Below are 183,341 nucleotides of genomic sequence, written 5' to 3' on the forward strand. Positions count from 1 at the left end.
GCGCGTTGAGATAGGCAGGCAACGTAGACACCAGGGTTTTACCTTCCCCAGTCTTCATCTCGGCGATCTGTCCATCGTGCAGCACCATGCCGCCGATAAGCTGGACATCAAAGTGCCGCATTCCCAAGACGCGCCTTGCGGCTTCGCGCACGACTGCAAATGCCTCTGGCAAAATGGCGTCGAGTGACTCGCCTTTTTCCAGGCGTTGCCTAAATTCTGTGGTCTTTCCGGTCAGCGCTTCGTCTGACAGGGGTTTGATCTCTTCCTCAAGTAGATTAATTTCTACAACGTCGGGCTTATATTTTTTTAATTTACGTGAGTTGGGATCACCCAGCAGATTTTTCAACATAGTAAGGAGGACGTTATAGACAGGCCATCATTTTCCTAATCCTATCATTTGGAACAGAGGCTAGGGGCGGAAGAGGTGCTAGGGGTTAGGAGCTAGATGCGGAGTACCCATTCTGTCCTCTTTACGGTGCGTCTTCCCACTCTGGGGATAAGCTGCGGAAATTAAACTGCTCTGCACCGGGATGGCAGCTGATGCAGCTTCCTAAACGGGTGGGCTGAGGTAATTCGACTCTGGGGTGGAGGGCTTTGAAGTAGCGGGATTCTTCGATGCGGAAGGGAATCTGCTCGCCTTCGGCTTCAGGACGCGAGTACTGCCCTAGGTAGTCCCACACGAGCAGACGAGGTGGATCGACGAGCAGCGGTAGCTGGATTCCGTAGTGTTCCGGGTCTTGCAAGATTTGTCGCCAGCTTTCAGTGGGCATGATTCCTGGTGGTACACCGATATGACAGGTGGCGCAATTCTCTAGGTAAAGATCCTGTCCCAGTTCGTAGCGTGGCGCTATGACATCAATCGTGCCTGGGTTAGTTTCTGTGGCTTGTGCCAGTCCCCAGCCTAAAACAAGGCTCCACAGCAGGAGCATCAGGAAAAGGATGATTGGCGATCGCCGCTGCTTAGTCCGGCGCGGCATGACTACTGGTTTTGGATGGGTGCGACGGAACAGCTTCAAAGAATTGAACATACCTAACTCGTTTGCAATCTAGATTTTGTCATGAATTCCATACGTAGGTATCCCCCATCCTGACCTGATTTAAAAAATTAGGATTATCCTGGGTTCTTGGGACTTATTAAAACTAAACAGTCCACCTACATACATCTACATTTCTCTACCAGACGGTCAACGTCAGTACGAATGTTGCTCGTCTAGCCTAGACAATAAACGAAGGGGATTGACCGCGATGGATTGCCGCCACGTTCAATTTTGTGTTCATGAAGGGGCTTTGCAGGGAAATTGCCCTGCTGAAATTGACCTTGATCAACTCCGAGCATTGTTTGAAGCGGCGGCTTTCTGGGCACGCGATCGCCGTTTAGAAGATTGGGAATTGGCGATCGCCAACAGCAAACCCGTTGTGACGGTCTGGGATAACGGTAGGCTAATTGGGTTTGCCCGCGCTACCTCCGATGGCATTTATCGAGCAACAATCTGGGATGTTGTCGTTCACCCTGACTATCAGGGCGCAGGATTGGGGCGTAAGCTGGTTGAAACGGTTCTGATGCACCCTCATGTGAATCGGGTTGAGCGAGTATACCTGATGACCACGCATCAACAGAAATTTTACGAGCGTATCGGCTTCGAGGAAAATACGACCACCACAATGGTGCTGTACAACCAACCCGTTTCTCAAGACGGTTTGCCCCTCACTGCTGAAGTATCTCAGTAACACCGCTTTAGGAAAAATGGACTTACAAATCAAGAGTGACATTTCGTCGGGGTGTTGCTCTTATTTGTAGCTCCATTTTCTGAGTTGGCATAAGCTAAAACCATAGCTCTAGCCGGAGGTCGCTGCAATGATGTTCACTGCGACACAAATTTCATTTGAAGACTATTTAGCGTATGACGATGGTACGGATAGCCGCTACAAGTTGGTGGACTCTCTAAACAGCTATTTGCTTGGGTTGTTTCTTCTAGATTGAGCCGCTTTTAGTGAAGAGGAATCTGTTAGAGGACGAGTAACTCGCAGAATGATCAGACTGAGAATGAAGAACCAGATGAAGACGAAGATGTACGCGCTGAACAACGCATTTCGGACTCGCTGCTCAATCTGTTGAACGTAGTTTGCTCGAAAGTCAACCCTCAGTCCGCCGACGACTTGTCCGGCAGAGTTTTGAATTGGACCAGAGATTGAGAGCCAGCTTCCAAATTGATCAGTGTAAGTGGATTGGGTAATGGTTGGTTCGATTAACCCGGCTGCTAGCCAATATTGGGAAGCAGAGTCAACGGTGTAGGGCTGACGAAATCGAGTTGCGCTGATGGGCTGGCTGGCGGCGTTATTGGTAATATCTCGAAGAGAGTCGCCCACCCAAATAATCTCATCAGGATTTGCAGTCGGGGCATAGGTGCGTGGAAATGCGGTGGGAAGGGCTGTGTTTACTTTCACAAGCCAGTCCTGATGGTTCTGGTAAAACACTTCATTGGTTGGGCTGGGGGGGGAGTAGGCGATCGCCTCAAACTCATCTCCGTCAATTCCCACCAGTCCTACATTTAACGCATCCTGCAATTGTCGCTCGACCCATCGCCTAGCCCAACCCGAAGCTGAGTTATAGAGCCAGAAACAGGCTCCCGTCACCAGCACCATATTCACCAGAATTGTAGTTAAAACCACAATCCATTTGGCTTTTTGTCTTGCCTTGAGCGCCAGTGCTTCCGCTTCACCGCTGCTGTTGATGTACTGAGTTTGCAGGGCGGTCGGTTTGGGGTTTTTGTTCAACCCTTGCATGAGCCACTGTTCTGCTTCTTGCAGGTCATGACCGCGCAACAGATAGCTGCTGTTTTGGGCTTTATTTTGCCACTCAAGCGCACGCATCAAAAGACGGGTATGGGCACGAAGATGATCCAGATCCGTATCCATTGCCTGGATCAGTTCTTGCAAGGACTGGTTAAAGTCGTCCGTTTCGCGGAAGAAGATCCAGTTGTGACTGGCGATCGCCGGATGCAGCAGCTGTGGGTCAAACCCTTCCCGCCAGACAATCGGCAAAAACCGCTTGTTGCACTCTGCTGCATAAGTCACCTCATCCCGACAGACAGCCGAAGCAACAGAGTCTGGACTGACCACAAAGATGAACGTGTTGGCTGATTCAATTCCCCTCTGGATCGCTTTCCACCATTCTTCGCCTTTGTAAATGTCTTCCCAATCAACCCAGGGGTTGCGGTTGAGTCTTCTGAGCGTGGCATCTAGTTTTTCGACAAATGCTTTATCTCGACGTGAGTAGGAGATAAACGCGTCATTTTGAGGTTTGACCTGATGCAAACTGGCTTGCGTGGCAGTGGAAGGTGTACTGGTGGACATCGTTGCACCCGGATGAGGGTTTTTAGCAGCAAGAACTTAATCCTTTATGCTTCATCTTGCAGACTACAGCACCCCCCGTTCTGGCGATAGATGTAAACGGTTTTGCGAAAGTTTGTAAATCTCTTCTTAAGGAAAGCACCGGGAATTTCCTCAAAGGGACAATTTGCCCTGCCTTGTTTTTATCCAATTTACTAATTGATTGAAGTTGAGACAGGCGATCGCTTTACAAATGACCTGCTAACCAGGTTTCTAAGTCTGCTAGAGTGCTGAAATCTAACAACGCTTCCCCTAACGTCTCAAGCTGCTCCAGTGTAAGAGACTGAATTTGTGTCACCACTGTTGGGGGAAGGGTGCCCATGCGACGAGTGAGTTGTTTTAGGATTAGCGATCGCCCCTCTTCTTGTCTGCCTTCTTGTCTGCCTATCCGCTCACCTTCTTTCAAAATCTCCTGATACCAGGGTGATTCTTGCAGCACTGCCATATCCCACCTCATGATTTGCCTGACGATACAGCATTCAACTGCATCATTTTCTCCGCTGATCCATTGAAACTCGGAACCTAGAATTTCCTCAGCAACGACATCGGGTTGCTGTGTCACCCATTGCACCCAGGCGGTTGGAGCTAACCCAATCAGCCGCTTACCGCCGATGTCTGCTTTTTTTGCCACAGTTGCTCCGCAGGATGGTGATGCAAATAAAAGGGAGGAAGGATGCTCTGATCGAACGGATTATGAAACGGATTCTTCTGTAGAGGCAGCGGAGGGGTGGAAGTATTCATAAATCTGTTGAGCCATGCGATCGCCAATTCCTGGCACCTCGGCAATTTGTTTGGGACTGGCTTCGCGCAGGTAGTCGATTGAGCGGAAGTGGGCAAGCAACTGTTTTTGGCGATAGTGTCCCAGTCCGGGAATTTCGTCGAGACGGGAGCGTCTCATGCGATCGCTCCTTTGCTGACGGTGGAAGCTAACTGCAAATCGGTGTGCTTCATCTCGCAGACGGCGCAAAAGCTGCACTCCGGGCTGTTCTGCATCGGTGAGTAGTGGCTTCGATTCTCCGGGTAGGAAGATTTCTTCGCGCTGTTTGGCTAGACTGACGACCTTTACGTCTTCCATCAGGTTCATTTCGCGCAGCACTTCTACGACAGCCGAAAGCTGTCCTTTGCCACCGTCGATCATCACCAAGTCGGGGAAGTCAGGATTGCCAACTCGCTTTAGATTTGGGTCTTGGGCATAGCGGCGGAATCGTCGCCCGATGACTTCTGCCATACTGGCGAAGTCGTCAGAGTGTCCTGCTGTCACCGTGGGATCTTTGATTTTGTAGTGACGGTAGTGCTGCTTGGCGGGTAAGCCATCCACAAACACGACCTGAGAAGCAACCGCATCGGAACCCTGGATGTGAGAAATGTCGTAGCCCTCAATGCGGTGGGGCATGTCGGGCATGTCTAACAATCCTGCCAGGTCGAGCATGGCTTGATTGTTGCGGTCAGCAAAACGTTGGGTTCGGGCTAGCTCATATCCGGCGTTGCGCTCAACCATTTCGATCAGTTCTGCTTTGCTTTGGCGGTGGGGAACGATGATTGTTACCTTACGCCCGCGTTTCTCGGAAAGCACGTCTGCCAGAATTTCTGCGTCGGGCAGTTCGTGCTGTACCAAAATCTCTGAGGGAATTTCTACCGGATCAACGGTTTGGAAGTGTTCCTCTAGTGCCCGTTGCAGGATGGCTCCGGGTGTACCTGACTGAGCATCTGCCACAAAGCCCAACCGCCCCACTAGACGACCTGCCCGAATTTGGAAAAGCTGAATGCAGGCGTGCTGATCGTCTGCGACGAGGGCGATCGCATCTCTCGATACGGTATCGTCTGACAGCGACACTTTTTGATCTGCCCCCAATGATTGCAGTCCGCGAATCTGGTCGCGCAGTCGTGCCGCATATTCAAAGTTCAAGTCTTCGGCGGCTTTTTCCATTTGCGCCGACAGGATGTCTTCTAATTCCTGCGTTCGCCCCTGGAAGATCATCGCCACTTTTTGCATGATCTTGTGGTAGTCTTCGGGCGAAACCAGCTTTTGACACACGCCCGGACAACGCCCCATGTCGTAGTTCAAACAGGGACGGTCTTTGAACAACGGCTGAGGTCGCTGTCGCAGTGGAAAGATGCGTTTCACTAGATGCAGCGTTCGCCGCAGTGAGCCGACATCGACATACGGGCCATAGTAGCGATCTTGCCCTTTGCCTTTTTGTCGTCTGCGGGTGATGAAGATGCGCGGATATTCTTCTGACCAGGTGATGCAGAGATAGGGATACTTTTTGTCGTCTTTCAGCAACACGTTGAAGTGAGGCTGGTGCTGCTTCACCAGATTCGCTTCTAGCGCCAGAGCTTCGGCTTCGGTGTCGGTGACGATGAATTCAATCTCGGCAATCTGCATCACCATTAGGGCAATGCGCGGATTGTGGTCGTGATTGTCGCGAAAGTAAGAGCGAACTCGCGATCGCAGCTTCTTTGACTTGCCGATATATAAGATGTTGTCGTTTGCGTCGCGCATGAAATAGACCCCCGGCTCTGGAGGAATTTCCTTGAGGCGCGTCTCCAGACGTTCGGGGTCTTTGACTAGAGTAAGAGGCTTGGGAGAAGTAGTCACAAGCGATCGCCAACAGCAAGTTCAACTCACTTCTTAGGATAGTGCAAATGCACTGTGGATAGGCAGTGCTGGTTGCCGAACTTTACTCCCAAGCCTAACTGTTTATCTAACCAATTCCGAAAATCGGGCTGCTAATCTGCAAGTTTCGCTTAAACGTGCTGCGTCCTGTTCTCACGCTAATCGTGATCTCTACCCCACCGGGTGTATAGCCGAGCAGCCTATTGTCCTTAACGTCTAATCCAAAGATATTGCGCCTGCCAATTGCTCCGACTCGGCTAGCTCTGCCGCCTGGAGTGATGGAAAACAAGTCGTCAGTTGTGGAAGTTCGAGCATTGGAGGTGGCAAAGAAACGGTTGCGGCGCGCGTCATAGGCAATATCACCGCTGCTGTTAAAGCGAGAGATGCGAGACACGAGGGTAGCTCTGCCCGTGTTCGTGTTGATGCGGTAAAAGCCATTGCCTCCAGCACCGTAGAGTCTGCCCTGAGCATCAAACTCTAGAGCATTCATGTTGTTGGTTCCCAGGCTGCCTATGCGAGTTGCTGCACCAGATCGTCTGTTGATCCGAAATAAACTGCCAAAGTTTACGCCAAAAACGGCACCTCCCTTGGACTCGGCAATATCTGTGAGAACGGGGCCGGTTTTGAGTGGTCTAAACACGCCGCGATTGTTGAGAACGCCAACTTGCCCACTGCCGGTAGAAACGAATGTCATCCTTGCCCCCATTTGAGAAAAGTTAATTGCGCTACAGTTTGGCTTTCCTCTAGAGAGTTCGCCAAATTTTAATATTGCAAGTTCACACAAACTTCATGTCAAAGGGCTGTTCTTGAACTTTGGGTGAATTTCCCAATTAACCGACAAAATTTACCATTTTTGGGCAATCGCTCCCTCATCTCCCGATCAAATTTCCGTAGTTCAGCACCTTGACGAGAGACTCACATCCCCGATATGCTCTCACGTTAAGGTTGTCACTTTTATACACAGACAACTGATTACACCCAAGGATCTAGCGCTACTCAAAGCTGTTTGCGGCAGCCTTGAGCAGCTAACCCCCAAACTGTGCATACCAGTCTGGCGGCTAACGGTGAATTTTAACACTCCCTTAGCCACCCCGACTTGTCATGTCAAAAAAGCGTTGCTGACCCTTCAGGACATGAAAGTGAAAGATTTAAACTCACTTTTGGTTCTCTCACTCACTATTGCAACGCGTGAATAAATGCGGGGTGGCTAGGTTTTTGGGTTTTCTTGAAAACCCTAAGGAGTCACAACTCATGTCTCAATCTTTTTTGGAATCTCTCCACTCATTACCTGTGGAGGAGAACCTTTCTACTGCGTCACTTCCAGAACGCGAACGACTGCAAGTGTTGGTGATCGGCTCTCGTGATGGTGTGATTGAAACGATTCACAACTTACATCGTCGTGGCTTCGCCGAAGTCGGCGCATGGAGTCCACTTTTACCTGCACCTGACCTGGGTGAAGTGATGAGTATCTTGACCCGCTATCGTAAGCGAGAAGGATAAGCAGAGAAGAGGGCGATCGCTTTTGAAGGGAAGGGCGATCGCCCCCAGTGAATGAGGTGATAGTGCAATGGACAAGGTAGCTCAATATCGGGAGTACGTTCAGACCTTACTGAGCCAGTATGCCAAAGATGACGCTCCAGATAATGAAGTTGAAGTGCAACTGATCTTTGACACTCAGCGGGATCATTATCAGTGGATGAATGTAGGTTGGCAACAGTTCGACCGAATTTATCGTTGCATCGTCCATTTTGATATTAAGGACGGAAAAATTTGGCTTCAGCAAAACTTGACGGATTTGAATCCTGCTGAGGAGCTGGTTGAAATGGGTGTTCCTAGAGAAGATATTGTGCTGGGCTTACAACCGCCTTACAAACGGCAGTACACAGAGTATGGTGCTGCTTGAGATCATCACGGCACTACTTTGCCCACTTCATGTACAAAATTTGTGGAGGCGATCGCTTTTGAAGGGAAGGGCGATCGCCCCGACACTTCTCACTTAAGCCGTCAAAGAACCACCATTAGATGAATTAGTTGCCTCTGTGCGAATCCGTCCTTTTCTAATTTTGCGAACTCGCTCACTCTTGCGAATGCCGCCTGCCAATTCATATTCGCGGCTATCGTTGCCGTAGGTGTAGGCAACGGCAATCATCAGTTTCTCACCTAGTTCGCCTAGCTTCTTCTCCAGTTCTGCCATCTCAGTTTGTGAAGCATCAATCACGGCTAGAGCAGTATTGTAAGCTTCCATTCTCAGACGCAGTTGGTCAATGGTTCGGGTGAACTCACTCAGCGTGACTGAATTGCCAAAACTCAGTTGAGGATCGATCGCTCTCAAGCCAGCAGCACGAAGCTCAGCTTTCTCAAGACCGCGAGATGCACGACGCATACGAGGCATACAATTTTGACTCCTATTAAACAGTTATAGAAATAGATTGCCCGCAAATTTAGGAACGATACGTGTGCAATTCACCGAACTTTCACACTAATTTTGTCGCTGCTTAAATAAAGTTAGGTGGATTTTCTGAGGGCGATTTGTGGGGCGATCGCCCTCTCAACAAAATCCTAGTCGGTCTACCTAGAAGTCAACTAAAACTATAGCGACATGCTTGCAGAAGTTTCTGTCTTGATGTCAAAAGTTTCTGTAACCATGTCAGAAGTTTTTGTCTTGATGTCGGTAAGTTCTGTCTTGATGTCAGAAGTTTCTGTAACCATGTCAGAAGTTTCTGTCTTGATGTCAGCAACTTTTGTGGTGATGACATCAACTAAGGAGCTTCATGCCTTGTTCTGCTTGTGCCTATGTATTAGAGAAGCAAGATTTGAGGGATGCGGGTTGTTTTGGGAGGGGTGGGGGCGATTGCTGATAACGCATTAGCATCAGAAGCGCGTAAAAAATGTTGAATGAACAATCTAGGCAAAGTCTCTAAACAGAAGTTAATATGTGAAGAATCTCGCTAGTTAGGCATTGTTAGGATATTAGGTTGAGAAGACCATTCTAGTAATATTTTTAGCCCGTCACTTGAAAGCTTCTCGCTCAAAGAGGGAGCAGTTATTTCATAATAATTGCTTTATAACAAGGTTTGATGTTGTCAATATTTGGATTGCTAACAACTATCTTTTTGCAATGTTATACTTTCCTACCAACTCTTTACCTCACTAATTTCTACTATGAATGAATTCCAATCTTCAGAAGATGCAAGAATCGTTCCTAATCGTGCGATAACTTCATTATCTACTGACGGGATAAGAGCTGCTTTCTATTATCTGAATGTAAAGCCTGATACTGAACTCCGTCTACTTCCAGATGGAAAGATACTAACAGTAGAAGATATTAAAAATCTTAATGAACAAATCATAGATAAATTAACCATTCATGACATTACTGCAAATATTACGTCAATCAACTTCATTCTTTCAGGGAGGAAGGTAAAGGATTACTCTGCTTGGAATGAATTTGAAAGAGCAAACTGGGATGCAGTTAATGAAACTGTTCGATCTATTAGTGTGACTTGGGAGATCTTGATTAAGCTTCCAACATCTGAGCTTCCTCAAAAGCATTCACTCAAATTAAGGATTGGAACTGCAATTCCACCCAAGGATATGTTTCAGCTATTCTTCTCAAGTGATGATGTCTTAGAATTGCTTGAGGCAGGAGCAGCCGGTGTTTGTAAGGTTGATTTTGTCAATCATATAATCGCCATCGAGCTTTTGAATATTGTTAGTAACTGGTACGAGGGTTTGAAAGATGCTCCTAAAACTGACGAAATTCAGAGAGTTCTCAAGAAACAGGAAAGGTTGTTACTAGAGCTTATTCGTAACTTTATACCTATCTTATTTCTTATACTGACTTATTCTTACTCACCATATTTATTGCCTTTCTTCGGGATAGGTAATAATGTGTCACTTGACAATCTGCAAAAAGTTTTTATCCTCATGATGGCTGCTTTTTCAACTGGTACAGTTGTTGGAAGAAGTTTGGCAAGATTACTAGGTGCAGCAGTTGATAGATATGAGGAGTATCCAAAGTTTTCAATGACACGAGGCGACAAAAATACATTAGAAAAAACTAGAGCAAGTAATACAAGAATTACTCAGCAAATAGTTAGTCGCTCTCTTTGGACAGTATTTGCCGTAATTATATCTTTCCTTTTCCGATTCTTGATAGACTACACGCTGCACTTGAAAATTTAGTAGACTAGCCACTTTGTACGATCGCTGTCTCATAGACTACATTGCCAACAAGCAAACGCACCATCTTGTTTGGCGTACTAAGCCCTCTCTTCTTTGAAAATGTTTAATGCCTAATCACCCGCACCCCGCGAGATGTCTTTAGTCAGGATCAATTGTTGGCTACTTTAAGAGGAGAATCGAGATGTCTAATATTCGTACACGAGACGTACTCCAATCTGTGCTACTCCAGACGTTGAAAAGGTTTAGGGATGGGCTCCAGATTCGTATTGTCTATGAAGAAATCGAGTGTAACTTCACATTTCCGCAAGAATGGTTGCGCGAAATTCCAAGTGGGACAGGCTATGACGAACTAGAGAAACGTGGCGTAAACTGGCGAGACATTCCTCAAGAACAACTCGTTCAAATGGTGCGTACAGAGCCTCAATGGCAAAATGAGATTAGATGGGCTCGGAATGACCTTCGGAAGTCCGGTTACTTGGATATATCGGCTCCACGCGGTGTTTGGAAATTAACTGAACAAGGTCATCATGCTGCAGGGACAACGTTACAAAATTTGACTTCAGCAGAGAAACAAGTTGCTACTCCAAAGCCGCAACTAAAGATCGCAGAAACACCTTCACAGAAACATCTCGTTTTGGAACCAGGACTTTCGTCGCGGGAAGCTTTGGAAAGAAAACTTGCTCTACTCACATCATCTATGCCACTAGATGATCTCGACCTGCTAGTTGATATTGCGCGCTCTATTCGTCTCCGGAGTATTGGTGAGTGAACTTAGTCGTTAATGCAGTTGCCATCTTTCAGTGCGATCGCCATCTTGTAGGGTGCGTTGCTGACTAGCAAACGCACCATTTTGTTGATCGTACTAGCCTGTCCCTGCTTTGAAAATGTTTAATACCCAACTATTGAAGACAGCGATCGCAAGTTCTCTCAATACAGAGGTGTTAGGTTTTGCAGGCTGCAAGCCAAGATGAGGACAATAAGGCTGTAAGTGGCGATCGGATGTGAGTAGAGCAATCGCTATGTTAAGCATTCTCACATCTTATCTGTAGCGAGATCGTAGACTGTAACAGAATTTGTGAGAGCATAACTTCTGTGTAATCACCCTCTCGCTCTCATGCCAGCAAATGATTCTGAACTTCAAGTTCAAGCTCGGAAGATTTTGGATGCGATCGCCTTCACTTCCTTTGAACCCTCTTACAACGTCCAAATTCCAACTGAAAGGTGAAGTTAATGCAAGCCAAACTTCAAGAGCACCTTTCTCCTGCTGATGCCGAAGTTATTTTAGGACGTTTACCTGATCGAATTCATGCCGCTCTTATTGCTCATGCTTCTGAAATCGAGTACCCCATCGAAGCAGTGATCGAGATGGCGATCGCAAGTTTTCTCGATACAGAGGCGTTAGGTTTTGCAGATTGTAAGCCAGGACGTGGGCAATAAAACTGTTAAGTGGCGATCGTAATTTGAGGGGTGCGATCGTCATTTTGTAAGAAGCATTAGTGACAGGCGATCACACCGCTACATGCAGCAGATTGAAAGATCCTGAACAGATGACGTGACAAGAATGGTAAAAACAGAGCGTGAGGTTTAGCTACACTAGACTCAAATTGATCACTCCTGGAACCAATTTCCCTAGTAGTTGTCTTATGCAAATCACTCTAAATCTCGACGAAGGACTCGTCAATGAAGCCCTCGAACTTACTAGCCTTACCACTCAAGAAGAACTGATCAAACTTGCTCTGCAAGAGCTTGTGCGATCGCGCCGCAAGAGAAATCTTCTCGACCTATCAGGACAAATTCAGTTCAGTTCAGACTTTGACCACAAAGCTCTGCGCGAAACTCGTCATGTTGCTGATTGATACATCTGTTTGGATTAGTGTTTTTCGCGATCGCAGCGGTCAAATCCGTCAGCAGCTTGAGACTCTAATTGCTAATCACGACATTTTACTGACCCGCTTCACTCAGCTTGAATTACTGCAAGGGAGCTTAAACGAGCAAGAATGGACTCTTCTTGCTAATTATCTTGAAGCCCAAAGCTACGTTGAACTCACGCCCTATTCTTGGCGAGCGGCTGCCCGCATTTACTACGAGCTACGGCGACAAGGACTTACCGTTCGTAGCCCAATTGATTGCTGTATTGCTCAAGCAGCTTTAGAAAACAATTTACTTTTGATTCACAACGATCGTGATTTTGAAACTATTGCTCAAGTGCGATCGCTTCAGCACCTCCGCTTTCAACCTTGAGTGCGATCGCAAGTTTTCTCGATACACAGGCATTAGGTTTTGCAGATTGCAATCCAGGACGTGAGTAATAAAACTGTTGAGTGGCGATCGCAGTGTGAGTGGGGCGATTCGCTTAGTGAGTTCGCTTCAGAGACTCACACTCCCATGAGGTTGAGTCCTATCGCGATCAGACTGACTAATCCGAGTAAACCAAGCGATCGCCGAAAATAATTAACTCCCTCAAACAGTTCTTGCCATGCCCAGGTGAACAGAGTGCCGAACGCGATTAGAGCAAACGCGGTTTGGATTTTGCCACTGGGCAGCACAAATTGAAGGAAAGCTGCTGCTGAACCAAGCAGAATAGGCAGATTGGGCATCTGAGCAATTACAATGTTGCCTTCGCTGTCTCGAAAGGTGCGATCAAATAGTGAGGCTCCCTTCGCTTCAGTTTTCTCTAAGTCACGGTTCAATTGAGAGGTCATCTGCTCTATCCAAAAATACAACTGAAAGTTATGTTAAAGCTGTCTCGAATAGCAGCACCTATATCGGACGTTAGATTAACCAGACTCTTACAGCGTAGAAGCGGACTGAGTCTAAGCTCTGTCTATTGCGCGAACGACCTTCACCTTAAGAGAGATAAAGTTTCAAGTTTTAGTTGTTTAGCTAGAAGGTGATCTGTTTATCACCCCGATGGATAACTCCGATGGAACGTTCAACAGTTGCCCCAGAGCATGATCATCACGAGAGAGAACGGATTCGGCGGCGAGATTTGCTCAACAGCCTGCTGATTGGCGTTGCACTTGGTGCAATCCTTCTAGGTGCGCCTCTTGGCTGGTTTGCCCACCGCCTATACGTTCAGCAGCGCATGGCACAAGTGCTGCTCTGTCGCCAGCAAAACTTTGGTTTATCAGAAAGTCAACTACAGGCTCAGTGCGGTAGTCCTCTCTAAACTATCTTGTATGAGAGTTGAGAGGCATGGCTATTGTCTAGTTTTACGGTTCGTACTGCTAAATCTGAAGACCGACTGTTTCTCGTTACGTTAATGGCAGCACTTCAAGATGCTGAACGTGAGTTATCTCCCAACAGGACACCAGGTTCTGAGATGGGTGATGCTCATCTGGCGTATCTCGAAGAAACCGTTGAACAGCAAAATGGTCAGATTTATGTAGCAGAGTCTCAAGAGGGCATCGTCGGCTTTGTCGTCTGCTTCGTTGAAAAACTCGATGAAGGCGACCTCCATATTGTTGAACAAGAGCGGGAGTACGGTTATATTTCCGACCTATATGTTGTCCCTACGATGCGAAAGCACGGGGCAGGGGCTGAATTGATGCGAGCAGCTGAACGGCACTTTTTTGACTTGCATTTGAAAATTGTCAGAGTGGGTCTATTATGCAGCAACGAATCTGCAGCTAAGTTCTATCAAAAGTCTGGATATCAGCCCTATGAGGTTTTGTACGAAAAGCACCTCAACGAAGTGTAGAGTAACGCGGCGATCGCAGATTTATTCGCTGACTCAGAACGGGGTGTAGAGGAGTCAGGGACACCAAATTGCATTTCTCTAAATAGAATGCGTCAGTTGTTTGAGTAAGCTGGAAACCAATAGAATCAGCACAGAAGCCGTTTCTCAAGCCTTCCTATGAATGAGGTGTTGCCAGGGCGATTAGTCACGCTGCTGAGTGATTTTGGTTTGCAGGACGTTTATGTGGGAGTGATGAAAGGGGCGATCGCCCAAGTTAACCCAAGCCTAACCATCGTTGACCTGACTCACCAAATTACACCCCAAAATATTGCAGCGGGAAGATTTCATTTGCTGAACGCATATCCGTACTTTCCTAAAGAAACAGTGCATGTAGCGGTCGTCGATCCGGGTGTGGGAAGTGAGAGAAGGGCGATCGCTATTCAGCTTCAAGACGGATTCTTGGTAGGTCCAGACAATGGTTTGTTTAGCGGCATTCTCGACCAGCATTTGGCGATCGCCGCCGTTGAGCTAACGAATTCTAATTACTGGCGCACCTCTGAGCCAAGCGCAACATTTCACGGACGTGACATCTTTGCCTCGGTGGGGGCACATCTTGCCTCAGGTGTTCCTTTAGAGAAACTGGGAACTGCAATTGATCTAGCTTCCCTCAAGCAATTCCCTTTAGTGAGCTGTATAAGAACCGAAGGGGCGATCGCAGGCACAATTCAGCACATTGACCACTTTGGCAATCTGATTACCAACATTCCTGGACGTGAAGTTGTTCATAAGAGTTGGTCAGTGGCGATCGCAGAATTGACGATTCCAGGGAAACAAACCTATGCAGATAGTTCTCCTGGCAGTTTGTTAGCTTTGATTGGCAGTCACGGTTGGGTCGAAATTGCTGTCAGTGGCGGCAGCGCTGATGCTCAACTACATTTGACCGTTGGGAGCTCTGTGCAGCTTGTGTTCTACGATTGAGCAACTTTTAAGTAAAATTCTGTCCCTCCTACTTGGTTAAAATACAGGCAGAGCCTAAAACCAGAATTCGCTACAACAAATGCACTGCGAAGAGGGAACACAATGACCACTATCCAGAATGCTGATTCAGAAGTTTATCAGGGGCAGTTTGGCGAATTTACGATCACAGAGAGCGATCGCCAGGGCGTAATCATCTATCGGGCAGGGCTAATGGCAGCAGCTCTCAGCTTTGCATTGGGAACTCTTCTGGTGCTGAAATTTGCTGACTACACCTTTGTTCCTGTCGCTTTGAACGTTCTCTATATCTGCTTTTCTATAGGGTTAGCGGTGAGTCTGCTAACGATTCATATCTACCTCGCACCGTTGCACCGAGCATTGCAGGCTTTTTGGCTGGCTGGCACTGTGGCAGCGATCGCCATTGCCCTCACTCACAGCGAACCCCTTGCTCTGGCGGTCTACCACCAACCCACCACGATCTTGGGCATCGGTTTTATCTTTGCGGCTCTGACGGGTATCTTCTTCAAAGAAGCATTTTGCTTTAACCGTCTTGAAACCAAGCTGCTGACCCCTCTGGTTCCTTTGTTGCTGCTAGGGCACCTGTTTGGAATTTTGTCAGTTCCTTTAGAGCAAGTTCTGCTGGGGCTTTGGGCTGCTTTATTTGTCGTGTTTGCGCTACGCAAAGTAGTTCAACCCATTCCGCCTGACATTGGTGACAAGAGCGTTTTCGTTTATTTAAAGCAGCAGGCAGCAGTTGAGTGAATCTTTAATTTTCTGAGACTCAGTCACATTTAAGGAGCGTCAGTTGGGGGAACGTGCATTCTGGCTAGCCTGGTCACGCATTGAAGGAGTGGGGCCAACTCTCCTGATGCGCCTCCATCACCATTTCGATAGTCTGGCAGAAGCCTGGGAAGCCAGCCCCAAACAACTAGAGCAGGTGGAAGGGTTTGGCCCTCACACTGCGACAGTTGTGGCAAGCAGGCGATCACGCTTTCATCCTGATGAGATTTTGCAAGAGCATGAAAAGGTAAATCCTTACTTTTGGACACCTGCTGATGCCGATTATCCGAGACTGCTGCTAGAAATTCCCGATCCGCCACCCGTGCTTTACTATCGCGGTAACGTCGTTCCAGAAGAGAACCAGGGGAAGGTGCCAGCGATCGCCATCGTTGGCACCCGTGACCCTTCAGACTACGGCAGACGTTGGACTCGTAAACTCAGCGATTCTCTGGCACAGGCAGGGTTCATCGTCGTATCCGGCTTGGCTGACGGTGTGGATACCGAAGCTCACCAGAGCTGCCTCAACGCAGGCGGACGTACCATCGCTGTTTTGGGTACAGGCGTCGATGTCGTTTATCCGTGGTCAAACCGCAATCTAGCCAAACGAATTCCCGAACAGGGGCTCCTCGTTAGCGAATATCCCGCTGGCACCCAGCCCGATCGAGCCAATTTCCCACGCCGCAATCGCATCATTGCCGGGCTCAGCCGCGCCATTCTGGTGCTAGAAGCGCCCCATCGATCGGGAGCGTTGATCACCGCTCGACTGGCAACTGACTATAACCGCGATGTCTACGCCCTGCCCGGATCATTGGATAACCCTCGTTCCAAAGGTTGCCTGGAATTGCTAAATACAGGCGCTCACGTCATCTTGGGTGAAAGTCATCTGCTAGAAATGCTGGGTGCAATGCCACGGCTGCACGTCATGCCCTCCCCTCCTTCCCAACTCTCGCTTCTGGACGAACAGTTGACCGACCTGGAACCTGAGATTAAACAAGTCCTGGAGGCAGTTCCACCAGAACCCACGTCTTTTGATGTAATTGCTCAGGAATCTGGGCTACCCACCGGTTCAGTTCTCAGTGCCCTGGTGCAACTGGAACTCATGGGCTTTGTCTCTCAACTACCCGGAATGCGCTACCAGAGAGGCTAAACACTATTAATTCATCATTAATTGTTTACCCAGCTTGCTCAGGAGATCTCCTGCGTGAATGGTGGTGCGGTGAAGCCGCACCACCATTCACGCTTCAAAAAATGATTCATGCAGGAAGTCTAGTTTTCATTTCCCTTTGAAGAATGATCATGCTTGGTCCAACAACGGGACTGCGGGCAAGCTGTGTACCCTGAGAATCAGTAATTTCTAATTTGCTGAAGTCAAGCTCTTGTGCTCGTTTCAGCATTTCGTCAGCCAGTTTGTTTTGGCGATCGCCACTCAGCTCATACCAGCCCATACTGACCTTGACGATTAGCCGACTCTCGCGGAAGTTTGCCTGAATGGATTGAATAAACCCATTGGCGTAGCGATTTGTGACTTCTGCCACCTGGTCTTGAATTGCCGCAATCAAGCTTTGTTCGGGAGTCAGTTCTAAAGGAGGTGGAGCTGGAGGCGGTGAGACGACAGGGGAAGGAGAAGGAGTGGGTTTTGGAGTAGGTGGAACAACGATAGGTGTCGGAGCCGGAGCAACCTGTTTTGGCGGGCTGGGTTGAGGAGAGGGAGTCGGTTTAAGCTGGGGAGAAGGCGTGGGTTTAAGCTGGGGAGAAGGCGTGGGTTTAACTACGGGAGACGATTGTACGGGAGGTGCTTGAGCTATTTCCTCAGCCTGATTGGGTAGCAGGGCAGACGTTGTCCACACCAGCAGCACCAAAACTCCACCAGCAATACTGGTAAGAACAGCGTCCGATAGTCTGTCACTGATCGAATCGGGGAGGCGATCGCGCGCCCAATCAAGCACCGCTACCCATTTTGCCCACAAGCTGCCTTGAGAAGCAGGCAGTGGTGTATTGGCTCTGCTAGTTAGCGGAGTGGCTGAAGGAGCAGGTGTGGGAGGGGCGATTGCCTCTGTCGGTTTACCTAAAGTAGATTGTTCATCCAAGGACAAGCTCTCGTCCATGCCCCAGATATCGTCATCGTCATCTTCAGGAGATTTAACTTCCGGTGGCGTTGAAGCAATTTCGTCTGGCTTAGCGGTCGGCTCAGCTGCTGGCATGGTTGGTGCAGCTGGAAATTCTAGGGTTTCAACCGGAGCTGCTTTGATCTCAGATGCAGATTGTTTTGTAGGGGGTGACAATTTTGCCTGAGTCGGTGCAGGTGTTTTCTCCAGCTCTTCTACAATTCCTTCGAGCACCTGGATCGTAGTTCGCAAAGCTCGAAGACTTTGAGTTTTGAGCACAGGCTGGATTTGCTGCCAAAAATTTTGCTGGTTTGGCTTTGGACGCTTTGGCTGATCCGGTGTCATAACTCCTCCCTGGTGGGCAGCAATGCTTAAGGGCGACGACGAATGCAGCAACTCAGCGTAGCAAAAAGCAGTCGGACGCGATAGGTCTTATCGTTGCCCCCTCACGTCAATCTATCACTATGGCAGCCCTCTTAAACTTGAGTGGCAGTGTGAGTAAGGTAGGATTGGTGTCGCAACAGGTTTAGCTTTGGGAATATGAGTCTTAAACGTCGTCAGTTCTTGGTGTTAGGTGGAGCCGTTGGCGGATGTAGTCTAGCTCTGTTGATCCATCGCATAATTGCCAGTAGCACTGAGCAGCAGCCCGTCACCTCCCAAACCTCCCAAGTTCAAACTCCTAGCCCTGTGAGTGAGGCAGCTCCAACCCCAGTATCTCAAAACGTACCAGGCAGCGAAGGATTGTTTAATCCGCCTAGAGGCGATGCCCGTATTGTTGTGATCAGTGACCTTAACAGTCAGTATGGCTCTACCGACTACGACCCCGAAGTAGACAAAGCCATTTCGCTGATGCCCTTTTGGGCACCCAACTTGGTTTTATGTGGTGGTGACATGATTGCAGGTCAGGATGCGTCTTTGCCCCGTGCCCAGGTTGAGGCAATGTGGTCAGCATTTGATCAGCATGTCGCTGCGCCACTGCGAAATGCAAACATTCCCTACGGTTTCACTTTGGGTAATCACGATGCATCGGGGGCGATCGCCAGCGACGGGACGCTACTTTACCAACAGGACCGGGATATCGCTGCTGCTTATTGGAACAATCCTAGCCATGATCCGGGGGTTGAATTTGTCGATCGAGCGGGTTTCCCTTTCTATTACACCTTTCAACAAAATGGTGTTTTCTTCTTAACTTGGGACGCATCATCGGCAACTATCCCGGCAGAACAGCTGGCTTGGGCTGAGCAAGCGTTAGAATCAGAGGCGGCAAAAGCTGCCAAACTGCGGATTGCGATAGGGCATTTGCCACTGTATGGAATTTCGGTTGGGCGAGATGAGCCAGGGGAATATCTGAGCGGAGCAGAAGAGCTACGCGCCCTAATGGAGCGTCACAACGTTCACACTTACGTTAGTGGACACAATCATGCCTACTATCCGGGGCATCGGGGTCAGCTTGAGTTACTGTATTCCGGTCTTTTGGGTTCTGGTGCCCGTCGCTTGCTCAACGGCAACTTAGCGCCACAAAAGACATTAACGGTGGTTGATGTCGGTTTAGACTCACAGGAAACGATCTACACTACCTATGACATAAGAACGATGGAACTGGTGGATATGCAGCAGCTTCCCCGCTTGATTGCTAGCCCTACTGGGCAGGTGCTACGACGGGATGTAAATGAGGCGAACTTGACCGCAGAGGAGCGATCGCTGCAATACACTCCTAGCTCTTAAGGGTTGTTGTAAAGTTGAGGCACTTTAATACAGCCAGGGAATCAGCTTCTTTACGGTTTGACGATAGGTTGCATAGTCTGGATATTTTTGCATCAGCCAGTTTTCTTCACGGGCTGCTTTTGCATCAAAAAATAGAACAAACATTAGCGCGCCAACCAGATGAGGCAGACTGAACTGAAAAACTGTCCAGCCCAAAGCTGCCAAAATCAGTCCACTGTAAAGCGGGTGACGCACGATCGCATATACGCCTGTCTGAACTAACTGTCCGTCCTCTCTAGGATAAGGGAGCGGGGTAAGGCTATTGCCCAGGTCTAGAATGCCTTTGATGAAGAAGGCGATCGCCCCCACTCCTAAAATCCCCGCAATTGCCCAACTGAAGTAAAGCCATGCAGGAGATAGAGCTAGCTCAAGGGGGCGGTAGACGGGCAGCAGCACAAAACCTGTTATCAACAACGCTTGCGCCACAACCCAATATTCACCCCGCTGACTATTGCGCCATCCAGCGCGGCTAAATCCCCAGTCCGACCAAAGCTTCATGTCTTAAAGACCAAATCCTACACTTAACTTTATCGGTAGGAGCGGGTGATTTGGTCGAGTTCGGCAATTTCGTTTTCGTCGAGACTCCAGCCCAGCGCACCCGCATTTTGTCGCGCCTGTTCTGCGTTTTTTGCTCCTGCGATCGGAATCACATTACCTTGGGCGATCAGCCAGTTAAGTGCAACCTGAGCAGGGGTGCGATCGCGCTTTTCCCCAATTCGCTTCAGTAAGTTGATCAAAGGCGCAATTTTTTCTAACTCATCACGGCTGAAGCGAGGATCAATCCGACGTGCCCCTGTCGGTGTGGTGTGGTTTTCTGGTGTGTACTTGCCGGTCAGCAATCCCTGAGCTAAAGGACTGTATGCCAGAATCGTTACTCCCAACTCACGCGCCGCATCCATCACGCCGTTTGTCTCGATTTGCCGACCCAGGAGCGAGTAGGGCATTTGGTTGACCGCCAAAGGAACGCCCTGTGCTGCCAGCAGTTGATGTGCTTCTCGCATTTGGCTAGCTGAGTAGTTACTGACACCGATCGCCCCGATTCGACCGCGTTTGACCTCTGCTGCTAGAGCTTCCATGAGCGTCTTTTTGCTCATGAAAAAGTCAAACGGCATGTGTACCTGATAGAGCGGAATGCTACTAACCTGCAAGCGCTTGAGGCTTTCGGTTAAAGTATTGGCGATCGCATCTCCACTAAACCGCCAGGGCAACGGCATGTATTTAGTAGCAATCTGTACAGGCTGTGATGCCTGCTGCATAAATTGTCCCAGCAGTTTTTCGGATTCACCGAAGCCGTAGATTTCAGCGGTGTCAAAGAAATTCACTCCAGCATCCAAGGCTGCTTTAAATGCTTCTTGAAGCTGAGCTGCATCGTAATCTCTGCCATAGCTCCAAAACAGCTTATCGCCCCAAGCCCAGGTCCCAATACATAGGGCGGCTACTGTTGGGCCATTGGCACCAAGCGTAATGGTTTGTGCGGTTTGTGTACTCAAAGTATCCTCCATTTAATTAGAGTTAGATATCTATGAGTGTAACTTTACAAAACTTTATCTTGCCTCTACCTTGAGAACCGCTTTTTAACGCAAGTCCCGTCCGAGGGGAAGTAGAGCAATAACCAGCAGTTTAAAGTGTTGTTTGGCGAGAGATTAACCAGATAATGTTTCCTAACAAACTCATGGATGGTTTTGTTCCTTGCGAAAGTTAACTTTGATCGTTCGCCTCTTAACAAGGATGTGAACATTCTCTATCGTAAGGAGTAGAGAAACGCTTCCATAGGATGCTCCTCTAGCAAAGATTGATAACTTTAGAACTGAAGTTTTATAAATATGGCGACAGGTAATTTTTCAGATGAGCAGCTTGCTCAACCCACAGCAAATAGGGCAGTTCCTCAAATCGGGCTGTTTACGATGTTCCGCCTGGGATTATTCCAAATGGGATTGGGGCTGCTGTCATTATTGACGCTGGGTGTACTAAACCAGGTTTTGATTTCGGAGTTAAGAATTCCAGGAACGATCGCGGCGGGGGCGATCGCCATGTATCAGTTCGTTGCCCCTGCGCGAATTTGGTTTGGGTACATGTCGGACTCCAGACCCATTTGGGGACACCACCGCACTGGTTATATCTGGCTTGGGCTGGCGCTTCAGGCGGTTTGCTTGTATCTAGCAGTACAGGTGGTTTGGCAATTGGGAGCCAGTACCGTTGCGGGTTGGACGGCCCAAAGTACGGGTTGGGCAGCATTGCTGGCGTTTATGTTTGCGTTATACGGGCTGTGTATTAGCTCCAGTTCAACTCCATTTACAGCGCTGCTGGTCGATGTATCGGAGGAAGAAAACCGCTCAAAGCTAGTTGGCATTGTCTGGGCAATGCTAATCGTGGGTATTGTAGCGGGGGCGATCGCAGGCGAAAAAATGCTTGAAGGCATCACTCCAGAGACGTTGCAGCCTTCAATTAATCGCCTCTTTACTATTTTCCCGATCGCCGTTGTGGGATTAGGAGTGCTGGCAACCTTTGGGATTGAGAAAAAATATTCCCACTATCAATCGCGCTCCACGATTGCCGAACGGGAAGATCGAATTACCCTTGGCGCAGCCCTTAAAGTTCTCACGGCTTCCCGACAAACGGCAATTTTCTTCACCTTTCTGATGGTAATGACAGTCAGCCTATTTTTACAGCAGCCCGTACTGGAACCTTACGCTCGTGAAGTGTTTGGCATGACGCTTGGTGAAAGTGCTGGGCTCAACCAGTTTTGGGGCTATGGCATTCTTGCTGGGATGGCGATTTCAGGTTTTGTCATCGTGCCGCGTCTGGGCAAGCAAAGAACTGCCCAATTAGGCTGTCTTTTAACCGCAGGCTGTTTTGTGCTGGTAATTCTGTCAGGCTTAACTGAGACGCAAGTCATGCTCAAAAGTGCGGTGATGCTGTTTGGGCTGGCCTCTGGCATTTTGACAAACGGTGCGGTGAGCCTGATGTTAGACCTGACCGCAGCAGAAACTGCCGGGACATTTGTGGGTGCCTGGGGACTGTCCCAAGCTCTATCTCAAGCAACTGCAACGGTTGCGGGAGGAGCTTTGCTCGACTTGGGACGAAATTGGTTTCAGAGTCCGCTCCCTGCCTTTAGTTTAGTTTTTGCCTGTCAAGCAATTGGAATGCTTGTTGCAGTTTGGCTACTGAGCCGCGTGGATGTGCAAGAGTTTCGTACAAAGGCATCGAAGGCGATCGCCGCTGTCTTACAAACTGACTTGGATTGAGGATGAAAGGTAAAAAGCTGCGCTCCTCAGGAGCGCAGCTTTAAATTCAGACTGAATCAGGCTGAGTCTCTGGGACTACTGAAGCGGACGGCTAGGCTCGTCAGCGCGGTACTGTTGCACCATGGTGCTTGCCATTTCGTAGTGGTCTGCGACCGATGGCAGCAATTGGGTTGCATACTGTCTCAGAGATTCTTCCTGTCCTTGCTGAATTTGGGTTTGGAACAGGGCGACCGTTCTTAGGTGAGCGTTAGTTTGTGCACCCATGTAAGCCCGATCAAATTCTGAGCCAGAAAGCTGTGCTAGTTGCTCAGCGATCGCCTGGTTCAATGGACCAGGGTCAGCAGGCAAATTTGTTCCATACTGGGAAGCAATTTGCTGTAGCTGCTGATTTGCCAGAGTGTGTTCCTGGATCATCCGCTGAGCAAATTGTCTCACTTCTTCGTTTTCAGAACGGTCTAGCGCCAACTGCGAAGTTTGGATCTCAGCATTGTTGCCTTGAGCAGCCATAATCATGAACTGCTGATCTAAGCTGCTGACAGGAGCCGCAGATAGAGTAGTTGGAGTTTGGCTGGCAGGTGTAGTTGCGGGAGAAGCCTGTACGGCTCCGGGAGTTGTGGAACCGTTGTAAGGGGCTTCATTAAAAACACCGGGATTAGGATTTAACTCACCTGTTGCCCCGGTAGCGTTGTTGTTGTAAGGCGCTTCGTTAAGGATGCTAGGTCTGGGATTGACTTGTGCCAGTCCAGGAAGACCAATCAGGGAAGTTAGTGTGGCAGCGCCAACAACGCCAGTCGCTTTTTTGATTAAACCTTTGCAATTCAGTCGATTCATGGTGAGGAAACCTTGATGTTAAAATTCCAGCTCAAGATAAGCTTCTTAGCCAGACCTGAAGATACTCTGTCAGGCAAGAAGTTGAGGGTAATAAAAGTAATCTGAGAGCTTTACACCAAGCTGGAGGCTCTTGAGGGCTTTAAATCAGAAATGCTACCGCATCCGATGCAGCTAACAGATCAATCTGAAGCTGCTTTCCCTGGGTGGGTAAAGCTCCCAGTTGTCTACCCGAGTCTTATCCTTCTACTGATATGCAGCGTAATTGCTGCAATTTCTCTGAACCTCTGTCGAAAGGGCAAGTTGCTTGCTATACCAGGGGAACAGTCATACCTCAAGACATGCCAGGACAAGCGCCACAAACGGGAGCAGGGGCGACTCGCTGCAAGATTTGTTTTAATACCAGGGCTGTCCAATCGATGTCTTCAAGAGTAGTCGGTCGTCCAAGCGTGAGGCGAATGCCGCTCTTAGCGGTGCGATCGCCATATCCCATTGCTACCAAAATTGGGCTGGGGACGAGCTTGCCGCTATGACAGGCTGATCCGGCGCTGATGCCAATTCCAGCCAGGTTCATTTGCCGCACCAGCGTTTTACCGCTGAGCTTTTCGCCATCGGCATTGAGTAAACAAAAACTGACATGATGGGGCAGGCGATGCAGGCGATCGCCCGTAGGCATTAGTTCCGGTACGTCTGCCAATTGGTCAAATAAGCGATCGCGCAGTTGAATTAGTCTAGGCGTTTCGGTTGCCATCTCTTCAGCCGCGAGTTCAGCCGCGATGCCGAATCCGGCAATCACTGGGACTGCCTGCGTCCCAGAGCGCAGCTTAAATTCTTGCCCACCGCCATTCAGCAACGGCATGAGTTCAACGCCCGGACGCACGTACAGTGCCCCTGCTCCTTGCGGCCCATAGATCTTGTGGCTCGACAGAGAAAGCAAATCCACAGGTAGTCGCTGTACATCAATTGGCAATCGTCCTGCTACCTGCACTGCATCCACGTGAAACAGCGCTCCGTGGGCCTGAGCGATTCGTCCTAGCGGTTCAATTGGCTGAAGGGTTCCGACTTCGCTCTGTCCATAAATGACTGAAACCAGAACTGTGTTCGTCTGTAGTGCTGCCTGCAAATCTTGAGGATTGACTCGTCCCTGAGCATTCACGGGTAGGCGCGTCACCTGCCAACCCCATTGCTCTAACAGCCGTGCGGGTTCTGAAATTGCAGAATGCTCCACGCTGGAAATAATCAAATGTTGCGGCACTGAATACTGCTGTGCAATACCCATAATTGCCAAGTTATCTGCTTCGGTGCCCCCAGCCGTAAAGATAATAGAATCCGGTGCTGCATTGATTAAATCCGCTACTTGGACTCTAGCCCGCTCTACTACAGTCGCGGCCCGTTGTCCCCACTCATGTAGGCTAGAAGGATTACCCCACTGCTGTGTGAGGATTTGCTGCATTTGGGCGATCGCCTCTGGGCGAGTGGGTGTAGTGGCACTATAGTCCAGGTAAATTTGCATAGGTCATTGCTCAGCGGCTCCTTCTCTCAGCATATAGCGCCTCAGCTGGCATTGCTGAATGGAGATGTGTTTAATTTTGAACACGAACAGAAGGTTTCACGTTCAGAAAACATAGTAATCTGTCAAGGCGACAAAGCTCCTCCCTCGGGCGGCAAGAGTTCTCCTACAGGACGCACGATGGTGGGTGTATTGCTTGTATCGGGCTGAAAAATTCCTGCTAGTGCCTGTTCCAGCGTTTCTGCCATCGCAATCCGATTTTCATAGACAACAATCACCCTGACGAGTGTGGGCAGTTGGTTTTGCTCTGCTTCCAGGTAAAGTGGCTCGATGTAGAGCAAAGATTGTTCAATCGGAATCACCAACAAATTTCCTTGAATTGCCCTAGAGCCGCGCCGATTCCAGAGCGAAATCTGCTGAGAAATGACTGGATCTTGGTTAATTCGCGCTTCGATTTGCTCTGGTCCGTACACCAGTTCTTGCTTGGGAAAACGATAGAGCAACAGTCTGCCATAGCGGTTAAGGTTGGGTGAGGATTCTCCTGCTCCATCTGAACGGGCTGCTAGCCACGCAATCATGTTGTTGCGTTGTACAGGTGTGAAGGGGCGAAATAGAATGAATTCTTCACTATCTTCCGCAGGTAGTTTCATGATCAGGTAGTAAGGCTCTACCAACTGCTGTTCGTTCCCGTAAATTTCGTTGGGGGCACGCCACTGATCTTCCCGGTTGTAAAACACCTGGGGGTCAGTCATGTGATAGGTCATTAATTGGTTAGACTGGACGCGATAAAAATCCTGCGGGTAGCGAATATGACTCAGCAAAGGAGCAGGCAACTGATCGAGCGGCTGAAACATATCAGGGAAGATCTTGCCCCAGGTGTTGATAATCGGGTCTTGCGGGTCTGCAACGTAGAAATGTACTTTGCCGTTGTAGGCATCCACAACGACTTTGACGGAGTTGCGAATGTAGTTGAAGTCATTGTCGGCAGGGTCGGAATAGGGGTAGCGATCGCTCGTGGTGTAAGCATCAATCACCCAATACAGGTAGTTAGGAGTTGAGTCTGCAGTGTCTATTCCCAGCCCATTACCTGCGTTTGCCACTACCAGATAAGGGTCACGGTCATAGTGCAAGAAGGGGGCGATCGCTCTTACCCGACTCATGATGTTGCGCCGAAACAGCAGCCGAGTTTGGGGCGTAAAATCTTCAGTCAGCATCATTTGCCAGTCGCGCAGGTGCTTAGCAAAAATCAGTCGTCGCCCAAAGCCGCTAATGTCGACGCCGCCTAGACCGTCATAGCTGTTGTAGACATTCTCACTGCCGCTGGGAAAGTCTAGCTCACTCACCCGCGTTTGCGTCATCACATAGGTATTAGTTAATTCACCGTAGTAAATTCGAGGATTATCCAGGGGAATGCTGTCACGAATGCGATCGCTGCTGGGAATTTGCTCAATTCCTCGAACAAAATAGTCAGGTAAGCCACCTGGCCCGGCTGTGTTGACGGGACTGAGCGTAAAGCCGTAACCATGCGTGTAGATCAGATGCTTATTGACCCAGGTTTGAGCTTCTGCTGGAACCGAATTGTAGTCTAGCTCCCGTGCCGCAATTAGCACTTGCCGTCGTTCGGTTTCACCCGCTTCGTTGAGTAAGGTGTAGCGATCAATGTCAGCCCCCGGAAATTCGTAGTACAGTCGAATTCGTTGAAGCTGCCGATTCGTCTGTAGCAGTGGGCGAGTATCCCACAGCCGAACATTGCTAATCGTTAGATCATTTCGCTGAATTTCTTCAGTAGTCAGGTTGTCTTCTGGAACAAAAGTTTCAACCTCAATCTGATCCAGATTGAACGCTTTGCGCGTCAGGGTGATCGTGCGCTGAATGAAAGGTCGCTCTAGCTCTAGCTCATTTGGCTGCACGACAAACCGCTGTACGGCAAGCGGCAGAGGAACCGCGACCATTGCCGCCAATAGCAGGTACCCGACGAGAACGAGGGGTAAAGGGCGAGACGGGGTTGAAGCTGGATATTTGCGGGATGCCGTTTGACGGGTTGACACTCGCTGGGAAATATTGCTCCTTGCCGCTGTCCAGAAGAGGGTGCGAAACAGCAAAAATGCGCCAATCAGGGCTGCCAAAAGGCTAAGAATGGTGTAACCAGGAAGCTGGACTGTGACGTTGGTGTAACTTGCGCCATAGACAACGCCTTGTCTGGAGTAAAGCAGGGTGTAGCGATCGAGCCAATAGCTGAGGGCGATCGCCAACATCAGTCCGCCGCCCAATCCATAAAGATGTCGCCGCTGGGTGCCCGAAAACCCAGAAAACCTGCCCTGACTGAGGCTATCTCCCGACAGCAGATAAATCAGCAAAACTGAAACAAATGCCAAAGTTAATAGCCCAATCAGCCAAAACTCCAGCAATTCCCAGACGGGGAGTTTGAATATATAAAAACTAATATCTTGTCCGAACTGCGGATCGACTTCTCCAAACGGGGTTGGGTTAAAGTAGGGCAAGACTTTTGCCCAATGCTCTGAAATCACCAGCCCGAACGCAAGACTCATCAGAATTGCCGCTCCCACTAGGAGTGGCTGCGGGTAAATCAACAGGGCGATCGCCAGCCCCACCATAAACCCCACCTGCCAGAGCTGAGTACTTAACTCTTGCCCAATCTGCCAAACTAACTCTGGCTGAAACTTAACTGGAATTTGAGAATTATCACTATACAAACTGAGGCGAGGATGCCAGTGACTCACCGCCACCTGCCCGTGATAGAGCAGCATCACGCCGATAATCAAGCTCAAGCTCAAAGTCAATGGCAGAAGTTGCAATAACCCCATTCTTGCCGGGGCTGGCTGATCAGCATCATCGGGCGGTTTTAACCAGGCGTGTTGACGGGCGATCGCCAAATTACTCAACAGCAAACCAGCACTCAGCCCAAACGCGAGCAACCCCAACAGACCTTGAGTCTGTACCCGCACCCAAAATACCTGGAGAGAATCAACCGTCTGAAACCACAACCCTTCGGCAATCAGAAAACTGACCAGATCCAGCAGAAACAGAATGCCGAACAACCCCACAGCCCAGCGCCAGTAGTCTGCTTTTTTCTGAGGTAGAAGATGCTTGCGGCTAAACATAGATTCTGCTCTCGGGTCGCTTTAGGGCGGGATTGTCTAACCCAATCCTAATGCGACAGAGGGGTGAATTCTTGAACTGGCTCCCAAAACAGCAACCAGCTCAAGAATCCACCCCTCCCCAAAAGGCTAAAAGCAAAGCCCCAGCCTCTAGCTCCTAGCCCCTAACTATACTGCTCGTTCGAGGCACCTTCCAGGTTAAACAGAACTTGCAGTGTCTGCATCGCCTTGCGTCGTGCTTCAATGTCTTGCTGGGCACGAAGCTGCACCATCGGGTCGTGCAAAATTTTGTTAACGATGCCTCTGGTAAGGGCTTCGATGATGTCCTGGTGCTTTTCGGCAAACTCTGTTCCCAAGCGGGACAGCGCTTTCTCTAATTCTTGCTCCCGAATTGTTTCGACTTTGTCGCGCAGGCTGCTGATAGTAGAAACGGTTTCAAGCGATCGCCACCACACCTCAAACGCCTCAACTTCTTCTTCCAGCAGCGCTTCCGCTTCCATTGCCATCTGCCTGCGGCTTTCCTGGTTCTGCGCCACTACTGCTTTCAGGTCATCCACGTTAAATGCCTGGACATGAGACAAATCGTTGGCATCAGCATCGACATTTCGCGGTACCGAAATATCAAACAGCATCAACGGCTGATTTGGCTCCAGGATCATCTCTAGCTTGGCGCGATCTAACAGTGGCTCAGTTGCAGCCGTGCAGGTAAACACCACATCAGAATTCGCTAGCACCGTATGCATATCTGCCAGCGTATGCAGCCGCAAATCTGCCTCTTTGAACTGATTAGCTAACTCCTGAGCACCATTTAGCGATCGGTTCAGAATGCAGATTTGAGCGGGCGTTCTAGGTAAGAGGTGTTGCACCAGCAGCCGCGACATTTTGCCTGCACCGACGATCGCCACCCGACAAGCTGCCAGGTTTTGCGTCTTAAGCTGTGCCAGTTCTACCGCAGCAGAACTGATGGAAACAGCACCTGTACCGATGCTGGTTTCAGTGCGAACCCGCTTTCCTGCCTCAATTGCTTTCTTAAACAGGTGATTGAGAACTCGCCCAATGCCTTTGTACTGCTGCCCAACTTTGTGAGTGTGCTTGACCTGCGACAAAATTTGCCCTTCACCCAGCACTAGGCTGTCTAGCCCTGCCGCTACTCGCATCAGATGCATCACAGCATCCTGGTGCAGCAACGTAAACAGGTAAGGGCGCAACTGGTAAATCGGCAATTTGCTGTATTCCGCCAAAAACTGAGCCACTTCTCGCATTCCGTGCTCAGTTTCACTGGTGACAACGTAAATTTCCAGACGATTGCAAGTGCTGAGAATGGTAGCTTCCTGAATATGGGGATAGCTACAGAGATGGGCGATCGCCGCTTCCATTTGCGGAGTCGGAATACTCAGCTTTTCTCGCACTTCTACCGGGGCTGTTTTGTGGCTCAGTCCCACAACGGCAATATTCATCGTTCCTCCCAAAGTTTTTGAACGGGTCTGCTGATGAGTAGGTCGCCCTTCTGCTGAAAGGGATCTTTTTAGGTATGTCGAACAAGGCGCTTTAACAGCCGACTCTTTTCAACCCTAACAACTGCATTTGAACATCAGCCAGACTAGAGATTAATCAAGTTTTCGTAATATAAACAACTGACCCATAAGAGTCAGCAATCTAAAAGAAGTTTATCAACTTAAGGTAGGCGACTAGAGCGCCAAAGCTGCTTCTACCGCACTTTTCTACATGAATTTTTATGAATTGCCCTGAGATACAATTCTTCAAGTTGTCAATCTTTAACTCCACACAGGTAAGGCACCTTACAGAGGCACACTCATGAAGTTAAGGGAAGAATTTGGTTAGTGTACCTAATCTGTAGGGGTAAACGGTCGGTTATTTTTATGCAGAACTTAAGATCCCCAGACTCTTCAAGAATTTGGGGATCTTGGGGATCTGCTCTTGCAGGAGTGGGATTCACCAGGAAAAGACTTGATGAATCGCATCCCTGCAAGAACGGGGAGGAGTTGATTTATCTCAACTGCAAAGAGGGTGCCTCTTCAGACAGCATGTGAATCGTATCGACGAAGCGCACTGTGCGAGATTGGTTAGAAATAACCAAGCTTTGTGTCCGGGCACCGCCATGAAAGAAACGAACGCCTTCCATCAGCGTTCCGGGGGTGATGCCACAAGCCGCAAACAGGACAGTTTCGCCAGAAGCCAACTCGTTAGCATCGTAAACCTTGTCGGGGTCAGTGATGCCCATTGAGGTCAGGCGCTCGATGTTGCTTTCCTTGCTTTCGCCAATCAAGCCCGTTTTAACGATCGCCGGATCGTAGACCAACTGTCCTTGGAAGTGACCCCCTAGGCAGCGCATTGCTGCTGCGGAAATCACCCCCTCGGGAGCCGCACCGATGCCCATTAGCGCATGGATATTGGTGCCCGTAAACCCGCAGGAAATGGCAGCAGATACATCACCGTCGCTGATCAACCGAACCCGTGCGCCCGCTTCCCGAATTTCTTTGATTAATTCGGTGTGGCGATCGCGCTTCATCACCACCACGACTAATTCTTCAATGGAGCGATTGAGGCACTCCGAAAGAATCTTCAGGTTCTCAGTGGCGGATTTATTAATGTCCACCTTGCCCTTAGCCGCGGGTGGAGCAGCCAGTTTCTTCATGTAAAAGTCGGGTGCAGCAAACAATCCGCCTTTTTCAGAAATGGCCAGCACTGCCATTGAGCCATTCTGACCATAAGCAACCAAGTTGGTGCCTTCGCAGGGGTCAACGGCAATGTCAATCTCAATCAGCTCATCTGGGTTACAGAAGTTTTTAGCATCGGGCTGGGTGCAAATTCCCACCTCTTCACCGATGTAGAGCATGGGCGCGTCGTCCCGCTCTCCTTCTCCAATCACGATGCGACCGCGCATGTAAATTTTGTTCATGCGCTCACGCATGGCCTCCACTGCCACCTGGTCAGCAGTGTTCTTTTCACCTTTACCCATCCAGCGGGCAGAGGCGATCGCCGCCTGCTCCACTACCTCAATAATCTCTAAACCGAGTGTATTCTCCACCAGGTATGCCTCCCAACTACTGATTTTGCGTCGTTTTGCGGACTGAGCCTCAGTCTAAGAGTCTATCAGAATGGGGAGATCGCATTAAAGCCAGTTGATAATTCAACTTATGTCAAGTTTTGTAGTAGTCACAAAAGCTCGTCGTAAGCGCTGCATTACAACAGGCAAGCGGTAAGGATCTGAGATGTAGTCAAAGGCACCAAGGTTTGAAGCTGTTTCTGCCTCGCTCGGAGGCAGCGATAGCATAATTAGCTTTGAGTGGCGCGTCACCTGCTCTTGCGCCAGGTGCTTGAGCAGTTCGAGTCCGTCTATTCCCGGTAAGTTTCTCCCAATCAAGATAATTTGCGATCGCACCTCAGGCTCGTTTCCCGCTAGAAGTTCGATCGCTGTCTCGCCATCCTGTAGCCAGTGATTGTGGTATCCCCTGGTTTCCAGCGCATACAGCAGTGGTTGAGCAAAGCTTGGGTCGGGATGCACTAGCACCACATCGGTTTTGAGTAGTGCTTCAGCCTGAATTGGTTGCCAGTAAGCGGGGAGAACGCGATCGCCTCCCGCTGCTTCAGCCAGATCTAACGCTGCATTGGCTGACTGGTAAAGATCGCGCAGCAGCAGACCGTCTTCGGGATACTGAGCCACCCCCGCACTGAACGTGATCGGAAGAGAGGTTTTACCTTCGACCGTAATTTCTATCTGCCGCAGGGCTTCTAGAATTTCTGCCAGCCACTCTATACCAGCGCTGCGGTTGATGCCATACATGCCAATCACAAACTCTGCCCCACTCCAGCGAGACACCACATCTTCAATGCGAAGCTTTTGTCGCAGCAGTTGCGCTACCTGCCGCAATGCCTGGTCGCCAAACCGATGCCCATGCTGGCTGTTTATCTGCTTCAAGTGATCCAGCCTCAAGACAGACAAAGAGAGGGGCTGCTGAGAGCGCTGTGCCAGTTGTAGGAGCTTGCTTAACTCTTGAGTAGATTGTTGTCGATTCGCCGTACCCGTAAGTGCGTCTGTTTCTGTCTGATTTCGTAGGAGTCGAGTTCGTTCAATGCGGTTCAGAATGCGGGTAATCAGTTCTGGGGCAATGATTGGTTTGCTGACATAATCGTCTGCCCCAACCGCAAACACCTGCTGAATTGTGCTTGCATCAGTATGGGCAGTCAGAAAAAGCACAGGCATCCAATTCCAGTGAGGATCGTTGCGTAGGGTCTGACACAGTTCAATGCCATCTAGTTCTGGCATTTCAATGTCAAGGACGAGCAAATCGGGTTTGGTTGCTTCTAGGGCATCCCAAAACTGCAACGGGTTATCTAGTGTTGCTACCCGTAACCCCCAAGGCTGCAGCAAAGTCTGAAGCGCCTGCAAAATTAATGGGTCATCATCGACGACCAAAACGCTCGACTCTACTTTTCTATCTTGGGCTAAAACTTCAGTCACGGCTTCTAAAACTTCGGTGGGAGTCGTCGGTTTTTGTAGAAAGCGTCTGCCTTTAAGGCGAGCAACCGTAACCCGATCGACTTCTTGCCCTCTTCCAGTAAACACGAGGACGGGAATGGGAGGAACGCGCTGACTCAATTCTGCTAAAAGCTTTAGCCCAGCTTCATCCAGTTCTGAGTGGTTAGATTTTGTTTCATCAGACTCTACAAAAGACAAATCTAACAGCAACACATCAGGGGAGTTACGGTTGATTTCGACTCTAGCAATGTCAGGGTTAGGGGCGATCGCTGTTCTAAATCCCCGGTTTTGGGCTTCTGCGCTCAGGAGTTCTGCCAATGTCTGATCGTCATCCACAATCATCAGGAGAGGTTCCTGAGTATTTGCACTGACCAATGTTTTAACTTCTGCTACAGGTTCAGGCTGCTTTGGCAAGGAAGGGCAAATTGCCGCTTCTAACAGTTGGCGCAGGTCTACCACCTGCTGTTGAATCTGCTGTTGCTGGTCGGGGCTGAGTGCCGTTTCAAGCTGCAAAAGCTGCTCGATTTGACGGGCTAGCTGGGTGCCTTCTGCCAGACCAAACGTTCCTAAAGAACCTGCCAGCTTGTGTGCTTCTTGTTTGGCGCGTTTCCATAGGCGATCGCTCTTGTCTGGCATTGGGGTTAAAACCACTGCTGCTTCCAAAACTTCGATTTGCTGAAGGGTTTTGGTTTTGGCTCTTTCCCAAATTTTGGCGACGAGCGATCGCGTTTGGTGCTCCGGGCTTGAGGGAAGAGGGGTGACCAAAGATGCAGTCTTTTCCAGCGGTGGATTTTTCAAGTAATTCATGTTTAAGCGATAGCCCAAACCATAGACCGTTTCTATAACATCCGTTGCTCCAACTGCTTTGAGCTTTTGCCGTAGTCCTTTGATGTGAGCTTTAACGGTGTCTTCTCCGGGCAGGTCTTCAAATCCCCAGAGCTGATCTAAAATGGCACTCCGACTATAGACACGCTGATTGTTTCGTAAAAGCAACTCTAGGATGGCGTATTCCTTAGGGGTCAAGTGCATTACCGTGCCGCTGTAAGTTACCTCACAGGTGCTGGGGGCAAGGCATAGTTCTCCCCACTCTAGGAGGGGCGATCGGGAGGAAGTTCCCCGTCGCAACAGCGCTCTCATGCGAGCCAGCAGTTCTTGAGGAAAAATCGGCTTAACCAGGTAGTCGTCTGCTCCGGCATCTAGCCCAATGACTTTATCGGTACTGGTATCTCTGGCAGTCATGAGCAAGACTGGAACTTGACTGCCCTTCGTCCGCAACTGACGACAAAAACTGATGCCATCCAACTTGGGCAGCATTACGTCCAGCAAAATTAGGTCATAGGCTAGCTCTTCTGCAAGGGTCAGGCCTGATAATCCATCCTCGGCTCGATCGACCGTATGGTGCTGTTCGATTAGCGTGTCGGTGAGCAGTTCTGCAAGATGCTCATCATCTTCAACCAGTAAGATTCTCATGGACATCCATCACTGAGCCTAGAAACTCAATCCGCACCATAAGGATTCCCTAAAAATTAGCGATACTGACAATTTATAGCTGGCATTGCAACTCTATGGATTGTGGTTGTAGGAGCGGACGAAGCCAACTCCCTCACAACCGCAACTATTTCAAGAATACAGACAGGATTCCAATCGCTAATTTAGGGAATGCTAAATCCAAAGCTGTGCAAATTTTGCGAAACCATTCATACAGACCTGCACCTTTGGGCTGGTGAGCTTCAGGATAGTTCTCAAGAATATGGTCAATGCTCCCTTACCTGCTAACGAGTCAGACAGACTGCAAGCGCTTCACCAGTACAGAATTTTGGATACTGCGGCGGAACGCGGGTTTGATGACATTACCCAACTCGCTGCCCAAATTTGTCAGACTCCGATCGCCTTGGTCGGTTTGTTAGAAAGCGATCGCCAATGGTTTAAGTCTAAAGTTGGTTTGGAAACGCCCCAGGTACCCCGAAATATTGCTTTCTGTAGCTACACCATTGGGCAATCAATGCTGATTGTTCCGGATACCTTGGCTGATCCAAGGTTTACAGACAATCCGCTGGTGACAAACGATCCCCACATTCGATTCTACGCTGGGGTGACGCTACTGACCTCTGAAGGATACGCTCTCGGAACTTTGTGTGTACTGGATCGGGTGCCACGGGAGCTAACCGCCGAGCAGGTGGAGGCACTGAAGGTTTTAGGACAACAGGCTGTTCGGCAACTTGAACTACGTCGAAACTTGACCGACCTAGAACGAATGGCGATCGAGCGCAGGAAGACAAAGCGCTACGGTTCTTTTCGGCAAAAGCTAGCGTTAGGGTTTGGTGTGGTTGCAGCACTGGCAATTGGAATGAGTGCGATCGCCCACCGAGGTGAATTTCTGCTGGTCACTTCTCTTAACATTGGAGCTTTAACGCTGTTTTTCTCTCTGATTCGTCAGGAGATGGCTAAACATCGGCAAATAGAAGTCAAGCTAGAGCAAGAGCGTGACTTTAGTGCGGCAGTACTCGACACTGTTGGAGCTCTGGTCGTTGTTCTCAACCCTCAAGGGGAAATTATTCGCTTTAACAACCGCTGCGTCCAAACAACGGGCTTCGCTTTTGAGGAAGTTAGACATAAGCCCTTTTGGAACGTGTTTTTGACTGCTGAAGAGATAGAACCCGTCAAAGCAGAATTTTTCAGCTTAAAGGTAGGTCAGTTTCCAAACACCTACGAGAATTATTGGTTGACCAAATGGGGAGAGCAGCGGCTAATTGCCTGGTCAAATACTGCACTGCTGAATCCAAAAGGGGCGGTGGAATACATCATTGGAACTGGGATTGACATCACCGAACGCCGTCAGGCGGAGTTAGCCCTACAAAAGAGTGAAACGACCACTCACGCCTTGCTGGAAGTAATTCCCGACTTGTTGATTCGGATGAATCGAAACGGCACATACCTAGATTTTGTCTCAGCTAAAGATGGAGCAAAGTTTGCCCCATTTAACAAAATGCAGGGTAGGAATGTTTACGAGTGCATACCACTTGAGCTGGCTCATCAACGAATGCAGTATGTAAATCGCGCTCTGCAAACAGGTGAGATGCAGATTTATGAGTTTCAGTTTCAGATGGCTGGAGTACTACACACGCAAGAAGCTCGAATAGTAGTTAGCGGTGAAGACGAAGTGCTGGTAATCGTCAGAGACATCAGCGATCGCAAGCAGGCTGAGGCGGCGCTAGCTCAACTGGCTGCAATTGTTGAATCTTCTGATGATGCTATTCTCAGCACCAGCCTCGACTCTCGGATTACAAGCTGGAACCTGGGGGCAGAAAAAATTTACGGCTACTCAGCCGAGGAAGCGCTAGGGCAAACCGTTACATCATTGCTGCTGCCGCCTAATGAAGATGAGCGATCGCCCATTCCTGAGAGCCTGCAACCGCAAACCCACCTTGATTACTACAAAACCCGACATCGGCGTAAAGATGGCAGGCTGATTGACGTATTTCTAACTCTGTCTCCAGTAAAAGACCAGACTGGCAAAATTACGGGGGCTTCGATGATTGGGCGAGATGTTAGCGATCGCACTGCTATGGAGCGCATGAAAGATGAGTTTATTTCTACGGTCAGTCATGAACTCCGCACACCGCTGACTTCTTTGCGAGGGTCTCTGGGGTTGTTGCTGACTGGCAAAATGGGCACCCTAACTGAAAAAGGGCATCGCATGTTAGAGATTGCTGTCAACAATAGCGATCGCCTGATTCGCCTAATTAACGACATCCTTGACCTGGAGCGTCTAGAATCTGATAAATTCACCCTGCATCAGCAGTCTTGCAATGCGGCTGATTTGCTGCGACAGGTAGCTGAAATGATGCAGCCCATGTCTGAAAGGGCAGGCGTGACTCTCTGCTGCTCCAGCATTTCGGTCAGCATCAATGTTGACCCCGATCGCTTAATTCAAGTTTTCACCAATTTGATTAGCAACGCGATTAAGTTTTCGGCTGCGGGTAGCACTGTCTGGCTGACCGCAGAAACTTACGTTCCACCAGGAGAAAAAGACAGTAGTGCCAAACCTCCTATGCTTCTGATTTCGGTCAAAGATCAGGGACGTGGCATTCCTCCAGAAAAGCTAGAGTCTATCTTCGAGCGGTTTCAGCAGGTTGATGCTTCTGATTCACGGCAAAAAGGCGGAACAGGGCTAGGGTTGGCGATTTGCCGCAATATCGTCAGGCAACACGGCGGCAAAATTTGGGTAGAAAGTGGGTTGGGTGAAGGGAGTTGCTTTTATCTGACGTTGCCCCTAGCTGAGTCCAATGGGTTGAAAGGGTTGCTTGTTGGCAACAAGCAATCCATTGTGATGTGCCACGATGTGTCAACTCATTTTGAGACGCTGCAAGGTTTGCTGGAGCAACAGAATTATCAGGTGGTTGTCGTTAAGTCGGTGAAAGAGGCGATCGCCAGAGCAGCAGCCTTGCAGCCAACGGCGATTTTGCTGGACTTGGATAATCCTAAGACGGATGACTGGGAACTGCTGACGCTGCTAAAACAGCGCAATAGCATTCCAGATATTCCCCTAATCATTTTCAATAACCCCTCTTCACGAGTTGAGTTTGAACTATTGGGCACAATGGGTTGGGTCTATCAATCGGCTGATTATGCTTCTCTGTTTCAAATGCTGAAGCAATTCGCGATGCAGCAAGGACAGGTTGGGCGAGTGCTAATTGTAGAAGATGACCTAGACTTAACGCGAGTTTTGGCTGCGATGCTTGGTTGCCATCAGGTTCAAACTGCATATGCTCAAACTCAGCAAGCCGCCATTGAACTGTGCCAGCATTTCATTCCTGACTTGCTCGTGTTAGACCTGACTTTATCAAAGGGAAGTGGATTTGCCGTTGTAGAGTGGTTGCGCCAGCAAGAACACTTCTGCCAAATGCCATTGATAATCTACACTGCCCAAGAATTAGGAGATGTGGAGCGCTCGCGTCTACACCTGAGTCACCTGGGTCAAACAGAATTCATTACCAAAAGCCGGGCTGTTCCAGAAGCGTTAGAAGCGCTAATCATGCGACTACTCAATCGAGCGACAGCAGGTGGTGAGCGGTTTAATTTAGTTAGCGGAGGTATAGCTGGTGGCAACTAAGCGAGTTCTAATTATCGATGACGAGGATGATATTCGGGAAGTTGCTCAAGCGAGTCTTGAGATGATGGGAGGATGGGAGGTGATTACTGCTAGTTCTAGCAGTGAAGGACTGGCTCTAGCTGAAGCGGAGCAGCCTGATGCGATCTTGCTAGATGTCATGCTACCTGACATGGATGGCCCGACTACGTTTCAAAAGCTCCAGTCCATGCCTGCAACGCAGCAGATTCCGGTTGTGCTACTTACTGCCAAGGTGCAGGCGGCTGATCAGCGCCGATTTGCCGATTTGGGAGTGACGGCTGTATTGTCTAAACCTTTTGACCCTGTTGCGTTGGCTGGTCAGGTTGCCGCAGTGCTGGGATGGAGTCTCTAGAAATGGTTGAGCCAAACGTTGAGTCAAACTCTCAATTTTCTGAAGAAGTGCGTGGCTTTTCGCCAGAGCTGGATTCAGAGCTAGATGACATTGCTTCAGCCGTCAGCTACGAGCTAAGAACACCCCTGACCTCGATTCGGGCGGCACTGGGTTTGCTGTTGACCGGAATGCTCGGCACTTTGCCAGAAAAAGGGCAACGAATGTTGGAGATTGCGTTTAGCAATACAGAGCGCTTGATGCGTTTGGTTGATGTGCTGGAGTCTGATGTGGAATCAGACGGTGAATTTACTGCTTTTCATCAACTGTCAGGATCAGAACCTTTGCTGCATCAGTTGGCAGCATTAAGTTGGCAGCAAAAATTCTGTAATGACGAGTTAACTGCTTTACCCACGCCAATGGTGTTCATGCGGCAGTTGAGGCAGGCGATCGCCATTGCCCAAGCTGATCAAACGCTGGCAATTTTGCTAGTTGATGTCGATCGCTTCAATGTAATCAATGACAGCTTAGGACGGGAAGTCGGCGATCAATTGCTGCGGGCGATCGCTCAACGACTGATTCTAAATTTACCTCTAGTGCAGGCGATTACTCACCTGCGTGAAGATGAGTTTGGCATTTTTCTAGAACAGATTGAGGATACGAATGAGGCGATCGCCGTTGCCGAAAAAATTCAGCAAGCCTTTGCCTCACCCTTTAATTTCAATGGTCAAGACGTATTCCTCTCAGTGAGCATTGGCATCGCGACAGGCACAAAGCATGATCAGTCTGAAAATTTGCTACACAACGCCTACTCCGCTGTGTATCAGGCAAAGGCGCTAGGCAAAGCTCGTTATGAACTCTTTGATGCTGAGCTACGAGTCAAAGCATCCTCTCGACTGCGGCTAGAAACTGACCTGCGGTTAGCCCTAGCGCGCCAAGAATTTCAGCTTTACTATCAGCCGATTGTAGCGGTTGCGACTGGTAAGATCAGCGGCTTTGAAGCGCTGATTCGGTGGCGACATCCACAGCGAGGGCTGGTAACTCCAACAAAATTTATTCCCTTGGCAGAAGAAATGGGGCTAGTGAGCTTGATTAGCCAGTGGGTTCTCCATCAGGCTTGCTCCCAACTGCACCAGTGGCAGCAGCAGTTTCCGAGTCAGCCACCCTTGACTATCAGCGTCAACCTCTCTGCCCAGCAGTTTTCAAAATCAGACTTACCTGAGCAGGTGCAGCAAATTCTCCAGGAGACGGGGCTAGACTCACAAAGTCTGAAAATCGAAATTACAGAAAGTGCGATTATGCACAGTCTTGAAACTGCGACTGCCGTACTGGAACAGCTCAAGGCGCTTGGGGTACAGCTTTACGTAGACGACTTTGGCACGGGATATTCTTCTCTAGCGTATTTGCATCGTCTACCGATTGATAAGCTGAAGATTGACCGTTCTTTCATTACCCGGATTGATTCTGAAGGGGAGCAGCTAGAAATCGTTAGAGCTATCGTCAAATTAGCCTGGAATCTGGGCATGGATGTCATTGCTGAAGGGGTCGAAACGGCATCGCAACTAGCGCAACTTAAGGCATTGCGCTGTGAATATGTGCAGGGCTTTTTCTTTTCTAAGCCGCTTGATCGAACGATGGCAGAAGCACTACTGCGTCAAGGTTTAGTAATTCGAGCTTAATCTGGGCAGGTATGAGGCGACTTCGGCGGATGGGGTGGCGACTATTACCAGGCGGAATCTCCTCATTGGCAGTCGTGTTTTTGGCAATGTGGGGAGGCTGGCAACCGCTGGAGCAAGCCGCCTATGTGGCGTTGTTTCGGCTGCGAGGGGCGCTGCCCTGGAATGACCAGGTGGTTGTGATTGAAATTGATGATGCGAGTCTGCGGCAACTAGGGCGTTTTCCATTTTCGCGACAGCGCTATGTCCAACTTTTAGATCGATTATCGGAGGCGCAGCCCAACATTGTGGCGTTTGACCTGATTTGGTCAGAGCCAAGTCCAAAGGACTTGCAGCTTAAGGCGGCAATGGAGCGTCATGGTCTAGTTGTGTTGGCAGAAGCCTGGGATGGGCTCGGTTTACCGCTATCCCCTACGCCTGATCTGGAGGCGGGGGCGATCGCCACGGGGCACATTCTCAAGCACAGTAGCCCGGATGGCTTGACTCATGCTATCAATCTGCAAATTCAGCAGAAGCCTGCTTTATCGGTTTCAGTGCTTCAGGTTTACAGCCTGATTCAGGAGCCGATTAATCTGCCGGACTTAAACCAACCACTCCGAATAAATTGGCTGAGTCGAGTTGAGCAAGCTCCTCACTATGCATTTGTAGATGTAATTCAAGGCAAAGTGCCACTACAGGCGTTTCAAGACAAAATTGTTTTGGTTGGAGTCACCGCAACGGGCTTAGATCCTTTAGTGACACCATTTGATCAAGATTTGCCTACGAGTGGGGTTTACCTTCAGGCAACGGCAATCAACAATTTGCTGCAAGGAAATTTCCTCCATGTATTTGCTCAGCGGTGGGTGCTGTTTGGGTTGCTCCTTGCGGGTCCAGTTTTAAGCTGGTGTTTGAGTCACTGGCGAACTGAGCTACAGGCAACCGTGTGGTTGGGGCTATGTCTAGCTTGGGGAATCTTTGGCTTGCTGATGTTTCGAGCAAACTACTGGTTGCCAATCGCTTCACCAATTGGTCTTTTTACTGGAACGGTAGTGGTGGTGGCGGTGGGCGATCGCCTCCAACTTAATCGCTTACTCCAGCAAGAAATTGAACATCTCTGGCAAAGTCACTATCAGGATGTAGTAGTTTCTCGCAAAGACACGTTGCCGATTTCGGATTTACCTGAGAGTCCTGCTGCTTTGCATCGAGTCACCCAACTGGCAGAACTGGCAGAGCAGTTTGGACGCTCCCAGTCGGCTCAGGCGGCGATCGCCCGCAGTTTACCTATTGGGCTTTTAGCGGCAGACCTGAACGGGCAAATCTGGTTTTGCAATCCTTTAGCAGCAAAGTGGCTAGGAGTGCAGGTGGGCGATCGCCTGCATTCTCACTTAATTCCTCACTGGCTAAGCGAGGCAGAATGGCAGGTTGACCTGCATAGCCTGAAAACGTCTGGCTTTGCTCAGTCCAGGCAGCTAGAACGAGGAGAAAGCTGCTTGGAAATCAAGCTAGAGCCACTGGTCTATGCGATGGCTCCCAATTCACAAACCGCATTTCCTCTAGATGGCTTGCTGCTGGTGTTGAATGACATCACTGAGCGGCAGGCAATCGCCCGGATGAAAGATGAATTTGTTTCTGTCGTCAGTCATGAACTGCGTACCCCGATTACCTCAATTCGCGGCTCACTGGGGTTATTGGGAACGGGTAAACTGGGCAGCTTGAGCGACAAAGGGCAGCGCATGTTAGAAATTGCGATCAACAACACCGATCGCTTGATTCGCCTGATTAATGACATTCTTGACCTGGAGCGCATCGAATCTGGCAAGATTACTCTGTCCAAGCAACCTTGTGACTTAGCTGACTTGATCCAGCAAGCTGCCGAAACGATGCAGACGATGGCTGACACTGCTGGAGTGACGCTTTCAGTTACTGCGGTATCGGTTCGGTTTATGGGAGATAGCGATCGCCTTCTGCAAGTGTTTACCAACTTACTTAGCAATGCCATCAAATTCTCCCCCAAAGGCAGCACTGTCTGGCTCACTGCCGAAATCCAAAACCAATCTGCAATAACACATCAGCCCACAACTGCAACCCAATCCCCGCCCATTTCCCTCCAATCCCCAACTCCCAACCCTCAATCTCCAATCTCCACCCTCCTGATTCACATCAAAGACCAGGGACGTGGCATTCCTGCCGACAAACTCAATCTGATCTTTGAGCGATTTCAGCAGGTTGATGTATCTGATGCTCGTCAAAAGGGAGGAACGGGACTGGGTCTACCGATTTGTAGTGCGATCGTACAGCAGCATGACGGCAAAATTTGGGTAGAAAGCCAGTTGAATGTGGGCAGTACCTTTTACGTCATGCTGCCAGGAACGATGGATGTGTAGAGCCTCAAGGATTGAGCGATCGCCACGTATCGGCTAATGCTGTGGCGATCGGTTTGATGACTTCGCTATCTTTCCAATATTCGTTGTGAGATGTGGGATTCCAGTTTTGCAACATTCCGCCTGCATTCACTTTTTTATCCTTCACAACTTTCTTGTATTCCTCATTAATGTTTTGGATAGGATAGCCCAGTAGGTCATCCTCATCATAAAAATTGACCCATTCCCCTTTGAGGTTAGGGTAATGCTGAGAGAGCTTGGGTGAAGGGACTTTAATTGGAGTACCAAAGTCTTTATGACGCAGTGACCAGAAGGCGATCTGACTACCAAAGGTGTAGAACAGTGCTAAGGTCTCACCTTTCTCTAAAGGAGTGTTGCCTATGGGTATCTGTGCCTGGCTATTTTGCAAATCCCAAATGTAGTTGCTGGCGATCGTAGAACCCAGACTATGAGCCACGATGCACAATGGTGCTTTATCACCAGCACTGGTAGCCAGTTTCTTTAATGTATCGGAGAAACACTGGTGAATGCCGTCGTAAATGTGGCGATCGGATGCTGCGGAGGAAGAAGTCACTTGATAGGCAACGCTGTCGGATAGGGAGTGAAAAATAAACTCACCGAGTCGAAAGAATTTTTTGAGCTTGCCTTCAATCTGGAGGCGATCGCACAACTCATCTTGAATTGTTTGCACTACCTCAGCCCAGTAGATTGGCTCGATCACCAGTTTTGCGTCAATCGTGTCAACTTCCTCATCTAACACTTCGGCAAGCTCTGACTTTAGCTTTTTTGCAAATCCACTAGTAAATTTGGGGCTATCTTTTTGAGCAAATTCAGGATTTGCTTCTCCAATGCCGTGGATTACCGCGACTGCAATCTTTTGAGGCATAAAGTCTCCGTTTGTAGAAATATTCTAGGGTTATGTGTTAGTGCAACGTTGAATTGAACCCATTATCAACGTTATGCATAATGCAGGACAATGCCAAGCCCCTAAGCGGGTGATGTGTATTGCTGAAAATTGGGATAATAAAGAAGGGACACGAAATCTCGTATCCCTCTGCATAATCTATTCACTTACAGAATTACCATCGGCGTTGTTGATTTGAAGCAAAGCGGGACCCGACAAAACTCAAGTAAGTGCCAGGTTGCACATTGTTTTACTCACATCCATCAATAAACTAAAAACGAAACGCCAACTGCACCGTAGAAAGTATCTGGTGTAGGGCTTCCTTGATGGTCTACCGCCTGTCCTTGCCCTGAAAAGATACGGGTCACTCGGAAACGATGATAGTTGTCCAATAGTTGAGCTAGGGAAACGTAGTGAACTTCTTCACCACTGAATAGTTCTGCATCCAGTTCAGGCAACGAATGCCAGGGACATTTCATCAGTTCATGGTGAGCATTGTGATAACCAAAGTTAAGCAACAGCAAGTTCAGCCAGGGATAGCGTTGAGAAAGTAGTGTCGAGAAAGTGTTTGCCTGTTCATGGGCGCGATCGCGCTCTGGTAGAGGCGTTCCCGGTGGAAAAACCTCATAGGTATGCTGAAATGCATCCATCCACCGCAACACTGTAATCATGCCAATGTAAGACAAGAAGTAAAGTAACAATGCTTTCGGTGAAACAATTGCCAATAGTGTAAACAAACTGCCACGAATCAGTAGTAGCGCAGCCACACGTAACCGCTCATCCTGACGTTCAGGATCTTGAAATGTGTTGAAAATAGAGCGCCATTGCAACCAGAATGAGATCACTGGAACGTAAAGCCATTCCAATGCGAGGATGGTTTGCCGCAACAGCTTCGGCATTTGTTCCAGCGTTTCAGCTAGGTTGAACGCAGAAAAATCTACCCGATCAACGTGATGAGCGATGTGACGTTTTGCTAGCTTGTCAAAGCGTCCGTAGCAGCCACCCGTAATCCACAGCACTAGGGTGCCAAAAATGGCATTCCAGCGCCGATTCCCGAAAATGGTACTGTGCATGAATTCGTGCGACAGGTAAGCTGAGAAGACTAAGCCGTGAGTCAACAGCACGACCCCGGCGGCATTAAGCCAACCGCTAGGCAACAGCAGCAGAGAAATTCCACCGATATAGCTCAACAAGCTGTAGAGAATGGCGATCGCATTCCACAGTGGCTTTTGGCGATGCACATATAGATTAACGTTGACAGTTGCAGGAAGAGTAACCATAAGCTGTTAAACGCTGGACTCCATCTTTTTGAGAACACTAAAAGAGTTCTACACATTGTGCCTGTATTGTAGATAAACCAGTCCACTGATTGAGTCACCGTTTCCTGACTTAATAGCCTTATGTCTGCAAACGTTAACGAATTTGATGCGATCGTACTGGGTGCAGGCGCGATGGGCAGTGCCGCAGCCTATTACTTAACTCAGGCTAGACAGCGCGTTTTGCTGTTAGAGCAGTTTGAACTGGATCATCAGAAGGGCAGTTCTCATGGACCGTCACGGGTCATTCGCTATTCCTACGACAATCCAATTTATGTGAACCTGATGCGCGATGCCTATCCGCTCTGGTTTGCGCTGCAAGAAGCAGCCGGAGAACAGCTCTATTTCAAAACGGGAGGAATTGATTTTGGCTTGCCCTCAGAACCAACAATGCAGAACCTGAAAGCCAGCCTGAAGCAAACTAATCTACCGCACGATCGCCTCTCTACCCACGAAGCCCAAAAGCTTTTCCCCCAGTTTCGGTTTGACGAGGGAATGGAGGCGATTTACCAGGAAGACACAGGCTTTTTGGCTGCTTCTCGCTGTGTGTTGACCCATATTCGCTTGGCTCAGGCAAGTGGCGCAACGGTGCTAGATCAAACTCCGGTTATGCGGATTGGGGTGAAGGGCGATCGCGTCGAGGTGCAAACCGCTAGGGGCAAATATGGGGGCGATCGCCTGATCGTTACGGCAGGCAGTTGGGCAAAAAGAATATTGGCAGAACAGGGAATCGATCTACCGCTCAGGGTAATGCCCTGCCAACTTGCCTTTTTTGAACCCGATAACCCGACAGACTATGAGCCAGGACGCTTTCCGGTATTTATTGCTCACCTGAATGCAGACTATGGTGAGAGTCCTTACGGCATTCCTACTTATCAAGGCTCTGGCGTAAAAATTACTCCGTTTTACGGTTGGAAGACTGTTAGCGATCCGAGTGAAGTAGATTACACGCCCGACCTGGAATGGATTGAACGCTTACGAGAATTTCCCCGTCGCTACATTCCTGGTGCCAATGGCAAACTGGTTTCTACCCGTCGCTGTCTTTACACTGTGACTCCAGACAAACATTTTGTAATCGATCGCCATCCTAACTATCCTCAAATCGTCATTAGTGCAGGCTTTTCAGGGCATGGGTTTAAGTTCAGTACATTAGTGGGCAAGATTTTGATGGAGTTGGCGATCGCAGGTAAAACTGACCACGATGTAAGCCTATTCAAACTTTCTCGCTTCTAAAGTCACAAATTAATCATAGAAAGCCTGAGGACAAATTACACTTACTCAAAACCCTTACCCATTTGAATCATTGAAGGTACACATCTGACGGACTTCCTCACTGTTAGCACCAGAAGTGCCATTACTATGAGCAAAATAAGGTCGCAACTAGCTACAGCCCCGTTGTAGCAGTCCGTCCAAGTCCTAATGAGATAGGGTATAGTTAACTCGACTAAACTCTTCTCATCACCTTAATTCAACTCCCGAAGGATATCAAATGGGTTCTATAGCGAGTAAACAGTTCAATTAACTCATCTCGACGAGAATAGTGTTCTCCTTCCAGGTTGCTCAAGCCAAATTCCTTATGGATATTGGCAAGATGACGGCGAACGGTTGAAGGTTCTACACAGAGTGTGGTGGCGATCGCCTCGTCCGTCTCTCCTGCCAGAAAACCTTGCAGGACTTTGCGCTGTCGAGGCGTTAGCTCTTCAAAAATGGCGTTAAAGTTTGCTTCCCTCATGTCTTTAATCCTATGAGAGAGGCAAACGCTTTGAGCCATTTGTGCAAAAGAATGCACAGATTTTAAGGTACTCCAGTTCAGTTTTTGGGGACTAAAAAAGGGTGGTCATTAACCACCCTCTAACACTGTTGAAAATTTTGGCGTAGATAATTACATCGTCACCAGTTCAGCAGGTAGGCGTTTGAAGGCCAGCCGCTCATTTTCGACATCTACGAAGATGGTGTCGTTGTCAATAAATTCGCCGCGCAGGATGTGTTTAGCGATCTGGGTTTCGAGTTCGCGTTGGATGGCTCGTTTCAGCGGACGGGCACCAAATACGGGGTCGTAGCCAACTTCGGCGAGGAAGTCGAGGGCAGATTCGGAGAGACGCAGGGACATTTTGCGATCGCTCAACCGTTTCGCCAACCGCTGTACCTGGAGCTTGACGATTTCGCGCAGTTCCGACTTCTTCAAGCTGTGGAAGATGATGATTTCATCGATCCGGTTGAGGAATTCGGGACGGAAGCTGGTTCGCATCGCTTCCATGACGCGCAATCGCATCTCTTCATAACGGGCATCATCGGCTGCCACATCAAGAATGTATTGAGAACCAATATTGCTGGTCATGATGATTACGGTGTTTTTGAAGTCCACCGTGCGGCCCTGTGAGTCAGTGACGCGGCCGTCATCAAGAATTTGCAGCATGACGTTAAACACGTCGGGGTGTGCCTTCTCAATTTCGTCAAACAAAATCACGGCGTAGGGGCGACGACGAATTGCTTCGGTCAACTGTCCGCCTTCTTCGTAGCCCACGTATCCAGGAGGCGCACCAATTAGGCGAGACACGGCGTGTTTCTCCATGTACTCGGACATGTCGATTCGCACCATTGCCTCTTCGGTGTCAAACAGATAGGCGGCAAGGGCTTTTGCCAATTCCGTCTTACCCACTCCGGTGGGGCCGAGGAAGATGAAACTTGCAGTGGGGCGGTTGGGATCAGCCAATCCGGCACGCGAACGCTGAATTGAGTCTGCGACAGCAGTAACCGCTTCTTCTTGACCAATGACTCGACGGTGCAGTTCGTCTTCCAGTAGCAGAAGTTTTTGCATCTCGGATTCGACCAGCTTGCTAACAGGAATGCCTGTCCACTTGGAAATAATTTCGGCAATGTCGGCTTCGGTGACTTCTTCACGGAGCAGCGATCGCCCGGTCTTTTGGGTCAACTCCAGTTTTTCTTCCGTTTCCTCGAGCTTGCGCTGGAGGTCGGTGAGTTTGCCGTAGCGCAGTTCTGCGGCTCGGTTCAGGTCATAGTCGCGCTCTGCTTGGGGAATTTCGACGTTAACAATGTGGTCGATTTCCTCTTTCAAAGATTTGCGCTGTTCCAGGACTTCTTTTTCTGCCTGCCACTGGGCATTAAGGGCGCTTTGCTCTTCTTTCAGGTCAGCCAGTTCGCGATCGAGCCTATCTACCCGTTCTCTGGAGGCGGGGTCAACTTCCTTTCGCAGCGATAGCTTTTCCATTTCGAGCTGCAAAATTTTGCGATCGACCTCGTCCAGTTCATCAGGCTTAGAGGTGCTTTCCATTTTTAGCTTGGCGGCGGCTTCGTCCACCAGGTCAATCGCTTTGTCAGGTAGGAAGCGATCGCTGATGTACCGGGTGGAAAGCGTCGCCGCCGCAATCAATGCACTGTCAGAAATTTTGACGTTATGGTGCGTTTCGTAGCGGTCTTTCAGCCCGCGCAAAATTGAGACAGTATCTTCAATCGTCGGCTGGTCAATGTAAACCTGCTGGAAACGGCGCTCCAAGGCAGCATCCTTTTCAATGTACTTGCGGTACTCATCCAGGGTGGTTGCACCGATACAGCGCAGTTCGCCCCGTGCCAACATTGGCTTGAGCAGGTTTCCGGCATCCATTGCGCCCTGAGTTGCACCTGCGCCGACGACGGTGTGAATTTCATCAATAAACATGATGATCTGACCGCGAGAGTCGGTGACTTCCTTGAGAACGGCTTTCAGACGCTCTTCAAATTCGCCCCGATATTTGGCTCCGGCAATCAGTGCTCCCATGTCAAGAGCGATCAGTTTGCGATCGCGCAAGGATTCCGGCACATCGCCTTTGACAATCCGCTGAGCCAGACCTTCAGCAATGGCAGTTTTACCCACACCGGGTTCACCAATCAGCACTGGGTTATTTTTGGTGCGGCGAGAGAGAATTTGAATGGTGCGGCGAATTTCATCGTCTCGACCAATCACGGGGTCGAGTTTACCTTGACGGGCATATTCGGTGAGATCCCGCCCATATTTCTCCAGCGCGTCGTATTTGCCTTCTGGATTTTGGTCGGTCACTTTTTGATTCCCCCGGATCTGCTGGATGATGGTCTTTAGTTTCGCTTCGTCTAGCTTAAACTCCTGGAACAGAGCCTTTCCGAAGCGGTCGTCTCTGGCATAGGCTAGCAAGAGATGCTCAATGGAAATGTATTCGTCGCCAAAGTTTTTGCGGATTTCGTCAGCCCGATCAAGTAGAGTGTCGAGCGATCGCCCCAAATACACTGAGGTGCCGCTCCCCGATACTTTGGGCTTGCTGTTAACGAATTCTTCAGTATAGTCACGCAGTCGCTCTACGTTCACCCCAGCTTTGTTGAAAATGCTGGTGGCGAGTCCTTCTTTTTCGAGCAGCGATCGCATCAGATGCTCCGTCTCAATCTGCTGCTGCTGCGCCTGCTTGACCAGGTCGGGAGTGCGGGCGATCGCCTCCCATGCTTTTTCTGTAAACTGATTCGGGTTAGTAGGTTGCATAGGCGTTCGGGAGTCAGGAACTATAAGAGCGGAATTGAGTAGTGAGTTTTGAGTTTTAGAAGCAATTCAAAATTCATAACTCAAAATTCAAAACTCCAGATCATTCTCACTAGCGTATGAGTTAATTGTAGGAAGTAAGGGGCGATCGCTAGGATCGGTGTTCACGCCTGCTTAGAGGGGTATTGCCGCCCACTTCCCCTTTTGATTCAAACTTCTGGCTCTATACCCAAAGCTCTTAACTGAGCCGCCAAACGCTCAGCCCGTTGGCTTTCCTGTTCAGCTCGTAAATGCTCTTGTTCAGCCCGTTCTTCCCCAGTCAACAGCAGGTTTCCTTGGTCATCCCACCAGCGCAACCAGGGTAGATCTAGATTTCTGTATTGCCCTTGCCAAATGCCCAGTTCTACACCCATTTGCGGCAAGGCATAGTGTCCTCGCTCATTTGCAGGCAATAGCTCATAGTGATCTTCAATGAAGTGATACACCTCAACGCTGGCTCGCTTCACTTCGTAAATGCCGTAAAATGCTGGGCGAATAACTTGTTCATAAATCCAAAATTTGCCCTTCCAGGGCGTTTTGTCTCGCTCTTCAGAGCCGTTACCCGAGACAAATTCCAGCACGATTAGAGGGGCAATGTGTTCTTGCCACAGCACGTAGGAGCGACGAACTTCTCCATTTAGGGTTGGTGGCGCGTTGGGTACATAGAACCAGTCGGGTGCTTCTGCACCGCGTTCGGGTGGCTCAGTGATCCGCCAGTAAATGCCAGAGTCTTGACCAATGCAGAATTGGGCATCAGGGTGCAGGCGTTCCAGAGTGGACCAAATCGATTCCGTCAGCAAAATGCTCTGGGGATGCTCCTGAAAGTTTTTCACAAACGTACCGTCCGACTCTGGAAGCTGGGTGTGGTCGGGCAGCGGCTCAAATTTGACAGGATCTGTGAAAGCAGAAGTCATCGCAACACCTGCACCGTAGGTTTGCTTTGTATTGTAATCATTTAGCGTTTGCGGGGCGACAAAACTTGTTCCCAAGGTAAACCCTGGGAACGAGTTTTGTAATGAATTTGGTAGCGAGCAAAATCTGTGAGAGGCGTAGCATTCGGCAGATAGCCCTGGAGTAGTCCCAGAGTCCTTGCCCCGCTACGCCCTTAACAGGAGTCTTCGCTATCCCTGGTGACTGACGAACTCCCAGAACTATGGGTATGTCGTAGTAGTGCGTCAAGCTTAGAACGTTGGGTTCCGCTGCGCTTCACCCAACCTACCTAACTACAAGCAGTAGAACCGTAAGTTGGGTGGAGCAGAGCGGAACCCAACCCTTTAGGCTTGCCGCGCTACTACATCAGGAGATTGTCAGTCACCCAGGTCCCTATCCACACCGATATTCTGAAAGAATGCCAAGTAGCTCTTGCATTTCAGGATCTTCATCGAAACTGATCAGCTTCATGTGATCAGGGTTTGCCATTAGCTCTTTGGCTAAAAGGTATCCGGCAACTGTCCAGGTTTGATACTTTCGAGAAGCCTTTCCGACTAAGCGACCATTGCGACCGTCATAGTATTCTGGCCATTCGTCTTCGGCTAGTCGTCTTTCGGCAATCTCGATCGCCTTCCAGCCAAGTTCTGTCCGTCCAGTTTTTTGGGCAGCGGCTACCAGCGTCCAAAGTAGTACGGGCCAGTTGCCGCCGTTGTGATATGACCAGGGTACGTTCTTGGGATCGCAGCCCGTAAGAATTTTCCATTCCAAGCCTTCGACAGCAGGAAAGCAGATTTTCATGGGCATGTAGCCAATCAAGTCGTGCCAGCGCTGCTCGATCAAATCAATGATAGATTGGCATTCTTCGACGCTGGCGAGAGAGCAGATGATCGCCATCAGGTTGCCCAGGGAGAAAAAGCGGAAATCCATTTGGGCAGGGCCAAGGTTGCCTGCCAAATAGCCGCCTCGCTCAGGCATCCATTCGGTGAGCCAGTAGGGAATGGAGTCGGGGTAAATGTTGAATTTGTTGACAGCGGCGATGCCGAATTCTTCGCCTTTGTAGCGATAGATATTGTTGAGCCGCTTCAGGTCAAGCCAGTAATACTCACGAATGTGGTAGTTGAGAACGCTGAGGCGCTGGTTAATCACCTGAATGTAAATGTCGCCGCGCCGACCCGGAAGTAGCAGTTCTCGTGCAGCACGCAGGGCAGCGTAGAAGAGCGCTTGAATTTCCAGCGGATGGCCGTAGACTCCCATGCGGCGATCGATCATAAACGCCCCATCTGCAACCAGAAGCGTGGGATACATATCAAAGCGATCGGCAAGGCAAAGTTTGAGAATGAGTACGATGCCGCGCTGAAATTCGGGCTGGTGGGCCAGGTCAATGTCCCCAGTGGCTTTGACGTATGCTCTAAGCAAAATCATCCACCACAAACAAGAATCAACGGGAGTGACTCTGCCGATCGCATGTTCGCCAAAGTCAGCGGCAATGTGCTGATTCCCGTTCCAAGATTCGACTTTAAAGCTGGCAGGCATGAGTCCTTGTCCTGCATTAAAGCAGTCCATCTGCTTGTCGTGACTTTGCAACGCCAGAGTTTCAATCAGAAAGTTACGCACAATTTCTGCTCTGCCGCTGATCAGAAAGAGGAGAGCGGACGAGACAAAATCTCGCACAAAACATTGGTCGTAGTTTAAGGCTTCGACTTCGCGATCGCGTGCAGCCACCGTACCAACTGGGCGATCGCCATAATAGATGATCGAGTCTTCGAGCAATTCCCAAGCCTTTTTAACCAAATCGTGCCCCAGGTCGCTTCCCGTTCCCATCGTTTAACCGTCTCCCCGGTTGATTCAAATCGTTGTGGAAGTGATCGTCTGCCACCAGGTTAAGGGCTCTCTTTCTAAGCCTGCTGTGATTTAAGGCATGGCTGTGCTGTAAGCCTTCACAAAAATCAACAGCGGATCTATGACAACATCTAGCTCAAGAAGTTTTAAGGAATAATGAAGCGGAAGACTGCTAACCGGAGTCTTTACACTTCAAACCTCTTGCTTCGTGATGAAGTTGCTCTAGAGAAAAAGAATGGCTGTTGTCAACCAAAAACCTCAACCTTCTTCAAATGGCATTCCAACTGTGCACCCTGAGTTGACGATTGCTTTATGTGGAATTTGACAACTTAAACCAAGGAAAGTTGCAGCTTGCCAGGCAAAACTTAGTCAGACCATTGAGAAAACCTAAATTTGCTTAAGTTTTTTTCCAAGCGAAGACTTCCAGGAGAGCCTGTAAGTCGGAAGGATTCCGCCTAAGTGTGTCTGACAACCTGGATCAGCTGATGCCATCGCTGTGCGATTAGCTTGATGACTTGAAAATCTCGCGGCGCAAGGGGTTCAACTCATCAAAAGGGCTAATCATGCTGGCAGTCGCTTTTGTTGCTTGGTTCAGTAGAAATACAAGAATCTATACCGGTTTCAAGGAAACCACGTAGAATTTAGCCGCTTTCGCTGCGTGATCTCAGCATAATCACAATAATGCCTCAGCAGAGTGAATTCTTGATGAAGCGGAGGTAGGGACTGTCTTAGAAGCGGTGAAGATTAGAGCGGGGACGTAGGGAAAAAGGACGAAGGATGAGGGACTGCTGCCAGTTCCAGGATTCCTTACTCTCTCAGCACTCAGCTCAGCCCTAGCCCCTCAACCCCTAACCCCTCTCTTCACCACTCATCCTGGATGCTAGTCTTTGGAACGATGACCGTGTTGGCACTGCTGCTGTCGGCGGAAATTGGAATAATTAGACGGCTGAGGATGCGGCTGTCCTCCAGCTTGTAGAGGTTAAATTCGCCACCAATTTGCTGCATGAGGGATTGGCAGATGAATAGGTGCAAGCCGGGGGGTTGGTCGAGGGTGGAGGGGGCTAGTAGGTCTTGCGATCGCCCTGTGTGCAGTTCCTCTAACAAACGCGGCTCGATCACGCCATTGTCGGTGATGGATAGTTCTAGCCAGTGTGGGTCAAGGGTACGGCACCAGATGTCAATTCGACCGCTGATGGGTGATCGCCGACAGGCAACAGTAAGCAACTCACACAGCACAAACTCAATTTTGCAGATATCACCGCCGATAGTGACGGTTCCCTCGTTGTGCACCTGAGACCAAATTTGGCGCTGCTTCATCAAAGTCTCGACCCGCTCTAGCGATCGCTTCAGCAGACTGGCTAAAGGAATCGTCTCCTGCTCGCTATGCAACTGCCACTGCTCGTTCTTCAGCAGTGGGGACATGGTCGAGAGCGTGTTGCTCAACTGCCGCAAAATTTGGTGATAGCGCATACTGGCAAGCGCATCTTTTTGGTGGCTCAGTTCGTTTAGCCGTCTCAGCCCAACGCTGAGTGATCGAGACACTTCTTCAAGCCGCCGATGCTTATACCAGTTCAATCGCTCCAAGTCCTGGCGCTGGGCGGTTAAGGTATCGGTCAAAATCAGGTAACGGCGTGACCATGCTAGTTGGCTGACCAGCGTTCCCAGTGCATTAAGCTGTCGCTCAGGCCAGTAGCGTTCCAGGCGATCGGCAACTAGTACAATTCCGGCAGGCTCATGCTCTGGAGCAGTCCGCATGGCGATCACCAAGATTTGTCCAATGCCTTCCCCGTTTAGCCACTGCCGAGTTTCTGGAGCGATATCATTGATGCTCAGTGGCAATAGCCCATCCGTTTGCAGTGCCCACTGGATCAGCGTATCGGTGTAAACCGGAATCTCCATGCCGGTTGCTACCGAAAACGGCTGACTGTTCGAAAACATGGCTGCAACTTTGGCAGACTTTCGCCCTGGCGACCACGTCACCAGCGTTACCAATGGTACCTGTAAGACCTGAGAAATATGCTGTACAGCCGATCGCTCCAGCTGCTCTAGCTGCTGGGTTTGCTGCATCGTGGTCAAGCCCCACTGGATCGTCTGGTGAACTTTCTGCTGTTGCTCGATCTGGCGCTGAAGCTGCCACTGCCGCAGGATCAAGCCAATCTGCTGGCTCACCACTCGAATGATTTCTCGTTCTGCTCGATTCCAGGTGCGGGCTGACTCATGCCCGATTACTAACAGTCCTTCTAGCGGCCGACCGATCGCCGTACTGCATACCAGAAGGGACTGCACCCCCTGTTCAAGCAAGACCTCCCGCCACGCCATCAGCTTCAGGTCATCATCAAGATTTTCTACCCCGACGGCTTCGGTGCTGCGCTGGAGCATCTGCCAGTCTACTTCATTCAGGGCTTCCAGGGGGGCAGAGAAAGGACGGCGATTTTGGGGCTGACTTTGAAAACAAATTTCAAAAATTTCCTGGTCTGCGTCGTAAAGCAGGACGATGAATCGTTCTGCCTGAAGCCGCTCACAGAGGCGATTAGCGCACTTTCTCAGGGTCGAGACCCAGTCTTCATCGCTGTAGATGGCATAGGCAACTTCAGCAGTCAGGGTTTGGTCTGTTTTGACCTGCTGGATGGTGTCTTCCATGTTTTCCAGCGGCGAGGTCAGGGCAACCAGTTGGGCGGCTCCGCGCACGTAGTTTTTTTCTTCCTCTAGCCAAATTCGAGCGTCGTTGCCCTCTAATGCCAGGAAACCGAGCAGTTCGTCTTGAAATAAAATCGGTGCAGCCAGGAGCGATCGCGCCCGAATTTGCTGCATCAGTCGCCCGGTTGTGTCCGCTTTGAGGGAACTGTGAGCTTCGCCAATGGAAACAATCTGGTCGGCAGCAAGTGCCTGGTAAAAGTTGGGTGCTTCCTGCACCGTAATCTCAGCGGCAGGTGGGTTTACGTCTGGCGTACCCAGGGTGCTTTTTTGTCTGCCCATTCTGCGCCAAAAGAAGCGCTGGTTGGGCTCAAACCAGTAAATGTTAGTGCGATCGCAGCCAATGAACTGATGTGTCTCGGTGACGATTGCCTCTAGCCGCTGATCGAGGGCAGGGAGCGATCGCATCCGTGACAGCAGGGTGAGGAGAGGAGTCCCTGGCCGCTTCGTCTGTTGTCGCTGCCAGTCTGCATCAATTTGGTAAAGTGCTGCGCCCAGCCCGCCCAGCATCATCGACAGTCTTGCCTTTTCCTCAGAGTGGGGAGAAACGCCCCACAGGTGTGACCCTAACAGCGCTACCCCAAAGCATCGGTCCTTGTAGCGAATCGGAAAAATAATCGTGCCTTGAATGTTAAATTTTTGAGCTGCCTTGCGCCATTCTCCGGCCCGTGCTTCTTCTCTTAAATCGGGCACACCCAGAAGCCGCTGCTGAATCACAACCTGCTCCAGCAAGTCACCGGGCTGTAGGGCAAGTCGCTGTTTGAGTAGAGCGACATCGCCCAAGGGAGTCTTGCCTCCTTTGCCCAGCAGACGATGATCCAGGCGATCGTATAGCCCGATCCAAATCAGCGCATAATCAAATTCAGCCTGGAGATAAGTCAGAGTCGTTTCAATCAGAACGTCTGCATCTTCCTCCTCACGCAAGACTTGCAGCGCTCGTCCCAAGGCGACAAGTTGTCTCTCATAAGCAGATGGCTCTTTTTGTTGGCCCATGTCACCTAACTCCGGTTCTGTCCGGGCTGCCCCTAATGCAAGTTAACTTTGAATCGAGAAAATTGAGAATAGTGAAAGAAAAGTGATTGGGAAAATCTTACCCAAAAGCAGCCAAGCCAACACGCAGTACAGATGATGTAGAACTGCTACAGCCATCTGGTTCGGTTGCGTCCCGTTGAAGGTATGGTTTTACTTTCCCAGTTGCCCTTTTTCCTTTACCCGATCTGCTTGAATCAAAGCACCCCAATTTTTGAACTTTTTTTGAACTTTCTGACGTAGCAAGGCTTCTGCATCGTTCCCGCAGTTCCTTACGCTCAGATTTTTGACTGATGGTTTTTATCCTAAATTTGATGCTGGGCAAAATGCTGTGAACGATCTAGTTTGAACAATCTAATGTAGTCAAGTTGACTGATATAGACTGGTATTCTGAAGTTAGAGCATCTGGTTTGGGCAGATAGACATTTCGACATCTCCTGAACTTTAGCTGAATTCTTTAGTCGAATTAGCGACAAAATTGGCAATTTGGACATTTATCAAACGGGCATCCGTCCTCTTCTATTTTCCGGCTTAAAGGCAGATCCAGAATGGCTGCATCAGCAAACAATTAAAGTATTTAGCTGGCTGAGCCAAAATCGCGATCATGACCCTCCGCACTGGCTCTATCAGCAAATTCAGAATGCCTACTGCTTTGAACATCCTTGCCTAAAGCAAAAGCTATGGGATCTGGAGGTCACAAACCCAGTCGGGTTAGCGGCTGGGTTTGATAAAGATGGTCTGGCAGCTGGCATTTGGTCTGGTTTTGGTTTTGGTTTTGCTGAGTTGGGAACGGTAACGCTGCAGCCGCAGCCTGGCAACCCGCGTCCCCGGTTGTTTCGCCTGCCTCTAGATGGGGCGGCTCTCAATCGGATGGGATTTAATAACCAGGGCGCAGCTGCAATGGCGGTAAGGCTGGAGGCAATGGGCGATAAACAGGCGATCGCCACTAGGGTAAAAGGGCAAGGAAATGAGGGTTCTAGTTCCTTGCTGGTTGCCGATCGCCCCAACATTCCTTTGGGCATTAACTTAGGTAAGTCTAAATTAACACCGCTAGAGTCGGCTGCCGCAGATTATCTGGGCAGTTTTCGTTTGCTGAAAGACTGGGGAGACTATTTTGTCGTGAATGTGTCTTCTCCTAATACGCCAGGGTTGCGATCGCTTCAAGCAACAGAACAACTCGAACCAATCTTGCAGGTGCTACAGCAAGAAAATGACCAGCGCAAGCCAATTCTAATCAAAATTGCGCCCGATTTGGAATGGGAAGCGATCGCCGACATCCTGAACTTGGCGCAAGCACACCAACTAGCGGGCATTATCGCCACCAATACGACCATTCGCCGCGATGGGCTTAAAACCCAAATTATTAGCAAAACCGGTAAGCCCGTCACTGAAGAAGCAGGCGGCATTAGCGGTTCTCCCCTACGTCAGCGTTCGACCGAAGTGATTCGCTTTGTTTACCAGCAAACTCAGGGAAAGCTTCCCATTATTGGCGTTGGTGGTGTCTTTACCGCAGAAGATGCCTGGGAAAAAATTACTGCTGGAGCCAGTCTAGTACAGGTCTATACAGGCTGGATTTATGAAGGTCCAGCCATGGTGCGCCGCATTTTGGAAGGGCTGGTACAAAAACTAGAGGAACATGGCTTAACCCACATTCATGAGGCGATCGGACTCAGAAATGTGGATTGAGCCCGGAAGCCATTTTGTGAAGAAGCCCTATCTGATGTACGGACGAAGCATTCGGCAAAAGAATTGTGCTTCAGGGGCAAAGGATTGTAACCGAATGCTTCGCCCTACCGATACCGATGCTTTACAGACGGGTTTGACATTAGCAGGGTCAAGCCCCCAACCTAAAATTTTTATCTTGATTCAATCATGTTCGCTTATGGGATACGAAGCCTTGCGACTAAAGCTTAGCTACCGGAGGCGAAGAATCAACAATCTTTAGTGATCTTGCGAGAGCAAATGATCTATCCTCTGGAAAATTTTGTCAAAAAAACCGCCTCTATCTAAAGAATGAGCCTTTTTCTTCCTTGATCCCCTTGCAAACTGCCACTCACAATTGGACACTGGACTTGGGAATGGAATGGCAGTTAAGAGGCAGTTAAGAGGTCATTGTGAAAAACGTATTGTCAATTATTCTGGGTGGCGGCGCGGGTACCCGCTTGTATCCGTTGACAAAACAGCGGGCAAAACCTGCCGTACCTTTAGCAGGAAAGTATCGCCTGATCGATATCCCCGTCAGCAACTGCATCAATTCAGAAATTCTCAAAATTTACGTTCTAACTCAGTTTAATTCCGCTTCTCTCAATCGCCATATTACTCGTGCCTACACCTTTCCAGGCTTTTCAGACGGTTTCGTAGAGGTGTTGGCAGCACAGCAAACCCCCGATAGCCCCAGTTGGTTTCAGGGAACGGCAGACGCGGTGCGAAAGTATCTCTGGCTGCTAGAAGAGTGGGATATTGACGAATATTTAATCTTGTCGGGCGACCATCTCTATCGAATGGACTATCGCCAGTTTGTCCAGCGGCACCGCGAAACCAATGCGGACATTACCCTCTCGGTGGTGCCAATTGATGAAAAGCGGGCTTCTAGCTTTGGTTTAATGAAGATTGATGGCTCTGGGCGGATCGTCAGCTTTTCTGAGAAACCTAAGGGCGAAGACCTGCTGCGGATGCAGGTTGACACCACAACGCTAGGACTGACGCCAGAGCAGGCTAAAGAAAGCCCCTACATTGCCTCCATGGGCATTTATGTGTTTAAGAAAGATGTTTTGATCAAGCTTTTGAAGCGATCGCTTGAGCAAACCGACTTTGGCAAAGAGATCATTCCATCCGCCGCTAAAGACCACAACATTCAGGCTTATCTGTTTGAGGGCTACTGGGAAGACATCGGAACGATCGAATCGTTCTATGACGCAAATCTAGCGCTGACTCAACAGCCACAGCCACCTTTTAGCTTCTACGACGAAGGTGCTCCGATCTATACTCGCGCCCGCTACCTGCCTCCAACCAAGCTGTTGGATTGCCAGGTAACAGAGTCGATGATTGGCGATGGCTGCATTCTCAAGAGCTGCCAGATCCATCATTCAGTGCTGGGAATTCGTACCCGCGTAGAAGCAGGCGGCGTGATTCAAGACACGTTGATTATGGGTTCGGACTATTACCAACCTTTCGCAGAGCGGCAGAGTGACTGTTCTAGCACCGACGTTCCTCTAGGAATCGGCGCAAACACCACCATCCGTCGCGCCATCGTTGACAAAAATGCTCATATTGGTTGTGATGTGCAAATTATCAACAAAGATCACGTTGAAGAAGCAGACCGTGAGAAGGATGGGTTTCATATCATCAACGGCATTGTTGTGATTCACAAGAATGCCATTATTCCTGATGGGACAGTGATTTAACACCCTCCTGTTTGTAGGCTTGGAAACTGGTTGTCTGACAAAACTCCCAAAACTATGGGTTATGCCATGGTTGGGTGAAGCGAGTGTGTTAACCCAACGAAATCTAGGTAAGTGTTGGGTTATGCTCTGCTCCACCCAACCTACGGTTCTACTATTCGTAAGTTGGGTAGGTTGGGTGAAGCGCAGTGTAACCCAACGTTCTAAGCTTGACGCGCTACTACATTAGAAGATTTGTCAGTCAGCTAGGGGTTAGAAGTCCTGCGTTTCGGGAACTGGGGCGAAATGCAGCATCTTGGGCTTAGATAAGGCTTGCGTATACACGGTAGCCTTATCTGTATGTCCCAACTCATACTCCTGGTTGGATTACCAGGAAGTGGAAAATCTACCCTGGCGCGGCAGCTTGCTGGGTCGGGAGCTTTGCTGATTTCAACCGACACAATTCGAGAACAGCTCTTTGGTGATGAGGCGATTCAGGGTTCCTGGCTTAAAATTTGGGCAGAGGTGCAGCGACAGTTTCAGCAAGCCGTTGATCAAATCAATCAGGGAAAGGCGCGATCGGCAATTTTTGACGCAACTAATGCAGTGCGGCGAAATCGGCGGCAGGTAATTGTTGCAGCCAAAGTTGCAGGTTTTACCCGAATTACAGGACTGTGGTTGGATACCGATCTAGAAACGTGTCTGGAGCGCAGCCGCAACCGCGATCGCCAGGTGCCCGAAGACGTAATTTTGCGAATGCATCGCTGTTTAATGGGTGCAATACCCAGTGTGCAGGAGGGAATGCACGACTTGCTCCGCTATTCTGCCTTTCACAAAGCGGGTTATAAGTTGCTCAAGACGGCTGATCAGCTTGATTCAGAGGTTATGGTGGTCGAGGGTGTGGAAATTGCGATCGCACATCAGGCAGGAACCGAACCGCATCAAACTTGACTGCCTGGTAGCTTAGAATCAGAGCCTATGGAGGAAACGGGTTGATGGCTGCGACCGACTTCAAAGACTATTACGCCATTTTGGGAGTAAACAAAACTGCCAGCGCTGACGAAATCAAAAAGGCCTATCGGAAGTTGGCGCGGCAGTATCACCCTGATATGAACCCTGGCGACAAATCTGCAGAAGCCCGCTTTAAAGAAGTCAGTGAAGCGTATGAAGTCTTGTCTGACTCTGACAAGCGGCAAAAATACGACCAGTTTGGACAGTATTGGAAACAGGCTGGCAGTGGTGGCTGGCCGTCCGGCGCTGGAACCGACTTTGGCGGATTTGACTTCAGCCAGTACGGTAGCTTTGACGATTTCATCAACGAATTGTTAGGTCGCTTTGGCGGTGCGCCAGCAGGAGGGGGACGACGCACCTACTCCTACCGTCCGGGCGGCAGTTCCCCGTTCGGTGGCTTTGGTGGCTTTCAGGACGCGTCTGGGTTTGACGACTCAATGTCCGCAGGCACAGATTTAGAATCAACGCTGTCACTTACGCTATCAGAAGCTTTTAGAGGCGTTCAAAAGCGGCTCAACCTGGGCGGTGAAGTCATTGACGTGAGAATTCCACCGGGAGCCAAGCCCAAGAGCCGAATTCGGGTAAAAGGCAAGGGACAGGCTAGCCCCTACACGCAACAGAGAGGCGACCTGTACCTGAATGTGGAAATTCAGTCCCATCCTTTCTTCAAGTTTGAGAGAGATAACCTGGTGTGTGAGGTGCCGATCGCCCCAGACGAGGCTGTTCTAGGAGGATCGATTGAGGTTCCCACCCCTGACGGCAATGTGACGATGAACATTCCGGCAGGAATCCGCTCTGGACAAACGCTGCGACTGCGCGGCAAAGGCTGGTCGAAGCCAAAAGGCGATCGCGGTGACCAATTGGTACGAATTGTGATCGTCGCCCCACAAGAGCTAAGCGCCACCGAGCGAGAATACTACGAAAAAATTCGCAGCAGCCGCACCTTTGACCCACGCAGCAACCTAAAACGAGTGAGTCTGTAGGAAGCGATCCGTGTAGTCGGAGCTATAAGCGAAGAGGAGCTATGAAGGAATTGGTCTGTGCCCCTCTTCGCCTCTTTGTATCTGTCTGATATCCGTCCTGGTGGATCAGCAACCCTATAAGGGGCAGTACTGTAGCGACAAATAGCTGAAGGCTTAGCATAGGCTTCTTCGCCTGTCACCCTTCATTTGATTACTTTTTCCGCAATATTGTTTTATGATTAGGCTCACTTAGATACAGAAATTTGGAGGAACCTGAGATTTGATCAGGTCATCCATCTGTCATTCCTTTGACAAGTCGAGGAGTAAAATTTTCAGATGAAAAAGTTTGATTTCAAAGGCACTCTTAAGCCTCGTGCAATTAATTTAGCGATCGCCACTTTAACCGTTGGTTTCCTGGCTGCGGCTTGTCAAGAAGCCCCAACTGAACCTGCTGCTGAGGGCGAAGCTCCTGCAACAGAAGAAACCGCTGCTGCTAGCGGAGACGGTCTGAAGCTCGGCGCACTCCTCCCTGCAACGGGCGACCTGTCCTCTATCGGTCAGCCTATGCTAGATGCTCTTCCCCTGATTGTGGAAGAGGTTAACGCATGCGGTGGTGTCAATGATGCAGATGTCACCCTGGTGGTTGAAGATGACCAGACTGACCCAACTGCTGGTGCAGAAGCAATGACCAAACTGGTTGAAGCAGACCAGGTCGGCGCAGTTGTAGGAGCTTTTGCTAGCAGTGTGTCTACCGCAGCAGTCGATATCGCGGCTCGGACTGAGGTGCCAATGGTGTCTCCAGGGAGCACCAGCCCCGTCTTTACCGAGAAAGCAGCAGCAGGCGACTTTAATGGTTTCTGGGCCCGGACTGCTCCACCGGATACCTATCAGGCAGAAGCGCTAGCTCAACTGGCGATCGATGAAGGCTGGCAAAACGTCTCTACTGTTGTGATCAACAACGACTATGGAGTCGGATTTGAGCAAGCCTTTGTCAGAGAATTTGAAGAGCGTGGCGGCACAGTTGTTAACAAAGACAACCCCACCCGTTATGACCCCAAAGCTACCACCTTTGAATCTGAAGCAGCGGCGGCTTTTGGTGGTGAACCAGACGCAGTTGTTGCAGTTCTCTACGCTGAGACGGGTAGCCTCTTACTCAAATCGGCTTACGAACAGGGCTTGACTGAAGGGGTGCAGATTCTGTTAACTGACGGGGTGCAAACTCCAGAATTTCCTGAAGCGGTGGGTAAAACTGCTGACGGTAGCTATATTCTGGCAGGAGCGATCGGGACTGTACCTGGTGCAGGCGGCCCTGCTCTAGCAGACTTTACCACTAAGTGGGAAGACGCTAAGGGCGAACCACCCGGAGCATTTGTGCCTCACACTTGGGATGCTGCGGCTTTGCTAATGTTGGCGGCTGAGGCGGCTGGCTCGAACGAGGGAAGCGCGATCGCCGCTGAACTCCGTAATGTGGCAGAAGGCGGCACCGAAGTCACTGACGTTTGCGCTGGACTAGAAGCACTGCGAAACGGTGAAGACATCAACTACCAGGGCGCTAGCGGCAACGTTGACATTGATGAAAACGGTGACGTGGTCGGCAACTACGATGTCTGGACTGTCACTGATGCAGGTCAAATCGAAGTGATTGACCAGGTGATTTTGGGCGAAGGTGAATAAGAGGCGATCTCCCTTCTGACCCAAAAATCCAAGAATGGCACATCTAACTAGATGTGCCATTTTTTATCTTCTTGTTCCCAGATTCCACCTGGAAATACTAGTAACCACTGCCCTAACTACCGCTACCACTATCACCACCGCCGCCACCGCAATCACCACCACCACCCCAACTGCCGCCACCGCTGTCACCGCCCCAGCTACTGCCACCGCTGTCACCGCCCCAGCTACTGCCACCGCTGCAGTCACCGCCACTCCAACTGGTGCTGCCGCTGTCACCGCTAGTGCTGCTGTTGCTAGTGCTGTTACTACAATCACTGCTCGTACTGTTGCTGCTGCTCAGGTCATTGGTAGCTTGCATGGTGCTCCAAAAGTCAGCAGAATCAAGGTTCTTTCTCCTCGAAGGACGAGCAAGATGAGCACTGTTGCCTGCCTGACCGCTGTTGCTTCGGCTTGATGCTACAAGAAGCAGAATTATTCCAAGTACTGCTCCTATACCTAACACGAAACCACCGGTCACCTCAGAGGAGAGAGTGGGCTGGGGTTCGTTTGTTATTGGTCTGTTGTTAACAGACAACGTATTCACTGAGTAACTAGAACTTACCGAGTCCGATACAGCAAAAGCCTTTGTTCCTTGGATAGAAGGGGAAGCGGCGATCGCCAAACTTAAACATCCCATGCAAAGTACTTGCGTTGTTTTAAAGCTAATCCGTTTCATGACTTAACCTCCGTTTCGGTTGATTGGAAAATGCTTCAGCACGAAATGTCTTGGCGATCGCAAATCGAGATCGGTTCAATTAAATCCTCAAGTTCATCCATGTGATAGTGACTCGGTACTACAAGTAGCGTGATTCCTTTACGCCCAATTACATTGACAAGTTGTCCGGGAAAAATCGCTGTAATGCAATCTGTCGGATAAAGCTGTGCAGCCCAACAGGTGCCAAAACATTCGACTCTTCCGGGGCGATTTTGGGTAATGGTTTGATCAACTTTGCCCTGAGTTGGAGTTGAAAAGATTTCAGGGCGATCGGGTAGAAATAAGTCCATTTGATGCACCTCTCATACGGAATCCGGATGGTAGAGTGACACTAATTTATTCCTCCTTCCACCAATGAAAAAGTGTGTGTCCTCGAATGGTTTGTGGCATGGCTGAAAGGGTAAGACAACGAGAAGCTAACGTTTCCTCGAGCGCATCCAAGTTGTCAAACTTGCGGTTGACTAGTGGTTCGTCACTCAATTGCCACAACCGTTCAGCAGGTTGCAGTTCTGGAGAATAGGGAGGCAGAAATTCTAAATGAATGCCTTCTGGTACGACAACTTGCTTGGCTCGATGCCAACCCGCTCCATCAATTATCAACAAAAGCTGTTTGTTGCCTCCCGCTCCAACCGCTTGAGCAAATACTTGCAAGGCTTGGTTGAACCAAGTCACACTGACTCTCGGTAGGATGAGCCACTCGCTCTGTCCGCTGTGAGGACAAACAAACGCATACAGATAAAGCCATTGATAGCGATGATGTACTACTGCACTTGGACGTTGTCCTCGCTTTGCCCATACTTTGCGAATAATGGGTTTAAGCCCCAAGCGATGCTCATCAAACGCCCAAACTTCAACCTGAGCTTGAGGATAAGCTTGTCTCAATTGCTCAACTCGTTGCGGCAAGTTTTTTTAAATGCAGCTTGAGCTTCTGCATCCCCCTTCGCATGACTCGGACGAGGACGTTGTCCACTGTAGTTGAGCTTCTGCAAATAATCCCATCCTCGCTGGGGGTGAACCTTTTCTCGACCCGTTCTCTTGGCAATCCATTGCGCCACTTTCGGTCCATTCCAAATCCCACCATCTTCAGGGGCTTCCTGCAAGGCTCGGTCAAGTTCCTCCTGTTGAGCAACGCTCAGCAAGGCACGACTAGTCATCTGCCGCCCCTGCCGTCCATTCCTGATTGCCTCACTTCCTGCTTTGTTGTAGGCATAAACAACCTTGCGCGCATAGGAATAGCTCATTCCCACGCTCTCGGCGGCATCAAGTAGATACCACCGTTGTGAGACAAGCCACAGCAAGTGCCAGCGTCGCGACTCAACCCGGTCGCTGCTATTTTGATAACGAGTTTTCAGTCCCTCACTACTGAGGTGTTTTGCCAGTGTAATTGTTCGTCCCATCCTTCTATCTTATAGTGTTACTCCACAGCCGGATTCCGTATCAAACGTTGTGATCCTTTGTGATTGTTGCCTTTAAGGGAAGTTCAAGTACTAATCAAAAAGGCTGACAGCAATATCTCACTGTCAGCCTTTGTAGCTAGTGACTAAACTCTCCTGGCTGAAAAGTTATTCAGTTATAGATTGCAAAACTAGTAGCTGTTACAGCCACTTAGTATTGTTGATACAGAGTAGTTTTCATTTCAACGTCTGTGATCGGTTAGGTAAGAAGCCGTTAGGTAAAGCACAGGAGAGATATTGCTTCTCTTACATTTGGAGAAGTCCAGCTTTGCAGACAAGTAACCTTCAGGTAAAGCCTTAAGCACCTCTCGTCTGAGATGACCGCAGTGATTAACAATGTCGCTGCTAGCATTATCTGTCCAGCTTTCCAAATACTCTCTCAACACGTCGGGCGAACAGCGCATTGAACCGCAGTACGAATAAACGCTGATCTCAATTTCACTAGCACTCAGCTTTTTAACATTCAGTTCAACTTCCCCATTTTTAGAGTGGTGACATAGATAAATGCCATTCTCTAATGATGCAAACAGTGCATCGAGGGAATCAGGAGTACCGGGCTGTAGGTACATCAATATACCTCTACATCAGGTTATGTCTTAGCCACGCAGCCTCACACCGAGTTATCAACTAATTCTAGATGACTTATCAAGTTGATAATATGAGTATAGGGTTGGTAATTTGACTTGTCAATCGGTAGAATTGGATTTATCAAATAGTCAGCTAGGTTCTCCTCGGTCGTAGCTCAAATCAATGGCCCTCTGAGAACCTGTGCAGAGGTGTTCTTGTATGACCGAGTTCCCTGAAGATTTCCTGAATAACATTGCCGTTGCCCACAAAGTATCAAGCGCTGAGCTACTAGCATTACGTCATGCTCTGGCAGGACAGACGGCAGAGGCAAGTGCAAAAACGCTGGGGGTTAGCGCGGTTGCTGTCCGTAAACGGTTGGGTTCGGTCTACAACAAATTTGCGATACCGGGCGGCACACCTGGAAAGTTAGAGGCGCTGCGAAGAATTTTGTTGGAGAAGCAACGCTCTTTTCAGCCGTTGTCTACTGCATTGCCTTCGGGTTTAGAAGATATTCCTAGCGCTCCCATTTTCTTTGGGCGCACAGCTGAGCTACAGACGCTAGAAAGCTGGATTACCGTAGACCACTGCGCTTTAGTGACTGTGTTGGGCATGGGTGGGATTGGAAAAACTACGTTGACCGCAAAGTTAGTAGAGCGATCGCAAGACAAGTTTGAAGGGGTGTTGTGGCGATCGCTGCGTAACACCCCCCTCCTCAAAGATGTCTTATCTGATATCCTGCAGAATTTGGCTCATCTACCCGCAACTAAACTGTCTGGAGATGTAGAAGGAAGACTAGTACAACTCATCGATTGGCTAAACAGTCATCGTTATTTGTTAATCCTGGACAATGTAGAGGCAATTCTGCAACAGGGTGTGCTGGTCGGTTCTTATAAAGATGAATATGAGGATTATGGTGAGTTATTCACGAGGGTAGGGGTTAGTTCTCATCAAAGCTGCCTGGTGCTGACCAGCCGAGAGAAACCCAAAGAAGTTGCACTATTAGAAGCAGCAGGATCAACGGTGCGATCGCTTCGACTACAAGGGTTACACGCGACAGATGCACAAGCACTACTGCAATCGAGAGGTTTGTCCATTCCAACACATGAGCTAGATGAGTGCAAGAGACTGATCGAACGGTATCGAGGAAACCCATTAGCCTTGAAAATTGTTTCAACCACAATTCAAGAAACCTTTGGTGGCAACATTTCAGATTTTTTAGGACAGGAAGAGGATTCGATCTTTTTAGGAGATATTCGTAGCCTGTTAGATCAGCAGTTTGAGCGCCTTTCTGAGTTAGAGAAAGATGTGATGTACTGGTTCACCATCAATTTGGAACCCGTTTCAGTGGCGGAACTGCGAAGAGACACGGTTTTACCTATTTCTATTGGAGAACTGTCAGAAATCATCGAGTCTTTGAGACGGCGATCGCTGATTGAGGTTGAGCAACGATCATCCTTTACACTACAGCCCGTGGTCATGGAATACATGACAGATCAACTAATTGAACAGGTCTGCCAGGAAATTAAGACTGAGAAAATCGATCTGTTTAATCGCTATGCTCTGCTCAAAGCGGAGTCCAAAGACTATGTTAAAGCCTTGCAAATTCGCTCAATTCTTCAACCAATCATCAATCGACTACTTGCCATCTTTGGTGGTGCAGAAGGAGTAGAACAGCAGCTTAAGCGAATTCTTGCGGCTCTACCCAAACAACGACCGATCACACCAGGATATGCAGGCGGAAATATTATCAACTTACTCTGCCAAATTAAGCAGGTGATTGGTGGTGAGTATGATTTTTCTGATATTGCGGTTTGGCAAGCCGATCTGCGATTTGTTAGCTTACATCATGTCAATTTGGCGGGCGCTGATCTGGCAAAATCTGTTTTTTCTGAAACGTTGAGCAGTATTTTGTCGCTCATGTTTAGTCCTGATGGGCAACAGTTAGCCACAGGAGATGTAGATGGAGAAGTTCGGTTGTGGCACATCGCGGACGGTAAACATCATTTAGCGTGGCAGGGAAAACACAATAGCTGGGTGCGAACTGTAGCCTTTAGCCCGGATGGCACACGTCTCGCCAGCAGTGGCGGTGATCAGGTGATCAAACTGTGGGATGTGAATCAAGGAATTTGCTTGCGTACCTACAAAGTGAAAAACAGTGGCCCGGTGCGATCGCTTGCCTTTAGTGCGGACGGCACCCTACTCACTAGTGGAGGAGATGACTGTCACGCCAGGCTGTGGGATGTCAATACGGGCAAATGTCTCAACACCTTAAAAGGGCACAAAGGCTGGGTGTGGTCAGTTGCATTCAGTGCTGATGGTGTCCTTCTTGCTAGTGGCAGCGAAGATCACAGCGTGCGGGTGTGGGACGTTCGCACCGGACAATGTATTCACACTTTGGAGGGGCATCAAAACTGGATTTCATCCGTTGCCTTTAGCCCAGACGGTATCACGCTCGCCAGTGGCGGTGGAGACTGCTGTATTCGCCTATGGGATGTGCGGCTTGGCAAATGTCTCACTGTGTTTGGGCAGGCAACAGAAAGGCATACCAACTGGGTGTGGTCAGTTGCCTTTAGCCCCGATGGAACGGTACTAGCTAGCAGTAGTGATGACCACACGATCAAGCTATGGAATGTTACTGATGGCACTTGTGACGCGACGCTGAAAGGACACACAAATAGGGTTGGGGCGATCGCCTTCAATTCCAACAATGTGCTAGCCAGCGGCAGTGAAGATCAAACGATCCGGCTATGGGAAACAAACACCCGCAAATGCCTCAAAATCCTCAACGGTTACACTAATCGCATCGGAACTGTTGCTTTTAGTCCGCATGGATTTATTCTCGCCAGCGGCAGTGATGACCGCAAAGTGAGAATTTGGGATTGTCGCACTGGCAGAAGTTCTGCTGCCTTAGGCGGGCACACAAACCGGGTAGGGACGGTTGCCTTTAGTCCAGATGGAATGTTGCTTGCCAGTGGCAGTGATGATTGCACTATTCGGATATGGGATGTTCGCACCTGGCAATGTCTCAAAATTCTGAAGGCTCATACCAATTGGGTTTCTACAGTTGCCTTTAGTCCAGACGGAATGTTGCTTGCCAGTGGCAGTGATGACTGCACCATTCGGGTATGGGATGTTCGCACCTGGCAATGTCTCACTCCATTAAATACACATACGAGTCGTCTGCGTTCAGTTGCCTTTAGCCCAAATGGTTTGCTCCTCGCCAGTGGCAGTGATGATAAAACTGTCAGACTGTGGGATGTTCGCACTTGGCAATGTGTTAAAACGCTTGAAGATGATAACTGGGTCTGGTCTGTCACTTTTAGCCCTGACAGTCGTATTTTGGCGAGTGGAAATGAGGATTGTACTGCCCGATTATGGAATATTGATTCCGGTGAATACAGTGCTTTAGCAGGACATAGCAGTCCTCTCCGGTCGGTAGCATTCAGCCCAGATGGACGCATTTTTGCCAGTGGTAGTGGCGACAAAACAGTTAGGCTTTGGGACACTCAAACGGGCGAATGTCTCAAGATTTTAGAAGGTCATACCAATTGGGTGAAGGCGATCGCCTTTAGCCCCACTGGTGAAACGATCGCTAGCGGCAGTGATGACGAATCCATCATTATTTGGGATGTTAAAACGGGAACACGTCTCACTCTTCTGAGCAGTGAAAAACCCTATCAGGACACGAAAATCACCGGAGCTACGGGCATTACCGACCCGCAAAAAGCCTCATTAAAAGCGCTGGGAGCATTTGAGTAAATAAAATAATGGACAGTGAGATTTACTACTCAAACAGAGTTTGTCAGGCAATTCCCCAATCTTTTGATATAGGATGCGACGCTAATCGTCCAAGTCATTCACGTTCAAATAGGCAGCGAATTGCGCTAATCTCCGACCACGGTGACCCCGCAGCCGAAATTGGATTTGAAGAAGCAGGCGGTCAAAACGTTTATGTTCGTTATGTTGGAGAAACTCTAGCGAAGCTGGGATGGCAGGTGGATATGTTCACTCGCAAAGTGAAACCAGACGATCCTACTGTTGTTCAGCATTCTGCTCATTGCCGCACCATTCGTCTAGTTGCGGGACCGGAGCGGTTTATTCCTAGAGATGAAATTTTTGAGTATATGCCCCAATTTGTAGAAGCATTTGAGGCATTTGGCCGTCATGAAGGAGTTCACTATCCTCTCATCCACACAAACTACTGGCTTTCTGCCTGGATTGGCTTGCAGTTAAAAGCTCGTCATCCTGTGCAACTTGTCCACACCTATCACTCATTGGGAGCTGTTAAGTATCAAACGCTGGCTCATCAACCGGCGATCGCCCTCACTCGACTCGCGGTTGAAAAACAAATTCTTGAGCAAGCAGACTGCGTCATTGCAACCAGTCCCCAAGAACAGGAGTATCTTTACACCCTGGTATCTAGTAAGGGAAGAGTAGAAATTATTCCTTATGGAACTGACCTTGAGATTTTCCACACTATCCCTAAAGCCGAAGCCAGAGCCAGATTAGGATTGAACTTAGATGAGCAGATTGTGCTGTACGTAGGACGATGTGATCCTCGCAAGGGAATCGAAACATTAGTTCGCGCTAGTGTCAAAACTGAGGCATTTGCTGCAGGTCGGTTAAGACTTATCATTGTCGGAGGCAGTTGCCCAGATCAACCCGACGGACAAGAGCGCAACCGAATTGAACGAATTGTTCAAGAAATTGGGCTGAATGAGAGAACTCTATTTGCAGGCCAAGTGAAACACAACATGTTGCCGTTCTACTATGCAGCGGCTGATGTGTGTGTGGTTCCCAGCCACTACGAGCCGTTTGGGTTAGTCGCGATCGAAGCAATGGCTTGTGGCACCCCTGTCATTGCTTCGGATGTAGGTGGCTTGAAGTCTACAGTACTATCCGAGCAAACGGGCTTACGGGTTTTGCCCCAAGATACAGCAGCTTTTGCAACGGCGATCGATCGCCTCTTAATCAATAAAGTTTGGGCAATACAGCTAGGTGCCTGTGGATTAGCACAAGTTCGCAAACAATTTAGTTGGAATAAAATCGTCAGCCAGCTTAGCGAACTCTATCAACTCCTGCTATCACAACAGATTTCCCAATAGCTGGCATCTTGCGATCGCCGTTGAAGACATATTCTATTGAACTGCTACTGCTCGGTCTTTCTAAGCTTCTCTTCAAAAATGGACTGTACCTCACCCTCAGGATCATTCAAGTCAAAGGGATAAGGTTGGTATGGAGCATTGGGATCACGGCGGCTCATCAGTACTTCCAAGGCTGCTCTGAATGCCTCTTCATTGTTTCGATGTGCTGAAATAAATTGCTTTAGTTCTGCATTAGTCATTTGATACAGGTTTTGTGTCATAGGACAAAATCCCAATTGCCATCTTCTTTAATTATCAACGTGATCTCGTCAGCTCCCCCAGCTTGAATGTAAATTGTCTTCAATTTCTGGTCGTAACGGAAAACTTGAATAGGCTGGTACAGATTGGATAGCAACTGACAAAGAAAGATTGCTGTATTGGATTGTTGTTGCGTTGGCAAGCTACAACTTCCATAGTTACGCCGAATGTAGCTTACCAGAAGGGTGCTCGCCAAAACGAAATAGCTGATGTCACGATCGCAGTTCTGACACAGCTGTTTCGCATGGGCTGAAGTGATGGGTGAAATACCGTGTGATGATTCTGCTCACTACCCTAAGCTTGAATCCGGGAATAATCCAGCTAGCGTTTATCTAAAATTCACATGAGCAGACTTCAGGCAATTCAGGTTGACGAAAACACGGTGATTTATGTAGAGGCGACTGAGGAAGTAGAAACGCCTATCACCGTTCCGCAAGAGACTGAGGGAGAAGTGAGACGAGGGGGCGCAAAGGGAGCATTCTCTAAACCGCCAGAGCAGATGGCACGAAGCTTCCAGGCGATCGAGGGCACGATTCGCACGTATACATCACATACGCTAAAGGCGTTTAAAGAGTTGGCGATCGCCGAGGTCAAGAAAGTAACTCTGGAGTTTGGTGTAAACGTCACAGGTGTGGGAGGTGTTCCCTACATTGCCTCTGGTACGGCTGGCTGCAACATCAAAATCACGGTGGAGTGTGCTTTTCCAGAACCAAAGTCTGATGTCCCACCTGCACCATAGGCTCAAAGTAATTGGATGGAATGGGGCGATCGCCGTGCTGAGGGAGGAGTGCGGCAAGTACTAAAGCGTTGGGTGGAGCAGAGCGAAACCCAACCTACAGGTCTACTGCCTGTAATTTGGTAGGTTGGGTGAAGCGCAGCGCAACCCAACGTTCTAATTTTGACGTGCTAGGAAGTTCTTTAGCCAATTTCCAATGTGGTAGCTCTTAGCGACCGAAGTTTACCATTCGCTGATAAAGTCAGCATCAGGACTCGTGGATAGGATTATGAACCCAGTTGATTTAGCATTTGCCCCTGCACTTGAACAGGCTCGATTGATTCGTAAGAAGGAAGTTTCGCCACTAGAACTGGTGCAGCTTTATCTAGAGCGAATTGAACGGCTAGATTCTCGGATTGGCAGCTATTTCACGGTGATCGCTGATTTGGCGCTAGAGGATGCAAAAGCTAAGACTAAAGCGCTGGCTGAGGCAGACCCAGAGGAAAAATTTCCGCCTTTTTTTGGTGTGCCCACAGCAATTAAAGACCTGAATGCACTAGCGGGTGTACCCTGTAGCTACGGTAACCCGATGCTCAAGGATCAGATTGCCACCCATGACGCAGCGGTTGTCAGTCGAATGAAGCAAGCCGGATTTATTATTTTGGGCAAAACAGCGACTTCTGAGGTGGGGTCGCTTCCCTATACGGAGCCGGAAGGGTTCCCGCCGACGCGCAACCCCTGGAATTTAGACTACACGCCAGGAGGGTCAAGTGGTGGAGCAGCAGCGGCGATCGCCAGCGGGTTCTGCTCGATTGCTCAAGGCTCTGATGGGGGTGGCTCAATTCGGGGTCCTGCCTCCTGCTGCAACTTGGTAGGCATCAAACCGTCACGCGGTCGAGTTTCTTATGCGCCTGTAGGCGACTGTCAAAGTGGTATTGCTACTAACGGTCCGCTCGCCCGCACTGTCACTGATGCAGCCGCCTTGCTGGACGTGATGGCAGGCTATGAAACGGGTGACCCTTACTGGCTGCCGACTCCCAGTTCACTATTTATCGAAACCTCACAGCAGGGACTAGCTCAGCCGCTTAAAGTTGCCTTCAGTACGGGAATTCATCCCATTGGGGAAGCTGATCCGGTGGGACAGCAAGCCGTGTTAGAAACAGCTACTCTCATTCAAGAATTAGGTCATACCGTTGAGCAAGCCTGTCCTGATTGCAGCGATTTGATTGAGCCATTTAGCGTGGTTTGGCGGGCAGGTGTTGCTGCGTCAGGTATTCCTGCTGAAGCGCTTGGTTCATTTAACCGCTGGCTGCTGTCTCACAATGACTCTAGCGGCGACTACTTAAGGGCAGTCTGGGCAATGCAGACGATCGCCCGTCGCATCGTCGCCTTTTTTGAAAACTATGATGTGCTGGTATTGCCTGTTTACCTGCATCCCCCAATCCGTGTGGGCGAATTTGCAAACTTAAGTCCTGAAGAAACGCTCCAGCGGATCATTCACTGGATTGCGCCCTGTCCTCCGTTTAACGCGACTGGACAGCCTGCGATCGCCATCCCCGCAACCTTCACTCCAGAAGGGTTACCCGTTGGCGTACAAATCGTAGGTCGTCCCGCTGCCGAAGCCACTATTATTGCTCTGGCAGCTCAGATCGAGTCGGTGAATCGGTGGAGTGAGAAACGTCCAGTGTTAGAGGATTAGGCTCTGATTGAAAGGTTTGATTGTTCGTGCGCGAAAATCAAACCTTTCAATTGGTTTTTCTACACTTTCTTCAGCCAGCTAAACATCGCGCGCAAATCCTTACCCACTTCTTCAATGGGGTGTTCAGCTTCGCGGCGACGCATTGCGGTGAAACCAGCTTTGCCAGAGAGATTTTCCAGGACAAACTCGCGGGCAAACTGTCCAGTTTGGATTTCTTTGAGAATTTGACGCATTTCGGCGCGGGTGTCGTCGGTGACGATGCGCGGGCCACGGGTGTAGTCGCCGTATTCAGCGGTGTTGGAGATGCTGTCGCGCATTTTGGCTAAGCCGCCTTCAACTACCAGGTCTACGATTAGTTTGACCTCATGCAGGCATTCAAAATACGCCAGCTCGGGCTGATAGCCAGCTTCAACCAGGGTTTCGAATCCGGCTTTGATCAGGGCACTCAAGCCACCACAGAGCACGACCTGTTCGCCAAAGAGGTCAGTTTCGGTTTCCTCGCGAAAGGTAGTTTCCAGGATTCCGGCGCGGGTGCCACCGACACCTTTCGCGTAAGCCATAGCGCGATCGCGAGCCTGTCCCGTTGCGTCCTGATAGATAGCAAACAGACAGGGAACACCTTCTCCCTGCTCATAGGTACGCCGCACTAAGTGTCCGGGGCCTTTGGGGGCGACCATCACTACATCCACATCGGCGGGAGGCACTACTTGAGCAAAGTGAATGTTGAAGCCATGAGCGAATGCCAGCACTTTACCAGCGGTCAGATGTGGCTCAATTTCTTGCTTATAAACCGTTTTTTGCACTTCGTCGGGCAGCAAGATCATAATGAAATCTGCGGCTGCGGCTGCATCTGCAACTGGTTTGACAGTTAGCCCCTCTGCCTCTGCCTTGGCTGCCGAACGGCTCCCTGCATATAGACCGACGATGACGTTGACGCCGCTGTCTTTGAGGTTGAGGGCGTGAGCGTGACCTTGAGAGCCATAACCAATGATGGCAACGGTTTTTCCAGATAAAAGGTCTAAGTTTGCGTCAGCGTCGTAATACATACGAGCCATAGGGTTATCTCCTTTGCGGCAGGCGTGGTGATTTTATGCAGCCTTTAATCTTACCGCAGATTTTGCACGCATACTCAATCGTTGACCTATCTCATGCTTCTCTAGGTGCTGCTGAGCCTACCTGCAGATGAGAATTGCGGCGACAACTTAGTTACGTCAACTGATTCTTCTGAACCAGTTGTTTGCTGCGCGCTCTGAGCAATTGACTTTTACCAACGTAAAGACGGCTCTTAGCCCGTAAGATTTGGCTGCGGGTTCTCAAGGTTTGATTGTATTTGTTTAGCTGTCTTCTGGTGGACTCTAAAACATAGTCGTCAGCATCTATGCCAGCGGCAATCCACTGTTGGTACTGGGCGATCAACTCTACAGAAACCACAAACCGCAAAAAGTTGTTTCTTGCAGCCTCTTGTTGATCTACTGTCACAAACTGAATCCAAAACCAGAATAACGCTCTGCCGCTCATGCAGTCAGGAATATGAACCATAGCAATTTCTTGGTGTTGCTTTTACATAATTTATTTGCTATGCAGTCATTTCCGTCTAGCTATAGCGATTGATTTTTAAAAAGCAAAAGGAAGATGTGTCTCTTCCTCCATGACCCTATGCTATTAAACTGCCTGTTTACATTTAGGACAACGATAAATGAAGTTTAATTAACTTTAGTCAACTATTGTTAGCATTTGCAGTTTCAGAACGCCTTCCACTTCAGCAAATGTAACTCGTGTACCGATGGGTTGGTAGGCATTTTGAGTAGAGACGTAGCCGTTCTGCCCGTCCGGCAAAATCACTGGAATCCAGCCAACGGGGTTGTTGAAGCTAAAGATTTCTGCTTGTGACTGGAAAGGAACCGCCTGAAAGGTTTGGCGATCTAACCGCACAATTTCATTTGAAAGGGTTTGAATCACAGGGCTGTTGATATTGGGCTGGGTGCGAACACTTACGTCTTGCCCAATTACAACGACGTGTTCTTCGTAAGGAGTGATGCTGGGTTGGTCTAGCTCTAGCTGTTCTGCGAGTGCTGCATCAAAAGCAGACAGTGCAATGGGACAGAGCCAGGTTTGGTCAGCTTCCCAAACAGGCTGTAAGTTATTTGCTTCAATTACACAGCCGTCTGAAAGGGCTCGCTCCATGTAAAACCAGAAAGGGTCGGTGGGGCTATCGAGGTTAAAGTTTTCAAATCGAACCAAGTCACCATCGTCTCCAAATAGGGTGTAAGGCGTGATGATACTGCGCATGAAGTCGGCATTGCGATCGCGCACTGCTTGCTGCACCTGGGACAAAAATTGCGAGAACTCAGGAGATTGCTCTGTTTGATCGGTCAGTAGTAGTTGAGTTCCATTGAGGTCGCTGGGTGCCGCTTCTGAAGGTGTGGCAGCGGGTGTAATGTTGTCTTCGCTCGCTTCAACCTGAGCCAAATCTTCTGGTTGCGGGCTTGAGGTGAGTGGAATGGCCCAAGCTGCTTGGGTTATTCCCGTTAGCGCGATCGCCCCAGTCAGCAAAATTCTAGTCACACCAGGATGAATCACAGCAGCCTCTTTTTGAGTAAATTCCAGGTTAACGAGCCATTGAGTATTATGCGATCGCCCCCGTCCTTGGTGAATCACCCTTGCTATAGAAAATGAAGCGAAAATTTCAGATTCAGCCGCATTATCAGTTGAGATTACAGGTATAGTAGTGCAAATGTTCTAGTCTTGCACACCCCTATGGAACCTCTCACCGAAGTTCAGCAGCGACTTCTAGATTGGCTTGAAGAATATATTTTTCAGCACAACTATTCTCCCTCAACTCGACAGTTGCGAGAGGCGATCGGCTGGAAATCTGTGTCTGCGGTACGCTATCACTTGAAAAAGCTGCGAGAAAAAGGATGGTTAGACTGGAGCGGGAGCCATTCTCGTGCCTATCAACTGCTTTCTCCCAAAGTGGGGATGGTGCCAATTTGGGGAACGATTTCAGCCCACAGTTTGACCGAGGTTTTTCCCGATCAGGAAGTTGAACGAATCAACCTTTTCTGTTTTCCGCAATTTAGAAGAATGTCGGTCTACGAAGTCTCTCAATGTTTTGCTTTAAGAGTGCGGGGAGACAGCATGATTGGTGCATTGATTGACAACGGTGATGTCGTCATTATGAAGCCGCTTTCTGACCAAAAAGCAATTAAGAATGGCACAATCGTTGCAGCCAGAGTTGAAGGAAAAACAACTTTAAAGTGCTTTTTTCGCAAGTTAAATACTGTGACACTGAAACCCGCTAACCCGATGTATCCACCCACCGATGTGAATGTTTCTCTTGTGGATATTCAGGGCATTTATGTTGGGCTGGTACGGGATTTGATCTAACTGTCAGGACTTTTTTGCGGAGAAGCCCGTAGAACAATGACAGAGGAAATGACCAGCAAGCCGCCAAGAATTTGCTTGACTGACATTGCTTCATTAAGAAAAGCAATGCCTAACAGAACTGTAACAATGGGTTCTAAGGTGGAAAGGATTGCAGCCTGAGAGGTTCCGAGTCGCCGAATTCCTTCAAATATACTAATGATGGGAATGACGGTCGCAATCAGGACAATGCCTGTGAGGGTCAGCCCTGATGGCACACTGTAGGGAAAATCCAGCCCGCTTCCTAACAAGGCAATACTGATAAACGAAATGCCTGCCCCTGTTGATAGGTAAGCAGTCATGGTGACAGGTGGAACGGAACGAATGACGCGAGCACTAAAAGTCAGGTAAAGGGCATACCACGCTCCAGATGCGATCGCTAATCCCAACCCCACTGGTGTAGCGCTTGCCCCACTCAAATCAATGGTCAGCAAGCAACCAATAAACGCCAGCATCAGGGCAACGAGCTGGGGAGAACTGGGGCGATCGCCCTCTATCCTCCAGCCCAGCAGGGTGACAAAGGCGGGATAGGTGTAAAGCAGCAGCGACGTAATGCCTGCCCCCGCATAGTTCAGCGCTGCAAAAAACAAGCCTGACTGAATCGCAAACCCAATTGCCCCCAAAAGCGTAGAGGCGATCGCTTGCTGCACGGGCAATCGCCAATTGCCCCGCCATAGCATCCACATCCACAGCACAACCGCCGCTCCGGCAAATCGCCAAAACAGAGTGCTAGGTAAATCAAGCCCATCTGCGTAGGCAAACTTTCCCAAGATTGGCAGCGTCGCAAACCCACTGGCTGAAAGCATCACCAGTGCAGCCCCAACGGTACTAGAGCGTTGTGCAGATTGATTTTGAATCATGGTTAATTGGGGTCATTGGTCAGGCGCTAGCCGCGAGCTGGGATGGGGAGCGAATGACCAACGATTATGCCAGACCAGACTTAAGCAGGTGAGGCAATCCGCTTTTTGAGGGCTTCAGCGCGTCGTTTGGCGATCGAATTTTTAGGCTCTCTCTCCAAGGCTGCCTCATAAGCTTCAACTGCCTGGGCAATCAACTGCTTTTTCTCATAAGCAAAGCCCATGTTGTTCAGGGCGGTCACGTACCCTGGGTCTTGCTCTAGCGCATCTTTGTATTGCCGAATTGCCAGGTCATACTGCTCTTGAGCCGCGTAGGTAAACCCCAGCGCATTAAGCACCAGCGCTGCATTCTCTCCCGGTTCCAAGTCTTTTGCTTTGAGGGCTTTCTGGAACTGGGCGATCGCCTGCGAATACAGCTTTTTATCGAGAAAAATGCTGCCTAACTCGTAATATTCCTGGGCAGTGCCCTTCTCTTTGTTAAGTTTGTTTTGCAATCGTGAGAGCGTGGTTTCAACCCGCCGAGTTTTAAGCACCTGGCGAAACAGCGCTATGCCTGCACCAAACAGCAAAACCACCAGGATGCTGAGATAGACAACTGGAAGAATGCTATCGTCCATAACCTTCCATCAACTGAAAAATCTTTTGTCTTTACTTTCTCAGGGTACAGCAGAAGGATGAGGGATGAGGGGTGAAAAAGAAAACCCATTTATACGGTTTCTTCTACGGCAGTCCCCAGTAAGTAGCGCGTTCCTCTAACCAGCCTTCTTCGTGTAGGCGGGCGATCGCTTCATTTACTCGGCGGCGCAAATCGTCGTACTGTACGCCTCTGGGCATGACGACAGATAATGCTTCTGCTGATAGCAGCGTCGGCAGCAAATGATAATCAGGATTTTCCTGTACCCAACCGCTGAGAACGCTAGCATCGGCGGCGAAAGCGATCGCTTCTCCCGATTCCAGTTGAGACTGAGCTGCTTCGTAAGATTCAACACCCGTCAGGCGCACCGAAGGAAGGCGCGATCGCACCACAGAAATGGTGCTGGAGCCATTGAGGACGGCGATTGTTTGCCCCCGCAAGTCTGCAAACTGCTGCACAGCCGGATCTGGCGTAATGAGAGCAGCGCCATCCAAATAGTAGGGAAGGCTGAAGTCGATAATGCGGGAACGAGAAGCGGTAACAGTGACTCTGGCGATCGCCATGTCTACTTCACCTTGCAGCACCGCAGCCAACCGGTCCTGATTTGCCACAGGTTGCAGCACCACCGCATCTGAACTGCCTAAAAGCTCTTGTGCTAATCGACGAGCCAGATCAACTTCCAGCCCTGCCAGCTCGCCTGCCTCGTTTCTAAACCCTAGCGGCGGCACATTGTCTTTCACCGCTACGATCAGGTAGCCTCGTTCCTGAATTTCTTCTAGCTCTGCTGCCTCAGCAAGCTGAGAAGCCCAAAAATTCCCTGCAATCAGCCCAATGCTCAAGCCAAGACCAAGACTGAGATGAAGAATCGGGTTTCGCACAGTAGAAATCTACCTGGCTTGAGAATGAAATAGGTCTGAAATTGATAGGGGCTTAGCATTGCCAAGCCCCTACAGTGTCTTGTTCTTAAGCAGACTTGCGTTGAGTTTGAGCCGCAGCTACCTCAACAACTTTGCCAAAACCTGCTGGATCGAGGATTGCCATTTGTGCCAGCATCTTGCGGTTAATCTGGACATCCGCTTTCTTCAGATTACCGATGAGTTGGCTATAGCTCATACCGTGCAGTCGAGCAGCTGCGTTGATGCGAGTAATCCACAGCCGACGAAAATCACGCTTACGCTTGCGGCGATCGCGATAGGCATTTCGCAATGCCTTCATCACTTGCTGATTAGCAGTCCGAAATAGCTTGGAATGGGAGCCGCGAAACCCTTTAGCGAGTTTCAGAATTTTATTGCGGCGTTTACGAGCCACATTCCCGCGCTTAACCCTTGTCATTGTTAGAAATCCTTATCGATATCGATGTACGCGAAATACTTGGGGGCGGTTGTGGGAGAGCTTAAGGATCTAGAGCATTTCTAGCCCCTGGCTCTTAACCCCTAAAGATAGGGGAGCATCAGTTCAACGTTTTCAGCATCGCGCTCGTCAACTAGCGAGATTTTAGAAAGACGGCTTCTGCGCTTTGCGTTCTTGTGCTCAAGCATGTGATTCTTGAATGCTTTCCGACGCATCAGCTTACCGCTGCCGCTGCGCCGAAAACGCTTTGCAGCAGCTTTGCGAGTTTTGAGTTTAGGCATGACTTAGCTTAATTCGACACAGTCTACAATCTTAATACTGATCCGCGTTACACTGCAAGCATTGCTTTTCAAGCATCGACTTTAACGATAGCGACGGGCTGGAGCTTTGCCTGCATCGCTAAACAAGCCAAATAATGGCCCTAACACTGCACCTACGACAAATCCTCCGGCATGAGCCCAGTAGGCAATGCCGCCGCTTTCCATGCCGATGTTGGTGGGGGCATTGAGGCTAACTAAACCATAAAGCGCCTGCTGCCCAAACCAGATTCCCAGGAAAAAGAGGGCCGGAATGCGAATTGGGTACAGCAAAAAGCCGAGGGGAATCAGCGTTAGCACTTTAGCTTGAGGGAATCTAAGAATGTAAGCTCCCATTACACCTGCGATCGCGCCACTGGCTCCAAGAGAGGGAATGTTAGACCCTTGAGCAAAATACCACTGTGCTAGAGAAGCTAGAATACCGCACAGCAGATAAAAGATAAGGTATTTGACTCGTCCCAACCGCTCTTCAACGTTGTTGCCAAAGATCCACAGATAAAGCATGTTGCCCCCCAAGTGGAGGAAACCGCCATGCAGAAATTGGGATGTAATCAGTGTGAGCCACTCTGGACCAGTAGCAGAAGTGGCTTGTCCTTGAAAGCTTGCGGTCAGTTCTGCGGGGACGACTGCCCATCCTCGAAAAAATGCTTCTAGCGCAGGTGGCGATAGGCTAGCTTCATAGAAAAAAACCAGGATATTGAGCAGAATCAGCCCGTAGGTTACGTATGGAGTGATTTGTGTTGGATTATCGTCACGTAGAGGAACCACAGGCTTGTCCTGATAGTTTTGTTTAGAATCGTAACTTACCCTGCCTGTTCCAAATCTGTCTTCTGACTTACGGAAGGTTTGATGATCTCCCTTGATTCAGTTCCTCAATCACTAAGGCTGCTAGTTTGCTTGCTGCACCCGATGTGCCTCGACTTTGACGCAGGCGATCGCGCATTTGCTCTAACTTCTTAGGATGGGTGAGCAGATCAAGCGCAAGGTCAGCAATTTGCTGGGGCTGAAGTTGTCCGACCAGTTCAGGCACAATGGCTTCCCCTGCCCAAATGTTGGGCCATGCCAACAGTCGAGATTTCCGCAAAAATAGCCAGTTGATCAGTTTGGCGAAAGCGGAACCGACTCCCGGCAGATTAGCCAGCAATCCGGGTAAGCCATCCCAGGCTCGCATTGCATCAAGCTGCTGGGTGGGTAACAACACAATCATGGGCACTGCCAACGAACCCAGTTCTGCTGTGTTGGCTCCTACGGTGGTCAGGCAAAGGCGACACTGGGTCAACAAATCATAAGCAGGTGAATCGGTGTATAGCTCGATCCGCAGTCCATCCGAAGTCTTGAGGAAAGGTTGACCCTGGCTGGTAATTAGTTCAGCCGATACGTTACCCAACTGGTGAATGACCGGGTTTTGCTGGGGGTCAGCAAATCGAGCCAGGGTTTGCAGTTCCAGAGTGGGCGCAACCGGAATGACAAACCGGATTTGGGGACGGGCAGCGTGCAAGTGACGAGCGATCGCCAATGCTAGCGGCACACCTTGAGCCAGCTTTGCTGCCTTTGACCCAGGTAACATTCCAATTAGCTCCGTCTCTGAGGAGTGTTTTAAAGGTTGACTGTTTGTGGACGAAGCGTCCGAAGAATCAACCTTTAAAGCACTTGGGGGGTTGGGGGCTTGGGATAAGATACTCTCTGGTAAAGATAAATTCCTGACAGTTGCCGTATCTGCCATCAAATCTCCTACAACGGTGAACTTGTTGGCATATCGAGGGGATGCCCGGTCAATTAGCTCCGGTTTCATTACTCCAAAGCGATCGATCCAGCGGTGCCAGCGGGTATCCCATTCTCCATAAATGACGGTGCGGTAGCCTAAGCGTTTGCCAATCACCACCGGAAAGAACTGATCGCCACCCAGAAATACGACCACACCGCGATCACGCCAATCCCAGTTTTCGGCAGTTTTGCCCCAGAGCAAAAACGGGAAAAAGTGTTCGGCGGCTTGAATGCGATCGATTTCACTGTAGCGTTGGGCGATCGCCACTTCTCGCCCGCTGGCATTAGGACAGGGAGATAAGACTAGTGAGATTCTTACCTCGTCACGTTTACCCAACTGTTGCCGTAACGCTTTCACCACAGGTCGCACCCAGGTTGTTAACTCGCCCGGTCCATTTGAAAGAATCAAAATATCGGCAGTTTCCCTGTTTTTAGCTTCCGTCACGTCTATCCTGAACTCTCTATTGGTGTCTTCAGAATCTCATCTTAAAGCCATATCTCTAGACAGACGGATTGCTACAGCGACACTCGTTACTTTCGTCTATAGCAATTTCTCAAAGGCAATCCGTACAGGAAAGGGAACGATGGCAAGCAAAAAGAATGTTCAGCGAGTGCGGCGGGTTGCCAAGGAGCGGTTTGGCTATGAGACGTTGCGGGGTGGGCAAGAGACGGCAATTCAGGCTTTGCTCAACGGTCACGATACGCTGGCGGTGATGCCAACGGGGTCAGGGAAGTCTGCAATTTATCAGATTGCAGCACTGTTGACTCCGGGTGCAACGGTGGTAATTTCGCCTTTGATTGCGTTGCAACAAGACCAAGTAGATGCAATAGAAGCACAGGATGTGGGCGGTGCGATTCAGGTAAACTCTATGATGAAAGCGAGCGATCGCACCGAAGCCTTTGAAGACCTGGAAAAAGGCGATTTGGAGTTTATGTTTTTGGCTCCAGAACAGTTCAACAATCCAGAAACTTTGGAGAAGCTACAGGCAGTTAAACCTTCTCTATTTGTGGTCGATGAAGCTCACTGTATTAATGAGTGGGGACATGACTTTCGCCCTGACTATCTGCGGTTAGGCACCCTTGTTGAAGCGTTAGATCATCCACTGGTGTTAGCACTTACTGCAACGGCTGCACCACCCGTGCGAGCAGAGATTGTTGAGCGTTTGGAGATGCGCGATCCGCACATTGTGGTGCAAGGATTCGACCGCCCCAATATTTGGCTAGGAGCATTGCGGTTTGAAGACAAAAGTGAGAAACAGCAGGCACTCATTAAAGCAGTCGTGAAAGCTGAGAAGCCCGGTATCGTCTACGCTGCAACTCGCAAACAGGCAGAAGAAGTTGCGGAGTTACTTCAGGCGCAAAACATTAATGCCATCTTTTACCACGCTGGCATGAAAGCAAAAGATCGGGAAGCAGCACAAATTGCCTTTATGGGAGATGAGGCAGAAGTCATTGTTGCGACGACTGCTTTTGGTATGGGTGTGGATAAGCCAAACGTGCGTTTTGTGTTTCACCACAGTATCAGCGATTCAGTCGATGCTTACTATCAGGAGATTGGTCGAGCCGGACGGGATGGTGAGTCTGCAAAAGCAATCTTGTTTTATCACCCGGATGATTTGAATCTGCGCCGCTTCTTTGCCAGCAGTGGACAAATTGACCTGGAGCAAGTAGAACAAGTTGCTACTGTGGTTCAAGCGCAGAAGGAACCCATTGATTTGAAGACGCTAAAAACTCAAACCGATCTTTCTAAATCTAAGGTGCAAACGGCCTTGGGACATTTAGAAGCTGTGGGTGCGATCGCCATTCTCCCTTCGGGGGAAGTTACGACAACCGAACCTTTCGATTTAGATGAGGTTGCGGCAGAAGCGATTGAGGTGCAAGAGCGTCATCAACAGTATGAGCGATCGCGGCTGGAAATGATGCGCGGTTACGCCGAAGTACAAGACTGTCGGCGCAAATATATGCTCAACTACTTCGGGGAAGAGTTTGATGCGCCTTGTGGAAAGTGCGATCGCTGCGAAGCCGGAATCACCATTGAAGATGCAAAACAACCCTTTCCACTTAACAGTCGTGTGAAACACCAGTCACTCGGTGAGGGAATGGTGATGCGCTACGAGGGAGACAAAATGGTTATCCTTTTTGACGATGCGGGATACAAAACATTAGGGGTAGATCTGGTGTTAGAGCAAGGATTACTCCGAAGTGTTGAATGATCTCCAAGATGATCTACAGTTCTGCTGCAAACTGCCCCAGATGTTCTTTTCTCCAAGCTGAGTCGATTTTGCGATCGGTTTGAACTTCTAAAACTCGGATACCCGTTTCGGGAAGAACGCTTAACCGCTGCTGCAACTGTTCCCAAGATTGAATTAGTTCATGCTCAACGCCGTAGGTGGCGCAGAGTTGGTTGAAGTGGATGGACTGGGGAGCCGCAAAGAATTCTTCAAAGGGTGGGTCAAATTGGGCGATCGCCAACATCTCAAAAATGCCGCCACCGTCGTTATTGATTAGCACGATGGTGAGATGTCCGACAAACTTACGAGAGATTAAAAAGCCGTTGGTGTCGTGCAATAGCGCCAGATCTCCAGTAAGCAACACGCTGCTCTGGTGACGATGAGCCACTCCTAGAGCGGTGGAAAGCGTTCCATCAATGCCATTTGCACCTCGGTTAAACCAGGTCCGAATGTGGCGGTTTCCGGGTTGCCAAAACCATTCCACATCTCGTACGGGCATACTGTTGGCGATGAATAAAGGAGTGCCTTCAGGTAAACAGCGCGACAGCAACCAGGCAACTTTTCCTTCAAATAAGGATTCCGTCTGACTTAAGGTTTGATCCAGAGTTTGTCTGACCTGAGTTTCGGCTGTAAGCCAATGGTCAAGGTAGGAGTTGGGCGGAGCAGATTCCTGTTGTAGATTTGCAGCGAATTGTTCAACGGAGCAGCGTAGATGGGTGGTTCTGCCGTGAGTCGGATCGAGGTTGCGATCGCTCTCATCCACGACCCACTGAGTGGGTTGGGTTTTTGCTAACCACTGGCGCAATTCCTTACTGGTAGGCATTTCTCCAATACGAATCACCAGTTCTGGAGTGAGTTTTTCGGCAAACTGCGAATTCCTCAAGATCAGGTCGTAGGTGGAAATCAGGTAGGGGTTAAGGTCAGCGTAGTTTCGCACCGGAGATAGCCCTTCTGCTAGAACGGGAAAGCCCAGGGACTTAGCGAGGTGGGCGATCGCTTCACAGTAACGTTGGGGTGATTGGGGCTGGGCAATTCCAGCAATCAAGATGCCCTTTGAAGACTGAGTGGGGATTGAGGTTTGGGGATTAGGGTTGAGGAGTAAGGGATTGAGGGCAGCGAAGAAGTTTTTTGGGAAGTGAGCTTGAAGTGATTGAGCAGCAGATTGAGGAAGGGGAGCGAGGGGATCGCGGAAGGGTTGGTTGAGGTGGACGGGTCCGGGGATGGGGTAAAGGGTTTTTTCCCAGGCATACAGGGTCGTTTGGCGGAGGTAGGCGAGGGTGTCTAGCTCCAGCGAGGGGAGAGTGAGCTCGCTGTACCAGTTTGGAAAGGTGCCATAGAGTTTTTGTTGGTCAATAGTTTGACCGGCGTTGCACTCGCGCAGTTCGGGAGGGCGATCGGCAGTGAGAATAAGCAGTGGGATGCGGCTTTCTCTGGCTTCAATCACGGCAGGGTAGAAGTTTGCGCCTGCGGTACCCGAGGTGCAGACTAGGACGACGGGTAAACCGGATTTGCGAGCAATTCCTAAAGCAAAGAAAGCAGCGGAACGTTCGTCTAGAATGGCGATCGCCTCAATATCCTTGTGTGCTGCAAAGGCTAATGTTAATGGGGTGGAGCGTGATCCCGGACAGATAATTGCTGTTTTGAGTCCCAGTCGGCTGAGCGTTTCCACGAAAACCGATGCCCAAATGGAGTTGGTGTTGCTGAAATTAATTGACATGAAGAGGGGTGGTAGCGGTTTATGACTTGCAGCTACTGCCATCCCTGCAAGTCGGTAAACCAGTTTCTCAAGAAGGAACCAAGCTGACTGCGACGAGTTTCAAAGTTGGCAGCTAGCCAGATGAGGGCAATTCCGACCATTAAGCCAACAATCCACTTGAGCAGTGGGTAGTCAAAGATCAGAATAACCAGTTGATAAAAGGCATTGACCAGGAAGATAATTGTTCCGACGTAGAGGAATGCTCGGACGCGCAGGGAAAGTCCCGCAAAAAGTGTCACTAAGCTGATGATACCGGGCAAGATTCCCGTTTGGTGATGAAACAGCAGGGCAAATAGGCAAATGATGCCCGATCCCAGCGTTCGCAAGAGGTGGCGCAGGCGATGCGCGTTTGGGCGCTTTAGGTCTGGGTCAACTTGAGCGACATAAAGAATAAATAGCCCAACCAGGCTGGGATAGAGCAAGTCAAAGGTGCGCTGAATGTCAGTTAGCCAGAGGGCGATCGCCCATTCCACCAACAGTAGGCTGAGGTAGGTGAGGCGAATTTGGTATTGAGTCCGGGCAAATAGAAGATAACTCGCTGCGGCAACGACTAAACTAAGCGGCTGAATGCTGGCATTACTTAAGATCAAAGCTGCCAGGGGTAAAACGTAAGCCGATCGCTGCCAGGGTTGCGATCGCCAACCCCACTCCTGCCAGGGCAATAGGTGCAGGATGCAGGCAAAGAGAGTGGCGATCGCACCGCGCCAGGGCAAGATTTGAGCCAGCAGATCGTCGGGCAGCAGCGTGAGTCCATACACCGCAATTCCTACTGCTTCTAAGATGCCTGCGTAAACCCAACCGTCAGCGTCTCTAGGATTGTCCTGAATGCGTCCCTGAGCAAGGGCATAGCGCACGAGGAATATTCCCGTTCCCACTGCTAGCAGATCGTAGGTTGAGACTGGGTGTTGAGTTGCGGCAACCAGAAAAATGCTGCCTAGTGCCCAATGTAGGTGAGCGATTGTTGTTAGCCCGTCTGTATTCAGTCGCAGGAAGGGAATCAGCCACGGGGTCAGAATGCGGTAGACGTAGACGAAACTGGTTGCGAGGGCGGCGATCGCCACGAGTTGATCCCCGGCTCTGAGTCCAGCAACCTGGTAGAGCAGAATCTCGCAGCCCGAAGCAAACAGACCTGCTAACGCTAGATAGATCAGCGGCTTGAAGGATTCCTTGCGGCGACCTACGCCAATGGCAATCAGCGATAGACCCAGCGTGCTTAAGCCTGTCCAGTCTTCAACAATTCCCCAACGCAGAGTTGCACCTAATGCTCCGTAGACAAGCGGCATGACGTGCCAACTGCTGAGAATTTGACGGTTATCAGAGCGGCGATTCCACCAGTCACCAACCAGTTGGGAGGCTAACCCTAACGCCAGATTGGCGATCGCCAGTGCCGCTATAGAGCGACCCGTTAATCCCAAAGTTTCAATCGTCAGAACTTCTAAACCCCAGCCAAAGCCGTAAATTGCCCAATTAGTGGGACTTTGCCAGCTTCGGTAGGCGATCGCCCCCAGTATCAACGCAACCGAGCCAATTGCCAGAGCTGAGGCAGGCAAAAGATCCCAGTAAACGCCGAGCGAGTCGAAGGTGAGGCAGAGTAATTCAATCAGGTAGAGGGCGATCGCCCATCCATCCATTGCTCTAGCATAAAGCTGGGACAATGGAGTTGAACGGCGCAACAGGACACTGCGCCAGACCCAAAGCACGGTCAGCAGAATCGCTACCACTAGTAGCCAGTCTCGTGCCGAAAGCTGCGGCGATCCAGGCAGTTCCTCTGCCAAGAGCGTCACAACAAACCCCAAGCCAAAGCCAACGGCGATCGCAGCAGCAGTTAGATGCCACAAAGTGCGCGTGTGCAGCACCATTAGCCCGGTTGCCAGTCCCAACCCAACCAGCCGAAGCGTAGGCAGCGGCAGGGTTAGCACCTGAACCACCATTAATGTCCAAACGCCAGCCCAACTTGCCGTTTGACGATGGGGCGGACGGGTGAGACTGGCAATCCAAGTGAGAGACAGTGGCACTACTAGCCAGAGCATTCCCCACCCTTTTGGACTGACCCCGTGTTGCCCAAAGCTTGTCTCTGCACCCGACAGCAAAAGATTGTTTAACCAGAAGAGTCCAAAGCTCAAAGCTGCCAAGATGAAACCGAATGTCCAAAAACTTTGTCGCCAGAGTGCAGGCGGGTAGGCAGAATGAAGTCGATTGGGGCGGTTTTGCGTCCAGAAGGCGATCGCCCAATTCCCATTCCTTTGATCCCCATTCCTTCGATTTGTGGTGTGAAGCCCCAAGCTCAGCACCAGTTCACTAACTGCCAGCACTAGCAAAATGCCTGCCCAGAAGCCTAGATTCAGCGTCGGTAGAATCCAGTCAACAGCCGACAGAACGGTAGCTAGTCCTCCCAAGTGGATTAGATAAGACGAGGAGCGGTGCGAGGCGAGAAAGGATGGAGGCGTGGAGCGGGAGGAGGTAGAGGATAAATGCTCAGAAGTTGCGCTACCAATGCGGATGAGTTCGCTGACTTTAGCGCTTTGTGGCAAAGAGAGGAGAGCACTGCCTCTGCTCCAGCGCTGGTGATTGGCGATCGCCAACGTCAAGGTAGAAAGCGCAAAGGTTATCGTTCTGAGGATGGGGCTAAACAAGCTCAGTAACAGCAGCACTACCCCAAACCAAATGGCAATTTGATCGGCACAGGCTGTCAAATTCCGCTGCTGTCGGCGGTCTAGCCAATCTGCTGTTACGACCGTTAAGACTAAGTAAGGAAACAGCCCCAGGCAAAGCAGCACATCCGGGTTAGATTGAGTTCCGGTAAGCTGTGTTGCTAGTGTTACAGCTTGCTGCTGCACAACCAATGGCAGCAATCGCCACGCTAGCCAGTGCATCTGCAACCCAATTAGGAACAGGATCACCAGATCGCGGCGGTAGCGAAAACGGTAGAGGCGATCGCCAAAGAACCATAACCCCAGTCCGCTAACTCCAAGTGCCTGCCAGGGAACTGATCCAACTGAGATGAGCCAGCCTAGCCCCAACAAAATTCCTCCAATAGTTTCCCAGGTTGCGGGCTGAAGGGGGGAAAGGGGAGTTGGCGATCGCCCCGATTGAGCAATCTCCTGGCGAGCTAGCCATGCTAGCAAGAAGCCGCAGATGCCGACCGCTAAACCCAGACGCTCAACTTCTACCTCAGCAATAAAGATCGCTCGAATCAGCAAAATTGCCAGGGTATAAACAATCAGCGCTCGATTCAGGCTGAATGGACGGAACGGACGCTCTAGTGAAGTTTCTTGGCGACTTTGAAGCAAGGTAATCGCCGCTGTTGCGATCACGCCCGCATAGACGGCAATTAGGGCAAATCCAGGTAACCCCCAGCCCCATTGCAGGTAACTCAGCCCTAGATGATTTACCAATGTCAGTTGAGTCTGCTGGGGGTCCTGACGATTTGCCCGGAAATGGTAGATTGCGAGCGCGGTGAGAGTGAGAGTGGCGATCGCTGCAATTCCTGCTCCCAATAAGCTTCTCCACAACCCAAAGCTATCCATCGCTAAGAAATTTACGGGCAGCAACAGCAGACTCACCACCCGTAGTGCTTGAGCCGTTAGCCGTAAGTTTTGCTGCCTTCCTGCCCAAACACTTGCACCCCAAAAGCCCAACGTGTAAAACAACAAAATGCCGTACTGCCCCGCTGCCGGGAATCGCTGCCACTGACTCGCTGCCAACACGCCAGAGGAAACCACCACCAAAAACATCCCTAGCAGCAATAGCCACAGGACGCTGAGTTCCGCCATCAGCGAATGCAGCATTTGTGCAACTAGACCAAGCGCAGCAGGTTCAGGTGGCTTTGGGGTAGGGGCGGGTTTTCGCGATTTCACAGGTTGAGGAGGGGCAATCGGCGCAAAATCATCTGCCTCCGCCTTCTGTAAATCGCAGGCAAGATTTACCTGACCCAATGCCTTAACTTGGGTTTCAGGAAGTAACCCTAGCTTTAGCAAAACCTCTAACCCCTTGAGCAGATTGGCATGGGATGCCAAGCATGAAAGCTTTACCTCAATCTGTCCTGACTTCAGCAACCCTAAGCGATGCCATGCGTCTAATCCTTCCAGCAGCTTTTGAGGCGAAATCTGAGTGCTAAAGTCAAGCTGAATGGCTGGCTGAGATAGCTCTGACCGATTTGGAACTTTCCCTAAAAGGAGCGTCAGCTCGATATCATCAGCAGAAATCAAGTCAAGGCTCAACCAGGTTTCCAGACCTTGCAATAATTCTGCTTGGGCTTGAGTTACTAGTTTTAGCTCAATCAATCGGTCTGGTTGAAACGACATACTCCGACGCTCACCCAAAAGAATATGTATAGCGGAATTGTGGCTATAAACGATCGATTCAATTGCTTGCGGTTTGCAGCGTTTAAATCAATTCCTACGTAAAGCACGTTGTGAAGCGTGAATGGTAGCGTAGCTTCGCCACACTGCTAATCACGCAGCAATTAATACCTGCATCATGCTGGGGAATAGATGTAGCTCACGTCAATTCAATTCCAAATTGTCAACTGTCACCCGCTTTTCTCACTGTGTCACTCTATTTAGCGTGAGAAGCCTGTCCAGACACAAAACTTTGGCGGACGGTTGAGGAAGTGTCCTGGTTATTAGCAAGTTATAAAAACGAGGAAAGGTTAGAAAAAAGAAGGCAGGGCTAAGCCCTGCCTTCTTTTTTCTAACTCAAGTAACTAGCACTATATACAAGAAACACACGAACTGACAGCACACACGATTCACAGCAAACAAACGGGAAGCCTTGCTCCAGCTAGCTTTGCTTGCTCCAGGCAAGCATGGGTCAAGTTTGCTTCACTCAAATCAGCTCCATATAGTTCAGCTTGGCTCAACCGGGTTTCACTCAAATTAGCGCCTCTCAAATTAGCGCCTCTCAAGTTTGCGCCTGTGAGGTCTTGTTGACTGAGGTTTGCCCCCTGGAGGTTGGCTTCTGTAAGATTGACTGACATTAGATTTGTGCTTCGCAGATCTGCACCTGCCAAGTCAGCATGGCTCAGATCTAATCCACCCAGGTTGGCTCCATACAAGTTGGCGTTTCGTAGCTTTGCCTGTTTAGAAATTGTCTCCGTCAGATCTGCATGGGTTAAATCGGCTGTTTCCAGGGTGATATCCATCAAATCAGCCCGCCCTAAATTAGCACTTTTTAAGTTTGCACCTGTCAAATTTGCATTTCTCAGGTCAGCCGCCCGCAGGTTTGCCCCTTGAAGATTTGCGCCAACGAGTTTTGCCTGTCTAAGAGTTGCTGCACTGAACCTGGCGTTTTGCAGATTTGCGCCGCTTAAATCAATTCCGATCAGGTTTGTCCAGTTTAAGTTTGCTCCGGTTAAGTCGATTTCTCTAAAGTCTCGTCGTCCCTGCAAATACTGCTGCTTGAAGTCTACGATGTCCACTCAGGTGCCTCCTAAGGGTGAATTGTGTTTGGGCTTTTAACATCGAACCTGCGTATCAAATGACCGAGCATTGCTAAGCACTCACTACTTACAGACCAAAACTGACAGGTATTAATGAAGCAAAAACAAGGATGAACTGAGGATTGACCGAGGATAGACCAGCGCTGACTGATGAGTAAATCTACTGTCTGTGTTGCGCGTATTGCGGAGAGTGCAGAGTCAGGATCAATATAGCTTGAGAAAGATTATGCGATTAGAAAGATTTGTATCGTAAGGAAAAATTTCGTTACAAATAGGAGGGCGATCGCCCCCTCCCAACCCCTATTCCAGATGGGTTTCCTCTACAACATATTTAGCGTAGTGTATGAAGTGAATACGCTATAGATAGAGGTTTAGCCATCGTGAGCGACGATCAGCTTCTGCTTTTTTCTCCAGAAGATCTGCGCGGCTACCGAAGCTTAGGACGACAGGAAGAGTTTTTAGAAATGGACTGTGTTGCTTTGCAATCCTGGAAGCAGCGCATCTTTCAATATCAGCAACAGGTGAAAATCAGCCCTCCGACAGAGCAAGGAACGCTGTTTGATCCGGGACTTACTTCTAGTTCAACCCAGCCTGACCCTGACGGTATTAACCCATTCAACCTGCCGCAACAGAATACAGAATTTTGGCGTTGGAAAGCAGCAGATCAGGGTACGGCAGCTCTCTATTTTGTGATCGATTATGAGCTACCGATTTTGCTCTATGTGGGTGAGACGGTAAAGTCAAATCAACGCTGGAAAGGCGTACACGACTGCAAGCGCTATTTGCTGAATTACCGACAGATTCACTATCAGCATCAACTCACGTCTATGTTAGGTATCGCATTTTGGACCGAAGCACCCGTAACAACTCGCCCCCGACAGCGGTTAGAGTCAGCTTTGATTTATAAGTGGCGATCGCCCTTCAACAAAGAAAATTGGGATTTTTGGGCAACCCCATTTGTGGGCGGCAAGTAGCTCACTGGCTACTTATTTCCCTTTCTTCAGATTCAAGCACCTGACGTTCTTTTTCAATCTCCAGGGCTTTTTCGAGATTGCTAATGTAAAACTCTACGCGGTGGTCATTGATTGCATCTAAACCTTGCTTAAATACAGCACGGCTAAACCCAATGAGAGAATCAAACCGCCGATAGAGCCAACCGGGTTGTTTAACTAAACCCCCAAAAGCGTTGAAATAGAACGTTGTCCCCAGGTGAATATAAATATGTGTAGGATTCCAGGGCAAATAAGGCGGCGGTACGCGAGGCACAATGTCATTGTTGTTGACAAATCGAAAAACTTTTCCTTTTAATGCTCGACCAATTTCATTCACAAACACCAAATCTCCCACGCGGGGCTGCCCAAACGTGTAAACACCCTGGATATTCTTCCGTCCTCGTTTGACTAACGAGGATGCGGCAACGGTTGCTAGTGCGCCACCTAAACTATGTCCGGTGATGAAAATTGGGAAATTAGATTTTCGTCCTGCACCCCAAATTTCAAGCTGTTTTAACACACCTTCTTCTACACTCCGCCATGCTGCTTGGAAACCTCGATGTACCTGACCAATCGGTGGAGTCGTATCTTCATCTAAAGGTTCCATACTTGTGGCAATGGCAAACTTTTCAAAGCGTGTTCTGGCGTTTGTTCTCCAATCTTGTATTTCTTGACTGCCGCGAAAAGCGATGATGACATAATCTTTTGTCTTAAACATAAAAGCCTGGGTGTCTCGCTCACGGTTGTTGAGATATTTAAAGTTTTCTAGGTCTTGAATGCCCCATCGGCGGACACAAATTTCTTTGATATAACTCAAATCTGAGTAAACTAGATTGGCTGCTTTGGCTAAGCTGAGCGCAGTTTGAAGATCAAATTCGTGTAAACCTTTTGACAAGTCAGCGAAGTCAAATTCTTTGTAAGGGGTCGGTAAAATGCGATAACCAAACCGCTCAAAGAGTTTGATTACACCTGAAAAACCATATCTATGAATGTAGGTATAAAGCTGATCATAAAATTTGGAAGCGTCCTGACGTTTATATTCCTGGTCGGCAATAAGTCGAATCCAGTAAATCATCCAGGGGCGAATTTCATCAACAGTGAACATGCCTGATTCAACAAAGTAGCCAAAATGCTCAAGCCCATTTAGCATTTTGTTGAACCAGTCTCTTAGCCCGGTTTCAATGTGATATTGCCGCAGCTTTTTTTTGTATCCTTCTAAGGTTTCTTCATCGACGGTACTTCCCTGTTCTGCGGCATTAACTTTTTGCTGAAGCTGATCGATTTCTTTCTGATAAATTCTGCGGTCTTCGTGGGTTCCTAGTGCCCGACAAAGCAGTTCGTTATTGACCCGAAAAACGATTTTGTCTTCTCCGTTTTTAATTTCGTAATCTCGATATTCCTCAAAGTCCAGAATCTTGAGCGCTTTCCAAATGTCTGGATCTTGCTCAAATTCTTTGACAGTTTTACGTAAAAACTCAATTCGGTACCAACGTTCGTTTTGGTTGTATCGATAGACACCAAAGCCGATCGCGATCGCCCCTCCAATCAATCCAAGCGCGATCAACCACTGAGTAGCGGGGAAGGATAAGCTTGCTAAGTCAGATTCAGGCAGATCAGGCTCTTGGGCGATCGCCACTTCAATAGGCGCATCACTAGGTAAAGGAGTATTAGACACCGCAGAAGCGGCAGGCTGAATCGATGCAAGGGAACTCGTTAAGGATAGTGATGCAACTAGAATCGCAGAAAAAAACTTAACACCCATAGTTCCCTACCCTGAAACAGTTTTTAGATGCTATCAGGGGAAAAGACTTTATCCAGTGTTTTTAAGGTTTAGTTCATGTTAAATAAGATACGAATTTGGAGAATTGTGAAGGGATGACTTTAAGGAGGAATCAGCCTGTTATTGAAGGGTAGACCGAATCAGGTTGAGGCGATCGCTTGAAGTAAAAACTGCAAGGAAATTTCTGTTGAGGTTAGCAGCAAAGTGTACTCGAACGAGGTCTATGCGAGGTGAGTTGGCTGCTTTTAATCTGGTCGTGTTGCCATTCAATATCACTCTGTAGACGTTATGACGCTCTCCTCAGAAACTGTAAGTCCCATCACAGCTCAAAAAACGATGCATTGGAAACTGATGGGATTTTTTATTCTCGTCGTGATTTTTAACCTTTGCCTCAACGCTCAAGTGTTAACGGTGGGATTAGCTTATTTCTATCACCCTGAATGGTGGAAGATGCATGTATGGCTAGTGCGCGGCTACAGCGGCTTGTCTCTCATTTTGTTGATCTGGGCATATCGCATCACCCTTCCTCGTCGAGTGCGAAGCCTCACTGCCAGTCTGCCAGTTCTTTTGGGATTGCAATTTCTCACTATTCATCTTAAAACGCCGGTTCCATTGGCGATCGCCCATCCGCTGATTGGTTTTACATTATTTTCGGTGTCAACCACGTTGGTGCATCGCGTCAGTCGTTTCCTGTTTCCTAAAGAGGACGAAACTGTATGACCCGAACTCACCGTTGCTTTGAATAACCATCTGTAACCTCTTTTTAGAGAAACGTTGTAATCCAATATCGCAATTCAATGGCGGCTCTGTAGTAGCTTACGGTTTACCGAACAAAAGATGGGACAAGCCACACTCAGGGGGCTAGTATGTTCCCATGCTAATATATGACTAGTCATATATAGGACGACAAGAAATCACCTCATCTTCAGGAGTTAAAGGTATGACCGTGCAAGCTGGAGTGCTACGAACCATTGCTGGAATCGTCAACAGCGTTGAAACGCTAGAAGGGGAAGGCTTCCTGGTGCGTCGTCCTTTTCCCAAAAGTAGCTTTTCAGCATTTGATCCCTTTCTCCTGCTCGATGAATTGGGTCCAATTGATCTGAAACCGGGTCAAGCAAAAGGCGCGCCCGACCATCCCCATCGCGGCTTTGAAACGGTTAGCTACATCTTGGACGGGCGCTTGCAACACAAAGACTCTGAAGGACACGCTGGACTGCTCAATCCGGGTGATGTGCAGTGGATGACAGCAGGCGCAGGAGTCGTCCATTCTGAAATGCCAGAGGCAGAATTTACTCGCACAGGAGGACGGCTTCACGGACTTCAACTGTGGGTTAACCTGCCTCAACGTGACAAGATGATTGCACCTCGCTATCAGGAAATTCCAGCAGCGCAAATTCCGGTTGCTCAAACTCCAGACGGGTCTGTAACGGTGCGGGTAATTGCCGGAGAAGCGCTGGGTGCAAAAGCGGTGATTGAGACGCGCACGTCGATTATTTACTTACACTACACCCTGCAACCGGGTGCCGCGATCGCCCAACCTGTGCCCCAGGAATACAACGCTTTTGCCTATGTCTTGGACGGTTCTGGACTGTTTGGAACCGAGCAAGAACCTGGAACGGATGGGCAAATGGTGATCTTTGCTCAGGATGGAGACGAGGTGGCGATCGCCAACCCTGCTCATGCTGAACAACCCCTCGATCTGCTGCTCATCGCTGGAGTTCCCCTCAACGAGCCAGTGGTGCGCTACGGCCCGTTTGTGATGAATACCGAAGCTGAAATTTCGCAAGCAATTGAAGATTATCGAAACGGAAGGATGGGACGAATTCATGTCTAACACACTGCAACAACGCATCAACCAGCATCAACTCCTCAGCACACTGCGAATTAAGTTGTTACGCCTGCATAAACTGTTGCTCAATACCGAGCGCAGAACTTATGAGCAAATACAAGGACAAATTTCTGGTGGCGAACTGCTACAACTGGTGATCAATCACGAACAGTTTGCCTGGTTGCACCGACTCTCAGAACTGGTTGTGCAGATTGATGAGCTGCTTCATGCAGATGAACCCGTTACAGCAGAGGCGATCGCCACTCTCATGTCAGACACGCGGACTTTGCTTACCCCCAACGAATTGGGAGATCATTTCGCGATGAGATATGACGCAGCGCTTCAGCGCAACCCGGATGTCGTGTTGGCTCACGCTGATGTCGTCATGTTGCTAGCGAGCTAATACCCATTTCAAACAACAGGGCTATATATGAAGGGGCATCCCGCCGCGCGGGATGCCCCTTCATATATTTGGAGAGAACGTAGGCTTCTTTGGCGTACTTTAGGAGTTTTTAACCTCCACCACCCCTCGAAACATATTCATACTACAGGTGAACTCATATCGACCCGGTTTGTCTGGTGTAAACTCGATCGCTGTCGTCCGGTTAAGGGGAAGATCTTGAGCAATGCGGAAATCAGGAAAGTGCACTTCCTCAAGGCAGCTACTGGGGTCTTTGCGATCAAAATTTAGCCGCACGAGTTGACCTGCTTTCACCACAATTTGGCTCGGTTCATAACCGCCATCAACAGTCACAGTGACTTCCTGAACCCCTCCTTGGGCTATAGCTTGGCGTGACTTTGGTTTGCTTAAGAGAAACCACCATAGCTCCAACCCAATCAATCCTAAACCACTTGCAGTCACGGCTCCCTTCATCCACAGAGGTTGTTCAATCCGTTGGAAGTCTCCATGTCCAGACGGCATTTCGTCATGAGGCATTTGAGCAATCGCCTCACCAGAAGTCAATCCCAGCAACATTATGGATGTTGCAATAATCCTTAAAGCTGTTGAGCGATTAACCATTTGAACACCTCCTATATTGCCCCTGCGATCTGCCCTGAAATCTCCACCGTTATCCAATTACCCATGACCCGTTGCCTTAAAGTTTCGCAGCCTCAAAGCATTCGTCACCACTGAAACCGAGCTAAACGCCATTGCCGCACCCGCAATAATCGGACTGAGTAACCAACCAAAAACGGGGTAAAGGATACCTGCGGCAATTGGAATTCCAGCAACGTTGTAAATGAATGCAAAAAACAAGTTTTGTTTGATGTTGCGAATGGTGGCACGACTGAGTTGAATTGCTGTAACAATGCCCTGCAAGTCACCCGAAATCAGAGTAATGTCGCTAGCGGCGATCGCCACATCAGTTCCCGTTCCAATAGCGACTCCGACATCCGCTTGAGCCAGAGCAGGTGCATCGTTAATGCCATCACCGACCATTGCCACAACTCGACCTTCTGACTGAATCGATTCAACAGTTGCCGCTTTTTGATCGGGGCGAACTTCCGCAAAGATACGCTGAATCCCCACTTCACGGGCAATTACATTGGCTGTTCGCTGGTTGTCTCCAGTCAGCATCACCACTTCTAAACCCATTTTTTGCAAAGTGCGAATGGCGTTAGCAGAAGAGGGTTTTACTGCATCAGCAATGCCCATAATGCCTTCGACTTTCCCATCTACCGCAATCCAAATTACGGTTTTGCCGAGATACTCCAGTCGCTCCCAGTGTTGTTGTAATGAGTTCGTTGCAATCCCTAACTCATTCATCCAACGGTGTGTGCCAATCTGCACCCATCGGTCAGACACATAACCCTGCACACCACTACCCGCGATCGCCTCAAACTCTTGGGCATTGGCTAACTCGATCCCCTGAGATTGGGCATATTGCACCACAGCTTCTGCTAAAGGATGTTCTGAGTTACGTTCAACGGATGCAGCTAGACGCAGTAGTTTTAACTCATTCCCATTTGCTGTCCCATTCACCGTTATGTAGTCGGTTACGGTGGGCTTACCTTGTGTAATGGTGCCTGTTTTATCAAGTACGATCGTTTGCAGCTTATGGGCTAGTTCCAGACTTTCGGCTCCTTTGATCAGAATGCCGTTCTCTGCTCCTTTCCCCGTACCCACCATAATGGAGGTTGGCGTCGCAAGACCCAGCGCACATGGACAGGCAATAATCAGCACTCCAACCGTTGTAATCAATGCCATCGTCACATTGCCCATGACGTTAAACCAGATGACAAAGGTAAGAATGGCGATCGCAATCACTGCTGGCACAAACCATCCCGTCACCTGGTCTGCCAATCGTTGAATTGGCGCTTTTGACCCCTGCGCCTGCTGCACCAGTTTTACAATCTGCGCCAGGAAAGTATCCTTACCGACTCGCGTTGCCCGAAACTTAAAGCTGCCTGTTTTGTTGATAGTGGCTCCTATCACTTCATCCCCAGGTTGCTTTTTCACAGGCACACTTTCACCCGTCACCATTGCCTCATCGATCGTGGAAGCGCCCTCTACAATTTCGCCATCCACTGGAATTTTTTCACCCGGGCGAACGAAGATAATATCGCCCAAAACTACTTCAGCGATCGGAATATCGATCTCGCGACCGTTCCGAATCACCCGTGCCGTCTTTGCCTGTAGCCCCATCAGCTTCCGCATTGCTTCTGAGGTCTGTCCTTTTGCTCGGTTTTCCAGGAGTCGCCCCAATAGAAGCAAGGCAATGATTACCGCCGCTGCTTCAAAATACACATCGGGTTGAAGTCCCTGGGCGGTAAACCGTTGGGGTAGAAGCGTCGGGAATAAAGAGTAGAGATAAGCTGTTCCTGTCCCCACCGCAACCAGCGTATCCATCGTTGCGGTGTGTCGCTTCAACGCTTTCCAGGCATTCACAAAGAACGATCGCCCTGCCCAAAATAGCACTGGGGCAGTTAGCACAAGCTGAAGCCAGGGATGATGTAGCCACATGGGAATGAAAGGAATTGGTAAACCCGTCATGGCAGGCAACGACCCAATCACCAGAACAGCGCTGACGATGCCACTAAACCAGACTCGGCGGGTAAGTTTGCGGTTTTCTGCTTGGCGTTCTTGCCGTTCGGCATCATCTTCGGGTGCTAACACATCCTCTTGCATGGGCAGAGCTGTATATCCCGCTGCATCAACCGCACCCTGAATGGCAGACATATCCGTTTTGCCTGAATCATAAGTGACGGTCGCTTGCTCAGCCCCAAAATTCACGCTGCATGCCTCGACTCCAGGCACAGAACGAATGGCATCTTCAACGTTGCTAGCGCAGGAGGCACAACTCATGCCTCGCAGCTTTAAGTTTGCTGTATCCATGACGGATTCCCTCGATTCTTCAAAAGATTGAAGTAAATTAGTTCCTGGTTATGGTTCGGACAGTGAACGGATTTTGCCTACGCCACTGTGTAGCCTGCATCGGCGATCGCTTGTTTCACCGCTGTTTCTGATTGCTGCGTTTCAACTTTGACCTGCTTTGTCTTGGGGTCAGCCTGAACTGTAGCCGCAGGGTCGATCGCCTTGATTGCCTTAGTGATGGTGTCGCTACAAGCAGAGCAAGCCATATTGGGAACTTGGAGTTCGAGAGCCATGATGTAAATCCTTGAACATTGTTCGACTACATCCATGATGAACTCTCCAGTACACTAGACAGTCAAGGGGGTAAATAGAAATTTTTGTTTGATGTTCAACCCGATCTACAGCTCTCTCCCTAGTAGGAATGAGCATGAATCTGCAAAGATGGAATGCATTGCTAGCCCGAGGGTGCAACACTTATTCTTCCGTGACTTTGCCTCGCGCCGCCTTGATCTGACTACGTTTGGTTTTGCGATCTAAACGCTTTCTCTGGGAGCTTCGGGTGGGTTTGCTGGGTTTGCGAGGTTTTGGTAAGACGATCGCACTCTTGATTAAAGCTTGCAGCCGTTGCAAGGCTTCTTCCCGGTTTTGCTCCTGGCTGCGGTGTTCCTGAGCTTTGAGGACAATCACTCCTTCTTTGGTTATGCGCTGGTCATTCAGCTTCAACAATCGCTCCTTGTAGCGTTCGGGCAGTGAAGAAGCCCCAATATCAAAGCGCAGATGAATCGCCGTTGCTACTTTATTAACGTTTTGCCCGCCCGCCCCTTGCGATCGCACCGCACTCATCTCAATCTCATGCTCTGGAATACTCACCGTATTAGAAATTTGCAGCATGATTACCAGTTTAATGCAGAACAATTAATCATTTTCTTGGGCAGGCGTTAAGTGAGTTTATCCGAGTCAAATCTACTCCAGCATAAAGTACTAGGTTTAGTATTGGTTCCCTCCAGAGTTGAAGATTGTTCAAGCCACAGACTTACTTCCAGAGCAATTGCATTGTATTATCTAGGACGAGCAATTTAACTTTCCAAAAGAGCGTTTTCCCACTCATTCAGCGTTACTGTAGTACCCAATAATCAACGAATCAAATAAAAATGTTGAATATATTTTGTATTCTATTAATCTGCGCTCAACTGCATTTTCTCTTTAGCATCTTTACGGTTGGTTTGGCGTTTCAATCCTGGCTTAATCGAATTTGGCCATCGACGACTTTAACCCAGACATCCTATAGTTCTCTATTGTTGCCTATTGCTTTAGCCCTTTACTGGAATGCAGCCCAATTTTATATTTTCTATAGCACGGGACTGCTATCCTCAAAATACATTCTGGCTCTTAAATATTCGCTTGATATTCTGATAGTTATAACTGCACTTACCTTAAACTACTCCTACACCCGCAACATACTTCGTCAGGTAAAGGCTGTCATAACTCGAAAAGCAACCTGGTGCTTAGGCATTGTTGCTCTCGCTATAGGATTAGCTTCCTTCTACTACTTTCCTTATGCTTTTGATAATGCTCAACTGAGTTGGACACAATATTTGATTAGACCAGAGATTTCATTCTGGGAGTCCAATAATTACGGACAAATTGGCTATTCATCTCTTATCTACTATGTGGGAAATCTGTTCAGTCATATTCCTCTAACGACCGTTTCTAGTGCCTTTAAGCCAGCTCTGTTCATTTTAATTCTCCTGTGTTGTTTCTACATCTTTGAACAGCTTTGCTACAAACCCCTATGGCTCTTTTCAGCTCTTTATTTCTTTATTCTATTTTTTAGCGCTTTTGGTCAATGGGGTGCTTTTGTTACAGGAAAACCATCAATCTACGGAGTCATATTTAGCATGGTTTTCTTTGCATCGTTTCTTAAACCTTTCAGAGAAATAAAATTTTACGAGGCAAATTTATACTTCTCCGTAGCTGCTTTTAGTGGCGTGATCACTATACCTTATATGGCTATGTTCAGTGTATTCTTGTTTTTTACTTCTACTGAAAAGAATACTCTGATCAGAAAATTTCGCAATCTGGAAATTGTTGCTCTCTTTCCTCTTTTTATTGCAGCCTCATACGCTACATCCTTATCTCGGGTATCGGTTGCTATTAGTTTATTGGTCTTTCTATTAATAATGAGCGTTGCAACAAAAATCGATTTTGATTCCGTTAAAAATCATCGAGTTTTTAATAGTAGATTTCTAATGCAAGGAACGGCTTTTCTTCCATTAGTTGGAATGATTGCTAGCTATTTCCTCATGCCAGCAACTCTTATACCGGATGGCAGGTCACCTTTCCCGTTGGATGGAACTACAACACTTGCTGAATATTTTCTTTATCAAGATAAAAGGATTGCGCCAGTAGTGATTATTCTTGGAGTAATCAGTGCTATTGTACTACCCTTTATAGTTAGCCGAAAAGACAGCTTTGGAATCCAGGCTCTTTGCATTTGGCCCATTGCTACAATCGTGGCTGTTTTAGTTGTCGTGCATCTTAACATTCCTCTTCCTCTCCACCCAGCTATATTTTGGAATGTGATTAAGGATGTTGTTCAGTGGTACGGAGGTCCACTCTTTGGATTGTTAATGCTCTTGGCTATTCTCCAAACCTTTTTTCTCTTTAAGAAGCGTTTGAGAGAAGCGAGATTACTACCTGAAAACAAAGAAAATAAGATTGTGCAGTTTGTAGGAGTTTTTCTTCTAACTGCTATTTTGTTGGGACATAGTGGATATTTTCAAAGAACACTGGCTTATCAACTGCCAACTTACACTTCTATCGGTGGGCATCGTGATCGGAATCTTGCACTTTTAGCTGAACACATATGGAGCCGACCCGGAGTTAAAACATTTGTAATGACAGACAATTCCCGTTATTCCTACCCTAACGGAGTACTTAGACACTTTGGCTCATCCCCACAACGCTTAAATCAGGACACAAACAACTGGTCAAAGAGATTGGAAGAGGAGCAGGAATTTTGGATGCTCATTAACACTCCGTATACTGACACTTTCTTCACATGGTTAGATCGACAAAAAGGATCTTCTGAGTACATAATGCCTTTAACTCACAACAAGTACCATTTATTCTTCATCAAGTTAGATCAGCGCGGAGAAAGTGTGCTGCCCCAATTTGTACAGAGAAATTATGAACTTGGGACTTGGGTAAAGTTTGGCATTGGCGGAGATGGATGGATGTATGATTCTTTTGGTTGGACAGAGCCAGGGAGTTGGGGAAGCTGGACTGTAGGCAATGAAGCTTTGCTGACAATGGCACTTGATAAGTCAAGCTCGTCAAGTGATATCCTACTTTCAGCAAAGACTAGAGCTTTTATCCGTGACGTTCATCCAAGACTGGATGTAGATGTGATTGTCAATGGCGAACAGGTTGCTCAATGGGAGTTTGTCCACGGGCAGGCTGACGATGGAGCGAGAACAGCCATATTGCCTGCAAGTTTGGTGAACAAGCAAAGCCCACTTCAAATCACTTTTCGTATTCCTAATGCTAAATCTCTTGCCGAACTTGGTCTTGGTGGCGATCAACGTCAGTTTGGTCTTGGAATGCGTGAGTTGCGTTTAAGTGAGATTAATAGCTCACAGTAGGAACAGTTTTTGTTAAGAGGATTGAGTTGTCTTAATCATAAGCAAAAGCTAACAGCGACATCTCAATCCTCATATAACCCTGAGCGTAGTAGAACCAACCGCTCACCAAAGTGGGGTCATCTGCAAAAGCAAAAAAGTTTTCCCATGTTGCTTCTATCCAGTTTTCCAGGGAAATGTTGGCAGAACTGGTGGCAGATTAACTACGTGGCTTTAGCTCAGCCTTAGCTAAGAAACTCACGCGGATCGGTGACATATCCAGTCAAGGCAGAAGCCGCAGCCGTATAGGGAGACGCAAGGTAAACTTGTGATTGCTTGTTACCCATCCGTCCAGGGAAGTTGCGGTTGGTGGTAGAAACACAAACTTCTGGCTCGTTCATTCGCCCAAACGTATCTTTTGGACCACCCAGGCAAGCGGCACAGGACGGAGCCGCAGGTTCGATACAGCCTGCCGTCAAAAGAATTTCGGACAGGGTTTGTCCGTCATACTTCACGGTAAACAGGTCTTCGTACACTTTTTGGGTAGCAGGCACGATGTAAGTCGGCACTTTCACTTGATGCCCTTTAAGGATTTGAGCAGCGTGGAGGAAGTCGGAGGTTTTTCCACCTGTGCAGGAGCCAATGTAAACGCGATCGATTTTGACGTCACTGCACTCCCGCGCTAGCGCCCGATTGTCGGGAGAATGGGGTTTGGCGACGACGGGTTCAATCTGAGTGACATCATAGTGGCGATCGCTATAAAGCAGAGCATCCGCATCGCTGTAAACTGCTTCAAAGGGTTTATCGGTGCGACTACGAACATACTCAAAGGTGGTTTCGTCGGGTGCAATCACACCATTTTTGCCGCCTGCCTCAATCACCATGTTGCACAGCGTCATCCGCTCTTCCATCGTCATGGCTTCGACAGCGGTTCCAGCGAATTCCATCGTCCGATAGGTTGCGCCTGCAACGCTGATGTCGCCAATGATTTGCAGAATTAAGTCCTTTGCTAACAGGTAATTGGGCATCTCACCATCCAGCACAAACCGCATCGTTGCCGGAACTTTGATCAGCAGCTTTCCCGTACCCAAAATAAAGCCCGCATCGGTGTTGCCAATACCCGTGGCAAACTGCCCAAATGCGCCTGCATTGCAAGTGTGAGAATCCGTGCCAAACATTACTTCACCGGGGCGAGTGTGTCCTTCTTGCGCTAGGGCAACATGGCAAACGCCCTTGTAATCTGGGTTCGCTTTGAAGTTAGAGCGATCGGTAATGTCATAGAAATACTTGATATTCTGCTCGTGAGCAAAGTCGCGCAAAATATCAACGTTCCGGTTCGCCCGTTCGTCTGCGGTAAAGATGTAGTGGTCAGGAATCAGGACGATCTTTTCGGAATCCCAAACTTTAGCATCGGCTCCAAACTCGCGCTTAAACACGCCGATCGTGCCCGGTCCGCAAACGTCATGGGTCATCAGCAGGTCAACATTCACCCAAATGTTGTCTCCTGGCTCAACCCCAGCCCGACCCGCAGCCCGCGCCAAAATCTTTTCAGTCAGGGTCATCCCCATAGCGATCGCCTTCTCCTAAAGATAGACTTTAAATTCTATGCTAACCGACGCTATAGCATCTCCGCCCTTCCTGAGCGGTGTAAGCGATCGCCCCTTCAAACTTGAATAATATGCAGTTCGGAAAACGCTACTGGTTTCGGGATACCTTAAAAATTCGAGGCTCGGTCATTCCAGCAGTGCTGCCTCGCACTCTGATCTGCGGGTTGTTTGGGTTACTGGTTTCGCTATTACACCAGTTTGGAGTTCCCGTTTCTCTGCCCGCTCTAGCCAGCATCATTCCGAATATTGTGCTGGGCTTGATGCTCGTATTTCGCACCAATACAGCCTATGAGCGATTTTGGGAAGGGCGAAAGCTGTGGGGTGGTCTGGTCAACGCAACTCGCAATTTGGCGCGGCAAATCTGGGTGAGCGTGTTGGAGAAGGATGGGGGCGATCGCCCATCTAAAGAAACAGCGTTGAAATTACTGGTCGCATTTGCGGTTGCAACCAAGCTGCACCTGCGCCAGGAGCCCGTGAACCAGGAGTTGAAAGACCTGATTTCTCCATCCCGCTATTTCACGCTGAAATCAATGAACAATCCACCTCTGGAGGTGGCGTTTTGGATTAGCGACTATTTACAGCAGCAGCATGAGCGCGATCGCCTGAACATTCACCAGCTCACCTCCATGCAGCAACTCTTAAATTTAATGGTTGATAATCTGGGAGGCTGTGAGCGAATTCTAAAAACACCGATGCCTTTAGCTTATGCTATTCATCTAAGGCAATTACTGTTAATTTACTGTCTAAGTTTACCGTTTCAATTGATTGGTGATTTGGGTTGGTGGACGGGTTCAATTGTTGCCTTAATTAGCTTTACTTTGTTTGGCATTGAAGAGATTGGAATTGAAATTGAAAATCCCTTTGGTCGTGATGCTAATGACCTACCGCTTGATGCCATTTGTGAAACCATGCAGCGCAACATAAATGACTTAATATCGCTATCCCCCAGTGGGGCAAACCTTTTGGCTGACCCGGAAATCCAACAGGATTCCTAAAGCACAGATATCTCAACTCTCAAGCTATGCTAGGTCAACATAGACTAGCGGACATTTTTGTTGTTCACTAGCCAAGTTATTTAAAGTGTGGGGTTTCAGATTCATGAGGGTTCTGCTGCTTTATCCATTGTTTCCTAAAACCTTTTGGTCATACGAAAAGATTTTAGAATTGGTCAATCGCAAGGTTCTGCTGCCACCTCTGGGGTTAGTGACCGTGGCAGCAATCTTGCCTCAAGAATGGGAGTTTAAGCTAGTAGACCGCAACGTCCGGGCAGTCACAGAGGCAGAGTGGGAATGGGCTGAGGTTGTAGTCATTTCCGCGATGATTGTGCAGAAGCAAGACTTGCTCGACCAGATTCGGGAGGCAAAGCGGCGCGGCAAACGGGTTGCGGTGGGCGGACCTTACCCCACGTCTGTACCAGAGGAACCGTTAGCTGCCGGAGCAGATTACCTGATTCTGGACGAGGGCGAGATTACGCTGCCGATGTTCGTTGAGGCGATCCAGCGGGGCGAATCACAGGGTATTTTCCGCACAAATGAGAAACCCGATGTGACGACCACACCCGTTCCTCGGTTTGACTTGCTGGAGTTTGCCGCTTATGACTCCATGTCGGTGCAGTTTTCGCGGGGATGCCCGTTTCAGTGTGAGTTCTGCGACATCATTGTCCTCTATGGACGAAAGCCCCGCACCAAGACGCCCGCTCAGTTGTTGCAAGAGTTGGATTACCTGTATGAACTCGGCTGGCGGCGCAGCGTGTTTATGGTAGATGACAACTTCATCGGCAATAAGCGCAACGTTAAGCTATTTCTTAAAGAACTGAAAGTCTGGCAGGCAGAACACCAGTATCCTTTCGCCTTTAACACGGAAGCATCCGTTGACTTGGCGCAGGATGAGGAGTTGCTGGATTTGATGGTTGATTGCTTTTTTAATGCGGTGTTCTTGGGCATTGAAACGCCGGACGAAGACAGTTTGGCGATGACCAAGAAGTTTCAAAATACCCGCAGTTCACTGGCTGAATCGGTGGAAATCATTACCAGATCAGGTTTACGGGTAATGGCAGGATTTATCATCGGGTTTGACGGGGAGAAGAAAGGGGCAGGCGATCGCATCGTTCGCTTTACCGAGCAAACCACCATTCCCACCACCACCTTTGCCATGCTGCAAGCACTGCCCAACACGGCGCTATGGCATCGTTTGGAGAAGGAAGGGCGACTCCGAGCAGGCAAAGACGGCAACATCAACCAAACCACTCTGATGAACTTCGTCCCCACGCGTCCGCTCGAAGACATTGCCAGAGAATACGTCGATGCCTTCTGGCGGATCTACGAACCCAAAACCTATCTCGATCGCACCTATCGTCACTTCCTCATGCTGGGTGCCCCCCGCTGCAAACCTCCCGCCAAGTTGCCGAGTTGGATTGACCTCCGGGCATTGCTCACGGTCTGCTGGCGGCAGGGCATCAAGCGCAACACTCGCTGGATGTTCTGGCATCACCTGTTTGGCATTCTCAAACACAATCCCGCCGTGTTTGAACACTACCTCGCTGTCTGTGCCCACAACGAACATTTTCTGGAATATCGCCAAATCGTGAAAGATGAGATCGAGGCGCAACTTCAGGAATTTTTTGCAGAAGAAGCGCGTTTACAGCCCAGCGAAAGCTTACAGGAAGATGAAAAAACGGTAGAAGCACTGGTATAGTACCAAATTCGTCTATAGAGTAGCGATGCCGGTAGGGGCGAAGCATTCGGTTACAATCCTTGCAATTGAAGCACAATTCTTTTGCCGAATGCTTCGCCCGTACACCCAATAGTGCTCCTTTACGAAACGGATTCCGTACAAATCGATTTTGTCACGATTCTGAAAACAAAAAAGGAGGGGCTTTTAGCCCCTCCTTTTTCTCGTTGTAACCCTATGTCACGTTACTAATCGACCAATGACCTGATCAGTTACTCAATTCCCTCAATCCGATCTTCGACTTCCTGGTAGAGTTCGCGCAATAGGTTGAGGTTGTTTTCGCTGGTCTCCCAATAGCCGCGACCGTTGACTTCCAACAGCGTCGTGACAATTTTGCGGAAGGAGTGAGGGTTGAGGTTCATTAGCCGCTTTCGCATTTCCTCATCCTGGATAAACGTCGCGTTGGTGTCTTCGTAAATCCAGTTATCGACAGCTCCAGCGGTGGCTGACCAGCCCATGGTGTTCACCAGTCGCTTTGATAGCTCCCGCACGCCTTCATAGCCGTGATTCAGCATTCCCTCGTACCATTTGGGGTTGAGCAATTTGGTACGGGCATCGAGCCGCACGGTTTCGGATAGAGTGCGAACCTGAGCGTTGGCGGTGGTGGTGTCCGCAATGTAAGAAGCGGGTGTCGTACCATCGCCGCGCAGGCTTGACACAACCTTGGTGGGGTCAGAGTCAAAGTAGTGGGAAACGTCGGTAAGCGAAATCTCAGAGGAGTCAAGGTTTTGGAAGGTGACATCAACCGTTTTCAACGCCGTCTCGAAGATTTCCCGCGACTGATCCATCATGCCGGGGTTGTCGGAGTTAAAGGCGAAGGATTTCCGCGCCAGGTACATATCCTGAAGCTCTGACTCGCTTTCCCAGGTGCTATTCTCCACGGCTAGGTTGACGTTTGCCGCATAGGAACCGGAGGCATTAGAGAAGACGCGGGTAGCTGCCTGTCTCAGGTTAATTCCCAGGTCGTCGGCTTGCTTCAGTGCGTGTTTGCGGACGAAGTTCATCTCCAAAGGTTCGTCTGCTTCGGCGGCCATTTTGACGGCGCGATCGAGCAAATTCATTTGGTTGATGAACAGGTCACGGAATACGCCGGAGCAGTTCACAACTACGTCAACCCGGGGGCGCTTGAGTTCCGACAGGGGAATTAGCTCTAGTTTGTTCACCCGTCCTAGCGAGTCGGGCACGGGGCGAACGCCCAGCAGCAGCATTACCTGTGCCAGAGATTCACCGTAGGTCTTGATGTTGTCGGTACCCCAGAGAACGAAGGCGATCGTTTCGGGATAGCGTCCGCCATTCTCAGCTTTCTGCCGTGCGAGTAGGCGATCGACCACAATTTGCGCGGCTTGAACGGCCGCTGTGGTGGGAATCGACTGGGGATCGAGGGCGTGAATATTCTTGCCAGTGGGCAGCACATCCGGATTACGAATCGGGTCGCCCCCTGGTCCAGGCAGCACATATTCACCTTCTAACGCTTGAAGCAATGCTCCCAGTTCGTTATCAGCCACAATTTGCTTGAGGCAAAATTCCAGATATTCAAACAGCGGCTTGATTGCTTCGGGATCAACCTTGGGATAGCCTGACTCTTGCAGTGACTCGATCCAGGGTACCTTTTTGCCCATGTTGAAGAAGTTGAGCTTGGCGACTCTGGACACGCGCCCATCTGCGTCGATCTGCTCTTTCACCAGGGATGCGACTGCGATTCGGGTTGCCTGGTTGATGTCATAGAGCAACTGCACGTCTTCTAAAACGCCGCGATCGCTCTTCTTGTAAATGTCATCCAGATCACGCCCAATGCTGTTGGCAATAATCCGAGGCAGTCCGAGAATGTCGTCTTCGGGGCGATCGAGGCTGGCGATGTTAACCAGGGTGGCGATCGCCTCTTCAGCCGTGGGCGGTTTGCCAATGACGTGTAGACCGCAGGGCAACAGCCGCGACTCGATCTCCATTAGCCGAATGTAGACCTTGCCGACCAGCGTATCCCGTTCTTCAGAAGTCAGGTCTTTTGCGTCTTGCTCTGGCAGATCAATGTCCTTGTCCAGATTGACGATGCGGCACTTGTCTACGATCGCATTCACAATCGGAACGCCGCGTCCCGTGTCCTTCAGCGTTTGGTAGGAGGCAATCAGCTCGCTCAGTTCCTTCAAGCCCTTGTATAACCCAGCATTTTCAGCCGGAGGCGTGAGATAGCTGATCGTCTCGGCATAGCTGCGTCGCTTGGCGATCGTTGCTTCAGAAGGGTTATTCGCCGCGTAGTAATAGAGATTGGGGATCGTGCCAATCAAGCTATCGGGGTAGCATTCGCCCGACATCCCCATTTGCTTACCGGGCATGAATTCTAGAGAACCGTGGGTGCCGAAGTGCAGCACTGCATCTGCTTTCCAGATGTGTTCTAGGTAGGTGTAGTAGGCTGCGAATCCGTGATGGGGGCTAGCAGAGCGGGAGAACAACAGCCGCATCGGGTCGCCCTCGTAGCCAAAGGTGGGCTGAATGCCAATGAATACGTTGCCAAACTGCTTGCCGTAAATCAGCAAATCCTGTCCATCGGTGTTGAGATGACCTGGAGGTGGACCCCAGGATTCATGCAGACGCTCCGAGTAGGGCGTTAAGTCTTCGTATTCTGGGACAGACATCCGGTAGGCCACATTCAGTTCAGGGCTGCTGTACTGCGCCTGAGCGTCATGGATTACAGCCTGCATTAGCGCTTCGGATGAGTCAGGCAAATCTTCAACGTCATAGCCGTTATGCTTTAGAGCCTGCATTGCTTCAAAGATGGAGCCAAACACATCCAGGTAAGCTGCTGTACCCACGTTGCCTTTGTCGGGCGGGAAGCTGAAGACGGTGATCGCCACTTTCTTTTGGACTTTGGGCTTGCGTCGCAAGGTTGCCCATTTCATGGCGCGTTGGGCGATGGCTTCGATTCGATCTTGAAGGGCGATCGCCTTACCCGTTGTGCCATCCCGTCCAGACAGAATAATTGGCTCGATCGCCCCATCCAGTTCAGGAATCGCAATTTGCAGCGCTACCTGAATCGGGTGCAGACCTAAATCGCTATCCTGCCATTCCTCCGTTGTTTGGAACACTAGCGGCAGCGCCACCATGTAGGGGCGATTTAACCGCTTCAGCGCATCGATCGCCTTGGGGTGATCTTGCCGCGCCGGACCGCCAACTAGAGCAAAGCCAGTCAGGGAAATGACAACATCAATGAGGGGTTTGGAGGCTAGAGATTGGGCAGAGCGTCCAGCTTCCCAGAAGTAAGCATCAACGGGCTTTGAGAAGTCCAAACCACCCGCAAAAACGGGAATTACCCGTGCGCCCATGCATTCCAACTCTTGGATCATGGCGACGTAATGAGCATCATCACCCGTCACCAAGTGAGTCCGCTGAAGCACTAGACCAACGCAGGGAGCCAATGGATCTTTGAGGTCGGCAGAAATGTCTTTGCGAGAGCTATACCAGTTGAGATATTCCTTCACATCCTCAAACATGCAGGGCGCTAGCGGATGCCAAATGCCCATGTCGGGATAGGTGACCGGATCGCGATACTGGAGCGTCGTTCCCTTAGTATCAGCGCTGCTGACGTATTTGTCGGTCAGCATCAGCAAGAAGTTTTCCAGGTTTTCGGCAGAGCCACCCAGCCAATACTGGAAGCTGAGCATAAAGTTACGAGCATCCTGCGCCTTGTCCATCGGCAGGTACTTCAGCACCTTGGGCAGGGTTTGCAGCAGCTTTAACATGCCGTCCTGGAAGCCAGATCCCGACTTTTCCTTGCGCTTTCGCATGAACTGGGCAATCGCACTCTTCGACTGACCCAACTGAGCCATCGAAAAGCTGCCCATCTTGTTCAGGCGCATCACCTGTGGCATCGAGGGAAAGACGACTGCCACATCCAGGCGATCGCGGTGCGGCTCAACCGCAGCAACAACCTTGTCTGCCAGGTCTTCGATGAAGATGAGAGAACCGATGAAAATATTTGCCTGGGCGACATCTTGCTGGAATGCCTCGTAATTTTCGGGGCTGCGGAGTTCTTCCAGCAAATAGCCGCTAATTTCAATTGCCAGGTTGGGATTGTTGCGATTGATGGCGTTGACGGCTGCCGACAGTGAACTTTGATACTGCGGCTCTAGCACGACATAGACCACCTTGATCAGCGATCGCCCCTGAAGCTGCTCAGGCACGATATGTCTGATGGTGGGCTTGACGTGAGTGAACATGCGGGTAGGCTCCTTCTCAAAAGCGGGTCAGTACTCAGCGATTAGCCATAAAACTTAGCGATTAGCGGCTGCAACGAGCGACTGAAGGGACTCGATTCGCTGAACACAGAGGTAAAGTTTACAGCCTGTAACAGCGGCGAACCAACAGCATGTTGCTAAACGCTAAGTAGTGTCTCAAGAGATTTTTATCAGAAAACCCTTACCCAATGACAGATCTACCCGATATCTGACACAATTCGATAAAAACTCCGAGATATTTATTTACAATAGTTGACACGTCTAAAAGTATTTGCTTTCATATTTATGAATAAGTGTAAAGCTTGCTTCTGGTAATTATCTGAGACTGTCTCTCGGCAAGCGCCAGAAGATTTAGTTTCAGATATTTGTAAGATTAGAAATAGAGATTCAAGCTTTGTTTTTTAACTAGAGTTTAGAAATTCGCTTTTGAAGAATTTCGTTAGATGGAGCTTTGGAGAATCCTGCCTCTAGGCTTGTGCAGAGCGATCGCACCCTTTACTAATTTTCACTCATTGAAATTGTTTTGACTGTTGAGATTTACGACTTCTCAAGGAAGCCGAAAATTTTGCGTTTCTTGTTTAAAACTGCTCTAGCTGGGCTAGGCGATCGCCCCTTCCCCCTCCATCACCAAACCAGCAGACGTAGCTAACAGCAATTGAGAAGCGATCGCTCTTTTTCTACGCAGATGGGTGCTTCTGGGTTAGCGATCGCCCTTACTCAAGATCACCAAAGCCTTATCAATCTCCCAAACCTTAATCGCTCTAAGCGCTGTAAGAATGGTCTTAAGCAGCGCAACCTCATCTTCTGAAGGTGTAACCATAACTTTTGCCCCCCGCAATCGTTAATTCCAGCTTGAAGTCACATGCCCTCTGTAGGCTACTGCCTACGGGAGAATCACACAGGACATCCGTTTGTAAGTGCCCAAAAGAGACAATCAGCAGCAACTCAGATCAACAGTGGATAAGGACGTTTACAACGTCCTAAAACGTCTTGCGGGTGTCAGAGGGATAACATTGAACCAGGTAGTCTCTGAGGCGATCGATCGCTACCTGGAATCGGAGGATATTAAACAGGAAATTCAGTATCACAAGCTAGATGGCTCTGCAGAGGATTGAGGATACTCGGTTTTAGTTCCGTAGACTAGTTCGAGCTTGCGACATGAGAGGATTTCGGATGAGGTGGTCAGTTGAAATCAGTGACAGTGACATTGTTGCAGATAAGCGCTTTTTAAGCGATCTACTTGAAAAGCTAAACGTCACACTGTACGTAGAAGATAACAAAACCTACCTCACTAGTGAGCAATTTGAACTGCTGTCAACAGGTTCTGAAGTTTGGGAGCTAGCTAATCGGATTTGTAGTGTTGTATCTGAGGCGAGTAATTCTCCTCTAGATACAGGTGTAAGATTCAAACTGGCTAATTTGTACGAGCAAAAGGATAATGGTTCTCGAAGTAGGTATGTGTTCCCTCCTATAACTGCGACAGGAACTCAATCATCATTGTTAACAACACAAATAGGTGTAGCAGTAATAGGAAGGATTTCAGAAGAAGAAAAGGCTAGATTGGAAGCAGAGCGAGTAGAGCGTGAATACCAGGAGAAATTAGCTCTAGTTTCACATCGCGTTATCTCGGCTTTTCACAATGAAAATGCTCTGAGGGTTCACCGTTTCTTACGACAGGAACTTACTCCGATACGGATGTATCACATTTATGAGTTGATGAGGAATGATCTTGGAAAGAATTTAAACGACTTAGCTTCTGAGAAGAATTGGTTCAGACTTACTCGCTCAGTAAACCATCCAGAAGTATTTGGAGATGAATCAAGACACATAGTTTCAAACGAGGAGCCACCTGCACAACCAATGCGTCTAGAAGAGGCTCAAGCTTTCATATCAGGAGTTGCTAACTTATGGTTTCAGCAGATAGCTAATAAGTTAGGTTGAGTTTGGAAAACTCAACAGCAGGAAGATTTACTTAATAGTTTTCATGCTTCAATCAAACCTCCCAGAACTGTAAATATTACTGGTTGATTGCTCTGTGAATTGGGCGATCGCTTGAAAAAATATAAAGAGAATTAGCTGATGAAAAATTCGGAATTTAAAAATAAAGTTTTGCAGGAAATCGAGCATATTCCAGAAAACAGGCTTGTAGAACTGTACGACGTGATTCATACTTTCAGGCTTCAGGCAGAACTCGGTAGTTCTGAGCCTGGATCAATCATGAAATTCGCAGGCTGCTGGAGTGATCTTCCAAACGAAATTTACACAGAATTTCTTGACGATATTTCCTTGCGTCGCCAGCAAGCATTCTCCAGAAGGCGAAATCGTGAAACCAATTCTAGTTGATACTGATATTCTATCTCTCTTTTTCCGGGGTAATCCGGCTGTTGTTTCTCGCTTTCAAGAATACCTAAGTGAGCATCAGCAGATTAACTTGAGCATCATCACCTACTACGAAATTCTTAGCGGCTTGAAGCATCGCGATGCTCAAAAGCAACTTTCCTTATTCCTGGGATTTGTTGCTCAAAATACTCTTTTACATTTGACCCAAGAGTCTGTGACGCTCTCGGCAAACTTCTATGCAACCTTGTGTCTTAGTGGAACTCCTGTAGATGACATTGATCTCCTAATTGCTGGTGTTGCGGTTGCTAATGATCTTGTTCTCATCACTCACAATCAGCGTCATTTCAACCGGATCGAAGGTTTAGAATGGCAAGACTGGAACTCCTCATGATGTTTTGGCTGATAGCTGTAGCGAGACTAATTGGGTGTCGCTTTATTGTGACAGTGTGAAACCGATCAATTATTGTTGAATTGGTTGCAATGAGTTCAAAAAATTACCCTTATGAACCTTTGCAAGTTTTTTGAAAGAACGCTTAAAATTATCAGAATCTTCAATCGAGAAGGGAGGTGAGCCAGTCACGCACTTCTCGATTGAAGATTCGATTTGAAGATTCCGTAGCCAATGTATCCTTCAAAACTTTAGACATTGCCAGGTCGTAAGTAGGATTTTCACGCTCTATCAAATCAAGCTTCTGAAAACCTAACGCCTTCATATCACCAAGAAGAATTGGCTCCGTTGAACTTACTTCAGGGGGCAAACCTTTACGAGCTTTTTTCCAAGGAAGTTCCTCATGAGCCATGTCACTTAGCAGCGCCAAATAAATTTTTTATGTTAACAGAGTTGTGGCGATCGACCTTAGAACCCAAACAGTTCAAACATCTCGCTCTCGCAGTTCCATCCCTCAAAATTGCCTCCTACCATTAAAGTATTCTTGAGTGAAGCAAAAAAAGGTCGCAATTCCTATTCAGAGGAATTGCGACCTAAGAGTATTCTTAGATTTTGCTTTTAGATTTTGGCTTCTTCGCGCACGAGTTTATCCCAGCCTAAGTCTTTGAGGTTAGTGTTGCGGCGGAGGGGGCGGGTGACGAGTTCTAGTGCATCACGAGCATTAGTGAAGCCGTGAATTTGGGCGAAGGTGAACTCAACTGACCATTTGGTGTTGATACCGCGTGCTTCCAGTGGGTTGGCGTGAGCCATGCCAGTGATCACCAGGTCGGGTTGGATCGCCTGGATACGCTGAAGCTGGTTGTAGTTGTCCGGCTTTTCAATGATTGTGGGAGTGGGAACGCCCATTTCGTGACAGGTTTTTTCTAGCAGGCTTAGTTCTGCTGCCTGGTAGCGCTTGTCCATGTAGGGAATGCCGATTTCGGGGACGGTCATGCCGCAGCGCACCAAGAATCTTGCCAGCGAGATTTCTAGCAGGTTATCGCCCATGAAGAAGACGGACTTGCCGCGAATCAGCTTCAGGTAATCTTCCAGGCTTTCCCAAATCTGGGCTTCGCGTTCATCTAAACCTTTTGGCTCAATGCCGAAGACAGAGCAGATTTTCTCGATCCAGGCGCGAGTGCCATCGGGACCAATGGGGAAGGGTGCGCCAATCAGTTTGCATTTGCGGCGGCGCATCAAGGTAGTGGCGGTGCGCGAGAGGAAAGGATTTACGCCGCTGACATAATAGCCTTCTTCAAGGACGGGTAGCTCGGTGTAGCGTTTGGAGGGGAGCCAGCCGGAGACTTTGATGCCCTGTCGCTTGAGTTCTAAGGTGAGTTGAGTAACAACGGGGTCGGGCAGAGAGCCAAACAGGACGAGGGGTGGATGATCGACATACTCAGATTCTTCGGCGGCAACGTCTTCTTTTTTGCGCCCAAAGTTGAGCAGTTTGGCGATCGCATTCCGCTCTTCCTTCTCAGACTCTAGCTTCGGAGCCTTCTCAGGACAGCGATGTGCCATTGCTGCCAAGACGGTATCTTCGCCCTGAGTGAAGGCATAGTCTAAGCCATTTGCACGGGCGGTCACAATGGGAATGCCGATCTCAGCTTCGAGCTTGGGGGCCAATCCTTCCAAGTCCATCTTGATGATTTCGGTGGTGCAGGTGCCGATCCAGACAATCACACTGGGGTTGCGATCGCGCTTAATCTGCAAGCACAGCCGCTTTAGCTCCTCGTAGTCATTCAACTGGGCTGAGATGTCGCCTTCCTCTAGTTCAGCCATCGCGTAGCGCGGCTCAGCAAAGATCATCACGCCCATCGCGTTTTGGAGGAAATAGCCGCAGGTCTTGGTACCAATCACCAGGAAAAAGCTGTCCTCAATTTTTTGGTAAAGCCACGCGACGCAGCTGATTGGACAAAAGGTATGATAATTTCCGGTTTCGCACTCAAAATTGAGGGTTTGAGGCTCAGAGTTTGCCAGGGTCATAGTATAGGTTCCTCTTAAAGATCGGGGGCTAGGGGCTGGGGATTAGGGGGATTGTTCGCGGAGGGGTTCGGTGGGGGCGGAGCGGCGGATACCTCGGCAGTCTTCATCGATCATGGCGGAGCGGCGACTGGGAGAAGGGGCGATCGCCGGATTAACAGCATCGGTTGCGCCACTGGGCAACATTCGTAGCGGTTCATCGTCTGGATCATCCTCTGCTTGATTTAACGCTTCTAGCTCGGATAGCTCAGAATCGGGGTTAAAGTTCAGCCCTAAAGCTGCCACAATGCGATCGGGGTTGGTGCTGAGATCTACGACCAGCGGCATCATTTGGGTTAAACGGGGTTCCAGAATTGATAGGGTTGCCAAAATGAAACTGGATGAGGGACGGCGCTGCCCCTCACAGTTCACCCAAACGCCTAAACGAATCAGCCATGAGCGGTTTTCGCGATAGTAGCCCAACCACTTAGCCTTGACAGACTGACGTAATTGCTCAACGTTCACAGTCAACCTCAAAACAATGTAGAGCGTCCCAATTTAGCTCACCCCCATACCAACGGGAACTATGCCAACGGGTCATATTGCTCTTGCTCCTGAGAGTCGGGCAGCAACCGAGATAGGTCATTCTCTGGATTGCTAGACCGCACATTAACTGTTGTGCCGCTTTCCTTGGAAAGTTCCATATCCGGATCAAAATTTAAGCCCAACACTTCAACTAGGGCATCTTCGTTGGCATTAAGTCGATAGAAAGGCACCATCAGGTTGCCTAACTTTGGCTCTATTGCGTTGACGACACCCAAAATCAGATAAGAAGACGGTCTACGACCTCCATCTGGCGTACGGACAGAATGGTTTTCCATTTGCAGGCTTAACCAGCCCCGATTAGTTTGGAAATAATCCAGCCACTTCTGCTTAATGGAAGTCGTAAAGTTCTCAAAAAATGCCATGTTCTTGATGCTCTTAAGCTTGCTGAAGGTATAAGTTTGAATGCCTTAAGACCAGTAGTCAAGACCCGTCAGTCTGTACAGCATCATACTGTGGAATCTACCCATGCAATCAGCAACGCTAACAGGTTTAATGCGAAAGAGTAAAGTTTTAAATTCTGAATTTTACACTTGTAGTTTGCATCAAAAATTCAAAATCTAAAACTTTAAAGCTTTCTACTTAAACCATCATCAGGTCTAGCTCTCCCTCTGCTCTCCCTTGGGGTTCTGCGGGGTTGAGATAAAAATCAGACAGCAACGAGAACAGTTCGCGATCAGGTGAATCGTTGGGAACAACACCTTCGGGCTGAGCCAAAATTTGGTCAGCAATGTTGAGATAGTAGTCGCAGACATAGCTGAGTGAGGGATCGGTTTCTGCCATTTCAAATAGCGTTTTGCCTTTGACACGAGAGACGCGAATGTCTTCGATTAGCGGCAAGATTTCCAACACGGGCATGGGTACAGAATCAATGTATTTGTCGATTAGGTCACGCTTAGAGGTGCGGTTGCCAATCAGTCCAGCTAGACGCAACGGGTGAGTCCGGGCTTTTTCACGCACTGAAGCAGCAATCCGGTTAGCGGCAAATAGGGCATCGAAGCCGTTGTCAGTGACGATCATGCAGTAGTCGGCGTAGTTCAAAGGAGCAGCAAAGCCACCGCAAACCACGTCACCCAGCACATCAAACAGAATTACATCGTATTCGTCAAAGGCGTTGAGTTCTTTGAGGAGTTTGACAGTTTCTCCGACGACGTAGCCGCCGCAGCCTGCGCCTGCTGGAGGCCCACCTGCCTCGACGCAATCAACGCCGCCATAGCCCTTGTAAATTACGTCTTCGGGCCAAACATCCTCGTAGTGATAGTCCTTTTCCTGGAGCGTGTCGATGATGGTGGGAATCAAAAAGCCGGTCAAGGTAAAAGTGCTGTCGTGTTTGGGGTCACACCCAATTTGCAGCACTTTCTTCCCGCGACGGGCAAGGGCAACAGAGATGTTACAGCTTGTTGTGGATTTGCCGATTCCACCTTTTCCATAAACTGCTAATTTCACGCTGGTAATCTCCTGGTGATCTTGTTAAACGGGCTGGGATGTGACTTGTTTAGCGCTAACGTCTTGCGCCTCAGCTTCAAACTTGTCTTGGGGTTGATTGCATTATGTCGAAGCCACTTAGCAAAAGAAAGGGCCCCTAAGAATGGAACGGGGTGCTAAACAGAGCTAAGCTAAGCAACGAATAATAAGCTCTATGAGGATTACCCTAGTCCACTCTGAAAGCTTTTGAAACCCATTTGAGAGAATTTGTAACTTTGTTTTTATAGAAATTGGAACAAAAGACAAATTTTTGTTTTTCTTTAGGATTCATACAAGTACAAGATAAATTTAGGTAATTCTTACATCGCCAATGGTCTACGCCAAAGGGCACTGATTGAAGAGTGTTGCGTAGTACTCAATCTATCGCTTGTTGGGGCTTCTAGCGATCGCCAAGGGTCAGGGCAGATTTTGCCGAGTCAGGTTGAATTTTGCCGTTAAACCTTTGGTTGGTAAGGGTTTTGCCTACTAAGCTAACCCCTGTCGCATTGTGGCTATCTAAGGGATTTTCCCTGGCTTCAACCCTATAGTTGTTTCGTTCACGCTGCTAATTGTCCAGGGTAAAGCTGAGCGATCGCCTCAAAAACTACCCTGTTTTCCCCAAATTCCAATCTTGTTAAAAATAATAAATTTTGCAATTTTCTACTAACTCTTGAGCCGTCAGGGCAATAGATCAATCCTTCCAACAGAAGTATTTCCAGGATCAACAGTGGCAAACTAGAATCTCAACTAAATTAGTTGTGGATTCGGTTAATCCTACAAGTTCTACGACCGACTCATCTCATAGCTGATTTTGAACTGTTATAGAGATATAAAAAATTAGCGATCGCCCCCGTTCAACATGGTTTACGCAATCGATTTTGGCACCAGCAACACCGTCATTGCTCGTTGGAATGCAGCTACTCAGCAACCAGAAACTTTAGCTTTAGCAGATTTATCCATTCGATTGGGGCAAAACCCGCCCCTGATTCCTAGCTTGGTATACGTTGAGGATGCCGCTAGCGGCAAGGTGTTGGCGGGTCAAACAGTGCGCGATCGCGGACTGGATCTGAGCAGTGATTCTCGCTTTTTTCGCAACTTTAAACGGGGAATTGGGGCTGAGGTTCAGGGGTTTTTGCCAGAGTTAGATGGGCGAACGGTGACGCTGGAGCAAACCGGACAGTGGTTTTTAACCCAGGTGATTCAACAGCTTCAGAGTCTTGACTCGGACTTTGACTCCCTGGTCTTTACGGTTCCAGTAGACAGCTTTGAGGCATATCGCAACTGGCTGTCAGGCGTTTGTCAATCGCTGCAAGTTGAACAGGTGCGAATGCTGGATGAGCCAACTGCTGCTGCTCTGGGCTATGGCTTGACCGCAGGGGAAACGCTGCTGGTGATTGACTTTGGTGGTGGCACTCTAGATCTGTCGCTGGTGCAGCTTCAAGGCGATCGCCAATCCCAATCAAAACCAATGGGTTTCATCCTTAAATGGGGACAAAAAATGCTGACAGAATCCGGTCAGCGTCCCAAAACTGCCCGTGTTCTAGCCAAAGCCGGACAAAATTTGGGCGGTTCGGATATCGATAACTGGCTAGTCGATCACTTTGCAACCACTCAGGGCCTAGCCGTCACACCGCTGACACTGCGACTGGCAGAACGGCTCAAAGTGCAGCTATCAGAGCAAACTACAGCAACCGAAGCCTACTTTAATGACGAAACCTTTGAAAGCTACGAGTTGCAGCTAGACCGCGATCGCTTCACCGCCATTCTTCAAGAACACCAGTTTTTTGAACGATTAGACGAGTCGATGACGCAAGTGCTGCGGCAGGCAAGACGACAGGGGTTAGAAGTGGCTGATATCAATGCCGTTTTGCTAGTCGGGGGTACTGCCCAAATTCCTGCTGTGCAGGACTGGGTGAAACAGTATTTTGAACCAGAAAAAATTCGTTCAGAACGTCCATTTGAAGCGATCGCCCAAGGCGCTCTGCAAATTCATCAGGGAATTGACCTGAAAGATTTTCTTTATCACAGCTACGGCATCCGCTATTGGGATCGGCGCAACAATCGCCACAGTTGGCATCCCCTGATTAAAGAAGGACAGCCTTACCCCATGCCTGATCCGGTTGAACTGGTGTTGGGTGCATCCACTGAAAACCAGCCCAGCATCGAACTCATAATTGGTGAATTGGGGACTGAATCGGGCGGCACTGAGGTCTTTTTTGAGGGCGATCGCCTCGTCACTCGCAGCCTCGGCAGCAGCAAAACCCAGGTGCAACCGCTCAACGATCAGGCAAGCACGATTGCAAAACTCACCCCTCCCGGGTTTCCAGGTAGCGATCGGATCAAAGTGCTGTTTTGGGTAGATGGCGATCGCTTTCTCAGAATCACGGTTGAGGACTTATTCTCCGCTGAAACGCTGCTGGAGAATCGAGCAGTGGTGCAGTTGAGTTAGGGAATGGAGCGCTTACCTATCCTAAGGAAGTATGAATGACTGTTCGTATATTGGCATGATATGAAAGTCAATTTTGGTAAAAAATGATGGCAACTGTAACTCAAATGAAATGTGCTTGCGATGCTTGCGTCTGTGTAATTGCAATTGAAGACGCGGTGAAAAAAGACGGAAAGAATTATTGCAGCGATGCATGTGCAGATGGACACCCCAATGGTGAGGACTGCGGCCATCAGGGTTGCGCTTGTTAAATAGGGCGATCGCTAAATAGCTTAATAGAGCTAAGCAGGACGGGAAATGTGAAAGGCGGAGACATAAGTCAGTTGAACTGTATCACCGTTCTGCTCTAACACTTGGCGTAATTCTGCAAACAATGACTGCTTCTGCTGAGCTTCTAGCTTCAAGTAGGGCGAATAGGTATTTAACAACAGCAAGTACTGATCAACGGTGTATGTGACTTCTATTTCTATGTGCCCAGCTACCAAATCTTGGAAATAGCCGGATGCGATGGCCATTTGTCCCATTTCATTCAAAATTGCCATCTGGGTAGCACTATCTTCATAGGAGCGGTTGAGGGTCGGCTCATGGGTTTGATAAATCTCAGATAGCTGCTGATAAACCTCATATTGAGGCTGGAGTTCTTTATTCCACAGCAAAATCAGATGTCCTTCTGGGCGCAATGCTGCCGCCGCTTTCGGATAACCAATCTCTGGCGGAATCCAGTGAAATGAACTCGCTGCCAAGACTGCATCAAATGACTGGGGTGCTAACTCCCATTCTTCAAACGAGCAATTTTGCAGTTCTACTTGGGGATAAGCTGTACAAGTTTGTTGCGCTAGGTGATAGAAATCCGAATTAGGTTCTACACAGACCATGTGACAACCTAGAGCCGCAAATGCAGGAGTGGCGATCGCGGGTCCACATCCGACTTCCAGCAGCGATGAGTTAACGGAGAGTTGGGCAATATCTACAACGCGATCGATCAGCGCCTGAGGATAGCGGGGTCTGACCTGTTGATATGCTTCAGCAGCAGGCGAATACCAGTGCTTGCGTTGTTCTAAATCTCTGCCATAACACTCATTTTGAAGAGTCTGCTTTAAATCTTTCATCACACCGTAAATTATTCAGACTTAATAATAGATCTCCTGCGTGAATGGGGGTACGGCTTCGCCGCACCCCCATTCACGCTTCAAAAATGATTCATGCAGGGAGTCTATGTTCAGGTTAGCCCGAAGTCTGCCATAAAAAAACTTTGGATGCACCAAACAATGTTTAGTACATCCAAAGTTTATACAGAAAAGGAATTGTTTCCTTAACGAGGCAAATAGGCCATCGGGTTGACCGTTCCCTGATTAGGTAGGTGAACCTCAAAGTGAAGGTGTGGACCCGTGCTGTAGCCCGTGCTGCCAACCTCAGCAATTTGCTGACCCTGCTCGACTTCCTGTCCAGCGCGAACCAGGTTGCGGCTGTGGTGAGCGTAGCGGGTCATGCTGCCATCAGCATGGCGAATTTCAACCATGTTGCCGTAGCCACCAGAGTTCCAGCCAGAAGACTCAACCACACCAGGTGCTGCTGCCACAACAGGCGTACCTGTTGGCGCACCAATGTCAATTCCCCGGTGCATTCTACCCCAGCGCCAGCCATAGCCAGAGGTCAACGTGCCTCTTGCAGGCCAGAGATAGCCGTTGAAGGAAGCCGCTCCATCAGGTAAGTAAGCTTCTGCTCCCGGCAGGGGTGGCAGGTCAGGAGAAACCATCCGTCCCGTAATAGGTTGGGTAAGCGGCTGATAGTTCTGAGAACCCAAGGGTGCAACAGCAACGAGTTCCTCTTCTGTTTGCGGCTCTGTTTCAGAGGATGGCAGAGTCGCTACTTCAGTGGGCTGAGTACTAACTGAATTGCTTACCGGAACCTGAGCAACTTGATTGCGTCTTTCTTCCTGTAACCTGCGAATTTCTGCTTGGAACGCTTCTGTATATCGATCTGGGCTAAATTCTGGATTGATATCACTAGAAGGGTTAGGCAGTTCGGTCAGTGAATCTGGAGCGCCTGTTGGGGCGGTAGCAACCAGTGTAGATTGTTCAACTTCAACTTCAGCCGTTTCAGTTTGGTAGCGATCGCGCAGGTCTCTGATTTCAGTCATCAGATTCTGCACGTAGGGACTTGTTCCCGACGGAGCGCTAGCTACTTCGGTTCCGACTGATGCTTCAGCGGGTGCAGCATCAGTAGGTACAGCTGCAACTTGTTCAGATTGTTCAAGCTGCTTATCGGCTGAATCATCCGAAGGTAGGCTTCCTCCGACCGCAGGCAATGCAGTAGGTTCAGAAGAGGCAATCAAAACGGGAGTTGGTACTGTTGGGACGGAAACAATGGGTGCAGAGGTTGACTCTGGAGCAAATTGCTCAGGTAGTACATTCGTAGGAGCGGTTACCGTAGGTACTGAAACTGTTGCACCAGGTACAGCAATCTCCTCGGCGTTAGCTTCCAGCCCTGAGTTTGTGGGGATATCAAGTTCTTGACCCACAAAAATCAGGTTTGGATCGCTCAAATGGTTAGCACTAACTAGCTCTGACCTTGAGATGCCATAGGTGCGGGCAATCTCACTTAAAGTTTCACCTGAACCTACCTGATGAACCGTCAGCGCAGTTTCTAGCGGAGCTTCCGGCTTGATCTGTACCTCGGGTTGAACTGTTGTCGATTCGGGTTGAGCTAATGTTGCGGACAAGTCAGATGCACCTGAGTTCACCGTTGGGATAGAACTCGGAACCGGACTTGCTAATGCGATCGGCTCGGATTGAGGAATCGCCAGGGACTGATTGACTCGCAGCCAGTTAGGGTCAACCAGTTGATTAACTTCTGCTAGCTCTTGCCGAGTAATGCCATGAGCGTTGGCAATCCTGTCAAGCGTATCCCCAGGCTTAACCTGATAGGTTGACAACCCAGTCGGAAGAAGAGGCTCAGCCTGTGTCAACTCGGTGGGGTCCATCAAAGGCAACTCAGCAGGTTCGACAGCAACCGAAGAGGGATTTGAAACCGCAGTTTCTGCCGCCGATGGTTGAATGGAAGACTCAACCTCTACCTCTGAAGCAACTGAATTCTGTAACTCCTCAGACCTCAACTCCGCCAGACTGTTACGCAATCTTTCTCGCTGCTGATGTAATCGCTCAAGTGCAATATCCTGCTCAGCCTTGAGTGAATCGTCGAGCGCTGCATCGGGAGCTTCTACCTGACGCAGCTGACTAAAATCGGGCGAAGAAGCGGACCGAAGCGCAGTAATTGCTTCTGGCGCAACGGGCTCAGGCACAATCGCTTCAGAAACATCACCACTATTGTTTCTGATACCGGAACCAGGAACCCAAAGCGTTTGACCTACTCGCAGGGTAGAATCGGTAGTAATACCGTTGGAAGCGGCGATCGCTTCAGCGCTAACCCCATATCTCTGAGCAATTTGCCAGAGAGTTTGCCCTTGCTGTACTACATGCTCCACTGAAGTAGCAACTACAGCAGATTCTGTTGTTCTGGGCTCTGCTGCTGCCGCTCCATCATCTTGACGGGGCAGTAGCAAGCTGGATGCGCCCATCGAAAGGGCGAGTCCAATCATTGCAGCAGAGGTACGGGCTCTGCGATTGACTCCTGGAAGAGTCCGTCTAGCTTGACCCACCACGGCCTCTATTACGAATGGGTGGCAGGAAGCAGACCTAACCTTCTGCGGAAATGCTCGTTTCAAAGAACGACCTCCTAATGACCAGCGTTATAACTGTCCTCAAGTCACTCAACCTTTTTCACCAGTCAATGACGTAAATCACAACGGGAAGAGAGCAAGATCACCGACAACGTCCGTATGCATAGGCAAGATTACCTTGCTTTTTTGGTTTAGACAAGCTTACACCAGCCGACAAAAAATTCAATACCAAGCCTCTAAGTAGAACTAATCTGTCGCAAAGTTTTTGCTCATCTGAGGCTACATTGGCGTAGCGAGTGAGATTGATGACAGTCAAGGGGTTAGTGTACACCACTCTTGCTTGAAAGCCATCAGGTAACAGCAACCAGATTATTTTTTTGTCGAAAGAAAAGTTGGCTGTAAGCCAATTTATGTCTTCCGACCTTGGTCTTGCGATCGCCAAAATACTTCTCCTGAGAGGATTCTACGGATTGAAGAGCTTTCTTGATTACGACTTGGTGAAGTACAAAAGATCTGCTCTATTGGGCTTTGTGATGCTTGAGGGTAAGACTTGAATTGGAGACTCAATTCAACACTCTGAAGGACAATAACACCCTTAACTGCTGTCTAAAAGCTTGTCATCAGGACTGATAAGAATACTTCGCTGATTTTCTTGTCTCTACTAAACTCAAAACCCAATTTTTCTATATGAATTTCTTATCGAACAGAATTGGGTTTAGTAGTGTAGAAGACTGAACAACTAGAAGTTTTTTCCGGATAGATAGCTGTGCCTAATCTCTTAATCGCTAGATAGCTTTTAAGAGAATCATTCATCTTTCAGCCTGACCAGCAAGGTTGAAACACCCAAATGAACCTTATGCACGTTGTTGTGAGCAGTAATCAGATTGTTGCTCACGCCGACTCCCCCCTCTGGTTTGGCAGGAAGCTAAGCGTACTTAAAGAAACAGGTAGATGAATGTAGATGTATCCATATAGATGCAGTTTCACATTGGTCAGGAAAACCAATGAACAGCTTTACTGAGCCTTGAAAATGGCTTGAGGTCAGGGGTTGGAGCCTATTCAAGATAACCAAGCTGCCGACGCGCCTCAAACAAACCGATTGCAGCGCTCACCGAAAGATTTAAGCTGCGAACCTGGGATTGTGCCATGGGAATATAGACCGTTTGCTGACAGGCAGACAAAACTTCTCGAGGCAATCCTGCTGTCTCGCACCCAAACAACAGCCAGTCATCAGGCTCAAACCTAAACTTAATATAACTACACACCCCTGAAGTGCTGAAGCCAATCCATCGCCCACGGCGCTGCTGGTGGTAGATCTGAAAGGCTTCAAAAGAAGCGTGGTAGTGCAAGTCAACCCATTGCCAGTAGTCCAATCCGGCGCGCTTTAGATAGCGATCGCTAATTTCAAATCCCAACGGACCAACGAGATGCAATTCTGTCCCGGTAGCGGCACAGGTTCGAGCAATGTTGCCCGTATTTGGAGGAATTTGAGGATTTACGAGAACAACTTGAGGCATGGAGCCTTTTCCTGACCCTGAATAAGCTGCTTACCAGCAAAAGGCTTAGAGGTTAAAGCTTTTGGCAACCTCATCCTATTCTTGCAAGGTATCTATATCCTGATCCGGGTAGAACCTAAATGAAAGTGGCACATCTACCCATAGAGAGACGAAGAATATAGATTTTTTTAATAAGCAGCAACAACAAATGACCAATTAGAAATTGTAAAGCTTTTGAGCGCTACTGATAGCCTAAATTAAACAACTGATTAGGCAACTAAGGGCTGACACAGTTCTTGTTCGAGCGCTTGCTCTTGTTGAGCAGCTGTCTGAATCGCCTGCTGAATCACGCTGCGGCTGTTTTGAGTTTGCTGATATAGCTCTAGCCAGCGCTGCGCTTCGTTGCCTTCTCGCAAAATTTTCTTGAGCGGCAGCAGAAAACAGCTAAAGCCCTGTTTTTTGGCGATCGCCCATACTTCCTGGTACAGTTCCGCAATCCAATCTCGCGCTAGCAGAACCCTGCCATCTTGCCAGTGCCTTAGCTCTGCGTCCAGGCTGTTTGCTGCCGCTGCCGCTTCGTTTGCGTCCGTAAGTGCAACCAGGTCTTCTGCCCGATTTGCTGCTGGAAGTGTACTACTTTCCAATGGATCAAGCGATGGGTCAAGAATAAGCTGTTGCAGTCGGGCTTCTAACAGGGTCGTGATGGCGAGTAAGGCAATCGGGTCAATTACCAGGTCGCAAATTCGGAGTTCCAATCGATTCAGGTTGTAGGGGCGGCGATCGCCATTTGGTCGCACTGATGACCAAAGATGCCTGACGTTTTGCATTGTGCCTGCGACGAGCTGCTCCTCGGTCCAGCGGACGAAGTGAGCGTGGCTTTCAAATAGCGGCACATGAGCCGGAGTTTTTGGAAAAACGCCCCAACGGGTAGAATGGTAGCCCGTCGCTTCACCATCCAAAAATGGAGAAGACGCACTTAACGCCAAATACAGAGGCGCTTCTAGCCGAACTAGGCGGCAAGCCCGCATTAGTACTTCGGGGTCGCTGATGCCGACGTTAATGTGAATGCTGGCGGTGACAACTTTGGTGCCGTAAGTATTCTCGATGTAAGCGTGATAGGGATTGGCAGGGTCAGAGCGGTAGAAGCGATCGCTCTCTCCCAACGCTAATGTGCTGCCGGGAATCAGTGTATAGTCGCCCAACTGCTTCAGGTAAGCTCTGAGCTGTCGGCGGGGACGCACCAAGTCACACAGCAGTCGTTCATAGCGGCAAAGCGGAGCCGTTGTATACTCCACATTGCGGCTATCCGGTTCGCGCACAAATCCATCCAGTGCCGCTACAATCCGGTCAGACAGCCCGACGATTTTTCCGTCTGGCGTACCTGTGTACATTTCCACTTCAAACCCTTTGGTTAGCAGCACTGTCGTTTTCTCGCTTACAAAACCTTCTCTTTAAGTATCAGGGAAAACAGGTGACTGCATCCGTCGATTGGTTTAGCCCGACTGCTCATTGTTTAGAACCGATGACTCAACTTACCGCCGCTGAAGCCCATCAGATTTTGAAACCGTTTGACTGTCTCAGGCGAGATGATGCTCTCTCTCGTGCTAACAAACCTCGCATTCGTGAGGCCCTGCTGACGGTCGTGCAGCTTTCGGATTATCAAATTCTGGGCATCTGTGCAGACAATTTAACTGAAGGACAGCAAGCTCTCAAAGCTTACTCGGCCGCTTTGGGATACGCGCCTGAGTTGAAGGGAGGGGCGATCGCAGACGCGGTCTACATCAAATTCAACCCTAAATCTGGCTTGTGCTACGCCGAGGCTTACACAGGTGAGTATCGTGGTGTTTTGGTCTCCTGCCAATCTGCCTATGAGTCAGGCGTTAATGAGATGTATGGGCACCTACCGCTTGATCTGTTTGAAAACTAGATGATTCCTTAGACCTTCTGCATGAATGGGGCGCAGCGAAGCCACGCCTCCATATCACGCTTCAAAAAATGGTTCGTGCAAGGCATCTATTTTCTTGAAGCTAGAAATAGCCCTACCAGACAAAGCAGAATGCCGACTAGGTTAACCCTAGAAACATTCTCTTTGAGGAAAAATATCCCAATGGGAACCAGGAAAATGGTTGCAGCGACCGTTGCAAATACCCCTGCGATGCTGGTATCCCACCCGGCTCGGTAGACCAGTAGAAAACCCAGTTCAACAACAACAATCACGACCCCAAAGCAGGATGCTGATAGCAGGGAATCTTTGACCGCAGTCGTGCCAAAGGGTGTCACCAAATAAATTACAGTGCTTAGTAGAGCGGCTACGCAGTAAGCCATTGCCAGAATTAGGAATGGGCTAACGGAGTGTGGTTGCAACTTGACCGCTAGATGGTAAAGCACCACGCCCACAATTGCTAAGCTCATTGAGCCGATAAATCCAAACAATTTTTGTCTCCTGCTCTTTGAACTGGTCTGAGCATAGGGTGAGGGCGATCGCCCTGTCTTCCCAATTCCTCCCAGAAATGTCGAAATTCTCCGATCTGCTTAAAGAGAATTTCTGTAAGCTTTGGGTGTTACCTTCACATATTTACGGAAGACGCTAGTGAAATGGCTTTGATTTTGGAAGCCGACTTGTTGAGAGATGTCGGCGATCGCCAATTCTCGCTGAGCTAACAAATGCTTTGCCCTCTCGATTCGGCAACTCAGTACGTATTGGTGGGGAGTTTGTCCGGTGGATTGCTTGAATAAGCTGGCAAAGTAGTGGGGACTCATCTGAACGACGGCAGCAATCTCAGAGAGGCTCAAGTTTTGGTCAAGATGAGCTTGAAGGTGGGCGATTGTCACCTTTAACTTGAATAAAGATAATCCGCCTGCATAGGACTGAATTGCTGCCTTTTGGGTTGTGTAATGCTTGAGCAAATGAACAACTAACGCATTAACCATTGTCTCTACATAAAGACGGTTTGCCTCAAGCAAGGCACCCCCTCCCCCAACAGCAATCGATGATTCTAAGGATGTTCTCAGCGCTAATCCAATGTGCTGAATCAAAGGGTCTTGAGCAGTGCGGTAAGGCAGAATTTCAAGGCGATCGGGGTTAATCGATTCATAAACAGCCTGACTGAACAAAGTAGGGTCAAGATTCAGCTCAAGAAACTCAAAATCTTTCCTCCAACGCTGTTTCTGAGGGCAGCCAGCAGGATAAATACTGATATCGCCGTAGACAAAATGCTCTTGCCGAAAACGTCCTTCCCACCACTGCTCTTCTATCCCAGACGAGCCAAGGTGAATACTGATGGTATGTTGAGCGGGACAATATTCCGGCGTTTCATGAGCAGGTTGCTGATAATGCCCCAAGTGAATTCTTTCCCAAGCTGCTTGCCGGCTGGAAAGAATAGGCAGGCGAGAAAAGACCTGTAGAATACCGTCGTCCTGCGTGAAATCAATTTTTAAGGACTGCGTTGGAGAGGGCTGCATCGCGATTGAGTCCCAATTAAGGATGTTTGAAGCTTAGCGAATGTCCTCTGTGAAGGTGCAGCATTACTCGTTGACCTGGTTCTCATACTGCAACAGCAAAGGAACTACTGATAGCCTTAGTAGCGCAACGGGAACATTTAAAGCGTCACCTAATACTTAGGAAGCTTGAAAATGCTAAAGAGACTTACCGTAGTTGGAATAACTGTTGCAGCCTCAGCTTTGACGATTGCAGCTCCCGCACAGGCTGAGGTGAATCTTGCTTATGTAGATACCAATGAAGATGGAATTAACTACTACATTGATCTCGATAGCATTACTCGAAGTGGTGATTATGTAGAGTACATTCAGTCCGCTAACGATCAAACTCAATCTTGGTTTACAGTTGATGTGATGCGAGGAAACTGTGCTACTGGTGAAATGCAATTTCAGCTTGGCAGAGAATACGATGCAGATGGAACTCAAACTAGTGCTTATGATAGCCCTGGAGAGATCACGATTGTCCCTTTAGGTTCAGTCGGTGAGACAATGTTAAACACGGCTTGCAACAACTAAAAATGATGCTCATGTTAATAGAAACCCTTTGCTAATAGGCAAGGGGTTTCTTGTTTTTGGGCTCGTCATGTACTACAAACAAAAAGTGGGGTAGGACAACGCCCACCCCGCTTTTTCACTCTAGTCGAGCTAATTAGTACTAACCTAGTGCGTTCGCGCCGCCGACAACTTCTAGAATTTCCTGGGTAATTGCGGCTTGACGAGCTTTGTTGTAGGACAGAGACAAGCCTTTGATTAGCTCTTTAGCGTTGTCACTGGCGTTGTTCATTGCCGTCATTCGGGCAGCTAGCTCACTCGCTGCAGATTCTTGCAGAGCCCGCAACAACTGGTTGTTAAGATACAGCGGCAACAGTGCATCCAAAATTTGGATAGGATCTTGCTCAAAAATCATGTCTTGAGGCAAGGGTGCTTGAGCTGCGGCTTCGACTCGCTGGCGCTCAACCTGAAATTCACCGCCTCGACTGGTCAATCTAAAAATTTCGTCATCCTGTGGCTCTAACCCTTGTGGGTCGAGTGGCAACAGCGTCTGAACGACGGGACGAGAGCTAACCAGCGAGACAAACTTGGTGTAGATCAGTTCAACGCGGTCTACTTCTTCTGCCAGAAACAGAGACAGCAGTTCGTCGGCAATTTGAGAAGCTTCGGATGAGGTAGGGATCTGTTCTAGTCCAGAGAAGGAGGCGCTGATAGGACGCTCTCGACGCTGGAAGTACTGATTAGCTTTGCGACCAACAAGAACCAGTTTGTAGTTGATGCCTTCAGCCTGTAGCTCTTTGATGCGTACTTCAGCTCGTTTGATTACGTTGCTGTTGTAGCCACCGCAGAGACCGCGATCGCCCGATACAACTAGCAGACCAACGGTTTGCACATCCCGCTTCCGCAACAGCGGCAGGTCAGCATCTTCAAACCGAAGGCGCATTTGCAAGCCATAAAGTACCTGAGCCAAGCGATCGGCAAAAGGACGGGTTGCAATCACCTGCTCCTGGGCACGACGCACCTTAGCCGCCGCCACCAGTCGCATCGCTTCTGTAATTTTTTGAGTATTCTTGACCGACTTGATGCGATCGCGAATTGCTTTGAGGTTTGCCATAGGTAGGAAAGGGGGGGTAGGGGCTAGGGGCTAGAAGCTAGGGGCTAGCCCCTAGCTCCTCTCCTCTACGCCGTTGCCAGGAAAGTTTTCTTTTGTTCAGCGATCGCCTCTTTCAGCAAGGTTTCGGCTTCGTCGCTCAGCTTCTTCTCGGAGCGGACGATTTCGCCAAAACGGGGCTTACTGTTTCTCAAGTACTCACGCAGAGAAGCGGTGAAGCCTGTCACCTTATCAACGGGTAGGTCATCCAGGTAGCCGTTGATGCCTGCGTAGATGATGGCGATTTGCTCAGCTACGGGCAGCGGTGAGTTTTGTGGCTGCTTTAGAATTTCGCGCAAACGCTGACCGCGTGCAAGCTGGTTCTGAGTAGACTTGTCCAGGTCAGAAGCAAACTGTGAGAAAGCTTCCAGTTCAGCAAACTGAGCCAATTCCAGCTTCACCTTGCCGGCAACCTGTTTCATCGCCTTGATCTGAGCCGCGGAACCTACACGGGATACGGAGATACCCGCGTTTACCGCTGGACGTAGACCAGAGTTAAACAGGTCAGAGGACAAGAAGATTTGACCATCCGTAATCGAAATTACATTGGTAGGAATGTAGGCAGATACGTCACCAGCCTGGGTTTCCACGATGGGCAGAGCAGTCATGCTGCCTTCGCCCAATTCAGGGCTGAGCTTTGCCGCGCGCTCCAACAAGCGAGAGTGGAGGTAGAAAACGTCGCCAGGGTAAGCTTCACGTCCGGGTGGACGACGTAGCAGCAGGGACATCTGGCGATAAGCCTGTGCCTGCTTTGACAAATCATCGTAAACCACCAATGTCGCTTTGCCCTTGTACATGAAGTACTCAGCCAAGGTTGCGCCGGTGTAGGGAGCCAGGTATTGCAGGGTAGCTGGGTCGTTGGCGTTTGCAGCGACGACAATGGTGTAGTCCATTGCACCGCGCTCTGCCAAGGTGTCTACCACCTGAGCAACAGTGGATGCCTTTTGCCCGATCGCCACGTAGACACAGATTACATCTTCACCCTTCTGGTTGAGGATGGTGTCTACAGCAACGGCAGTTTTTCCGGTCTGGCGGTCACCAATGATCAATTCTCGCTGTCCCCGACCGATGGGAATCATTGCGTCGATTGCGGTGATACCCGTTTGTAGAGGCTCATACACCGACTTCCGGGCAATGATGCCGGGAGCGGGAGACTCAATCAGGCGGGTTTCACCTGTATTGATGTCGCCTTTGCCATCAAGAGGACGCGCCAATGCATCGACCACACGGCCAATCATCGCATCGCCCACTGGAACTTCGGCAATTCTACCGGTTGAGTTGACAGAGCTGCCTTCCTGGATGCCGCGACCGTCACCCATCAAAACCGCGCCAACGTTGTCTTCTTCCAGGTTGAGGGCGATACCAACGGTGCCGTCTTCAAACTCCAGCAGTTCTCCCGCCATTGCCTGATCTAGACCATAGATCCGGGCAATGCCGTCGCCTACTTGCAGGACGGTTCCTACATTGGAAACCTTGACATCCTGGTCATACTGTTCAATCTGCTGCCGAATAATGCTGCTAATCTCGTCTGGTCTAATCGCTACCATGATTGCTTCTCTCTAACAAGATGATAAACACAAGATGATGAAAGGAGTCGATTTGCGCGCTTACGTTGCGCTACTCAAGCGAAGCCCAATTCTTCTTAATTGCCCGCGCAGGCTAGCATCAATCACCTGGGAGCCAACTTTAATGATGACACCGCCAATTAGATCAGGGTCGATATTTTTTTCTAGCTCAACCTGCTGTGCGCCGACCAAGGTCAAAACTTTTTGACGAACGGACTCTTCCTGAGCTTCTGATAAATCTACCGCCGAGATGACTTCTGCCAAAACGGTTTGCTTCAGTTCGCGCAGGAGTACCTGGTATTGCTTACAGATTCCCTCCAGGAAAAGAACACGACCGCGATCGACCAGAACTCTGAGGAAGTTCAGCATAAAAGGATGAACCTGCTCTCCAGCAAGCTGTTCTAGCGCCCCTTTTTTGGCTTCTGGCTTGGTTAGTGGGCTAGACAAAAACTGGCGTAACTCTTCTGATTCGTTTAGCAGACTGAGCAAGTAGGCAACGTCTTCACCAAAGCGGTCGGTTAAGTCATTTGATTGAGCTACCGCCATGAGTGCTTTGGCATACGGCTCCAGGATTCCTCCCATCACTAGCGTATCTTTCACGACTCTCCTCCTAGCATAGCGATGCTGTGGTCAATCAACTGCTGCTGCGTATTTTCATTCAAGTCAGACTTGAGACGAGATTCAGTCTGTGTCAAGGCCAGTGCTACAACCCGTTGACGCAGTTCAGCGATGATCCGCTCTTGCTGCGAGTTGAGGTCTTGCGCGGCAGCGGCTTTGATACGCTGAATGTCTTGCTCAGTCTGGACTAAGACCGCTTCTTTTGCCTTCTTGGCGCTTTCTTCAGCAGCAGCACGAATGCGGGTTGCTTCAGTCTGCGCTTGAGCTAGCTTTTGCTGCTGATCTGCTAGGGCTGAGGCTGCATCTTTCTTCCGCTTTTCTGCATCTCGAATGGCAGTCTCAATTTTTTCGCGGCGTTCTGACAGGATCTTTCCTATAAATCCGCGACCAAAGTAAAACAACACTCCCAGGATAATTGCCAGGTTAATTAGGTTGGTATCCAGAATGTTGAAATTTAACCCGAATCCACCTTCTTCGGCCGCTTCCGAGAAATCGTTGGCGATCGCCCCAGCCTCGGCTGCTAAAAATAACAAAGTCCCCATGATTCCTTCTCTAATCTGCTCGACCTTACACCGAACCTAGCCCACTGCCGATGAGCCTAAAAGCTTTTCTAAAATTTGGCGGCTAAGTGCATCTACCTGCTGTTCAAGCGATTGCATCGCCGCTTGCTTTTGCTGGTCTAGCTCCTGCTGCACCTGTTCACGCTGTGCCTGAGCTTCCTGCTGGGCTTCGGCGATCTTGGTAGCAGCAATCTTTTGAGCATCCGCTTGAGCCGCTGCGATTACCGCTTGAGACTGTCTGCGGGTTTCTGCCAACTCCTGCTCATATTGCTTCGCTAAATGCTCTGCCTTTGCCAACCGCTCACGAGCATCGGTCAAGTTAGTACGGATGTAGCTGTCACGTCCATCAATGGCCTGCCCAAGCGGCTTATAAAAAATGGCATTGAGAATGGCAACCAGAATGAGGAACTGTACCGCCATCAGCGGCAAGGTTGCATCTATGTCAAACAGTCCGCCTCCTCCCTCTTCAGCGGCAGCCTCGACAGCAAGCAGAATCGTCCAATAACTCATATTCAGTGCCCCAGTTTCCTAAAACTCCAAGTGGGGGTCAGACAACAAATTGGCTGTCATGTCTACCAATTACTTTTGAGAAAAGCTTCTCTAAGCAAAGCGAATGGGTAGAGACGTGTGCCTCTACCCAAATCCCCAAGCTTAGGAGAAGGGGTTAGCAAACAACAGTACGAGAGCAACGACTAGCCCGTAAATCGTCAACGCTTCCATGAACGCCAAACTGAGCAGCAGCGTACCGCGAATTTTGCCCTCTGCTTCGGGCTGACGAGCAATACCTTCTACAGCTTGACCGGCTGCATTACCTTGACCAATACCAGGACCGATCGCAGCCAGACCAACAGCCAGAGCAGCAGCTATAACAGAAGCAGCGGCAATTAATGGATCCATGATGTTTTCCTTACCTTGAGTACAAATTAGACAGATGTGCGTCAACGAACGAGCAGCGCATTTCACGCTGGATGCAGGTTGCTAAGCGTTGGGTTACCCAACCGCTACAGCAGAGCCTTACAAGCAACTGAGGAGACTAGTGTTCCTCATGACCCTCACCATGATGATCCTCCATCGCTTCTCCGATGTAGGCTGCCGCCAGGGTCGCAAAGATGAGTGCCTGAATTGCACTGGTAAAGAGACCCAAAGCCATTACTGGCAGCGGTACAAACAAAGGCACGAGGAGAACCAGCACTCCAACCACTAGTTCATCTGCCAGGATGTTGCCAAACAGACGGAAACTAAGGGAAAGAGGCTTGGTAAAATCTTCAATGATTTTAAAGGGCAGCATGAAAGGTACAGGCTGCACGTAGTTACCGAAATAGCCCAACCCTTTCTTACTGAACCCAGCATAGAAATAAGCCAGGGAAGTTAGCAGCGCAAAGGCGATCGTCGTATTGATGTCGCTTGTCGGCGCAGCCAGTTCACCTTCGGGTAGCTCAATCAATTTCCAGGGCACCAGAGCGCCTGACCAGTTTGAGACGAAGATAAACAAAAACAGCGTGCCAACAAAGGGAACCCAAGGGCGATACTCCTTTTCACCAATCTGATCTTTTGCCAGCCCTCGAATAAATTCCAACGCATATTCCATCAAGTTCTGGGTTCCTGATGGAACTCGTTGAAGATTTCGCGTTGCGAGGAGTGAAACAATGACCAGAACGCCAATCACAAACCAGGAGGTAAGAAATACCTGCCCGTGTACTTTGAGATTGCCGATATGCCAGTAAAGATGCTGACCAACTTCTAGCTCAGCCAGGGGAAAAGAGGTGAAGGCACTTAGAGAATTCAGCATTTCCATTCGCAAGGTTTCCCCAGAGAATTGTGGAGTACCAGACTCGCCTGACCTAGTTTGGATCAGGCACAACCGATGTTCGCAGGACGTAAATGATGAGCCCAGCTTTGTAAGTCAGAAATCCTAAAAAAATAGGCATGATTTGAAGCTGATCCCAGCGTGATGCCACTAGAATCAACAGAATCAGAAGGGCAAGCCGGGTGTTACTCAGGCGCTGCTTCTCTCTGCCAAGCTGCTCAACGTTTTTAGCCAACATCCTCAAGTAAACCACACCCGTACACGCTCCGATCAGATAATTCAGAGCAATGTTTAGGGAATAGAAAATCCATACAGAGATAAAAATTATCCCAGTGAGAACGAGGATCACTTTCAACAAATCTTGTTGAAGCTTGATGTATTCCTGCATTGAGGAATTTGGATCTGGCGGCAAACCACCAGATGGGGTGTCTCCTTGATCAGGAGCGGTTTCTAGGGATCTTTCTGGCGAGTTCACAGGTTAGAACTTAGCTCAGAGAACTGGCTTTACGAGTGCGGAACACGATCGATCATATCACTCGCTGGTAACAATACTTAAGGAATTATTTAGGGGATTGAGAATTGGGGATCGGGGGTTGGGTGATGGGGCGATCGCTCCATCTCGGCTGAAACGTTTCCCTTAATTTGTTTCAAGGCGATCGCTCTACAACCTCTCCACCATCTGGACCTACTGAGCTACGGCTAGGCTTGCTGCTCTGCGATTTCCAGCTACATTTGGGCAAGCTGTTGCTCAATTGTCTTGGTCAGCGGAGTCTCGATATCTCCGGTGTGCTGAGTTGTTACGGTTTCAATCAGGACAATCCAGCATTCATTTTCGGCAACTGGGTTGTGCATCACGCCTTTGGGTACCACGCAAAAATCGCCTTCTTCAAGTTCGACTACATCATCTTCAAACTGAATCACTAAACGCCCCTTGACAACGTGGAACAATTCGTCCTCGTGGTCATGCTTGTGCCAAGCCAGTTCACCTTTAAGCTTCGCGACCTTAATGTACTGGTCGTTAACCTGACCAACAATTTTAGGTGACCAAAATTCAGTAATACTCTGGAGTTCCTTCTCAAAATTTTTGCTGAGCTGCATTTTGGTTTCCTTGGACTTTCGTTCAACTCGGAACTTTCACTCAAATTGGCTGACAACCAGTTGAGAATCTAAGAGTTCAAATAGGGCTTCAAACTAAAACTGAATTAAGCGTTGCTGCTAAAGGTGCGCCGGTAACAGGTAAAAGCACCTGTGACGGGTGGCTGCTGCCACTATATATGGATAGCGTGATGATTTGAGCGTCTATGAGCTGACTGTTGCCGGGTGACGTGCCTGTACCGGGATTGACAGCGTAAGCAGGAAAGCAAGCAGCACTGAAGCTGAGTCGTAGAGCATTTCCTTTGGCAATTTGAGCGCAGATAGGTTGCAAGATGATCTGGAATGGCCCGGTGAAATTTGGAGTGGCATCATCTGGGCTTGAGTCGATTCGCAGGTAGCCTTGAGCTAGGTTAAAGGCGCTACCGTTGGGATGAACTTCGGATAGGACGGCACAGAGGTCGAAGCTGGGAGCATCAGCAGTGCAGTAGAGTTGGGTGATCGCCTCCCCCATTAAATACAAATCCTCATCCAAAGGCTTCGTTGTATAGGTCACAACATCAGTCCGGCAATCGACTGCTGAGCGATCGAATGAGCCTGCTGGAAATGCAGCGTGTCCCCCGACAGACGGTACGGGTCGCCAGGGGTCATGAACAAAGACATCTTGTGCATCGGATGTGGGCGGTGTTTTTTCCAGGCTGCCTTCCTGATCGCTCATGCTGGCAAGTCCGGTGCTATGGAGGAAGTAGGGTTGTTGCTTGGCGGTGGGGAATTTTGGGAGCGATCGCCACTGATTACTCCCTAGTTCGAACAGGTGAACAGGCTTCTCGTTTAACAGCCCTGTATCAATGCCTTTGAGAAACTGGTCAAACCAGCGGATTTGCAGGCGATCGATCGGGTTTGCTGCCTCTGTGCCATAGTCAACCGCTCCAACTTTTCGCCCCCAAGGGAGGTGTGCCCAAGGTCCGACCCAGAGATGCTGTGGAAATTGGCTGCGGGCGACCATTTCACGGTAAAACCTGAGCGTTCCGCGCATATAGGTATCAAACCAACCGCCAATGTGCAGCATTGGCATATCTACATTGTCCAGATAGCGCCCAGGTGAAAGGTTTTCCCAATAGTCATCCCGCTGGGGATGGTCTAACCAGGCGTGATAGTAGGAATCGGGGGCAAGCTGCTTGAGCAAGCCAGAGCGAACATCGACCGGATCAGGGAGAGGCGGATTTCGGGCAGCTCCGTAGAGGGTCAGGTATGCTTCCTCATCACCCTTGAGTCGAGCCGTTTCGGCCGCCAGCTGAATTGCCCAGCCTAGATTAGTCTGTAAGCAAAAGGCTCCTCCTTCATAAGCCCAATCTGCGTAGAGGTCATAACCGATCATGGCAGGGCAGATGGTTTTTAGGGCGGGGGGACAACTACCAGCCGCATAAAGCTGAGTCATTCCCTGATAGGAAAAGCCGTACATTCCCACTTGCCCGGTGCTGCTTGGGAGTGTCGCTGCCCAGTTGACCGTGTCGCCTCCGTCCTCGACCTCGTAGGCAAATAGGTCAAACACTCCTTCTGAGGTGCCTCGTCCCCGTACATCCTGAATTACAACAATGTAGCCGTGAGCGGCATACCAGGTGGGATGAGCATAGACCACTGTGGAGGCGATCGCCCGTCCATAGGGCTGTCGCATTAGCAGCACGGGAAACTCCCCCTCAGCATCGGGGTAGTAAACATCTGCATCTAGCCGCACGCCATCGCGGGTCAGCATGGATGCAGTTTGTTTTTGTCGAACTAGGAGCATGAATTCAATAGGGTACAGCACTTAGGCTAGGGGCTTGGCACTGCTAAGTTCCTACAGCAGGCTAATTAATCTACATTTTTTAGCGCGGCACCAGTGAATCAGAGCGACTCAAAACTGCCATGTCTTCTGCGTCTAGCTCAACTGGAGTGCCGCTGCGAATCAGTTCAGCAAAGTCTTCATTCGGCACCATAATGCATAGAGTGTACAGGCGATCGGAACCTGTATTTTCCAGCACATGGGTTCCAGTAGGCGGCACTAAGACGCTGTCTCCTGCTCGAATCGATACTGTTTTGCCATCACAGGTTGCGAGCCCTTCGCCCTTGAGGACAAAGAACATTTCAACTGCAAGCTGATGTCGGTTGGGAGGTGTTTTGCCGCCTACGTCAAAGATTTCTACGCAATAGGTTAAAGACATGTTGGCGATCGTGGGGTCAAATACGATCGCCAATCGATTGCTGTCGTGAGGGCTGATCCGAAAGGTCTGGTAGTCTTTGGGAGATTTATAAACCGGAATAACACAAGCAGAATCCATGAGATTCCTCCGGGAGTAGTGAGTGTTTCTAACCGATCGCTTTTAGTAAAGTTTCAGAATCGCTGACAAATCCAAAGCACTGATTGACGTTATAAATGGTCGCTTTGAAGCAGTAGTCGGGAGAGGTGGTGGCGGTGCAATCGCGCAGCAAAATGCAGTCATAGCCGAGGAAATTGGCATCCTGTAAGGTTGCCATGACGCACTGGTCAGCATTGACCCCAGCAAAGAAAATCGTGGTTCGACCCAGGTTTCGCAGAATGCTATCTAGCGGCGTGTCCCAAAAGCCGCTCATCCGGTACTTATCGACGTACACATCGGTAGGCTTTTGCTCTAGCTCGTCTACCACAGCCGCTGCCCAACTGTCTTTCATTAGAACAGGTGCCGAATTTGTGGGAAGCGGGTCGCCTAGACCAACACCTTCTCCCGTTGGGTTGTAAACGTGACGCAGTCCGGCACTGATATTGAGTAAATCAGGGCGGTTGCCCCAGTTAATCCAGAGAATTGGTACACTAACCTGCCGAAGTTCTGGCACCAGAGTTTTGAGGGGGGCGATCGGGTCACGCGCGGGGGTGACATCGACACCAATATGCGCTAGCCAACCGTCAGGGTGACAGAAGTCGTTTTGCATATCGATGATAGCGATCGCCGCCTTTGCCAAATCTAGCCGCAGGGTCTTCGTATCAGTCGCCAATGTGATCGGTCTAGGTGGCAGGGGCGGACGGGTAATGTCTGCGGTTGCAGCATCCACCAACCAAGCATTAGGCGCGACACCCAGAGTCCGGAGTTGAGTCATAGGTCGTTCAGGTCAAGAGCTATGAAGATTGCAAAATGGGCAAAATTAAGAGTGAAATCTGTAAGCCGTTGAGAATCAGAACTGAGCCTTTAAACCTTCTGTGGTAAACCAAAACCGGACTGGCTTCAGTATTGAGGGGCACTTCTTGGCTTACCTCTGCCTAAAGAGTTAAGCCGTGAATTCTTGAGCGAGGTTGCGAGGTTTGGGACAATCTCACCAGTAGCCAAGCCTGCTACATCGAAATCAGGTTTACGAATGTACAATCTATCCTGAAATAGGGAGTTGGCAACGTATTGTTATTGCTCCTTAAAATTGTTCTTCCCTGAAAGAATTTCCCCCTGAAACTCTTTTCGAAATTTGCTGCAAAGGATAGAAATCGTGAGTTTTACAATTCAAAATGTTCTGATTCCAACTGAGCAGGGTTATGAAACGGTTGACGTGCAGATTAAGGGCGATCGCATCACTCAAATTGGCCCGAACCTGGAACCAACTGGAACCCTGATCGACGGACGCAACAAACTGCTGCTTCCTGGATTTGTCAACGCTCACACCCACTCCTCAGAAATGTGGCAGCGGGGCATCATTCCACCCCGACCGCTAGAACTTTGGATTGCCGAACTCTACGACTTCACGCCGCTAAACCCCGAACAAATTTACCTTAGCGCCCTCGGCACAGCAGTTGAAACGCTGCTCTCTGGCGGCACCAGCGTCGTCGATCATCTGGTGCTAATTCCTGGACAGGAGGCGGAAACAATTGCCGCTGCGGTACGAGCTTACCGAGAAGTCGGCATTCGAGCCTTTGTTGGTCCGCTGATTCAGGATGAATCGTTGGGGGCAAGCGTTCCCACGGGTGGCGAAGAAGTTAAACACGAACCCTACCTTCGCACTACCCAAGCCACGCTCGATCTAGTTCAAGATGCGGTGGAGAAATTTCACCGTCCCGCTGAAGGCATCAGCATTATGGTTGCGCCAACGGGAATTCAACTCTGCTCAGATGCGCTGTTTGAAGGCTGTGCTGAGTTGAGCGATCGCCACGACCTTTGCCGCCACGCCCACCTACTTGAGACAAAAGCCCAGCAAATTCTGGCGCAAGAAAAATATGGTTGCACTGCTGTCGAACACCTGAAGCACATTGGCTACCTCAGCCCTCGCACCTCTTTAGCGCACTGCGTTTGGCTCGATGACAGAGATATCAGCATCCTGGCAGAGACTCAATCCACCGTCGTCCACAACCCTCTCAGCAACTTGCGTCTGGGCAGCGGCATTGCTCCCATTCCCAAATATCGGCAGGCAGATGTGAATGTCGCCTTTGGCTGTGATGGTTCAGCCAGCAACGACTCGCAAGATTTGCTCGAAGCCATCAAAATCGGCTCCATCCTGCACAACATCACCGACATGGACTACCGCCACTGGATTTCACCCCGCGAGTCGGTCGAAATTGCCTCCCTCGGTGGCGCAACCGGACTCAATATGGGCGACCAACTAGGAACGCTCACGGTCGGCAAAAAAGCAGACCTGGTGCTGTACGACCTGACCAATCTTTCCCTACTGCCCCGCACCGACCCAATTGGACTGCTGGTTTTGGGGCGTCCCGTGCAAGCAGTCAGTAGCGCTTGGGTAGATGGCAAACAGATTATCGCTGACGGTAAAGTTACGACTATCGATGTCAATCAGCTTAGACAAGCTCTCTTTGACCACAGTGAATGGCGCACTAACCGCAAATCTAAAACAATGGAAGAAATGGAGATTCGCTATCGTGCCGTGATGGGACTGCCGGAAGGAGTGGCTAGGGGCTATAGCTAAGGTTTCTCGTTTCAAACTCAGCCTGCTAACTGGTCGAGATGGTTACTCCCATTCCTAGCCTTTGTTGTTCTCTAGCCCCTATTATTTCTCCTTCAGAGAATTTTCTGATCCCATCCTATTTGCCTGATTAAGGATATCAGGGGGTGCCTTTGACCCCGCGAATTTGCTGCACAGGTTCCCTATCGGCTTGGGCAGGTTGTTTACCGCGATCGCACCTCATGAAAAATCCAAGATTCAGCGCATGATTCGGATCTTGCTAGTCGATGACCAAACTATCATCTGCCAGGCGTTGAAAGCTCTACTTGACCGTCAACAAGACTTTCAGGTCGTTGGCATTGCCGCAGATGGGTACACCGCAATCGAGCAAGTTGCAGCTCTGCGACCCGATGTGGTGTTGATTGACATTCAAATGCCAGGACTGGACGGCGTTGCCGCAACGCGATTGATCAGCCAGAGATTTTCGGGCGTTAAGGTTTTGGTGCTAAGTGGCCATGACGATGGCGCATATCTCAAAGCGGCTCTCAGTGCAGGTGCACAGGGCTACTTGCTTAAAGATACGGGCGCAGAAGACTTAGCAGCTGCGATTCGATCTGCTCATCGGGGCTATGGTCAGATGAGTCCGGGGCTGTTTGAGAAGATGATGTCCCGGAAGGAAGAGGAAGACGTTGCCATTCCCCCTCCTGCACCTGAGTCAACTCAAGCTGTCTTATCAGAGACGGAGTTGCTGTTGCTGCTGCAAAGTTTTGACCCGCCTGCACTGTCAGATGTGGTCGAGCGGACAAAGGAGCAGGGGGCAGCCACCGAACTGCTCAACACCCTAAGCCATCACTTGAGAAGTTCCCCAACTAACTTAGCAACGCTTTACCTATCTGGAGCGTTAGCCGGAAGTCGGGCGGCTCAAGACCCAGAACATCGGTCTTCTGCAATGCAGTATCTGCGGTTTGGCTTTAAAGAAGGAATTCGACAAGGGCTACCTGCTGAACATTTGCTGCTGTTTTACCGGGAGGGGGCAAAACTGGAGTCCGAGGAGGCATTTGGCTGGCTATCGCAAGCCGGAAGTCCCTGGAACAACGAGGCAGGGATGGTATTTCTCAGCCAAGAAGCTGCCCAAACCTTTGGTCAAGACTCCGTTCAGTATCGAACCCTATCGGCGCTAAGGCAGATCAGGAGCCTAAGAACCTTAAGCGAAACCTGTAGATCACTCACTCCCAAGCTGCAAGTTCTACGCCAGGGACTCACCAAGCTTGAGCCAATGGTTCCCGCGATCGCCCATGCAGGTGGTCGCACCCAGCAAAACGGCAGAAGATAGCCCCGTTGGTGCTGCTACCCGCAGTGTCCGATTCGCAAGTGCCCCCTTGCCAGCAAGCCTGTTCCTAACCTGCCATTCCCCTACCCACCCACCCGTCAACCTACAAGGCGCTGATCTGCGAGGAATTTAATATGATTATGGCAAATCAAAAAAACGAGCTAGAGCAAGTCGAGTTAGAGCTTTCAGAACTGCGAAGCCACCTCGAGCAATCTTTTGGCGTACTGGACGGGCTAGCCCAGGTACAGGCACGATTTGAAGAACTGGCACGCACCTATCAAGATTTCAAAGTGCGGGTGGGTGAAGCCGGGGCCGTGTTGGGTACTGTCACCCAGCAACAGCAGAAACTAGAACAGCGCTTTTCTAGCCTGGAGCAGGAAATTGGGTCAGGCTGGAGCGAAATCCGCAAAGAACTGTCTCAGATTAGGGGTGAAGTAGGAGAGGGCGATCGCCAGCTCAACCAATCCATCACGGAGCAGGTGATCCATCTTCAGCGGTTAGAAGAACGGTTTGGTGACGTTTCACGCAACTTGACCAACCAGCGAGACGAAATCTCTACAGAACTGTCTCGTGCCCATGAAGCACTCAGAAACCAGGTCGAAGAAGCCAAAGCTAACCTGGAAGCCTTCGTTCAAACTCAGGGCGGTTCTGATCAACGAGTGGCAGAGCTAGAGAAACTCATCGAAGCAAGCTGGAAACAAGCCCGTAACGAGCTATTGCAGGCCCAGGAAGAACTCAGCACCGCCGATCGCACCCTTGGCTCTGAAGTGTCTAAGCAAATTAACGGGCTAAAGCGAGAAGTTGAAGGGCGGCTAGGCACCATCCTGCAAGAATGGATGAACCAGCGGGAAGCGATGCGCGCCCCGATGGAAGAATTTGAGGCGCGGCTCAGAACCGAACTGCGGGCTAACCTCACTCGCTTGCGCGAAGCAGGGCTAAATCCAGCCAGCTTTGAAAAACTCGACAAACTTGAAACCCAACTGCGCGGCGTTCAGTCCTCTTCTCAAGAGACAAACAAACAGCTTCGCCAGATGAGCAAGCGGCTGACCCTCACCACCGTGATTGCTTGTGTTGCTCTCGCCCTGCCTGTTGCCCTCGTTGCACTCAACCCAGATCTGCTTCCCTTGGGCAACGCGCCCGCCCAACCGGATGCTCAACCGGGCGCTCAACCGAACAATTAGGGAAGTCAAAACAATCAAGATCAAGGATGAGGGATAGGAAATGAAGTCAGGTGGACAAGGTTCACCTGATACCAATTTGATTTGAAGATGTTGCAGATGTGGGTAAGGGCGCACCGCAGTGCGCCCTTACAGAAATTGACGTGTCGCTTCTTCAATACCCCTCAGTCATGAAACTTAACAGGAGTATGGGCTGTGTTGGGTTTCGCTTTGCTCCACCCAACCTACAAGTTAGGGTGCTGTGGTTGTTTAGAGGTACCGCTTCATCCGTCATCCTTCCTCTACGGCAGCCAGGGATATTGGCGAAAGTCGGGCTTGCGTTTTTCCAGAAATGCCTGCTTCCCTTCTGCTCCCTCTTCAGTCATGTAGTAAAGTAGCGTGGCGTTGCCTGCTAGCTCTTGTAGCCCTGCCTGCCCGTCACAATCGGCGTTAAAAGCAGCTTTGAGACAGCGGATGGCGATCGGGCTTTTTTCTAGAATTTCTTCTGCCCATTGAATGCCTTCTGCCTCCAGTTGCTCAGTTGGAACAACGCAATTCACCAGTCCCATTTCCAGAGCTTGAGTAGCGCTGTATTGGCGGCAGAGATACCAGATCTCCCTAGCTTTTTTTTGTCCAACGATGCGGGCTAGATAGCTTGCACCAAAGCCACCGTCAAAGCTGCCGACCTTTGGACCGGTTTGACCAAAAATGGCGTTGTCAGCGGCGACCGTCAGGTCACAGACCAGATGCAGCACGTGTCCGCCACCGATCGCATACCCCGCGACGAGAGCAATCACGACTTTGGGCATCGAGCGAATCAACCGCTGCAAATCCAGCACGTTGAGACGCGGAACGCCTGTCTCATCCAGGTAGCCCCCCTCACCCCGGACGCTCTGGTCGCCACCGGAGCAGAAGGCGTATTTGCCATCGGTATGCGGCCCTGCGCCCGTAAATAGGACAACCCCAATGCGGCTGTCTTCGCGGGCGTTGCTAAACGCGTCGTAGAGTTCAAATACCGTTTTTGGGCGAAAGGCGTTACGTTTGTGGGGACGGTTAATGGTGATTTTGGCGATGCCGTCAGTTTTGTGATATAGGATGTCTTCGTAGGTCTTGGCGACCTGCCATTCAACTTGCATTAATTGCGTTTGCCAAAAAGTTTACGTATCCATTGTGCTGGGAAGGGTGGGCAACGCAGCAAGTAGATTGTTGGCAACTTGCGATAAGCCCAATTCCACAGTTTTAAAGAAACTGGGATTGAGCAAGGCTCTGATTTGGATCAGGGCTTCAGGGTCAGAAATTTCCTGGTGGCTAAATCCGTTTTCTAATGCGGTGATGTGGCGGACATGGACATCAAGACGATGGGCGATCGCTCTCAGATACATTGTCTCTCGTGCATCCACTTCACCATCAGAAGCAGCCATTTCATAGCCTAGTGCGATCAGCAGCAACCGTTCTGGCTCTGAAAGGGGGGTTGCCAGGTTCAAGACTTGCTGAGGGTTGAGATAAACTTGCTGCCGCTCAATCCCGTGGATCATCTCCTGAATGAGCGGATAAAGGCTGTGGTCTGGCGTGACAAAAGACTCCAGCAACACTTGCAGCCGCTGCTGTTCGGCGCTGTCTATTTTGCGATCGATGACGATCACGCCCAACATCACCGTGACCAGTGCTGCCAAAAACAGCAGTGTGGGGCTGAGATCCTGTTGTTTGAGATCACGCCCGGTCACTTGTGAGAGTAGCGTTATCGCTTCCGGATCAACCAGGGATACATCCATACGCCAATATTATGGGTTTCATAGTCTACTCTTAGCCTAAAACTCTACTGTAAGGCAGAAATTTTAGGCAAAGTCATAATCTTTCAGGCTTAACCCCTTACCTTAGTAGGTGACTATATTCTCGTTGTGCCGAAGGTTGAACTGTGAACGCGACTTTAGAACAAGCTCAGACTTTAAAGCAAGCGTTGGTAGATTTTGTGCTGGATGCCGAAGGCGCTCTGGCGGAAGCGCTAGAAACCTATGCGGCAGAACAGGCACGGCGAAAAGGCGTTTCGCAAGATCTGATTATCGATATGTTTTTGACCGAGGGCAGAGTTGGCGACAAAACGCCGATCGCCCTCTTTATCGAAGATCAGCCTGACTTAGGTGAAGCCGATCGCCAGCTTGTACTGGGCTGGGAAAAAACATTCACTGGCTTATTTGCCGTCGAACAGGTGATGCCAGATGGCTTTGAGCTAGTGAACTGGCTCACCGAAAAGCATTATCCGGTTAAACCAACGGGCGATCGCCCTACCACTGAACTGGCTCGTCTCAAGCTTGGGGAAATCGTGCTGACCCGGATTTCACCGCTGAACGAAACAGACTGGATTTTTTCCGGTCCGTTGTCACTTTTAGGAAGGCTAGGCAAACCCAAACTGGCAGTGGCGATCGGCAACTTCAAAGACAACCACAAACAGTCCCTCTATGGCGATGCGCCAGACTTGCTAGAAGAAGCATGGCAGTCAGTCGAAAAATATCACCTGGCATTCTTGGACTTCTTTGGCAGCGAGGAAATTACCCTACCTGGCTATCAGCTCAACAAGCAAATGGGTGAATTTCGGGAAGTCCTTTCCAAGCGCTTCCTGGCAGATGCTGGTATTGACGACTCAAAATCGTTAGCCGAACTCGCTGCCGAAGCCGGAATTGATGAGGAGGAAATGACTGCCGCCGCTGAGGAATCTGGGGCCGATGCAGAAACAATTTCCAAAGTGCTAGCCAGCAAAGGCGGCAAAATGGCGGCACCCCAGGTGCAACTACCCGACGAATTGAAAAAGGCAGAACAGGTCACGGTACTAGCTCATCCCAAATGGGGACAAATGTTCCTGCCGCATCACAGCCAGTTCAAAGCCATCCTGGAATCAGAGGACTGGCAAACGAACGAACGAACTGGCAAGCTGGTTCGCCAATACTTACAGGCTCCCGAAGCAAACTTTTTCGTCTGGCAGCAATTGGCAGAACAGTATCCCCAGCGGCTTGAGCAAGTTTTGCAAACCGTACTAGACCGTCCTGACTTTCAGTTAAAGGATTTAGCAGCCCTGCTAAGAGAGAACGGCAAGCCCACAGAGCCAGAGCTTCCCGAAATCGCTAGCGTCCCAATTCACCTGCACAACCTGTTTGAAGCCGCGATGATCGAGGTGAATAAGTCCAGTAAAGCGAAGGGCAAAAAGGCGAAAAAGAGCGGATTTGGAAAAGGGTAATGAGTAGGACTTAAACCCCTACCTCAACGTTGCCCGACTGCGACCTCGGCGGTTTTTGCTGGTGACAGGGGGACGAATCAAGGCTCTGGTGTCGGGTGCGACTTCAGAATTATCTTTAGCGATCGGGATGGTGAAATGAAACTGGCTGCCCTGATCTCGTCCTGCTGACTCGGCCCAGATTTTCCCGCCTAACCCCAAAATAATTTGGCGACAGATAGCAAGCCCTAATCCAGTGCCGCCAGCGGTGCGGCGTAAAGCTCCTTCTTCCTGGTAGAAGCGATCGAAGACGACCTCCAGGCGATTGGGTTCGATGCCGCGTCCGGTATCGGTGATGGTAACTTCTAACATGTCACCGCCATTCGGCTTTGCTTGAATTAACACCTGTCCTTCTGGCTCGGTGAACTTGCAGGCATTGTCAAGCAGTTTGGAGAGAACTTCTACCAGCCATTCGCCATCTGCTCGAACGAGCGGCAGTTCTACAGGCACTTGAGCTTCGATGTCGGGCAAATGTTCTTTAGTTTTGCGGGTGCGAATGCTGCTTAACGCTAAGTCCACACATTCGTCCAGGGCAAGGGGTTCCAAGTGCCATTCCACCCGACCACTCTCTAAGCGAGATAGGGTGAGGAAGTCTTGCACCAGCTTTCGCATCCGTTCTGCGTCGGTGAGGGCGGAGCTAAGCATGACCTGCCGCAACTCCAAGGGCATGTCGGGTTCGCTAGCAAGGCTTTCGAGGCAAACCTGAATGGTCGAAAGAGGCGTTCGCAGTTCGTGTCCGGTGATGGCGATCAGGTTGCTGCGGGTGCGTTCTAGTGCTTCTAGCTGTTGGTTGAGGTCTTCCAGGTTGGCGTAGGATTCAGCTTGAATCAGGGCAACTCCAAGTTGGGTGGCGATCGCCTCCACCATTGCAATGTCGTCTTCTTCCCAGGGATGCGGTTCCGGCGCACAACCCTGTAGCTCAACCATGCCCATCAATCGCCCCTGATAGACAATCGGCACCATCACCCACGAGCGAATTTGCCAGCGATCGATCCAGTCTTTGAGCGGCGTCAGGTCGTAGTTTGTTTCTTGTTGAGTGTCGGTAATGGACACCGGTTCTCGCTTTTGAGCTACTACTTGAAATAGCGGATTGTCTTGCAAGGACAGCGTTTGATTGGACAGAGATCTGAGGGTCAGAGCCGCCAAAAATTCATGCTGCACTATAACGGACGTATCTGCTGGCTTACAGCGGTAGAGAATGCAGCGGCACACGTCCATTGCCTGCCCCAGTTCTTGGACGGCGACGGTAAAAATCTCTTCAGGGTCGAGCGATCGCCGAATTGCTGCAGTGATTGAGTTGACCAATCGCTCTTTGCGTTCCTGTGCCGAAATCGAACGGTAGGCCTTGAGCAGCTTGTATTGCCCCGCCTGCAAATACGTGACTAATCGTTGCACAAAGGGATCGGGGTCAACACCCTGCAAACCCGATGAAACCTCTTCGGTCAGATATTCTTGCTTTGCCTGCTGAACTTTGGCTGCTAACTCAGGCCGATATTCTAAAACTCGGTCGAGCAAGAGGCTTGCTGCGGTACAGCTTACCTGTCGGTCAAACGTCCAAATTCCTTCAAACCGTCGAGTTTGATCCATCGGCATTGGCTCAGCCGACTCAGCGTCTACGACGGCTACCTTACGCTCTCGGCAGATCAGACAGGTTGCATAGTGCTGCCCAATTACGACCAGGTGCCACTCTTGACTAAGCTGATCGTCTGGCTCGAAGGCGATCGTTTCATATCCTTGCGAGGCATTGGTAAAACTGGTTTCAGGAGCCGCTAATACATAAACTTGCGGTGTGAGTTCGGCAATTCGCAGGTAGCGGTGAGACTCCTGACGATAAAATCGCTCGCGCTGAAAACTAGCAATGACCAAGGGCCGATTTAATCCAGCCAACACTTGATCTTCCATTGCGTGCGAGAGCGCCGTTAAGGATGACTTAAAGTAAAGCTGCGATCGCAAACGCGGAATTCTTTGCAGTAATTCTTCCAGCACAGAAATAGCGATGCTCATTGATGGTCTTCTCTATCAATCCAAACTCTGGGCAAAATCCAAGTCATAGGGTGCTAGGCGGCTTGCTGCATAACGGCTTCTCTGCCTTGCTGCACTTAAGCGGGGTCTGGTATTGTCGATCAATTGAAGCCGCACCGAGTGTTAGCTGGAAGATGATCACTGGGGAGAGGCGTTGAGAGATAGTTCCTCCTACGTCCAATATACGACTCTAACCCCCAGTCTTGGCAGCTAAAATCTGTCGTAAAGGTTCATTAAGGTCTACAACCTAATCAAATATCCTCTTGGTTTAAGCAATACCGCTTTGCTGTAAAGTTGACAATATGTATGACGATGATGAGCTAGCCGTGTTTGACACTGAGATCGAGCTAGAAAGCCCGTTAGACAAAATGGGTTCGGTCGATGATCAGACAGAGGCGGAGAAACCCAACCCAGAAGCGATGTTAGCGCTGCTAGAGGCTCCGCAAAATCAGCAGCGAATGTTGGCTGCGCGAGCTTTTTGTGAACTGGAAGATGCGCGGGCAATTCCGCTGTTGGTGAAGCTGTTAACAGATGCATGTCCGCTAATTAGAGTCAGTGCAGCCTATGGCTTGGGAAGAAACCCCAGTCCGGATGCAGTTGAGCCGTTGATTACTCAACTTCAGCAAGATTGGAATGGTTACGTCAGAAAGGGAATCGTTTGGGCACTCGGAAACTGTCGCGATCGCCGTTCTCTAGAACCTTTAATTGACGCACTCAAGACCGATATTTCGGCAGTAAGGCTCTGGGCTGCAAGCTCTCTGGCGCAAATGGCGAGTGTTAGCTACGAGGCGATGATCACGTCCATTCCACCGCTGATTGAGGCTCTGCGGCGTGATCCTGTAGCTGCCGTGCGGAGCAATTGTGCCTGGTCAATCGGTCAGCTTTGCCGAGAATTGCCTTCCAACGTGGTCTATGCGACGGCAATCGATGCACTGCTTGAGGCATTTGCCGAAGACGAGGAACTGGGTGTGCAGGAAGATGCCAAACAAGCACTGCTGAAAGTGGGCGACCCTCGCGGCTTGCAGGTGATTGAAGAAATTGAGCAGGACGGTTTGCTGTAAGATTCCTGGTTCCCAAGCTGAGAGAGGCTTGGCATTGTTAAGCCCGTACAGGAGTCTGCCGCGTTGCTCAGTTCAAATTGGTACTACATTAGCCAATCCCGAATTAGCCAGAGAATCAACAAATGTAGCGGATAAAAGCTGTAAAACCACTTTGCCTTAGCGCCCTGCTCGTAGTTCGCCAATTGAAAAATTATCGGAGTGGCGATCGCCGGAAACTGAAAAACGCCGAAGTTAAAGTCCGCGATCAGCAAAATCAAATGCGGCAACAGCCACAGACCCCACCAGCCAAGATAGGGAATGGTAGGAGACTGAGGTTTGGGTCTGAACGGAGACTGAAACTGGGCAATAATCCAGGTAAGCGCAATGCCGTACATGCCGTAGTTGAAATGAGCAAACTCGGCGATCGCCCCACCCGTCATCCAAATTGGGAAAGCCAAATCAGGCGCAAGCTTTGCTCCTCTGAGACAAGCTAAACCAACCAACAGGGTCAGCAAAATGTTGATATCCGGGCTATTGTCCTGCTGGTTAAATACCAGCCAGTACAGCGGTTGAGAAATGATTCCCGCAATGAGCAGCCTGACTCCGTAGCGCCAGATATTGCGGGTGTACTGCTCACCCTGCACCAGCAGCCAGACAAACAGCGGAAAGCTGAGGCGACCCACCATCCGAAAGAGTGGCTCTTCTGGAAAGAAAACGTACCCCACATGGTCAATCACCATAAAAATGGCTGCCAGGAGCTTGATTTGATAGTTTGTTAGCCCCATTTCAGCCTTCCAATCCGGCAACAAGCCAACTATAGCGAAACGGCCCTGACCTCAGCAGATGCCGCCGCTCAGATCTGCGACTTCTCTAATGCGACTTTTCTAAGAAGTCGCACTGAATGTCTGAGTTGAGACAGGGATTACTTCAAGCCCATTTGCACCCGCCAAAGGCTTGCGTAGATGCCCTGCCGCTCTAGCAGTTCCTCGTGCCGCCCTTGCTCAATTAAGCGCCCGTATTCCATCACATAAATGCAGTCGGCATTGCGAATAGTAGAGAGGCGATGGGCGATCGCAATCGTTGTGCGGTTTTGAGTGATGCGCTCTAGCGATCGCTGAATTGCAGCCTCCGTCTCGTTATCGACCGCAGAGGTGGCTTCGTCCAGGATTAAGATTGGCGGATTTTTGAGAACGGCACGGGCGATCGCCAATCGTTGCCGCTGCCCACCTGATAGTTTTTGTCCTCGTTCGCCCACGACCGTATCGTATCCCTGCGGCAGCCGTTGAATGAAGTCGTGCGCCTCAGCAATTTCCGCCGCTGCAATTACATCGGTATGGCTAGCATTAGGTGTGCCGTAGGTGATGTTCTCCCAGACGGTACCGTGAAACAAAAACACATCCTGACTGACCAGCCCGATCGCCTGTCTCAAATCGCGCAGTTGCAGATCGCGTAACTCAATGCCATCCAGGGTAATTGAGCCGGACTGAATTTCGTAAAGCCTGAGCAAGAGTTTTACTAAGGTGCTTTTGCCCGACCCTGTTGAGCCCACAATAGCGATCGTTTTGCCTGCCGGAATCTGTAGCGACAGATGTTTGATGACGGGAACCTGATCGCTGTAGGCAAAGCTCACATCCTGCAAAATCAACTCACCTTTAACAGAATCAGTCGGCAGAGCAATGTGTCCAGGTGGCGCGGCAATTTTTGTGTCGAGCAAATTCATTACCCGCGCGGTGGAAGCCATTGCTCGCTGGTATTGATCCAAAGTTTCGCCCAGACGGGTCAACGGCCACAGCAAGCGTTGGGTGAGGAAGACTAAAACACTATAGGTACCCACGGAAATTACGCCTCTGGAGGCTTCTAAACCACCGTAGAGCAACGTTGCTGTGAATCCGACCAGAATGATGATCCGAATTAGCGGTACAAAGGCCGCGCTAAGGGCGATCGCCCGTCGGTTGCTTTGCCGATACGACTCACTTTCGAGGGACAAGCGTTGAATCTCAAATTCTTCCGTCGTAAAACTCTTGATCGTCGTGATGCCGCTGAGGTTGTTAGAAAGCCGACCGTTAAGCAGACTCACCTTCTCCCGCACATCGGCATATCGGGGTGCGAGGAGACGCTGAAACGCAACCGACCCCCACAAAATGAACGGCATTGGCAGCATCGACATCCACGCCACACTGGGCGCGAGGATAAAGAAGGCGGCTCCAATAATCACTACCGTTGTCGTGACCTGAAGAATTTCGTTTGCCCCAAAGTCTAGAAATCGCTCCAGTTGGTTGATGTCGTCATTCAGAATCGACATCAAGCCGCCCGTACTGCGCGACTCAAAATAGGAAAGCTCCAAGTTTTGCACATGGCGATAAGCATCAAGCCGCAGGTCGTGCTGAATCGTCTGGGCCAGGTTACGCCAGAGTCGAGCGTAAGCATACTCAAAGATCGACTCTAGCCCCCAGATCACCATGCTCAACAGCGTCAGTGCCAAAAGCTGACTAAATACAGACTCCAGCCCCAATCGAGCAAGCATAGAGTCCTGTTGTTCAACCACAACATCCACCGCTATCCCGATCAGAGCAGGAGGAGCCAGGTCAAACAACTTGTTGAGTACAGAGCAAATCGAAGCCTGCCAGATTTGCCGTCGGTAAGCACGCCCATAGTGAATCAGGCGCTTTAGAGGAGAAGTTGAGGCAACCTGCGCCTGTTTTGAGGGCTGGAAGTGTGGCTCTTTCCGAGGTTTGCCTGCTGCTGTTAAGTCTTTCCAATACTTAGTTTTAGCCAATCTCAACCCTCCGCAAATAACGCACCCTAACTATTTTCGCTATTTCTAAAATTTTTTACCGATGTTGTGACAGCTGCATTCGAGTGTTCCTGGAGAGGCGATCGCATCAACAATGACCGCTGACGTACTTTAATAAGCATCCCACGAGCATGAGAAGGAATGCTTTAGCTGGAAACCGTTGATTCAATAAAGAAGGCGGTTCTCTTGGATTGATTCGGTAATCACTTTCCTGCTGCCACCTGACTCAAATCTGTAAACCTTGCCCCGATCGGTGTCAAGAAAAACCGAATTTCTTAAGCAGTTGTTGTCAGGATTTCTGGCAATTTTAACAATTGACGAATTTGACTAGTAATTGGGTGAAGCAACTGCTCCTGGTTAAGTGTTTCTCGTATCATTTTAATTCTCTTAAAGCGACTTAATCAGCTAATCAGGGAATGCTAATTGACTCACTACAACTTATTTTTCCCGGTATGAAGGAAACAACTTAAGTTTGAACGTAATAATTGACGTGGGCTGAGAAATATCACATAGCTTTGACGTATCATTCGGCACTCTACCCACACGGGTTTTCCTTTTCTACAAACCTTGCTTATTTAGAGCAGAGGGATACGTGCTTCAAAATCCTTTGCTCTTCTCTAACCCGCTTTGAAGAGAAACCCAAACCGCTCAAAAATTCCCGCTGGAAGGGCAACTAGAGCGAGCTTTGAGGATGTTTGCTCCGATTGGAGCACCTAAAATGCGCCTAAGTCTCGTGTGGGCGTAAAGATGCTCGGCTTCACCTTCTGTTTAGATAAGTCCTGTCTCTACTAGATGCCTACTCAGTAGGAGAAATTGGACATACCCAACTTTACTTCTAAGCAGCTTCTATCAAGATATAGAGGCGTTTCTAGAGATCAGCATCTATGGTGACTTCTAAAGGGATAGAAATTAACGAAAACCTGAGTTTAATTTTGTCTAGTTACTTAAGTGGCTCATAGAAGCACCAGGAGTTAATCAAATATGTCAAACGATCCAAGCCTTGAAGAACAGGCAGTTTCACAACTAGTAGAGAGAGGTCTGTCAAGTCAGCTTAATGCAGCAGAAACTTTAGATGTAAACATTCAAACTAGCATTCTCCAAATCCTTCAAGGCAAAGTAGATTCCGTCTCAATTGAAGGACGGGGTTTGGTGTTGCAAGAAGGGATCCGTGTGCAAAAGTTGGAACTGCAAACAGACAATGTTGCAGTCGATTTACTCGATGCACTGTTGGGGCAAGTCAAGCTAAATCAACCGGTCAACACGACGGTTCAGCTAGAGTTAAATGAGGCAGATATTAATCAGGCTATCAACTCAGATTTTGTGCAACGCCAATTTCCCCGAATAGAGCTAAAGCTGCCCGACCGGATCGTGAGCTTGGAGATCAAGTTGCCGATGCAAATTCATCTTTTAGAAGGGGGGAGGCTAGGAATAGACGGGAATATGCAAATCAACGATAAAAATACTAGTCATCAGATTGGCTTTTGCTCGATTGCTAGCCCTCGTACAGATGAGCAGCCTATTCGGTTAGATGAGTTTCGCTGTACCGCTGGAGAAGGGATTGCTTTAGATGTAACGATCGCTATGATGCAAAAAATGCAGGAGTGGGCAAGCTTGCCGTATTTCGACTTGGAGGGAACTGCCCTCCGCTTGGCTGAGATGAATGTGCAAAAAGGCAGACTAGCGCTCAAGGTTGAGGCACAGGTGCGGCAGGTTCCTGCATAAAAATTGGCTCGGACATGCTCGGTTTGGGGCGTGCTTAATGCTATTGCAAAAGCTAATTTCTTTCCTTTATCGCAAAAGCCCACCTTTCGAAATGGAGCCTAATACCCATTGGGAACATCCATGCTTTCGTTGAGTCACGGAGTGCAATTCAACTTTTCTGGGTCGTTATACCAATGTTGCCCTCTATGTGCCTCACTTCCCATCCCGTGTTTTTGCAATGCCTAGTTGGTTTCGTCGCATTGGGTGCGATCGCTCATCCCGCTACTGCCCAAACTTTAGCCCAACCCATCCCTGATGAACTGGGGATCACTTTGCAGTCTGATGTGCAGCAGATTGACCCTGACACTGGTACTTTAACTGCCACTGGCAATGTGCGCCTAAGCTATCCCGAACGGCAATTAGAAGGATTTGCAGAACAGGTTCAATATCTCGAAAGCCAAGGGCTGCTGATTCTATTAGGTGAGGCTCGTCTCATACAGCAGGGCGACGTGCTAGAGGGAGAGCAAATCACCTGTCGAACCGATGTTTGGCAATGCACGACTGATTCATCTACCCTCAGTGCTGCTGACTCAGCCTTGTCTATTAGTCTCTCTTTGCTGGATGAGACTTGGGTCAGAGTGACGGTAGACGGCGTGATCGAGCATGAAGGTGTGATGCAAGCGGGCGATCGCCACTTTTGGCAGGCAACCGAGCAAATCACGATTCGGACAGGGGATGCGGGTGCCGTCTTGGTGTCTCGGAATGGAGAACAACCTCAACCTATGGGCAACCCCGGAGAGGTTGAAGAAATCACCTTCTCCACCCCTGAAACGCCCTAAAAAAATCCATCAAATAGATCACAAAAGGGAAGTGGGAGGCAGCGCTAGGCTGTACCTCCCACTTCCCTTAAATGCTTTCTGATGCGCGCGGGCCAGTTCTAAACGGGGATCGCTTCTGGGGCTGCAAGAGCCAAAATGTGGTAACAAGACGGAGTGTCTGCCCCTAACACTCCATTAATTCGATGTCTAATCAGCACATGTAGGGTTTGAATGGAATCACTAAAGTCATGCTTGACATTTAGGACAGCCGTTTGCTTATGAAAGTCCTTACCGTAGTGAGCAACAAAGTAGGTGTAGCGGTTTTCGTTTGGGGCATCGAGGACGAAATCTTTCATGTGACTCTCCTAGAGATGGAGGCTAATCAGTGGATATGTTTGTAGCGTAGAGCGAGAAATTGGGGGGAACGTTCAAAACGGTAGAAAAACGTGGCAGAAGTGAGTTAGACGAATTATTTATCTCAAACCAGCTCTTGCCAACCCGTTTAATCTCTCGACTATCTTGAGCCTAAAGCCATTAACTGTGCTTCTCCACAGTGTTTCTACCGGACTAAACAACAAACAGAAATTTCCCTTCTAGGGAACTCAGTGATCTTACGTCCCTTAGGGCGCTTTGAAAAGCGAAAGGAGTAAATTGCCTTTGCTTTCAGGCTTAATAATTCTAGGTTCTCTAATTTGGGCTCCTATTGCCATCCTGCTATGGAATGGCCTTGCTGAGTGAAAGAGGTGTGCCACAACAGTAAACGACACATCGTGATGAAATCATGACGCAAATCTCCCATCGGTTGTTCCCATCAAACACTTGTTATGAAAACTCCTTCCATTCTTGTTGACTGCCAATGTGAAAATGCTGAAGGTCCGCTTTGGCACCCGATCGAGCAGTACCTTTATTGGACAGATATTCCTGCGGGTCACCTGTATCGCTATGACCCCATAACTAACACCAGTGAACAGATTTATGAGGGTGAACCTGTTGGTGGTCTCACCATCCAAGTGGATGGTTCGCTGTTGTTGTTTAAGGCACGGGGGGCGATCGCCCGCTGGCACAACGGTAAAATCACAACGATAATCGAGCAGCTAGAGGAAGAACGAGAAACCCGCTTCAACGATGTGATTGCTGACCCAGTTGGGCGCGTCTTTTGTGGAACAATGCCAACTCCCGATCGCTTAGGACGGCTCTATCGGCTTGATCCAGATGGTTCTTTAACAAAACTGTTAGAGGGTATCGGAGTTTCTAATGGAATGGGCTTTACCCCAGACCTCAAACAGCTTTATTACACCGACTCACCCACTCGAAAAATCTATCTGTTTGACTACGATCAGGCAACTGGTGCGATCAGCAACCAGCGAGTTCACATTAAAACACCAGAATCAGAAGGGGTTCCCGACGGAATGACTATCGATGCAACAGGCTATTTGTGGTCAGCGCGCTGGGATGGTGGACATTTATTTCGCTATGCACCTGATGGCACCGAAGTTCTCCGAATTCCGTTTCCCGCCAAAAAGATCACGAGCGTCACGTTTGGTGGCACTGACTACACCACCATTTATGTCACAACTGCAGGAGGTGACAACCGCGCCGAGGAGGGACCAGGTGCTGGAGCTGTGTTTCATTTCAACTCTGGCATTCAGGGTGTACCCGAATTTTTCTCTAACATTGCTGTTCCTGCTGGAGCTTAGTTATGTAGCAGTCCTAAACCATTTGCGCCTTTAAAATTGGGTTGGAGAGGAACTGAGGGCGGAAAGTGGAGTGAGATAATTGAAGTTGTTTAGCATCTCCAAAAGCTTTTTACAACGCAAAACTTGCTTCAAATGATCACAGGTATAATATTTACCCTAATTCTTTTAGGTGGTCTATACTACTTCGTCTACTACCCTAATCAAAAGCTAAAGCGAATTAGGAGTAGTCCTGTTTTAGAAGTAGATGGAGCAAGTACTCGCTACCCCAACTTGCCGTTAGGTGATTTAGGTGTCTTTTTTGAGTCCAATGCAAATCGCAGAATTCGAGTTGTTTTTCCGAAACTGACACCCGATGGCGATGTGCAGTACATTTACTCCTGGCATGATCTACGATTCATTCGTATTCCTACTTCACGGGGATCAGGGCAGGGCGGAATAAATCTCAAAATAGCTCAAGAACTTGCTTTCTTGATGAAGGAGCATATTCAATTTGTTGAGCCAGAAATTCTGAGTTTAAGAAGACAATGGCACAAGATTAACGAACTGCTTGAGCTAGTAGCTACGTCAGATTTCTATGCTAGTCAGCAGGAAATTTATGAAAGGGCTCTGCTTCAAGTAGAAAATTTGTTAGATAAGGCAGAAGAACTACAGCAGGTTTATGTTCGTTTTATTCGAGAAGTTCTGATTGGTAGGCAAATTGCTGGCTATGACCCAACTCTACTTTTGAGTGACAGTGTGACAATTGATCACCAATACAAAAGAATTCGGGAAGAGTATCAGGATATGAAGGATACAGCAACAGCTTATGCTGAGCTGCTACGCACACGTCAGTTTTAGTTAGGACAGCCATCAGTTTTGAGATGATAGGCGCTGTTAATTTGTGCTAGTTGATATCAATAAAAATGCCCAGTCAAAGACTGGGCAATGTATTAGACAGCAACTCTAGTGCGCTAACGAAGCTGTAGAGTTATCAGCATTGGGAGTTGATGAGTTAACTATCTGTCCAAGTTTTCGCGGCGGGCTTCATCGAAGCGATCGGTAAGGCTAACTTCGTTAGAAACGCCTTTGTCTAGATTTTCGCGGCGGGCTTCGTCGAAGCGATCGGTGAGGCTGACTTCGTTAGAAATGCCTTTGTCTAGATTTTCACGGCGGGCTTCGTCGAAGCGATCGGTAAGGTTAACTTCAGCAGAAATGCCCTTGTCCAGGTTTTCGCGGCGGGCTTCATCAAAGCGATCGGTGAGGCTAACTTCAGCAGAAATGCCCTTGTCCAGGTTTTCGCGACGGGCTTCATCGAAGCGATCGCTTAAAGCAAAACCAGGAGTAGCATAGGCAGAGAGAGCCAAAACAGAAAGGCTGGTGAAGATGTAGCGTTTCATGGTGTTGTCTCCTAAATAATCGATAAGACTGGCTGTCTCTAAATCTGATTGGCTGTCGCAAAGGTAAGTACAGCAGCAAGTAGATTTTCGAGAGTTGAACGGCTCACAGAAGCTTCTAGTTGTTATTGTTTGGACTAGAACTATCTGTTACTTATTATGTTTGCATAGTTTTTGTTTTAATGCAAATAGTTCCTGCAAAGACATTCTCTAAAAATACTATCTAGTCACGACAAAGCGCAGGAGAGCTTAGCTCTCCTGCGCTTTGTCGCAGTTCTTGTGATGTCTACAGCCACAGATCTAGAGGCTGGATTGCAAGGCGCTGGCTCTCGAAATCACCCGAACTCTCTAGATGCTGTATCCTCTGATGAGCAAGTCAAACCCCTTGCAGATCAAACATTAGATGTCTGAAGCTCTGTAAGGTAATCAGCTTCTTGTAGCTTAGCCAGAACCTGGGCGACGCATTCTTCCAGGGTATGTAGATGAGTTTGGCACTCCACCTCGGCATTGAGCGGCGGTTCGTAGGGATCGTCGATTCCGGTGAAATGTTTGATCTGACCAGCACGGGCCTTTTCGTAGAGTCCTTTTACATCCCTCTGCTCACAAACCTCTAGTGGCGCATTGACGTAGACCTCAATGAAATTGCCAATTTTATGTCTCACTTCGTCTCTGATATCGCGGTAGGGCGAGATGGCGGAAACGAGGACAATAACACCATTTCGAGTCAGCAAGTGAGAGACAAAGCCGATGCGACGGATGTTTTCGTCCCGATCAGCTTTGCTAAAGCCTAAGCCTCTGGTCAGATTTTGCCGGACGATGTCGCCGTCTAGCACCTCGACTTTACAACCTTGCGATCGCAGTTCTTTCTCGACTGCCATCCGAATCGTTGTCTTGCCTGCACCGCTTAACCCAGTAAACCAAACTGTTACCCCACGATGGCTCGCGCCCATGCCTTACTCCTATCCCCTAACTTCGCTACTGAAACTTTAGTTAATCTTTATCAACCTATCATGGAGTTGGCTCCAGGCTTACACTTGAACATTCAATCAAGCCGTGTATAATGATGCTACTTGAAGGGGAGTAGCTGCTGGTACGAGTTGCCAGCCCATCTGAGTCAACATGCTGGTGATGAGCCTGGTTCAGATGACGATTTAGCGATTTACAGCTTTTCGCAAGCGAGACCTTCACTGAGTTCACATCTGAGGTGAGCTTGGTGAAGCATTATGCCCATCAGGTTCCTTCAGATTGCTTACACCTATCTGAGGGAATACAGGAGCATGTTAGCTGCTTTTACAGCCGGTCTTTTACTGATTACAGTTCAGGAGTTGGGCGATAAGACTTTTTTTATCGCTGTAATTTTGGCAATGCGCCATTCGCGGCGATTTGTCTTTGTGGGAGCGATCGCCGCTTTAGCCGTCATGACGGTTTTATCAGTGCTGGTTGGACAAGCAGTTTCCTTTTTGCCTGCAATTTATGTCAGGTATGCCGAAATTCTTTTATTCGTTGGGTTTGGCTTGAAGCTACTGTACGACGCGAGCCAGATGACTACAGCGTGTAGCTTGGCCGAACAGCAGGAAGCGGTGGAGGTGGTGAACCAGGCGGAGTCTAAATTGCCCAAACACTATACTGACCTAGCTGTTGTGTTAGAGGCATTTACGCTAACTTTTTTAGCAGAATGGGGCGATCGCACTCAGATTGCGACGATTGCATTAGCCGCGGCTAAACCTCCCGTTGGGGTGGCCCTTGGGGCGATATTAGGTCATGCCGTTTGCGCGGCGATCGCCGTCCTAGGCGGCAAATTTATTGCCAATCGCATTTCAGAACGAACGATTACAAGTTTAGGAGGGCTGTTATTTTTGATCTTTGCTGCCCTATCAACCGCTGATTTGCTCTGGGGTAAAGCCGGTTAAAGACGTAGTAGTATCTCTGCCACTGTAATAATTGTCACACAATATTCTCATTTCACCAGGAAGCTAGCTAGGATCTAACTAGTAGTCTTCTATACAGTTCCGCAGAATCCAGATTCTTATTGTTTGCCAATCTCATTGCTTGTCAAATTGCTTATCAAACAGACGGTGGTAGGTAGATAGGGGGGTTAAACCGGTTTCCCCCTACTTGCCACCTGCCATCTATTTCCTACTCTTCATCCTTCATCCTTTCGAGGTGGAGGTGCATCATGCAAACAGCAAAATTCAAACCGGGCGATCGCGTCAGAATTCAAGTCAATCGACTTATGCCGCCTTATCATCTCAACGGCAGAACAGGAACCATTGTCAGCGAACCGAAGATGACTTCCCTTTGGGGGGTTGCTTACACGGTTGAGCTAGACGGTGATGAGCTGCATCCTAAAATTCATGAGATTGATTTGATGCCTCTCAGGCTGCGATAGGCTTGGTCCTCCTAGTTCTCTAGGATGCCTGACGTGGCACGTAGCCCGACAGTTCAGGGACATAAGTGCCAAATAGGGAACCGTCAGCATTGTAAAGTTCGAGCGGCACTTGCGTACTCTCGCTAATATCTGCCAACGCTCGCAGTAGTGCATTGCTATGGGCTGCTGCTTCTGCCTGAACGTTGGGATTGCCTGCCGCTTGTCCGTTGGCGATCGCCTGTTCGATGGCCTGATCGTAGTCGGGTGTAATGTTTACCTGAATTTCTTTGCCCGTCAGCGTAAAGGTACAAACTCGGACTGTTCCAGCGCAGGTTTGCTCTAGTTGAGCTTGAGCATTTCCCCTGGCGACAGCAGACCTGAGCGTTTCCTGAGCCTGAGACAGAGAGGTTGTGTATGAGTTGACCAAAGGCTGTACCTGACCGTGATAGCTCGTTCCCGTTGGGATCTGTTCAGCGTTGGCAAGGGCGCTGCGCCATTGGCTGACTGCCTGTGACCACTGGTTTTGCTGTTCTAGCTGACGGGCTGCTTCTGCCATAGATAGCGCCTGGTTGTAGGCTTTGGCTGAGATTTCTTCTTGAAGTCGGCGATCGCCTGCCTCGTCCAGTCTGGGTTGATAGATTGCTAAAAGCTGTTCAGCTTCGGCGTGAGCCATCGTGCCACTGGGAATCTGCTGCAATAGGTTGACGACGACCTGCCAGGTGACATGAGCTAACTGCCAGCTTTCAGGGGAGTCAGCTACACCTTCCCGCGCTTCAGCCAGACGAGCGGTATCTCTAGCAAGCTTGATTTTGTCTTGTGCTTGCTGTTCGATCACAATCCGCTGATTAATCATGCTCAGGCTAGCCTGATATTCTGTCAGCTTTTGCTGAGCTAATGGGTAAATGGGATGGTTTGGCGAAACCTGCTCGAGGGGGGCGATCGCCCCTTCCCACATTCCTTGAATTTCCTCCCACCTGCTTAACGGATGAGGTGGATTTTGACTCGCATGGGCCGCTTCATTCGCAGTTTGCAGCGCTGTAACGACCTGCCCCAATGCCTCAGATTGCCTTCCATAAACTTGTAGCAAAGCTTGTGCTTCGGCATACTCCCCTGACCATTGCGGAATTGTGCCTAGTAGATAGCTCCCTTCTGCCAGCTTTTGATAAGCCTCACTCACATCCATTGCTGACGAGTTAGCCTGCGCCAATTGAGCTGCTTCCTGACTGAGCCGTTGAGCCGTTTGCAGTGGCACACACGCGCCAATGACACAAGGACGAGTCAGCATGTACAAGCTGCCAGCCAAGGCAAATAGTCCTGCCGCAGCTCCCAATCCCAACATTGATACGGGCAAGCGAGAAAGGAAAGTTGACCTGGAATGAGCCGTAGGTAAAGCTACATCAGTACTTAGCTCAGAATCAGATTCGGAGTTTGACTCAGCCTCATGCAGCACCGCAAGCTCGGTAGCATCTGAACTGCTCGTTTCTAAATGGCTGCTTGTCTCTAGATGATTAGCTTCTAAAGGCTCTGCCTTTGGAGAGTCAGCTTCTACAGGGTCAGCCTTCAGGGAGTCAGCTTCTAAATTGGCAGCTAAATTGGCAGCTTCAGTTGCTTCACCTGGAACCTCATTCTCTTGGGTTGCTGCAATTGCATCAATTGCAGCAATCTCATCAACCGCCAATTCTTCCTCTGCTGCCGCAGTGCTCCCATCGGACAAATCTAAATCGTCTGCTTGAGTGCTAACTGCTTTGCTGCTAACTGCTTTGCTGCTAACTGCTTTGCTGCTAACTGCTTTTGCGTCAGTTGCTTGCACGCTAGTTGCTGGAACAGCAGGTAAGCTCAGTATGACAGCATTCTGATGTTGAGGACTGCCAGCAATTCCTGCTTGCTGCACACCATCCAGCGCTCTATCCGCTGGGAATGGATCTAGCTCAAATCCATCTGCCGCATAGGGTTCGTGTTCCCCCGCAATGCGGAGATAAAATCGGACTGCTAGAGTCCCAGGAGAGGCGATCGCCGATCGAATAAGATCAGGATAAGCTTGCCGGACAGTCTGCTCAAAAACCTCAAACGTTCTCCAGGGATTGGGCGAAACTTCGTAAGCGTGTTGAGCCAATATAATTAGCGTTTGCTGCTTGATCGCGCATTTCACCTGAAGCGGAATACTTAAGGGAAACTGCATTTGCACTTCTGCTTGCAGTCGATGTCCCAAAACTTCCATCTCATCCCGGCGTATTGCTGTTTTCATGCCACACCCAAGTGTTGGATTTTGTTTGAGTTCAATAGTCTATGCCAGTAGTCTGTACCAGTGGATAATCAGGACTCATAGCCACACTCCAGACCAATTTACACAATCTGGTTTAATCTGTCCTACGATCGAGCAATTTTTTCTGGTGAATTACGCTTTCAAGCATGGATATTCTCATTGTTGAAGACGAAGCTGAGATCGCTCAGCTCATCCAACTTTATCTAGAGAAGGAAGGATTTTCCTGCCGCACCTGTCGAGATGGCATCACGGCGATCGAGATTTTTCAGGAGCAAAAACCCGACCTGATCATCCTCGACCTGATGATTCCTGGGCTGGATGGCTTAGAAGTGTGCGCCCGGATTCGTCAAAAGCCAGGGAGCAAAGACCCCTACATTCTGATGCTGACTGCCAAGGGCGAAGAACTTGACCGCATCATTGGTCTTTCTACTGGGGCAGATGACTACATGGTGAAGCCCTTTAGCCCTAGAGAACTGGTTGCCCGCGTGCGGGCGTTGCTGCGGCGCACCTTGCGCCAGGGTGGGCAGAGCCAAACTTACCACACCCAGCACTTTTCCATTGATATGGATCAGCGGCTCGCGCATCGTCAACTTGACAATCAGGAATTAGAACCACTCGACCTGACTGCGCTGGAGTTTGAGTTGCTAACTACGTTCATGAGCTACCCTGGTCGTGTTTGGAACCGGACTCAGCTGATCGAAAAGCTGTGGGGCAGCGACTTTTTTGGGGATGAGCGGGTTGTGGATACTCATGTTGCCCGCCTGCGCAAAAAAATTGAACCTGATCCTGCCAATCCTACGTTCGTTAAAACGGTCATCGGAGTAGGCTACAAATTTGAAGACACACCAGCAGGCTAAGCTGGTAGCTGGTCACTGCTCCAACCCCGTTCCTACATTCTTCACCTGCATCCATGCCCTCCACCCCCGCCCCCACCAATGGCAAAGCTTGGACTGCGATCGCGCCTATTTCTTTCCCACGTCATTGTGATGATTGTGGGACTGTTGACGCTGACCACCATCGGCAAATTCTCCTCACCCCGGTTCTTTGTGGTCTACCTGGAGCGCATCGAAGGAGAAGGTTATAGCGTTCGGCAGGTGCGAACTCAACTGATTCAAGGATTTGAGTCAGCTTGGAGCCGTGGCGCAGTCTGGTCCGTCGTGTTGGGAGCGACTGCGGCGGGTGGCTTGAGCTATTTGGTATCTAAGCGAATTGTGCAACCGTTGATTCAAATGGAGGAAATTACCAAGAAGTTTTCTACCGGAAATTTAGAAGAACGGGTTCCCGCTTACGAAATTCCAGAGCTAAACCAACTAGCCTCCAGCTTTAACCGGATGGCGGCTGAGCTAGAAGGCGTGGAGCAGCGACGACGAGAATTGGTTAGCGACCTGACCCACGAACTGCGAACGCCGCTGACCGTCCTGGAAGGCTACCTGGAAGGGTTGGCGGACGGCACAATTGACCCAACCGAAGATGTTTATCACCTGCTGGCCCGGGAAACCAGCCGAATGCGGCGGCTAGTCAACGACCTACAAGAGCTTTCCAAGATGGAGGCAGGTTACTTGCCCATTGACGTGCAGCCCGTCGATTTAAAGCCGATGCTGACTTCGCTAGTGCAGAAGTTTTCCGACCAGCTTTTGGAAGAAAATAGCCCCAAAATTCAGTTGTACTACCCGCCCGATACGCCTCTGGTGCTAGCAGATCCAGGGCGCGTCGAGCAGGTTTTAGTCAATTTGCTCAGTAATGCTTTGCGCTATACGCCATCAGGTGCAATTCAAATTCAGGTCTACCAGGGCACAAATAAGCTCTGGATTGCCATCGTGGACACAGGTTTGGGCATTGCTCCTGAGGATTTGCCACATGTGTTTGAGCGATTTTGGCGGGCAGACCGATCGCGCGATCGCCACTCTGGCGGCACAGGCATTGGTCTAGCTATCTCTCGCCGACTGGTTGAGCTTCAGGGCGGCACCATCGAAGTCGAAAGCGAACTAAACAAAGGCAGCACCTTCCGCTTCTCGTTACTCCTTGCACCTGTGAAAGCTTTGAGATAACGTACTCAGGCTGTAGAGGTCTATATGCTGTAAATTGTCTATCTAATGCTGGCTGTTAGACATGAGGCAGCTTGAGCAACCGCAGTAGGCATAGGCATAGGTTGAAGCCGCTGCGGGCACACCCGCGACAATGTCCAAGCTAGAGCGCTGGCTGGCAAGACGTCGGGGGGCAGGGTTTCTAAACGTAGCGTTGTAGTTAATCTGATAGCCAATGTCATCCAGGATAGCGGCATCCAGAGCAGTTGGGCGCGATCGCACTCCCTGACCGAACCTGGCTTCCATCAAGGTTTTGCCTGATCCGCCATACTGATAGCCCTCTTTGACGTGGCTACTTCCAAAAAACTCTAGAGGAATTGGTCTACCACCATTTCTAGCTCTGGCGTTACGGCCAATGAAGTTCTCTTCATCCGTTAAGTTGAAAAGTGCATTGATGCCACCTGCGCCATTGGAGAAGCCCAAAACATGACCCAATTCGTGTGCTGCGACGGAGATGAAGTCGTAGCGATCGCCAGGAATATCAGTGTCAGTGTTGGGGGTGCGGTCAAAAAAAGTTGGTTGTAGAGTCAAACGTCATTGAACCTATCCAGGGCTGAAAATCGTCTCCTGTGTTAGGTCTGGAAGTTACGTTAATGAGGTGGCTCGACTTAGCGTTGCTTCAGTTAGTCTAGACACTAACAAAGAGCCCTGTTTAGTTTCTTCCTAGTGCGGGAAAGATCCCTGTCTAGAGTAAAGTACAGACCAAATAGGGTTGAATAGTGATTAGTTTTTTTGATTAATGAGTTAATTAGCGATCGCAAATGACTCGATCAAACACAATCGCTTCACTCCAGTCAGATTCTGTTAACCCAGTGCCTCTTAAATCTGCTCCGTTCAAATAAGTTCCAGCAAAATTTACTCCTGCTAGCTTCGCACCGATGAGTTGTGCTTTGGTCAGGTCAGCATTCGATAGGTTTACTTCACCCAAGTCTGCGGCATTCAAGTTCGCGCCTCTTAACTTTGCCTCACTCAGATTAGCTCCCCATAGGTTCGCGCCACTTAGGTCAGCTTCCGTCAAGATTGCTTGGCTCAGATCTGTTCCTGATAAAATTGCCCAACTCAGGTTGGCACTCGTTAGGTTGGCACCCCTGAGGTCACTTCCCAAAATCGCTCGATACAGGTTAGCTCCCTTGAAATTGACTCGCTTCAATTTAGTGCTGTGAAGGTTCAGCCCACTCAAGTTTGCGCCCCACAGGTTTGCGCCGGTCAAGTCAGCATTTGTTAAATCAGCGTCAATCAGGATGACCTGATTCAAGATGGCATCCTGCAAATTAGCACCCGTCAAATTCGCGCCGCTCAAACTGGAGCCTCGAAGGTTTGCGCCTGCCAGGTCTGCCTCAGATAAGTCTGCTCCAGACAAGTCTACGCCGCTTAAGCTAATCCCCCTTAACACCGCGCGATGGAGGTCAATTTTGGCAAAATTGCGCTCCTTCATCTCGTAGCGCGCTAACAGTTCTTTAACGTCCATCGGGTTAAATCTCTTCTTTAAATTGGTAGTGCCGGAGGGTGGGTGCGATTGGGAATCGCTTTATTTCTCAAAATCAGGTCGGAAAAAATCAGATGATCTTCAGCAAGGTTGGCATTAATGCGGCAAAATGATCCTACGATTTGCCAAATTCGGGAAGACTTTATGACCATTCATCCCTCTCTTCAGAGTTCCCTCAGTTGGGGCAACGCCCTCAAAGTCATTAGTGGTTTAACCAATTTCAACTCCGACCGAGTTGCAGCGATTGTCAAGGCAGCGGATCGCGGTGGTGCAACGTTCGTTGACTTGGCCGCTGACCCAGATCTGGTACGGCTGGCAAAACAGCTTACTGGACTACCGATTTGCGTTTCAGCAGTCGAGCCAGAGCAATTTGTGACCGCTGTAGAAGCGGGAGCCGATTTGATTGAAATCGGGAATTTTGATGCGTTCTATGCTCAGGGGCGGCGATTTGAAGCAGCAGAAGTGCTGGAACTCACTCATCGGACGCGATCGCTCCTCCCTCACATCACCCTCTCAGTCACCGTGCCCCACATCCTGGAGCTAGACCAGCAGGTACAGCTTGCCGAGGAATTGGTTAACGCCGGAGCCGACATTATTCAAACAGAAGGTGGCACCAGCAGCAGCCCCAACCACTCTGGCACACTGGGATTGATCGAAAAAGCAGCGCCTACTTTAGCGGCGGCTTATGAAATCTCCCGTGCGGTTTCTGTGCCCGTGCTGTGCGCTTCTGGTTTGTCAAACGTGACAGTGCCAATGGCGATCGCCGCTGGTGCATCGGGTGTAGGCGTAGGCTCTGCAATTAATCAACTGAACAGCGAAGTGGCAATGATTGCTGCTGTTCGCAGCTTGGTTGAAGCGCTAGCAATGGTGCAGCGGAGCCGAGTAACGGTTTAACAGAGTAACGGTTTAATTCAGTAGTGAAAAAGTGCCCAGCGCAATGCTGGGCACTTTTACTTTGCTCATTATTTCCTTGTTGCCAAACTAGAGCTTGCAAACTAGATACGCTTCTAATACGGAATTCGTTTCGTAAAGAAGCATATTGGGTGTACGACGAAGCATTCGGCAAAAGAATTGTGCTTCAGTTGCAAGGATTATGACCGAATGGTTCACCCCTACCGATACCGCTACTCTACCGACGAATTTGGTATAAAGCAGCAGTTTGTAGGAGAGTTAACGATCAGACAAAACTACAGAGGCAACTTGTGTAGAGTTAACGATTGCTTGAGATTCGCTCACGGTGTTTCGCATAATGACAGCCGCAATTCCACTTGAAATTAACAGTCCCAAAAATATTCCTAAAGCCATCGGATAAGCCTGTTGCATAGTTAATCTCGCAGATGCTAGTAAAACTTCTTGGTTACAAATTTAACTAGCGATCGCCAGGGCAACTAGCGAACGATCACGGAGACTTAGCCCGGTGGTTATCCGCAGTCAAGTACAAATACTTAAAGCTACTAAGCTTGATCCTGTACACAGCGAAACCCTGCCAGGATTTGGCGTACACCAGGGTGATACCAGTTCCGAAAGGTGGAGCGGAGTGCCCAGGGACGGGTTGCCCAACTGCCGCCCCGCAAAACTTTGTGCTGTCCGTCAAAGTAAATCTGCGAGTAGCCTGAATACAGGAAAGGCTTAAAACCGGAATAATCTGTAAACCAATCCGCTGTCCATTCCCACACGTTGCCCAGCATATCTTCACAGCCGTAAGCGCTTCGTCCCGCAGGATAGGCATCGACGGGTGTGGTGTGTCCGATCCAGTGATCGTGGTTGCAGTGTCGGGAGGTTGGTAAAGCTTCACCCCAGGCATAGGTACATCGCTGTTCTAGTTCTGGGTTCCAACTGGCAGCTTTTTCCCATTCGGCTTCTGTGGGCAATCGCTTGCCGACAGAGTTGGCATAGGCTTCTGCCTCGTACCAACTTACGCCACACACAGGATGGTCTTCCCACTCTGGATTGTCTGACCAGTAAAGCGGTTTGCCAACTGGGTGCTGCTGCAACCATTGCCACCCTGCCTCTGACCACCATTTTGATTCTTCATAGCCCCCTGCCTGGATGAACTGGCGATATTGTCCGCAGGTAACGGGATAGCGATCGATCCAGTAGTCATCCAGGTAAACGGGATGCACCATGCGTTCGTTGTCTAAAGCGTCGAGGGAGTTGCTGCCTTGCTCGAAGTGTCCGGCGGGGATGAGGATTGGGGGTTGGGAGTTGGGAGTTGGGGGCTGAGGGTTGGGGGCTGAGGGTTGGGGGCGATCGCCAATTCCTGATACTTTTGCCTGCTGAAGTTGAAGTACCAGGGTAATGGTCTCGTTGTGCTGGCTTTCGTGCTGGAGGAGCCAGCGCCAGAGGCGTTCTTGCTGATCGACGGGAGCAGTTTTAAGGTAAGTCAGGACTTGAACCCGAATGGCATCAAGGTAAGTGCAAAGCTCTGGCAGGGTGGGCAGGTTAGCTCGTTCTGCTTTGGGTAAGCCGTCTGCGGCAAACAGCCGATGGTACTGCGGAAACTGAGGCGGCTGTCCGGCGCACTTTTCTAGAATCCAGAAAGCTTCGGTATAGGCGATGTGTCCCAAATGCCACCCAATCGGGCTGAAGTCGGGGTGCGCCTGGCGGGAAAGACTGCTGTAGTCTACGCCTTCAAAAAGTCCCAATGTTGCTTCTCGACACGCCTGAAGCTGCTGCCGAAGCTGCGATCGGCGATCGCCCAGATCTCCTCTTGTAGAGACGCGATTGCTCGAATCTTGACCTAGAAATCGGGTAGACACCTGCTTGCTCCTGCTTTCGTTTAGGAAATTGGAAACGCGATCGGACGCATTGCTATCAAACTCCGATTCAGAACTGTTGGATTTGAACATCAAGATCTTCTCCCACACTGAGAATGCTGCGTTCTGGGCAAGCAACCCAATTACCAGCAAATAACGGCTCGGAAGCAATCACAACTGCCTCAGGGAAGAAGGCATCGTCCCTGAGCCAGTAGAGGGAAGGGGCGGGCGATCGGTTAGAAAACCGAGAAGCGACCAGACGGTGCCCATCCGCCAGAATCAAATTAGCGCCTACTGAAACCTGATAAAGCTGGGCCAGGTCAAAGACGGTTACCAGCGTGTTGTGCAGTGCTGCTTCCAGGCTAATTCCGGGGGAATTGTGCCATTCGTTGAGCAGCAGGGCAAACAAATGCTCGGAGTCCGTCATTCCTTGGATCGACTCATACAGCGCATCACTCAGGCGATCGCGCATGGGTCGATATAGCGTTTGTCGAAAGTTTTCGATGTAGCCATTATGAATCGCCAAGATGGGATCCTGCTGAAAAGGCTGACAATTACTCAAGTCAACTGCCAGTCCTGGCGTTGCACTGCGAACGCTCGCTAAAACACAGCCTGATTCTACATAGCGACTCAATGGAGGCAAGTTTACGTCATTCCAGATTGGCAGCACACTGCGATAGCGGAAAGGTGGCACCTGCTGATTGGTGTGATACCAACCCACGCCAAAGCCATCTGCATTGAGCAGTCCTGCTGTCATCTCACGCGGCTGATAGCTCTGTACGATTAAGGAATGTTCTGGTTTGTAGAGCAGTCGATCTAGAGGAATAGGCGGCCCCAAATATCCGAGTAGACGGCACATGTTTTGATTACGACAGTTCAGTTAGGATTGTAGCCCCCTGTCTGCAAAATCCTCTCGGAGAGAAGGGATTAACCCTCACTCTGGTCGCCCTATGAAATCGGGCACTCAAAGGACAAAATGCAGCACTTTAAGTTAAGTCCTTGCCCTGAAGGAACCCGAACGCCGGGAGCAAGGGAATAGAGGACTGCTTTGCCCTCTCGCTGCGATTTGACGAGCTCGTGTTGCCGCAAAATCTTCAGGTGGTGAGAGAGCAAACTCTGTTCTAGAGCCAGTTCTGCATTTAACTCCCAAACGTGTTTAGGGCCGTCGAGCAGAATCTTGAGAATAGCGAAGCGATTTGGATCAGCAAGAATTTTGAGCTGCTGGGCGCAGAACGAGGGTGAGTATTGCTTGTCCGGCGTAGGGCTAGCTTCAGCAGCTTTATTATTAAAATCGCTATTCATATGAAAAATAATTCATGCCACGAGGAAACGGTTTATCATTGAGCCTGTTGCTCGAATTCACCGTCCGATGTTCACTAGACCTCTTGATTTGAAGGTTTTGAAGCAACAATTAGAGGCGCATCTAAACCAATCGCACGGTCACTTAGAGTTAGAGTTTCTGGCTCACGGAGAAGCCAATGTCATTTTTAGATTAAACCAGACTGATTTAGTTCGGGTGGCCGTTAATACACCAAATCAGCGATTTGAAGGAGACGTGAGGCGCGTTACCCAGTTCGAACGCGTCATCTTAGATTATCTACGGCAAACTGATATCGGACATCAGCTACAGACGGCCAAATTAGACTCAACTGAAGACTTTCCCTACACGTTTTTAATTACAAATTATCTAGAGGGCGGTTCACTCGATTACAGCCGCACCCATTTACAAAAATGTGCCAAAACTCTTGCGCGGCTTCACCGTTTACCGACGATCGCAGGCTATGAAGTCGATCGCCTTTTGCCAACGGTGCCAGTGGTCGAGCAGCCCTTAACGCTGTTTTACCACGAAGCAAAAAGCTATGCTCAGCCTTACCTGGACTCACCGAATGCAGAACCAGAGATTGTTGAAATGCTGCACGCCGTGTTAAATAAGGCGCGATCGCGATTGTCAGCAGAGCGACTGTTAGAAGCCTATCCCTATCGCTGCTTAGTCCACAGTGACCACACTTATGAGAACTGGGTCATCAACGATCGCCAAGCTTATTTAATTGATTGGGAATGGGCTGAAATTGGTTCGCCTGCTGGAGATTTGGGGCATTTCCTTTCCCCTGTAACCGTTCGGCGACGGCAAGACTATCGCTTACCGGCTGAGGATCGCGCCTTCTTTTTGCAGTGTTATTACAATGCGTTGGGAGAGCCGTTAGCTACTCGAATTGAGCGTCATTTTGCTGCATTTGGGGTTTACCCAGCGGTGCGATCGCTCTGTTGGACGGCTGGATATTGGATCACCGCTAACTGCTGGTACGCAGATGCAGAAGATAGCCCCAATGCGACTGAGCGAATGGCGCGATGGCAGCGAAGCCGTCAGCAATTTTCAGAACTGTGGCAGGAGGTTATGTCCTGGTTAGATGAGGAAATTTAGAAGCTAATCTAACTCTCAAGGAGAATCCAGCCAACTTTTATATGAATTACTTTTCATATCATCCTGTGCTGTATTGGCGAGTGTTCCGTGTCCCCTAATTCATCCAGAACTCAGTCATGCCTCTTAAGCTCCAACCTCCTCGACATCAGACCTCTCCGAATCTGGCACAGTCTTTTCCCTGGCAGGCTTATCTGCTGATGCTTCCGGCAGTGGGAATTGTCGGATTGCTGTTTGGTGGTGGGTTGGTGTTGGCATTGCTTCAAAGTATTGGGGCGATTGGGCTGTTGGGAAGTCAGATTTCGTTAACGGCATATCAAGCGGCGTTGACGAATCCAGAATTTCTGCGATCGCTGACACTTAGTCTATACCTCGCAGTAGTTGCCACAGGACTATCAACCGTTTTGAGTGTTGGCTTAGCCCTGCTCCTAAGAACCGCCGGACGCTGGGCCAGTTTTGCTTGTCAAATCACGCTGCCCATTCCACATCTAGTCGGAATTGCGGGCGTTTTGCTGTTGCTATCACCGAGTGGATTTATCTCGCGATCGCTCTATGCGCTGGGCTGGATTCAATCCGATCAGGACTTTCCACTGTTAGTCAACGATGCTGGCAATATTGGCGTGTTATTACATTTCCTTTGGAAAGAGATTCCTTTTATCACATTAATCTTGCTGGCAGTCCTGCGGAGTATTAATCCTGCCTACGAAATGCAGGCACAGGTACTTGGTGCAACTCCTTGGCAGCGCTTTTGGAATGTGACTCTGCCGATGATGAGAACCGGGATTTTGTCATCCAGTTTGATCGTGTTTGGCTATATTTTTGCTTCGTTTGAAGTTCCCTTTTTGCTAGGGTCAACTCGCCCACGTACATTGCCAGTATTGGTTTATCGCGCCTTTACGGATAGTGATATCACTCGTCGTGCCGAAGCGATCGCCTTGGGAATTATCCTATCGATTCTCTCACTGCTGATTATTGTGGCGTACTCGTGGCTGGTGTCGCGCGGTCGGCAGGATCATCAGTCAATCAAAGGGGTGTAGGGAATCAGGATGTTGCGAATGCTCATTGTTCTCGTCATTGTGGTGTTGTTTCTACCGTTTTTACCGTTGGTGATCTGGTCCTTTGCACAAGGATGGTTTTTCCCTCAACTCATTCCTGACCAGTGGACACTTCAGCACTGGTCGCAGCTTGTATCACCCGCTTCTAGAGTGATCGAAGGGCTATTGCAGAGTTTGGCGATCGCCCTGATCACCACAATTCTCTCACTGTTGGTTGGGCTTCCCGCAGGACGCGCGATCGGAGTGATGGAGTTTCCAGGAAAGGAGGCTCTAAAGTTATTTCTGTTAACCCCTATCATTGTTTCACCATTAGCAACCCTGATGGGTATTCAGTTTGTGCTAATTCGGCTAGGGTTAAACGGTACGCTTCTGGGTGTGATTTTGGTACATCTGATGCCGACCATTCCCTACATGACGCTGGTGTTAACGAGTGTGTTTGCCAACTATGACATCAGGTATGAAACGCAGGCGCGATCGCTCGGTGCTTCTCCAGTTCAGGTGCTTTCACAAGTCACTTTGCCGCTAATTGCTCCTGGCATTGTGGTGGGTGCATTATTTGCCTTCCTCATTTCCTGGAATGAGTTTCTCCTGACGTTCTTTGTGGGTGCAGGACGGGTATTTACTTTGCCAATGGTGCTGTTTACCTTACTGCAAGGAGGAAACAATGGACTGGTTGCGGCGGTGGCAATTACATCCGTTGTACCGGGATTGTTGTTTTTACTGTTGGCAAGCAAGGCATTGGAAAATGATACGGCGTTAGGAGGGTTGGGAAATGTATAAGACCGTCCCTCATTCCCAATCTCTTATGCCTCATCTTCACCTCCAAGATCTCACCAAACATTTTCCAGGAGTCACTGCCGTCCAAAGTCTGTGGCTTGAGGTGCAGGCAGGTGAGATTCTAGCGCTATTGGGTCCGTCGGGTTGTGGTAAGTCCACAACGCTTCAGATGATCGCGGGGGTAGTGCAACCTGACAGCGGCACGATTACCCTGGATGGTCAAATTCTCAACCGAGTCCCACCTGAGCGACGAGATATTGCACTGGTGCTACAGCGTGGGTTGCTGTTCCCACACTTAACAGTGGGTGAGAATGTCGCGTTTGGGCTGAAGATGCGCGGAGTCGGTCAGGCTGAGCGAGAAGAAAAGGCGATCGCCATGCTGCGTCAGGTTCAGCTAGAAGGATTTGCCTATCGTAAGCCAGCCGAGCTTTCAGGTGGACAGGCGCAACGGGTGGCATTAGCGCGATCGCTGATCATTCACCCCAAACTGCTGCTGTTAGATGAACCTCTGTCTGCTCTGGATGCCAATCTGCGAGAAGAAATGCAGGACTTAATCTTGCGATTACAGGCTCAAATGGGAGTAACGATGTTGATTGTGACTCATGACCAGGCAGAGGCGGTGGTGATGTCTCGGCGAATTGCCCTGATGTTTGATGGATGCTTGCGTCAGGTTGACACCCCAGAACAAATCTATCAACAGCCCTGTGATGAAACTGTTGCTCGATTTATGGGAGGGGTCAACTTCTTTGCTGCTGAAGCTCACGGTCGGCAATGGACGTTATCCAATGATTTAACGTTGCTCAGTGAGTATGACCACTACGGTTCAATTCAAGTCACCATTCGTCCTGAGCAAATTCAGGTGTTTATAGAGGGGCGATCGCAAGCAAACACCCTACCTGCCACCGTAATTGCCAACCGATTTACCGGAACGCAACGACGATTGACGCTGGCGATCGCCCCGGAGCTAACCCTACAAGCCTGGGTTACGCCTACTCAAGATTTTCAAATTGGACAATTCGTTTGGACCTATCTCCCACCTACAGCCCTTTGGTACTTCCCACACAGCACTGTGCCCCATCCCGTTCAAGTTTCCTAACTTCCGTTTAACTATCGTTCAAAACTCATCTTCTGCAAACTATTTCAACTCTAAGAAACTAATCCATGAACCTAACCCCCAATCCCCACTTTTCCCTAAACCGTCGGCGTTTCCTCTGGCTATCTACTGGTGCTTGCTTAGCTACATTGACAAGCAACTGTACCCAACAAAATTCTTCTGAAACAGCTAGTGAAACAGCCAGCTTTGATCCAATAGCCGCCTCTTGGGATGAGGTTGTAGCGGCGGCTGAAGGATCAACCGTAAATTGGGCGATGTGGGGCGGCAGCGATAAAACGAATGCCTACGCTGACCAGTGGGTTGCCGATCGCCTTCAAAGCCAGTACAACGTCACGCTTAATCGAGTTCCCCTTAACGACACGGTAGAAGCGGTCAATAAGGTTTTGGGAGAGGTGCAGGCAGGGCAGACCTCAGGTGGCAGCATTGACCTAATTTGGATCAATGGTGAGAACTTTCGCACGATGAAACAGGGGGATCTGTTGTTTGGGCCGTTTCGTGACAAGCTGCCCAGCAACCAGTACTACGATGCGGATGATCCGGCGGTGAATTCTGACTTTGGCTTGCCGATTGAAGGATATTCTGCGCCCTACACGGGCAGCTATTACGTCATGGCGGCAGATAGCGCTAGAGTTCAGCAGTTTCCCACAACCTTTGAAGAACTGCTGGAATGGGCGAAGGCAAACCCCGGACGCTTTGCTTACGTTGCACCCCCTCAGTTTGACGGTAGCCGCTTTCTGCTGACAGCACTGTATGGCGTGACGGGAGGCTATGAGCAATATGCCGGAGCCGAGTTTGATGAGGCATTGTGGAATGAGAAGTCGCCTCAAGTGTTTGGATATTTGCAGGAATTGGAACCTTACCTTTGGCGGAGCGGTGAAACTTATCCACCTACGCAAAACCGTCTGCAAGAACTCTTTGCCAATGGTGAGATTTGGATGATGCCTGTATTTATCTCCGAGGTGGCAGAAGGAATCGCGAGTGGACGGCTTCCCGACACGACACGAGCCTTTACAATGCCGGGAATTTCATTGAATGATCCCTCTTTCACCGCCATTCCTATTAATGCTGCTAACCCCGCAGGCGCGATGATTTTGGCAGATATTCTCTCTAGCCCAGAGGGGCAACTGCAGAAGTTTAAGCCAGATGTTTGGGGTGACCCCCCCTTGCTGAATCCTCAAAAGATTCCAGCCGAACTACAGTCCGAATTTACTAAGGTAGAGGGGGAATATGGCATTCCTTTGGATGAACTGACTTCCACTACTGTTCCTGTCGTTAATGCTGAATACACTACGCGACTAGAACAAACCTGGGAAGAGCAAATTGCTTTGTAGAAATGCTTTGTAGAGTAGGGAAGTATGGTTTTTAAAGAGCGACAGCCCCGCGATAAAGGTGTGATCAGCGACGATCGCCTGATGGAACTTCACCTCTATCCGGGTAATCAGTGCAATCGAGATTGCTCATTCTGTACGGTGTTTGGTAGCCCCAAAGGTTGGTACAGCGAATACACCGTCGAACATCTAGATACAGCCTTGCGGACAGTGATGCTGAATGAGCAAGGCACAATTAAATTCTATGGGGGTGAGCCGACGCTTGATTCTGAGAATGTTATCTGGGCGATCGCCTATCTACGGCAGCAGGGCTACCAGGGGGCGATCGTAATTTATTCCAACGGCATTCAGGCGGAGCGGTTGCTGCACATTCTAGAATCTGACCCACTAGGTCAGACGACTGCTTCCTTGAACTATTCCATCGCGACGGGGGATGGTGCGCCTCAAATGCCGAAGAAGTCGCTGGAGCAATTGGAAGGATATGAGACGGAACATGCAGGGGCGATCGCTATCGGTCATCCGGACGTGGTTGACTCAGGTCGAGGCGTAGACCCTTTTACTGGAGAAGCAACCCGTCCTAAAGCCAATTCTCGTTGTCCCCATTGCTATCCAGTTTTGACGACAGAAGGAAAGTTTCACGCTTGCCCCTTTGCTATCGAAAATCGATCGCCCCATTTTCAGCTTGGAGACATTCACAGCGATCCGTCTGAGATTGCCCAAAACTTTCGAGAATTCTTTCACTGGCTAGACACGGTACACGAACCCTATGCGATCGCCCACAACCTGCCCGCCTGTACGGTTTGCTGGAAACATCTAGATCAGCTCCCTGTTCCTCAAGGGTTTGCACAAGGGCGATCGCAGCAGGATGGCTAAGGCTCCAGTTTCTAAAATGGATCGGATCTAGGCCTGAATTCTGAAAAGTCTTTATGCTGGGATTTGGTAGTGTTTGTCACTGATTCCATGATTTCAATGAGTCGGTCAGTCTCTTTATCAGATTTTTGTCGAAGCAATCGTGCCGCTCGGAGCCGAGTCATCTTGTGGAATCGAGCTATCTTTGCGGTGCTAGCAGCGATTTTGCTGTTTTTAGGAACGCCTCAAGCCGCTTTAGCCCAAACCGCTGCTCAGGCTGAGCCAGAAACCGCTGACCTCAGCACCTACATTGATGACGTAATTGATCGCGTTACTGAGTTTACGCTCGACAACGGCATGAAATTTATCGTGCTAGAGCGGCATGTGGCTCCAGTAGTTTCCTTCATGACCTATGTAGATGTGGGTGCTGCCTATGAGGAAGATGGCAAAACGGGAGCAGCCCACTATCTAGAACATCTTGCATTCAAGGGCACCAAGCAGATTGGCACGACTAACTACGAAGCCGAAGCCCCTGTGTTAGAGCGGCTAGATGAACTGTTTGAGCAACTTCAGGCGGCGCGTGAGGCTGGAGATGAGGCGGCGATCGCCCGGATTCAGTCCGAGTTTGAAGCTGCTAAAGCCGAAGCCGCAAGCTATGTTCAACAAAACCTGATGGGGCAAATCGTTGAGCAGGCGGGTGGAGTTGGCTTAAACGCAACCACCTCTGCTGATGCTACTCGTTACTTTTACAGCTTTCCAGCAAACAAGCTAGAACTGTGGATGTCTCTGGAGTCAGAGCGGTTTTTAGACCCCGTCTTTCGTGAGTTTTACGAAGAGAAGGACGTGATTTTAGAAGAGCGGCGGATGCGAACCGACAACTCGCCCATCGGTCGAATGATTGAGGCATTCCTGGAAACTGCTTTTCCTGGACATCCCTACGGTCGTCCGATCATTGGTTACGAGGAAGATATTCGCAACCTCACCCGCGAAGATATTCAAAAATTCTTTGAAACTCATTACACGCCTAATCAAATCGTCGCTGCTGTAGTTGGGGATGTTGATCCTGACGAGGTGCGGCAAATGGCAGAAACTTACTTTGGGCGCTACCAGACCAGAGACAGTTCACCTGAAGTCACTGCCGTTGCACCAGCTCAAACTGAAGTGCGAGAAGTGACCCTGGAACTTCCCGCAGAACCCTGGTATCTGGAAGGCTATCAGCGTCCTGCAATTAGTGATCCCGATAACGTGACGTACCAAATCATTGATGCGATTCTCACGTCTGGACGCACTGCCCGACTTTATAAGTCCCTGGTCGAAGAACAGCAGCTTGCCCTGAGTGTTCAAAGTGCGAATGGCTTTCCGGGCGATCGCTATCCCACGCTGATGATGATCTACGCCCTGACTGCTCCTGGACATACCGTCGATGAAGTCGCCGCTGCGATGGATGCCGAGCTAGAACGCCTCAAGGCTGAACCTGTATCCGCAGAAGAACTGGATCGCGTCAAAACTCAGGCGAGAGCAGGACTTTTGCGAGTATTGGCTTCCAACCAGGGTATGGCTAGCTTGCTGCCAGAGTATCAGGCAAAAACAGGCGACTGGCGCAATTTGTTTAACGAACTGGAGGCGATCGCTGCCGTCACTGCCGAAGACGTACAGCGTGTGGCTCAGGAAACCTTCCAGCCTCAAAACCTCACCATCGGCAAACTCCTCACCCAATCTGAACCCTAGAATTTTCCAGGTAATTTTGTGTACTGAACTCACAAAATTATCCTCTCTTAATCCCAATTCCCAAAAGGAGTCCCATCGATCATGCAGTGGTTCCAATTCCAGCGCAGCCAGCGCAAAAAGCTAATTCGCTACAGCTTCATTGCGCTGGTCACCATAGCAATGATTTTGCTCGGGCTGGGTCGAGTACCTGCGCTGGCGCAAACAGCCCGTCACTACACCGAGTTAGAATTTGAGCCGCTTCCTGAAATTCAACTGCCCGACTATTCCCGCTTTGAGCTAGACAACGGCATCATCGTGTATCTGATGGAAGATCACGAACTGCCTCTAGTCGGCGGCACTGCCATGTTTCACACGGGTGAACGGCTTGAACCAGGCGATAAAGTGGGGCTAGCCAGCATTACAGGTTCGGTGATGCGGAGTGGTGGCACCGTGCAGCACCCGCCCGATGAACTCAACCTGTTGCTAGAGCAGCGTGCCGCCTCTGTCGAAACTGGAATTGACGAAACCACGGGAAGTGCCAGCTTCAGTGTTCTGACGGAAGACTTGTCAGAGGTGTTTGGGCTGTTTGCCGAGGTGATTCGACAGCCAGCCTTTCCTCAAGACCGGATCGATCTGCTGAAGAACCAGATCCGAGGTGGAATTGCCCGTCGTAATGATGATCCCGATGAAGTGGTTGGGCGCGAATTCCAAAAGCTGGTCTACGGCGCACAAAGCCCTTACGCCCGCACTGTAGAGTACTCCACGCTGAATAATATTTCCCGCGACGATATTATTGGCTTTTACGAACAGTATTTCCACCCCAACAACATGATCTTGGGGATTGTAGGCGATTTCGAGAGTGAGGAAATGCGATCGCTGATCGAAGCAGAGTTTGGCGACTGGCAGCCCAACCCCAACCTCGAAGCTCAGTTGGATTTACCCGAAGTCGCTCAGGCACAGACCGGTGTGTTTCTGGTCGATCAGCCCCAGCTAACTCAGAGCTATGTTCAGGTCGGGCATCTGGGTGGACAGTTAGATAACCCTGACCACGCTGCTCTCACGGTCGTGAATGAAGTGCTGAATGGATTTGGCGGCAGGCTGACGAATGAGGTGCGATCGCGCCAGGGGCTAGCTTATGTCGTCTATGCCTACTGGAATCCTCGGTTTGACTTCCCTGGCACCTTTATTGGCGGTGGGCAAACTCGTTCTGACGCAACTGTGCCCTTTATTCGCTCGGTGCTATCAGAAATTGAGCGCATCCGCACGGCTCCGATCACCGAAGAAGAACTGGCACGCGCCAAAGACTCGGTGCTCAATGCCTTTATCTTTAACTTTCAAGATCCGGGGCAGACATTATCGCGCCTGATGCGCTACGAGTATTACGGCTACCCTGCCGATTTTATCTTTCAATATCAGCGTGCTGTTCAGGAAACCACAATTGAGGACGTTCAGCGGGCTGCTCAAGAGTACCTGAAGCCAGAAAATATTGTCACGCTGGTAGTTGGCAATGCGGCTGCCATTCAGCCCCCGCTTAGCAGTTTGGGTTCTAATATCGAAGTGACTCAGATTGACATCACCATTCCAGAACCGCAGGGTTAGGAGTCGTTTTAGAAGTAGAAACCTCGTAGGGACGGTTCGCGAACTGTCCCTACGCTCACCTCAATTGTTTCGCAGGTTTTGGTGACGATAAAAGGTGAAAGTATCAAACAAAATACCCACCAGGCTGCAAACCAGCCCAATGACCAGTAACCCATTGACGGAACTACCGCTACCAAACACAGACAGAAATTGGGTGATTTGTTCTAGCCCAGCCTGACTGATGGAGCTAAATAGCGGAACGTAGCCCACCACAGAGAGGCATAGCAAAACTCCTATGATGAATAGGGTAGGAGTCATGAAGCTAAAGATTCCTGTAATCAGAATTGAACGCAGAAAGCTTGGCAAAGTACTCATAGAGAGGCTTATGCTCTAAGGGTTGAAGATCCTAACAGGCTGAAGGTATGGCTATACCTGCCAGTTCCTACGATAGGGGCGATCGCCTCCATCCAGGCGAGATGTCAGAAATCTTAAATCTCTATTAAAAAGCTTGTTGAAGATCTATGAATCCAACTCATAATCCAAACAGCACCTTCACCTTAAAGGACACGTCAAACTAGCCCGAAGAGCCGCGAAAAGTGGAGATAGACCGCAGTGCATCCCCGGTCAGAACCCCAGGGCAACAATCCGCTATTGTTTACATTGAGGTTCATTTTAGGCAGGCAAACTGCTTATCTGCGTTAACCACGTTTACTTAAACCTTCATCAAAGTTTAGGGGTACAGCACCATTGAGTGAAACCGCTCAGGCTTCTGGATTAGGGCTATGGAGTCAGCGATTACTTGCCGCCATGCTATTAGGCGGACAGGTGATCGTTCATCTGATTGCGGGCAAAGTTCATCGCCGCAACACCCTCGATCAAATGGCTGCCGTCGGGCCAGAGTCGCTGTTGATTGCTTTGGTTACGGCAGCTTTTGTGGGCATGGTGTTTACCATTCAGGTCGCCAGAGAATTTATTAACCTGGGCGCGGGTACAGCCGTTGGTGGTGTTTTGGCCCTTTCTCTAGCCCGAGAACTCGCCCCTGTCCTGACTGCAGTGATTTTGGCAGGACGGGTCGGCTCTGCTTTTGCCGCTGAAATTGGCACGATGCAGGTGACTGAGCAAATTGACGCACTGCAAATGCTCAAAACCGACCCGATTGATTACCTGGTCATTCCCAGAGTGGTTGCTTGCTGCTTGATGTTGCCAATTCTCACTATCCTGGCGTTTATTACAGGGATGACGGGTGGACTGTTGATTGCCGAAGGGCTTTACGGCATTTCCTCGACCGTATTTCTCAACTCAGCCCGAAACTTTCTCAGCGTTTGGGATCTGGTTAGCGCCCTGGTTAAAGCTTTTGTGTTTGGTGGGTTGATCGCGGTAATCGGTTCAAGCTGGGGGTTGACCACCACCGGAGGAGCAAAAGGAGTGGGGCAATCTACGACTACCGCAGTTGTGACCGCACTTCTAGCAATCTTTATTGTCAATTTCTTTCTCTCCTGGATCATGTTCCAGGGGACAGGCAGTGCTGTTCTGGGTGGCTTCTAGCAGGTCTCGTTCTGCCTGGGCTGAAGCACCAGGAGCATCACCCTTTAGAATGGAGATGGCTGAACTAAGCTGTAACTGAAGGGATTCGCGCTTGTGACTGTCACGCCCTCTCCAACTTCCACTGAAACGACTGTGCTGGCTCCCAGCTATGCGTTGCCGATCGCCCTGATTGCGATCGCCTTGCTTTTAACTGCGCTACCTATAGGGCTGGGGCAACCCTGGGTGAGTGGAGCGATCGCCCTCTTAGGGCTATTTCTGCTGTTTCAAGCGGCTACCCTGCGGCTTCAGTTTACCTCCACTGCGCTAGACATTACCCGTGGAGACACACTGATTCGCCGCTTCCCCTACGCCGACTGGCAAAACTGGCGTATCTTTTGGAGTGGCATCCCGATTTTGTTCTACTTCAAAGAAGTCAAAAGTATTCACTTTTTGCCGATTCTCTTTGACCCTAAAATGCTGAGGCAATGCCTGGAGCAACACTGCCCCATCTCCGATGCCTAAGAGCAACGGCTACTTGACTGTGGAAACCCTTGCTAGTTCACTCTCAATTCAAAACCTAAAACTTACCGTCCCACTTGCCCATGAACTCCAACGACTCGCCAAGCCGTGAATTTATCGCCAAACCCCTAAATGATATCGTTGCCCAAGAACAAGCTATCGAAGACGCTGCTGGTGGTGATGAGATCCTTGCCGAAGAAATGTCTCATGAGGCGTTGGGTGATGAGATAACAGTCCTGACCCAGCGAGTTGCGGATCTGCGGCGCCAAGAAAAAGCCTTACAAAAAGAAATTGCTACCCTACAAGCCTCCTACGACAGGATGTTGCGAGGGCAGATGGCAGATGTACAGACAACAATCGGGCGTATGGTCAAAGAAGGGCTGAGTGAACTGGAACAGCGCAAGAAAACTCTGCAAATTTCAGTTGAGCAGCTAGAGCGCCGACAAGAGCGCATTCGCACAGAAATGCGAACCACTTTTGCGGGAGCGTCTCAAGATTTGGCAATTCGCGTTCAGGGCTTTAAAGATTATCTAGTGGGCAGCTTGCAAGACTTGGCGACAGCAGCCGAGCAGCTAGAGCTCGTTGCCCCTGCCAGAGAGCCGGAGGTGCGAGAAGCCCCTCGTGATCTGCGAGGCTCCCGTGACTTTCGAGATGCTGATGAATTTGAAGATGATCAGGTTCTCACTCCTCGATTTGCTGAGCAAAATTTTGAAGACCAGGCGAGACAGATTCGCAAGATTTTAGACCAATATCGGACCATGCCCGACTACTACGGGCCGCCGTGGCAGCTGCGCCGTACCTTTGAGCCAATTCACGCAGAACGGGTATCAAACTGGTTCTTTGCTCAGGGTGGACGGGGTGCGCTGCGGACGATGGGGTCACGCTTGCAAAATATTCTGATTGTCTCGGCAACGATCTCGGTTCTGCGGAATTTGTATGGCGATCGCGTCCGTACTCTCATTCTCGCCAACTCTCCCGAACGCTTAGGTGAATGGCGCAGAGGCTTACAGGATTGCCTTGGTATTTCACGGGGTGACTTTGGTGCAGAGCAAGGCATCGTCCTATTTGAAGCACCAGAACCGCTAGCTCAACGGGCCGATCGCTTGGTACGCCAAAAACAACTGCCGCTGATCATCATTGACGAATCCGAGGACATGGTGAACCTGTCGCTGCTGCAATTCCCGCTGTGGCTGGCGTTTGCCTCAGATCCGATGAATCCGACCGTCATCTAAAAACAGCAGTTCTAAATCAGTTGTAAGAAGAGCGAGTTGTGAGCGCATCCCCTGGGGAT

The 183,341-nt window shown here is 49.5% G+C and carries 161 protein-coding genes and 1 pseudogene (1 of these 162 only partly in view); 71 read left to right on the forward strand and 91 right to left on the reverse strand.

Annotated features, from left to right (window positions below; genetic code table 11):
• Both secA and H6G00_RS09505 read right to left on the reverse strand, forming a co-directional pair.
• Positions 1-349, reverse strand: the start of a protein-coding gene (gene secA / locus H6G00_RS09500) for a preprotein translocase subunit SecA (RefSeq protein WP_190796542.1). Its footprint begins 2,465 nt before the window's first position; 349 of the gene's 2,814 nt are visible here — the first part of the coding sequence; the start codon lies at positions 347-349; its stop codon lies beyond the left edge, outside the window.
• 121 nt (positions 350-470) lie between these two features.
• Positions 471-1,028, reverse strand: a complete 558-nt coding sequence (locus tag H6G00_RS09505) for a diheme cytochrome c (protein WP_242042200.1) — start codon at positions 1,026-1,028, stop codon at positions 471-473.
• 217 nt (positions 1,029-1,245) lie between these two features.
• Between H6G00_RS09505 and H6G00_RS09510 the strand changes: the two genes are divergently transcribed.
• Positions 1,246-1,728 carry a GNAT family N-acetyltransferase gene (locus H6G00_RS09510; protein ID WP_190641692.1) on the forward strand — a complete coding sequence of 161 codons (483 nt, stop codon included), beginning with the start codon at positions 1,246-1,248 and terminating at the stop codon, positions 1,726-1,728.
• 222 nt (positions 1,729-1,950) lie between these two features.
• Here the strand turns inward: H6G00_RS09510 and H6G00_RS09515 are convergent, their stop codons facing one another.
• From H6G00_RS09515 to H6G00_RS09530, 4 genes are all read right to left on the reverse strand, one after another.
• A complete protein-coding gene (locus H6G00_RS09515; protein ID WP_190796543.1) occupies positions 1,951-3,354 on the reverse strand; it encodes a toll/interleukin-1 receptor domain-containing protein in 1,404 nt (467 codons plus the stop codon).
• A gap of 223 nt (positions 3,355-3,577) precedes the next feature.
• Positions 3,578-4,021 (reverse strand): DUF4351 domain-containing protein, encoded by a 444-nt coding sequence (locus H6G00_RS09520; RefSeq protein ID WP_190796544.1) that lies wholly within the window; start codon positions 4,019-4,021, stop codon positions 3,578-3,580.
• Between the two features lie 60 nt (positions 4,022-4,081).
• A complete protein-coding gene (gene uvrC / locus H6G00_RS09525) occupies positions 4,082-5,989 on the reverse strand; it encodes an excinuclease ABC subunit UvrC (protein WP_190796545.1) in 1,908 nt (635 codons plus the stop codon).
• 106 nt (positions 5,990-6,095) lie between these two features.
• The gene (locus H6G00_RS09530) at positions 6,096-6,701 is read right to left on the reverse strand and encodes a hypothetical protein (protein WP_190796546.1); all 606 of its coding nucleotides are present in this window, start codon (positions 6,699-6,701) and stop codon (positions 6,096-6,098) included.
• A 557-nt stretch (positions 6,702-7,258) separates the two neighbouring features.
• Between H6G00_RS09530 and H6G00_RS09535 the strand changes: the two genes are divergently transcribed.
• Complete coding sequence (locus tag H6G00_RS09535; RefSeq protein ID WP_190796547.1) at positions 7,259-7,507, forward strand: hypothetical protein; 249 nt, start codon at positions 7,259-7,261, stop codon at positions 7,505-7,507.
• A 67-nt stretch (positions 7,508-7,574) separates the two neighbouring features.
• Positions 7,575-7,910, forward strand: a complete 336-nt coding sequence (locus H6G00_RS09540) for a XisI protein (RefSeq protein WP_190796548.1) — start codon at positions 7,575-7,577, stop codon at positions 7,908-7,910.
• Between the two features lie 93 nt (positions 7,911-8,003).
• Here the strand turns inward: H6G00_RS09540 and H6G00_RS09545 are convergent, their stop codons facing one another.
• Positions 8,004-8,399, reverse strand: a complete 396-nt coding sequence (locus H6G00_RS09545) for a hypothetical protein (RefSeq protein WP_190796549.1) — start codon at positions 8,397-8,399, stop codon at positions 8,004-8,006.
• Between the two features lie 770 nt (positions 8,400-9,169).
• Between H6G00_RS09545 and H6G00_RS09550 the strand changes: the two genes are divergently transcribed.
• Together H6G00_RS09550 and H6G00_RS09555 are read left to right on the forward strand one after the other, a co-directional pair.
• Complete coding sequence (locus H6G00_RS09550) at positions 9,170-10,192, forward strand: hypothetical protein (RefSeq protein WP_190796550.1); 1,023 nt, start codon at positions 9,170-9,172, stop codon at positions 10,190-10,192.
• A 181-nt stretch (positions 10,193-10,373) separates the two neighbouring features.
• Complete coding sequence (locus H6G00_RS09555; RefSeq protein ID WP_190796551.1) at positions 10,374-10,961, forward strand: winged helix-turn-helix domain-containing protein; 588 nt, start codon at positions 10,374-10,376, stop codon at positions 10,959-10,961.
• 93 nt (positions 10,962-11,054) lie between these two features.
• Here the strand turns inward: H6G00_RS09555 and H6G00_RS09560 are convergent, their stop codons facing one another.
• Positions 11,055-11,222, reverse strand: coding sequence for a hypothetical protein (locus H6G00_RS09560; RefSeq protein WP_190796552.1), 168 nt, complete (start codon positions 11,220-11,222; stop codon positions 11,055-11,057).
• A 200-nt stretch (positions 11,223-11,422) separates the two neighbouring features.
• Between H6G00_RS09560 and H6G00_RS09570 the strand changes: the two genes are divergently transcribed.
• From H6G00_RS09570 to H6G00_RS09580, 3 genes are all read left to right on the forward strand, one after another.
• Entirely contained in the window at positions 11,423-11,629 is a 207-nt protein-coding gene (locus tag H6G00_RS09570) for a hypothetical protein (RefSeq protein WP_190796553.1), read from the forward strand.
• A gap of 206 nt (positions 11,630-11,835) precedes the next feature.
• Positions 11,836-12,048: a type II toxin-antitoxin system VapB family antitoxin gene (locus tag H6G00_RS09575; RefSeq protein ID WP_190680068.1), complete on the forward strand. Its 213-nt coding sequence runs from the start codon at positions 11,836-11,838 to the stop codon at positions 12,046-12,048.
• A complete protein-coding gene (locus H6G00_RS09580; RefSeq protein WP_190796554.1) occupies positions 12,035-12,433 on the forward strand; it encodes a PIN domain nuclease in 399 nt (132 codons plus the stop codon). The genes H6G00_RS09575 and H6G00_RS09580 overlap by 14 nt, the downstream gene beginning before the upstream one ends.
• A gap of 134 nt (positions 12,434-12,567) precedes the next feature.
• On the opposite strand, the gene H6G00_RS09585 is transcribed toward H6G00_RS09580, so the two are convergent.
• Positions 12,568-12,894 (reverse strand): hypothetical protein, encoded by a 327-nt coding sequence (locus H6G00_RS09585; protein ID WP_190641679.1) that lies wholly within the window; start codon positions 12,892-12,894, stop codon positions 12,568-12,570.
• Positions 12,895-13,115: 221 nt separating this feature from the next.
• On the opposite strand from H6G00_RS09585, the gene H6G00_RS09590 reads away from it, so the two are divergent.
• The 5 genes from H6G00_RS09590 to dprA all read left to right on the forward strand — a co-directional run bounded on the left by H6G00_RS09590 (position 13,116) and on the right by dprA (position 16,773).
• Complete coding sequence (locus H6G00_RS09590) at positions 13,116-13,361, forward strand: hypothetical protein (RefSeq protein WP_190641678.1); 246 nt, start codon at positions 13,116-13,118, stop codon at positions 13,359-13,361.
• A gap of 33 nt (positions 13,362-13,394) precedes the next feature.
• Complete coding sequence (locus tag H6G00_RS09595) at positions 13,395-13,892, forward strand: GNAT family N-acetyltransferase (protein ID WP_199318400.1); 498 nt, start codon at positions 13,395-13,397, stop codon at positions 13,890-13,892.
• A gap of 156 nt (positions 13,893-14,048) precedes the next feature.
• Positions 14,049-14,849, forward strand: coding sequence for an SAM-dependent chlorinase/fluorinase (locus H6G00_RS09600; protein WP_190796555.1), 801 nt, complete (start codon positions 14,049-14,051; stop codon positions 14,847-14,849).
• Positions 14,850-14,951: 102 nt separating this feature from the next.
• The gene (locus H6G00_RS09605) at positions 14,952-15,608 is read left to right on the forward strand and encodes a DUF2301 domain-containing membrane protein (RefSeq protein WP_190680065.1); all 657 of its coding nucleotides are present in this window, start codon (positions 14,952-14,954) and stop codon (positions 15,606-15,608) included.
• A 43-nt stretch (positions 15,609-15,651) separates the two neighbouring features.
• Positions 15,652-16,773 (forward strand): DNA-processing protein DprA, encoded by a 1,122-nt coding sequence (gene dprA, locus H6G00_RS09610; RefSeq protein ID WP_242042201.1) that lies wholly within the window; start codon positions 15,652-15,654, stop codon positions 16,771-16,773.
• A gap of 106 nt (positions 16,774-16,879) precedes the next feature.
• On the opposite strand, the gene H6G00_RS09615 is transcribed toward dprA, so the two are convergent.
• Positions 16,880-18,076: a hypothetical protein gene (locus H6G00_RS09615; RefSeq protein WP_190796556.1), complete on the reverse strand. Its 1,197-nt coding sequence runs from the start codon at positions 18,074-18,076 to the stop codon at positions 16,880-16,882.
• Positions 18,077-18,271: 195 nt separating this feature from the next.
• Here H6G00_RS09615 and H6G00_RS09620 point away from each other — a divergent pair, with 195 nt between their 5' ends.
• Complete coding sequence (locus tag H6G00_RS09620) at positions 18,272-19,456, forward strand: metallophosphoesterase (protein ID WP_190796557.1); 1,185 nt, start codon at positions 18,272-18,274, stop codon at positions 19,454-19,456.
• 24 nt (positions 19,457-19,480) lie between these two features.
• On the opposite strand, the gene H6G00_RS09625 is transcribed toward H6G00_RS09620, so the two are convergent.
• A complete protein-coding gene (locus tag H6G00_RS09625) occupies positions 19,481-19,993 on the reverse strand; it encodes an isoprenylcysteine carboxylmethyltransferase family protein (RefSeq protein WP_190796558.1) in 513 nt (170 codons plus the stop codon).
• Positions 19,994-20,022: 29 nt separating this feature from the next.
• Positions 20,023-20,985: an aldo/keto reductase gene (locus H6G00_RS09630; RefSeq protein WP_242042202.1), complete on the reverse strand. Its 963-nt coding sequence runs from the start codon at positions 20,983-20,985 to the stop codon at positions 20,023-20,025.
• Positions 20,986-21,318: 333 nt separating this feature from the next.
• On the opposite strand from H6G00_RS09630, the gene H6G00_RS09635 reads away from it, so the two are divergent.
• The gene (locus H6G00_RS09635) at positions 21,319-22,740 is read left to right on the forward strand and encodes a BCD family MFS transporter (protein WP_190796560.1); all 1,422 of its coding nucleotides are present in this window, start codon (positions 21,319-21,321) and stop codon (positions 22,738-22,740) included.
• A 75-nt stretch (positions 22,741-22,815) separates the two neighbouring features.
• Here H6G00_RS09635 and H6G00_RS09640 read toward each other — a convergent pair whose 3' ends face one another.
• The 6 genes from H6G00_RS09640 to H6G00_RS09665 form a co-directional block, all read right to left on the reverse strand.
• Positions 22,816-23,571 (reverse strand): DUF4142 domain-containing protein, encoded by a 756-nt coding sequence (locus H6G00_RS09640; protein WP_190796561.1) that lies wholly within the window; start codon positions 23,569-23,571, stop codon positions 22,816-22,818.
• A gap of 331 nt (positions 23,572-23,902) precedes the next feature.
• A complete protein-coding gene (locus H6G00_RS09645) occupies positions 23,903-25,081 on the reverse strand; it encodes a cysteine desulfurase family protein (protein WP_190796562.1) in 1,179 nt (392 codons plus the stop codon).
• 122 nt (positions 25,082-25,203) lie between these two features.
• Positions 25,204-28,200 carry a UPF0182 family protein gene (locus H6G00_RS09650; RefSeq protein ID WP_190796563.1) on the reverse strand — a complete coding sequence of 999 codons (2,997 nt, stop codon included), beginning with the start codon at positions 28,198-28,200 and terminating at the stop codon, positions 25,204-25,206.
• A gap of 161 nt (positions 28,201-28,361) precedes the next feature.
• Positions 28,362-29,654 (reverse strand): glutamyl-tRNA reductase, encoded by a 1,293-nt coding sequence (locus H6G00_RS09655; RefSeq protein WP_190796564.1) that lies wholly within the window; start codon positions 29,652-29,654, stop codon positions 28,362-28,364.
• Between the two features lie 551 nt (positions 29,655-30,205).
• Positions 30,206-31,246: a class II fructose-bisphosphatase gene (gene glpX / locus H6G00_RS09660; RefSeq protein WP_190796565.1), complete on the reverse strand. Its 1,041-nt coding sequence runs from the start codon at positions 31,244-31,246 to the stop codon at positions 30,206-30,208.
• Positions 31,247-31,348: 102 nt separating this feature from the next.
• Positions 31,349-34,168: a response regulator gene (locus H6G00_RS09665; protein WP_190796566.1), complete on the reverse strand. Its 2,820-nt coding sequence runs from the start codon at positions 34,166-34,168 to the stop codon at positions 31,349-31,351.
• A 280-nt stretch (positions 34,169-34,448) separates the two neighbouring features.
• Between H6G00_RS09665 and H6G00_RS09670 the strand changes: the two genes are divergently transcribed.
• From H6G00_RS09670 to H6G00_RS09685, 4 genes are read left to right on the forward strand one after another with little or no spacing between them, the layout of a single operon-like run.
• Positions 34,449-37,811, forward strand: a complete 3,363-nt coding sequence (locus H6G00_RS09670; protein WP_190796567.1) for a PAS domain S-box protein — start codon at positions 34,449-34,451, stop codon at positions 37,809-37,811.
• Positions 37,801-38,181, forward strand: a complete 381-nt coding sequence (locus tag H6G00_RS09675; protein ID WP_190796568.1) for a response regulator — start codon at positions 37,801-37,803, stop codon at positions 38,179-38,181. Before H6G00_RS09670 ends, H6G00_RS09675 begins: the two co-directional genes overlap by 11 nt.
• Positions 38,182-38,183: 2 nt before the next feature.
• Complete coding sequence (locus tag H6G00_RS09680; RefSeq protein WP_190796569.1) at positions 38,184-39,836, forward strand: EAL domain-containing protein; 1,653 nt, start codon at positions 38,184-38,186, stop codon at positions 39,834-39,836.
• Positions 39,837-39,847: 11 nt separating this feature from the next.
• Positions 39,848-42,196, forward strand: coding sequence for a CHASE2 domain-containing protein (locus H6G00_RS09685; protein WP_190796570.1), 2,349 nt, complete (start codon positions 39,848-39,850; stop codon positions 42,194-42,196).
• A gap of 4 nt (positions 42,197-42,200) precedes the next feature.
• Here the strand turns inward: H6G00_RS09685 and H6G00_RS09690 are convergent, their stop codons facing one another.
• Both H6G00_RS09690 and H6G00_RS09695 read right to left on the reverse strand, forming a co-directional pair.
• Positions 42,201-43,079, reverse strand: a complete 879-nt coding sequence (locus H6G00_RS09690) for a hypothetical protein (RefSeq protein ID WP_190796571.1) — start codon at positions 43,077-43,079, stop codon at positions 42,201-42,203.
• A 281-nt stretch (positions 43,080-43,360) separates the two neighbouring features.
• A complete protein-coding gene (locus H6G00_RS09695) occupies positions 43,361-44,377 on the reverse strand; it encodes a fatty acid desaturase (protein ID WP_190796572.1) in 1,017 nt (338 codons plus the stop codon).
• A gap of 120 nt (positions 44,378-44,497) precedes the next feature.
• Here H6G00_RS09695 and solA point away from each other — a divergent pair, with 120 nt between their 5' ends.
• The gene (solA, locus tag H6G00_RS09700) at positions 44,498-45,646 is read left to right on the forward strand and encodes an N-methyl-L-tryptophan oxidase (RefSeq protein WP_190796573.1); all 1,149 of its coding nucleotides are present in this window, start codon (positions 44,498-44,500) and stop codon (positions 45,644-45,646) included.
• A 235-nt stretch (positions 45,647-45,881) separates the two neighbouring features.
• On the opposite strand, the gene H6G00_RS09705 is transcribed toward solA, so the two are convergent.
• The 5 genes from H6G00_RS09705 to H6G00_RS09725 all read right to left on the reverse strand — a co-directional run bounded on the left by H6G00_RS09705 (position 45,882) and on the right by H6G00_RS09725 (position 55,409).
• A complete protein-coding gene (locus H6G00_RS09705; protein ID WP_190641659.1) occupies positions 45,882-46,145 on the reverse strand; it encodes a helix-turn-helix transcriptional regulator in 264 nt (87 codons plus the stop codon).
• Positions 46,146-46,295: 150 nt separating this feature from the next.
• Entirely contained in the window at positions 46,296-48,917 is a 2,622-nt protein-coding gene (gene clpB / locus H6G00_RS09710; protein ID WP_190796574.1) for an ATP-dependent chaperone ClpB, read from the reverse strand.
• A gap of 206 nt (positions 48,918-49,123) precedes the next feature.
• On the reverse strand, positions 49,124-49,867 hold the full coding sequence (locus H6G00_RS09715) for a Uma2 family endonuclease (protein ID WP_190680047.1): 744 nt from the start codon (positions 49,865-49,867) through the stop codon (positions 49,124-49,126).
• Between the two features lie 409 nt (positions 49,868-50,276).
• On the reverse strand, positions 50,277-51,704 hold the full coding sequence (locus H6G00_RS09720; protein WP_190796575.1) for a glycoside hydrolase 100 family protein: 1,428 nt from the start codon (positions 51,702-51,704) through the stop codon (positions 50,277-50,279).
• An 879-nt stretch (positions 51,705-52,583) separates the two neighbouring features.
• On the reverse strand, positions 52,584-55,409 hold the full coding sequence (locus tag H6G00_RS09725; protein ID WP_190680045.1) for a GAF domain-containing protein: 2,826 nt from the start codon (positions 55,407-55,409) through the stop codon (positions 52,584-52,586).
• 522 nt (positions 55,410-55,931) lie between these two features.
• Between H6G00_RS09725 and H6G00_RS09730 the strand changes: the two genes are divergently transcribed.
• The 5 genes from H6G00_RS09730 (at position 55,932) to H6G00_RS09750 (ending at position 62,472) form a co-directional block, all read left to right on the forward strand.
• The gene (locus H6G00_RS09730; protein WP_190641655.1) at positions 55,932-57,131 is read left to right on the forward strand and encodes a quinone-dependent dihydroorotate dehydrogenase; all 1,200 of its coding nucleotides are present in this window, start codon (positions 55,932-55,934) and stop codon (positions 57,129-57,131) included.
• Between the two features lie 428 nt (positions 57,132-57,559).
• Entirely contained in the window at positions 57,560-58,849 is a 1,290-nt protein-coding gene (locus tag H6G00_RS09735; RefSeq protein WP_190641654.1) for a glucose-1-phosphate adenylyltransferase, read from the forward strand.
• Positions 58,850-59,185: 336 nt separating this feature from the next.
• Positions 59,186-59,776: an AAA family ATPase gene (locus tag H6G00_RS09740; protein WP_190796576.1), complete on the forward strand. Its 591-nt coding sequence runs from the start codon at positions 59,186-59,188 to the stop codon at positions 59,774-59,776.
• Between the two features lie 44 nt (positions 59,777-59,820).
• Positions 59,821-60,819, forward strand: coding sequence for a DnaJ C-terminal domain-containing protein (locus tag H6G00_RS09745; protein ID WP_190796577.1), 999 nt, complete (start codon positions 59,821-59,823; stop codon positions 60,817-60,819).
• 315 nt (positions 60,820-61,134) lie between these two features.
• Positions 61,135-62,472, forward strand: coding sequence for an ABC transporter substrate-binding protein (locus tag H6G00_RS09750; RefSeq protein ID WP_190680041.1), 1,338 nt, complete (start codon positions 61,135-61,137; stop codon positions 62,470-62,472).
• Between the two features lie 112 nt (positions 62,473-62,584).
• Here H6G00_RS09750 and H6G00_RS09755 read toward each other — a convergent pair whose 3' ends face one another.
• The 5 genes from H6G00_RS09755 to H6G00_RS09770 form a co-directional block, all read right to left on the reverse strand.
• Entirely contained in the window at positions 62,585-62,830 is a 246-nt protein-coding gene (locus H6G00_RS09755) for a hypothetical protein (RefSeq protein WP_190796578.1), read from the reverse strand.
• A 392-nt stretch (positions 62,831-63,222) separates the two neighbouring features.
• Positions 63,223-63,516 (reverse strand): NfeD family protein, encoded by a 294-nt coding sequence (locus H6G00_RS09760; RefSeq protein WP_190796579.1) that lies wholly within the window; start codon positions 63,514-63,516, stop codon positions 63,223-63,225.
• Between the two features lie 46 nt (positions 63,517-63,562).
• A complete protein-coding gene (locus tag H6G00_RS34660; protein ID WP_199318401.1) occupies positions 63,563-64,129 on the reverse strand; it encodes an IS630 family transposase in 567 nt (188 codons plus the stop codon).
• Positions 64,105-64,623, reverse strand: a complete 519-nt coding sequence (locus tag H6G00_RS34665) for a winged helix-turn-helix domain-containing protein (protein WP_199318402.1) — start codon at positions 64,621-64,623, stop codon at positions 64,105-64,107. Before H6G00_RS34665 ends, H6G00_RS34660 begins: the two co-directional genes overlap by 25 nt.
• A gap of 239 nt (positions 64,624-64,862) precedes the next feature.
• The gene (locus H6G00_RS09770; protein ID WP_190641648.1) at positions 64,863-65,249 is read right to left on the reverse strand and encodes a hypothetical protein; all 387 of its coding nucleotides are present in this window, start codon (positions 65,247-65,249) and stop codon (positions 64,863-64,865) included.
• 217 nt (positions 65,250-65,466) lie between these two features.
• On the opposite strand from H6G00_RS09770, the gene H6G00_RS09775 reads away from it, so the two are divergent.
• The gene (locus H6G00_RS09775) at positions 65,467-69,006 is read left to right on the forward strand and encodes an NB-ARC domain-containing protein (RefSeq protein WP_190796580.1); all 3,540 of its coding nucleotides are present in this window, start codon (positions 65,467-65,469) and stop codon (positions 69,004-69,006) included.
• An 8-nt stretch (positions 69,007-69,014) separates the two neighbouring features.
• Positions 69,015-70,352, forward strand: coding sequence for a glycosyltransferase family 1 protein (locus H6G00_RS09780; RefSeq protein WP_190796581.1), 1,338 nt, complete (start codon positions 69,015-69,017; stop codon positions 70,350-70,352).
• Between the two features lie 44 nt (positions 70,353-70,396).
• Here the strand turns inward: H6G00_RS09780 and H6G00_RS09785 are convergent, their stop codons facing one another.
• The gene (locus tag H6G00_RS09785; RefSeq protein ID WP_190680036.1) at positions 70,397-70,612 is read right to left on the reverse strand and encodes a hypothetical protein; all 216 of its coding nucleotides are present in this window, start codon (positions 70,610-70,612) and stop codon (positions 70,397-70,399) included.
• Complete coding sequence (locus H6G00_RS36585; RefSeq protein ID WP_347277263.1) at positions 70,609-70,791, reverse strand: hypothetical protein; 183 nt, start codon at positions 70,789-70,791, stop codon at positions 70,609-70,611. Before H6G00_RS36585 ends, H6G00_RS09785 begins: the two co-directional genes overlap by 4 nt.
• 201 nt (positions 70,792-70,992) lie before the next feature.
• Here H6G00_RS36585 and H6G00_RS09790 point away from each other — a divergent pair, with 201 nt between their 5' ends.
• Together H6G00_RS09790 and H6G00_RS09795 are read left to right on the forward strand one after the other, a co-directional pair.
• The gene (locus tag H6G00_RS09790; RefSeq protein WP_190796582.1) at positions 70,993-71,388 is read left to right on the forward strand and encodes a CU044_2847 family protein; all 396 of its coding nucleotides are present in this window, start codon (positions 70,993-70,995) and stop codon (positions 71,386-71,388) included.
• Positions 71,389-71,653: 265 nt separating this feature from the next.
• Complete coding sequence (locus tag H6G00_RS09795) at positions 71,654-73,063, forward strand: amidase (protein WP_190796583.1); 1,410 nt, start codon at positions 71,654-71,656, stop codon at positions 73,061-73,063.
• A 59-nt stretch (positions 73,064-73,122) separates the two neighbouring features.
• On the opposite strand, the gene ilvC is transcribed toward H6G00_RS09795, so the two are convergent.
• The 3 genes from ilvC to H6G00_RS09810 form a co-directional block, all read right to left on the reverse strand.
• On the reverse strand, positions 73,123-74,118 hold the full coding sequence (ilvC, locus tag H6G00_RS09800; protein WP_190641642.1) for a ketol-acid reductoisomerase: 996 nt from the start codon (positions 74,116-74,118) through the stop codon (positions 73,123-73,125).
• A 151-nt stretch (positions 74,119-74,269) separates the two neighbouring features.
• Positions 74,270-74,602, reverse strand: coding sequence for a hypothetical protein (locus H6G00_RS09805; RefSeq protein WP_190641641.1), 333 nt, complete (start codon positions 74,600-74,602; stop codon positions 74,270-74,272).
• Between the two features lie 174 nt (positions 74,603-74,776).
• Positions 74,777-75,721, reverse strand: coding sequence for an SH3 domain-containing protein (locus H6G00_RS09810; protein WP_190796584.1), 945 nt, complete (start codon positions 75,719-75,721; stop codon positions 74,777-74,779).
• A gap of 99 nt (positions 75,722-75,820) precedes the next feature.
• Here H6G00_RS09810 and lexA point away from each other — a divergent pair, with 99 nt between their 5' ends.
• Entirely contained in the window at positions 75,821-76,450 is a 630-nt protein-coding gene (gene lexA / locus H6G00_RS09815) for a transcriptional repressor LexA (RefSeq protein WP_190641639.1), read from the forward strand.
• Here lexA and H6G00_RS09820 read toward each other — a convergent pair.
• The 7 genes from H6G00_RS09820 to H6G00_RS09850 form a co-directional block, all read right to left on the reverse strand.
• The gene (locus tag H6G00_RS09820; RefSeq protein ID WP_190796585.1) at positions 76,447-77,346 is read right to left on the reverse strand and encodes an EamA family transporter; all 900 of its coding nucleotides are present in this window, start codon (positions 77,344-77,346) and stop codon (positions 76,447-76,449) included. The genes lexA and H6G00_RS09820 overlap by 4 nt on opposite strands.
• 80 nt (positions 77,347-77,426) lie before the next feature.
• The gene (locus H6G00_RS09825) at positions 77,427-77,960 is read right to left on the reverse strand and encodes a tetratricopeptide repeat protein (RefSeq protein ID WP_190641637.1); all 534 of its coding nucleotides are present in this window, start codon (positions 77,958-77,960) and stop codon (positions 77,427-77,429) included.
• Between the two features lie 103 nt (positions 77,961-78,063).
• The gene (locus tag H6G00_RS09830; protein ID WP_199318414.1) at positions 78,064-78,816 is read right to left on the reverse strand and encodes a transporter substrate-binding domain-containing protein; all 753 of its coding nucleotides are present in this window, start codon (positions 78,814-78,816) and stop codon (positions 78,064-78,066) included.
• A gap of 124 nt (positions 78,817-78,940) precedes the next feature.
• A complete protein-coding gene (gene rplT, locus H6G00_RS09835; protein WP_190641636.1) occupies positions 78,941-79,309 on the reverse strand; it encodes a 50S ribosomal protein L20 in 369 nt (122 codons plus the stop codon).
• A 101-nt stretch (positions 79,310-79,410) separates the two neighbouring features.
• Positions 79,411-79,608 (reverse strand): 50S ribosomal protein L35, encoded by a 198-nt coding sequence (rpmI, locus tag H6G00_RS09840; protein WP_190641635.1) that lies wholly within the window; start codon positions 79,606-79,608, stop codon positions 79,411-79,413.
• Between the two features lie 81 nt (positions 79,609-79,689).
• On the reverse strand, positions 79,690-80,412 hold the full coding sequence (locus tag H6G00_RS09845) for a rhomboid family intramembrane serine protease (RefSeq protein WP_190641634.1): 723 nt from the start codon (positions 80,410-80,412) through the stop codon (positions 79,690-79,692).
• 67 nt (positions 80,413-80,479) lie between these two features.
• On the reverse strand, positions 80,480-81,853 hold the full coding sequence (locus H6G00_RS09850; RefSeq protein WP_190796586.1) for a lipid-A-disaccharide synthase: 1,374 nt from the start codon (positions 81,851-81,853) through the stop codon (positions 80,480-80,482).
• Positions 81,854-81,992: 139 nt separating this feature from the next.
• Here H6G00_RS09850 and H6G00_RS09855 point away from each other — a divergent pair, with 139 nt between their 5' ends.
• Entirely contained in the window at positions 81,993-83,621 is a 1,629-nt protein-coding gene (locus H6G00_RS09855) for an ATP-dependent DNA helicase RecQ (protein WP_190796587.1), read from the forward strand.
• Between the two features lie 13 nt (positions 83,622-83,634).
• Here H6G00_RS09855 and menD read toward each other — a convergent pair whose 3' ends face one another.
• From menD to H6G00_RS09870, 3 genes are all read right to left on the reverse strand, one after another.
• Positions 83,635-85,356 (reverse strand): 2-succinyl-5-enolpyruvyl-6-hydroxy-3-cyclohexene-1-carboxylic-acid synthase, encoded by a 1,722-nt coding sequence (gene menD / locus H6G00_RS09860; RefSeq protein ID WP_190796588.1) that lies wholly within the window; start codon positions 85,354-85,356, stop codon positions 83,635-83,637.
• Between the two features lie 32 nt (positions 85,357-85,388).
• On the reverse strand, positions 85,389-89,699 hold the full coding sequence (locus H6G00_RS09865) for a DUF2157 domain-containing protein (protein WP_190796589.1): 4,311 nt from the start codon (positions 89,697-89,699) through the stop codon (positions 85,389-85,391).
• A 446-nt stretch (positions 89,700-90,145) separates the two neighbouring features.
• Entirely contained in the window at positions 90,146-90,814 is a 669-nt protein-coding gene (locus tag H6G00_RS09870; RefSeq protein ID WP_190644529.1) for a pentapeptide repeat-containing protein, read from the reverse strand.
• Positions 90,815-91,254: 440 nt separating this feature from the next.
• Here H6G00_RS09870 and H6G00_RS09875 point away from each other — a divergent pair, with 440 nt between their 5' ends.
• Positions 91,255-91,809, forward strand: a complete 555-nt coding sequence (locus H6G00_RS09875) for a GIY-YIG nuclease family protein (protein ID WP_242042211.1) — start codon at positions 91,255-91,257, stop codon at positions 91,807-91,809.
• Position 91,810: 1 nt separating this feature from the next.
• Here the strand turns inward: H6G00_RS09875 and H6G00_RS09880 are convergent, their stop codons facing one another.
• Positions 91,811-93,589, reverse strand: coding sequence for a lipase family protein (locus H6G00_RS09880; RefSeq protein ID WP_190796591.1), 1,779 nt, complete (start codon positions 93,587-93,589; stop codon positions 91,811-91,813).
• 354 nt (positions 93,590-93,943) lie between these two features.
• On the opposite strand from H6G00_RS09880, the gene H6G00_RS09885 reads away from it, so the two are divergent.
• The 3 genes from H6G00_RS09885 (at position 93,944) to H6G00_RS09895 (ending at position 95,838) form a co-directional block, all read left to right on the forward strand.
• Positions 93,944-94,327, forward strand: a complete 384-nt coding sequence (locus H6G00_RS09885; protein ID WP_190796592.1) for a DUF6220 domain-containing protein — start codon at positions 93,944-93,946, stop codon at positions 94,325-94,327.
• 220 nt (positions 94,328-94,547) lie between these two features.
• Positions 94,548-95,441: a pirin family protein gene (locus tag H6G00_RS09890; protein WP_190796593.1), complete on the forward strand. Its 894-nt coding sequence runs from the start codon at positions 94,548-94,550 to the stop codon at positions 95,439-95,441.
• On the forward strand, positions 95,434-95,838 hold the full coding sequence (locus H6G00_RS09895; protein ID WP_190644534.1) for a hypothetical protein: 405 nt from the start codon (positions 95,434-95,436) through the stop codon (positions 95,836-95,838). The genes H6G00_RS09890 and H6G00_RS09895 overlap by 8 nt, the downstream gene beginning before the upstream one ends.
• A 99-nt stretch (positions 95,839-95,937) precedes the next feature.
• Here H6G00_RS09895 and H6G00_RS09900 read toward each other — a convergent pair whose 3' ends face one another.
• The 4 genes from H6G00_RS09900 to arfB all read right to left on the reverse strand — a co-directional run bounded on the left by H6G00_RS09900 (position 95,938) and on the right by arfB (position 99,642).
• On the reverse strand, positions 95,938-96,456 hold the full coding sequence (locus H6G00_RS09900; protein ID WP_190796594.1) for a cupredoxin domain-containing protein: 519 nt from the start codon (positions 96,454-96,456) through the stop codon (positions 95,938-95,940).
• A gap of 57 nt (positions 96,457-96,513) precedes the next feature.
• On the reverse strand, positions 96,514-98,772 hold the full coding sequence (locus H6G00_RS09905; protein WP_190796595.1) for a heavy metal translocating P-type ATPase: 2,259 nt from the start codon (positions 98,770-98,772) through the stop codon (positions 96,514-96,516).
• A gap of 77 nt (positions 98,773-98,849) precedes the next feature.
• Complete coding sequence (locus tag H6G00_RS09910) at positions 98,850-99,044, reverse strand: heavy-metal-associated domain-containing protein (RefSeq protein ID WP_190644537.1); 195 nt, start codon at positions 99,042-99,044, stop codon at positions 98,850-98,852.
• Between the two features lie 181 nt (positions 99,045-99,225).
• Complete coding sequence (gene arfB / locus H6G00_RS09915) at positions 99,226-99,642, reverse strand: alternative ribosome rescue aminoacyl-tRNA hydrolase ArfB (protein WP_190644538.1); 417 nt, start codon at positions 99,640-99,642, stop codon at positions 99,226-99,228.
• 404 nt (positions 99,643-100,046) lie between these two features.
• On the opposite strand from arfB, the gene H6G00_RS09920 reads away from it, so the two are divergent.
• On the forward strand, positions 100,047-102,395 hold the full coding sequence (locus tag H6G00_RS09920; RefSeq protein WP_190796596.1) for a hypothetical protein: 2,349 nt from the start codon (positions 100,047-100,049) through the stop codon (positions 102,393-102,395).
• A 221-nt stretch (positions 102,396-102,616) separates the two neighbouring features.
• Here the strand turns inward: H6G00_RS09920 and H6G00_RS09925 are convergent, their stop codons facing one another.
• Positions 102,617-103,939 carry a 3-isopropylmalate dehydratase large subunit gene (locus H6G00_RS09925; RefSeq protein WP_190796597.1) on the reverse strand — a complete coding sequence of 441 codons (1,323 nt, stop codon included), beginning with the start codon at positions 103,937-103,939 and terminating at the stop codon, positions 102,617-102,619.
• 110 nt (positions 103,940-104,049) lie between these two features.
• Between H6G00_RS09925 and H6G00_RS09930 the strand changes: the two genes are divergently transcribed.
• Entirely contained in the window at positions 104,050-104,973 is a 924-nt protein-coding gene (locus tag H6G00_RS09930; protein WP_190796598.1) for a bestrophin family ion channel, read from the forward strand.
• Between the two features lie 103 nt (positions 104,974-105,076).
• Positions 105,077-106,672: a B12-binding domain-containing radical SAM protein gene (locus H6G00_RS09935; RefSeq protein ID WP_190796599.1), complete on the forward strand. Its 1,596-nt coding sequence runs from the start codon at positions 105,077-105,079 to the stop codon at positions 106,670-106,672.
• Positions 106,673-106,920: 248 nt separating this feature from the next.
• On the opposite strand, the gene H6G00_RS09940 is transcribed toward H6G00_RS09935, so the two are convergent.
• Complete coding sequence (locus tag H6G00_RS09940; RefSeq protein WP_190796600.1) at positions 106,921-110,919, reverse strand: magnesium chelatase subunit H; 3,999 nt, start codon at positions 110,917-110,919, stop codon at positions 106,921-106,923.
• 974 nt (positions 110,920-111,893) lie between these two features.
• On the opposite strand from H6G00_RS09940, the gene H6G00_RS09945 reads away from it, so the two are divergent.
• The 4 genes from H6G00_RS09945 to H6G00_RS09960 all read left to right on the forward strand — a co-directional run bounded on the left by H6G00_RS09945 (position 111,894) and on the right by H6G00_RS09960 (position 113,668).
• A complete protein-coding gene (locus H6G00_RS09945; RefSeq protein ID WP_190796601.1) occupies positions 111,894-112,052 on the forward strand; it encodes a hypothetical protein in 159 nt (52 codons plus the stop codon).
• Positions 112,053-112,110: 58 nt separating this feature from the next.
• Complete coding sequence (locus tag H6G00_RS09950) at positions 112,111-112,878, forward strand: hypothetical protein (RefSeq protein ID WP_190796602.1); 768 nt, start codon at positions 112,111-112,113, stop codon at positions 112,876-112,878.
• 138 nt (positions 112,879-113,016) lie between these two features.
• Positions 113,017-113,280: a hypothetical protein gene (locus H6G00_RS09955; protein ID WP_190796603.1), complete on the forward strand. Its 264-nt coding sequence runs from the start codon at positions 113,017-113,019 to the stop codon at positions 113,278-113,280.
• Positions 113,261-113,668 (forward strand): type II toxin-antitoxin system VapC family toxin, encoded by a 408-nt coding sequence (locus tag H6G00_RS09960; RefSeq protein ID WP_190796604.1) that lies wholly within the window; start codon positions 113,261-113,263, stop codon positions 113,666-113,668. Before H6G00_RS09955 ends, H6G00_RS09960 begins: the two co-directional genes overlap by 20 nt.
• 160 nt (positions 113,669-113,828) lie before the next feature.
• On the opposite strand, the pseudogene H6G00_RS09965 reads toward H6G00_RS09960, so the two are convergent.
• The 5 genes and pseudogenes from H6G00_RS09965 to bchL all read right to left on the reverse strand — a co-directional run.
• Positions 113,829-114,086: pseudogene (locus H6G00_RS09965) on the reverse strand (hypothetical protein); the annotation flags it as partial.
• Positions 114,087-114,283: 197 nt separating this feature from the next.
• A complete protein-coding gene (locus H6G00_RS09970; RefSeq protein ID WP_190641162.1) occupies positions 114,284-115,690 on the reverse strand; it encodes a ferredoxin:protochlorophyllide reductase (ATP-dependent) subunit N in 1,407 nt (468 codons plus the stop codon).
• Between the two features lie 42 nt (positions 115,691-115,732).
• Entirely contained in the window at positions 115,733-116,191 is a 459-nt protein-coding gene (locus H6G00_RS09975; RefSeq protein WP_190680009.1) for a DUF5331 domain-containing protein, read from the reverse strand.
• A gap of 59 nt (positions 116,192-116,250) precedes the next feature.
• Complete coding sequence (locus H6G00_RS09980) at positions 116,251-116,634, reverse strand: DUF5331 domain-containing protein (protein WP_190641164.1); 384 nt, start codon at positions 116,632-116,634, stop codon at positions 116,251-116,253.
• Positions 116,635-116,851: 217 nt separating this feature from the next.
• Entirely contained in the window at positions 116,852-117,715 is an 864-nt protein-coding gene (bchL, locus tag H6G00_RS09985; RefSeq protein ID WP_190641165.1) for a ferredoxin:protochlorophyllide reductase (ATP-dependent) iron-sulfur ATP-binding protein, read from the reverse strand.
• Between the two features lie 877 nt (positions 117,716-118,592).
• Here bchL and H6G00_RS09990 point away from each other — a divergent pair.
• Positions 118,593-120,182 (forward strand): Hsp70 family protein, encoded by a 1,590-nt coding sequence (locus tag H6G00_RS09990; RefSeq protein WP_190796605.1) that lies wholly within the window; start codon positions 118,593-118,595, stop codon positions 120,180-120,182.
• An 86-nt stretch (positions 120,183-120,268) separates the two neighbouring features.
• Positions 120,269-120,430: a metallothionein gene (locus H6G00_RS09995; RefSeq protein WP_190796606.1), complete on the forward strand. Its 162-nt coding sequence runs from the start codon at positions 120,269-120,271 to the stop codon at positions 120,428-120,430.
• Between the two features lie 30 nt (positions 120,431-120,460).
• Here the strand turns inward: H6G00_RS09995 and H6G00_RS10000 are convergent, their stop codons facing one another.
• The 4 genes from H6G00_RS10000 to gshA form a co-directional block, all read right to left on the reverse strand.
• Positions 120,461-121,288, reverse strand: coding sequence for a class I SAM-dependent methyltransferase (locus tag H6G00_RS10000; RefSeq protein WP_190796607.1), 828 nt, complete (start codon positions 121,286-121,288; stop codon positions 120,461-120,463).
• Positions 121,289-121,491: 203 nt separating this feature from the next.
• Positions 121,492-123,837 (reverse strand): LysM peptidoglycan-binding domain-containing protein, encoded by a 2,346-nt coding sequence (locus H6G00_RS10005; protein WP_190796608.1) that lies wholly within the window; start codon positions 123,835-123,837, stop codon positions 121,492-121,494.
• Between the two features lie 1,076 nt (positions 123,838-124,913).
• Entirely contained in the window at positions 124,914-125,375 is a 462-nt protein-coding gene (locus H6G00_RS10010; RefSeq protein ID WP_190641170.1) for a tRNA (cytidine(34)-2'-O)-methyltransferase, read from the reverse strand.
• Positions 125,376-125,623: 248 nt separating this feature from the next.
• Entirely contained in the window at positions 125,624-126,775 is a 1,152-nt protein-coding gene (gshA, locus tag H6G00_RS10015; protein WP_190796609.1) for a glutamate--cysteine ligase, read from the reverse strand.
• 101 nt (positions 126,776-126,876) lie between these two features.
• Between gshA and H6G00_RS10020 the strand changes: the two genes are divergently transcribed.
• Positions 126,877-127,281, forward strand: a complete 405-nt coding sequence (locus H6G00_RS10020) for a DUF1824 family protein (protein ID WP_190796658.1) — start codon at positions 126,877-126,879, stop codon at positions 127,279-127,281.
• An 86-nt stretch (positions 127,282-127,367) separates the two neighbouring features.
• Here the strand turns inward: H6G00_RS10020 and H6G00_RS10025 are convergent, their stop codons facing one another.
• Both H6G00_RS10025 and H6G00_RS10030 read right to left on the reverse strand, forming a co-directional pair.
• Positions 127,368-127,766 (reverse strand): hypothetical protein, encoded by a 399-nt coding sequence (locus H6G00_RS10025; RefSeq protein ID WP_190680003.1) that lies wholly within the window; start codon positions 127,764-127,766, stop codon positions 127,368-127,370.
• A 120-nt stretch (positions 127,767-127,886) separates the two neighbouring features.
• The gene (locus tag H6G00_RS10030) at positions 127,887-128,816 is read right to left on the reverse strand and encodes an AraC family transcriptional regulator (protein ID WP_190796610.1); all 930 of its coding nucleotides are present in this window, start codon (positions 128,814-128,816) and stop codon (positions 127,887-127,889) included.
• A 171-nt stretch (positions 128,817-128,987) separates the two neighbouring features.
• Here H6G00_RS10030 and H6G00_RS10035 point away from each other — a divergent pair, with 171 nt between their 5' ends.
• Positions 128,988-129,368, forward strand: coding sequence for a surface-adhesin E family protein (locus tag H6G00_RS10035; protein ID WP_190796611.1), 381 nt, complete (start codon positions 128,988-128,990; stop codon positions 129,366-129,368).
• A 139-nt stretch (positions 129,369-129,507) separates the two neighbouring features.
• Here the strand turns inward: H6G00_RS10035 and H6G00_RS10040 are convergent, their stop codons facing one another.
• The 12 genes from H6G00_RS10040 to H6G00_RS10095 all read right to left on the reverse strand — a co-directional run bounded on the left by H6G00_RS10040 (position 129,508) and on the right by H6G00_RS10095 (position 139,247).
• A complete protein-coding gene (locus H6G00_RS10040) occupies positions 129,508-130,458 on the reverse strand; it encodes a F0F1 ATP synthase subunit gamma (protein WP_190796612.1) in 951 nt (316 codons plus the stop codon).
• Positions 130,459-130,523: 65 nt separating this feature from the next.
• A complete protein-coding gene (atpA, locus tag H6G00_RS10045; RefSeq protein WP_190641176.1) occupies positions 130,524-132,041 on the reverse strand; it encodes a F0F1 ATP synthase subunit alpha in 1,518 nt (505 codons plus the stop codon).
• A 60-nt stretch (positions 132,042-132,101) separates the two neighbouring features.
• Positions 132,102-132,659, reverse strand: coding sequence for an ATP synthase F1 subunit delta (atpH, locus tag H6G00_RS10050; protein WP_347278164.1), 558 nt, complete (start codon positions 132,657-132,659; stop codon positions 132,102-132,104).
• Complete coding sequence (locus H6G00_RS10055) at positions 132,656-133,219, reverse strand: F0F1 ATP synthase subunit B (RefSeq protein WP_190796613.1); 564 nt, start codon at positions 133,217-133,219, stop codon at positions 132,656-132,658. Before H6G00_RS10055 ends, atpH begins: the two co-directional genes overlap by 4 nt.
• A 36-nt stretch (positions 133,220-133,255) precedes the next feature.
• The gene (locus H6G00_RS10060; protein WP_190641178.1) at positions 133,256-133,747 is read right to left on the reverse strand and encodes a F0F1 ATP synthase subunit B'; all 492 of its coding nucleotides are present in this window, start codon (positions 133,745-133,747) and stop codon (positions 133,256-133,258) included.
• A gap of 141 nt (positions 133,748-133,888) precedes the next feature.
• Positions 133,889-134,134, reverse strand: coding sequence for an ATP synthase F0 subunit C (atpE, locus tag H6G00_RS10065; RefSeq protein ID WP_190641179.1), 246 nt, complete (start codon positions 134,132-134,134; stop codon positions 133,889-133,891).
• A 136-nt stretch (positions 134,135-134,270) separates the two neighbouring features.
• Complete coding sequence (gene atpB, locus H6G00_RS10070) at positions 134,271-135,026, reverse strand: F0F1 ATP synthase subunit A (RefSeq protein ID WP_190641180.1); 756 nt, start codon at positions 135,024-135,026, stop codon at positions 134,271-134,273.
• A gap of 52 nt (positions 135,027-135,078) precedes the next feature.
• A complete protein-coding gene (locus tag H6G00_RS10075; RefSeq protein WP_347277332.1) occupies positions 135,079-135,519 on the reverse strand; it encodes an ATP synthase subunit I in 441 nt (146 codons plus the stop codon).
• A 251-nt stretch (positions 135,520-135,770) separates the two neighbouring features.
• On the reverse strand, positions 135,771-136,142 hold the full coding sequence (locus H6G00_RS10080; RefSeq protein WP_190796614.1) for a cupin domain-containing protein: 372 nt from the start codon (positions 136,140-136,142) through the stop codon (positions 135,771-135,773).
• Between the two features lie 88 nt (positions 136,143-136,230).
• On the reverse strand, positions 136,231-137,922 hold the full coding sequence (locus tag H6G00_RS10085) for a CocE/NonD family hydrolase (protein WP_190796615.1): 1,692 nt from the start codon (positions 137,920-137,922) through the stop codon (positions 136,231-136,233).
• A 79-nt stretch (positions 137,923-138,001) separates the two neighbouring features.
• On the reverse strand, positions 138,002-138,454 hold the full coding sequence (locus H6G00_RS10090; protein WP_190796616.1) for a cupin domain-containing protein: 453 nt from the start codon (positions 138,452-138,454) through the stop codon (positions 138,002-138,004).
• Between the two features lie 28 nt (positions 138,455-138,482).
• Positions 138,483-139,247, reverse strand: a complete 765-nt coding sequence (locus tag H6G00_RS10095) for an isochorismatase family cysteine hydrolase (RefSeq protein WP_190796617.1) — start codon at positions 139,245-139,247, stop codon at positions 138,483-138,485.
• Positions 139,248-139,625: 378 nt separating this feature from the next.
• On the opposite strand from H6G00_RS10095, the gene H6G00_RS10100 reads away from it, so the two are divergent.
• From H6G00_RS10100 to H6G00_RS10110, 3 genes are all read left to right on the forward strand, one after another.
• Positions 139,626-141,050, forward strand: a complete 1,425-nt coding sequence (locus H6G00_RS10100) for an amidohydrolase family protein (RefSeq protein ID WP_190641185.1) — start codon at positions 139,626-139,628, stop codon at positions 141,048-141,050.
• 187 nt (positions 141,051-141,237) lie between these two features.
• Complete coding sequence (locus H6G00_RS10105; RefSeq protein WP_242042205.1) at positions 141,238-142,359, forward strand: response regulator transcription factor; 1,122 nt, start codon at positions 141,238-141,240, stop codon at positions 142,357-142,359.
• A gap of 137 nt (positions 142,360-142,496) precedes the next feature.
• On the forward strand, positions 142,497-143,537 hold the full coding sequence (locus H6G00_RS10110; RefSeq protein WP_190796618.1) for a hypothetical protein: 1,041 nt from the start codon (positions 142,497-142,499) through the stop codon (positions 143,535-143,537).
• A gap of 278 nt (positions 143,538-143,815) precedes the next feature.
• Here H6G00_RS10110 and menB read toward each other — a convergent pair whose 3' ends face one another.
• Positions 143,816-144,649 (reverse strand): 1,4-dihydroxy-2-naphthoyl-CoA synthase, encoded by an 834-nt coding sequence (gene menB / locus H6G00_RS10115; RefSeq protein ID WP_190796619.1) that lies wholly within the window; start codon positions 144,647-144,649, stop codon positions 143,816-143,818.
• 21 nt (positions 144,650-144,670) lie between these two features.
• On the reverse strand, positions 144,671-145,285 hold the full coding sequence (locus tag H6G00_RS10120) for a TerB family tellurite resistance protein (RefSeq protein WP_190796620.1): 615 nt from the start codon (positions 145,283-145,285) through the stop codon (positions 144,671-144,673).
• 143 nt (positions 145,286-145,428) lie between these two features.
• On the opposite strand from H6G00_RS10120, the gene H6G00_RS10125 reads away from it, so the two are divergent.
• Complete coding sequence (locus H6G00_RS10125; RefSeq protein WP_190796621.1) at positions 145,429-146,742, forward strand: hypothetical protein; 1,314 nt, start codon at positions 145,429-145,431, stop codon at positions 146,740-146,742.
• Positions 146,743-146,760: 18 nt separating this feature from the next.
• Here H6G00_RS10125 and H6G00_RS10130 read toward each other — a convergent pair whose 3' ends face one another.
• Positions 146,761-148,782 carry a DICT sensory domain-containing protein gene (locus tag H6G00_RS10130; protein WP_190796622.1) on the reverse strand — a complete coding sequence of 674 codons (2,022 nt, stop codon included), beginning with the start codon at positions 148,780-148,782 and terminating at the stop codon, positions 146,761-146,763.
• A gap of 320 nt (positions 148,783-149,102) precedes the next feature.
• On the opposite strand from H6G00_RS10130, the gene H6G00_RS10135 reads away from it, so the two are divergent.
• Complete coding sequence (locus tag H6G00_RS10135) at positions 149,103-149,861, forward strand: HEAT repeat domain-containing protein (RefSeq protein WP_190796623.1); 759 nt, start codon at positions 149,103-149,105, stop codon at positions 149,859-149,861.
• Between the two features lie 83 nt (positions 149,862-149,944).
• Here the strand turns inward: H6G00_RS10135 and H6G00_RS10140 are convergent, their stop codons facing one another.
• Both H6G00_RS10140 and H6G00_RS10145 read right to left on the reverse strand, forming a co-directional pair.
• Positions 149,945-150,625 (reverse strand): TraX family protein, encoded by a 681-nt coding sequence (locus tag H6G00_RS10140; RefSeq protein WP_190796624.1) that lies wholly within the window; start codon positions 150,623-150,625, stop codon positions 149,945-149,947.
• Positions 150,626-150,762: 137 nt separating this feature from the next.
• A complete protein-coding gene (locus H6G00_RS10145) occupies positions 150,763-152,502 on the reverse strand; it encodes an ABC transporter ATP-binding protein (RefSeq protein WP_242042216.1) in 1,740 nt (579 codons plus the stop codon).
• 1,113 nt (positions 152,503-153,615) lie between these two features.
• Here H6G00_RS10145 and H6G00_RS10150 point away from each other — a divergent pair.
• On the forward strand, positions 153,616-154,356 hold the full coding sequence (locus H6G00_RS10150) for a DUF2993 domain-containing protein (RefSeq protein WP_190796626.1): 741 nt from the start codon (positions 153,616-153,618) through the stop codon (positions 154,354-154,356).
• A gap of 185 nt (positions 154,357-154,541) precedes the next feature.
• The gene (locus H6G00_RS10155; RefSeq protein ID WP_190796627.1) at positions 154,542-155,174 is read left to right on the forward strand and encodes a RodZ domain-containing protein; all 633 of its coding nucleotides are present in this window, start codon (positions 154,542-154,544) and stop codon (positions 155,172-155,174) included.
• 98 nt (positions 155,175-155,272) lie between these two features.
• On the opposite strand, the gene H6G00_RS10160 is transcribed toward H6G00_RS10155, so the two are convergent.
• Positions 155,273-155,509: a hypothetical protein gene (locus H6G00_RS10160; protein ID WP_190796628.1), complete on the reverse strand. Its 237-nt coding sequence runs from the start codon at positions 155,507-155,509 to the stop codon at positions 155,273-155,275.
• 468 nt (positions 155,510-155,977) lie between these two features.
• Here H6G00_RS10160 and H6G00_RS10165 point away from each other — a divergent pair, with 468 nt between their 5' ends.
• Complete coding sequence (locus tag H6G00_RS10165; protein ID WP_190796629.1) at positions 155,978-156,850, forward strand: SMP-30/gluconolactonase/LRE family protein; 873 nt, start codon at positions 155,978-155,980, stop codon at positions 156,848-156,850.
• Between the two features lie 132 nt (positions 156,851-156,982).
• A complete protein-coding gene (locus H6G00_RS10170) occupies positions 156,983-157,687 on the forward strand; it encodes a hypothetical protein (protein WP_190796630.1) in 705 nt (234 codons plus the stop codon).
• 158 nt (positions 157,688-157,845) lie between these two features.
• Here H6G00_RS10170 and H6G00_RS10175 read toward each other — a convergent pair whose 3' ends face one another.
• On the reverse strand, positions 157,846-158,226 hold the full coding sequence (locus H6G00_RS10175; RefSeq protein WP_190796631.1) for a hypothetical protein: 381 nt from the start codon (positions 158,224-158,226) through the stop codon (positions 157,846-157,848).
• Positions 158,227-158,615: 389 nt separating this feature from the next.
• Positions 158,616-159,173 carry an adenylyl-sulfate kinase gene (cysC, locus tag H6G00_RS10180; RefSeq protein WP_190796632.1) on the reverse strand — a complete coding sequence of 186 codons (558 nt, stop codon included), beginning with the start codon at positions 159,171-159,173 and terminating at the stop codon, positions 158,616-158,618.
• A 327-nt stretch (positions 159,174-159,500) separates the two neighbouring features.
• Here cysC and H6G00_RS10185 point away from each other — a divergent pair, with 327 nt between their 5' ends.
• Together H6G00_RS10185 and H6G00_RS10190 are read left to right on the forward strand one after the other, a co-directional pair.
• The gene (locus H6G00_RS10185; RefSeq protein ID WP_190796661.1) at positions 159,501-160,133 is read left to right on the forward strand and encodes a TMEM165/GDT1 family protein; all 633 of its coding nucleotides are present in this window, start codon (positions 159,501-159,503) and stop codon (positions 160,131-160,133) included.
• Positions 160,134-160,399: 266 nt separating this feature from the next.
• Complete coding sequence (locus H6G00_RS10190; RefSeq protein ID WP_190641201.1) at positions 160,400-160,612, forward strand: hypothetical protein; 213 nt, start codon at positions 160,400-160,402, stop codon at positions 160,610-160,612.
• 19 nt (positions 160,613-160,631) lie between these two features.
• Here the strand turns inward: H6G00_RS10190 and H6G00_RS10195 are convergent, their stop codons facing one another.
• The gene (locus H6G00_RS10195) at positions 160,632-162,836 is read right to left on the reverse strand and encodes a hypothetical protein (RefSeq protein ID WP_190796633.1); all 2,205 of its coding nucleotides are present in this window, start codon (positions 162,834-162,836) and stop codon (positions 160,632-160,634) included.
• 164 nt (positions 162,837-163,000) lie between these two features.
• Here H6G00_RS10195 and H6G00_RS10200 point away from each other — a divergent pair, with 164 nt between their 5' ends.
• Together H6G00_RS10200 and H6G00_RS10205 are read left to right on the forward strand one after the other, a co-directional pair.
• The gene (locus tag H6G00_RS10200) at positions 163,001-163,711 is read left to right on the forward strand and encodes a response regulator transcription factor (protein ID WP_190641203.1); all 711 of its coding nucleotides are present in this window, start codon (positions 163,001-163,003) and stop codon (positions 163,709-163,711) included.
• A gap of 78 nt (positions 163,712-163,789) precedes the next feature.
• Positions 163,790-164,902 carry a HAMP domain-containing sensor histidine kinase gene (locus H6G00_RS10205; protein ID WP_190796634.1) on the forward strand — a complete coding sequence of 371 codons (1,113 nt, stop codon included), beginning with the start codon at positions 163,790-163,792 and terminating at the stop codon, positions 164,900-164,902.
• 42 nt (positions 164,903-164,944) lie between these two features.
• Here the strand turns inward: H6G00_RS10205 and H6G00_RS10210 are convergent, their stop codons facing one another.
• Entirely contained in the window at positions 164,945-165,469 is a 525-nt protein-coding gene (locus H6G00_RS10210; protein ID WP_190796635.1) for a hypothetical protein, read from the reverse strand.
• Positions 165,470-165,686: 217 nt separating this feature from the next.
• On the reverse strand, positions 165,687-166,406 hold the full coding sequence (locus tag H6G00_RS10215) for a pentapeptide repeat-containing protein (protein WP_190682530.1): 720 nt from the start codon (positions 166,404-166,406) through the stop codon (positions 165,687-165,689).
• A 162-nt stretch (positions 166,407-166,568) separates the two neighbouring features.
• On the opposite strand from H6G00_RS10215, the gene H6G00_RS10220 reads away from it, so the two are divergent.
• Positions 166,569-167,318 carry a DUF561 domain-containing protein gene (locus H6G00_RS10220; RefSeq protein ID WP_190796662.1) on the forward strand — a complete coding sequence of 250 codons (750 nt, stop codon included), beginning with the start codon at positions 166,569-166,571 and terminating at the stop codon, positions 167,316-167,318.
• Between the two features lie 276 nt (positions 167,319-167,594).
• Here the strand turns inward: H6G00_RS10220 and H6G00_RS10225 are convergent, their stop codons facing one another.
• The 4 genes from H6G00_RS10225 to H6G00_RS10240 form a co-directional block, all read right to left on the reverse strand.
• Positions 167,595-167,747, reverse strand: a complete 153-nt coding sequence (locus H6G00_RS10225) for a hypothetical protein (protein ID WP_190641207.1) — start codon at positions 167,745-167,747, stop codon at positions 167,595-167,597.
• A gap of 131 nt (positions 167,748-167,878) precedes the next feature.
• Complete coding sequence (locus H6G00_RS10230) at positions 167,879-169,273, reverse strand: SUMF1/EgtB/PvdO family nonheme iron enzyme (protein WP_190796636.1); 1,395 nt, start codon at positions 169,271-169,273, stop codon at positions 167,879-167,881.
• The gene (egtC, locus tag H6G00_RS10235) at positions 169,251-170,039 is read right to left on the reverse strand and encodes an ergothioneine biosynthesis protein EgtC (protein ID WP_190796637.1); all 789 of its coding nucleotides are present in this window, start codon (positions 170,037-170,039) and stop codon (positions 169,251-169,253) included. The genes H6G00_RS10230 and egtC overlap by 23 nt, the downstream gene beginning before the upstream one ends.
• 89 nt (positions 170,040-170,128) lie before the next feature.
• Positions 170,129-170,482, reverse strand: a complete 354-nt coding sequence (locus tag H6G00_RS10240) for a metalloregulator ArsR/SmtB family transcription factor (protein ID WP_190796638.1) — start codon at positions 170,480-170,482, stop codon at positions 170,129-170,131.
• 67 nt (positions 170,483-170,549) lie between these two features.
• On the opposite strand from H6G00_RS10240, the gene H6G00_RS10245 reads away from it, so the two are divergent.
• From H6G00_RS10245 to H6G00_RS10280, 8 genes are all read left to right on the forward strand, one after another.
• Positions 170,550-171,602, forward strand: coding sequence for a phosphotransferase (locus H6G00_RS10245; protein WP_190796639.1), 1,053 nt, complete (start codon positions 170,550-170,552; stop codon positions 171,600-171,602).
• A 116-nt stretch (positions 171,603-171,718) separates the two neighbouring features.
• Positions 171,719-172,636, forward strand: a complete 918-nt coding sequence (locus H6G00_RS10250) for an ABC transporter permease subunit (RefSeq protein ID WP_190796640.1) — start codon at positions 171,719-171,721, stop codon at positions 172,634-172,636.
• 18 nt (positions 172,637-172,654) lie between these two features.
• Positions 172,655-173,434, forward strand: a complete 780-nt coding sequence (locus tag H6G00_RS10255; protein ID WP_190796641.1) for an ABC transporter permease subunit — start codon at positions 172,655-172,657, stop codon at positions 173,432-173,434.
• On the forward strand, positions 173,427-174,527 hold the full coding sequence (locus H6G00_RS10260) for an ABC transporter ATP-binding protein (RefSeq protein WP_190796642.1): 1,101 nt from the start codon (positions 173,427-173,429) through the stop codon (positions 174,525-174,527). The genes H6G00_RS10255 and H6G00_RS10260 overlap by 8 nt, the downstream gene beginning before the upstream one ends.
• Before the next feature lie 65 nt (positions 174,528-174,592).
• Positions 174,593-175,876: an ABC transporter substrate-binding protein gene (locus tag H6G00_RS10265; RefSeq protein WP_190796643.1), complete on the forward strand. Its 1,284-nt coding sequence runs from the start codon at positions 174,593-174,595 to the stop codon at positions 175,874-175,876.
• Positions 175,877-175,900: 24 nt separating this feature from the next.
• A complete protein-coding gene (locus tag H6G00_RS10270; RefSeq protein ID WP_190796644.1) occupies positions 175,901-176,746 on the forward strand; it encodes a radical SAM protein in 846 nt (281 codons plus the stop codon).
• 96 nt (positions 176,747-176,842) lie between these two features.
• Positions 176,843-178,450, forward strand: coding sequence for a pitrilysin family protein (locus H6G00_RS10275; RefSeq protein WP_190682498.1), 1,608 nt, complete (start codon positions 176,843-176,845; stop codon positions 178,448-178,450).
• A gap of 81 nt (positions 178,451-178,531) precedes the next feature.
• Positions 178,532-180,028 carry a pitrilysin family protein gene (locus tag H6G00_RS10280; protein ID WP_190796645.1) on the forward strand — a complete coding sequence of 499 codons (1,497 nt, stop codon included), beginning with the start codon at positions 178,532-178,534 and terminating at the stop codon, positions 180,026-180,028.
• Positions 180,029-180,088: 60 nt separating this feature from the next.
• On the opposite strand, the gene H6G00_RS10285 is transcribed toward H6G00_RS10280, so the two are convergent.
• Positions 180,089-180,325, reverse strand: a complete 237-nt coding sequence (locus tag H6G00_RS10285) for a hypothetical protein (RefSeq protein ID WP_242042206.1) — start codon at positions 180,323-180,325, stop codon at positions 180,089-180,091.
• Between the two features lie 429 nt (positions 180,326-180,754).
• Here H6G00_RS10285 and H6G00_RS10290 point away from each other — a divergent pair, with 429 nt between their 5' ends.
• The 3 genes from H6G00_RS10290 to H6G00_RS10300 all read left to right on the forward strand — a co-directional run bounded on the left by H6G00_RS10290 (position 180,755) and on the right by H6G00_RS10300 (position 183,282).
• The gene (locus H6G00_RS10290) at positions 180,755-181,552 is read left to right on the forward strand and encodes an MlaE family lipid ABC transporter permease subunit (RefSeq protein WP_190796646.1); all 798 of its coding nucleotides are present in this window, start codon (positions 180,755-180,757) and stop codon (positions 181,550-181,552) included.
• Positions 181,553-181,645: 93 nt separating this feature from the next.
• Complete coding sequence (locus H6G00_RS10295; protein ID WP_347278165.1) at positions 181,646-182,053, forward strand: DUF3119 family protein; 408 nt, start codon at positions 181,646-181,648, stop codon at positions 182,051-182,053.
• Between the two features lie 80 nt (positions 182,054-182,133).
• Entirely contained in the window at positions 182,134-183,282 is a 1,149-nt protein-coding gene (locus H6G00_RS10300; protein ID WP_190796647.1) for a DUF3086 domain-containing protein, read from the forward strand.
• Positions 183,283-183,341: the final 59 nt, after the last annotated feature.

The organism is Leptolyngbya sp. FACHB-541 (genome assembly GCF_014695875.1).
Lineage (GTDB): Bacteria > Cyanobacteriota > Cyanobacteriia > Elainellales > Elainellaceae > JAAUTN01.

What these genes read in the sequence shown, in the direction of transcription:
- H6G00_RS09505 (WP_242042200.1), bottom strand. Translation starts at nt 1,028, where the DNA reads ATGTTCAATTCTTTGAAGCTGTTCCGTCGCACCCATCCAAAACCAGTA.
- H6G00_RS09510 (WP_190641692.1), top strand. Translation starts at nt 1,246, where the DNA reads ATGGATTGCCGCCACGTTCAATTTTGTGTTCATGAAGGGGCTTTGCAG.
- H6G00_RS09515 (WP_190796543.1), bottom strand. Translation starts at nt 3,354, where the DNA reads ATGTCCACCAGTACACCTTCCACTGCCACGCAAGCCAGTTTGCATCAG.
- H6G00_RS09530 (WP_190796546.1), bottom strand. Translation starts at nt 6,701, where the DNA reads ATGACATTCGTTTCTACCGGCAGTGGGCAAGTTGGCGTTCTCAACAAT.
- H6G00_RS09535 (WP_190796547.1), top strand. Translation starts at nt 7,259, where the DNA reads ATGTCTCAATCTTTTTTGGAATCTCTCCACTCATTACCTGTGGAGGAG.
- H6G00_RS09540 (WP_190796548.1), top strand. Translation starts at nt 7,575, where the DNA reads ATGGACAAGGTAGCTCAATATCGGGAGTACGTTCAGACCTTACTGAGC.
- H6G00_RS09545 (WP_190796549.1), bottom strand. Translation starts at nt 8,399, where the DNA reads ATGCCTCGTATGCGTCGTGCATCTCGCGGTCTTGAGAAAGCTGAGCTT.
- H6G00_RS09550 (WP_190796550.1), top strand. Translation starts at nt 9,170, where the DNA reads ATGAATGAATTCCAATCTTCAGAAGATGCAAGAATCGTTCCTAATCGT.
- H6G00_RS09555 (WP_190796551.1), top strand. Translation starts at nt 10,374, where the DNA reads ATGTCTAATATTCGTACACGAGACGTACTCCAATCTGTGCTACTCCAG.
- H6G00_RS09560 (WP_190796552.1), bottom strand. Translation starts at nt 11,222, where the DNA reads ATGCTTAACATAGCGATTGCTCTACTCACATCCGATCGCCACTTACAG.
- H6G00_RS09570 (WP_190796553.1), top strand. Translation starts at nt 11,423, where the DNA reads ATGCAAGCCAAACTTCAAGAGCACCTTTCTCCTGCTGATGCCGAAGTT.
- H6G00_RS09575 (WP_190680068.1), top strand. Translation starts at nt 11,836, where the DNA reads ATGCAAATCACTCTAAATCTCGACGAAGGACTCGTCAATGAAGCCCTC.
- H6G00_RS09580 (WP_190796554.1), top strand. Translation starts at nt 12,035, where the DNA reads ATGTTGCTGATTGATACATCTGTTTGGATTAGTGTTTTTCGCGATCGC.
- H6G00_RS09585 (WP_190641679.1), bottom strand. Translation starts at nt 12,894, where the DNA reads ATGACCTCTCAATTGAACCGTGACTTAGAGAAAACTGAAGCGAAGGGA.
- H6G00_RS09590 (WP_190641678.1), top strand. Translation starts at nt 13,116, where the DNA reads ATGGAACGTTCAACAGTTGCCCCAGAGCATGATCATCACGAGAGAGAA.
- H6G00_RS09600 (WP_190796555.1), top strand. Translation starts at nt 14,049, where the DNA reads ATGAATGAGGTGTTGCCAGGGCGATTAGTCACGCTGCTGAGTGATTTT.
- H6G00_RS09605 (WP_190680065.1), top strand. Translation starts at nt 14,952, where the DNA reads ATGACCACTATCCAGAATGCTGATTCAGAAGTTTATCAGGGGCAGTTT.
- H6G00_RS09615 (WP_190796556.1), bottom strand. Translation starts at nt 18,076, where the DNA reads ATGACACCGGATCAGCCAAAGCGTCCAAAGCCAAACCAGCAAAATTTT.
- H6G00_RS09620 (WP_190796557.1), top strand. Translation starts at nt 18,272, where the DNA reads ATGAGTCTTAAACGTCGTCAGTTCTTGGTGTTAGGTGGAGCCGTTGGC.
- H6G00_RS09625 (WP_190796558.1), bottom strand. Translation starts at nt 19,993, where the DNA reads ATGAAGCTTTGGTCGGACTGGGGATTTAGCCGCGCTGGATGGCGCAAT.
- H6G00_RS09635 (WP_190796560.1), top strand. Translation starts at nt 21,319, where the DNA reads ATGGCGACAGGTAATTTTTCAGATGAGCAGCTTGCTCAACCCACAGCA.
- H6G00_RS09640 (WP_190796561.1), bottom strand. Translation starts at nt 23,571, where the DNA reads ATGAATCGACTGAATTGCAAAGGTTTAATCAAAAAAGCGACTGGCGTT.
- H6G00_RS09645 (WP_190796562.1), bottom strand. Translation starts at nt 25,081, where the DNA reads ATGCAAATTTACCTGGACTATAGTGCCACTACACCCACTCGCCCAGAG.
- H6G00_RS09650 (WP_190796563.1), bottom strand. Translation starts at nt 28,200, where the DNA reads ATGTTTAGCCGCAAGCATCTTCTACCTCAGAAAAAAGCAGACTACTGG.
- H6G00_RS09655 (WP_190796564.1), bottom strand. Translation starts at nt 29,654, where the DNA reads ATGAATATTGCCGTTGTGGGACTGAGCCACAAAACAGCCCCGGTAGAA.
- H6G00_RS09665 (WP_190796566.1), bottom strand. Translation starts at nt 34,168, where the DNA reads ATGAGAATCTTACTGGTTGAAGATGATGAGCATCTTGCAGAACTGCTC.
- H6G00_RS09670 (WP_190796567.1), top strand. Translation starts at nt 34,449, where the DNA reads ATGGTCAATGCTCCCTTACCTGCTAACGAGTCAGACAGACTGCAAGCG.
- H6G00_RS09680 (WP_190796569.1), top strand. Translation starts at nt 38,184, where the DNA reads ATGGTTGAGCCAAACGTTGAGTCAAACTCTCAATTTTCTGAAGAAGTG.
- H6G00_RS09685 (WP_190796570.1), top strand. Translation starts at nt 39,848, where the DNA reads ATGAGGCGACTTCGGCGGATGGGGTGGCGACTATTACCAGGCGGAATC.
- H6G00_RS09690 (WP_190796571.1), bottom strand. Translation starts at nt 43,079, where the DNA reads ATGCCTCAAAAGATTGCAGTCGCGGTAATCCACGGCATTGGAGAAGCA.
- H6G00_RS09695 (WP_190796572.1), bottom strand. Translation starts at nt 44,377, where the DNA reads ATGGTTACTCTTCCTGCAACTGTCAACGTTAATCTATATGTGCATCGC.
- solA (WP_190796573.1), top strand. Translation starts at nt 44,498, where the DNA reads ATGTCTGCAAACGTTAACGAATTTGATGCGATCGTACTGGGTGCAGGC.
- H6G00_RS09705 (WP_190641659.1), bottom strand. Translation starts at nt 46,145, where the DNA reads ATGAGGGAAGCAAACTTTAACGCCATTTTTGAAGAGCTAACGCCTCGA.
- clpB (WP_190796574.1), bottom strand. Translation starts at nt 48,917, where the DNA reads ATGCAACCTACTAACCCGAATCAGTTTACAGAAAAAGCATGGGAGGCG.
- H6G00_RS09715 (WP_190680047.1), bottom strand. Translation starts at nt 49,867, where the DNA reads ATGACTTCTGCTTTCACAGATCCTGTCAAATTTGAGCCGCTGCCCGAC.
- H6G00_RS09720 (WP_190796575.1), bottom strand. Translation starts at nt 51,704, where the DNA reads ATGGGAACGGGAAGCGACCTGGGGCACGATTTGGTTAAAAAGGCTTGG.
- H6G00_RS09725 (WP_190680045.1), bottom strand. Translation starts at nt 55,409, where the DNA reads ATGGGCCAACAAAAAGAGCCATCTGCTTATGAGAGACAACTTGTCGCC.
- H6G00_RS09740 (WP_190796576.1), top strand. Translation starts at nt 59,186, where the DNA reads ATGTCCCAACTCATACTCCTGGTTGGATTACCAGGAAGTGGAAAATCT.
- H6G00_RS09745 (WP_190796577.1), top strand. Translation starts at nt 59,821, where the DNA reads ATGGCTGCGACCGACTTCAAAGACTATTACGCCATTTTGGGAGTAAAC.
- H6G00_RS09750 (WP_190680041.1), top strand. Translation starts at nt 61,135, where the DNA reads ATGAAAAAGTTTGATTTCAAAGGCACTCTTAAGCCTCGTGCAATTAAT.
- H6G00_RS09755 (WP_190796578.1), bottom strand. Translation starts at nt 62,830, where the DNA reads ATGCAAGCTACCAATGACCTGAGCAGCAGCAACAGTACGAGCAGTGAT.
- H6G00_RS09760 (WP_190796579.1), bottom strand. Translation starts at nt 63,516, where the DNA reads ATGGACTTATTTCTACCCGATCGCCCTGAAATCTTTTCAACTCCAACT.
- H6G00_RS34665 (WP_199318402.1), bottom strand. Translation starts at nt 64,623, where the DNA reads ATGGGACGAACAATTACACTGGCAAAACACCTCAGTAGTGAGGGACTG.
- H6G00_RS09770 (WP_190641648.1), bottom strand. Translation starts at nt 65,249, where the DNA reads ATGTACCTACAGCCCGGTACTCCTGATTCCCTCGATGCACTGTTTGCA.
- H6G00_RS09775 (WP_190796580.1), top strand. Translation starts at nt 65,467, where the DNA reads ATGACCGAGTTCCCTGAAGATTTCCTGAATAACATTGCCGTTGCCCAC.
- H6G00_RS09780 (WP_190796581.1), top strand. Translation starts at nt 69,015, where the DNA reads ATGGACAGTGAGATTTACTACTCAAACAGAGTTTGTCAGGCAATTCCC.
- H6G00_RS09785 (WP_190680036.1), bottom strand. Translation starts at nt 70,612, where the DNA reads ATGACACAAAACCTGTATCAAATGACTAATGCAGAACTAAAGCAATTT.
- H6G00_RS09790 (WP_190796582.1), top strand. Translation starts at nt 70,993, where the DNA reads ATGAGCAGACTTCAGGCAATTCAGGTTGACGAAAACACGGTGATTTAT.
- H6G00_RS09795 (WP_190796583.1), top strand. Translation starts at nt 71,654, where the DNA reads ATGAACCCAGTTGATTTAGCATTTGCCCCTGCACTTGAACAGGCTCGA.
- ilvC (WP_190641642.1), bottom strand. Translation starts at nt 74,118, where the DNA reads ATGGCTCGTATGTATTACGACGCTGACGCAAACTTAGACCTTTTATCT.
- H6G00_RS09805 (WP_190641641.1), bottom strand. Translation starts at nt 74,602, where the DNA reads ATGGTTCATATTCCTGACTGCATGAGCGGCAGAGCGTTATTCTGGTTT.
- lexA (WP_190641639.1), top strand. Translation starts at nt 75,821, where the DNA reads ATGGAACCTCTCACCGAAGTTCAGCAGCGACTTCTAGATTGGCTTGAA.
- H6G00_RS09820 (WP_190796585.1), bottom strand. Translation starts at nt 77,346, where the DNA reads ATGATTCAAAATCAATCTGCACAACGCTCTAGTACCGTTGGGGCTGCA.
- H6G00_RS09825 (WP_190641637.1), bottom strand. Translation starts at nt 77,960, where the DNA reads ATGGACGATAGCATTCTTCCAGTTGTCTATCTCAGCATCCTGGTGGTT.
- rplT (WP_190641636.1), bottom strand. Translation starts at nt 79,309, where the DNA reads ATGACAAGGGTTAAGCGCGGGAATGTGGCTCGTAAACGCCGCAATAAA.
- rpmI (WP_190641635.1), bottom strand. Translation starts at nt 79,608, where the DNA reads ATGCCTAAACTCAAAACTCGCAAAGCTGCTGCAAAGCGTTTTCGGCGC.
- H6G00_RS09855 (WP_190796587.1), top strand. Translation starts at nt 81,993, where the DNA reads ATGGCAAGCAAAAAGAATGTTCAGCGAGTGCGGCGGGTTGCCAAGGAG.
- menD (WP_190796588.1), bottom strand. Translation starts at nt 85,356, where the DNA reads ATGTCAATTAATTTCAGCAACACCAACTCCATTTGGGCATCGGTTTTC.
- H6G00_RS09865 (WP_190796589.1), bottom strand. Translation starts at nt 89,699, where the DNA reads ATGTCGTTTCAACCAGACCGATTGATTGAGCTAAAACTAGTAACTCAA.
- H6G00_RS09880 (WP_190796591.1), bottom strand. Translation starts at nt 93,589, where the DNA reads ATGGGTGTTAAGTTTTTTTCTGCGATTCTAGTTGCATCACTATCCTTA.
- H6G00_RS09885 (WP_190796592.1), top strand. Translation starts at nt 93,944, where the DNA reads ATGCATTGGAAACTGATGGGATTTTTTATTCTCGTCGTGATTTTTAAC.
- H6G00_RS09890 (WP_190796593.1), top strand. Translation starts at nt 94,548, where the DNA reads ATGACCGTGCAAGCTGGAGTGCTACGAACCATTGCTGGAATCGTCAAC.
- H6G00_RS09895 (WP_190644534.1), top strand. Translation starts at nt 95,434, where the DNA reads ATGTCTAACACACTGCAACAACGCATCAACCAGCATCAACTCCTCAGC.
- H6G00_RS09900 (WP_190796594.1), bottom strand. Translation starts at nt 96,456, where the DNA reads ATGGTTAATCGCTCAACAGCTTTAAGGATTATTGCAACATCCATAATG.
- H6G00_RS09905 (WP_190796595.1), bottom strand. Translation starts at nt 98,772, where the DNA reads ATGGATACAGCAAACTTAAAGCTGCGAGGCATGAGTTGTGCCTCCTGC.
- H6G00_RS09910 (WP_190644537.1), bottom strand. Translation starts at nt 99,044, where the DNA reads ATGGCTCTCGAACTCCAAGTTCCCAATATGGCTTGCTCTGCTTGTAGC.
- arfB (WP_190644538.1), bottom strand. Translation starts at nt 99,642, where the DNA reads ATGCTGCAAATTTCTAATACGGTGAGTATTCCAGAGCATGAGATTGAG.
- H6G00_RS09925 (WP_190796597.1), bottom strand. Translation starts at nt 103,939, where the DNA reads ATGGGGATGACCCTGACTGAAAAGATTTTGGCGCGGGCTGCGGGTCGG.
- H6G00_RS09930 (WP_190796598.1), top strand. Translation starts at nt 104,050, where the DNA reads ATGCAGTTCGGAAAACGCTACTGGTTTCGGGATACCTTAAAAATTCGA.
- H6G00_RS09935 (WP_190796599.1), top strand. Translation starts at nt 105,077, where the DNA reads ATGAGGGTTCTGCTGCTTTATCCATTGTTTCCTAAAACCTTTTGGTCA.
- H6G00_RS09940 (WP_190796600.1), bottom strand. Translation starts at nt 110,919, where the DNA reads ATGTTCACTCACGTCAAGCCCACCATCAGACATATCGTGCCTGAGCAG.
- H6G00_RS09950 (WP_190796602.1), top strand. Translation starts at nt 112,111, where the DNA reads ATGAGGTGGTCAGTTGAAATCAGTGACAGTGACATTGTTGCAGATAAG.
- H6G00_RS09955 (WP_190796603.1), top strand. Translation starts at nt 113,017, where the DNA reads ATGAAAAATTCGGAATTTAAAAATAAAGTTTTGCAGGAAATCGAGCAT.
- H6G00_RS09970 (WP_190641162.1), bottom strand. Translation starts at nt 115,690, where the DNA reads ATGACCCTGGCAAACTCTGAGCCTCAAACCCTCAATTTTGAGTGCGAA.
- H6G00_RS09980 (WP_190641164.1), bottom strand. Translation starts at nt 116,634, where the DNA reads ATGGCATTTTTTGAGAACTTTACGACTTCCATTAAGCAGAAGTGGCTG.
- H6G00_RS09990 (WP_190796605.1), top strand. Translation starts at nt 118,593, where the DNA reads ATGGTTTACGCAATCGATTTTGGCACCAGCAACACCGTCATTGCTCGT.
- H6G00_RS09995 (WP_190796606.1), top strand. Translation starts at nt 120,269, where the DNA reads ATGGCAACTGTAACTCAAATGAAATGTGCTTGCGATGCTTGCGTCTGT.
- H6G00_RS10000 (WP_190796607.1), bottom strand. Translation starts at nt 121,288, where the DNA reads ATGAAAGATTTAAAGCAGACTCTTCAAAATGAGTGTTATGGCAGAGAT.
- H6G00_RS10010 (WP_190641170.1), bottom strand. Translation starts at nt 125,375, where the DNA reads ATGCCTCAAGTTGTTCTCGTAAATCCTCAAATTCCTCCAAATACGGGC.
- H6G00_RS10020 (WP_190796658.1), top strand. Translation starts at nt 126,877, where the DNA reads ATGACTCAACTTACCGCCGCTGAAGCCCATCAGATTTTGAAACCGTTT.
- H6G00_RS10025 (WP_190680003.1), bottom strand. Translation starts at nt 127,766, where the DNA reads ATGAGCTTAGCAATTGTGGGCGTGGTGCTTTACCATCTAGCGGTCAAG.
- H6G00_RS10030 (WP_190796610.1), bottom strand. Translation starts at nt 128,816, where the DNA reads ATGCAGCCCTCTCCAACGCAGTCCTTAAAAATTGATTTCACGCAGGAC.
- H6G00_RS10035 (WP_190796611.1), top strand. Translation starts at nt 128,988, where the DNA reads ATGCTAAAGAGACTTACCGTAGTTGGAATAACTGTTGCAGCCTCAGCT.
- H6G00_RS10040 (WP_190796612.1), bottom strand. Translation starts at nt 130,458, where the DNA reads ATGGCAAACCTCAAAGCAATTCGCGATCGCATCAAGTCGGTCAAGAAT.
- atpA (WP_190641176.1), bottom strand. Translation starts at nt 132,041, where the DNA reads ATGGTAGCGATTAGACCAGACGAGATTAGCAGCATTATTCGGCAGCAG.
- H6G00_RS10055 (WP_190796613.1), bottom strand. Translation starts at nt 133,219, where the DNA reads ATGGGGACTTTGTTATTTTTAGCAGCCGAGGCTGGGGCGATCGCCAAC.
- H6G00_RS10060 (WP_190641178.1), bottom strand. Translation starts at nt 133,747, where the DNA reads ATGAGTTATTGGACGATTCTGCTTGCTGTCGAGGCTGCCGCTGAAGAG.
- atpE (WP_190641179.1), bottom strand. Translation starts at nt 134,134, where the DNA reads ATGGATCCATTAATTGCCGCTGCTTCTGTTATAGCTGCTGCTCTGGCT.
- atpB (WP_190641180.1), bottom strand. Translation starts at nt 135,026, where the DNA reads ATGCTGAATTCTCTAAGTGCCTTCACCTCTTTTCCCCTGGCTGAGCTA.
- H6G00_RS10080 (WP_190796614.1), bottom strand. Translation starts at nt 136,142, where the DNA reads ATGCAGCTCAGCAAAAATTTTGAGAAGGAACTCCAGAGTATTACTGAA.
- H6G00_RS10085 (WP_190796615.1), bottom strand. Translation starts at nt 137,922, where the DNA reads ATGCTCCTAGTTCGACAAAAACAAACTGCATCCATGCTGACCCGCGAT.
- H6G00_RS10090 (WP_190796616.1), bottom strand. Translation starts at nt 138,454, where the DNA reads ATGGATTCTGCTTGTGTTATTCCGGTTTATAAATCTCCCAAAGACTAC.
- H6G00_RS10095 (WP_190796617.1), bottom strand. Translation starts at nt 139,247, where the DNA reads ATGACTCAACTCCGGACTCTGGGTGTCGCGCCTAATGCTTGGTTGGTG.
- H6G00_RS10110 (WP_190796618.1), top strand. Translation starts at nt 142,497, where the DNA reads ATGGCAAATCAAAAAAACGAGCTAGAGCAAGTCGAGTTAGAGCTTTCA.
- menB (WP_190796619.1), bottom strand. Translation starts at nt 144,649, where the DNA reads ATGCAAGTTGAATGGCAGGTCGCCAAGACCTACGAAGACATCCTATAT.
- H6G00_RS10120 (WP_190796620.1), bottom strand. Translation starts at nt 145,285, where the DNA reads ATGGATGTATCCCTGGTTGATCCGGAAGCGATAACGCTACTCTCACAA.
- H6G00_RS10130 (WP_190796622.1), bottom strand. Translation starts at nt 148,782, where the DNA reads ATGAGCATCGCTATTTCTGTGCTGGAAGAATTACTGCAAAGAATTCCG.
- H6G00_RS10135 (WP_190796623.1), top strand. Translation starts at nt 149,103, where the DNA reads ATGTATGACGATGATGAGCTAGCCGTGTTTGACACTGAGATCGAGCTA.
- H6G00_RS10140 (WP_190796624.1), bottom strand. Translation starts at nt 150,625, where the DNA reads ATGGGGCTAACAAACTATCAAATCAAGCTCCTGGCAGCCATTTTTATG.
- H6G00_RS10150 (WP_190796626.1), top strand. Translation starts at nt 153,616, where the DNA reads ATGTCAAACGATCCAAGCCTTGAAGAACAGGCAGTTTCACAACTAGTA.
- H6G00_RS10155 (WP_190796627.1), top strand. Translation starts at nt 154,542, where the DNA reads ATGTGCCTCACTTCCCATCCCGTGTTTTTGCAATGCCTAGTTGGTTTC.
- H6G00_RS10160 (WP_190796628.1), bottom strand. Translation starts at nt 155,509, where the DNA reads ATGAAAGATTTCGTCCTCGATGCCCCAAACGAAAACCGCTACACCTAC.
- H6G00_RS10165 (WP_190796629.1), top strand. Translation starts at nt 155,978, where the DNA reads ATGAAAACTCCTTCCATTCTTGTTGACTGCCAATGTGAAAATGCTGAA.
- H6G00_RS10170 (WP_190796630.1), top strand. Translation starts at nt 156,983, where the DNA reads ATGATCACAGGTATAATATTTACCCTAATTCTTTTAGGTGGTCTATAC.
- H6G00_RS10175 (WP_190796631.1), bottom strand. Translation starts at nt 158,226, where the DNA reads ATGAAACGCTACATCTTCACCAGCCTTTCTGTTTTGGCTCTCTCTGCC.
- cysC (WP_190796632.1), bottom strand. Translation starts at nt 159,173, where the DNA reads ATGGGCGCGAGCCATCGTGGGGTAACAGTTTGGTTTACTGGGTTAAGC.
- H6G00_RS10185 (WP_190796661.1), top strand. Translation starts at nt 159,501, where the DNA reads ATGTTAGCTGCTTTTACAGCCGGTCTTTTACTGATTACAGTTCAGGAG.
- H6G00_RS10190 (WP_190641201.1), top strand. Translation starts at nt 160,400, where the DNA reads ATGCAAACAGCAAAATTCAAACCGGGCGATCGCGTCAGAATTCAAGTC.
- H6G00_RS10195 (WP_190796633.1), bottom strand. Translation starts at nt 162,836, where the DNA reads ATGAAAACAGCAATACGCCGGGATGAGATGGAAGTTTTGGGACATCGA.
- H6G00_RS10200 (WP_190641203.1), top strand. Translation starts at nt 163,001, where the DNA reads ATGGATATTCTCATTGTTGAAGACGAAGCTGAGATCGCTCAGCTCATC.
- H6G00_RS10205 (WP_190796634.1), top strand. Translation starts at nt 163,790, where the DNA reads ATGGCAAAGCTTGGACTGCGATCGCGCCTATTTCTTTCCCACGTCATT.
- H6G00_RS10215 (WP_190682530.1), bottom strand. Translation starts at nt 166,406, where the DNA reads ATGGACGTTAAAGAACTGTTAGCGCGCTACGAGATGAAGGAGCGCAAT.
- H6G00_RS10220 (WP_190796662.1), top strand. Translation starts at nt 166,569, where the DNA reads ATGACCATTCATCCCTCTCTTCAGAGTTCCCTCAGTTGGGGCAACGCC.
- H6G00_RS10225 (WP_190641207.1), bottom strand. Translation starts at nt 167,747, where the DNA reads ATGCAACAGGCTTATCCGATGGCTTTAGGAATATTTTTGGGACTGTTA.
- H6G00_RS10230 (WP_190796636.1), bottom strand. Translation starts at nt 169,273, where the DNA reads ATGTTCAAATCCAACAGTTCTGAATCGGAGTTTGATAGCAATGCGTCC.
- egtC (WP_190796637.1), bottom strand. Translation starts at nt 170,039, where the DNA reads ATGTGCCGTCTACTCGGATATTTGGGGCCGCCTATTCCTCTAGATCGA.
- H6G00_RS10240 (WP_190796638.1), bottom strand. Translation starts at nt 170,482, where the DNA reads ATGAATAGCGATTTTAATAATAAAGCTGCTGAAGCTAGCCCTACGCCG.
- H6G00_RS10245 (WP_190796639.1), top strand. Translation starts at nt 170,550, where the DNA reads ATGTTCACTAGACCTCTTGATTTGAAGGTTTTGAAGCAACAATTAGAG.
- H6G00_RS10250 (WP_190796640.1), top strand. Translation starts at nt 171,719, where the DNA reads ATGCCTCTTAAGCTCCAACCTCCTCGACATCAGACCTCTCCGAATCTG.
- H6G00_RS10255 (WP_190796641.1), top strand. Translation starts at nt 172,655, where the DNA reads ATGCTCATTGTTCTCGTCATTGTGGTGTTGTTTCTACCGTTTTTACCG.
- H6G00_RS10260 (WP_190796642.1), top strand. Translation starts at nt 173,427, where the DNA reads ATGTATAAGACCGTCCCTCATTCCCAATCTCTTATGCCTCATCTTCAC.
- H6G00_RS10265 (WP_190796643.1), top strand. Translation starts at nt 174,593, where the DNA reads ATGAACCTAACCCCCAATCCCCACTTTTCCCTAAACCGTCGGCGTTTC.
- H6G00_RS10270 (WP_190796644.1), top strand. Translation starts at nt 175,901, where the DNA reads ATGGTTTTTAAAGAGCGACAGCCCCGCGATAAAGGTGTGATCAGCGAC.
- H6G00_RS10275 (WP_190682498.1), top strand. Translation starts at nt 176,843, where the DNA reads ATGAGTCGGTCAGTCTCTTTATCAGATTTTTGTCGAAGCAATCGTGCC.
- H6G00_RS10280 (WP_190796645.1), top strand. Translation starts at nt 178,532, where the DNA reads ATGCAGTGGTTCCAATTCCAGCGCAGCCAGCGCAAAAAGCTAATTCGC.
- H6G00_RS10285 (WP_242042206.1), bottom strand. Translation starts at nt 180,325, where the DNA reads ATGACTCCTACCCTATTCATCATAGGAGTTTTGCTATGCCTCTCTGTG.
- H6G00_RS10300 (WP_190796647.1), top strand. Translation starts at nt 182,134, where the DNA reads ATGAACTCCAACGACTCGCCAAGCCGTGAATTTATCGCCAAACCCCTA.